The sequence below is a fragment of the Arhodomonas sp. SL1 genome, from assembly GCF_052060015.1.
GTDB lineage: Bacteria > Pseudomonadota > Gammaproteobacteria > Nitrococcales > Nitrococcaceae > Arhodomonas.
The window spans coordinates 1-228025 of the sequence record NZ_JBPODZ010000003.1 but is presented as its reverse complement, the minus strand read 5'-3'; the positions used below and the strand labels follow the sequence as shown (position 1 = coordinate 228025).

215 protein-coding genes, 1 tRNA gene, 1 other RNA gene and 3 pseudogenes (1 of these 220 cut by a window edge) are annotated in these 228025 nt (G+C 68.5%); 111 read left to right on the top strand and 109 right to left on the bottom strand.

Going from position 1 to position 228025, the window contains the following annotated elements:
* From mrdA to ACQ754_RS06570, 4 genes are all read right to left on the bottom strand, one after another.
* Positions 1-1412, bottom strand: partial view of a penicillin-binding protein 2 gene (gene mrdA, locus ACQ754_RS06585; protein ID WP_440996207.1) — the 5' portion only. Its footprint begins 460 nt before the window's first position; the window shows 1412 of its 1872 coding nt (coding positions 1-1412); the start codon lies at positions 1410-1412; the stop codon falls past the left edge of the window.
* A 24-nt stretch (positions 1413-1436) separates the two neighbouring features.
* Entirely contained in the window at positions 1437-1925 is a 489-nt protein-coding gene (gene mreD, locus ACQ754_RS06580) for a rod shape-determining protein MreD (protein ID WP_440996206.1), read from the bottom strand.
* A gap of 30 nt (positions 1926-1955) precedes the next feature.
* Positions 1956-2825: a rod shape-determining protein MreC gene (mreC, locus tag ACQ754_RS06575; RefSeq protein ID WP_440996297.1), complete on the bottom strand. Its 870-nt coding sequence runs from the start codon at positions 2823-2825 to the stop codon at positions 1956-1958.
* Positions 2826-2971: 146 nt separating this feature from the next.
* Entirely contained in the window at positions 2972-4015 is a 1044-nt protein-coding gene (locus ACQ754_RS06570) for a rod shape-determining protein (RefSeq protein ID WP_440996205.1), read from the bottom strand.
* A gap of 171 nt (positions 4016-4186) precedes the next feature.
* Here ACQ754_RS06570 and ACQ754_RS06565 point away from each other — a divergent pair, with 171 nt between their 5' ends.
* From ACQ754_RS06565 to hslO, 11 genes are all read left to right on the top strand, one after another.
* Positions 4187-5551 (top strand): V-type ATP synthase subunit B, encoded by a 1365-nt coding sequence (locus ACQ754_RS06565; protein ID WP_440996204.1) that lies wholly within the window; start codon positions 4187-4189, stop codon positions 5549-5551.
* Positions 5548-6165 carry a V-type ATP synthase subunit D gene (locus ACQ754_RS06560; protein ID WP_440996203.1) on the top strand — a complete coding sequence of 206 codons (618 nt, stop codon included), beginning with the start codon at positions 5548-5550 and terminating at the stop codon, positions 6163-6165. Before ACQ754_RS06565 ends, ACQ754_RS06560 begins: the two co-directional genes overlap by 4 nt.
* Positions 6162-7958, top strand: coding sequence for a V-type ATP synthase subunit I (locus ACQ754_RS06555; RefSeq protein ID WP_440996202.1), 1797 nt, complete (start codon positions 6162-6164; stop codon positions 7956-7958). The genes ACQ754_RS06560 and ACQ754_RS06555 overlap by 4 nt, the downstream gene beginning before the upstream one ends.
* On the top strand, positions 7946-8395 hold the full coding sequence (locus tag ACQ754_RS06550) for an ATP synthase subunit C (RefSeq protein ID WP_440996201.1): 450 nt from the start codon (positions 7946-7948) through the stop codon (positions 8393-8395). Before ACQ754_RS06555 ends, ACQ754_RS06550 begins: the two co-directional genes overlap by 13 nt.
* Positions 8396-8414: 19 nt before the next feature.
* Positions 8415-9107 (top strand): hypothetical protein, encoded by a 693-nt coding sequence (locus ACQ754_RS06545; RefSeq protein ID WP_440996200.1) that lies wholly within the window; start codon positions 8415-8417, stop codon positions 9105-9107.
* Between the two features lie 3 nt (positions 9108-9110).
* Positions 9111-9815 (top strand): hypothetical protein, encoded by a 705-nt coding sequence (locus ACQ754_RS06540; RefSeq protein ID WP_440996199.1) that lies wholly within the window; start codon positions 9111-9113, stop codon positions 9813-9815.
* Between the two features lie 5 nt (positions 9816-9820).
* A complete protein-coding gene (locus ACQ754_RS06535) occupies positions 9821-11656 on the top strand; it encodes a V-type ATP synthase subunit A (protein WP_440996198.1) in 1836 nt (611 codons plus the stop codon).
* 120 nt (positions 11657-11776) lie between these two features.
* The gene (gene gatC / locus ACQ754_RS06530; protein WP_440996197.1) at positions 11777-12064 is read left to right on the top strand and encodes an Asp-tRNA(Asn)/Glu-tRNA(Gln) amidotransferase subunit GatC; all 288 of its coding nucleotides are present in this window, start codon (positions 11777-11779) and stop codon (positions 12062-12064) included.
* Positions 12065-12085: 21 nt separating this feature from the next.
* A complete protein-coding gene (gene gatA, locus ACQ754_RS06525) occupies positions 12086-13540 on the top strand; it encodes an Asp-tRNA(Asn)/Glu-tRNA(Gln) amidotransferase subunit GatA (RefSeq protein ID WP_440996196.1) in 1455 nt (484 codons plus the stop codon).
* Positions 13541-13553: 13 nt separating this feature from the next.
* Positions 13554-14993 carry an Asp-tRNA(Asn)/Glu-tRNA(Gln) amidotransferase subunit GatB gene (gene gatB, locus ACQ754_RS06520; RefSeq protein WP_440996195.1) on the top strand — a complete coding sequence of 480 codons (1440 nt, stop codon included), beginning with the start codon at positions 13554-13556 and terminating at the stop codon, positions 14991-14993.
* 42 nt (positions 14994-15035) lie between these two features.
* The gene (gene hslO, locus ACQ754_RS06515; protein WP_440996194.1) at positions 15036-15905 is read left to right on the top strand and encodes an Hsp33 family molecular chaperone HslO; all 870 of its coding nucleotides are present in this window, start codon (positions 15036-15038) and stop codon (positions 15903-15905) included.
* Here hslO and murU read toward each other — a convergent pair.
* Positions 15902-16582 carry an N-acetylmuramate alpha-1-phosphate uridylyltransferase MurU gene (gene murU / locus ACQ754_RS06510; protein ID WP_440996193.1) on the bottom strand — a complete coding sequence of 227 codons (681 nt, stop codon included), beginning with the start codon at positions 16580-16582 and terminating at the stop codon, positions 15902-15904. The genes hslO and murU overlap by 4 nt on opposite strands.
* Entirely contained in the window at positions 16570-17487 is a 918-nt protein-coding gene (locus ACQ754_RS06505; protein WP_440996192.1) for an aminoglycoside phosphotransferase family protein, read from the bottom strand. The genes murU and ACQ754_RS06505 overlap by 13 nt, the downstream gene beginning before the upstream one ends.
* A 200-nt stretch (positions 17488-17687) precedes the next feature.
* On the opposite strand from ACQ754_RS06505, the gene ACQ754_RS06500 reads away from it, so the two are divergent.
* The 11 genes from ACQ754_RS06500 to ACQ754_RS06450 all read left to right on the top strand — a co-directional run bounded on the left by ACQ754_RS06500 (position 17688) and on the right by ACQ754_RS06450 (position 30054).
* Positions 17688-19934, top strand: coding sequence for an LPS-assembly protein LptD (locus ACQ754_RS06500; protein WP_440996191.1), 2247 nt, complete (start codon positions 17688-17690; stop codon positions 19932-19934).
* 18 nt (positions 19935-19952) lie between these two features.
* Positions 19953-21257 (top strand): peptidylprolyl isomerase, encoded by a 1305-nt coding sequence (locus ACQ754_RS06495; RefSeq protein WP_440996190.1) that lies wholly within the window; start codon positions 19953-19955, stop codon positions 21255-21257.
* A gap of 23 nt (positions 21258-21280) precedes the next feature.
* The gene (pdxA, locus tag ACQ754_RS06490; protein WP_440996296.1) at positions 21281-22246 is read left to right on the top strand and encodes a 4-hydroxythreonine-4-phosphate dehydrogenase PdxA; all 966 of its coding nucleotides are present in this window, start codon (positions 21281-21283) and stop codon (positions 22244-22246) included.
* Positions 22243-23037 carry a 16S rRNA (adenine(1518)-N(6)/adenine(1519)-N(6))-dimethyltransferase RsmA gene (rsmA, locus tag ACQ754_RS06485; RefSeq protein ID WP_440996189.1) on the top strand — a complete coding sequence of 265 codons (795 nt, stop codon included), beginning with the start codon at positions 22243-22245 and terminating at the stop codon, positions 23035-23037. The genes pdxA and rsmA overlap by 4 nt, the downstream gene beginning before the upstream one ends.
* A gap of 173 nt (positions 23038-23210) precedes the next feature.
* Positions 23211-23642 (top strand): universal stress protein, encoded by a 432-nt coding sequence (locus ACQ754_RS06480; RefSeq protein ID WP_440996188.1) that lies wholly within the window; start codon positions 23211-23213, stop codon positions 23640-23642.
* A 66-nt stretch (positions 23643-23708) separates the two neighbouring features.
* Positions 23709-24830 (top strand): transaldolase, encoded by a 1122-nt coding sequence (tal, locus tag ACQ754_RS06475; RefSeq protein ID WP_440996187.1) that lies wholly within the window; start codon positions 23709-23711, stop codon positions 24828-24830.
* Between the two features lie 85 nt (positions 24831-24915).
* On the top strand, positions 24916-25761 hold the full coding sequence (locus ACQ754_RS06470; RefSeq protein WP_440996186.1) for a symmetrical bis(5'-nucleosyl)-tetraphosphatase: 846 nt from the start codon (positions 24916-24918) through the stop codon (positions 25759-25761).
* A gap of 167 nt (positions 25762-25928) precedes the next feature.
* Complete coding sequence (locus ACQ754_RS06465) at positions 25929-26441, top strand: TRAP transporter small permease subunit (protein ID WP_440996185.1); 513 nt, start codon at positions 25929-25931, stop codon at positions 26439-26441.
* Complete coding sequence (locus ACQ754_RS06460; RefSeq protein WP_440996184.1) at positions 26431-27756, top strand: TRAP transporter large permease; 1326 nt, start codon at positions 26431-26433, stop codon at positions 27754-27756. The genes ACQ754_RS06465 and ACQ754_RS06460 overlap by 11 nt, the downstream gene beginning before the upstream one ends.
* A 53-nt stretch (positions 27757-27809) precedes the next feature.
* On the top strand, positions 27810-28925 hold the full coding sequence (gene dctP, locus ACQ754_RS06455) for a TRAP transporter substrate-binding protein DctP (RefSeq protein ID WP_440996183.1): 1116 nt from the start codon (positions 27810-27812) through the stop codon (positions 28923-28925).
* Complete coding sequence (locus ACQ754_RS06450; RefSeq protein WP_440996182.1) at positions 28903-30054, top strand: TRAP transporter substrate-binding protein; 1152 nt, start codon at positions 28903-28905, stop codon at positions 30052-30054. Before dctP ends, ACQ754_RS06450 begins: the two co-directional genes overlap by 23 nt.
* Here ACQ754_RS06450 and ampD read toward each other — a convergent pair.
* Positions 30051-30626 (bottom strand): 1,6-anhydro-N-acetylmuramyl-L-alanine amidase AmpD, encoded by a 576-nt coding sequence (ampD, locus tag ACQ754_RS06445; RefSeq protein ID WP_440996181.1) that lies wholly within the window; start codon positions 30624-30626, stop codon positions 30051-30053. The genes ACQ754_RS06450 and ampD overlap by 4 nt on opposite strands.
* Before the next feature lie 71 nt (positions 30627-30697).
* Here ampD and ACQ754_RS06440 point away from each other — a divergent pair, with 71 nt between their 5' ends.
* On the top strand, positions 30698-32725 hold the full coding sequence (locus ACQ754_RS06440) for a thioredoxin domain-containing protein (RefSeq protein ID WP_440996180.1): 2028 nt from the start codon (positions 30698-30700) through the stop codon (positions 32723-32725).
* 30 nt (positions 32726-32755) lie between these two features.
* Here the strand turns inward: ACQ754_RS06440 and ACQ754_RS06435 are convergent, their stop codons facing one another.
* The 6 genes from ACQ754_RS06435 to ACQ754_RS06410 form a co-directional block, all read right to left on the bottom strand.
* Entirely contained in the window at positions 32756-33694 is a 939-nt protein-coding gene (locus ACQ754_RS06435) for a carbohydrate kinase family protein (protein WP_440996179.1), read from the bottom strand.
* A gap of 95 nt (positions 33695-33789) precedes the next feature.
* The gene (gene gcvH, locus ACQ754_RS06430) at positions 33790-34176 is read right to left on the bottom strand and encodes a glycine cleavage system protein GcvH (protein WP_440996178.1); all 387 of its coding nucleotides are present in this window, start codon (positions 34174-34176) and stop codon (positions 33790-33792) included.
* 83 nt (positions 34177-34259) lie between these two features.
* Complete coding sequence (locus tag ACQ754_RS06425) at positions 34260-35471, bottom strand: UbiH/UbiF/VisC/COQ6 family ubiquinone biosynthesis hydroxylase (RefSeq protein ID WP_440996177.1); 1212 nt, start codon at positions 35469-35471, stop codon at positions 34260-34262.
* On the bottom strand, positions 35468-36679 hold the full coding sequence (gene ubiH, locus ACQ754_RS06420; protein WP_440996176.1) for a 2-octaprenyl-6-methoxyphenyl hydroxylase: 1212 nt from the start codon (positions 36677-36679) through the stop codon (positions 35468-35470). Before ubiH ends, ACQ754_RS06425 begins: the two co-directional genes overlap by 4 nt.
* The gene (gene pepP / locus ACQ754_RS06415) at positions 36676-37980 is read right to left on the bottom strand and encodes a Xaa-Pro aminopeptidase (protein ID WP_440996175.1); all 1305 of its coding nucleotides are present in this window, start codon (positions 37978-37980) and stop codon (positions 36676-36678) included. The genes ubiH and pepP overlap by 4 nt, the downstream gene beginning before the upstream one ends.
* Positions 37981-38565 (bottom strand): UPF0149 family protein, encoded by a 585-nt coding sequence (locus ACQ754_RS06410; RefSeq protein ID WP_440996174.1) that lies wholly within the window; start codon positions 38563-38565, stop codon positions 37981-37983.
* A gap of 76 nt (positions 38566-38641) precedes the next feature.
* On the opposite strand from ACQ754_RS06410, the gene ACQ754_RS06405 reads away from it, so the two are divergent.
* The 5 genes from ACQ754_RS06405 to ACQ754_RS06385 all read left to right on the top strand — a co-directional run bounded on the left by ACQ754_RS06405 (position 38642) and on the right by ACQ754_RS06385 (position 40706).
* The gene (locus ACQ754_RS06405) at positions 38642-38857 is read left to right on the top strand and encodes a TIGR02449 family protein (RefSeq protein ID WP_440996173.1); all 216 of its coding nucleotides are present in this window, start codon (positions 38642-38644) and stop codon (positions 38855-38857) included.
* Positions 38858-38859: 2 nt separating this feature from the next.
* Positions 38860-39168 (top strand): cell division protein ZapA, encoded by a 309-nt coding sequence (locus tag ACQ754_RS06400; protein ID WP_440996172.1) that lies wholly within the window; start codon positions 38860-38862, stop codon positions 39166-39168.
* Between the two features lie 62 nt (positions 39169-39230).
* Positions 39231-39422, top strand: a non-coding RNA gene (gene ssrS / locus ACQ754_RS06395) — 6S RNA.
* A gap of 22 nt (positions 39423-39444) precedes the next feature.
* Positions 39445-40110 carry a 5-formyltetrahydrofolate cyclo-ligase gene (locus ACQ754_RS06390; RefSeq protein WP_440996171.1) on the top strand — a complete coding sequence of 222 codons (666 nt, stop codon included), beginning with the start codon at positions 39445-39447 and terminating at the stop codon, positions 40108-40110.
* A gap of 125 nt (positions 40111-40235) precedes the next feature.
* Positions 40236-40706 (top strand): EVE domain-containing protein, encoded by a 471-nt coding sequence (locus tag ACQ754_RS06385; protein ID WP_440996170.1) that lies wholly within the window; start codon positions 40236-40238, stop codon positions 40704-40706.
* 14 nt (positions 40707-40720) lie between these two features.
* Here ACQ754_RS06385 and argA read toward each other — a convergent pair whose 3' ends face one another.
* Genes argA through ACQ754_RS06370 form a run of 3 tightly spaced genes read right to left on the bottom strand, consistent with a single transcriptional unit; the run spans position 40721 to position 43876 of the window.
* Complete coding sequence (gene argA, locus ACQ754_RS06380; RefSeq protein WP_440996169.1) at positions 40721-42049, bottom strand: amino-acid N-acetyltransferase; 1329 nt, start codon at positions 42047-42049, stop codon at positions 40721-40723.
* Positions 42046-43206: an acetylornithine deacetylase gene (gene argE / locus ACQ754_RS06375; RefSeq protein WP_440996168.1), complete on the bottom strand. Its 1161-nt coding sequence runs from the start codon at positions 43204-43206 to the stop codon at positions 42046-42048. The genes argA and argE overlap by 4 nt, the downstream gene beginning before the upstream one ends.
* Before the next feature lie 10 nt (positions 43207-43216).
* Complete coding sequence (locus ACQ754_RS06370) at positions 43217-43876, bottom strand: TIGR04211 family SH3 domain-containing protein (RefSeq protein ID WP_440996167.1); 660 nt, start codon at positions 43874-43876, stop codon at positions 43217-43219.
* Between the two features lie 186 nt (positions 43877-44062).
* Here ACQ754_RS06370 and ACQ754_RS06365 point away from each other — a divergent pair, with 186 nt between their 5' ends.
* The 4 genes from ACQ754_RS06365 to ACQ754_RS06350 all read left to right on the top strand — a co-directional run bounded on the left by ACQ754_RS06365 (position 44063) and on the right by ACQ754_RS06350 (position 48048).
* A complete protein-coding gene (locus ACQ754_RS06365; protein ID WP_440996166.1) occupies positions 44063-45148 on the top strand; it encodes a PLP-dependent cysteine synthase family protein in 1086 nt (361 codons plus the stop codon).
* Positions 45149-45225: 77 nt separating this feature from the next.
* Complete coding sequence (locus tag ACQ754_RS06360) at positions 45226-46434, top strand: class I SAM-dependent rRNA methyltransferase (RefSeq protein WP_440996165.1); 1209 nt, start codon at positions 45226-45228, stop codon at positions 46432-46434.
* A gap of 8 nt (positions 46435-46442) precedes the next feature.
* Positions 46443-47246, top strand: a complete 804-nt coding sequence (gene lgt, locus ACQ754_RS06355; RefSeq protein ID WP_440996164.1) for a prolipoprotein diacylglyceryl transferase — start codon at positions 46443-46445, stop codon at positions 47244-47246.
* Positions 47247-47253: 7 nt separating this feature from the next.
* Complete coding sequence (locus ACQ754_RS06350; protein WP_440996163.1) at positions 47254-48048, top strand: thymidylate synthase; 795 nt, start codon at positions 47254-47256, stop codon at positions 48046-48048.
* A gap of 15 nt (positions 48049-48063) precedes the next feature.
* On the opposite strand, the gene ACQ754_RS06345 is transcribed toward ACQ754_RS06350, so the two are convergent.
* Entirely contained in the window at positions 48064-48636 is a 573-nt protein-coding gene (locus tag ACQ754_RS06345) for a winged helix DNA-binding protein (protein ID WP_440996162.1), read from the bottom strand.
* 211 nt (positions 48637-48847) lie between these two features.
* On the opposite strand from ACQ754_RS06345, the gene ACQ754_RS06340 reads away from it, so the two are divergent.
* The 6 genes from ACQ754_RS06340 to ACQ754_RS06315 all read left to right on the top strand — a co-directional run bounded on the left by ACQ754_RS06340 (position 48848) and on the right by ACQ754_RS06315 (position 54393).
* Positions 48848-49966 carry an LLM class flavin-dependent oxidoreductase gene (locus ACQ754_RS06340; protein ID WP_440996161.1) on the top strand — a complete coding sequence of 373 codons (1119 nt, stop codon included), beginning with the start codon at positions 48848-48850 and terminating at the stop codon, positions 49964-49966.
* A complete protein-coding gene (locus ACQ754_RS06335; protein ID WP_440996160.1) occupies positions 49963-50529 on the top strand; it encodes a flavin reductase family protein in 567 nt (188 codons plus the stop codon). Before ACQ754_RS06340 ends, ACQ754_RS06335 begins: the two co-directional genes overlap by 4 nt.
* An 81-nt stretch (positions 50530-50610) precedes the next feature.
* Positions 50611-51240 carry a malonic semialdehyde reductase gene (locus tag ACQ754_RS06330; RefSeq protein WP_440996159.1) on the top strand — a complete coding sequence of 210 codons (630 nt, stop codon included), beginning with the start codon at positions 50611-50613 and terminating at the stop codon, positions 51238-51240.
* A gap of 23 nt (positions 51241-51263) precedes the next feature.
* Entirely contained in the window at positions 51264-51755 is a 492-nt protein-coding gene (locus ACQ754_RS06325) for a dihydrofolate reductase (RefSeq protein WP_440996158.1), read from the top strand.
* Positions 51756-51852: 97 nt separating this feature from the next.
* The gene (locus tag ACQ754_RS06320) at positions 51853-52848 is read left to right on the top strand and encodes a hypothetical protein (RefSeq protein ID WP_440996157.1); all 996 of its coding nucleotides are present in this window, start codon (positions 51853-51855) and stop codon (positions 52846-52848) included.
* A gap of 165 nt (positions 52849-53013) precedes the next feature.
* On the top strand, positions 53014-54393 hold the full coding sequence (locus tag ACQ754_RS06315; protein ID WP_440996156.1) for an OmpP1/FadL family transporter: 1380 nt from the start codon (positions 53014-53016) through the stop codon (positions 54391-54393).
* Between the two features lie 73 nt (positions 54394-54466).
* Here the strand turns inward: ACQ754_RS06315 and rho are convergent, their stop codons facing one another.
* Positions 54467-55723: a transcription termination factor Rho gene (gene rho / locus ACQ754_RS06310; RefSeq protein ID WP_440996155.1), complete on the bottom strand. Its 1257-nt coding sequence runs from the start codon at positions 55721-55723 to the stop codon at positions 54467-54469.
* Positions 55724-56149: 426 nt separating this feature from the next.
* Here rho and ACQ754_RS06305 point away from each other — a divergent pair, with 426 nt between their 5' ends.
* From ACQ754_RS06305 to gspN, 12 genes are read left to right on the top strand one after another with little or no spacing between them, the layout of a single operon-like run.
* On the top strand, positions 56150-57061 hold the full coding sequence (locus ACQ754_RS06305; protein ID WP_440996154.1) for a type II secretion system protein N: 912 nt from the start codon (positions 56150-56152) through the stop codon (positions 57059-57061).
* A gap of 2 nt (positions 57062-57063) precedes the next feature.
* Complete coding sequence (gspD, locus tag ACQ754_RS06300) at positions 57064-59043, top strand: type II secretion system secretin GspD (RefSeq protein WP_440996153.1); 1980 nt, start codon at positions 57064-57066, stop codon at positions 59041-59043.
* Between the two features lie 5 nt (positions 59044-59048).
* Positions 59049-60572: a type II secretion system ATPase GspE gene (gene gspE / locus ACQ754_RS06295; protein ID WP_440996295.1), complete on the top strand. Its 1524-nt coding sequence runs from the start codon at positions 59049-59051 to the stop codon at positions 60570-60572.
* Between the two features lie 6 nt (positions 60573-60578).
* Positions 60579-61796 (top strand): type II secretion system inner membrane protein GspF, encoded by a 1218-nt coding sequence (gspF, locus tag ACQ754_RS06290; protein WP_440996152.1) that lies wholly within the window; start codon positions 60579-60581, stop codon positions 61794-61796.
* A gap of 20 nt (positions 61797-61816) precedes the next feature.
* Positions 61817-62269, top strand: coding sequence for a type II secretion system major pseudopilin GspG (gene gspG, locus ACQ754_RS06285; protein ID WP_440996151.1), 453 nt, complete (start codon positions 61817-61819; stop codon positions 62267-62269).
* Entirely contained in the window at positions 62269-62793 is a 525-nt protein-coding gene (gspH, locus tag ACQ754_RS06280; RefSeq protein WP_440996150.1) for a type II secretion system minor pseudopilin GspH, read from the top strand. Before gspG ends, gspH begins: the two co-directional genes overlap by 1 nt.
* A complete protein-coding gene (gene gspI, locus ACQ754_RS06275; protein ID WP_440996149.1) occupies positions 62783-63154 on the top strand; it encodes a type II secretion system minor pseudopilin GspI in 372 nt (123 codons plus the stop codon). Before gspH ends, gspI begins: the two co-directional genes overlap by 11 nt.
* Positions 63151-63747 (top strand): type II secretion system minor pseudopilin GspJ, encoded by a 597-nt coding sequence (gene gspJ / locus ACQ754_RS06270; RefSeq protein WP_440996148.1) that lies wholly within the window; start codon positions 63151-63153, stop codon positions 63745-63747. Before gspI ends, gspJ begins: the two co-directional genes overlap by 4 nt.
* A gap of 2 nt (positions 63748-63749) precedes the next feature.
* Positions 63750-64688, top strand: coding sequence for a type II secretion system minor pseudopilin GspK (gene gspK, locus ACQ754_RS06265; RefSeq protein WP_440996147.1), 939 nt, complete (start codon positions 63750-63752; stop codon positions 64686-64688).
* Between the two features lie 39 nt (positions 64689-64727).
* Positions 64728-65930, top strand: coding sequence for a type II secretion system protein GspL (gspL, locus tag ACQ754_RS06260; protein WP_440996146.1), 1203 nt, complete (start codon positions 64728-64730; stop codon positions 65928-65930).
* Entirely contained in the window at positions 65927-66418 is a 492-nt protein-coding gene (gene gspM, locus ACQ754_RS06255; protein ID WP_440996145.1) for a type II secretion system protein GspM, read from the top strand. Before gspL ends, gspM begins: the two co-directional genes overlap by 4 nt.
* A complete protein-coding gene (gspN, locus tag ACQ754_RS06250; protein ID WP_440996144.1) occupies positions 66415-67221 on the top strand; it encodes a type II secretion system protein N in 807 nt (268 codons plus the stop codon). The genes gspM and gspN overlap by 4 nt, the downstream gene beginning before the upstream one ends.
* A 12-nt stretch (positions 67222-67233) precedes the next feature.
* On the opposite strand, the gene zapE is transcribed toward gspN, so the two are convergent.
* Positions 67234-68355: a cell division protein ZapE gene (gene zapE / locus ACQ754_RS06245; RefSeq protein ID WP_440996143.1), complete on the bottom strand. Its 1122-nt coding sequence runs from the start codon at positions 68353-68355 to the stop codon at positions 67234-67236.
* Between the two features lie 169 nt (positions 68356-68524).
* Between zapE and ilvD the strand changes: the two genes are divergently transcribed.
* Positions 68525-70219 carry a dihydroxy-acid dehydratase gene (gene ilvD, locus ACQ754_RS06240; RefSeq protein WP_440996142.1) on the top strand — a complete coding sequence of 565 codons (1695 nt, stop codon included), beginning with the start codon at positions 68525-68527 and terminating at the stop codon, positions 70217-70219.
* Between the two features lie 84 nt (positions 70220-70303).
* On the opposite strand, the gene ACQ754_RS06235 is transcribed toward ilvD, so the two are convergent.
* From ACQ754_RS06235 to ACQ754_RS06220, 4 genes are all read right to left on the bottom strand, one after another.
* Positions 70304-70888: an SCO family protein gene (locus ACQ754_RS06235; RefSeq protein ID WP_440996141.1), complete on the bottom strand. Its 585-nt coding sequence runs from the start codon at positions 70886-70888 to the stop codon at positions 70304-70306.
* Between the two features lie 26 nt (positions 70889-70914).
* On the bottom strand, positions 70915-71811 hold the full coding sequence (locus ACQ754_RS06230; RefSeq protein WP_440996140.1) for a cytochrome c oxidase assembly protein: 897 nt from the start codon (positions 71809-71811) through the stop codon (positions 70915-70917).
* A gap of 71 nt (positions 71812-71882) precedes the next feature.
* Positions 71883-72518 (bottom strand): peroxiredoxin, encoded by a 636-nt coding sequence (locus tag ACQ754_RS06225; RefSeq protein WP_440996139.1) that lies wholly within the window; start codon positions 72516-72518, stop codon positions 71883-71885.
* 84 nt (positions 72519-72602) lie between these two features.
* Positions 72603-72908: a hypothetical protein gene (locus tag ACQ754_RS06220; protein ID WP_440996138.1), complete on the bottom strand. Its 306-nt coding sequence runs from the start codon at positions 72906-72908 to the stop codon at positions 72603-72605.
* Between the two features lie 50 nt (positions 72909-72958).
* Between ACQ754_RS06220 and sohB the strand changes: the two genes are divergently transcribed.
* Positions 72959-73945, top strand: a complete 987-nt coding sequence (gene sohB, locus ACQ754_RS06215; RefSeq protein WP_440996137.1) for a protease SohB — start codon at positions 72959-72961, stop codon at positions 73943-73945.
* A 9-nt stretch (positions 73946-73954) separates the two neighbouring features.
* Here the strand turns inward: sohB and ACQ754_RS06210 are convergent, their stop codons facing one another.
* Positions 73955-74824 carry a DMT family transporter gene (locus ACQ754_RS06210; RefSeq protein WP_440996136.1) on the bottom strand — a complete coding sequence of 290 codons (870 nt, stop codon included), beginning with the start codon at positions 74822-74824 and terminating at the stop codon, positions 73955-73957.
* Between the two features lie 69 nt (positions 74825-74893).
* Positions 74894-76687 (bottom strand): class I poly(R)-hydroxyalkanoic acid synthase, encoded by a 1794-nt coding sequence (gene phaC / locus ACQ754_RS06205; RefSeq protein WP_440996135.1) that lies wholly within the window; start codon positions 76685-76687, stop codon positions 74894-74896.
* Positions 76688-76809: 122 nt separating this feature from the next.
* On the opposite strand from phaC, the gene ACQ754_RS06200 reads away from it, so the two are divergent.
* The gene (locus tag ACQ754_RS06200; RefSeq protein ID WP_440996134.1) at positions 76810-77568 is read left to right on the top strand and encodes a class I SAM-dependent methyltransferase; all 759 of its coding nucleotides are present in this window, start codon (positions 76810-76812) and stop codon (positions 77566-77568) included.
* Positions 77565-78701 carry an RNA ligase gene (locus ACQ754_RS06195; RefSeq protein ID WP_440996133.1) on the top strand — a complete coding sequence of 379 codons (1137 nt, stop codon included), beginning with the start codon at positions 77565-77567 and terminating at the stop codon, positions 78699-78701. Before ACQ754_RS06200 ends, ACQ754_RS06195 begins: the two co-directional genes overlap by 4 nt.
* Here ACQ754_RS06195 and ACQ754_RS06190 read toward each other — a convergent pair.
* The 6 genes from ACQ754_RS06190 to ACQ754_RS06165 all read right to left on the bottom strand — a co-directional run bounded on the left by ACQ754_RS06190 (position 78698) and on the right by ACQ754_RS06165 (position 83765).
* On the bottom strand, positions 78698-79291 hold the full coding sequence (locus ACQ754_RS06190) for an RNA ligase partner protein (RefSeq protein WP_440996132.1): 594 nt from the start codon (positions 79289-79291) through the stop codon (positions 78698-78700). The two genes, ACQ754_RS06195 and ACQ754_RS06190, sit on opposite strands and share 4 nt — an antisense overlap.
* A gap of 115 nt (positions 79292-79406) precedes the next feature.
* A complete protein-coding gene (locus tag ACQ754_RS06185) occupies positions 79407-79685 on the bottom strand; it encodes an RNA recognition motif domain-containing protein (RefSeq protein WP_440996131.1) in 279 nt (92 codons plus the stop codon).
* Positions 79686-79932: 247 nt separating this feature from the next.
* Positions 79933-80421, bottom strand: a complete 489-nt coding sequence (gene coaD / locus ACQ754_RS06180; RefSeq protein ID WP_440996130.1) for a pantetheine-phosphate adenylyltransferase — start codon at positions 80419-80421, stop codon at positions 79933-79935.
* Positions 80418-80993 (bottom strand): 16S rRNA (guanine(966)-N(2))-methyltransferase RsmD, encoded by a 576-nt coding sequence (gene rsmD, locus ACQ754_RS06175; RefSeq protein WP_440996129.1) that lies wholly within the window; start codon positions 80991-80993, stop codon positions 80418-80420. Before rsmD ends, coaD begins: the two co-directional genes overlap by 4 nt.
* Positions 80983-82389 carry a M16 family metallopeptidase gene (locus ACQ754_RS06170; RefSeq protein ID WP_440996128.1) on the bottom strand — a complete coding sequence of 469 codons (1407 nt, stop codon included), beginning with the start codon at positions 82387-82389 and terminating at the stop codon, positions 80983-80985. Before ACQ754_RS06170 ends, rsmD begins: the two co-directional genes overlap by 11 nt.
* A complete protein-coding gene (locus ACQ754_RS06165; protein WP_440996127.1) occupies positions 82389-83765 on the bottom strand; it encodes a M16 family metallopeptidase in 1377 nt (458 codons plus the stop codon). The genes ACQ754_RS06170 and ACQ754_RS06165 overlap by 1 nt, the downstream gene beginning before the upstream one ends.
* Positions 83766-83841: 76 nt before the next feature.
* On the opposite strand from ACQ754_RS06165, the gene ftsY reads away from it, so the two are divergent.
* From ftsY to rpoH, 4 genes are all read left to right on the top strand, one after another.
* Positions 83842-84915, top strand: coding sequence for a signal recognition particle-docking protein FtsY (gene ftsY, locus ACQ754_RS06160; protein WP_440996126.1), 1074 nt, complete (start codon positions 83842-83844; stop codon positions 84913-84915).
* A complete protein-coding gene (gene ftsE / locus ACQ754_RS06155) occupies positions 84912-85589 on the top strand; it encodes a cell division ATP-binding protein FtsE (RefSeq protein ID WP_440996125.1) in 678 nt (225 codons plus the stop codon). The genes ftsY and ftsE overlap by 4 nt, the downstream gene beginning before the upstream one ends.
* Positions 85589-86539, top strand: a complete 951-nt coding sequence (gene ftsX / locus ACQ754_RS06150; RefSeq protein ID WP_440996124.1) for a permease-like cell division protein FtsX — start codon at positions 85589-85591, stop codon at positions 86537-86539. Before ftsE ends, ftsX begins: the two co-directional genes overlap by 1 nt.
* Before the next feature lie 122 nt (positions 86540-86661).
* Positions 86662-87543 carry an RNA polymerase sigma factor RpoH gene (rpoH, locus tag ACQ754_RS06145; protein WP_440996123.1) on the top strand — a complete coding sequence of 294 codons (882 nt, stop codon included), beginning with the start codon at positions 86662-86664 and terminating at the stop codon, positions 87541-87543.
* A 13-nt stretch (positions 87544-87556) separates the two neighbouring features.
* Here the strand turns inward: rpoH and ACQ754_RS06140 are convergent, their stop codons facing one another.
* Positions 87557-87802 (bottom strand): hypothetical protein, encoded by a 246-nt coding sequence (locus tag ACQ754_RS06140; protein WP_440996122.1) that lies wholly within the window; start codon positions 87800-87802, stop codon positions 87557-87559.
* A gap of 27 nt (positions 87803-87829) precedes the next feature.
* A complete protein-coding gene (gene radC / locus ACQ754_RS06135; protein ID WP_440996121.1) occupies positions 87830-88504 on the bottom strand; it encodes a RadC family protein in 675 nt (224 codons plus the stop codon).
* Positions 88505-88683: 179 nt separating this feature from the next.
* Here radC and coaBC point away from each other — a divergent pair, with 179 nt between their 5' ends.
* The 4 genes from coaBC (at position 88684) to argB (ending at position 93677) form a co-directional block, all read left to right on the top strand.
* Positions 88684-89895: a bifunctional phosphopantothenoylcysteine decarboxylase/phosphopantothenate--cysteine ligase CoaBC gene (gene coaBC, locus ACQ754_RS06130; RefSeq protein WP_440996120.1), complete on the top strand. Its 1212-nt coding sequence runs from the start codon at positions 88684-88686 to the stop codon at positions 89893-89895.
* On the top strand, positions 89882-90337 hold the full coding sequence (gene dut / locus ACQ754_RS06125) for a dUTP diphosphatase (RefSeq protein ID WP_440996119.1): 456 nt from the start codon (positions 89882-89884) through the stop codon (positions 90335-90337). The genes coaBC and dut overlap by 14 nt, the downstream gene beginning before the upstream one ends.
* Positions 90338-90342: 5 nt before the next feature.
* Positions 90343-92685, top strand: coding sequence for a phosphomannomutase/phosphoglucomutase (locus ACQ754_RS06120; RefSeq protein ID WP_440996118.1), 2343 nt, complete (start codon positions 90343-90345; stop codon positions 92683-92685).
* Between the two features lie 68 nt (positions 92686-92753).
* Positions 92754-93677, top strand: coding sequence for an acetylglutamate kinase (argB, locus tag ACQ754_RS06115; RefSeq protein WP_440996117.1), 924 nt, complete (start codon positions 92754-92756; stop codon positions 93675-93677).
* Here the strand turns inward: argB and ACQ754_RS06110 are convergent.
* From ACQ754_RS06110 to pyrE, 3 genes are read right to left on the bottom strand one after another with little or no spacing between them, the layout of a single operon-like run.
* A complete protein-coding gene (locus ACQ754_RS06110; protein WP_440996116.1) occupies positions 93634-95370 on the bottom strand; it encodes a potassium/proton antiporter in 1737 nt (578 codons plus the stop codon). The genes argB and ACQ754_RS06110 overlap by 44 nt on opposite strands.
* 3 nt (positions 95371-95373) lie before the next feature.
* Positions 95374-96018, bottom strand: a complete 645-nt coding sequence (locus ACQ754_RS06105; RefSeq protein ID WP_440996115.1) for a DUF4124 domain-containing protein — start codon at positions 96016-96018, stop codon at positions 95374-95376.
* 4 nt (positions 96019-96022) lie between these two features.
* On the bottom strand, positions 96023-96676 hold the full coding sequence (pyrE, locus tag ACQ754_RS06100; RefSeq protein ID WP_440996114.1) for an orotate phosphoribosyltransferase: 654 nt from the start codon (positions 96674-96676) through the stop codon (positions 96023-96025).
* A 127-nt stretch (positions 96677-96803) separates the two neighbouring features.
* Here pyrE and ACQ754_RS06095 point away from each other — a divergent pair, with 127 nt between their 5' ends.
* Positions 96804-97496 carry a hypothetical protein gene (locus tag ACQ754_RS06095; protein WP_440996113.1) on the top strand — a complete coding sequence of 231 codons (693 nt, stop codon included), beginning with the start codon at positions 96804-96806 and terminating at the stop codon, positions 97494-97496.
* Here the strand turns inward: ACQ754_RS06095 and ppc are convergent.
* From ppc to icd, 3 genes and pseudogenes are all read right to left on the bottom strand, one after another.
* Entirely contained in the window at positions 97446-100085 is a 2640-nt protein-coding gene (gene ppc / locus ACQ754_RS06090) for a phosphoenolpyruvate carboxylase (protein ID WP_440996112.1), read from the bottom strand. The genes ACQ754_RS06095 and ppc overlap by 51 nt on opposite strands.
* 77 nt (positions 100086-100162) lie before the next feature.
* A complete protein-coding gene (locus ACQ754_RS06085) occupies positions 100163-100537 on the bottom strand; it encodes a CBS domain-containing protein (protein ID WP_440996294.1) in 375 nt (124 codons plus the stop codon).
* A gap of 147 nt (positions 100538-100684) precedes the next feature.
* Positions 100685-101923: pseudogene (icd, locus tag ACQ754_RS06080) on the bottom strand (isocitrate dehydrogenase (NADP(+))); the annotation flags it as partial.
* A gap of 273 nt (positions 101924-102196) precedes the next feature.
* On the opposite strand from icd, the gene bktB reads away from it, so the two are divergent.
* The 6 genes from bktB to ACQ754_RS06050 all read left to right on the top strand — a co-directional run bounded on the left by bktB (position 102197) and on the right by ACQ754_RS06050 (position 109508).
* Positions 102197-103378 (top strand): beta-ketothiolase BktB, encoded by a 1182-nt coding sequence (gene bktB, locus ACQ754_RS06075; RefSeq protein WP_440996111.1) that lies wholly within the window; start codon positions 102197-102199, stop codon positions 103376-103378.
* Positions 103379-103408: 30 nt separating this feature from the next.
* On the top strand, positions 103409-104332 hold the full coding sequence (locus tag ACQ754_RS06070; RefSeq protein ID WP_440996110.1) for a cation diffusion facilitator family transporter: 924 nt from the start codon (positions 103409-103411) through the stop codon (positions 104330-104332).
* A 93-nt stretch (positions 104333-104425) separates the two neighbouring features.
* A complete protein-coding gene (glnE, locus tag ACQ754_RS06065; protein WP_440996293.1) occupies positions 104426-107305 on the top strand; it encodes a bifunctional [glutamate--ammonia ligase]-adenylyl-L-tyrosine phosphorylase/[glutamate--ammonia-ligase] adenylyltransferase in 2880 nt (959 codons plus the stop codon).
* Positions 107306-107324: 19 nt separating this feature from the next.
* Entirely contained in the window at positions 107325-108248 is a 924-nt protein-coding gene (locus ACQ754_RS06060; RefSeq protein ID WP_440996109.1) for a branched-chain amino acid transaminase, read from the top strand.
* A gap of 23 nt (positions 108249-108271) precedes the next feature.
* Entirely contained in the window at positions 108272-108526 is a 255-nt protein-coding gene (locus tag ACQ754_RS06055) for a zinc-finger domain-containing protein (protein WP_440996108.1), read from the top strand.
* Between the two features lie 43 nt (positions 108527-108569).
* Entirely contained in the window at positions 108570-109508 is a 939-nt protein-coding gene (locus tag ACQ754_RS06050) for a lysophospholipid acyltransferase family protein (RefSeq protein ID WP_440996107.1), read from the top strand.
* Between the two features lie 45 nt (positions 109509-109553).
* Here ACQ754_RS06050 and ACQ754_RS06045 read toward each other — a convergent pair whose 3' ends face one another.
* The 6 genes from ACQ754_RS06045 to ACQ754_RS06020 form a co-directional block, all read right to left on the bottom strand.
* Complete coding sequence (locus ACQ754_RS06045; RefSeq protein WP_440996106.1) at positions 109554-110216, bottom strand: sulfotransferase family 2 domain-containing protein; 663 nt, start codon at positions 110214-110216, stop codon at positions 109554-109556.
* The gene (locus tag ACQ754_RS06040) at positions 110210-111337 is read right to left on the bottom strand and encodes a glycosyltransferase (RefSeq protein ID WP_440996105.1); all 1128 of its coding nucleotides are present in this window, start codon (positions 111335-111337) and stop codon (positions 110210-110212) included. Before ACQ754_RS06040 ends, ACQ754_RS06045 begins: the two co-directional genes overlap by 7 nt.
* Complete coding sequence (asnB, locus tag ACQ754_RS06035; protein ID WP_440996104.1) at positions 111334-113154, bottom strand: asparagine synthase (glutamine-hydrolyzing); 1821 nt, start codon at positions 113152-113154, stop codon at positions 111334-111336. The genes ACQ754_RS06040 and asnB overlap by 4 nt, the downstream gene beginning before the upstream one ends.
* Positions 113154-114269 (bottom strand): glycosyltransferase, encoded by a 1116-nt coding sequence (locus ACQ754_RS06030; protein WP_440996103.1) that lies wholly within the window; start codon positions 114267-114269, stop codon positions 113154-113156. Before ACQ754_RS06030 ends, asnB begins: the two co-directional genes overlap by 1 nt.
* A 249-nt stretch (positions 114270-114518) precedes the next feature.
* Entirely contained in the window at positions 114519-115457 is a 939-nt protein-coding gene (locus ACQ754_RS06025; RefSeq protein ID WP_440996102.1) for a glycosyltransferase family 2 protein, read from the bottom strand.
* A gap of 6 nt (positions 115458-115463) precedes the next feature.
* Positions 115464-116663 carry a glycosyltransferase gene (locus ACQ754_RS06020; RefSeq protein WP_440996101.1) on the bottom strand — a complete coding sequence of 400 codons (1200 nt, stop codon included), beginning with the start codon at positions 116661-116663 and terminating at the stop codon, positions 115464-115466.
* A gap of 47 nt (positions 116664-116710) precedes the next feature.
* Here ACQ754_RS06020 and ACQ754_RS06015 point away from each other — a divergent pair, with 47 nt between their 5' ends.
* The gene (locus tag ACQ754_RS06015) at positions 116711-117991 is read left to right on the top strand and encodes an O-antigen ligase family protein (protein ID WP_440996100.1); all 1281 of its coding nucleotides are present in this window, start codon (positions 116711-116713) and stop codon (positions 117989-117991) included.
* Here ACQ754_RS06015 and ACQ754_RS06010 read toward each other — a convergent pair.
* From ACQ754_RS06010 to lpxL, 4 genes are read right to left on the bottom strand one after another with little or no spacing between them, the layout of a single operon-like run.
* Positions 117952-119052: a glycosyltransferase gene (locus ACQ754_RS06010; protein WP_440996099.1), complete on the bottom strand. Its 1101-nt coding sequence runs from the start codon at positions 119050-119052 to the stop codon at positions 117952-117954. The two genes, ACQ754_RS06015 and ACQ754_RS06010, sit on opposite strands and share 40 nt — an antisense overlap.
* On the bottom strand, positions 119049-120077 hold the full coding sequence (locus tag ACQ754_RS06005) for a glycosyltransferase family 9 protein (protein WP_440996098.1): 1029 nt from the start codon (positions 120075-120077) through the stop codon (positions 119049-119051). The genes ACQ754_RS06010 and ACQ754_RS06005 overlap by 4 nt, the downstream gene beginning before the upstream one ends.
* Positions 120077-121498, bottom strand: a complete 1422-nt coding sequence (hldE, locus tag ACQ754_RS06000) for a bifunctional D-glycero-beta-D-manno-heptose-7-phosphate kinase/D-glycero-beta-D-manno-heptose 1-phosphate adenylyltransferase HldE (protein ID WP_440996097.1) — start codon at positions 121496-121498, stop codon at positions 120077-120079. Before hldE ends, ACQ754_RS06005 begins: the two co-directional genes overlap by 1 nt.
* The gene (lpxL, locus tag ACQ754_RS05995) at positions 121495-122424 is read right to left on the bottom strand and encodes an LpxL/LpxP family Kdo(2)-lipid IV(A) lauroyl/palmitoleoyl acyltransferase (protein ID WP_440996096.1); all 930 of its coding nucleotides are present in this window, start codon (positions 122422-122424) and stop codon (positions 121495-121497) included. Before lpxL ends, hldE begins: the two co-directional genes overlap by 4 nt.
* A 133-nt stretch (positions 122425-122557) precedes the next feature.
* Between lpxL and ACQ754_RS05990 the strand changes: the two genes are divergently transcribed.
* Together ACQ754_RS05990 and waaA are read left to right on the top strand one after the other, a co-directional pair.
* Positions 122558-122776 (top strand): hypothetical protein, encoded by a 219-nt coding sequence (locus tag ACQ754_RS05990; RefSeq protein ID WP_440996095.1) that lies wholly within the window; start codon positions 122558-122560, stop codon positions 122774-122776.
* Between the two features lie 6 nt (positions 122777-122782).
* On the top strand, positions 122783-124144 hold the full coding sequence (gene waaA, locus ACQ754_RS05985; RefSeq protein ID WP_440996094.1) for a lipid IV(A) 3-deoxy-D-manno-octulosonic acid transferase: 1362 nt from the start codon (positions 122783-122785) through the stop codon (positions 124142-124144).
* Here the strand turns inward: waaA and ACQ754_RS05980 are convergent.
* From ACQ754_RS05980 to ACQ754_RS05965, 4 genes are all read right to left on the bottom strand, one after another.
* On the bottom strand, positions 124059-125450 hold the full coding sequence (locus ACQ754_RS05980) for a TolC family outer membrane protein (RefSeq protein WP_440996093.1): 1392 nt from the start codon (positions 125448-125450) through the stop codon (positions 124059-124061). The two genes, waaA and ACQ754_RS05980, sit on opposite strands and share 86 nt — an antisense overlap.
* Before the next feature lie 16 nt (positions 125451-125466).
* Complete coding sequence (locus ACQ754_RS05975; RefSeq protein ID WP_440996092.1) at positions 125467-126129, bottom strand: protein-L-isoaspartate O-methyltransferase family protein; 663 nt, start codon at positions 126127-126129, stop codon at positions 125467-125469.
* Between the two features lie 73 nt (positions 126130-126202).
* Entirely contained in the window at positions 126203-127171 is a 969-nt protein-coding gene (locus ACQ754_RS05970) for a DnaJ C-terminal domain-containing protein (protein WP_440996091.1), read from the bottom strand.
* 60 nt (positions 127172-127231) lie between these two features.
* Positions 127232-127669 (bottom strand): Hsp20/alpha crystallin family protein, encoded by a 438-nt coding sequence (locus tag ACQ754_RS05965; protein WP_440996090.1) that lies wholly within the window; start codon positions 127667-127669, stop codon positions 127232-127234.
* Positions 127670-127917: 248 nt separating this feature from the next.
* Here ACQ754_RS05965 and rpmB point away from each other — a divergent pair, with 248 nt between their 5' ends.
* Positions 127918-128154, top strand: a complete 237-nt coding sequence (gene rpmB / locus ACQ754_RS05960; RefSeq protein ID WP_440996089.1) for a 50S ribosomal protein L28 — start codon at positions 127918-127920, stop codon at positions 128152-128154.
* Positions 128155-128165: 11 nt separating this feature from the next.
* The gene (gene rpmG / locus ACQ754_RS05955; RefSeq protein ID WP_440996088.1) at positions 128166-128321 is read left to right on the top strand and encodes a 50S ribosomal protein L33; all 156 of its coding nucleotides are present in this window, start codon (positions 128166-128168) and stop codon (positions 128319-128321) included.
* 60 nt (positions 128322-128381) lie between these two features.
* Here rpmG and ACQ754_RS05950 read toward each other — a convergent pair whose 3' ends face one another.
* Positions 128382-129560: a DesA family fatty acid desaturase gene (locus ACQ754_RS05950; RefSeq protein ID WP_440996292.1), complete on the bottom strand. Its 1179-nt coding sequence runs from the start codon at positions 129558-129560 to the stop codon at positions 128382-128384.
* 95 nt (positions 129561-129655) lie between these two features.
* On the opposite strand from ACQ754_RS05950, the gene mutM reads away from it, so the two are divergent.
* Positions 129656-130477, top strand: coding sequence for a bifunctional DNA-formamidopyrimidine glycosylase/DNA-(apurinic or apyrimidinic site) lyase (mutM, locus tag ACQ754_RS05945; protein ID WP_440996087.1), 822 nt, complete (start codon positions 129656-129658; stop codon positions 130475-130477).
* Positions 130478-130647: 170 nt separating this feature from the next.
* Here mutM and ACQ754_RS05940 read toward each other — a convergent pair whose 3' ends face one another.
* The 6 genes from ACQ754_RS05940 to ACQ754_RS05915 form a co-directional block, all read right to left on the bottom strand.
* Positions 130648-131376: an HAD family hydrolase gene (locus ACQ754_RS05940; protein ID WP_440996086.1), complete on the bottom strand. Its 729-nt coding sequence runs from the start codon at positions 131374-131376 to the stop codon at positions 130648-130650.
* A 2-nt stretch (positions 131377-131378) separates the two neighbouring features.
* Complete coding sequence (locus tag ACQ754_RS05935; RefSeq protein WP_440996085.1) at positions 131379-132302, bottom strand: phosphotransferase; 924 nt, start codon at positions 132300-132302, stop codon at positions 131379-131381.
* 41 nt (positions 132303-132343) lie between these two features.
* A complete protein-coding gene (locus ACQ754_RS05930) occupies positions 132344-133177 on the bottom strand; it encodes an SAM-dependent methyltransferase (protein WP_440996291.1) in 834 nt (277 codons plus the stop codon).
* A 17-nt stretch (positions 133178-133194) separates the two neighbouring features.
* Positions 133195-135177, bottom strand: coding sequence for an ABC transporter permease (locus ACQ754_RS05925; RefSeq protein ID WP_440996084.1), 1983 nt, complete (start codon positions 135175-135177; stop codon positions 133195-133197).
* Complete coding sequence (locus ACQ754_RS05920; protein ID WP_440996083.1) at positions 135170-136213, bottom strand: quaternary amine ABC transporter ATP-binding protein; 1044 nt, start codon at positions 136211-136213, stop codon at positions 135170-135172. Before ACQ754_RS05920 ends, ACQ754_RS05925 begins: the two co-directional genes overlap by 8 nt.
* A 115-nt stretch (positions 136214-136328) precedes the next feature.
* On the bottom strand, positions 136329-137300 hold the full coding sequence (locus ACQ754_RS05915) for an ABC transporter substrate-binding protein (protein WP_440996082.1): 972 nt from the start codon (positions 137298-137300) through the stop codon (positions 136329-136331).
* A 288-nt stretch (positions 137301-137588) separates the two neighbouring features.
* Between ACQ754_RS05915 and ACQ754_RS05910 the strand changes: the two genes are divergently transcribed.
* Entirely contained in the window at positions 137589-138395 is an 807-nt protein-coding gene (locus tag ACQ754_RS05910) for a DeoR/GlpR family DNA-binding transcription regulator (protein ID WP_440996081.1), read from the top strand.
* On the opposite strand, the gene ACQ754_RS05905 is transcribed toward ACQ754_RS05910, so the two are convergent.
* Positions 138385-138756, bottom strand: coding sequence for a DUF6746 family protein (locus ACQ754_RS05905; protein WP_440996080.1), 372 nt, complete (start codon positions 138754-138756; stop codon positions 138385-138387). The two genes, ACQ754_RS05910 and ACQ754_RS05905, sit on opposite strands and share 11 nt — an antisense overlap.
* Before the next feature lie 156 nt (positions 138757-138912).
* On the opposite strand from ACQ754_RS05905, the gene ACQ754_RS05900 reads away from it, so the two are divergent.
* Positions 138913-139503 (top strand): SAM-dependent methyltransferase, encoded by a 591-nt coding sequence (locus tag ACQ754_RS05900; RefSeq protein ID WP_440996079.1) that lies wholly within the window; start codon positions 138913-138915, stop codon positions 139501-139503.
* Positions 139504-139928: 425 nt separating this feature from the next.
* Here ACQ754_RS05900 and ACQ754_RS05895 read toward each other — a convergent pair whose 3' ends face one another.
* Positions 139929-140327: a hypothetical protein gene (locus tag ACQ754_RS05895; protein WP_440996078.1), complete on the bottom strand. Its 399-nt coding sequence runs from the start codon at positions 140325-140327 to the stop codon at positions 139929-139931.
* 77 nt (positions 140328-140404) lie between these two features.
* Positions 140405-140623, bottom strand: a pseudogene (locus ACQ754_RS05890) (IS1634 family transposase); the annotation flags it as partial.
* A gap of 117 nt (positions 140624-140740) precedes the next feature.
* On the opposite strand from ACQ754_RS05890, the gene ACQ754_RS05885 reads away from it, so the two are divergent.
* From ACQ754_RS05885 to ACQ754_RS05875, 3 genes are read left to right on the top strand one after another with little or no spacing between them, the layout of a single operon-like run.
* Positions 140741-141022: a hypothetical protein gene (locus ACQ754_RS05885; RefSeq protein WP_440996077.1), complete on the top strand. Its 282-nt coding sequence runs from the start codon at positions 140741-140743 to the stop codon at positions 141020-141022.
* Positions 141023-141054: 32 nt separating this feature from the next.
* Positions 141055-141321, top strand: a complete 267-nt coding sequence (locus tag ACQ754_RS05880) for a type II toxin-antitoxin system RelE family toxin (RefSeq protein WP_440996076.1) — start codon at positions 141055-141057, stop codon at positions 141319-141321.
* Entirely contained in the window at positions 141305-141661 is a 357-nt protein-coding gene (locus ACQ754_RS05875; protein ID WP_440996075.1) for a helix-turn-helix domain-containing protein, read from the top strand. Before ACQ754_RS05880 ends, ACQ754_RS05875 begins: the two co-directional genes overlap by 17 nt.
* Before the next feature lie 253 nt (positions 141662-141914).
* Here ACQ754_RS05875 and ACQ754_RS05870 read toward each other — a convergent pair.
* From ACQ754_RS05870 to ACQ754_RS05850, 5 genes are all read right to left on the bottom strand, one after another.
* Positions 141915-141990 (bottom strand) — tRNA-Phe (locus ACQ754_RS05870).
* Positions 141991-142027: 37 nt separating this feature from the next.
* Positions 142028-143029, bottom strand: coding sequence for an MBL fold metallo-hydrolase (locus tag ACQ754_RS05865; RefSeq protein WP_440996074.1), 1002 nt, complete (start codon positions 143027-143029; stop codon positions 142028-142030).
* 9 nt (positions 143030-143038) lie between these two features.
* On the bottom strand, positions 143039-143308 hold the full coding sequence (locus ACQ754_RS05860) for an oxidative damage protection protein (RefSeq protein ID WP_440996073.1): 270 nt from the start codon (positions 143306-143308) through the stop codon (positions 143039-143041).
* A complete protein-coding gene (gene mutY, locus ACQ754_RS05855) occupies positions 143305-144348 on the bottom strand; it encodes an A/G-specific adenine glycosylase (RefSeq protein WP_440996072.1) in 1044 nt (347 codons plus the stop codon). The genes ACQ754_RS05860 and mutY overlap by 4 nt, the downstream gene beginning before the upstream one ends.
* A complete protein-coding gene (locus ACQ754_RS05850; RefSeq protein WP_440996071.1) occupies positions 144345-146504 on the bottom strand; it encodes an AsmA family protein in 2160 nt (719 codons plus the stop codon). The genes mutY and ACQ754_RS05850 overlap by 4 nt, the downstream gene beginning before the upstream one ends.
* 177 nt (positions 146505-146681) lie before the next feature.
* Between ACQ754_RS05850 and ACQ754_RS05845 the strand changes: the two genes are divergently transcribed.
* From ACQ754_RS05845 to ACQ754_RS05835, 3 genes are all read left to right on the top strand, one after another.
* A complete protein-coding gene (locus ACQ754_RS05845) occupies positions 146682-147188 on the top strand; it encodes a host attachment protein (RefSeq protein ID WP_440996070.1) in 507 nt (168 codons plus the stop codon).
* Between the two features lie 71 nt (positions 147189-147259).
* Positions 147260-147559, top strand: coding sequence for a ferritin family protein (locus tag ACQ754_RS05840; protein ID WP_440996069.1), 300 nt, complete (start codon positions 147260-147262; stop codon positions 147557-147559).
* A 261-nt stretch (positions 147560-147820) separates the two neighbouring features.
* Positions 147821-148003, top strand: coding sequence for a hypothetical protein (locus tag ACQ754_RS05835; RefSeq protein WP_440996068.1), 183 nt, complete (start codon positions 147821-147823; stop codon positions 148001-148003).
* On the opposite strand, the gene ACQ754_RS05830 is transcribed toward ACQ754_RS05835, so the two are convergent.
* From ACQ754_RS05830 to ACQ754_RS05820, 3 genes are read right to left on the bottom strand one after another with little or no spacing between them, the layout of a single operon-like run.
* Positions 147990-149561, bottom strand: a complete 1572-nt coding sequence (locus ACQ754_RS05830; RefSeq protein WP_440996067.1) for an aldehyde dehydrogenase (NADP(+)) — start codon at positions 149559-149561, stop codon at positions 147990-147992. The two genes, ACQ754_RS05835 and ACQ754_RS05830, sit on opposite strands and share 14 nt — an antisense overlap.
* Before the next feature lie 19 nt (positions 149562-149580).
* Positions 149581-150582, bottom strand: coding sequence for a 4-hydroxyproline epimerase (locus tag ACQ754_RS05825; RefSeq protein ID WP_440996066.1), 1002 nt, complete (start codon positions 150580-150582; stop codon positions 149581-149583).
* A gap of 57 nt (positions 150583-150639) precedes the next feature.
* On the bottom strand, positions 150640-151542 hold the full coding sequence (locus ACQ754_RS05820) for a dihydrodipicolinate synthase family protein (RefSeq protein WP_440996065.1): 903 nt from the start codon (positions 151540-151542) through the stop codon (positions 150640-150642).
* Between the two features lie 158 nt (positions 151543-151700).
* On the opposite strand from ACQ754_RS05820, the gene ACQ754_RS05815 reads away from it, so the two are divergent.
* The 10 genes from ACQ754_RS05815 (at position 151701) to ACQ754_RS05770 (ending at position 160975) form a co-directional block, all read left to right on the top strand.
* On the top strand, positions 151701-152399 hold the full coding sequence (locus ACQ754_RS05815; RefSeq protein WP_440996064.1) for a GntR family transcriptional regulator: 699 nt from the start codon (positions 151701-151703) through the stop codon (positions 152397-152399).
* A gap of 3 nt (positions 152400-152402) precedes the next feature.
* On the top strand, positions 152403-153509 hold the full coding sequence (locus tag ACQ754_RS05810) for a cis-3-hydroxy-L-proline dehydratase (protein ID WP_440996063.1): 1107 nt from the start codon (positions 152403-152405) through the stop codon (positions 153507-153509).
* 223 nt (positions 153510-153732) lie between these two features.
* A complete protein-coding gene (locus tag ACQ754_RS05805) occupies positions 153733-154848 on the top strand; it encodes a branched-chain amino acid ABC transporter substrate-binding protein (RefSeq protein ID WP_440996062.1) in 1116 nt (371 codons plus the stop codon).
* 65 nt (positions 154849-154913) lie between these two features.
* A complete protein-coding gene (locus ACQ754_RS05800; RefSeq protein ID WP_440996061.1) occupies positions 154914-155828 on the top strand; it encodes a branched-chain amino acid ABC transporter permease in 915 nt (304 codons plus the stop codon).
* Position 155829: 1 nt separating this feature from the next.
* The gene (locus tag ACQ754_RS05795) at positions 155830-156810 is read left to right on the top strand and encodes a branched-chain amino acid ABC transporter permease (protein ID WP_440996060.1); all 981 of its coding nucleotides are present in this window, start codon (positions 155830-155832) and stop codon (positions 156808-156810) included.
* A gap of 9 nt (positions 156811-156819) precedes the next feature.
* Positions 156820-157599, top strand: a complete 780-nt coding sequence (locus ACQ754_RS05790) for an ABC transporter ATP-binding protein (protein WP_440996059.1) — start codon at positions 156820-156822, stop codon at positions 157597-157599.
* Entirely contained in the window at positions 157596-158318 is a 723-nt protein-coding gene (locus tag ACQ754_RS05785) for an ABC transporter ATP-binding protein (RefSeq protein WP_440996058.1), read from the top strand. Before ACQ754_RS05790 ends, ACQ754_RS05785 begins: the two co-directional genes overlap by 4 nt.
* Positions 158315-159592 (top strand): FAD-dependent oxidoreductase, encoded by a 1278-nt coding sequence (locus ACQ754_RS05780; protein ID WP_440996057.1) that lies wholly within the window; start codon positions 158315-158317, stop codon positions 159590-159592. Before ACQ754_RS05785 ends, ACQ754_RS05780 begins: the two co-directional genes overlap by 4 nt.
* Positions 159582-160724, top strand: a complete 1143-nt coding sequence (locus tag ACQ754_RS05775) for an NAD(P)/FAD-dependent oxidoreductase (RefSeq protein WP_440996056.1) — start codon at positions 159582-159584, stop codon at positions 160722-160724. The genes ACQ754_RS05780 and ACQ754_RS05775 overlap by 11 nt, the downstream gene beginning before the upstream one ends.
* On the top strand, positions 160721-160975 hold the full coding sequence (locus ACQ754_RS05770; protein WP_440996055.1) for a 2Fe-2S iron-sulfur cluster-binding protein: 255 nt from the start codon (positions 160721-160723) through the stop codon (positions 160973-160975). Before ACQ754_RS05775 ends, ACQ754_RS05770 begins: the two co-directional genes overlap by 4 nt.
* 76 nt (positions 160976-161051) lie before the next feature.
* Here the strand turns inward: ACQ754_RS05770 and rpoD are convergent, their stop codons facing one another.
* From rpoD to rpsU, 4 genes are all read right to left on the bottom strand, one after another.
* Positions 161052-162854, bottom strand: coding sequence for an RNA polymerase sigma factor RpoD (rpoD, locus tag ACQ754_RS05765; RefSeq protein ID WP_440996054.1), 1803 nt, complete (start codon positions 162852-162854; stop codon positions 161052-161054).
* Between the two features lie 105 nt (positions 162855-162959).
* The gene (gene dnaG / locus ACQ754_RS05760) at positions 162960-164687 is read right to left on the bottom strand and encodes a DNA primase (RefSeq protein ID WP_440996053.1); all 1728 of its coding nucleotides are present in this window, start codon (positions 164685-164687) and stop codon (positions 162960-162962) included.
* 68 nt (positions 164688-164755) lie between these two features.
* Positions 164756-165208 (bottom strand): GatB/YqeY domain-containing protein, encoded by a 453-nt coding sequence (locus ACQ754_RS05755; RefSeq protein WP_440996052.1) that lies wholly within the window; start codon positions 165206-165208, stop codon positions 164756-164758.
* A 17-nt stretch (positions 165209-165225) separates the two neighbouring features.
* Complete coding sequence (rpsU, locus tag ACQ754_RS05750) at positions 165226-165438, bottom strand: 30S ribosomal protein S21 (RefSeq protein ID WP_435100770.1); 213 nt, start codon at positions 165436-165438, stop codon at positions 165226-165228.
* 132 nt (positions 165439-165570) lie between these two features.
* Here rpsU and tsaD point away from each other — a divergent pair, with 132 nt between their 5' ends.
* A complete protein-coding gene (tsaD, locus tag ACQ754_RS05745; RefSeq protein ID WP_440996051.1) occupies positions 165571-166596 on the top strand; it encodes a tRNA (adenosine(37)-N6)-threonylcarbamoyltransferase complex transferase subunit TsaD in 1026 nt (341 codons plus the stop codon).
* A gap of 4 nt (positions 166597-166600) precedes the next feature.
* On the opposite strand, the gene ACQ754_RS05740 is transcribed toward tsaD, so the two are convergent.
* Together ACQ754_RS05740 and ACQ754_RS05735 are read right to left on the bottom strand one after the other, a co-directional pair.
* Positions 166601-168016, bottom strand: a complete 1416-nt coding sequence (locus tag ACQ754_RS05740; RefSeq protein ID WP_440996050.1) for a dihydrolipoyl dehydrogenase family protein — start codon at positions 168014-168016, stop codon at positions 166601-166603.
* Entirely contained in the window at positions 168013-168690 is a 678-nt protein-coding gene (locus ACQ754_RS05735; RefSeq protein ID WP_440996049.1) for a TVP38/TMEM64 family protein, read from the bottom strand. The genes ACQ754_RS05740 and ACQ754_RS05735 overlap by 4 nt, the downstream gene beginning before the upstream one ends.
* A 175-nt stretch (positions 168691-168865) precedes the next feature.
* Between ACQ754_RS05735 and hemB the strand changes: the two genes are divergently transcribed.
* Genes hemB through ACQ754_RS05720 form a run of 3 tightly spaced genes read left to right on the top strand, consistent with a single transcriptional unit; the run spans position 168866 to position 171929 of the window.
* Positions 168866-169888, top strand: coding sequence for a porphobilinogen synthase (hemB, locus tag ACQ754_RS05730; protein WP_440996048.1), 1023 nt, complete (start codon positions 168866-168868; stop codon positions 169886-169888).
* A complete protein-coding gene (aroE, locus tag ACQ754_RS05725; RefSeq protein ID WP_440996047.1) occupies positions 169885-170715 on the top strand; it encodes a shikimate dehydrogenase in 831 nt (276 codons plus the stop codon). The genes hemB and aroE overlap by 4 nt, the downstream gene beginning before the upstream one ends.
* Complete coding sequence (locus tag ACQ754_RS05720) at positions 170712-171929, top strand: cation:proton antiporter (protein WP_440996046.1); 1218 nt, start codon at positions 170712-170714, stop codon at positions 171927-171929. Before aroE ends, ACQ754_RS05720 begins: the two co-directional genes overlap by 4 nt.
* Here ACQ754_RS05720 and ACQ754_RS05715 read toward each other — a convergent pair.
* Positions 171926-175195, bottom strand: a complete 3270-nt coding sequence (locus ACQ754_RS05715) for a DUF3427 domain-containing protein (RefSeq protein WP_440996045.1) — start codon at positions 175193-175195, stop codon at positions 171926-171928. The two genes, ACQ754_RS05720 and ACQ754_RS05715, sit on opposite strands and share 4 nt — an antisense overlap.
* Before the next feature lie 2 nt (positions 175196-175197).
* On the bottom strand, positions 175198-175776 hold the full coding sequence (locus ACQ754_RS05710) for a class I SAM-dependent methyltransferase (RefSeq protein ID WP_440996044.1): 579 nt from the start codon (positions 175774-175776) through the stop codon (positions 175198-175200).
* 431 nt (positions 175777-176207) lie between these two features.
* Between ACQ754_RS05710 and ACQ754_RS05705 the strand changes: the two genes are divergently transcribed.
* Positions 176208-176450, top strand: coding sequence for an antitoxin (locus ACQ754_RS05705; protein ID WP_440996043.1), 243 nt, complete (start codon positions 176208-176210; stop codon positions 176448-176450).
* A 3-nt stretch (positions 176451-176453) separates the two neighbouring features.
* Entirely contained in the window at positions 176454-176861 is a 408-nt protein-coding gene (locus ACQ754_RS05700) for a type II toxin-antitoxin system VapC family toxin (RefSeq protein ID WP_440996042.1), read from the top strand.
* Between the two features lie 259 nt (positions 176862-177120).
* Here the strand turns inward: ACQ754_RS05700 and ACQ754_RS05695 are convergent, their stop codons facing one another.
* The 10 genes from ACQ754_RS05695 to gorA form a co-directional block, all read right to left on the bottom strand.
* Positions 177121-177840 (bottom strand): DUF3320 domain-containing protein, encoded by a 720-nt coding sequence (locus ACQ754_RS05695; protein ID WP_440996041.1) that lies wholly within the window; start codon positions 177838-177840, stop codon positions 177121-177123.
* Positions 177837-178838, bottom strand: coding sequence for a hypothetical protein (locus ACQ754_RS05690; protein WP_440996040.1), 1002 nt, complete (start codon positions 178836-178838; stop codon positions 177837-177839). The genes ACQ754_RS05695 and ACQ754_RS05690 overlap by 4 nt, the downstream gene beginning before the upstream one ends.
* A gap of 13 nt (positions 178839-178851) precedes the next feature.
* Positions 178852-179148: a type II toxin-antitoxin system RelE/ParE family toxin gene (locus ACQ754_RS05685; RefSeq protein ID WP_440996039.1), complete on the bottom strand. Its 297-nt coding sequence runs from the start codon at positions 179146-179148 to the stop codon at positions 178852-178854.
* Positions 179136-179321, bottom strand: a complete 186-nt coding sequence (locus ACQ754_RS05680) for a hypothetical protein (RefSeq protein ID WP_440996038.1) — start codon at positions 179319-179321, stop codon at positions 179136-179138. The genes ACQ754_RS05685 and ACQ754_RS05680 overlap by 13 nt, the downstream gene beginning before the upstream one ends.
* A gap of 136 nt (positions 179322-179457) precedes the next feature.
* Positions 179458-180399: a metallophosphoesterase gene (locus tag ACQ754_RS05675; protein WP_440996037.1), complete on the bottom strand. Its 942-nt coding sequence runs from the start codon at positions 180397-180399 to the stop codon at positions 179458-179460.
* Between the two features lie 65 nt (positions 180400-180464).
* Entirely contained in the window at positions 180465-181085 is a 621-nt protein-coding gene (locus ACQ754_RS05670; protein WP_440996036.1) for a hypothetical protein, read from the bottom strand.
* Between the two features lie 70 nt (positions 181086-181155).
* Positions 181156-181578: a hypothetical protein gene (locus ACQ754_RS05665; RefSeq protein WP_440996035.1), complete on the bottom strand. Its 423-nt coding sequence runs from the start codon at positions 181576-181578 to the stop codon at positions 181156-181158.
* A 103-nt stretch (positions 181579-181681) separates the two neighbouring features.
* Positions 181682-182734: a succinylglutamate desuccinylase/aspartoacylase family protein gene (locus ACQ754_RS05660; RefSeq protein ID WP_440996034.1), complete on the bottom strand. Its 1053-nt coding sequence runs from the start codon at positions 182732-182734 to the stop codon at positions 181682-181684.
* Positions 182734-183264, bottom strand: coding sequence for a gamma carbonic anhydrase family protein (locus ACQ754_RS05655; RefSeq protein ID WP_440996033.1), 531 nt, complete (start codon positions 183262-183264; stop codon positions 182734-182736). The genes ACQ754_RS05660 and ACQ754_RS05655 overlap by 1 nt, the downstream gene beginning before the upstream one ends.
* A gap of 171 nt (positions 183265-183435) precedes the next feature.
* A complete protein-coding gene (gene gorA, locus ACQ754_RS05650; RefSeq protein WP_440996032.1) occupies positions 183436-184794 on the bottom strand; it encodes a glutathione-disulfide reductase in 1359 nt (452 codons plus the stop codon).
* Between the two features lie 172 nt (positions 184795-184966).
* Here gorA and ACQ754_RS05645 point away from each other — a divergent pair, with 172 nt between their 5' ends.
* Complete coding sequence (locus tag ACQ754_RS05645) at positions 184967-187006, top strand: M3 family metallopeptidase (RefSeq protein ID WP_440996031.1); 2040 nt, start codon at positions 184967-184969, stop codon at positions 187004-187006.
* Between the two features lie 65 nt (positions 187007-187071).
* Here the strand turns inward: ACQ754_RS05645 and ACQ754_RS05640 are convergent, their stop codons facing one another.
* From ACQ754_RS05640 to ACQ754_RS05630, 3 genes are all read right to left on the bottom strand, one after another.
* Positions 187072-187326, bottom strand: a complete 255-nt coding sequence (locus tag ACQ754_RS05640; RefSeq protein WP_440996030.1) for a hypothetical protein — start codon at positions 187324-187326, stop codon at positions 187072-187074.
* A gap of 11 nt (positions 187327-187337) precedes the next feature.
* The gene (locus ACQ754_RS05635) at positions 187338-187460 is read right to left on the bottom strand and encodes a hypothetical protein (RefSeq protein ID WP_440996029.1); all 123 of its coding nucleotides are present in this window, start codon (positions 187458-187460) and stop codon (positions 187338-187340) included.
* 86 nt (positions 187461-187546) lie between these two features.
* A complete protein-coding gene (locus tag ACQ754_RS05630) occupies positions 187547-188500 on the bottom strand; it encodes a ChaN family lipoprotein (RefSeq protein WP_440996028.1) in 954 nt (317 codons plus the stop codon).
* Between the two features lie 79 nt (positions 188501-188579).
* Here ACQ754_RS05630 and polX point away from each other — a divergent pair, with 79 nt between their 5' ends.
* Positions 188580-190301 (top strand): DNA polymerase/3'-5' exonuclease PolX, encoded by a 1722-nt coding sequence (polX, locus tag ACQ754_RS05625; RefSeq protein ID WP_440996027.1) that lies wholly within the window; start codon positions 188580-188582, stop codon positions 190299-190301.
* A 13-nt stretch (positions 190302-190314) separates the two neighbouring features.
* Here the strand turns inward: polX and ACQ754_RS05620 are convergent, their stop codons facing one another.
* Entirely contained in the window at positions 190315-190806 is a 492-nt protein-coding gene (locus ACQ754_RS05620) for a beta-class carbonic anhydrase (RefSeq protein ID WP_440996026.1), read from the bottom strand.
* A gap of 261 nt (positions 190807-191067) precedes the next feature.
* Here ACQ754_RS05620 and ACQ754_RS05615 point away from each other — a divergent pair, with 261 nt between their 5' ends.
* Together ACQ754_RS05615 and ACQ754_RS05610 are read left to right on the top strand one after the other, a co-directional pair.
* Positions 191068-192939, top strand: coding sequence for a caspase family protein (locus ACQ754_RS05615; protein WP_440996025.1), 1872 nt, complete (start codon positions 191068-191070; stop codon positions 192937-192939).
* A gap of 196 nt (positions 192940-193135) precedes the next feature.
* Positions 193136-193972, top strand: coding sequence for an alpha/beta hydrolase (locus tag ACQ754_RS05610; RefSeq protein WP_440996024.1), 837 nt, complete (start codon positions 193136-193138; stop codon positions 193970-193972).
* Between the two features lie 11 nt (positions 193973-193983).
* On the opposite strand, the gene ACQ754_RS05605 is transcribed toward ACQ754_RS05610, so the two are convergent.
* The 16 genes from ACQ754_RS05605 to tssA all read right to left on the bottom strand — a co-directional run bounded on the left by ACQ754_RS05605 (position 193984) and on the right by tssA (position 216238).
* The gene (locus tag ACQ754_RS05605; RefSeq protein WP_440996023.1) at positions 193984-195765 is read right to left on the bottom strand and encodes a serine/threonine-protein kinase; all 1782 of its coding nucleotides are present in this window, start codon (positions 195763-195765) and stop codon (positions 193984-193986) included.
* Positions 195762-197270, bottom strand: coding sequence for a type VI secretion system-associated protein TagF (gene tagF, locus ACQ754_RS05600; protein WP_440996022.1), 1509 nt, complete (start codon positions 197268-197270; stop codon positions 195762-195764). The genes ACQ754_RS05605 and tagF overlap by 4 nt, the downstream gene beginning before the upstream one ends.
* 3 nt (positions 197271-197273) lie before the next feature.
* Complete coding sequence (gene tssM, locus ACQ754_RS05595; RefSeq protein ID WP_440996021.1) at positions 197274-200771, bottom strand: type VI secretion system membrane subunit TssM; 3498 nt, start codon at positions 200769-200771, stop codon at positions 197274-197276.
* Positions 200768-202108 (bottom strand): type IVB secretion system protein IcmH/DotU, encoded by a 1341-nt coding sequence (gene icmH / locus ACQ754_RS05590; RefSeq protein WP_440996020.1) that lies wholly within the window; start codon positions 202106-202108, stop codon positions 200768-200770. Before icmH ends, tssM begins: the two co-directional genes overlap by 4 nt.
* A complete protein-coding gene (gene tssK, locus ACQ754_RS05585) occupies positions 202105-203451 on the bottom strand; it encodes a type VI secretion system baseplate subunit TssK (protein WP_440996019.1) in 1347 nt (448 codons plus the stop codon). The genes icmH and tssK overlap by 4 nt, the downstream gene beginning before the upstream one ends.
* 18 nt (positions 203452-203469) lie before the next feature.
* Positions 203470-204021, bottom strand: a complete 552-nt coding sequence (tssJ, locus tag ACQ754_RS05580) for a type VI secretion system lipoprotein TssJ (RefSeq protein WP_440996018.1) — start codon at positions 204019-204021, stop codon at positions 203470-203472.
* A 26-nt stretch (positions 204022-204047) separates the two neighbouring features.
* Positions 204048-205535, bottom strand: coding sequence for a type VI secretion system-associated FHA domain protein TagH (tagH, locus tag ACQ754_RS05575; protein WP_440996017.1), 1488 nt, complete (start codon positions 205533-205535; stop codon positions 204048-204050).
* Between the two features lie 145 nt (positions 205536-205680).
* Positions 205681-205962, bottom strand: coding sequence for a hypothetical protein (locus ACQ754_RS05570; RefSeq protein WP_440996016.1), 282 nt, complete (start codon positions 205960-205962; stop codon positions 205681-205683).
* 137 nt (positions 205963-206099) lie between these two features.
* On the bottom strand, positions 206100-208817 hold the full coding sequence (gene tssH / locus ACQ754_RS05565; protein ID WP_440996015.1) for a type VI secretion system ATPase TssH: 2718 nt from the start codon (positions 208815-208817) through the stop codon (positions 206100-206102).
* On the bottom strand, positions 208768-209874 hold the full coding sequence (gene tssG, locus ACQ754_RS05560) for a type VI secretion system baseplate subunit TssG (RefSeq protein WP_440996014.1): 1107 nt from the start codon (positions 209872-209874) through the stop codon (positions 208768-208770). Before tssG ends, tssH begins: the two co-directional genes overlap by 50 nt.
* Complete coding sequence (gene tssF, locus ACQ754_RS05555) at positions 209838-211709, bottom strand: type VI secretion system baseplate subunit TssF (RefSeq protein ID WP_440996013.1); 1872 nt, start codon at positions 211707-211709, stop codon at positions 209838-209840. Before tssF ends, tssG begins: the two co-directional genes overlap by 37 nt.
* Positions 211709-212479: a type VI secretion system baseplate subunit TssE gene (gene tssE / locus ACQ754_RS05550; RefSeq protein ID WP_440996012.1), complete on the bottom strand. Its 771-nt coding sequence runs from the start codon at positions 212477-212479 to the stop codon at positions 211709-211711. The genes tssF and tssE overlap by 1 nt, the downstream gene beginning before the upstream one ends.
* Positions 212480-212547: 68 nt before the next feature.
* Positions 212548-213027: an Hcp family type VI secretion system effector gene (locus ACQ754_RS05545; protein WP_440996011.1), complete on the bottom strand. Its 480-nt coding sequence runs from the start codon at positions 213025-213027 to the stop codon at positions 212548-212550.
* 83 nt (positions 213028-213110) lie between these two features.
* Entirely contained in the window at positions 213111-214628 is a 1518-nt protein-coding gene (gene tssC / locus ACQ754_RS05540; RefSeq protein ID WP_440996010.1) for a type VI secretion system contractile sheath large subunit, read from the bottom strand.
* 3 nt (positions 214629-214631) lie between these two features.
* Positions 214632-215177 carry a type VI secretion system contractile sheath small subunit gene (gene tssB, locus ACQ754_RS05535; protein ID WP_440996009.1) on the bottom strand — a complete coding sequence of 182 codons (546 nt, stop codon included), beginning with the start codon at positions 215175-215177 and terminating at the stop codon, positions 214632-214634.
* 56 nt (positions 215178-215233) lie between these two features.
* Entirely contained in the window at positions 215234-216238 is a 1005-nt protein-coding gene (tssA, locus tag ACQ754_RS05530; RefSeq protein WP_440996008.1) for a type VI secretion system protein TssA, read from the bottom strand.
* 257 nt (positions 216239-216495) lie between these two features.
* Here tssA and ACQ754_RS05525 point away from each other — a divergent pair, with 257 nt between their 5' ends.
* The 8 genes and pseudogenes from ACQ754_RS05525 to ACQ754_RS05490 all read left to right on the top strand — a co-directional run.
* The gene (locus ACQ754_RS05525) at positions 216496-219036 is read left to right on the top strand and encodes a type VI secretion system Vgr family protein (protein ID WP_440996007.1); all 2541 of its coding nucleotides are present in this window, start codon (positions 216496-216498) and stop codon (positions 219034-219036) included.
* 21 nt (positions 219037-219057) lie between these two features.
* The gene (locus tag ACQ754_RS05520) at positions 219058-221649 is read left to right on the top strand and encodes a DUF2169 domain-containing protein (RefSeq protein WP_440996006.1); all 2592 of its coding nucleotides are present in this window, start codon (positions 219058-219060) and stop codon (positions 221647-221649) included.
* Positions 221646-223598, top strand: a complete 1953-nt coding sequence (locus tag ACQ754_RS05515) for a pentapeptide repeat-containing protein (protein ID WP_440996005.1) — start codon at positions 221646-221648, stop codon at positions 223596-223598. Before ACQ754_RS05520 ends, ACQ754_RS05515 begins: the two co-directional genes overlap by 4 nt.
* Position 223599: 1 nt before the next feature.
* Positions 223600-224346, top strand: a complete 747-nt coding sequence (locus ACQ754_RS05510) for a DUF3540 domain-containing protein (protein ID WP_440996004.1) — start codon at positions 223600-223602, stop codon at positions 224344-224346.
* Positions 224347-224358: 12 nt separating this feature from the next.
* Complete coding sequence (locus ACQ754_RS05505; protein ID WP_440996003.1) at positions 224359-224769, top strand: DUF4150 domain-containing protein; 411 nt, start codon at positions 224359-224361, stop codon at positions 224767-224769.
* 314 nt (positions 224770-225083) lie between these two features.
* Positions 225084-227108 (top strand): autotransporter outer membrane beta-barrel domain-containing protein, encoded by a 2025-nt coding sequence (locus ACQ754_RS05500; protein ID WP_440996002.1) that lies wholly within the window; start codon positions 225084-225086, stop codon positions 227106-227108.
* Positions 227109-227248: 140 nt separating this feature from the next.
* On the top strand, positions 227249-227689 hold the full coding sequence (locus ACQ754_RS05495) for a cysteine peptidase family C39 domain-containing protein (protein ID WP_440996001.1): 441 nt from the start codon (positions 227249-227251) through the stop codon (positions 227687-227689).
* A 121-nt stretch (positions 227690-227810) separates the two neighbouring features.
* Positions 227811-228025: pseudogene (locus tag ACQ754_RS05490) on the top strand (IS5/IS1182 family transposase); the annotation flags it as partial.

Genomic DNA, 228025 nt, shown 5'->3' with positions numbered 1-228025 from the left:
CGCCCCCGACTGGCCAGGGTGGCAGTGGCATGGGCCAGCTGCAGCGGTGTGGCCAGCATATAGCCCTGCCCGATGCCGGCGATGATGGTCTCGCCGTGATACCACGGCTCGCCGCGCGTCTCCCGTTTCCAGTCCTTTGAGGGAACCAGCCCGCCCCGCTCGCCCGGGAGATCCACACCCGTAGGGCTACCGAAACCGAAGCGGCCGAGGAACTCATGCATCGCCTCGATCCCCATCTCGTAGGCGAGGTCATAGAAATACGTGTCGCAGGACTCGGCAATGGCGTCATGGAGATCCACATGGCCGTGCCCGCCCGCCTTCCAGCACCGCCACCGATGATCGACCCCGGGCAGGCTGTAATAGCCGGGGTCGTAGACCGTCTCTTCCGCCGCCTTGGTGCCGGTCTCCAGGCCCGCCAGCCCCAGGAAGGGCTTGAGCGTCGAGCCCGGCGGATACTGTCCGCGCAGGGCACGATTGAACAACGGCCGGTCCAGATCGGACTGCAGGGCCCGGTACTCGTCGATACCGATGCCGTTGACGAAGAGGTTGGGATCAAAGGTCGGCGTGCTCGCCAGGGCGAGCACCTCCCCGGAGCCCGGATCGATGGCCACGATCGCACCGCGCTCGTCCGCGAGGATGCCCTCGGCAACCTTCTGCAATCGCACATCCAGGGATAGGTAAAGATCCTCCCCCGGCGCCGGGGATTGCCGCTCCAGCGTCCGCAGGGTCCGCCCCATGGCGTTGGTCTCCACCCGCTCCACGCCCACCTTCCCGTGCAGTCGCGACTCGTAGTAACGCTCCACGCCGGTCTTACCGATATGGCTGGTGGCCGAGTACTCCGCCGGCGAGACGGTGGCGAGTTCCTCGCGGTTGATCCGGCCGACATACCCCACCGCATGCGCTGCAGTACCGCCCAGGGGATAGCGCCGCGCGAGTTGCGCCTTTACCTCCATCCCCCGCAGGCGGTGCCGGTTGACCGCGAGCCGGGCCACCTCCTCCTCGGTGAGGCCGAATTTCAGCGGGATCTCCTGGAAGCCCCGTCGCTGGCGGCGCAGCTGGTGGAAACGCTCGAGGTCGGTGGCCCGCAGCTCGACGATGCGGCCGAGCCTGCCAAGCAGCCCTTCCATGTCGGGGACCTGCTCCGGTGTCACCACCAATCGGTAGGTGGGCACATTCTCCGCCAGCAACACACCGTTGCGGTCATAGATCAGGCCCCGGGTCGGCGGGATCCCGACCACCCGGACACGGTTCTCCTGGGACAGCGTCGCATAATGCTGGTAGCCCTCCACCTGCAGCCACCAGAGGCGGGCGGCGATCGCGGCAAGCGCTACGGCCGCCAGGACACCGACGATGAGCAGCCGCGAGCGCACCAAGCGTCGCTCCGCCACCGGGTCACGGAGTTGCTGGCTCAACCCGCCCTCCCGGCCGGCACCCGCTCAACGCACATCGAAACGTCGGCGCATCTCGCGCAGCCCAAGGAAGATCAGGGGCCAGACCGCCATGGCGGTGAGCGCCGGCGACCAGTGCCACCACCCCGGCGTGGGGCCGCCGGTGAGCCCCTCCACCCAGAACAGCAGCATCCGCACCAGCAGGGTCAGCAGCAGGACGGTCATCGCCTGTTGCCATAGGGGGAAGATCCGCAGGCGCCGGTGCAGCTTCATGGTCAGCCAGGCCACCAGCGCGAAGGCCAGGGCATGGGCGCCCAGCGGCAGGCCCTGGACCACATCCAGCAACAACCCGCCCGCCCAGGCCATACCGACACCGATGCGCTCGGGCAGGGCCAGCACCCAATAGATGGTCACCAGCAGCAGCCACGGGGGGCGCCAGGCCTCCAGCAATGCCGGCAGGGGGGCGACGGTGAGGACCAAGGCGAGCAGCGCGCTCGCCAGGATCACCCAGCCGCCGCTATGGGGTGCCTTGCTCATCGCCATGCTCTCAGCTTCAACGGCTCGGGCTCAGGAGCCTGGCCCCCGGCCGGGGCGCCCGGCTTCACCCCTTGCAAAATGGGGCGCCTCCTCGTCACGGCGGACCAGCAACACCTCCTGGATACGGTCCAGCGCCGCCTCGGGATCCACCGACACGCGCGCGAACGGCTCGCCGGGATCGGTATCCACTTCGGCCACTTTCCCCACCGGATACCCCGCCGGGAACCGGCCACCAAGGCCCGAGGTGAGCAGCAGGTCGCCGGCACGCACATCGGAGTTATTGGGCAGATTGATCAGCTTCAAGGCGTTGAGATCGCCGGTACCCACGGCCACGGCGCGCACGCCGTTGCGATTGACCTGTACCGGGATCGCATGGCTCGGGTCGGATACCAGGCGGACGGTCGCCGAGAATGGTCCTACCGCGTTGACCTGGCCCACGACCCCCTCGGCGTCGAGCACCGGCTGACCGGCGAAGAGCCCATCAGTGGCGCCCTTGTCGATGCGAACGAGATGGGTATGGGGATCGAAGTCCACCCGCATGAGCTCGGCGATGAGCACCGATTCGCCCACCTCGTAGGAGGCATCGAGGAGCTTACGCAGGCGGATGTTCTCCACTTCCAGGGCGTCGAGCTTTTGCAAACGGGCCCGGTTGAGCAGGAGCTTGTCGCGCAGGCGATCGATCTCGGCGAGCAGGTCGCGGCGGTCGCGGACCTCGCGAGCGAACAGGCGCTGGACCATGGAGGGAAGCTCAGCGGTCAGGTGCACCGGGTAGATCAGCGCCGACAAAGTATAGCGCACCGGCTGCAGCACGCCCTCCCGATGATCCAGGGTCATCAACCCCACCGACACCAGTACCAGCAGCACCAGTCGGGCGGTAATCGACGGACCTCGTGCGAACAGCGGTTTGATGGCTTCCCCCGCGATCAGATCGTTGCCTGACAGGATAACGCCAAATCCGGCGCCGTGGGTGAACTGTCTGGCAATCGAGGCCTTCGCCGCGGCTCACGGCGCCAGCCGGCCGAGCCGTCGCGGCAGCCACGCCGTCGCTACTCGGCGACAAACAGCTCCGTGCCGCGCTCGTCCATCAGCTCCAGGGCCCGCCCGCCGCCACGGGCGACACAGGTCAGCGGTTCGTCCGCGATGACCACGGGGAGCCCCGTCTCCTCCATGAGCAGTCGGTCGATATTGCGCAGCAGCGCCCCGCCACCGGTGATCACGATCCCGCGCTCGGCCACGTCGGCGCCGAGCTCCGGCGGCGTCTGCTCCAGGGCGGTCTTCACCGCACCCACGATCCCCGACAGCGGCTCCTGCAGCGCCTCCAGGATCTCGTTGGAATTCAGCGTGAAGCTCCGCGGCACCCCCTGCGCCAGATTGCGCCCCTTGACCTCCAGCTCATGGACCTCGGTGCCCGGGAAGGCGGTACCGATCTCGTGCTTGATCCGCTCGGCGGTGGCCTCACCGATGAGGATGCCGTAATTGCGGCGCACATAGTTGATGATGGCCTCGTCGAAGCGGTCGCCGCCGATGCGCACGGAGGCGGCATACACGATGCCGTTCAGCGAGAGCACGGCCACCTCCGAGGTGCCACCGCCGATGTCCAATACCATGGAACCGCGGGCCTCATCGACGGGCATGCTCGCGCCGATGGCCGCCGCCATGGGCTCCTCGAGCAGGAAGACGTCGCGGGCACCGGCACCGGCGGCGGACTCCTTGATGGCCCGCCGCTCCACCTGGGTGGAGCCGCAGGGCACGCACACCAGCACCCGGGGGCTCGGCTTGAAGAACCGTGCCTCGTGCACCTTCTTGATGAAGTTCTGGAGCATCTTCTCGGTGACGGTGAAATCCGCGATCACCCCGTCCTTCAGCGGCCGCACCGCACGGATGTTGCCCGGGGTGCGCCCGAGCATGAGCTTGGCCTCGTGACCCACGGCGGCGATGTGCTTGGGACCACCATCACGGTCCTGACGGATGGCCACCACCGACGGCTCGTTGAGGACGATGCCCTGGCCCCGGGAGTAGATCAGCGTATTGGCGGTGCCCAGATCGATGGAAAGATCGTTGGAGAAGAGTCCACGAATACCCTTGAACATCCCGAGAATCCAGCCGAGCGACAAAGCGCGTAATCTAGCAACCTGCCCGGATCCGGGCAACAAAGGCCGCCGAACGGGCCGGTGAGGCGCGGGACAAAGCGCTTGCCGGCACGCCGGCGGCCCTGTAATGATGCGACGCAGTGCCCAAGCTGCAGGCGGATATGCGCACGGATGGGTCAGCCGCTCAGCCATTATCGGAATATCCTCAGCATCATCGGCGGCATCGTCCGGGTTCGCGTGCCCACCGCCCGCGACGGGAGAACACCGCCGGCGCGCCTGCGGGATCTCGCAAGCCTCCACAAGGCCAACGGCGACACCGTGCTCGCCCAGGTCATCCGCATCGACGCCGAGGTGGTCTCGCTGCAGGTCTTCGGCGGGACCGACGGCCTGACCACCGAGGCCTCCGTCCGCTTCCTCGGCCACCCGATGGCGGTCACCTGCTCTCGAAACGTCCTGGGACGCGTGTTCGGCAGCACCGGGGAACCCATCGACCGCGGCCCGGAGCTCGCCGAGGACCGGCGCGTGCCCATCGGCGGGCCGTCGGTAAACCCCATGCGGCGGATGATGCCGAACCGGATGATCCGCACCGATGTGCCCATGATCGACGTCTTTAACTCCCTGGTGGAGAGCCAGAAGATCCCGATCTTCTCGGTCGCCGGCGAGCCCTATAACGCCCTACTGGCTCGCATCGCGATCCAGGCAGATGCCGATGTGGTGGTCTTCGGCGGCATGGGGCTGATCTTCGACGACTACCATTACTTCCGCCAACGCTTCCTCGACGCCGGCGTGTTCGCGCACACCGTGATGTTCGTCAACCTCGCCTCCGACTCCGTGGTCGAACGGTTGCTGGTGCCGGACATGTGCCTCGCGGTGGCGGAGCGCTTCGCCGTCGAGGAGGGCCGACGAGTGCTGGTGCTGCTCACCGACATGACCGCCTTCGCCGACGCCACCAAGGAGGTAGGCATCAGCATGGAGCGGGTGCCCTCCAATCGCGGGCACATGGGTGACCTCTACTCCCAACTCGCCCGGCGCTACGAGAAGGCCTGCGACTTCCGCGGGGCCGGCTCGGTGACCGTGCTCAGCGTCACCACCATGCCCGGCGACGACGTCACCCACCCGGTACCCGACAATACCGGCTACATCACCGAGGGCCAGTTCTACCTCCGCGGCGGGCGCATCGACCCCTTCGGCTCGCTGTCGCGGCTCAAGCAGCACGTACTCGAGCACACCCGCGAGGATCACGGCCAGCTAATGAACACGATGATCCGGCTCTACGCCGGGGCCCGGGACGCCGAGCAAAAGCGGGCCATGGCGTTCGACCTCTCCGCGTTCGACGAGAAGCTCCTCCGCTTCGGCGGTCTCTTCGAGGAGCGCTTCATGGACGTGGACGTCTCCCTGCCCCTGGAACAGGCCCTGGACCGCGGCTGGCAGACGCTGGCGGAGTGCTTCGAGCCCGGGGAGCTGGTGATGAAGCAGGATCTCATCGACAAGTATTTTCCCCACAGCGGCGACGATGAGCCGGCGGGGGAGCCATGACGCCGCGCACCCCGGGGAGCTCGCTCAACAAGTCGGCACTGCATCGCGAGCAGGGCCGGCTGCGGCGCTTCCGGCGCATCCTGCCATCCCTGGACCTCAAGCGCCGGCAGCTCATCGCCGAACGCAGCCGCGAGCGGACGGCGTTGGCCGACACCGAGAAGGACATGGAGGAGCTGACCCGGCAGGTGCGACGGGAGTTGCCCATGGCAGGGGATGACAGCCTGTCCCTAGAAGGTCTGGTCCAAGTGAGCACGGTAGAGCTCGGCGAGCGCAACCTCCTGGGGGTGCGCCTGCCCACCCTGGAGGCGGTGCATACGCAGACCGCGGAGTACGGGACGCTCGCCACGCCCCACTGGCTGGACTCCTACGCCGAGCGTCTGCGGGAGGCGCTGGAGCTGTCGGTGCAACGGCAGGTCCGCCGCGAGCGCCTGCACCGCATCGCCGTCGCCGTGGACCGGGTCACCCAGCGGGTGAACCTCTTCGAGAAGGTCCTCATCCCCCGGGCGCGGGAGAACATCCGCCGTATCCGTATCCATCTGGCCGACGGTGAGCGCGCCGCCGTGGTCCGTGCCAAGATCGCCAAACGCAAGCGCCAGGGGGTCGCGGAGGGATGACCATCGTCACGCTGCGCAGGGTTACCCTGTTCGGCACCGAGGGCGACCGGGACACAGTGCTCGCGGGCCTCCAGGAGCTCGGCGTGATGCACCTGGTGCCGTTGCGGCACCCGCGGACGGATACCGCGGCCGCGGCCACCATGCCCGCGGACACCCACCGGGCGCTGAAGTACCTCCTCGACTGCCCCGTCAAGCGCCACCAGGTCCCGGAAGACCCGGATTTCGACCTGGCCTCAGTAGTGGAGCGAACCCTGGAGAATCGGCGCCGGAGCCGGGAGCTCGAGGATACCGCGGACTTCCTGCGCCGGCGCATCGACGACCTGGCGCCCTGGGGCGACTTCCGCTTCCCGCCCCTGGAGGCGCTGGCCGACCATCGGCTGTGGTTCTACGAAATACCCCACTACAAGCGCCATCAGCTCGCGGGCGTGGGGCTACCGTGGCAGGAGGTCCACCGGGACAACCGCAACAGCTACGTCGTCGTGATCGCCCGCGAGGAGCCCCCCGCAGACGCCCTCCCCGTGCCCCGCACCCACACCGGCAGTGTCCCCCGCTCGCGACTGCGAGAGCGCCTGCAACACCTCACCGTAACCCTGGACGAGCTGGCCGCCGAGCGGGAGGGGCTTACCCGCTGGATCCATCTCATCCACCGCCACCTCGCCCGCGCGGAGGACGAGGCCAGCCTGGAGCAGGCGCGCGAGATGAGCCTGGCCGAAGACGCGGTGTTCGCCGTTCAGGGCTGGGCGCCAGCGACGCAGATCGAACGCCTCCGGTCCTTCGCCGCGCGGCGCGGTCTGGCCCTGCTGGAGGAGCAGGCAGACGAAGACACCAAGCCACCTACTCTCCTCGACAACGACGAGACCACCGCGGGCGGCGAGGAGGTGGTGCGCTTCTACCAGGTCCCGGGCTACCGCAGTTGGGACCCCTCCCGGATCATCTTCTTCTCCTTTGCGGCCTTTGCGGCCTTCTTCGCCATGATCCTCGCCGACGCCGGCTACGCGGCGGTGCTCGCCGGCATCCTGTTCACCACCTCGCCCCGCCTCTCCCGAAGCCGGCGGGGCCGACGGATACGCAATCTCGGCTGGGCGCTGGCCGGGGCCGCGGGCCTCTACGGTGTGATCGCGGGCAGCTATTTCGGCTGGACCCCCGGGCCCGGGCACCCGCTGGCACTGGTGCGCCTGCTCGATGTCCACGACTTCGAGCAAATGATGCGACTCTCCGTGGCCATCGGCCTGACCCACCTCGTCCTCGCCAACGCCATCGTCGCCTGGCACCGGCGAGGCCACACGGCGGCGCTGGCACCGCTGGGGTGGATCGTGGCGCTGCTCGCGGGCACCGCGCTGTACTATGAGGTCCCCGGCGCGGGGGCGGCACTGGCGACCGGGCTCGCAGCCGTGGCGGCGTTCACGGACACGCGATCGGTGCACGGCCCCATGGACCTGCTGCGCCGCGCCGCGGGCGGGTTCATCGGCCTTGCCGGGATCACCAGGGCCTTCGGTGACGCCCTGAGCTACCTGCGGCTGTTCGCCCTGGGGCTGGCCAGCGCGTCGCTCGCGGTGACCTTCAACCAGCTCGCCGCGGACGCGGCGGCCGCCTTTCCCGGCCTGGGGGTACTCCTGCACATACTGATCCTGGTGGCGGGGCACGCCCTGAACCTGGTACTCGCGGTGGTCAGCGGGGTGGTACACGGGCTGCGCCTGAACCTGATCGAGTTCTATAACTGGGGGGTATCGGAAGAGGGATATCCCTTCCGCCCCTTCGCCACAACGGAGGAGAGCGAGCTGTGGAACAACTGATCCTCGCCCTGGGCTGGGCCGGTCTGTATGGCCCCATGGCCCTGGGCGCCATCGGCAGCGTCATCGGCTGCGCCATCGCGGGGCAGGCGGCCATCGGCGCGCTGCTGGAGACGGAATCGGGCCACGGCCGTTTCATCGGGCTCTCGGCCATGCCCTCGTCCCAGACCATTTACGGCATCGTGGTGATGTTCTCACTGCAGCGGCCGGTGACCGAGGCCACCGCGCCAGGGCTGTTCGCGGTGGGGATCCTCGCCGGTCTGGCGCTGCTATTCAGCGCCATCCACCAGGGCAGCTGCTGCGCCTCGGCCATCAACAGCGCCAAGAGCAAGCCGGAGATCTTCGGGCTATCCGTCGCGCCGGCGGCCATCGTGGAGGGCTTCGGGGTCTTCGCCTTCATCTTCGCACTGGTCATCGGCGGCGACATCGCCGCCGGCTGATGACAGGGGGAGTCGGGCAATGAATGACGACGAGCACACCGCCCCCGGCGCCTCGTCCGGCGTCGAGGCCTTGCTCGAGCGCCTCCGCGACGAGGGCGTGGAGGCCGGCAGGGAACGCGCCCGGCACATCGTCGCCGACGCCGAGCGCCGGGCCACCTGGATGATCGAGCAGGCGGAGCGTGACGCCGAAGGCATCCGCGAGGAGGCGCGACGCGAGGCCAAGCACCTGGAGCACTCGGCCCGGGAGGCGGTGCGGACCGCCGCCCGCGACACCATACTGGAGATGCAGGCCACACTGACCCACCGCTTTCGCGCCCACCTGCACTGGCTGGTGCGCGAGACCCTCTCCGAGGAGTCGTTGCTCCGCGAGCTCGTCCTGGAGCTCGCCGCCCGTGCCCGGGAGGACACGCCACTGGATGCCGATGGGGACGTGGAGTTCATCCTTCCCCGCGACGTGGTGGGCCTGGAGGAGCTGCGCCGCAACCCCGAGGAGCTCCGTGAAGGCAGCCTGTCGCACTTCGTGGTCGCAATGGCCCGGGATGTGCTGCGCGAGGGGGTGCGCTTCACCGCCGGCGACCACGAGCACGGCCTGCGGGTGCGCCTCACCGATCACGACATGGAGATCGACATCACCGAGGCGGCGGTGGCCGAGTTGCTGCTCGAGCACCTGCAGCCGCGTTTCCGGGCCATGCTCGAGGGGATCGTCAAATAGCCCATGACCGGTCGTCACCAGTACGTCGCGTTGCTGACGAGCCTGCCCGCCCTGCCCGAGACGCCATTCGGCCGGGAGCCGCCGGCGTTGTCACCGCTGCGCCTGGAGCGCCGCCTCGCGCTGCTCACCGACGGACACCAACGAGTCCTGGGGGCGCTTGAAGGCCTGCTCGACTGGAAGGCGCTGGGCATGGCGGTCAGCGACCGAACGGTGGTGCGGCGCTTCCACAGGGCGGAATCCGAGCTCGCGGAGCACCGCATCCTCGATCTGGTGAGCCCGATGCTGGAACGGCGCACCGTCATCGCGGCACTCCGGCAACGCGCCGCGGGTCACCAGCCGCCCGCACCGGGGGCGCCCTGGGGCGCGGGTCCGCGCCTGGAGCATATGCGGCTGCACTGGTCGGACCCGCTCCTCGGCCTGGGCGCGCGCTTCCCCTGGCTCGCCGAGGCGCGGCAACGCCTCGGCGCAGGGCCGCCACTGGCACTGGAACGCCTGCTGCTCGGCCTGGACTGGGACCTGCTCTCCCGCGCGCGAAGCCAGCACCGATTCGACTTCCGGGCAGTGGTGATCTACGCCCTGCGCTGGCGCATCGTCACCGCCTGGCGCCGCTACAATGCCGAGGCCGCCGAGCGCCGGCTCTACAAGGGCATGCATGACGGCCTCGGCGACCACCGCAGCCTCTTCCCCAACGCCGCGCCCCGGGAGTGATCCGCATGCCCGCCACCAACGTCGAAGGCCAGCATACCCCGGACTGCACCGTCGTCTCGGTGCAGGAAGACATCGTGGTCATAGAGACCACGGAGCGCTCCACGGGCCTGATGAAGAACGAGGTCGTCTACATCCATCCCGCCGGCGCTGACGGGGACCGTGGCCAGCGGCTCAAGGGCGAGATCCTTCGGGTTCGCGGCCGCAACGCCGATGTGCAGGTCTTCGAGGACACCGGCGGCATCGCGGTAGGCGACCCGGTGGAGCAGAGCACGGAGATGCTCTCGGTGACCCTGGGCCCGGGCCTGCTCGGCCAGGTCTACGACGGCCTCCAGAATCCCCTCGAGCAGCTTGCGTTGCAGTCCGGTTTTTTCCTGCCACGGGGTGTGCACCTCCAGGCGCTGGACCATACCACCCAGTGGTCCTTCTCGCCGCGGGTGCGGATGGGGGAGACGGTGAAGGCCGGCGACGTGCTGGGCACAGTGCAGGAGGGCCGCTTCCCCCATCGGATCATGGCGCCCTTCGACCTGCGGGGGGAGTGGCAGGTGAGCTGGATCCAGGAGGGCAGCTTCGCCGTCGACATCCCGGTGGCCCGGCTCGCCGACGCCGAGGGCAACGAGCGGGCGATCCCGCTCGCCCAGCGCTGGCCGGTGCGCCTGCCGCTGCCGGAACGGCTGCTCCGGGCCAACGCCAGCGAGCGGCTGTACCCGCAGCGGCCGGTGACCACCACCATCCGCGTCATCGATACCTTCTTCCCCATCGCCGTCGGCGGCACGGCCTGCATACCGGGGCCCTTCGGGGCCGGCAAGACGGTGCTGCAGAACCTCATCGCCCGCTACGCCACCGTGGACATCGTGATCATCGTCGCCTGCGGGGAGCGTGCCGGCGAGGTGGTGGAGACCATCACCGAGTTTCCGAGGCTCACCGACCCGACCACCGGCGGCTCGCTGATGGACCGCACGGTAATCATCTGCAACACCTCGTCGATGCCGGTCGCCGCCCGCGAGGCCTCCATCTACACGGGCATCACCATCGGCGAGTACTACCGCCAGATGGGCCTGAACGTATTGCTCATCGCCGACTCCACCTCGCGCTGGGCCCAGGCCATGCGCGAGACCTCCGGGCGGATGGAGGAGATCCCCGGCGAGGAGGCCTACCCCGCGTACCTGGACTCCGCGATCCGCAGTGTCTACGAACGCGCCGGCGTGATTCGCAACAATGCCGGCGATGACGGCAGCCTCACCATGATCGGCACGGTCTCGCCGGCCGGCGGCAACTTCGAGGAGCCAGTGACCCAGGCGACGCTGAACACCGTCAAGGCGTTCCTGGGGCTTTCCGCGGATCGTGCCTACAAGCGTTTCTACCCCGCGGTGGATCCGCTGCAGTCCTGGTCGCGCTACCGCGCCGAGCTCGCCGACCACATCGCCGAGCACCTCGGTCAGGGCTGGCCGGCGCGCATCGAGGAGCTGCTGCAGCTGCTCCACGACGGCGACGACGTCGCGCAGATGATGCAGGTCACCGGTGAGGAGGGGATCACCATCGAGGACTACCTCACCTATCAGAAGGCGTATTTCCTGGATCTCGTCTACCTCCAGCAGGACGCCTTCGACGAGGTCGACGTCTCCACCCCACTGGCGCGCCAGCGCCGCAGCCTGGAGCTGGTCTACCGACTGGTCGGTGCGGACTACGACTTCGAGGACAAGGAGCGCATCCGAGGCTATTTCACCGATCTCGCCCAGGCGATGAAGAACCTGAACTACTCGCCCACGGACTCGGGGGAATACCGGCACTATCTCGACGAGATCCGGCGACTCGCCGGCGAGGCGGGCGTCGAGATCGACTAACGGCACGGACTGCGACAGGGTCGGCACCACGACCACGCCCGCAGCGTTCGATTAACAGCCCCGCCGTTGTGTGCTAGTTTTCTCGCTTTACCCAATCCGAGCTGTTCCGGAGATCCGAGCATGTCCCTGGACGCCTCAACCGTGGCGCAGATCGCGCATCTCGCGCGCCTCGGTATCGACGAGTCCGCCGTCGGCGACTACGCCTCGAGCCTCGGCGAGATCCTCGACTTCGTCGAGCAACTCGGCGAGGTGGACACCACCGGCGTGGAGCTGCTCGCCCACCCGCTGGAGACCACCCAGCGCCTGCGCGCCGACGAGGTCAGTGAGACCGACCAGCGCGAGCGTTTCCAGGCCATCGCGCCCGCCGTCGCCGACGGGTTGTACCTGGTGCCCCGCGTCATCGAGTGATTCCCGGGAGGCCCCCGCCCCATGCATGAAAAGACCATCGCCGACCTCTCCGCCGGGCTCGCCGCCGCCGAGTACTCCAGCCGGGAGCTCACCGAGCACTACCTGCGGCGCATCCGCGAGCACGACGGGCGGCTGAACAGCTTCATCACCGTCACCGAGGAACGCGCCCTGGCCGCGGCGGAGGCCGCCGACGCCCGGCGCGCCCGCGGCGAGGCCGGGCCGCTGACCGGCGTCCCGCTGGCCCACAAGGACATCTTCTGCACCGACGGCGTGCGCACCAGCTGCGGCAGCCGGATGCTGGACAACTTCATCGCGCCCTACGACGCCCACGTGGTGGAGCGGCTGGAGTCGGCGGGCATGGTGCTGCTCGGCAAGACCAACATGGACGAGTTCGCCATGGGCTCGTCCAATGAGACCAGCTACTACGGGCCGGTGCACAATCCTTGGGATGCCGATGCCATCCCCGGGGGCTCCTCGGGCGGCTCCGCGGCGGCGGTGGCCGCCCGCCTCACCCCGGCGGCCACCGGCACCGACACCGGTGGCTCCATCCGCCAGCCCGCCGCGATGTGCGGCGTCAGCGGCCTCAAGCCGACCTACGGTCGGGTATCCCGCTACGGCATGATCGCCTTCGCCTCCAGCCTGGACCAGGGCGGCCCGTTCGCCCGCAGCGCGGAGGACCTGGCGCTGCTGCTCGCCGCCATGGCGGGTTTCGACCCCCGGGACTCTACCAGCGTCGAGCGCGAGGTGCCGGACTACACGGCCATCCTGGGCGATTCGCTCGAGGGCCTGCGCGTCGGCCTACCGAGGGAGTATTTCGGCGAGGGCCTGGACGCCGGGGTGCGCGCCGCCGTCGACGAGGCGGTCGAGGTCCTGCGGGCCGAGGGCGCCACCATCACCGAGGTATCGCTACCCAACAGCCACCTGGCGGTGCCGGTGTACTACGTCATCGCCCCGGCGGAGGCCTCCTCCAACCTGGCACGCTACGATGGGGTGCGCTTCGGTTACCGTTGCGAGGACCCGCAGGGCCTGGAGGATCTCTACAAGCGCAGCCGCGGCGAGGGCTTCGGCGACGAGGTCAAGCGCCGCATCATGGTGGGGACCTACGCGCTGTCCGCCGGCTATTACGACGCCTACTACCTCAAGGCCCAGCAGGTCCGGCGCATGATCCGCGACGACTTCAGCCAGGCGCTCGGGGAAGTGGACATCCTACTCGGGCCGGTGGCCCCGACCCCGGCGTTCAACCTCGGCGAGAAGACCGACGACCCGGTGCAGATGTATCTCTCCGACATCTACACCCTCGCGGTGAACCTCGCCGGTCTGCCCGGCCTGTCCATTCCCGCCGGCTTCGCCGGTGCACGACCGGTGGGCCTGCAGCTCATCGGCAACTACTTCGACGAGGCGCGCCTGCTCAATGTCGGCCACCGCTTCCAGCAGGCCACCGACTGGCATCTGCGCGCGCCCCAGGGCTTCGAGTAAGGAACCAACCGCCATGCAGTGGGAACCGGTCATCGGGCTCGAGATACACGTCCAGCTCGCCACCGACACCAAGATCTTCTCCGGCGCATCCACCGCCTACGGCGCCGAGCCCAACCGCCAGGCCTGCGCCGTGGACCTCGGTCTGCCGGGCGTTCTGCCCGTGCTCAACGAGCGCGCGGTGCGCTTTGCCGTGCGCCTGGGCCTGGCCCTGGACGCGGAGCTCGCCGGTCGTTCGGTATTCGCGCGCAAGAACTACTTCTACCCGGACCTGCCCAAGGGCTACCAGATCTCGCAGTACGAGCTGCCCATCGTCGGCCGCGGCCATCTGGACATCGACCTTGAGGACGGCACCACCAAGCGCATCGGCGTCACCCGCGCCCACTTGGAGGAGGACGCCGGCAAGAGCCTGCACGAGGGTTTCGAGGCAATGACCGGCATCGACCTCAATCGTGCCGGGACGCCGCTGCTCGAGATCGTCTCCGAACCGGATATGCGCTCGGCGAGGGAAGCGGTGGCCTACATGAAGAAGCTACACTCATTGGTGCGCTATCTCGGCATCTGCGACGGTAACATGCAGGAGGGGAGCTTCCGCTGCGACGCCAATGTCTCCGTGCGGCCCAAAGGGCAGGAGGCCTTCGGCACCCGAGCCGAGCTCAAGAACCTCAACTCCTTCCGCTTCGTCGAGCGCGCCATCAATCACGAGATCGAGCGCCAGATCGAGCTGATCGAGGACGGCGGGACCGTCATCCAGGAAACGCGGCTCTACGACGCGGACAAAAACGAGACGCGCTCGATGCGCACCAAGGAAGAGGCCAACGACTATCGCTACTTCCCGGACCCCGACCTGCTGCCGCTGGAGGTGAGCCCGGCGCTCATCAAGGACGTGCGCGGCGAGCTCCCGGAGCTGCCGGACGCCAAGAAGGCCCGTTTCGAGGCGGACTACGGCCTGCCCGCCTACGACGCCGGGGTGCTCACCGCGAGCCGCGAGCTGGCCGACTACTTCGAGGCCGTCACCGAGGCCGCCGGCGGCGAGACCAAGCTGGCCGCCAACTGGGTCATGGGCGAGCTCTCCGGGGCGCTCAACAAGGCGAGCCTGGAGATCACCGACTCGCCGGTGAGCGCGGAGGCCCTGGGCGGGTTGCTGCGGCGTATCAGCGACGAGACCATCTCCGGCAAGATCGCCAAGGACGTCTTCGAGGCCATGTGGAACGGCGAGGGCGGCGCCGACGCGGTGATCGAGGCCAAGGGCCTGAAGCAGGTCACCGACACCTCGGCCATCGAGGCCATGGTGGACGAGGCCATCGCCAACAACCCGAAGCAGCTGGAGCAGTACCGGGAGGGCAAGACCAAGCTGCTGGGCTTCTTCGTGGGGCAGGTGATGAAGGCCTCAGGCGGCAAGGCCAATCCGCAGCAGGTCAATGAGCTCCTAAAACGCAAGCTCGACGGCGAGTGACGGGCGCTTGAAGCCGCGCGGCGCGCCCCCATTTCCAACGCAATGAGTGACCGCCTCTACCGATTCCTCTTTGACGGCGCCGACGTGCGCGGCGAGCTGGTCCAACTCGACGCGACCTTCCGCGAGCTCACCCGCCGTGGTGACTACCCCCCGGTGGTGGCCCGGCTCCTCGGTGAGGGCATGGCCGCCGCGGCACTGCTCACCGCGACCCTGAAGTTCAGCGGCCGGCTAGTGATGCAGATCCAGGCCAACGGGCCGCTGACCGTGCTGGTAGTACAGGCCAGCAGCGACGGCGGACTCCGCGCCATGGCCCGCTACAACGCGGAAGTGCCGGATGCACCCCTCGACCAGCAGGCCCGGGAGGGGGCACTGGCCATTACCGTGGAGCCCGAGGATGACAGCCACCGCTACCAGGGCATCGTGGATCTCGCCCCGGGCAGCCTGGCGGCGGCGCTGGAGAAGTACTTTCGGGAATCCGAGCAGCTCGACACCCGGGTCTGGCTCTCCGCGGTGGAGGGCCGGGCCGGGGGGATGCTGCTGCAACGCATCCCCGGCGGCAGCGACGACGACCCGGACGCCTGGGAACGCAGCGGCCACCTCGCGGAAACACTGACTGCGCGGGAGCTGCTGCACCTGGATGTCGCTGACATCCTCCACCGGCTGTTCCACGAGGAGGACGTCCGGCTCTTTGACCCCCTGCCGCTTCGCTTCCAGTGCCGGTGCTCGCGGGAAAACGTGGGCGCGATGATCGCGGCCCTCGGCCCGGCGGAGGTCCGGGACATCGTCGCCGAACAGGGCGGGGTCGAGGTCCACTGCGACTTCTGCAACCAGCGCTACTACTTCGACGCGGTGGACGCGGAGCAGCTCCTCGCCGATCCCTCGGCAGGCCCGCCCTCGGCCACCCAACACTAGCGCCGCCGTTCGCGTCCGCCCTTACGCAGCCAGCGGTCCAGCGCCCGCAGCCGCTGCGGGGTGCCCACGTCCCACCACGTCCCCTTGTGGTGGCTCGCGGTGACGGCGCCGCGAGCGGCGGCCTCATGGAGCAGGGGCGCGAGACGGTGGACCCCGTCGGGCAGGCCCGCGAACAGCTCGGGACGGTACACCCCGACCCCCGCGAAGGTCAGCCGCGGCGCGCCGGGCTCCACCCGGCCGGCACGGTAGCCGAAGTCGCCCTCCGGGTTATGAGGGGGGTTGTCCACCAGCACCAGGTGCGCCTCACCCTCCGGCTCCCGCGGCAGCACCGATGGGTCCAGATCGATCCAGACGTCGCCATTGACCACCCAGAACGGCGCATTACCGAGCAAGGGCAGGGCCCTGCGGATCCCGCCCGCGGTTTCCAGGGCAGCCCCCTCCTCGTCGGATATCACCACCTCCAGGCCCCAGGCACCACCATCGCCGAGGTAATCGCGGATGAGCTGGCCCTGCCAGGCGACATTCACCACCACCCGGCTCACCCCGGCCGCCGCCAGGGCCCGCAGGTGATAGTCGATCAGGGGGCGCCCCCCCGCCTCCAGCAGCGGTTTCGGCCGGTGCTCGGTCAGCGGGCGCATGCGCTCGCCGCGGCCCGCCGCCAGGATCATGGCACGCATGGGCCCTCCTCGCCGACGCGGTAGCGCTCGAAGAGCGCAAGCAGCGGCTCGAGCTCCGGGTACGGGGCGGCCTCGCGGCGGATATAGCGGGCGAACCGCGGCAACTCCGGCAGGTAGCGGGGCTTCCCGTCCCGGTAGTAAAGGCGGGCGAAGATTCCCATGACCTTCAGGTGCCGCTGCACGGCCATCCAGTCCAAGTCCCCGCGGAACTCCCCCTCCGGCGGCAGGGCGAGGCCGGCCGCCGTTGCCAGCTGGCGGTAGCGGTCCAGCCAGCGGGCCTCCTCGGCGGGTGACCACTCCCAAAAGGCATCCCGGAGCAGGCTGGCGAGGTCGTAGGTAAGCGGGCCCGCCACGGCGTCCTGGTGGTCGATGACGCCGGGCAACGGGTCACAGTCCATGAGGTTCCGGGCCATGAAATCCCGGTGCACGCACACCCGTGGCTGGGCGAGCGCCCGCTCCACCAGCACCCTGGTGAGCCCGCGCCAGCCGCGCCGCTCGGCGAATCCGAGGCGCAGGCCGCGATGGCGGGCCAGGTACCACTGGGGGAACAGGGCCAGCTCCCGCTGCAGCAGCGCCGCATCATACGGCGGCAGGGACGCGCTGACGGGCGCGCGCTGCCAGCGCACCAGCGCCGCCAGGGCCGCCGGCATCAGCCGTTCCCCCTCGCCGCTGGCCAGTCCCGCCAGGTAGTCCCGCCCACCCAGGTCCTCGAGGAGCAGCCAGCCACGACGGCGTTCCACCGCGTGGATCGCCGGCACGTGCAGGCCGGCGCGGCGCAACAGGGCGGTGGTACGGAGAAACCGACGCAGCAGGTTGCCATCCCCTGCCGTGTCCATGACGACATAGGAGCCCATCCCGGGCCCGGAGAGGCGGAAATACCGCCGGCTGCCAGCATCCCCGGCCATGGGGCGGAGCGAAGCCCCGGGCACCCACCGGGCAACCCACCCGGCCAGGCCCGTCGGGATGCCCGCCCCGCTCGCCGCCATTGGATCCGCGCTGCTCCCTATCATGGCCCGGCATGATAGCAATCCGCGTCCGCTCGTGGCGGTGTTTGCCAGCTCCGCGGCCATGTGCCAAGGTAAGCGCGCCCTGCAGGAGAGACCCCGTGACCGGAGTGCGCAGCCCGATCCCACTGGTGCTGATGGTGCTGGCGATGGCCACCGCCTCGCCGGCACTCGCGGCGGAGGATCCCTGGGCACTGTGCGGCCCCCGGCTGACCCCGATGCCCATCGGCGATCCGGCCGACCGCGACGACCCGGATACGCCCACCCGCGCCTCGGCCGACCAGCTGCGCTACGAGACCGGCCGCTACACCCTAACGGGCAATGCGGCACTGGAGCAGGCGGACCGCCGGGTCGACGCCGATCGTTTGGAATACCGGCAGCGCCCACCACGGTTCACCGCCACCGGCAACGTCCGTTACCAGGAGTCGGGGCTGCTGTTCACCGCCGAGCGGGCGGCGCTGAACCTCGACGACGACACCGGGGAGCTCTCCGCGGTCAGCTACCGGGTGGAGGCCGGTCATCTCCAGGGGGATGCCGCCCGCATCGAGCGCCTCGACGGCAAACGCAGCCGCTACGAGGACGTCCGCCTGTCCACCTGCAACCCCGGCGAGGAGCTGTGGTGGCTGCAGGCGGAGACCGTGACCATCGACCGCGACGCCCGTCAGGGCACGGCCACCCATGCCTGGGTGTCGGTGGCGGACGTGCCGGTGCTGTACTCCCCCTGGCTGCGCTTCCCGGTGGGCAGCGACCGACTCACCGGGCTACTCGCCCCGGAGTTCGGCCATGACGACGACGGCGGCCTGCGCCTCGGCGTCCCCTGGTACTGGAACATCGCCCCCAACCGGGACGCCACCATCACCCCTACCCTGTATTCCCGGCGGGGGCTGATGCTTGGCGGCGAGTTCCGTTACCTGGAGCGAAACGTCGGCGGCAGCGTCCGCGCCAGCTACCTCCCCGACGATGACGACCAGGGCGACGACCGCTGGTCTGTTCGGCAACAGCACCGCTTCGGCGTCGGTGCCCACTTCAGCGGCGAGCTGGTCCAACGGCGGGTCAGCGACGACGACTACCTGGACGACTTCGACACCGGCTTCGGCGACGATGCCTTCGACCGCAGCGAGCGCCATCTGGAGAGTTACGCCCGCGCGGGCTGGGCAACGGACGACTGGCAGCTCAGCGCCGACGCCCAGAGCTGGCAGACCGTGGACCCGTTGGTCGCGGACGCGGCCCTCCCCTATGCCCGGCAGCCGCGGTTGCGCTTCAACTACCGCCCCCTGATCACGGAATGGCCGGTGGACGTAAGCCTCCGCGCCGAGGCGGTGGATTTCGACCACCCGGAGCCGGACCTGCGCGTCACCGGCTCCCGGCTTGACGTCATGCCCCGGCTGGCGCTGCCGATCCGAGAGCTCGGCTACCACTTCGAGCCGGCGGTGGCCTGGCGCTACACCGCCTACGACCTCGACGACCCCGACAGAGGCAGCCGCAGCCCGGACCGTGGGCTACCGGTCTACAGCATCGATGCCGGCGTCAGCCTCGAGCGCGAGTTGAGCGCCTTCGGTGGCGGTCTCACCCAGACCCTGGAGCCACGGCTCTACTACCTCTACGTCCCCGAACGGGACCAGGACGCGTTGCCGCTGTTCGACACCGACGCCCCGGAGCTGACCTACAGCGCGTTGTTCCGCGACAACCGCTTCGACGGCGCCGACCGCGTGGGTGACGCGAACCAGCTCACCCTGGGCGTGACCTCGCGCGTGCTCGACACCGCCACCGGCCGCAATCACCTGCGTTTCTCCGCGGGGCAGATCCACTACTTCGACGACCGCGACGTGACCCTGGAGGATACGCCGGAAACCGCCGGCAGCTCGGATTATTTCACCGAGCTGCGGGTGAACCTTCCGAAGGGACTGAGCGGCATGGTCAACTATCGTTGGGACGGCTCCCGGTTCAACGACCACGACCTCTACAGCCGGCTACGCTGGCGCGCCGGGCCCCAGACGCTGGTCAACATCGGCTACCGCGACCGGCGTGGCGAGGGACGCATCCCCCTGGAGCGGGCCGAGGCCAGTTTCGCCTACCGGCTAGGCCCGCAGTGGTCACTGCTTGGCGGCTGGCGGGAGGACCTGGACGCCGGCTTGACCAGCGAGCGCATGCTGGGCCTGGAATACGAGAGCTGCTGTTATGCGGTGCGGGCGGTGCATCGGGCGGTGCAGGACTCGGCCCCCGGCGATCAGCTGAACAATCAGTTCCTGCTGCAGTTCGTGTTCAAGGGCCTCGGGGGCTTGGGTGATACAATTCCCGCCGTCTTCGAGGACACCGTTCCCGGCTACCGCGCCAGCCGGCTGTACTGATAACGGGGGATGACCGTGTTGCGCAAAACCCTTCGCCACTGGAGCCTGGCCACCGTGCTGGCCCTGGTGACCGCCGTACCGGCCCCCGCGGCCGAATTGCTCGACGGCATCGTCGCCGTGGTCAACGACGATGTGGTGCTGCTCTCCGATTTCCAGCAAGAGCTCGAGCAGGTGCGAGCCGAGCTGGACCGGCGCGACATAGCGCCGCCCCCGGCGGAGGAGCTGCGCCGCCAGGTCCTGGAACGGCTGGTGGTGGAGCAGCTCCAACTCGATGAGGCGGAGCGGCGCGGGATCACGGTGGATGAGGCCACCCTGGACACGGCCGTACGGCGTGTCGCCGAACGGAACAACCTGGATCTACGCGGATTCCGTGACGCCCTGCAGCGGGAGGGGATGAGCATGGCGGACTTCCGGGACCGGCTGCGCCGCCAGATCACCATCCAGCGGCTGCGCCAGCGGGTCATGGATGAACGCGTCAACCTCACCCCCCAGGAGATCGATCAGTTCGCCGAGCGCATCGCCGAGGACCAAGAGGAGTTCCGGCTGCGCCACATCCTCGTCGCCATACCGGAGGCGGCCTCTGCGGGAGCCATTGCCGAGGCCCGGGAGGAGGCGGAGGCGCTGCGGCGGGAGCTCACCGAACAGGGCACGGACTTCGCCGCCCTCGCCGCCGCCCGCTCCGATGGTCGCAACGCGCTGGAGGGCGGGGATCTGGGCTGGCGGCGTGCGGGAGAGCTGCCCTCGGTAATTGCGGAGCGCCTCAGCGGCCTGGACCCCGGCGAGGTCAGCGAAATCCTCCGCACCCCGTCCGGATTCCATCTGTTCAAGATGGAGGACCGGCGCGATGCGGAACGCCATATCGTCACCCAGACCCGGGCACGTCACATCCTCATCGAGACCAACGAGGTGGTCAGCGACCGTGATGCACGGCTTCGCCTCGAGTCCCTGCGCGAGCGCATCGTCGGCGGAGAATCCTTCGAGGAGCTCGCCCGGGCCAACTCCGACGACCAATCCACGGCAAGCGAGGGAGGGGCGATGGGCTGGCTGACCCCGGAGGAGATACCCCCGGCCTTCCAGCGCCGGCTCGCCCAGCTCCAACCCGGGGAGCTCAGCCGTCCCTTCCGGTCCAGCGCCGGATGGCATTTGGTGGAGGTGCTCGACCGCCGCGAGGAGGACGCCACCGACACCTACCGTCGCAACCAAGCCGCTCAGCAGCTGCGCCAGCGCAAGGAGGAAGAGGAGACCGAGCTCTGGCTCCGACAGCTCCGCGAAGAGGCCTACGTGGACTACCGCCTGGAGGAGCTGGAGGACGCAGCGGTGTGAGCGCGCCTACACTCGCCCTCACCATGGGGGAGCCCGCCGGCATCGGCCCGGATCTCGTGGCCATGCTGGCGGCGGCGCCGCCCCCGGGCTGCCGGCTCGTGGTGGTGGGCGACCCGGTGGTCGTGGAGGACCGCGCCCGCCGCCTCGGCCTGCGCATCGGCCTAACCCCGTACCGGGAGGGCACAACGCCGCCGGCCGGCGCCACCGAGATCGCCGCCGTGCCCATGCGCAGCCCGGTCTCCTGCGGCCACCTCGATCCCGCCAACGCCCGAGCCGTCCTCGACAGCCTCGACGAGGCCCTGCACGGCTGCCTCCGCGGACACTACGACGCCATGGTGACCGCGCCGGTCCACAAGGGGATCATCAACGAGGCGGGCATCCCGTTCAGCGGCCATACCGAGTATCTCGCCGCAGGCAGCGGCGGGGCACTGCCGGTGATGATGCTGGTCGCCGGCGAGCTGCGGGTGGCCCTGGTCACCACCCACCTGCCGCTGCGCGCCGTGGCCGACGCCGTCACCCCGGAACGACTCCAGCGCGTGACCCGCACCCTAGTGGACGACCTGCAACGACGCTTCGGCCTGTCCCGCCCCCGGGTGCTGGTCGCGGGCCTCAATCCCCACGCCGGCGAGGGCGGGCACTTGGGCCGCGAGGAGATCGAGGTGATCACGCCGGTGCTGGAGCGGCTGCGCGGCGAGGGCCTGGACCTGGTGGGTCCCCTGCCGGCGGACACCTTGTTCACGCCGGATCAGCTCGCAGGGGCGGATGCGGTCCTCGCCATGTACCACGACCAGGGCCTGCCGGTGCTCAAGTACGCGGGTTTCGGCCACGCGGTCAACGTCACCCTTGGGCTGCCCCTGATCCGTACCTCCGTGGATCACGGTACCGCCCTCGATCTCGCCGGCAGCGGCCGCGCCAGCGACGGCAGCCTCCGGGCGGCTGTGGCACTGGCCGGCGAGCTCGCCGCGCGACGCCGCGAGGCCGCCGGTTGAGACACCGTCCGCGCCGTCGCTTCGGACAGAACTTCCTCCACGAGGGCGCCTACGTCCGCCGCATGGTGCAGGCCATCGCCCCCCGGCGGAGCGATCACGTCGTCGAGATCGGCCCCGGCGAGGGCGTGCTCACCGAGGCGCTGCTGCCCGAGGTGGGGCGATTCACCGCTGTCGAGATCGACCGCGACCTGATCCCTGGCCTACAACGGCTGGCGGGACACTTCCCGGACACGGACTTCCGGCTGATCGAGGCCGACGCCCTGGAGGTCGCCCCGGCGGAGCTCGCGATCGGCGGCGAGCGACTGCGCCTGGTGGGCAACCTCCCCTACAACGTCTCGACACCACTGCTGTTCCATCTCACCGACCCCGCCGCGCCCATCGCCGACCTCCATGTGCTGCTCCAGCGGGAGGTGGTCGAGCGCATGGCGGCCGCGCCCGGCGGGCGCACCTACGGTCGTCTGTCGGTGATGATCCAGTACCGGTGCACCGTCGAGCCCCTGTTCGACGTCCCACCGGGGGCCTTCCGCCCGCCGCCGAAGGTGACCTCCACCTTCGTGCGCCTGTGCCCCCACCCGGCTGCTCCGGTGGAGGTCCCCGCCGAACGGGCGCTGGATACGGTGGTGGCGCGGGCCTTCTCGGCGCGCCGCAAGACCCTGCGCAATGCGCTCAAGGGCCTGATCAGCGCCGAGACCATCGCCGCCGCGGGCCTCGATCCCGGCCAGCGACCGGAGACCCTGTCCCTGGAAGGCTTCGCCGCTCTGGCCCGAACCCTCGCGGCCAACAGGGAATAGCAGCAAAAACCGTCCCGCCGACAAGCCCGACCGCCAAATGAACGCGATATGGACGCGCATACGCAGCCCCCAACTCCCCTGCGTGCCTCGGGACCTCCGGCGGCGGTGCTTTCCGCCGGCGGGGTGCTGCAGTACCCTGAGGCCATGCCGGACGGCGACGGGGAGGCCAAGGCATGGAGGGGTACCAACACGTCCTGTTGGCAGCGGACTTCCAGGATGACAGCGCACGGGTGGGGGAGCGTGCCCACGACCTTGCGCAGCGCTACGAGGCGCAGCTGAGCCTATTGCATGTGGTGGAGAACATGCCCGTGGAGCCGGGCAATGAGCTGATGATCCCGCCGACTGCCAACGTCGAGCAGGAGATGCTGGCCAATGCCGAACGGCGGCTGCGTCAGCTCGGCGAGCGGCTGGGCGTCCCCGATGCCCACCGCGAGGTGCGGGTGGGGCAGACCAAGCGCGAGATCATCGAGCATGCCCAGGAATGCGGCGCCGACCTCGTGGTGGTGGGCAGCCACAGCCGGCATGGGCTGGCGCTGCTACTCGGTTCCACGGCCAATGCCCTGCTCCATGGCGCGCCCTGCGACGTGCTCGCGGTGCGCCTATGAGGACCGCGCAGGATACGGCCAGCGCGCCAAGCCGATGCGACTAACCCGATCGCGGGGAGGGAGATCATGACCGAACACCCACTGCAGCAACTCCAGCAGCTGGGCCAGAGTGTATGGCTGGACAACATCGACCGCGGGCTCATCGACGACGGCGGTCTGGCCCGTCATCTCCGCGCCGATGCGGTCAGCGGCGTCACCACCAATCCCACCATCTTCGACAAGGCCATCGCCGGCGGCGGCCGCTACGATCCTGCCTTGTCCGCCGCCATGCGGCGATCGCCCGGGGCGACGGCGGAGTCGCTGTTCTTCGAGCTCGCCATCGCCGACGTCCGGGATGCCGCGGACATCCTGCGCCCCGTCTACGAGGCCACCGAGGGCCGGGACGGATTCGTGAGCATGGAGGTCTCGCCGCTGCTCGCCGAGGACGCGGAGGCGAGCATCGAACAGGCCCTATGGCTGGTCGATCGCGTCGACCGGGACAACCTCATGGTCAAGATCCCCGCCACCCGTGCGGGCCTGCCAGCAATCGAGGCGCTCACCGCCCACGGCGTCAACGTCAACGCCACCCTGCTGTTCTCGGTGGAACGGTACCGCGAGGTGCTCGAGCACTGGCTCCGCGGCATCGAACAGCGCCTGGAGGGGGGGCTCGAGCTCGCGGGCATCGCCTCAGTGGCGAGCTTTTTCGTCAGCCGAGTCGACACCGCCGTGGACCGCGAGCTGGAGGCGGCCGGACCGGACGCCCTGACCGCGCTCGGCGGGCGCGCCGCCATCGCCAATGCGGCGAAGGCCTACGAGCACTTCCTGGATGTCCGCACCAGTGACCGCTTCGTGCGCCTGCAGGACGCGGGCACCGAACCCCAGCGACTGCTGTGGGCGTCCACCGGCACCAAGAACCCCGACTACAGCGACGTCCTGTACGTGGAAGGCCTCGCAGGCCCGGAAACGGTAACCACCCTACCGCCGGCCACCCTCGAGGCCTTCCGCGATCATGGCCGAGCCTGCAACGCCCTGGCCTGGGCGCTGGAGGAGGCGGACGCGGTGCTCGCGGGGATCGCCGAGCAGGGCATCGTGCTGGATGCGGTCACCGAGCGCCTGGAGCAGGAGGGGGTCGCGGCCTTCGTGGACAGCTACCGCCACCTCCTCGCCACCTTGGAGGAGCGACGGGGGTTGCTCTCGGCAAGCGCCTGAGCCCCCTTCCGGGGTTCCTGTTGCCCTGCAACACCGTGTCCCGGAGAATGACCGCTACATCCCCAGGTCATCCAAGGAGCGCCCAGTGGCCGTCTACGCCATCGGCGATATCCAGGGCTGCTATGACGCCCTGCGTCGACTGCTCGACCGCATCGGCTTCGATCCCGCCGCCGACGAGCTCTGGTTCACCGGCGACCTCGTCAACCGCGGGCCACAGTCCCTGGAGACCCTGCGCTTCGTTCGCGCCCTCGGCGACAGCGCCCGCACCGTCCTCGGCAACCACGACATCCACCTGCTCGCCATCGCCGAGGGCTTCGCCCGCGCCAAGCGCACGGACACCGTCGCTGATATCCTGACCGCCGGCGATGGGGCGGAGCTGTTGGAGTGGCTCCGCCGGCGCCCGCTGCTCCACGAGACTCCGCGCCTACCCGGGCGGATCCTGGTCCACGCGGGCATCGCGCCACCGTGGGACCTGGCCCAGGCACGGGCCGCCGCCGCGGAGGTGGAGGAGGTGCTCAGCGGCGAGCGCTACCGGGATTTCCTCCATCATCTCTATGGCAACCGACCCGATTGCTGGTCCGACGACCTCAGCGGCTGGGACCGTCTGCGCTACATCACCAATGCGTTTACCCGTATGCGCTTCTGTGCCCGCGACGGGCGGCTGCTTCTGGACTACAAGGGTGCCCCCGACCGCGCCCCGGAAGGCTATCTGCCCTGGTTCGAGGTGCCCGGGCGTCCCCTCACCGGAGAGGGGATCCGGGTGATCTTCGGGCACTGGTCCACCCTGGGGTTGGTGCGGCGCGAGGATCTGCTCTCCCTGGATACCGGTTGCCTGTGGGGCGGCACCCTCACCGCCGCGCGGTTGGATGGGGACGGGGAGATCACCGCCACGCCCTGCGAGGCAGCGCTCGAGCCGGCACCCGGGCGCTAGCGGTTTACCCTGCGGTAAATTGACGGCGCACTGGCGGGGATAGGATACTCCTGGCCACGGGGTGACCGAGATTAACAATGGACAACGCCCTCGCCGTACCACGGAAATACGCCAGGACGGCCTCAGCCCGGCACCAAGATACCTGCAACGGGGAGGAGAAGAACGTCATGCAGGGCTTGCTGAGAGCCATCGACGGGCTCAACGAGTGGACGGGACGGATCGTCGCCTTCGCCACCGTGCTCGTCGTGCTGTTCACCATCTACGACGTCGGCTCCAGGGCCTTCTTCTCGCGGCCTACCGACTGGGCCTTCGAGGTCACCAAGCAGCTCTACGCCCTTCACTTCATGATGGTCGGCGGCTATGCGCTGCTGCATCGCGCCCATGTGGAGGTGGATGTCCTCAAGGAGCGGCTCTCGGCACGGCTCCAGGCGCTGCTCGACGTCATCGGCTACCTGGTCTTCTTCCTGCCCTTCCTGGCGGTCCTGCTCTACTCGGGATACAACTTCGTGGCCCGATCCTGGCGCTTCGGCGAGACCACTTACGGAATCGTCGCCATCCCGGTCTACCCCATTAAGACGGTGATCCTCATCGCCGCGGTACTGGTCGGGCTTCAGGCGCTCGCGACCTTCCTGCGCTCGCTGCGCGTGCTCACCCGCGGGGAGACCGGCCATGTCGCCTGAGTGGCTCACCGTCCTGATGTTCGGCGGCCTGCTGGCCGGCCTGTTCCTGGGGCATCCCCTGCCCTTCGTCCTCGGCGGCATCGCCGTGATCGCCGGTTTCCTGGGCCCCGGGCCACAGGTCTTCGGGATCATCGTCAACCGCATCTACGGCGGGGTGATGGACAACTATGTCCTCGTCGCCATCCCGCTGTTCATCCTCATGGCGCGCTTCCTCAGCGATTCCGGGGTGACCGACCGCATGTTCGAGACCCTGCGCCTGGCACTGTCGCGGGTGCGCGGCGGGCTGACCCTGGCCGTCGTGGTGGTCTCGGTACTGCTCGCCGCCACCACCGGGATCGTCGGCGCCTCCATCACCGTCATGGGCATGATCGCCCTGCGGCCCATGCTGGAGTATGGCTATCAGAAGGAGCTCAGCGCCGGCACCGTAATGGCCAGCGGCACCCTAGGCATCCTCATCCCGCCGAGCATCATGTTGGTGTTGATGGCGAGCTACTCCCCGCTGTCGGTGGGCGAGCTCTTTGCGGGATCGTTGGTGCCGGGCCTAGCGCTGGGACTCGCCTATGCGCTGTACGTCATTCTCGTCGCCACGCTCCGCCCGAATTGGGCGCCACCGGTAGGCACCGAGGAGCTCGCGGCGGTGGGCCGGCGGGAGGTCGCGGGGCGGCTGCTGCGCCACGTCTTGCCGCCCATCGGGTTGATCCTCGGCGTGCTCGGCGTGCTGTTCACCGGCGTGGCCACCGCCACCGAGGCCTCGGCAATCGGCGCCTTCCTCGCCTTTGTGATGATGGTGGGCTACGGCCAGTTCACGCCTCGCCGCTTCGCCCACTCGCTGTTCGAGACCGCCAAGGTCACGGGTATGGTCATGTGGGTGATCGTGGGCGCCACGGCCTTTACCGGCGTGTTCAACACCGGTGGCGGCATGGGCATGGTCCAGGACGCACTCCTGGGCTCCGAGCTCTCGCCCGGCATGCTCATCTTCATCATGCTGCTCATCGTCTTCGTGCTGGGCATGTTCCTGGACTGGACGGGCATCGTGCTGCTTAGCTTCCCCATCATGCTGCCGGTCATCGAGGGCATGGGCCAGGACCCGCTGTGGTTCGTCGTAATGATGGCGGTGATGCTGCAAACCTCTTTCCTGACACCGCCGTTCGGCTATTCCCTGTTCTATCTCAAGGGCGTGGCCCCCGCGGAGGTGGGTACCTTGCACCTATACCGGGGCATCATCCCCTTCGTGCTCATCATCCTGGGCATGATCGGTCTGATGGCCCTGTTCCCCGGTCTGGTGACCTGGCTGCCGGAGCAGTTGTTCGGCTAGCCAGGGCCGGCCATGATTTTCCGAGACACAACCCCGAAGACGGAGGAGAGACCATGAGCAATAACACTGGAAGGACCCTGACCCGCTCGGTCATCGGCGGGCTCACCGCCCTCGGCCTGGCGGCCACTGCCGGGCAGGCCACTGCCCAGACCGAGTGGACCATGACCACCACCTGGCCGTCGTCCATCGAGCTCATCGAGATCGACAAGCACTGGGTGGAGCTGGTCAACCAGCTCGCCGGCGACGAGCTGACCATCAACTTCCACGAGGGCGGCTCGCTGATGCCCGGGACCCAGGTCTTCGACGCCACCGGCGCCGGGGACATCGAGGCCGCCGGCGATTGGCCGGGCTACTGGGCGGGCCGCAGCCCGGCGTTCGCGCCGCTGGCCAGCCAGCCCATGCTGTTCAACGCCACCGATTACATGAACTGGATCCAGGAGTGGGGCGGCTTCGAGGTCTACCAGGAGGTCTTCGGCGAGTACGACCTGGTGTACCTGCCCTACGGCATCACCAATAACGAATCGGGCTTCCGCACCAACGAGCCCATCCGCTCGCTGGAGGACCTCGACGGCCTGCGCCTGCGCCTGTCCGGCCGTGACCAGGGTCGGGTGCTCGAGCGCCTCGGCGGCCAGCAGGTGAGCCTCGCCGGCGGCGAGATCTACCAGGCCCTGGAGCGCGGGGTGGTCGACGGCGCCGAGTTCTCCGTACCCGGGGTCGACTATGCGGCTGGGTTCCATGAGGTCACCGAGTACTGGGCCACTCCCGGCTGGCACCAGTCCGCGGCGGTCTTCGGCGTAATGATCAACAAGGACGCATGGAACGCGCTCTCCGAGGAAACCCAGGAGGTCCTCAAGACCGCCGCCGAGGCGAATATGGCCTGGTCCATTTCCTGGTCGGAACGCCGTTCCACCGAGGGTACCCGGGCGTTCCAGGAGGCCGGCGTGGAGGTCACCCGCATGCCTGACGAGGATCTGGTGGAGCTGCAGAAGATCGCCAACGAGGTGATCGTGGAGAGCAGTTGCGACAACCCATTGACCGCCAAGGTCTATCACTCGCAGGTCTCCTACCTGCAGGACTACGCGGCCTGGCGTGACGTCTCCGTACCCTTCAACCTGAGCCGCACCTACGAGGAGCTCCCCGACCTCGATGCCATCGAGGAGTGCCTCTAACGGCGCACGGGCCCGGCGGGTAACGCCGCCGGGCCGCCTGTTCCGTGGCTTCCGGCACGTCATGAACCAACGGCGCATCCTTGCCGCCATCCTCATTGTGGCCTTCTCCGCCATCGGTAGCGATCCCACTCGCGGCAGCGGGGACGGGGACGTGCACTGGCGCATGGCGATGGCCTTCCCTTCCGATCTGCCGGCCCTGGCCACACCCGCCCCCTGGATGGCCGAACGCCTGGCGACCATCAGTGACGGGGCCATCCGCATCGAGATCACCGAACCCGACGACCCGGTGCCGTCGATGCACATCCTCGAGGCGGTGAGCGGCGGCGAGGTGGAGGCCGGCTATACCTGGATCGGCTACGACCAGAACACCATCCCCGCGGTGTCACTGTTCGCCTCGGTACCCTTCGGCATGAAGCCCTGGGCATTCCTGGCCTGGTACCGCTTCCACGGGGGCGAGGAGCTGCTCACCGAGGTCTATGCGCGGGCGGATCGCGACGTCCATGCGGAGCTCTGCGGGATCATCGGCCCGGAGACCGCGGGCTGGTATCGCAACCCGATCGAGAGCCTGGCCGGCTTCGAGGGCCTCAGGATCCGCTTTGCAGGGCTCGGCGGCCGGGTGCTGGCGCGGCTCGGGGCCACGGTGAGCACGGTGCCTGCGGACGAGGTGGCCGCCGCGCTGAACGCCGGCACCCTGGACGCGGCGGAGTTCTCCCTGCCCGCCGTCGACGAATTCCTGGGGCTGGACGAGCTGGTCCGGCATACCCTGTTCCCGGGCTGGCACCAGCCGTTTTCGGCCCAGTACCTGCTGGTCAATGGCGACGCATGGGCGGCGCTGGGCGAGGTGAACCGTGAGCGGGTCCGCCTCGCCTGTATGGCGGCCACCAACTACGCCCTCGCCGAATCCGAGGCGCGCAACCCGGAGAGCTTCCAACGCTTCCGCGAACGGGGGGTGCGCGCCGAGCGCATCCCCGACAACGTCTTGCGGCGGATGCGCGAGATCACCGAGGAAGTCCTCGACGGGATGGCGGCGGATGACCCGCTGTTCCAGCGGATCCGCGCCAGCCAGCAGGCATTCCTGGAGCGCTACGCCGAATGGGAGGCGAGGGCGTATCTGCCGCCGGACCTCTAGGCCCCGGCCAGCGGGGGCACCGGAACGCCGAGCTCTCGCTCCAGCCGGCGCCACTCGAACACCGGACCCGGGTCGGTCTTCCGCCCCGGCGCCACGTGGCAGTGCCCCACCACCCGATGCGGCCGGATCGCCGGGTAGGCGCGGATCAGCGCCGCGAGGAGCGGGCCGAGAGTGGCGTACTGGGCGTCCGCATAGGGGATATCGTCGGTCCCCTCCAGCTCGATACCGATGCTGAAGTCATTGCACTCGACCCGCCCGGCCAACGACGAGCGCCCGGCATGCCAGGCCCTGCGGTGTAATGGCACGAACTGGACCAGCTCGCCGTCACGACGGATCAGCAGATGGCTGGAGACCCGAAGCCCGGTGATTTCACGGTAGAAGGGATGCCCGTCGGGCTCCAGACGATTGGTGAACAACCGCTCGATGCCGTCGCCATCGAAGCGGCCGGGGGGCAGGCTGATGCCGTGGAGGATCACGGCATCGATCTCGGTTCCCTGTGGTCGGGCATCGTGATTCGGTGAGGGGCACCAGCGCGCCGGAGCCACCCGTCCATTCCCCTTGTTGACCTCCATGCGCCCTCCGCTTTCCGTCTCGCCACGGATGCTACCATCGACGGGACATCCAGCGATGCAGAGGACCGCCCATGGCGGGTACCGACAGCAACCGCCTCGGCGGGCAGGCCAGCCTCTACCTGCGCCAGCACGCCACCAACCCCGTGCACTGGCAGCCCTGGGACGCCACGGCCCTGGCGGAGGCACACCGACGGGACTGCCCCATCCTCCTGTCCATCGGCTACGCCGCCTGTCACTGGTGCCACGTCATGGCGGAAGAGTGCTTCGCGGACCCGGACATCGCCGAACGGTTGAACCAGGGTTTCGTCTGCATCAAGGTGGACCGGGAGGAACGCCCGGACCTGGACCGCATCTACCAGAGCGCCCATCAGCTACTCACCGGCCGCCCCGGTGGCTGGCCGCTCACCGTCTTCCTGACCCCGGATCAGGTACCGTTCTTCGCCGGGACCTACTTCCCGCCTGCGCCGGCCCACGGCATGCCCGCTTTTGACGAGGTCCTGGAGCGGGTCGGCGGTGCCTGGAAGGAACAGCGCGGCAGTATTGAGGCCCAGAACGAACGCATGATCGAGGCCCTGGCCGCGTTGCAGGCCCCGCCCACCGGGGAGGGCGCCGTGGACGACGCAGCGCAGGCGGCGCGCGACGCCCTGGCCGCGGAATTCGACCGCGATTTCGGAGGCTTCGGAGACGCCCCCAAGTTTCCCCGTCCGGCGAGCCTGAGCCACCTCCTCGCCCACTACGCCGCCGAAAACGATCGCGAGGCGTTGCACATGGTCGCCCGGAGCCTGCAGCGCATGGGCCTCGGCGGGATCTTCGATCAGGTCGGGGGCGGCTTCGCCCGCTATTCGGTGGACCGGTACTGGATGATCCCCCACTTCGAGAAGATGCTCTGCGACAACGCCCTGCTGCTAGGCGTCTACGCCGATGCCTGGCGCGTCACCGGCGACGAGCTCTTCGCCCGTGTGGTGGAGGAAACCATTGCCTGGCTGCAGCGCGAGATGCGCGTGGACGATGGCGGCTTCGCCAGTGCTGTGGATGCCGACAGCGCCGACGGCGAGGGCGCCTACTACCTATGGACGCCGGATGAAATCCGGGCAACGCTCCCGCCGCAGGAGGCGCGGCTGGTGATCCACCGCTTCGGCCTGGACGGGCGCCCCAACTTCCACGGTCGCTGGCACCTGCACGTGCACGCCACCTTCTCCGAGCTGGCCGCCGGCCTCGGCGAACCCCGCGAGCGATTGCGCCAGCGCTGGGAGAGCGCCCGCCCCCGGCTGCAACAGGCCCGCTCCGAGCGTCCCGCGCCGGCACGCGACGACAAGCGCCTCACCGCCTGGAACGCCCTGGCGGCGTGGGGTCTGGCCCGCGCCGGCCGGCTGCTGGGGCGCGAGGACTGGCAGGACGAGGCGAGGGCGACGCTGGCCTTCATCGACGAACACCTCTGGCATGGAGGCCGTCTGCTCGCGCGCTATGCCTCGGGGGCGGCGGCGTATCCCGCCTATCTCGACGATCACGCCTACCTGCTGTGGGCGCTGCTCGAGCAGCTGCAGGGGCGCTGGGAGGATCGCTGGCTCGAGCGCGCCGACACCGTGGCGGATCTCCTCCTCGAGCGCTTCGAGAACCCCGTGGATGGCGGATTCCACTTCACCGCCGACGATCACGAGCCGCTGATCCAGCGGCCCTATGGCTTCTCCGACGACGCCCTGCCGAACGGCGGCGCCGTCGCCACCCGGGCGCTATTGCGCCTCGCCGCCCTTACCGGAAAGGGCCACTACCAGGGAGCGGCGGAGCGTGCCATCGAGGCCGCCCGAGGCGCCGTTGGGCGTGCGCCGCCGGCCCATTGCGCCATGCTCGACGCGGTGCTGGAGGCCAATCAGGGCGTGGAAACGGTACTGATCCGGGCCCCGGCCACCGACGACGTTGAGGCGTGGCGCCGGGCCGCGGAACCGGCGTTCTCGCCGTTCCGTCAGGTCTTTGTGCTACCGGCGGGATCGGCCCCGGGGCTGGGACCGGCTCGCGGCGCCCGGGTCTGCCGGGCCCGCCACTGCCTGCCGGATGCGCACACCCCGGAGGCGCTCGCCGATCTCCTGCAGACACAAGCCTGAGGCCGCGGGCGCCGCCCGCGGCCCCGGGGCTTACACGGGGAGGGCGTCGCCGAAGGCTGCCTCGTAACGGCGCCGGAACTCGTCGAGGTCGAAGTAGTGGTTCTGGGTGCCGTGCTTGGCGATCTTGATCGAGCCCATCAGCGAGGCGATCCGACCGGTGGTCTCCCAATCCAGGCCGCGGCCCAGCCCGAAGAGCAGGCCCGCACGATAAGCGTCGCCGCAACCAGTGGGATCGAGCACCTGCTCCGCCTCCACCACCGGGATCTGCAGCTGGCGACCGCCGGTGAAGATCCAGGACCCCTCGGCACCACGGGTGACGACCAGGCCCTCGACCCGCTCGGCGATGCCGTCCAGGTCCAGTCCGGTGCGTTCCTGCATCAGCCGGGACTCATAGTCGTTCACCGCCACCCACGTCGCCTGATCGATGAAGCGCAGCAGCGCCTCGCCGTCGAACATGGGCAGGCCCTGGCCCGGATCAAAGATGAACGGGATGCCCGCCGCCTGGAACTGTTCCGCGTGCTGGACCATGGCGTCCGGCCCGTTGGGGGCGACGATGCCCACCGGATTGTCATAGCCCGTCGGCACGGACACCTGATGCGCCTCCCCCATGGCACCGGGATGGAAGGCGGTGATCTGGTTGTCGTCCATGTCGGTGGTGATATAGGCCTGGGCGGTGTAGTGGTCGTCGAGCACGCGGATGTGATCCCGCGGGATGCCCCAGCGGTCCAGCCATTGTGTATACACGCCGAAATCCGCACCCACCGTCGCCAGCGGTACACCCTGCTCGCCGAGCAGCCGCAGATTGTAGGCGATATTGCCGGCGCAGCCGCCATACTCCCGACGCATCTCGGGCACAACGAAGGCCACGTTCAGGATATGCACCTGGTCCGGCAGGATATGGTTGGCGAAACGGTCCTTGAACACCATGATGGTGTCGAAGGCCATGGATCCGCTAATCAGGGCGGTCATTCCGTTCTCCCATGTCGCTTCGGAAAGCCCAACACGGGACCACAGATCCCCTTGGATCGCAAGTCACACCGCCCTGACCGACCGGCACGGGTGGCTCATTCCTCCGCGATATGTCCCTGATAAGCGGCGGCATCCATGAGCCCGTCGACCGCTCCGTCATCCGCCGGTTGCATGCGGAACAGCCAGCCCTCGCCGTAGGGGTCCTGGTTGATCAGCTCGGGCTCGTCGGCGAGACGCTCGTTGACCTCGGTGATCTCGCCGGCCAGCGGCGCATAGATATCCGAGGCGGCCTTGACCGACTCCACTACCGCGATAGTGGCCTCGCTGTCCACCCCGCCAGGCTCAGGCAATTCCACGAACACCAGGTCCCCCAGGGACTCCTGGGCGTGGTCGGTGATGCCGACGGTAACGCTGCCGTCCTCCTCCGGGCGCACCCACTCGTGGCTGGCCGTGTATTTCAGCTCGCTGGGAACATTGCTCATCGCCGAATTCTCCTTCGCTACCGCGGAAACGTCCGCGGGACTATACCCACCCGGAGGTGGCCGTTGCCAGTGGCTCGGGCGGATCAGGCGGCGCCGCGCATGCTCCCCGGCAGCTCCCCCGCCAGGCCAGTGGCCGCCAGGATGAGGCGCCGGCGCACCGGGGAGAGCCGTGACACCGCCCCGAATCCGGTCCCGCGGAGTCGCACCAGCAGCGGATCATCCCGCGTGAATGCCTCGTGGAAGGCGTCCATGACCAACTGCGTGGAGACGTTGCCCCCGCGCCGGGCACGCTCGTAGCGCCGCAATGCCCCCCGGCCACCGGGATCGCGGCCGCCCGCCAGGGCATCACCGACGCAGCCACCGAGCACGGCGGCGTCGCGGAAGCCCAGATTGGCCCCCTGGCCCGCCAGGGGATGAATGACGTGGGCGGCGTCCCCCACCAGGGCCAACCGTTCGCCGATGTAGCGCTCGGCATGCAGACGCCGCAGCGGGAAAGACACCCGCGACCCCGCTTCCACGATCCCGCCAACCAGGTCCCCCGCGGCGTGCTCGAGAACGGAACAAAAGGCGCTATCCGACAGGGACGCGGTGATCCCGGCCTCCTCCCCGGGCAGGGACCATACGATGGAGCAGCGCCCGTCCTGCAGGGGAAGGAAGGCCAGCGGCCCGCCATCGAGGAAGCGCTGACGCGCCACGTGGCCATGGGGCGCCCCCGTGGTCACCGTCGCCACCACTGCACCCTGGCCGTAGCCACTGCGCCGCACGGGGATGCCCGCAGCGGTCCGAACCGCCGAGGCGGCGCCATCGGCCCCCACCAGCAAGCGGCCCTCCAGACGGCGGCCGTCCCCCAGGCGCAGCCGCAGCCCGTCCGGGCCCGCCTGCCAGTCCTCCACGGCGGCGGGCGCCAGCACCGCGACCCCGAAGCGCGCACAGGCATCGGCAAGGCGGGCGCGGACGAGCTCGTTCTCCACGATATGTCCCAGGTGGGCGAGCCCCGCATCGGCGGCATCGAAGCGAACCCGGGCGCCGCTGGCCGCATCCTCCGCCTCGATGGCCTCGAAGCGGCCGGCGCGCTCAGCGAGCACCGCCGGCCACACCCCCAGATGGGCGAGGAGGCGCTCGCTGGCGAGGTTCACAGCGGAGACCCGCTCGCGCACCGCACCGCCGCGCCAGGGTTCCGGCGGCCGGCGCTCGAGCACCGCCACCCGCGCCCCGGCATCGGCGCAGGCCAGCGCCGTGGCCAGGCCCACCATGCCGCCACCCTGGACGATGACGTCGTAATCGCCCCGGTTCATGCCGTCTCCTCCAGCGGCAACCCCCGGCTGAGCCGTGGGAGCCGACCCCCACCCCCCATGCCTTGGCGTGCCAGGGCATGGCGCAGCCCCGGGAACAGCTCCAGGGCGGCGAGGGCGGCGACCCGGCCACCCCGCAGGCCGGGCAGGCGGTTGGAGAACCCGCGCACCAGGGCATCGGTAAACGCGAAGGTCCGGCGGTAGTCCGGCCGCCGCGCTGCCTCATAGCCGGCGAGCAGTCCCGGGGCCCCCGTGTCGATGGCGGAGCTCACCCGCTCGGCCAGGTCGGCGACGTCACGCAGGGCGAGGTTGAACCCCTGGCCGGCCACGGGATGCAGCGTGTGGGCGGCGTTGCCGACGATCACCGCGCGGGGGGCCACGAAGCGCTCCGCGGTAACCGCCCGCAGGGGATAACGATAGCGCTCGCCCACCCCCTGCAGCCGGCCGAGCCGCCAGCCGAAGGCATCCTGGAGGGCGGTCAGGAATGCCGGCTCCGGGCAACCGGCCATGGCCTCCGCACGCTCCCGGGGCAAGGTCCAGACCAGGGCATGACGTCCTTGCCCGGCCGGGAGCATGGCCAGTGGCCCCTCGGGGGTGAAGCGCTCGTAGGCCCAGCCCTGGCCCGGTCGCTCGGTGCGCACGCCGGCGATGACCGCGGTCTGCTCGTAGTCACGGATGCGGCGGCGGATGCCGAGCATGGCACACAGCGGCGAGCCGCCGCCGTCCGCCACGGCGAGCAGCCGGCTGGAGAGGCTACGCCCCCCGTTCTCCCCCTCCAGGGTGAGGGTCACGGCATCGGTACCGGCCTCGGCCGCAGTGATCCGCGCCGGTGCGATCACCTCCGCTGTCGATTCCATTGCCGGCTGCAGCACGGCGCCCAGCACCCGGTTGGGCACCACGTGGCCAAGGGCATCCAGGCCTTCATCGGCGGCGTGCAGGCGCACCATCGCCGGCATGCCCCGTTCACTGACGTGGATGGAGCGGATCGGCGCCGCCTCGGCGGCGATCGCGGGCCAAAGCCCGAGGGCGGTAAAGAACCGTCGACTGGAGGGCGCCAGCGCGGTCTGGCGCTCGTCGAAACTCGGCTGGCCGGGCACCCCTGGTGTGGCGGCCTCAACCACCGCCACCCGGAGGCCGGTGCCGTCGAGCGCCGCTGCCAGGCTTGCGCCTACCAGCCCGCCGCCGGCGATGACCAGGTCGTAGTCCGTCATTGGGTCATTACCGCCTCGATATCCGCGACCTCCTTGACCACGTCGCGGCTGAGGACCTCGCAGCCACTGGCGGTGACGACGACATCGTCCTCGATGCGCACCCCGGTGCCCTGGAAGCGCTCGTCGACACCCTCGGCATCCGGCGGGATGTACAGGCCGGGCTCGACGGTGAGCACCATCCCCGGCTCGAGCTGGCGCCACTCGCCGTCGACGCGATAGTCGCCCACGTCATGGACATCCATGCCCAGCCAGTGGCCGGTGCGGTGCATGAAAAAGCGCCGATAGTCCCCCGACTCGAGGATGGCATCCCGGTCACCGCTGAGCAGCCCCAGCTCCAACATGCCATCCACCAGCACGGAGGTGGCCGCCTCATGGGGGCGGTTCCAGTGATGGTCCGGACCCACGGCCTCGATGGCGGCCCGCTGGGCGGCGAGCACCACCTCGTAGAGCGCCCGCTGCGGGCCGCTGAAACGACCGTTGACAGGGAAGGTGCGGGTAATGTCCGAGGCATAACCCTCCAGCTCGACGCCGGCATCCACGAGCAGCAGATCGCCGTCCCGGAGCTCGCCGTCATTGCGGATGTAGTGCAGCACGCAGGCGTTGGCACCGCCGCCGACGATCGGGGGATAGGCGGGGACACCGTTGGCGCGCCGGAACTCGGCGAGGTACTCGGCCTCGATCTCGTATTCATACATCCCCGGCCGGCAGTAGCCCATGGCCCGGGTGTGGGCGGCCGCCGAGACACGCGCCGCACGACGCATGACTGCCAGCTCCGCGGCATCCTTGACCAGACGCTGCTCGTGGAGCAGGTGCTCCAGCGCCACGTACTCCCCCGGGCTGCGGGCATTGCTGCGGGTGCGGGCGTGCACCTGGTTGATCCAGGCGATGATCTGGGCGTCGAAGTCGGCATCCGCGCCGAGGGTGCAGTACACCCGCGGGCGGTCCTCCATCAGGCCCGGCAGGATCTCGTCGATGTCATCGATGGGGAAGGCGTCGTCGGCGCCGTAGTCCCGGACCGCCCGCTCCTGGCCGATGATCTCGCCGTCCCAGACCTCGTGGTCCGGATCCCGCTCGCGGCAGAAGAGGATGTATTCGCCCTGCTCACGACCAGGCACCAGCACCGCCACCGCCTCCGGCTCCGGGAACCCGGTGAGGTAGTGGAAATCGCTGTCCTGGCGGTAGGGGTGGAAGACGTCGCGGTTGCGGCGGCGCTCCGGGGCGGCGGGCAGCACCGCGATACTACCCTCGCCCATGATGCGCATCAGCCGTGCGCGCCGCCGCGCGAACTCCTTGTGCTCCATTCAACCTCCGTCGCTGCCGTTGCCCCGCGGCGGGTTCCCGGCGGGCTGGCGTTGACTCGCCGTGGCATGCTCCTGGACCAGCAGTGCGCCCATGCGCACATACTCGACGAGCTCGGCGTACGCCGCCTCGTTGTCCTCATCAGGGTCGGGGTCATCCTCGATACGAGCGATCTCGCCGAAGTCCCGCAGGACCTCGTCGATCTCGCGGGGACGGCGTTCGCTGCCCGCCAGCCCGCCCATGGGCAAACCGAGGAGATAGCCCTCACACCAGCGCCCCAGCGCCGCGGAACGCTCGCCGATGGGGGCCTCCTCGGAGGGGAGCAGCGGGCGAAAGCGCAGCTCCTCGTCCGCCATCTCCTCGGTGGTGTCGGTGAACAGCTCCGTGAGCAGCTCCAGGCAGGCACGGGCGGCGTCGCCGCGGGCGTGCGCGTACTCCAGGACCTGGGCGATCCAGCGGGCCCGATCGGGCTCCTCCGGGCCGCTCAACATCCCGCAGAGGACGCCGTGGGCCTCCGCGGCGGTGGTATCGCTGTCCACCGCCGCGAGCGCATCATCGAGTTGCTGATAGAGTTCGGTATCGGCCATGGCCTTAGTCTAGCATCGCGTTGACCCCTGACGCCCATGCTTCTATAGTCGGGCGAAGCCATGGGGAGGCATGCAGGTGTCTGATTCCCTTGATGAACAGATCCGACGGTTGGAGCAGCGCGTCGACGAGCTGCTAGCGCTGTGCGAGCGGCTGCGCGAGGAGAATCGCATCCTGCGGGAATCCCAGGAGTCGCTCAACGCGGACCGTGCCTCCCTGCGGGAGAAGAACGAGCAGGCCCGCTCGAGGATCGAGGCGATGATCAGCCGCCTCAAGGCCATGGAGAATTCCTGAACATGAGCGACCAGCCGGTGGCCGTGCACATCCTCGACCGGGAATTCCTGGTCGCCTGCGAGCCCGGCGAACGGGACAGCCTGCGCGAGGCGGCGCGCTACCTCGACACGCGCATGCGCGAGATCCGCGACTCCGGGCGCATCGTCGGCCAGGACCGCATCGCGGTGATGGCGGCGCTGAACATCGCCCACGAGCTCCTGGAGCAGGGCCGCCGGGTGGAGGTCCAAGGGGACGCGGGCCGGCGCATCGAGCGGCTTAGCCGACGGATCGGCCGCTTCTTGGAGGACGGCACCGGCGAGGCGGCGGACTGACCACCGGCGACCGATATCGCTGGACGACGGGCCACCGTCTCCGGCACCATAAATCCCGAAGACATCCCCTGCGGTGTACGAAAGCGGGCAATACGTTTTCTTGAGCCGACACTAGATCGCCTTGGGGACGCACGCGTAGCGGCACTGGTGTGCATGTCCGTCATCGAGCGGAAAGCCTAAAGGGTCGCTCGTTGTCCCCACCTGAACCAGCGGGTTCAAGGGCGATGCCCGCACGGCACTTGCGCGGGGGATGTCCCTTTGCTTTCCTGCCCTGCCATGACCACACCCCCACCCAGCACTGACCGTCAGGCCCTGCGCCGGGAGATGCGCCGTCGCCGCCGTCGGCTGCCGCCGCGGATGCATCGTCGTGCCGCGGCGGGGCTGACCCGCGCGCTGCTGCGCGCGCCGTTGTGGCGCCGCGTCCGCCACGTGGCCGCCTTCGCCGCCGCCGACGGCGAGCCGGATCTCTGGCGACTCATGCACGCCGCCCACCACAGCGGGCGCCGGGTGTACCTGCCGGTGATAGCGGCCAGCAACCGGCCGCTGCGCTTTCGGCGCTGGCGCCCCGGTGCGCGGATGGTGCGCAACCGCTTCGGCATCCCCGAGCCCGCGGAGGGAGCGCCACTCCACCCCCGGCGCCTGGATCTCGTGCTCACCCCGCTAGTGGCCTTCGACCGCCGCGGGAATCGCCTGGGCATGGGCGGCGGCTTCTACGATCGCAGCTTCGCCTTCCTCCACCTGCGCCGGCGCTGGCATCATCCCCGGCTGGTGGGGGTCGCCCACGCCTTCCAGCAGGTGCCGGAGCTCGACGCCCGGCCCTGGGATGTCCCGCTCTGGGGCGTGCTCACGCCGGAGGGGCTGCGGCGCTTCCCGCTGGGGCGAGCGTCCCCATCGATCCAGGGCCCGCCCGGGGGAGCGCAGAAGGTCAGGGACACGCTATGAATACATCCCTGTACGCTCGACGGCGGCCATCCCTGGCCGCCGACGGTCCCTGACCTTCTGCGCTCCCCCGGGCGGACCTCGCTGCCGGCAAACCCCACGGAGCCCAAAGCAAAGGAGATGACCGCGTGGCCTACTGGCTGATGAAATCCGAGCCCGACGTCTACGGCATCGATGACCTCGCCGCCGCCCCCGACGGCACCGACCACTGGGACGGCGTACGCAACTATCAGGTGCGCAACATGATGCGCGACCGCATGCAGCCCGGTGATCTGGCGTTCTTCTATCACTCCAACACCAAACCGCCGGGGATCGCCGGCATCATGGAGATCGCCAGCGTCGGCTACCCGGACCATACCGCCTTCGACCCAGAGTCCAAGTACTACGACCCGAAGAGCGACCCGGACAACCCCCGCTGGTACATGGTGGACGTCCGCTTTGTCCGCCGCCTGTCCCGCTACCTGCCCCTGGACGAGCTCAAGGCCAACCCAGCGCTGGCGGAGATGCCCCTGGTGAAGAAGGGCAACCGCCTATCGGTCATGCCGGTCACCGAGGAGCAATGGCAGGCGATACTGGCGATGGAGCAGGCCGGCGACTAACGCCGAACGGCCCGTTATCGCCGGTCGATATCCTTGAGATAGACCCGGGAATTGCGCTCGAGGTTGTAGCGCTCGCGGCGCTCACCGGGCAGTGATTCCGGCGCTACCCGCCGGAAGCCGCGTTCCTCGAACCAATGGGCAGTCTGGGTGGTGAGCACGAACAGCGCCCCGATGCCGCGACCACGCGCCTCCCCCTCCAGGCGTTTGAGGAGCCGGTCACCGCGGCCGCCACCGCGATAGTCCGGGTGCACGGCCAGGCAGGCGAGCTCCGCCACGGCGGTGTCGGGGATGGGGTGCAGCGCCGCGCAGGCGACGATGGTGCCCTCCCGCTCCATCACCGTGAAGTCGTCGATCTCGGTCTCCAGGTGCTCGCGCTCACGGCGCACCAGCACCCCGCGGCGCTCCAGGGGCTCGATCAGCGCCAGGATGCCGGGGACATCGTCGATATCCGCCCGGCGGGTGCGCTCGAAGGACTGCGCCGTGATCAGCGTTCCAACGCCATCCCGGGTGAACAGCTCCATTAGCAACGCGCCGTCCTGGTCGCGGTCGAGCAGGTGCACCCGCCGCACACCGCCGTGGCAGACATCCACGGCACCACGCAACAGGCGCTGCATTTCCGGGGCCAGGGCATCGCCATGCTCGCGAAGATAGTCACGGGTCTCCTCGGTGGTCATCTGCCGCACCAGCGCGCCGGTGGCGTCCACCACGTGCCGCCCCTCCAGTAGATAGAGCAGCTTCTCCGCGCGCAGCGCCCGCGACACCGCCAGGGCCACGTCCTCGCCGTGGAGGTTGAACACCTCACCAGTGGGCGAGTAGCCCAGCGGCGGGACGAGCACCACCGCACCGTCGTCCAGGCGCTCCTCGATGGCCGCGGCGTCCACCCGCCGCACCTCGCCGGTATGCTGGTAGTCCACCCCGTCATGCACGCCGAAGGGTCGGGCCATGACGAAGTTGCCCGAGGCGGCGCGCACCCGGAGCCCGGCCATGGGGGAATTGGCCAGCCCCAAGGACAACCGCGCCTCCAGCTCCAGGCGCACCTCCCCGGCGGCCTCACGTACGCACTCCAGCGCTACGTCATCAGTGACCCGTCGGCCGGCCGCATAGCGCATGTGCGCCCCGCGGGCGTTGAGGCGTCGCTCGATCTGCGGCCGCGCCCCGGGCACCAGCACCGTGCGCACCCCGAGGCTGTTGAGCAGCGCGACGTCGTGGACCAGCGCCGCCAGGCCCCCGTCGAGCAGGGCCTCGCCACCGAAGGCGATGACGAAGGTCGCCCCGCGATGGGCATTGATGTAGGGGGCGCCTTGGCGGAACACCTCCACGAGCTGCCGGGGCTCAACGCTCATGCGCCGGCCTCCAGGCAGAACCGGCGTATGAACCGGCGCAGCAGCGCCACGGTCGGCTCCAGCCGGTCCAAGGCCAGGTACTCGTCCGGCTGGTGGGCCTGATCGATGTCGCCGGGGCCCAGCACCACCACGTCCATGCCCAACTCCCGCAACCAGGGCCCCTCGGTGCCGAAGGCCACGGCGCCGGGGGACTCCCCGGTGAGCGCCCGCGCGGCCTCGACGATCTCGGCCCCCTCCGGGGTCTCCAGCGGCGGCTGGCCGGGAAACAGCGAACGGATGGACAGCGCCCCGGGATGTTCCGCCATCACCGCCGTCAGGCGGGACTCCAGCTCGGCGCGGAGCTCCGGGATGCTCATGCCGGGCAACGGCCGGAGATCGAAGTGAAGCTCCGCCTCCCCGCAGATGCGGTTGGGATTGTCCCCACCGTGGATGTGCCCGAGGTTGAGGGTGGGCCGGGGCACCCCGAACCGGGCGTCCTGGTAGCGTTCCCCCAATGCCTCGCGCCAGGCCATGAGCTCGCCCATCACGCGGTGCATCGCATCCAGGGCATTAATGCCCAGTGACGGGTCACTGGAGTGCCCGGAGTGGCCGGTGATGCGCACCGCCTCCATCATCATGCCCTTGTGCACGCGAATGGGGCGCAACCCGGTCGGCTCACCGATGATGGCGTGGCGCCCGAACTGCCGGCCCTCCTCCACTAGGGCCTTGGCCCCTTCCATGCCGGACTCCTCGTCGGCGGTGGCCAGCAGCACCAGAGGCTGGCGGAGCCGGCGCGGATCCACCTCCCGAACGGCTTCCAGGGCGAGGGCGAGGAACGCCTTCATGTCACTGGTGCCGAGCCCGTACAGGCGCCCCTCCCGCTCGGTGAGGGTAAACGGGTCGCTGCGCCACAGATCCCCGTCGAAGGGCACGGTGTCGGTATGCCCGGAGAGCACCAGCCCTCCTTCACCCCGGCCGAGCGTGGCGATCAGGTTGGCCTTGTCCGGGTCGGAAGGCAGCGGGCGGAGGTCCACCGCGAAGCCCAGCGCCTCGCACCACTCGGCGAGGCACTCGATCACCGCCCGGTTACCCTGGTCCAGGGCGGGGTCCACGCTGCTCACCGAGGGCAGGGCGATCAGCTCCACGATCATCCGTCGCAGCGCGGGCAGCTCAACCATGATGCCTCTCCTAGAGATCACCCCAGCTGGAGCGGCGCTTCCAGCGGATGCGGGTGACGATGATGCCGATGATCATGCCGGCGAACAGCACACCGCCCCCGGCGACGAACCAGTCCTGGCGGCTGCGATCGGAGAGGCGCTCGGTCTCGTTGACCAGATCCTGGATCCGACGCTCCAGGTCGATCTTCTGCTTGGTCAGGCGCTCGTTCTCCTCGGCGAGCTTCAGGCCCTCCTCGGCCTGCTCGAGCTTGCCGGCCATTTCGTCCCGGGTCTCGGTAAGGGTCTCGATGCGCTCGCGGGCGACGGACAGCTCATCGCGCGTCTCCTCCAGCTCGCCGGAGAGCTCGCGGTTACGCTCGCGGACATCGGCCAGCTCCTGCTCCACGCCAGCGAGTCGGTCGGCGGCGGGACGCTCGCTGCTGAGATACTGCGAGGGGACCCAACCGGTCTCCCCCGCCGCGGTGCGCACCTGGGTCCACTCGCCCTGGCTGTCCAGGACCTCCAGCTCGGTGCCGGTGGGAAGGAGCTCGATGATGCGGTTACCGCCGGAGGGACCGGTACGCAGATTGATGCGGAACTCGTCGGTGACATAGCGCACGGCCTGCCCCATGGCGGCAGTGGTGGCGACGATGAGGACAATGGCCAGCACTAGCCGGAACGCCTGTCGCACGAAGCTACTCCTGAAAGGGCCCGGTCCGGGCCGTTGCCGAATTTGCCTGGATACGCCACCCCCGCAGCGCCATGGATTGTAGCCGATGGCGGGGGAGCGCAAAACCGAACGCCTGCCCCGGCGACACCGGCAACTGTAGCGCCGAAAGCTATACTGCAGACACCACGCAGACCGCCGGGAGGGATCATGGACCCAAACACCCGAACCACCAGCGGCCGCGGCCGGCTCTACGACAGCGTCGTTGACACCATCGGCAATACCCCCTGCATCCGTATCAACCAGCTGGCGCCGCCCCATGTCCGCCTCTACGTGAAGGCGGAGTTCTTCAACCCCGCGGCGTCGGTCAAGGACCGCCTCGCTGTCAACGTCATCGAGGCGGCCGAGCGAAGCGGCGCGCTAAAACCCGGGCAGACCGTCGTCGAGGCCACCAGCGGCAATACCGGCATCGGCCTGGCCATGGTGTGCGCGGCAAAGGGCTATCCCCTGGTGGTGACCATGGCGGAGAGCTTCTCGGTGGAGCGGCGCAGGCTGATGCGCTTCCTCGGGGCGCGTGTGGTGCTCACCCCGCGTGAGCTCAAGGGCTACGGCATGTACGAGAAGGCGCGCGAGCTCGCCGAGGCCAACGGCTGGTTCCTGGCCCATCAGTTTGAAACCGGCGCCAATGCCGAGATCCACGAGTCCACGACCGCACGGGAAATCCTGGCCGACTTCGAAGGCCAGCGGCTGGACTACTTCGTCAGCGGCTACGGCACCGGCGGCACCATCGCCGGCGTGGGCCGGGTCCTGCGCGAGCACCGGCCCGAAACCCGGCTGATCCTCAGCGAGCCGAGCAACGCCCAACTGGTGGGCAGCGGACGGCCCCAGCCGCGCAACGCAGTCCACGAGCCGGCGGAAGGACACCCCGCATTCGAGCCCCACCCCATTCAGGGCTGGACCCCGGACTTCATCCCCTGGGTGCTCCAGGAGGCACTGGACCAGGGCTTCGTCGACGATCTCGTGCCCGTCGACGGCCCCACCGCAATGGAATGGTCTCGCCAGCTCGCCCGGCGGGAGGGGCTGTTCACCGGCGTCTCGGGTGGCGCCACGGTCGCCGCCGCCATGGCAGTGGCCGAAGAGGCGCCCTCGGGATCGGTACTGCTAGCGATGCTCCCGGATACCGGTGAACGCTACCTCTCGACCCCGTTGTTCGAGGATATCGAGGCCGGCATGAACGACGAGGAGCTGGAACTGATGCGCTCCACGCCCGGCTATCAGATGCCGGAGGGCCGCTAAAGGGCGCACCGTCGGCCCCGCGGGTGGTACAGTCCCGACCCTTGCGCCATGTTGCGGCGACCGACGGACGGGGAGCAATGACCGAGTTTCACGAGCTCATCCTCAGGAAGGGCGAGGAGCGGCGCCTGCGCGCCGGCCACCTGTGGGTGTTCAGCAATGAGGTGGACACCGCCCGCTCCCCCCTGGGGGGCTTCGAGCCGGGTGCGATGGCCGTGGTCCGTACCCATACGGGCCAGGTGCTGGGCAGTGCCTACGTCAATCCCCATTCGCTGATCTGCGCCCGCCTGATCAGCCGTGGCCAGCCGCAGCCCCTGGACGGGTCCCTGCTGGTCCACCGCCTCAAGATCGCGCTGGCGCTTCGCGAGCGGCTGTTCCCGGGGCCGTACTACCGCCTGGTCCACGGTGAGGGCGACGGCCTCCCGGGACTGGTGGTGGACCGCTTCGGCGACACCCTGGTCGTGCAGATCAACACCGCCGGCATGGAAGCCGCCCGAGAGGCCATCGTTGCGGCGCTCACCCGAGTGGTCGCCCCCGCCCACCTGCTGCTGCGCTGCGACGGCCCCATGCGCGAGCTCGAAGGGCTGGAACGCTACAGCCATTGGCTCGACGGGGAGGGACCGGAGACCTTGCACGTGGAGGAGAACGGTGCCGCCTTCACGGTACCGGCGCTCGGCGGCCAGAAGACCGGCTGGTACTACGACCATCGCGCCAATCGGGCGGCCCTGCTCCCCTGGGCCTCCGGCGCGCGGGTGCTGGACCTGTTCAGCTACACCGGCGCCTGGGGCATCGAGGCGGCAGTGGCCGGCGCCGAGCACGTGCTCGCCGTGGACAGCTCCCGCGAGGCCTGCGAAGGGGTCGGCGAGAACGCCGAGCGAAACGGGGTCGGCGAGCGGGTGGAGGCCGCCCATGGCGATGTCTTCGAGGTGCTCGGCGCCCTGCGCGCCGACCGCGAGCGCTTCGACGTGGTCATCGCCGACCCGCCGGCGTTCATCAAGCGCCGCAAGGACCGCCGCAACGGCCTTGCCGCCTACCGCCGACTCAACCAGGCGGCCCTGCAGGTCCTCGCCCCCGGCGGCCTGCTCGCCACCGCCTCCTGCTCGTCCCATCTCGATGAGCGCGACTTCCTCACTACCGTGCTCGCCGGCGCCCGTCACCTGGACCGAAGCCTCCAGGTAACGGCCTTCGGCGGGCAGGGCAGCGACCACCCGGTGCACCCGGCGATCCCGGAGACCCGCTACATCAAGGCCGTATTCGCGCGCATGTTCATGGCCGACACCACCCCCTAGGAACGACCATGCTGCAGTATCCCGACATCGATCCCGTGGCCGTCGAGCTCGGCCCGCTGGCCATCCACTGGTACGGCCTGATGTACGTGATCGGCTTCGTCGCCGCCTGGTACCTGGGCCGACTGCGCGGCCGGCAGGACTGGCGCCCGGTGCGCCCGCAACAAATGGACGACCTCATCGTCTACGCGGCCATCGGCGTCGTGGTGGGGGGGCGGCTCGGCTACATGCTCTTCTATGGCAGCGAGCAATTGGCCTCGGACCCGCTGGCGCTGTTCCGCCTCTGGGAGGGGGGCATGGCCTTCCACGGCGGGCTGGTCGGCGTGCTGATCACCATGTGGCTGTTCGCGCGGCGCATCGGCCAGGGTTTTCTCCCCGTGATGGAGTTCATCGCGCCGCTGGTGCCCATAGGCCTGGGGGCGGGACGGCTCGGCAACTTCATCAACGGCGAGCTCTGGGGCGCGCCCACCGATCTCCCTTGGGGGATGGTCTATCCCCCCTTGGGGCCCGAGCCCCGGCACCCCTCCCAGCTCTACGAGTTCGCCCTGGAGGGCGTGGCGCTCTTCGTCGTGCTATGGTGGTTCAGCCGCCGGCCGCGCCCCACCGGCGCCGTGGGTGGGGTCTTCCTGCTCGGCTACGGGCTGGCGCGCTTCGCCGTCGAGTTCGTGCGCCTTCCGGATGCACACATCGGCTACCTGGCCTGGGGCTGGCTGACCATGGGCCAGCTCCTCTCCGCCCCCATGATCGTAGCGGGTGTGGCGCTGCTCGCCTGGGCCTGCCGGGGGCGGGGCCGGCCACATCCTGAAACCGGCTGAAGCGACTATGCAGCAGTATCTCGAGCTCATGCGGCGCATCCGCGCCACCGGCGTGCACAAGGCCGACCGCACCGGCACCGGCACACTCTCGGTGTTCGGCCATCAGATGCGATTCGACCTCGCCGAGGGTTTCCCCGTGGTGACGACGAAGAAGCTCCACCTGCGCTCGATCATCCACGAGCTGCTGTGGTTCCTCGCCGGGGATTCCAACATTGCCTACCTCAAGGCCAACGGCGTCTCCATCTGGGACGAATGGGCCGACGAAAACGGTGACCTCGGCCCCATCTACGGGGTGCAGTGGCGCTCCTGGCCCACCCCGGACGGCGGGCATATCGATCAGCTGGCCGACGTGGTGGAGGGCATCCGCCGGGACCCGGACTCCCGGCGCCATATCGTCAGCGCCTGGAACGTGGCGGACCTGAACCGCATGGGGCTACCGCCGTGTCACATCCTGTTCCAGTTCTATGTGGCCGAGGGGCGGTTGTCCTGCCAGCTCTATCAGCGCAGCGCCGACGTGTTCCTCGGGGTGCCGTTCAACATCGCGAGCTACGCGCTGCTCACCCATATGGTCGCCCAGGTCACCGGCCTCGCGCCAGGGGAGTTCATACACACCCTCGGCGACGCCCACCTCTACCTCAACCACCTGGAACAGGCGGACCGGCAGCTCGCCCGGGAGCCCCTGCCCCTGCCGCGACTGACGCTAAACCCAGAGGTGGACGACCTCTTCGCCTTCCGCTACGAGGACGTCGAGCTGCAAGGCTACCGTAGCCACCCCCACATCAAGGCCCCGGTGGCCGTCTAGGGTCCCAACACCTCGTCAGAGGCCGTCCTCGTCATCCACCGGCGCGCGGTGGCTGACCACGTAGACCGCGGCCTGGTCGTAGATGCCCTGGAGCTGGTTGAGCAACCGGTGGGTCATCTCGTACTGGTCCCGCCAGTTCTCCTCGCTGGGGATCATGCGCACCAGCATCTCCCGGCGGAGCTCGGCGAAGCGCTCGGTGACCTCGTGGCCGAGTTCGGTGACGTAATAGGCCACCCCCCGGCGCTTACGTGACTCCTGCTTCTCCACCAGGCCCGCCGAACGGAGTTTTTTCAGCGCATACTGGATGTTGCTGATGTCGTCGCGGTTGAGCAGCCGGGCGATCTCGGCGACGGTCTTGGGACGCTCCTTCATGCGCACGATGTGGAGCACCGCGTTATCCGAGCCGGACAGTGGCCGGTGGGTGACCGCTGCCAGGCACTCCGACTGCCAGCGCTCGAAGGCCGCCATCACCCGAAACAGGGTGTGCTCGATCTCGGTGAGCGCCATCTCCTTGTCGTCGCCGGCCAGATGCCAGTGCCGGTCCAGGGTATAACCGCGGCCACCCCGCCCCTCGTTGCTCTCGGACATATCCCGCCCCTGCAGATCGATGACAGATCAAGTAACGACAACAGCCCGCGGCACTCGGGGCAACCCCCAGGCGCGGTCGCGCCGCCGACCCCTTGACGTCGTTTCATTTTACGTCTAAAAGAATAATCGCGACGTTTTACTTGGAATTTACCAGTAAAACCATCTCATAACTGACCAGGCCGCCCACGGCCACGACACAGGAGGAGACGCCATGTCCGCCCCGAAAGGCCCGGTTTTCAACGACAACCCCTTCAAGCTGGGGATCTTCTCGGCCAATTGCTCCGGCGGTCTTGCTGTCACCAAGGTGCCGGAGCGCTGGAACAACACCTGGGAGAACAACCTCAAGCTCGCGCAGATGGCCGACGACGCAGGCCTCGAGTTCCTGCTGCCCATTGCCCGCTGGATCGGCTACGGCGGCGCCACCAACTTCCACGGCAGCGTGCTCGAGACCATCACCTGGGCCGCCGGCCTACTCGCCCAGACCCGGAACATCAACGTCTTCTCCACCGTCCATACCGCCTTCAACCATCCGGTGGTCGTGGCCAAGCAGCTCGCCACCATGGACAACATCAGTAACGGCCGTTCCGGGCTGAATGTGGTCTGCGGCTGGAACAAGCCCGAGTACGACGCCCTCGGCACCGACCTGCCCGACGACCACGAGACCCGTTACCGCTTCGGCCAGGAGTGGTTCGACGTCATCCAGAAGCTGTGGAGCGAGACCGAGCCCTTCGACTGGGACGGCGAGTTCTACCAGCTCCGCAACACCTACAGCCTGCCACTGCCGAAGACCGACAAGATCCCGATCTTCAACGCCGCGGGCTCCCAGCAGGGCCGCCAGTTCGCCTGCCGTAACGCGGACTATCTGTTCACACCGGCCATCGACCTGGAGCAGTCGAAGGACGAGATCGCCTCGCTAAAGGCCCAGGCCGCGGAGCTCGGCCGCCAGGTGGGGCTGTTCACCTTCTCCTACGTGGTCTGCCGGCCGACCAAGAAGGAGGCGGAGGAGTACCACCACTACTACTCCCAGGAGAACGCCGACTGGGAGGCGGTGGACAACATCATCAACCTGATGTTCGCCCACGCCGAGTCCTTCCCCAAGGAGGTGATCCGGTTGCTGCGTGACCGCATGGCCGGGGGCCACGGGGGTTATCCCCTCGTCGGTGATCCGGACACGGTGGCCGACGGCATCCAGCGGCTCTACGAAACGGGCTTCTCGGGGACCACCCTCGCCTTCGTCGACTACGTCGAGGAGTTCCCGTACTTCCGCGACGAGGTTCTGCCACGACTGGAGGACCGGGGGCTGCGGCTGCCGGTTTCGAACGCGGCATGACCGGGATGCACGAGACCCACACGGCGATGACGGCGCTCGCCGCCGTCCTCGCCGGGGAGACCTGGAACGAGTTCGTCGACGCCACCACTTTCAAGCAGGGCATGCGGGCGATGGCGGCGCCGGTGGCACTGGCGACCACCGCCTCGGACACCGCCCCCGCGGGGCTGACCGTCTCCTCGTTCTGCTCGCTGAGCGCCGAGCCGCCCCGATTGCTGGTCTGCGTCAACCGCGGTAGCAGCGCCTATCCGGTGCTCGGCGCCACGCGCACGCTCGCCCTCAACGTCCTGGCGACGCACCACCAGGCACTGGCGATGCGCTTCGCCTCCGGGGACGCCTGCCGCGGCGCTGAGCGCTTCGCCGAAGGGGCCTGGACCGGTGGAGAGACCGGCGTCCCGGTGCTCGCCGACGCGGTGGTGAGCTTCGAGTGCCGCATCACCGGCATCCACGAGGAAGGCACCCACGGCATCATCATCGGCGATGTGGTCGCCGCCCGGACCGAGCCCGCGCAGGCACCCCTGCTCTATCACGACGGCCGTTTTGTCACCAGTACGGCGGCGCTGTAAGGCCGGCGGGCGCCGGGCCCCCTGGCCACGTCCGCCCGCGAGGCGGCATAGTACGCCGCCCACCCACTACGGAGGACCCCGATGGCCGACACCAAAAAGGCGGTAGACACCGATGCCGCCACCGGCACCCCGCTCGGCGACGCTTCCCTGGATCAGCTGTTCCGGGAGGCACGCACCTACAACGGCTGGCTCGACCAGCCGGTGACCGACGCCCAGCTCCACGAGCTCTACGCGCTCGCCCGCATGGGTCCAACCAGCTTCAACTGCTCGCCCATGCGAGTGGTGTTCGTGCGCTCCCCGGAGGCCAAGGAACGCCTGGCCCCGGCGCTGGTCCGCGCCAACGTGGACAAGACCATGGCCGCGCCAGTGACCGCCATCATCGCGCAGCACCGGCGCTTCTGGGAATCGCTGCCCCGGCTCAACCCGCACAAGGACGTCAGCGCGATGTTCCGGGACAATCCGGAGTTCGCCGCCGAGACCGCCTTCCGCAATGCCACCCTGCAGGGGGCCTATCTGATCCTCGCCGCACGGGCGCTCGGGTTGGACTGCGGCCCCATGTCCGGATTCGACAAGCACCAGGTCAACGCCGAGTTCTTCCCGGACGGCGAGATCGAGGCCAACTTCCTGTGCAACATCGGCTATGGCGACCCTGAGGCGGTATGGCCACGCAATCCGCGCCTGGACTTCGATGAGGCGTGTCGCATCGACTAGCGCATCACCGCTACACTGAGTGGATGAGCACACCGATGATCACCCTGGTCGCGGCGATGACCCGCAATCGCGTCATCGGCCGGGAAGGCGGACTGCCCTGGCGGCTGCCCGCGGACATGCGCCACTTCGTGGCCGTGACCCGGGGCAAGCCGGTGGTGATGGGCCGGCGCTGCTTCCAGAGCATCGGTCGGGCCCTACCGCGGCGAACGAACATCGTCATCTCCCGCGACCCGGATTTCCATGCCCCCGGCTGTAGCGTGGTCACCAGCCGGGATGCCGCCCTGGCCGCCGCCGGGGTCGTCGACGAGGTCATGGTCATCGGTGGCGAGGAGATCTACGCCCTGTTCCTGCCGGTGGCGCAGCGCATCGAGCTCACCGTGATCGACACCGAGCTTGAGGGGGACACCTTCTTCCCCGGGCTGGACGAGCGTTGGCGGGTCGTCGACGAGGCCTACCACGAGGCGGATGACGAGCACGCCTGGGCGCTGACCTTTCAGCGCCTGGAACGCCACTGACTGATTGCAGCCGCCGCCGGGCTTGCCTATGCTGGCGCGCGTGACGCGTCGCTGCCCGGCGACGCCACCCATATCCTGCTCCTCGAGGGAGAGTTCGATGGTGCGTTTTCCGTTGCTGGTCGGTCTGCTCGTCGCCGCCTTGGTGATCACCGCCTGCGCCAATTCCGAATCCACCCGGCAGCGCCATACTGAGCCCGGTTCGCTGCCGAGTGACTACGACCCCACTGACCCGGAATCCCAGCCGGAGGGCGGCATGATCCCGACCCTCGGCGAGCTGATCGGTCTGGACCGACCGAGCCGGCCGGGCGAGGTCGGACCGGAGGCACGTGCCCTAGAGCAGGAGATCGCGCAGTTGCGCGCCGATATCCGCGCACAGGGAGGCGGCTCCGCGCGGCGCGGGGCCGCCGGGGAGGAGCGGGGCGGCCCTGGCATTGCCCTGGTCTTCCCGGGCGCCACGGACCTGGCGAGCACCCGCGCCTACTCGGTCATGGGCCCGGTAGCGGGGGAGTATCCCTTACAGGCGGTCAACCCCCAGAGCTTCCGCCGGGCCCTGGAGGCGGCGGGTTGCGGCGCGGAGGCGCTGACCGAGTGCGGGCGTGATGTGACCGCGGCCTCCGGGGTACGCATGGTGGCGCTGATCGAGGGTACGGAACCCCGAGGCGGGCAACTGCCACTGTCCGTGACCCTGGTCGACCTGGACCTCGGCGTCGAGCACCCCGGCTACACCATCGAGCTGCCGGCGACGGATGAAGGTACGGCCGAGGAAAGCCTCGCGGCCCTCGCCGACAGCGTCTACCTGCATGCCATCGAGCGGCTGCGCCTCGCGCCGGTCATCCATCATGTCCGCCCCGCCGGAGACGGACGCTGGATCCTCGACCCCCGGGGTCGCCGCTACGACGCAGAGGCACGGTTCACCGTCCACCGCGACGGCCGAGTCCTGGAGCAGGCTGGCGAGGCCGTGGCCTGGATCCCCGACGAACCGGTGGGCGCCCTCTCGGTTGTCGACGAGACCCCCAACGGGCTACTGGTGCTCGAACGCGTCGACGGCCAGGCCCCACGCCCCACCGACCTCGTGCTGCCTGCTCGTCGTTGACGCTGCCGGGGCGCCGGGAATGTCCCGGGACCCCGGCAACTTACCATACGCGGGCGTATTGACCCACCCGTGACCCCGCTCGTATGTTCCCTCGAAAGGGCCGAATCCCGACCCAAGAAGAAACCGGGGCGCCAACGGCACCCGTAAAGGCAGGAGGAGAGAGCCATGCCCCTGAGCGATCGCTTGCCCGTCCGAATCACTCTCAGCGCTTCCGCCCTGGCCCTGGCCGCGGCGACATCCAGTGCCCACGCGACCGGCTTCCAGATCCGCGAGCAGAGTGCCAAGGCCCTCGCCAACGCCCTGTCCAACGCCGCCGCCGGCGCCGAGGACGCCGCCTTCATGGCCTATAACCCGGCCGCCATGGGGCACCTCGACGGTACGCATATCGCCGGCGGCCTGTCCTACATCGACGCCGATTTCGACCTGGAAGATGGACGTGCCTCACCCCTCGGCGTGCCGCTGAACGACCCCGGCGACGGCCTGCCCTATGACGGCACCAAGGGCCGCGGCGGCGAGACGGCGCTGGTGCCGAGCTTCGCCGCCAAGTTCCAGCTGCGTGAGGACCTGGACGCCGGCATCGCGGTGTATGCGCCCTACGGGCTGTCCACCGATTACGATGACGACTGGATCGGGCGCTACCATGCGCTGGAGACCGATCTGGCCACCATCGATGTCCAGCCCACCCTGAACTTCCGGGTGACCGAACAGCTGTCGCTGGCCGCCGGCCTGCGCTTCCAGTACGCGGACGCCACCCTCTCCAACGCCCTGGACCTCGGCGGCATCGGCGCCGGGCAGGGCGTCCCCGGCGCGAGCCCGGGCGGCAATGACGGCTTCGCCGAGGTCAGCGGCGACGACTGGGGGACCGGCTTCACGGTGGGGGCGCTGTTCCAGGTCACCGAGCGGACCCGCCTCGGCATGAGCTATCGCTCGAAGGTCGATCTGGAGCTTTCCGGGGATGCGAAGTTCCGCGCCGGCGATCCGGTGGGGCAGGCGGTGCTGGATGGCGCCCGGGCCCAGGGGCGTTTCACCGACACCGACGGCTCCGCCGACCTCACCACCCCGGCGAGCATCAACCTGGGTGTCTACCACCAGGCCACGGACCGTCTGGCACTGATGGCCAACGCGGAATGGACCGAGTGGAGTGAGTTCGACGAGCTGGTCGTGGAGTTCGGTGACAATACCCCTGACAGCTTCACCGAGGAGAACTGGGACAACACCTGGGCGGTCTCGGCCGGCGCGAGCTACGCCCTGACCCCACAGTGGACGCTGCGCGGCGGGATCGGCCTCGACGAGACCCCCGTGCCGGACGCCCGCCACCGCACCCCGCGGGTGCCCGATGTCGACCGGCGCTGGCTCTCCGCCGGGGCCACCTTCTCGCCCTCGGAACGCTTCTCGATCACCGGCGCCGTCATGCACATCTTCTTCGACGACGCCGATATCGACCAGCGCGCCACTGACCCGGGCAACGAGGCCCGCGGCAACCTCGACGGCACCTACGAGGGCTCCGCCGACGTCGTCGCGCTTTCCGCCGACTACCGCTTCTGACGCATACGAAAAGGCCGGAGCCGGCAGCAGCGCGCCGGTCCCGGCCTTTCCTTCCCCGGCCGCTTAAGCGGCGTCAGCGCTTCATGTAGTCGAAGAACTCGCTGTTCGTCTTGGTATCCTTGAGCTTGTCGAGGAGGAACTCGATGGCGGCGAGCTCGTCCATCGGATGGAGGAGCTTGCGCAGGATCCACACCTTCTGCAGCTCGTCCGGGGTCATCAACAGCTCCTCTCGGCGGGTACCGGAGCGGTTGATGTTGATCGCCGGATAGATGCGCTTCTCGGAGATGCGCCGGTCGAGGTGGATCTCCATGTTGCCGGTGCCCTTGAACTCCTCGTAGATCACGTCGTCCATGCGCGAGCCCGTCTCCACCAGGGAGGTGGCGATGATCGAGAGGCTACCGCCTTCCTCGATGTTGCGCGCCGCGCCGAAGAAGCGCTTGGGACGGTGCAGGGCGTTGGCGTCCACACCACCGGTGAGCACCTTGCCCGAGGAGGGCACCACGGTGTTGTAGGCCCGCGCCAGCCGGGTGATGGAGTCGAGCATGATCACCACGTCCTGCTTGTGCTCGACCAGGCGCTTGGCCTTCTCGATCACCATTTCGGCAACCTGGACGTGGCGGTTGGCCGGCTCATCGAAGGTCGAGGAGACCACCTCGCCGCGCACCGTGCGGGCCATCTCCGTGACCTCCTCGGGGCGCTCGTCGATGAGCAGCACGATCACATAGCATTCCGGGTAGTTGCTGGTGATCGACTGGGCCATGTTCTGCAGCAGCATGGTCTTGCCCGCCTTGGGCGGGGAGACGATCAGCCCGCGCTGGCCCTTGCCGATGGGCGCGGTCAGGTCGATGACCCGGGCGGTGAGGTCCTCGGTGGAGCCGTTGCCCCGCTCGAGGACCATGCGCTCCTTGGCGAACAACGGGGTCAGGTTCTCGAACAGGACCTTGTTCTTCGCCGCCTCCGGCTTCTCGAAGTTGATCTGATCCACCTTGAGCAGCGCGAAGTAGCGCTCGCCTTCCTTGGGGGGGCGGATCTTGCCCGAGATGCTGTCACCGGTGCGCAGGCTAAACCGGCGGATCTGGCTCGGCGAGACGTAGATATCGTCCGGACCTGCCAGGTAGGAGCTGTCCGCCGAGCGCAGGAAGCCGAAGCCGTCCTGCAGGATCTCGAGGACGCCGTCGCCCCATATGTCCTCGCCCTTCTTCGCGTGGGCCTTGAGGATGGAGAAGATCACATCCTGCTTGCGATTTCGGGCCATCCCCTCGATGCCCAGTTCTCGGGCGAGGTCGACCAGTTGGGTGGCGGGCTTCTGTTTGAGTTCCGTGAGATTCATCGGCTACTGCTTCATGGATTATCCCCGCACGCGGATTCGCGTCACCCGCCGACGGCGGGACAGGAGACAGGGGCGGGGCTGTGGGGTTGTTTTGTCACGATTTCCGGGCGCGTCACGCCTGTATGCCTTCTCACGCCACCGGCACCTCACGACCCATCAGCTCTGCAGAGCTCCGGACGGAAACGCAACCGGTAACGCAGGAACATCCTCGCTTCTGGGTCGAGACTCTTAAACGTTTATGAATCGTGCGGATCAGGACGAGGCGGACAGCGGGGGAGGCACGCTGTGCCAATCTGGAGGAGTACATTAGCCGGACGGCGAAGGAGTGTCAACGCCACGTGCCGCATCGGCTTTGCTCCCGTCCCGGCGTTTCCTTAAGCTTACCATCAGGATCCCGGAAGATCGCCCATCATCGGAGCGCTGCCGTTGCCGCTGTCACTGCCCCCCTTTCTCGCCGAACCCGGCAGGCGCCCGGAGCGCTTGCTCGCCAGGCTGGTGACCATGGTGGCGGTTGTCGCACTGGGCGTGGAGGCCGCGCGCCTGGGCTGGCAGCTATGGCCGTCCCCCGGGACATCGCCACCGCCACCCCGCAGCATCGAGGCCCGGGCACAGAACCAGGGGGGCAGTATCGATATCACGGCGATCACTGAGGCGGAACTCTTCGGTCGGGCCAGTACCACCGCCGACGTCGAGCCACTGCCGGAACAGGCCCCCACTACCCAGCTCGGGCTGACGCTCAAGGGGGTGCTTGCCGGCGAGGCCGGGGAAGGGCTCGCCATCATCGCCACGGGTGGGGACAGCGATCGGCTCTACGGCGTTGGCGGCGAGCCGGTGGAGGGAGCGGTGATCGAGGGGGTCTACGCCGACCGCGTGATCCTGCGCCGACAGGGCCGCCACGAGGCCCTGCCGCTACCGGAAGGCGGGCTGTCGCTGGACACGGAACCACGGGGGGCACAAGGGTCGACGTCCGAATCGGGGGGTGCCACCGGGGAAGATACCGCCGGCGCCGAGCGTTCCGGCCGAACCCTCGCCCGCTACCGCCAGCGCCTGCAGGAGGATCCGGGTGCGCTGCAACGGATGCTCCAGCCCACCCCCGTACGGGATGCCTCCGGGGCCCTCGACGGCTTCCGCGTCGGCGGCGGGGACGAGAGGCTGCTGGCGGCGGCGGGTCTGGAGCGCGGCGATGTGATCACCGCCGTCGACGACATCCGCCTCGATGACCGAGAATCGGCGATGCGGGCCCTGCAACGCCTGGGCAACGCCTCCGGCGTTACACTGAACATCACCCGCAACGGAAACCCGCGCCAGCTTCGCCTCGAGCTCGGCCCACAGGAGTGACCATGGCATCGGCCCATAAACCGCGGGACGGGAACGGCCGCGCTGCAATCGCGGTACTGCCTAGGCTACTGGCCCTGAGCACGGCCCTTCTGCTGGCGGCCACGGCACTGGCCCAAAGCGACCAGGTCACCCTCAACCTTAAAGACGCAGAACTCTCCGCCCTGGTCGAGACCGTCGCCGAGGCGACCGGCCGCAACTTCGTCCTCGATCCCCGGGTCAGCGCGCGGGTGACGGTGGTCTCCCAGCGGCCCATGGGCGCGGATGCGCTCTACGAGGTCTTCCTCTCCATCCTTCAGGTGCACGGCTTCTCGGCGGTGCCCTCCGGGGAGGTCACCAAGATCGTCCCCGACGCCAACGCCCGCCAACTCGGCGGCCGCGGCGACGCCGACGGCGGTGACGCCATCGTCACCCAGGTAATCACCGTCGAGCACGTGCCAGTAGCCCAGCTCGTCCCCATCCTCCGGCCGCTGATCCCGCAGCAAGGGCATTTCGCCGCCTATCCGCCAGCCAACGTGCTCATCATCTCGGACTACGCGAGCAACGTGGAACGCCTGGTGGGGCTGATCCGCGACATCGACCGCGGCGGAACCGAATCCGTTAAGGTGCTGGAGCTCGAGCACGCCTCCGCCGCGGAGTTGGCGCGTACCCTCGGTGAGCTGCAGGGCCAGCAAGGTGGCGAGGCGGCGACCCGGCGGGCCCGGGTGGCCGCCGACGAGCGCACCAACAGCCTCGTCATCGCCGGACCCGATGACGAGCTCGGGCGGCTGGAGCGCCTGGTCCGTGACCTGGACGGCCCCAAGCAGGCCACCGGCGACACCCGGGTCGTCTACCTCAAGTACGCCAAGGCGGAGGAGACGGCGGAGGTGCTGCAGGGTCTCAGCGAGAATCTGCAGGCAGACGGAGAACGCACCCAAGAGGGCGGCGAGGGCCGGGAGGCCGTCAGCATACAGCCGGACGCCGCCACCAATTCCCTAGTCATCAGCGCGCCGCCGCGCGTGCAGCGGGAGCTCTCGGCGATCATCGACAAGCTCGATATCCGCCGCGCCCAGGTCGTCATCGAGGCGGCCATCGCCGAGGTCTCCGAGGATGTGGCCGCCGAGCTCGGTTTCCAGTGGGCGATCGATGGCAGCGGCAACGGGGACGCCGCGCTCGGCGGGACCAGCTTCGAGAACAGCCGCATCAGCGGCGGCGACAGCCTCGCCGGCATCATCGGCTCACTGTCCCAGGACCAGCTCCCCAATCCCGGGCGCGGCCTCAACCTGGCGGTGGGCGACCTCGCCGGGGGGACCCGCTTCGCCGCCCTGCTGCGGGCCCTCGCCAGTGACGCCGGGACCAACATCCTGTCCACGCCGTCGCTGGTCACCGTCGACAACCAGGAGGCGGAGATTACCGTCGCCCAGAACGTCCCCTTCGTCACCGGTTCGTTCTCCAACGCCACCGACGGCGGCAATGAGCTCAATCCCTTCCAGACCATCGAGCGCCGCGACGTGGGCCTGATCCTGAAGGTCAAGCCCCAGATCAACGAGGGCGACTCGGTGCTGCTGGACATCGAACAGGAGGTCTCCAGCGTCACCCAGAGCACTCAGGCCGTGGATCTGATCACCGACAAGCGCTCCATCCGCACCAGCGTCCTGGTGGATAGCGGCCGACTGGTGGTGCTCGGCGGGCTGCTCGACGAACAGATCCGCGAGAGCGAGCAGCGGGTGCCCCTGCTCGGGAGCATCCCGGGGCTGGGCCAACTGTTCCGCTACCGCGCCTCGGAGAGCGAGACGCGCAACCTGATGGTATTCCTGCGCCCACGCATCGTCCGTGACGAGGGCACCATGTCCCGCTACGCCAGCGAGAAATACAGCCAGATGCGCGACACCCAGAAGGCGCAGCGCGAGCGCGGTGTCGGCCTGCTCCCCGACGAACGCGCGCCGGTGCTGCCACCGTTGTCGCGCCCGGAGCTACCGCCACCGTTCACCGCGCGGCGGCAATGAATGTCATGGCCGAGCAGCCGTTGACGGAGTATTCGGGCGAACCCGAGCGAGACACCGGCGGTGGCGACGGGCCTTCCTTCGGCTTCGCCCGTCGCCACGGCGTGCTGCTCCGCGAGCGTACCGACAGCGGGGCGCGCATTGCCTGTCGGCCGGGCGTCCCGGTGAGCGTGATCGCCGAGCTCCGCCGGAGCCTGGGCGTGCCGCTCACCATCGAGCGGCTCGACGAGGAGGCCTTCGAGCGGCTGCTGCAGCAGGCCTACGAGACCCGTACCGGCGAGACCATGCAGGCGATGGAGGACCTCGGCGACGAGGTGGACCTCTCGCGGCTCGCCGAATCCATCCCGGAGCCGGAGGACCTCCTCGAGAGTGAGGACGACGCCCCCATCATCCGGCTGATCAACGCCCTGCTCACCGAGGCCATCCGCGAGGGCGCCTCGGATGTCCATATCGAGCCCTTCGAGAGCCGGCTGACGGTGCGCTTCCGCATCGACGGCATGCTCCGCGAGGTCCTGCAGCCGCCGCGACGCATGGCCCCGCTGCTGGTCTCCCGCATCAAGGTCATGGCGCGGCTGGATATCGCGGAGAAGCGTGTCCCCCAGGACGGCCGCATCTCCCTGCGCATCGCCGGGCGCGCGGTGGACGTGCGGGTCTCCACCCTGCCCGGTGGCCACGGCGAGCGCGTGGTCCTGCGGCTGCTCGACAAGCAGGCGGGCCGCCTGGACCTGGAGCAGCTCGGCATGGACGGGGCCCTGCGTGACGAGGTGGATGCGCTGATCCACCGCCCCCACGGCATCCTGCTGGTGACCGGCCCCACGGGCTCAGGCAAGACCACCACGCTGTACGCGGCCATCAGCCGCCTCAACGACCGCAGCCGCAACATCCTCACCGTGGAGGACCCCATCGAGTACTACCTCGACGGCATCGGCCAGACCCAGGTGAACCTGCGGGTGGACATGAGCTTCGCCCGCGGGCTGCGCGCCATCCTCCGCCAGGACCCCGACGTGGTCATGGTCGGAGAGATACGCGACCTCGAGACCGCGGAGATCGCGGTACAGGCCTCGCTGACCGGCCACATGGTGCTCTCGACGCTGCACACCAACACCGCGATCGGCGCGGTCACCCGACTGCGGGACATGGGCGTGGAGCCGTTCCTGCTGTCCTCCAGCCTGGTGGGGGTACTGGCCCAACGCCTGGTGCGACGGCTCTGCCCCGCCTGCCGCAGCGCCTACACGGCAGGGCCAGCGGAGTGCGCCAGCCTCGGTGTGGATGCCTCCAGGCCGCCCACTCTCTACCGGGCGGTGGGTTGCGCGCAGTGCAATCAGCTCGGCTACCGGGGCCGAGCCGGCCTCTTCGAGCTGGTGATCGTCGACGAGACCCTCCGCACGCAGATCCATGACGGCGCCGGCGAGCAGGCCATGGAGGCCCATGCCCGGCAACGCACGCCGTCGCTGCGCAGCGACGGCCTTCACCGGGTACTGGCCGGCGAGACCACCCTGGAGGAGGTGGTGCGGGTCACCACGGAGGGCTGACGCACCATGGCGGCGTACGAGTACACCGCAGTGGACGCGCGGGGCCGGGAGACCGGCGGCGTCCTGGAGGGGGACAGTCCCCGCCAGATCCGGCAACAACTCCGCGAGCGCGGCCTGGTCCCACTGGAGGTGGACGAGGTCCGGGAGCGGCGGCGCAGCGGGGGCGGCCTCGGTGGTCGCGGCGGGCGCATCCGCGCCTCGGAGCTGACGCTGTTCACCCGCCAGCTGGCCACCCTGGTGGGCTCCGGAACCCCCCTGGAGGAGGCATTGCGTGCGGTGGCCCGGCAGAGCGAGCGCGCCGCCATGCGCCGACTGGTCACCGGCGTGCGGGCCCGGGTGGTGGAGGGACACACCCTGGCGGACGGGCTTGCCGCCTTCCCCCGGGTGTTCAGCGAGCTCTACCGCGCCACGGTGGCCGCCGGCGAGCACACCGGTCACCTGGATCTGGTCCTGGAACGGCTGGCGGACTACGTGGAGAAACGCCAGCAGATGCGACAGCGCATCCAGCAGGCGCTGATCTATCCGATCGCCCTGGTGGTTGTCTCGGTGGCAGTGGTGGCCCTGCTGCTCACGTACGTGGTGCCCAAGGTGACCCGCGTGTTCACCGACACCGGCCAGGAGCTGCCGGCACTGACCCGGGGGCTCATCGCCACCAGCGACTTCCTCCGGGACTGGGGCCCGGCGCTGGTGGTGGCGGGGGCGCTGGCGGCGGTCGCCTTTGCCGTGGGCCTCCGCCGACCGGGGTTCCGCCACCGCGTCCATGCCCTGATCCTGCGCCTGCCACTGCTCGGCCGCCTCGCCCGGGGCCTGAACACCGCGCGCTTCGCGCGCACCTTCAGCATCCTGATCGGCAGCGGGGTAGCCGTGCTCGAGGCACTGCGGATCTCCGCCGGGGTAATCGCCAATCTACCCATGCGCGAGGCGGTCAGCGAGGCCGCCTCGCGGATCCGCGAGGGCGCCGCCATCGCCCCGGCCCTGGAGGCGAGCGGCCAGTTCCCGCCGATGACCGTCCACCTCATCGCCAGCGGCGAGACCGGCGGCGACCTGGAGGGCATGCTCGAGCGTGCCGCCATCAGCCAGGAGCGCGAGATCGACGGGCTCATCGGCACACTGCTCGCGCTCTTCGAGCCGCTGCTCATCGTGATCATGGGCAGCGTCGTCCTGGTCATTGTATTGTCGATACTCCTGCCCATCTTCGAGCTCAACCAACTGGTCGGTCGCTGACCACGGAGAGATGCACGCCCATGCACGCGCAACACAGGACACGGCACCAGTCTGGCTTCACCCTGATCGAGGTGATGGTGGTGGTGGTCATCCTCGGCATCCTGGTGGCCTTTGCCGTCCCCAACATCATGGACAACCCGGAGAAGGCCCGGCTGACCAAGGCCAAGCACGACCTGCGCACCATCGAGAACGCCCTGGAGATGTACAAGCTGGACAACTTCCGTTACCCCACCTCCGCCCAGGGGCTGGAGGCGCTGGTGGAGCGCCCCGATACCCCGCCGGTGCCGGAGAACTGGCAAAGCGGCGGCTATCTACGGGAGCTGCCAAAGGATCCGTGGGGCAACCCCTACGAGTACCTGGGGCCGGAGGACGGCGACGGCGGCATCGAGGTCCTTACCCTGGGCGCCGACAACCGGCCCGGCGGTGACGGCCCCGACCGGGACATCAGCTCCCGCAACCTCGAATCGGGGTGATGAGCCCGGACCGCGGCTTCACGCTGCTGGAAATCCTCGTGGTGCTGGTGATCATGGGGGTCATCCTCTCCCTGGCGGTGCTGCGGCTGGCCCCTACCGGCTCCGAGGAGGGCCAGCGAATCGCCGCGCAGCTCCTCGCCCGCCTCGAGCTCGCCCGTGACGAGAGCATCCTCCGGAGCCGCCCCCTCGGGGTCCGGATCGAGCCCGAGCGCTATACCTTCCTGCTCGCCGCCGACGGCGCCTGGCAGCCCCTCGAGGGGGACCGTGCCCTGGGCGAGACACGGATGCCGGGGAACCTGCGGCTGACGGTCTCGGCGGACGGGCGGACCGCCCGAGCCCCCGGGGACGACGGCGACGACGCGGACAAGGACCCGGCACCGTCGCTGGTCTTCTACCCCAGTGGGGAGGTGACCCCGTTCACCCTGGAGCTCCGGAACACCGGCACCGACCGGCGCTGGTCCCTGGAGGGCTTCGCCGACGGACGGCTCAGCCTCGAGGCCGGGGAGACCGCCGGTGCGCGCTGACGGATTCACCCTGATCGAGGTGGTGGTGGCCCTGGCGGTGCTCGCCATCGCGCTGTCCGCCGCGATCCAGGCGGCTACGGTGACCACCGGATCCGCCGCCGGGCTGCGCGAGCGCACCTTCGCCCACTGGGTGGCCGACAACGAGCTCACGGAGATGCAGGCGGACGGCGCCTGGGAGACCGGACGGCGCACCCGCAGCCGCACCATGGCGGGGCGGGAATGGCCGCTTACCATCACCGTCGAGGAGACCCAGTTCCCGTCGGTCCGCCGCGTCCGCATCGCCGTGGGCGCGCCCGCCGGCGAAGGGGATAGCGTTCACACCCTGCAAGGGCTGCTGCGCGACCCGGAGCTAACACCGTGAGCGGGGGCAGCCGCGGCTTCACCCTGATCGAGCTGGTGGTCGCCGTGGCGGTGTTCGCGGTGGTCTCGGCGATGGCCTATTCCGGCCTCCAGGCGGTGGTCGCCGGCCGCGAACGGGTGGCCGAGGAGACCGCCGCCCTCGGCGAGCTTCAGACCGCATTCACCCTGCTCGCCCGGGACCTGCGCAGTATCGTCGCCCGCGGCTATCGTGACCGGCTCGGCGACCGCCGCCCTCCCCTGCACATCGAGGACGGGCGGCTGATGCTGGTGCGCGGCGGCTACCCGAACCCCATGGGGCTGCCGCGTAGCGGACTGCGCCGGGTCGCCTACGGCGTGGAGGACGGGGCGCTCACCCGGTTCAGCTACACAGCGGTGGACAGCGGCTATGACCCGCAGGCGCAGGCGAGCCGCCTGCTGGACGGCGCGGAGGAACTGTCATTCTACTTCCTCACCGACGATACCTGGGCCCAGCGGTGGCCACCGGCGGGGGCCGCCGTCACGTCGACGGCCCTGCCCCGGGCAGTGGCCATCCGCCTGGTCCACCCCCGTTACGGCGAGCTCGAGCGGGTCTTCCTGTTGCCGGGGACGGGATGACCATGCGGCAACGGAACCACGGCGCGGCGCTGATCACCGCACTGCTGGTCACCGCATTGGCGGCCACGGCGGCCACCGCCATGCTCGCCGATGAGCACCTCGCGGTCCGTCGGACCCAGAACACCCTCGCCGACGGCCAGTCCTGGCACTATGCCCTGGCAGCGGAGGCGGTGGCCATCGAGCTCCTGCATCGTGACCGCGAGGGCAACGACACCGACGGCCCCACGGACCGCTGGGCCGGGACCCTGCCGCCGGTCACCGAGGGCGGTGCCACCATCCGGGTACACATCACCGACCTCCAGGGGCGACTCAACCTTAACGCCCTGGCGGGCGACGAGTCGCGCCGGGAACGCACGACGGCGATCCTCGAGCGACTGGTAACCGCCGCGGACCCGGAAGCGGATGCCGCCGGGGTGGCCGCCGCCGCGGTGGATTGGATCGACGACGACCTCCAGCCCGCCTTCCCCGGTGGGGCTGAGGACGACTACTACACCCGGCGCGAGCCCCCCTACCGCAGCGCCAATGCCCCCATGGCCGAGGTCTCGGAGCTGCGCCTGGTTCGTGGCGTCACCGATGAGGTAATGGATGGCCTGTCGGGATACGTCACCGCCCTGCCCGCGGAAGCCAGCGGCATCAATCTCAATACCGCCCCACCGGGGCTCCTGGAGCGGCTCCACCCGGGCGTGTCGGCGGACGACATCCGCGCCCTCACCGCCGCCCGCGAGGAGGAGCCCCTGGCCAGCGTGGACGAGGCGTTACGCCTGGCACCCACCCTGGCCCAGCCGGAGATCCCGCGGGGCTGGTACCGGGTGGACAGCGAGTATTTCCGGGTCACCGCCATTGTCACCCTGGACCGGATCGAGCAGCGTTGGCAGTCGATACTCCAGCGCCCCTCCACAGGGGCCATCCCCGTGCTGGCGCGCCGCCCCGTATTGCCATGACCGTTGGCGCGGAACCCTGTTTCGGTGACAATGCCCTCCATGCGTCCCCGCCTGATCGTTCAACTCACCGGTAATGCCGAGCACCCCCTGGACTGGCGTTGCCAGGACAGCACCGGTTCGCTGGTTGCCGCCGCCGAGACGCCGGCGGAAGCCGCCCGGGGGCACCGGGTGATGGCGCTGGTGCCGGGGACGGACGTGCTCACCACCCGCGTGCACCTGCCGGTGCGCAACCGCCAGCGGCTGCTCCGCGCCGTGCCCTGGGCGCTGGAGGACCGGCTCAGCGAGGACGTGGACACGCTGCACTTCGCCGTCGGCGAGCGCGGGCGCGACGGCGGCGTCCCCGTCGCCGTCGTCGCCCGGCGCCTGCTCGGGCACTGGGAGGAGACCCTCGCCGAGGCCGGTCTGGCCGCCGAGCAGCTCTACCCGGACTACCTGGCGCTGCCCTGGCACAAGGACGCCTGGACGGTGCTGGTAAGCGATGGGCTCGCCCGGGTACGCACGGCGGCGGCCCGGGGATTCGCTTGTGATGCCGGCAACCTGGCGCTGTTCCTCGAGTCCGCTCTGGCGGAGGACGACGGGGAGGCCACCCCCGAACGGCTGGTCGTCTATCTCGGCGCCGGCGAAGACCCGGAGCTCGCGGCACAGCCCCTTCCGGTGGAGTGCCACCGCTGTGAGGACCCCCTCGCACTGATGGCGCTGCACCTCGATCCGCGCTCCGCCGTGGGCCTGCGCCCGGCGGGGGTCGGCTCCGGACGGCTAGCGGGGCACTGGCGAATATGGCGTGCGGCGGCCGTATTGCTCGCCGGCGTCGTACTCGCCGACGCCGCGAACAACTGGCTGACCTACTATCACCTGGAGGCCACCGCCGCCGACCAGCAGGCGGAGATGGAGCGCATCTTCCACGACTCCTTCCCCGATGCGGGCACGCCGCTGTATCCGCGCCGGCAGATGGAGAACCGACTGCAGGCGCTGCGCGGCAGTGGCGATGACGGACCGCCGGCGGAGGCCCTGCTGACCCTGCTCCAGCGGCTGGCGCCGGCCACGGCGGGGCGGGAGGTACGGCTTACCTCCCTCGGCTACGGCGGCGGCGCCCTGGATGTGGAGATCAGCGTCCCGGGCCTGCAGGCGGTGGAGGGCCTCAAACGCCGCCTCGAGGAGCGCGGGCTCGAGGTGGAGGTGCGCTCCGCGGACAATGCCGGCGGCGGCGCGAACGCCCGGCTGGACGTGAGGGACGGCGCATGAGGCGTTGGTGGCACGAGCTCGCGCCCCGGGAACGGCGCACGGTGACCCTCGGCCTCGTGGCCCTGGCGGTGATGGCGTTCTACTTCCTGGTGTGGCTGCCGCCGCGCCAGGCGCTGCCCGCCCTGGAGGCCCGCATCGACGAGCAACGCCAGGACCTCCAGTGGATGCGCGACCATCGCTCGCTGGTGACGGCCCTGCGCGAGGACGGCGGCAGCGAAGCGGCGCCGGCCGAACAGCGGGCGCTCTACGCCCTGGCCGATGACAGCGCCCGGGGGGCGGGGCTCGACCAGGGGGTCGAGCGGATCGAGCCCTCCGGGGACCGGCGGGTGCGGATCGTGCTCTCCGGGGTGGGCTTCAACACCCTGGTCCGCTGGCTCGGCACCCTCCGCGAGGACCATGGCGTGGCCACCGAGTCCGCCGCCATCCGCTCCGCCGAAGAACCCGGCCGTGTCGACGCCCGGCTAGTGCTTACCAGGGAGGCCTCATGAGACGCCTGTTCCGGGGGCTCGCATGGGGCCTGCTGTTCCTGACCGCCTTCGCCCTGGCCGCGGTGCTCCTGGCACCGGTCGGCGTAGCCTGGTCACTGCTGGAGGGCCGCGTACCCGCCGACGTCCACGAACCCCAGGGCAGTCTCTGGAACGGTGGCGCGGGGGCGGTCCGCGTCAACGGCCAGCTCATCCGTGACGTGGGTTGGCGGGTAGATGCCGGCGCCCTGCTCCGGGCCCGCCTGGCACTGGATCTCCGGGGCCGGCCCGGGGACGACGGCACCCTGGATGGGCATATCGCCATGGGCCCCGGCGGGCGGCTGCGGCTCGAGGATGTGCGCGCCGACATGGACGTGGACACCCTGCTCGGCTGGCTGCGCCGGGGCGCCCTCGCGCCGGTGGCCAACGGGCGGGTGGAGGCGAACCTCCGTCACCTGGCCATGGAAGGGGAACGGCTGGTGAGCGCCGAAGGGCTGCTGTCCTGGCGCGGTGCCTCGCTCTACCTCGGCGCCGAGCGGCCCCTGGGGGATATCCACCTTCGGTTGCGGCCGCGGGATGGCGATGGCGTGGACGGCGAGCTCACCGCCCGGAATGGGCCGCTCACCCTCGACGGCACCCTCACGGTGGAGGGCGATGGCGCCTTCCGGCTGCAGGCGCGGATCCAGCCCGACCCGGAACACCCCGGTGACGGGGAGGCGGTGGGCCGCTCGCTGGGGCTCGCCAACCCCGGTGGGACCACGGTAGTGGAGGCCAGCGGTAACCTGGACGGAAGCGGCCTGCGCGCGAGCCAGCGCGCCGGCGATTGAGCGCCGTTGCGTTCAGGGGCGGTGGGGCAGGGCCAGGTAACTGCGCGACTGCATCTCGATGAGCCGGCTCGCGGTGCGCTCGAATTCAAAGCCCAACCTGCGGCCGCGATAGAGGGCGTCGGGCTGCGCCGCCGCGGAGACGATGAGCTTCACCGCCCGGTCATAGAACTCGTCGACCAGATTGATGAACCGCCGGGCATCGTCCTCGCTGTCCCGCTCGAAGACCGGCACGCCGGAGATCACCACGGTGTGGAACTGACGGGCGATCTCGATGTAGTCATTCTGGCTGCGCGGCCCCCGGCAGACGGCATCGAAGTCGAACCAGACCACCCCCTCGCCGAGGCGTCGTACTGCGATCTCGCGGCCCTCCACCTCGAGGGTGGTGTCCCGTTCCACCGGGCTGCCCTCCGGGCGGACATGGTCGAAATCCTCGGCGAGGACGGCATCCGCCCCCTCGTCCAGCGGGGTATGGTAGATCTCCGCCTGCTCCAGGAAGCGCAGCCGATAGTCGGTGTCACCATCGACGTTAATCACCTGCGTGTGTCGCTCGAGGAGCTCGATGGCGGGTATGAAGCGCTCGCGCTGCAGGCCGTCGCGGTAGAGCTCCGCCGGCGGGATGTTGGAGGTCGCCACCAGGGTCACCCCCCGGCGGAACAGGCCGCGCAGCAGCCCCGCGAGGATCATGGCGTCGGCGATGTCGGAGACGAAGAACTCGTCGAAGCACAACACCCGGGTGTCCGCCGCCCACTCTTCGGCGATGATCTCGAGCGGATCCTGGCGCTCGCGCAGGGCCTTCAGCCGATCATGCACCGCGCGCATGAAGCGGTGGAAATGCAGCCGGCGCTTGTCCTCGAAGGGCAGGCACTCGTAGAAGATGTCCATCAGCCAGGTCTTACCCCGGCCGACCCCGCCCCAAAGGTACACGCCGGGTTCCGGGTCCCGTTCCGGGGCCCCGCCGCGCAGGCGTCGCAGCAGCCCCCGGAGCCCCCCCGGGCCCGGCGACGCCGACTCCGGCGCGGTCACCAGCCGTCGGTGGAGGTCATCCAGCGCCTCCACCGCCCGGGCCTGGGCCGGATCGGCCACGAACTCGCCGCACCCGAGCACCTCGCGATAATGTTCTAGGGGACCGGACATGCTACCTCCCGACGCCAGAGCGCGGGGATTATCGCACGGCGCCGTCCCCGGCCGAAGCGCCCCGCGGGGGCCCGGCCCTCATCATTGCCTGTCGCGGCGATCTCTCGTAACTTTGTTTGTTGATGACCGATCCGACACCGCCAGCCGATGGAACCAGCGAGGAAGCGCAATGGCCGATAACCGCCGCAGCCGAGTGATCACCCAGGGGGTGGCGCGCACGCCCAATCGGGCGATGATGCGCGCCGTGGGCTTCACCGACGACGACTTCGACAAGCCCGTTGTCGGCGTCGGCAACGCCCACTCCACCATCACCCCCTGCAACCTCGGCATCGGGGCCCAGGCCGAGCGCGCCGAGACCGCGCTCAAGCGGGCCGGGGCGATGCCGGTGACCTTCGGCACCATCACCATCTCCGACGGCATCTCCATGGGGACCGAGGGGATGAAGTTCTCCCTGGTCTCCCGCGAGGTGATCGCCGACTCCATCGAGACGGTCTGCAACGGCCAGCGCCTCGACGGCATCCTCGCGACCGGCGGCTGCGACAAGAACATGCCCGGGGCCATGATCGCGCTGGCCCGGCTGAACATCCCCGGCATCTTCGTCTACGGCGGCACCATCAAGCCCGGCTATTACAACGGGCGCAAGCTCAACCTCGTCAGCGCCTTCGAGGCGGTGGGCCAGCACGCCGCGGGCAATATGTCGGACGAGGAGCTCACCGCCATCGAGAAGCACGCCTGCCCCGGCGCGGGCTCCTGCGGTGGCATGTACACGGCCAACACCATGTCCTCGGCCTTCGAGGCCATGGGCATGAGCCTGCCCGGCTCCTCCACCGTGGCCGCCGAGGACGACGAGGCCCGGGAGGTCGCCGAGCGCGCCGGCGAGGTCCTGGTCGACGCCATCCGCCACCAGCGCCTCCCCCGGGACATCATGACCCGCAAGGCCTTCGAGAACGCCATGGCCCTGGTCATGGCGGTGGGCGGCTCCACCAACGCGGTGCTCCACCTGCTCGCCATCGCCCAGGCCGCCGAGGTGGAGTTCTCCATCAATGACGTCGAGCGGATCCGCGCCCGGGTGCCGGTGCTCTGCGATCTCAAGCCCTCGGGGACGTATCTGGCCACCGAGTTCCACGCCGTCGGCGGCACCCCCCAGGTGCTCAAGATCCTGCTCGCCAACGGCCTGCTCCACGGCGACTGCGTCACCGTCACCGGCGACACCCTGGCAGCGCTGCTCGCCGACATCCCCGAGCAACCGCCGGCGGATCAGGCGATCATCCGGCCCTTCGACGACCCGCTCTACGAGCACGGCCACCTGGCCATCCTCCGCGGCAACCTCGCCGAGGAGGGCGCGGTCGCCAAGGTCACTGGCATCAAGAAGCGCCGGATCAGCGGCCCGGCCCGGGTCTTCGACTCCGAGGAGGAGGCCATGGAGGCCATCCTCTCCGATGAGATCCGCGCCGGCGACGTGCTGGTGATCCGCTATGAGGGGCCCAAGGGCGGCCCCGGGATGCGGGAGATGCTCGCACCCACCTCGGCGATCATCGGCCGCGGGCTCGGTGACGCGGTGGGGCTGATCACCGATGGCCGCTTCTCCGGCGGCACCTACGGCATGGTGGTCGGCCACGTGGCGCCGGAGGCCGCTGTGGGCGGGACCATCGCCCTGGTCGAGGAGGGCGACACCGTCACCATCGACGCCGACCAGAACCTCTTGGAACTGGAGGTGGACGAGGCCACCCTCGCCGAGCGGCGCCGGGTCTGGAAACCGCGGCCGCCCAACTACCGCCGCGGGGTCCTCGGCAAGTACGCGAAGCTGGTGAGCTCCGCCTGCTACGGGGCGGTCACCGACCGCGACCTGTTCCCGGAATCCTGAGCACGGCATCGGCAGCCACGGATGGCCGGGATAGACACGGAGTAAGCGGGCTGGCCGACCCGCGATTATCCGTGGCTGCCATCGCTACGCGTCGAGGAGCCGGCGCAGGTCCGCGAGGACATCCTCGTTGGGATCGCTGTCGCGCACCAGCAGCTGGGCGGTGCCATCCTTGTCAAAGATGAACACGGCCCCGCTGTGGGAGACGATGTAATTGCCGTGCTCGTCGGGCTCGCCGTAACCGTAGGTCACCCGGTAGCGCTTGTTCAGGGCCTTGAGCTGCTCCTGGGTACCGGTCAGGCCGATGAAGTCCTCACCGAAGGCGCTGGTGTACTCGCGTAGCCGCTCCGGGGTATCCCGCCGCGGGTCGACGCTGACGAAGAGCACCTGCACCTGCTCGCGCTCCGCCGGCTCCAGCTCGTTGAGGATGCGCATCAGCCGTGCCAGCACCACCGGGCAGATATCCGGGCAAAAGGTATAGCCGAAGAACAGGATATTGACCTTGCCGGCATAGTCCGCCTCGGTCACCGCCTCGCCGTTCTCGTCGGTGAGCTCGAAATCGAGCTCCGGCATCATCCCGGAGATATCCTTGGTACGCCATTCGGCGCCCGAGCAGGCAATCAACAGCGCCGCCAGCGCCAGCGCAACGGCTGCGACACGCAATACTCCCATGGTCCCGTCGTTCCTCCAGTGGAATCTCAAGAAGTTACCCGCCGCACCGCAGCGGGGGCAGGCCCGGCGGGGGTCCCGCTCTCATGGCGATGCCAGAAGGCGAGCACGATCACCGTGCCCACCACGCTCATCATCGCCGAGGGGATCCAGGTCAGCACGCCGCCCAGGGTCTGATCGGTCTCCGCGCTGATCGGCCAGGGGCGGCCGCAGAGCTCGTAGATCTCGTAGATGCCGGAGCCGGCCAGTGTGATATAGGCCCCCAGCAGGATCTGCGGCACCGCCACCGCTGCCAGCATCAAGCACCGCTTGCCGAAGCCGAGGGTGTAGTGCCCCGGCCCCGGCGCCCGCGGATCCAGCGCCAACCACCAGAACAGGATGCCGTCGATGGCCATGCTCCAGTTCATCACCGCGTAGAGATCACGGCTGAGCATGGCATCGAAATGGATCTCCGGGATCAACCAGAAATAGATCAGTCCGACGAACAGGAACGCCGCCACCGGCGGGAATTGCAGGGCTCGATAGGTCCACTGCACCGGCCGGGTCCGCCACAGTGGCCGCACCAGCCGATCCCGTAGCGGCGCCGGCGTCCCCGCGGCGAGCACCGGCAGCGGGTTCGCGAGGACGATGAGCATCGCCGCCAGGTGATGGAGCACCAGGTGCTGCAGGCGGTGGATGAAGAAGACGTACTGGGCGTAGTAATCGTACTGGGTCTGGCTGACCAGGTACATCAACGCCAGGCCGATAAAGAATGCGGCACTTCGCCAGAAGCCGGGCCGAGCCCCGGCGGCGATGCCCCGCAGGTACAGCACCAATGCCCCGCCCACCGCAAGGGTAACCAGCGGCTGCCATTCATAGGGTGTGAGGAAGGCGAGAATCTCGGACAGCGGCGGCATGTTCGTCGGCAGCACCAACCAGCGGGCCACCAATGATACCACCGGTGGCCCGTCACGGCAGCCGCCTCACCCTGCCGCGCCGGACGGGGTGGCTGGAGGGACTACTTGTCCGGCTGGGGGGTTAGGCGCAGGTACGGGCGCAGCTCCTTCCAGCCCTTGGGGAAGCGCTTCTCCGCCTCCTCGTTGGGGATGGAGGGGATGATAACCACATCCTCGCCATCCACCCAGTCCACCGGCGTGGCCACGCCGTAGTTGTCGGTGAGCTGGAGGGAATCGATCACCCGCAGGATCTCCGCGAAGTTGCGCCCCGTGGAGGCCGGATAGGTAATGGTGGCCCGGATCTTGTGGTTCGGATCGATAATGAACACCGAGCGCACCGTCGCCGAGGCGTCGGCATTGGGATGGATCATGTCGTAGAGCTCGGAGACCTTCCGGTCACCGTCCGCGATGATCGGGAAGTTGACCCGGGTGTTCTGGGTCTCGTTGATGTCCTCGAGCCACTTGTTGTGGTCCTCCACCGGATCCACCGACAGCGCGATGGGCTTGACCCCGCGCTTGCCGAACTCCTCCTTGAGCTTGGCGGTGCGTCCGAGCTCGGTGGTGCACACCGGCGTGAAGTCCGCGGGATGGCTGTAGAGCACCACCCAGCTGCCCTCGCTCCAATCGTGGAAGTTGATCGTCCCCTCGGTGGTGACCGCGGTGAAATCCGGTGCGGTATCGCCTATGCGAAGCGCCATATTGTCCTCCTAGTATCCGTTGTCCGATCCGGCCGACACTGTAGCAACCCGCAGCTATACAGAAAAAGAATAGTTAATTTTATTCTAACTGTTATTCTGCATATAAGACGCTTCGGCGATGCGTGCCACGGCCGTATCGGCGATCAGCACCACGTGTACGCTGGCGGGATAAACGAGCTCGCGCTCGCGCAGCGCGGCGATACGCCCGGCATCGTCCACGGCGTCCAGGCGGAGGAAGTCGCTGCCCTCCCGGAACCGGTCGCGGCAGCGTTTGAACGCACGGAAGGCGATCCCCTTCGGCGCCCCAAGCCAGCCATCGAGCTGGCGCAGGGTGTAGTAGGCGCGCCCGCCGATCTCCAGCGCGGCCGGCGGCGCTGGTTGCTGCATCATCGCTCCCCCCACACGTATACTGCGTCCTCCAACCAATGGTAGGGGGGCCCATGGCCTTCATCCAGGAGTACGGCCTGTTCCTCGCCAAGATCGCCACCCTCGTCGCCGCGGCGGTCGTCGTGGTGGCCCTCGCGGCACGGGCACGCGGGGGGCGTGGCGAGCGCGAGGGCCTTCGGGTGCGGCGACTGAACGATCGCTACGACGAGATGCGCCGGCGCATCGAACATCAAGCCGAGCGTGGCGGGCGCCTGCGTCGACGCCTGGCCCGTGCCGGCAAGCGCCGCAACCGCAGCCGGCGCGCCGGTGAGGGCGAGGCCCGGCTGCCGCGGGTGTTCGTGCTGGACTTTGACGGCGACATCCGCGCCAGCGCCGTGGACAGCCTCCGCGAGGAGGTGAGCGCGGTGCTGAAAAGCGCCCGCAGTGACGACGAGGTGCTGCTGCGCCTGGAAAGCGGTGGCGGCACGGTGCCGAGCTACGGCCTGGCCGCTTCCCAGCTGGCCCGGCTCCGCGAAAAGGACATCCGGGTGACGGTGTGCGTGGATCGGATCGCCGCCAGCGGCGGCTACCTGATGGCGGCGGTGGCGGACCATATCGTCGCGGCGCCGTTCGCGGTGGTGGGCTCCATCGGGGTGGTGGCCCAGCTGCCCAACCTCCACCGCCTGCTAAAGCGCCACGACATCGACTTCGAGCTCCATACCGCCGGCGAGCACAAGCGCACCCTCACCGTGTTCGGCCGCAACACCGAGGCCGGGCGGGAGAAGTTCCGCGAGGAGCTCGACGCGGTGCACGGCCTGTTCAAGGAGCACATCGCCCGCTACCGGCCGCAGCTCGCCGTCGACCAGGTCGCCACCGGCGAATACTGGCTCGGCACCCGGGCCCGGGAGCTCGGCCTGGTGGACGCCGTGGGCACCAGCGACGACCTGCTCCTCGAGCGCGCCGAGCGCATGGAGCTGGTGGAGCTGCATTGGGAGCGGCACGAGCCGCTGACCCGGCGGCTGTCCCTGGTCCTGGAATCCGCCCTCGCCCGCCTGCGCTGAGCGGCCGCGTCAGGGCAGGTCCCGGGTCGCGGACCGGCGTGGCACGCCCGCCGTCTCCGCGGCCGCCACCCCGAGGACCAGCAGCGCGCCGAGCACCGCCAGCGGCGGCGGCACCTCCCCGAGCACCAGCGCGGCGGCGACGATGCCGTAGACCGGCTGCAGGCAGGAGATCATCCCCGCACTCTTCGCCGGCAGGTGGCGCATGCTGGTCACAAACAGGCTGTGGGCGAAGGCGGTAAACACCGCGCCGAGCAGGACCAGCAACCCCCAGTCCCCGGCGGCGGCCGGTGGCCGGCTGAACGTCGCCAGGCACAGGACGATGACCACCAGTTGCCAGGCCATCATCAGCGTGCCGGGGTAGCCGGTTAGATAGCATCGGTGCAACACGTTACGCACCGCGAACAGCAGCGCCGAGCCCAACCCCCACAGCGCGCCGGCCAGGTGCTCCGAGGCCAGCGAAAGCTCCGGGACCACCAGTGCCACCCCGACCAGGGCCAGGGCGGCCAGACCGAGGTCACGGGCCCGCCAGCCGCCGCCGTGGAACAGCGGTTCGATGAGCACCGCCATCACTGGCCAGGTAAACATCGCGACCACGGCCACCGCCACGGTGGCCACCTGGATCGCCTGGAAGTAAGTGCTCCAGTGCACCGCCATGATCACGCCGAGCAGCACCACCAGGGCGCGGTGGCGCCAGCCCTGCAGCCACCAGCGTTCCCGTCGCCAGGCGAGCCAGGCGATCAGGGCGGCGGCGCCGATCAGCGAGCGCCAGGTGATGATACTCACCGCGTCCAGGGGGATCAGCTTGGCGAACAGTGGCACCAGCCCGAGCAGGAGCACAGAGGCGTTGACCTCGAACAGGCTGCGGGCGACGGGGGACATGGGACTCCTGTCAGCGGAACCGGCGGCGGGGCGGGTGCGCCCGCCGCCGGCGATCAGGGGAAAGACGGCTCAGTCGTGGCGGGCCTTGACGTAACGCCCGGGGGCATCCTCGATGGGCGTCAGCCGGCCACCGCCCGGGGACCGGGCGGGCACCTTACCGCCGGACTTCTGGCTCAGCCAGCGCAGCCAATCCGGCCACCAAGAGCCCTCGTGGTAGTCCGCGTTCTCCAGCCACTGCTCCGAGTCCGCCGGCATGTTCCGGTTGGTCCAGTAGCCGTACTTGTTCTTCTCCGGCGGATTGATGATTCCGGCGATGTGGCCGGAGCCGCCGAGGACGAACTTCTTCGAGCCGCCGAGCAACCGCGCCCCCTGGTAGGTGGCCTTCCACGGGGCGATGTGGTCTTCCTTCGCGGAAATGAAGTAGGCGGGGACGTCGACGCTACTCACGTCGATAGGCACGCCATCCAGGGTGATACCGCCAGGCTCGCGCAGCTTGTTCTCCAGATACATCTTGCGCAGGTAGAAGGCGTGCATCTTCGCCGGCATGTTGGTGCTGTCCTGGTTCCAGTACAGCAGGTCGAAGGGGAAGGGGTCCTCGCCCTGGAGGTAGTTGTTGACGAAGAACGACCAGATCAGGTCATTGGCCCGCAGGCTCGACATGGTCGCCGCCATCTGCTGGCCCGGCAGGTAACCGACCTCGTCCATCTGGCGCTCGAGCGTGGAGAGCTGTTCCTCATCGATGAACACCTCCAGCTCGCCGGGCTGCTCGAAGTCGATCAGCGCGGTAAAGAAGGTGGCGCTGTGCACCCGCTCGTCACCCTTGGCCTTCAGGTAGGCGAGGGTCGCCGCCAGCAGGGTACCGCCGAGGCAGTAGCCCACCACGTTCATATCCGACTCGCCGGTGGACTCCTCCACCGCCTTCATCGCTGCGCACACCCCCTCGAGCATGTAGTCCTCGAACTCCTTGTCCGCCAGCGACTCGTCGGGGTTGCGCCAGGAGATGGTGAACACCGTCTGCCCGTTCTCCACCAGGTAACGGATCAGTGAGTTCTTGGGCCGCAGGTCGAGGATGTAGAACTTGTTGATCCACGGCGGGATGAACAGCACCGGCCGGCGCGCCACCTCCTCGGTGGCCGGGGCATACTGGATCACCTGGGCGAGATCGGTCTCGGCGACGACCTTGCCCGGCGTCACGGCCAGGTCGCGGCCGACCTCGAAGGCCTCCGGGTCGGTCATACGGATGTTGAGTTTGCCGCCACCGCGCTCCAGGTCCTCGAGGAGGTTGTTCAGCCCGCGCAGCAGGTTCTGCCCCCGGGTCTCGATGGTCTTCTGCAGCACCTCCGGGTTGGTCGCCAGGAAGTTCGACGGCGACATGGCGTCGATGTACTGCCGGGTGTAGAAATCGATCTTGCGCTCGGTCTTCTCGTCGAGACCCTCGACGTTCTTGACCGTGTGGTGGATGTAATCCGCGGTGAGCAGATAGGACTGCTTCAGGAAATCGAAGACCGGGCTCTCCTCCCAGGACTCGTGCTTGAAGCGTTTGTCCTTCGGATCCGGCTCGCGCACCGGCGGCGCTTCCAGTCCCCACATGCGCAGGGTAGTGCTCTGCATCAGCGCCATGTAGTCCTGCCAGAACGCCATCTGTGCCTGGGCGAGGCCGACGGGATCGGCCATCAACCGGCTGTAGAGGTCCTGGAACAGTCGGCTCATGTGCAACGCGTCATCCATGCTCAGCTGCTGGCCCTCCTGCCGGGCCAGGAAGTCCTTGACCAGCTGCTGGCTCTTCTCGGCGATCTGGGAGAGCGACCGCGCGAGCTCCTCGGGATCCACCTCCGCTGCCGTATCCGTGCGATTCTCCGCCATTTGGTAATCCTCTCGCTCGTGGTTGGCAGTGCTGTCGGTTCTCGCGTAACAGCCCACAGGCTGGCCCATCACGGCTTTGACTGCGATCATACTGCAGAGCACAAACACGACCAACATCCGCCATGCACGCTGCGATCGCCGGCGAGGGCGCCGAGCCGTTGCACGGGCTGGTACGCAAGGGTGAGGGCGGACCCGCCCTTCCCGGCGTGCCGGAGCTCGCCGCGCCGCCCGCCAACGGGCTGTATCTCCACTGGGACGGCGCTCGCCTGGCGCTGTGCCGTGCCGGCGACAGGCCGCTGCGCCTCATTGCGGATTTCGCTGCCGGGGCGCACGCCCGGCGCCGCCGCCGCGCCACGCCCGGGCGCGAGCACATCGCCAGGGCCTGCGGCATCCGCGGCGGCCGGCGACCCGCCATCATCGACGCCACCGCGGGCCTCGGCAACGACGCCTTCCTGCTTGCTGCCCTCGGTGCCGAGGTCACCCTCCTGGAGCGTTCGCCGGTGATCTCCGCCCTGCTTGCCGATGCCTTGCACCGCGCCGCCGCCGAACCCGAGACCACCGCCATTGCCGCGCGCCTGCGCCTGATCACCACCGAGGCACGGTGTTACTTGCGCACCGCTGCCGCCGACGTGGTCTATCTGGACCCGATGTACGACGCGGGGGGACGGAGCGCGCTGGCCGGCAAGGAGATGCAGCTGCTGCAGGCACTGCTCGGCCGCCCCGCGGACGCCGACGCGCTGCTCCCTGCCGCCCTGGCGGCGGCCCGCGAGCGGGTGGTGGTCAAGCGCCATCACCGGGCGCCGCCGCTGGCCGGCCGTGCACCGGCCTTCACCCTGCAGGGCCGCAGCACACGATTCGACGTGTACACTGTTGCCCCATGAGCGCGCGCAAACGCCACCCCCAGGCACCTGAGCCGGCGGTGTTCGACCGCGCCCTCGCCGAGGGCCGCGCGGAGCGTTTCGAGCACGGCGGCACCGAATGGGTCCGGCTCAGCGAGGACTGGCACGGCATGCCCCGGGGGCTGGTACGCGTGGGCGGGGGCGTAGTGCCGGACTACCCGCACATCGCCCGGGTCTTCTCCCTGGAGGCCGGGATGCGCGCCAACTTCTCGGGCCCCGCCCACGCCGAGGAAAAGATCGACGGCTACAACGTTCGCATCTTCCGCTCCGGGGACGTGACCGCGGCGGTGACCCGCAGCGGCCGGCCCTGCCCGTTCACCACGGACCGTCTCCCGGACCTGATACCCCCTGGGTCGCTGGAACGCTTCTTCCGGATCATGCCGGACGGCGTGCTTTGCGCCGAGGTGGCCGGCCCCGGCAATCCCTATATGGACATCCCCTCGCCACGTGGGGGTGACGACGTCCGCCTGTTCGTGTTCGACCTGCTGCGCCTCGGGGAACCCGATTTCCTCCCACTCGCCGAGCGCGACGGTATCCTCGACGAGGCGGGCCTGCCCCAGGCACCGCGGCTCGGCGTCTATGACCTCTCCCGCCTGGAGGCGCTGAAGGAGCGCATCCGCGTGCTCGATACGGAGGGCGCGGAGGGAGTGGTGCTCAAGCCCCCGGGCCGGGGGCTGCGGCTGAAATACGTCTGCCCGGGCATCAATGTCACCGATGCCGGCAGCGAGGCCGCCCTGGAGCTGGAGCTGCCCGGGGAATTCTATACCCAGCGGCTGGTGCGCATGGTCATGGCACTGCGCGAGCTGGGCCAGGCGCAGCGGATCCCCGAGCTCGGCGCCCGCTTCGGTCAGGATCTGGCCGAGGGCTTCAGCGCCGCCCTCGACGAGGTGGAGGCCACCGGCGAGATCGCCCAGCGCTACACGGTACGGCTCCGGGAAGCGGCGAGCATCGACGCGCTGCTCGAGCACATGGGGCGTGGCTCACGGACGATACGGGTAGTGGAGGAATCGCGAGCGCACGACGGCCGTCACTGGGTGGTACGCTTTCGCAAGATCTTCCGCCGCTCCAGCTCCCGACTGGGGAGCCTGCGCCGGGGCGCACCGGTTTTCGACTAGTCGCCCTTGCCCTCGGCAAGGTGGACGAGCAGGCCGTGCAGGCGCTCGGCGGGCATTAGACGCAACCCGCCCTTCTCCGCCCACTGCATCAGGCCATGATCCGCCGAGGCCACCGCCGCGTCCAATTCCACCGCCAGCAGGATCACGTCGAGATCCTCGGTGGAGTCCAGCAACCCGGTGCGCAAGGCCTCCCGATAGTGGCCTCGCAGCCAGCGTACCGTGCGGTCGACGCTGCTCGGCTCGACCTCGCGCACGGCGCGCTCGGCCACCCGCAGCCCGCGGTCGATGCGCGTACGGATGTCCTCGATGAGCTCGTAGAGGAACAGACCCGGCACCTGCAGGTCATGGCGCCGTGGTGCCTGGAGATGGATCTCCAGCTCCATGTCCGGGGGCAGACGCTCCACGTCGGTGAAGTGGGTCAGCTCGGCGCGCACCGACGGTGGCATATAGCAGGTCAACCGCGGCGCGGCGGCTCGGGCGAGCTCCACGAAGCGGGTTACGGCGGCGGTGGTATCGGCCCCGAACACCGAGGCCACGTCGGGATTGGTGAAGATGCTGGTATCCAGCACGATGGCGTCGGTCTGCCGCAACGTCACCTCCCGGCAGTGTTTTTGCCGTCCCTGAACGACGCGACGCCCGCGTCGGCAGGCCGGCGCGGGCGTCGGTGTGGGCCTCTAAGGGCCGCTCCGAAAAGGTCTTCGGAGTTTAGAAGCGGCCGCGGCCACCGCCGCCGCCAGCCGGCTTGCGGTCCTGCGCCTCGTTGATGCGCAGGGTGCGACCGCCGAGCTCGGTACCGTTCAGCGCCTCGATAGCGGCATCCGCCTCGGAGGGCGCCATCCGCACGAAGCCGAAGCCACGCGGCCGACCGGTCTCGCGATCGGTGATGAGGCGGACCTCGTTGACATCACCGTACGCGGCGAACAGATCACGGACCTCGTCCTCGGAGGCGCTGAAGGGCAGGTTGCCCACATAAATCGATTTCATCGTAATCACACTCATCATGCTCTGCCGGTTCTGCCGGCAGCTTGGAACTACACTGCTTTCAGGCGGGTACGATCCCCGAAGGGACTCGGCCGCCGCGGGGCGCTGTTTAGCCCACCGCGTGCGACTCGGAGGAAAGGACGAATCCGGACCCAGGTCGCAGCTCAATGCCGCTCAACAAACGCTCCGGGGGTGACATTAAGGGTTTCCCCCGAGCAATGCAACGAAAAATTTTCCGCTCATCGGACCGCTACCGCCGCAACCGCTCCGCCAGTGCCGCCTGCACCCGGGGATGGACGAAACGGCTGACATCGCCGCCCAGGGCGGCGACCTCGCGCACCAGGCTCGAGGAGATGTAGGCGTACTGCTCCGCCGGCGTGAGGAACATGGTCTCAACACCGGGGACGAGCTGCCGGTTCATGCTGGCGAGCTGGAACTCGTGCTCGAAGTCCGAGACCGCGCGGAGGCCGCGGAGGATGACCTGGGCCTCGCAGCGGTTGACGAACTCCGCGAGCAGGTTTTCGAAAGGGTGCACCTCGACGTTCGGCAGGTGGCTGAGGACCTCGCCGCAGAGGCCGACGCGCTCGGAGAGCGTGAACGTCGGCTGCTTGCTCGCACTGGGATAACCCGCAACGGCAACGATCAGGTGGTCGAAGAGCTTCGCGGCCCGCTCGACGAGATCGCTGTGCCCGTTGGTGATGGGATCAAACGTGCCCGGGTAGACCGCAACCACGCTCATCGCTCCAACTCCTTCGTCTCACGCCGGTACAAACGGTAGTCCACGCCGCCGGCCACACCGTGGCGCCGACAGATCCACTCAGGGGGCAGCGCCGGCGCCGTCCCGTGGCGGTCCGACTCCACGTAGATCCATGCGCCGGGCACCAGCCAGCCGTTACGTTCCAGGGCGGCGGAGGCGGCCCCGATGATAGCCGAGTTAAAGGGTGGATCAAGGAAGACGATGTCGAAGGGCGCGCCGGCGCCCTCCAGGAAGCGCCGCGCATCGGCGCGGATCACCCGCACCCGCTCACCGGCGCCGAGCAGGGCGACGTTCTCCCGCAATGCCGCGGCGGTGCGGCCGGAGCGCTCCACGCATACGACCTCCGTGGCCCCCCGGGAGGCGGCCTCCAGCCCCAGGGCCCCGCTGCCCGCGAACAGGTCCAGGCAGCGGCTTCCGGCAACGGCACTGCGCAGCCAGTTGAACAGGGTCTCGCGCACCCGCTCCGCCGTCGGCCGCAACCCGCCGCTGTCCGGGAACGACAACCGTCGGCCGCGCCATTGCCCGGCGATGATCCGCAGCCGGTTAGCCGCCACCGTCGTCGGCGTCCCCGTTCCCGATCACCGGTTCGGGCCCCACCAGGACGGTGAGCCGTCGCGGCGAAAGCACCTCTGCGGTCACCGCCGCCACTTGTTCGCGCCCGAGGTTGGCCACCGCGTCGCGGAATGCATCCAGGTAATCGAGCGGCAGGTCGTGGAAGCCCATCATCGCGAGATACCCGACCCGGTCGCGGTTGCTGTCCAGGTTCAACGGGAAGCTGCCGGTGATGTTGGAACGCGACAGCTCCAGGCGCTCGGCCGCCGGCCCCTGGCGACGGATCTCCTCCACGGTGCCGTCCAGCACCTCGAGGGCCTCGTCAAGGCGGTCGTTGCGCACCTGCGTGGAGACCCGGAGCCAACCGCCCACCGCGGCAGCCGAAACCCGGCTCGACGAGCTGTAGGAGAGCCCGCGCTCCTCGCGCATCCGCTCGGCGAGCATCGAAACCAACCCCCCACCACCGAGGACATGGTTGACGAGATACAGCGCCGGCCAGCGCTCGTCGCCTCGGGCCACGGAGGTGGTCTGGCCCATCAGCACATGGGTCTGCTCGGACTCGAAGGGGATACGCACCGTCCGCGATGCCTGCAGCGCCGGCACCTCCGGCAAGGCCGGCGCCGCCTCCCCCGACGGCAGGGCCGCGGAGAGCCGTTCCGCCAGCTCCTCCGCAGCGGCCCGGTCCAGGTCGCCGACGATGGCGATGGTGGCGTTGCCCGCCGCGTAGTAGCGCCGGTGGAAGTCGATCACGTCCTGCCGCTCGATATCGTCCAGCCCCGCCTCGGTGCCTGACGGCGGACTGGCGTAGGGGTGGTCTCCGAACAGCTCCCTCATGAAGGCCCGTTCGGCCACGGTGCCCGGGTCCTGCTGCCCGCGGCGCAGTGACACCCGCATACGCTCCCGGGTCCGGTCCACGGCGTCGGCGGGGAAGACCGGATCGGCCAGGACCTCGGCCACCAGGTCCACGGCGGGCCGGAGCGCGTCCTCGCGACTGAGGCTGCGCAGCGACAGCCAAGCCATGTCGCGCTCGCTGCCGGTGGACACCCGTGCCCCCACCTGCTCGAAGCCCCGGGCGATCTCACCGGCGTCCCGCTCACCGGTGCCCTCGAGCAGCAGCTCGCTGGTCAGGCGGGCGAGGCCCGGTCGGTCGCCGTCGCGGGCGGAACCGGCGTCGAAGGCGATACGCACGTCCACGATGGGCAGCTCCTGCGCCTCGACGAACAGCACCGTTGTCCCGGATCCCGTATCCCAGGAGCGGGCTTCGGGCATACTTGCCAGCGTGGGCAGACTCACCACGCCCGCGAACAGCATGATCAGCCCCGCCAGGAGGCCGTTGACGCCGCCACGGGTCGGTTGGGGAAGCGTCCAGTGTCCTCCACTGCGTGTTGTGCGCGCCATCAGCGATCCTCCCCGCCGTTGTCGTCACCCGGGGCTTGTTCCTGCGGTCGCAGCACCCCCAAGGCCAGCCGATCCTCGCGCAGATACTGCCGAGCCACGCGCTGGACGTCGGCCGCGGTCACCGACCGGATGCCCGCCTCGTAGCCCTCGAGCCACTGCCAGCCGATACCCACAGTCTCCAGCATCCCGATACGCATGGCCTGGTAGAACATGGAATCCAGCTGATAGAGGTGATCGGCGAGGAGTTGATTCTTGGCCCGCTCCAGCTCCTCGGCGCCAACGGGTTGTTCGCGCAGCTGCGCGAGCTCCGCCCGAACCGCGCTCTCCAGGGCGTTGATATCCACACCGGTCGCTGGAACGGCGTCCAGGCTGAGGCGCGTGTCCAATCGCGCCACCGGCGAGTAGCCGGCGCTCACCTCAGCGGCGAGCTCGTCTCCGCGCACCAGGGCCTGCGGCAGCCGCGCCCCGTCGCCGCCGTCGAGCACCCCGGCGAGCACCTCGAGGGCGTAGACATCGCCCATCTCCGCCGCCGTTGCCGCCGAGGGCACCTCGTAGGCGAGGCTCAGGTGCGGGGTCCGCACCCGCGGGTCGCTGGACTCGAAACGCCGCGCCCCGGGCTCGGAGATCCGCCAGTCGGTGCGCAACCGCGGCCGCTCCCCCGCCGGGACCGCGCCGAAGTGCTCCCGGGCCAGGGCGAACACCGCCTCGGCATCCACATCACCGACCACTACCAGGGTGGCATTGGCGGGGGTATACCAGCGGTGGTACCAGTCCTCCAGATCGCCCAACTCCAGCGCCTGGAGGTCCTCGGACCAGCCGATCACCGGCTGGCGGTAGGCGCTGGCGGGATACATCACCGTCCGGAAACGCTCGCCGAACGCCGCCAGTGGCTGGTCCTCGATCCGCAACCGGCGCTCCTCCAGCACCACCTCGCGCTCGCGCTGGAAGTGCTCCGGGTCCAGGCGCAGCCGGTGCATGCGCTCCGCCTCCAACCGGAACGAGGTCTCCAGCCGCTCGGCGGCGAGCTGCTGGTAATATCCGGTGTAGTCACGGCCGGTGAAGGCGTTCTGGCGACCGCCCTCGCGGGCGATGATCTCGGAGAACTCCCCGGGGGCCAGCGTCTCGGTGCCCTTGAACATCATGTGCTCGAGCACGTGCGAGACACCGGTCACCGGCCGGGACTCGTAACTCGAACCCACCGCATACCAGACCTGGGAGACCACTACCGGGGCGCGATGATCCTCGCGCACCAGCACCCGCAGGCCATTGTCCAGCTCGGCCTCCTCCACCGTCGCTTCCAGCGCCGCTGCCGGGGGCGCGACCAGCGCCACCAGGAAGGCGGCGAACAAACCATAAACGCCGTTTCGTCTGTGCATTGAGCGCATGCCCCGCTTGCCGTTTCGGGTGGTAGGATAACAATCCCTTTGTTCCCGCAATCCCCCGAGAGGTTCCATGTTCGGATTCGGTCGCCGAAACAAGGGCAAGCCGGACAACGAAGGGCCGGCCCCGGCGGAAGCCCCTAGCGAGGACTCCGGCACAGCAGCGACCGGGGGGGGGACCCCCGCTGCCGCGCCCGACGAGACACCGGCGAAGGGCCGCGGCTGGCTCGCCCGACTCCGCGACGGCCTGCGCAAGACCGGCGGCGGCCTCGCCGGGCTGTTCCTCGGCCGCAAGAGCATCGACGATGACCTCCTCGAGGAGCTGGAGACCCGGCTGCTGATGGCGGACGTCGGCGTCGAGGCGACCCAGCGCATCATCGACGACCTCACCGCGAGGCTGCGCCGCAACGAGCTAGCCGATGCCGGGGCCCTCTACCAGGCCCTGCGCGAGGACATGCTGGCGATCCTCGAACCGGTCAACCAGCCGCTGACCGTCGATCCGGCGCGGCGGCCGTTCGTGATACTCACCGTCGGCGTCAACGGCGTGGGCAAGACCACCACCATCGGCAAGCTCGCGCACAATTATCGCGAGACCGGCCATGGTGTGCTGCTCGCCGCCGGGGATACCTTTCGGGCGGCGGCGGTGGAACAGCTCAAGGTCTGGGGCGAGCGCACCGGCATCCCGGTGATCAGCCAGCCCACGGGCTCCGACGCCGCCTCTGTGGTCTACGACGCCCACCAGGCGGCCATCGCCCGTGGTACCGACATCCTCATCGCCGACACCGCGGGGCGGCTGCACACCCAGAGCAACCTCATGGAGGAGCTCAAGAAGATCCATCGGGTGCTCGGCAAACAGGATGACTCCGCCCCCCATGAGGTGTTGTTGGTGGTGGACGCCGGTACCGGCCAGAATGCGCTGTCCCAGGCTCGGCAGTTCCACGAGGCCGTGGGTGTGAGCGGGGTGGTGATCACCAAGCTCGACGGTACCGCCAAGGGCGGGGTGGTGCTGGCCATGGCCCAGCAGCTCGGGTTGCCCATCCGCTATATCGGGGTGGGCGAGCGCGCCGAGGATCTGCGCCCCTTCGACGCCGGTGAATTCGTCGACGCCCTCCTCGCGGCCGCGGGGGACGCGGAAACCGCCGCATGATCCGCTTCGAAGGCGTGGCCAAGCGCTACCCCGGCGGCCATGAGGCCCTGCGCCAGGTCAGCTTCCACATGCGTCCCGGGGAGCTGGCCTTCCTCACCGGCCCCAGCGGGGCCGGCAAGAGCACTCTGCTGCGACTGATCCCGCTGCTCGAGCGGCCCACCCGTGGGCGCGTGATCGTCGGCGACACCGAGCTCGGCCGGCTCTCGCGGCGACGCATCCCGCACCTGCGCCGCGGCATCGGCATGATCTTCCAGGATCACCGCCTGCTCACCGACCGCACGGTCTTCGACAACGTGGCCCTACCGCTGGTCATCGCCGGCACCCCCCGCCGGGAGCTCGGCCGCCGCGTGCGCGCCGCCCTGGACCGCGTGGAGCTACTACGCTACGAGGGTAGCTACCCGGAGACGCTTTCCAGCGGCGAGCAGCAGCGGGTCGGTATCGCCCGCGCCGTGGCCGCACGGCCACCGGTGCTGCTGGCCGACGAGCCCACCGGCAACCTCGATCCGGCGCTGTCCGCGGAGATCATGGCACTGTTCCGCCGTTTCAGCGAGCTGGGCGTGACCACCCTCATCGCCACCCACGACGTGGCCCTGGTGGAGCGCCTCGGCCAGCGCCGCATCAGCCTGGAGCAGGGCACGGTGATCGCCGACAGCGCCCTGCGGGAGGCCGGCTGATGCCGGCACGCCGCCCCGCGCGCCGGCGCCTGTCGCGCCCGGCGGCCTGGCTCGCCCACCACGCCCGCGCCCTTGCCGACGCCCTGGGGCGGTTACGCGATCAGTGGCTGCCGACGCTGATGACCACCGCCGTGATCGGTATAGCCCTGGGCCTGCCCGCGGTGTTCGTGGTGCTCGTCGACAACGCCGAGGCGGTGGCCGGAGACTGGCAGGGTCGTACCCGCATCTCCGCGTTCCTGGAGAAGGGGCTATCCGAAGCCGACGCCACGGAGGCCGCCGCCACGGTGCGCCAGCGCGACGACATCGCCGGGGTGACCTACATCTCGCCGGAGGCGGCGCTGGCGGAGTTCCGAGCCCACAGCGAGATGGACCGCGCCCTGGAGCTGCTCGAGGACAACCCCCTCCCCGGCGTGCTGGTGATCGAACCGACCCCCGGCCTGCCCCCCCCGGACGTGGAGGAGCTCAGCGCCGCGCTGCGCGGACTGGCGCCAGTCACCGAGGTGCGCCTGGACCGCGAATGGCTGCAACGCCTGCACGCCATCCTCGAGCTCGCCCGCCGCGGCGCCTGGCTCATCGGCGGGCTGCTGGGCATGGCGGTGCTCCTGGTAGTGGGCAACACGATTCGCCTGGAGATCGAGAACCGCCGCGAGGAGATCGTCATCACCAAGCTCCTCGGTGCCACCGACGGCTTCGTCCGCCGCCCCTTCCTCTATACGGGGCTCTGGCACGGGCTACTCGGCGGTGTCTTCGCCACCGTCCTCGTGCAGGCGTCCTGGGCGCTGTTATCCGGGCCGGCCAATGCACTGGCCCGCAGCTACGCCAGCGGCTTCCGGCTACGCGGCCTGGACGGCGGGGATGCCCTCACCCTCGTGGCCACCGGGGTGGCGCTGGGTCTGCTGGGGTCCTGGATCGCCGTCGGTCGTCATCTCGGCACCATGGAGCCACGCTAACCTTGAAAACTGGCATAATGTGCACATAGTCCGAACAGGAACTTTTTTCTGCAACGTGACTCAAAGGAACTGAGCAACGCCGGGTGATTCCACTACGTCCCGGTTCGATCAAGGGGGGAGCCATGGAGACGATGAAGGCGCTGGCACGTACCGATCTCAACAACCTCCCGCTGCAGGCAGGCAGCGAGGAGCACTACATTCAGGCGGTCAACCGTATCCCGACGCTCAGCGCCGAGGAGGAGCGCACGCTCGCGCTGCGCTATCGCGATGAGCAGGATCTGGACGCGGCGCGCACCCTGGTGATGTCGCACCTGCGCTTCGTGGTCCACGTGGCCCGGGGCTATTCCGGCTACGGACTGCCGTTGGCGGACCTCATCCAGGAGGGCAACATCGGCCTGATGAAGGCGGTCAAACGCTTCGATCCCGACGTGGGCGTGCGCCTGGTCTCCTTCGCCGTGCACTGGATCCGCGCGGAGATCCATGAGTTCATCCTCCGCAACTGGCGGATCGTCAAGGTCGCCACCACCAAGGCCCAGCGCAAGCTCTTCTTCAACCTGCGCGGCTCCAAGAAGCGCCTCGGCTGGCTGAACCGCTCCGAGGTGGAGGCCGTGGCGAAGGACCTCGGCGTCAAGCCGGAGACGGTCATGGAGATGGAGTCGCGGCTGTCCGGTCAGGACGTGGGCTTCGACCCGCCGGAGGGCGCCGATGACGAAGACAGCGCCCCGCGGGCGCCGGCCGCCTACCTCCAGGACAGCGGCGAGGATCCCGCGATGGCAGTGGAGGGCGAGGACTGGCGCGAGCACCAGCACGATGCGCTATCCGGCGCACTGGGCAACCTCGACGAGCGCAGCCGGGACATCATCGCCCGCCGCTGGCTCCACGAGGACGGCAAGGCGACACTGCAGTCGCTGGCGGATCAGTACGGCGTGTCCGCCGAGCGCATCCGCCAGCTCGAGAAGAACGCCTTGAGCAAGCTCCGCGGCGCGATCGGCGAGCCCGCCTGAGCAGCGCCCAGCGTTAGGGCGTCCCCCCGTCGAATCCCTCCCCCCATGGCCAGGCCGAGCTGGCGAGCTGCTCCGCCAGCTCGGCCTCCGTCATCGCGGCCAGGCGCTGCTCGGCCTCGAGCCAGGTGTCCACGTCGAGGGGCGCCTGCATGGCACCGCCGCCGGTCTGAGGCATGAACAGGATCATGTGCACGCCGTAGGACTCGCGCCCGACAAAGGCGGTCCACTGGCGGCCGTTATGGTCAATGATGGTGCGCATGTTGCTATCGTGGCACCGCCACCCTGCCTAGACCACCCCCCGCTCGGCCAGGCTCACCGCCTCGCCGTCGCCGATGATGAAGTGATCGAGCACGCGTATATCCACCAGGGCCAAGGCGTCGCGCAGCCGGTGGGTGATGCGCTCGTCGGCGGCGCTGGGTTTGGCCACGCCCGAGGGGTGATTATGCGCCACGATCACCGCCGCGGCATTGTGGGCGAGCGCGCGCCGAACCACCTCCCGGGGATGGACCTGGGCGGCGTCAATGGTGCCGTGGAAGAGTTCCTCGAAGGCGATGACCCGGTGGCGGTTGTCGAGGAACAGCGCCGCGAAGACCTCCGCCGTGTGGTGACGGAGCTGGGCGGTGAGAAACCGCCGGGTATCCTCGGGGCTCGCCAGGGCGTCGCCGCGCACCAATCGCTCGTGGAGGTGACGGCGGGCCATCTCCAGCACCGCCTGGAGCTGGGCGTACTTCGCCGGCCCCAACCCGGGGTGAGCACCGAAGCCCGCCTGATCCGCCTCCAGCAGGCCTCGCAGCCCGCCGAAGGCCTGTAGCATCTCCCGGGCCAGGTCCACGGCGGTGCGCCCGCGCCGGCCGGTGCGCAGGAAGATCGCCAGCAGCTCCGCATCGGAGAGTGCGCCCGCACCGCGGGCGAGCAGCTTCTCCCGGGGCCGCTCGGCCTCGGGCCAGTCCGTGATCGCCATACCTCCTCCCTGAGGTCCGCCAACCGCTACAGTCTAGGGCTTCCCGCATCTGGGGCAAGGGCGGTGGGCGATGCTTCCCTCGCCGAGCACACGCCGGTAATCTGTGCCGGCAGCGGGGCACCGGCGGGAGGCCGGGGTTACCCCGCCGTGGCAATCACCAGCGAAGCGGAATCCCGCCCATGTCGGAGCTTCATGGCCACCACATCCTTCTGGGTGTCAGCGGTGGCATCGCCGCATACAAGAGCCCGGAGATCGTGCGCCGGCTGCGCGAAGCGGGGGCGGAGGTCCGCGTGGTGATGACCGCGGCTGCACGCGCCTTCGTCCAGCCACTGACCTTCCAGGCCGTCTCCGGCCGGCCGGTCCATCACGACCTCCTGGACGCCGATGCCGAGGCCGCCATGGGCCATATCGAGCTCGCCCGCTGGGCCGATCACGTCCTGATCGCCCCGGCCAGCGCAGACCTCATGGCGCGTCTCGCCCAGGGGCTGGCGGACGACCTCCTCACCACGCTGTGCCTCGCCACCGACGCCCCCATCAGCCTGGCACCCGCCATGAATCGCCTGATGTGGGCCAACCCGGCGACCCGGGAGAACCGCGAAACCCTCCTGCGCCGGGGTTTCCATCTCCTCGGCCCCGGCGAGGGGGACCAGGCCTGTGGCGAGGTGGGCGCCGGCCGCATGTGGGAGCCCGAGGCCCTGGTGGCCGCCCTCGCCGCACCCGCGAGCCGGGGGCCCCTTCGCGGGCGCCGGGTGCTGATCACCGCCGGCCCCACCCGCGAAGCCATCGATCCGGTGCGCTACCTCAGTAACCGCAGCACCGGGCGCATGGGCTTCGCCATCGCCGCCGCCGCCGCCGAGCGGGGGGCCACGGTCACGATGGTGGCGGGCCCCTGCGAGTCGGCCACCCCGTGCGGCGTCGAGCGTATCGACGTGGAGAGCGCGGCGGAGATGCATGCGGTGGTGATGGCGCGCCTCGCGGATACCGACGTATTCATCGCGGCGGCGGCGGTGGCGGACTACCGGGCCGCACGGCAGGCGCCGGCGAAGATCAAGAAGGCCGACGGCGGCGAGGGCCTGACCCTGGAGTTGGTGCCCAACCCGGACATCCTCGCCGAGGTGGCCGGCGCCGCGGAGGGCAGACCGTATGTAGTGGGGTTCGCCGCCGAGACCGAGCGCCTCGCCGAATACGCCGAGGCCAAACGCCGACGCAAGGGCGCGGACATGATCGCCGCCAACTGGGTGGGCCGTCCCGGCAGCGGCTTCGAGAGCGAACGCAATGCCCTGGAGGTCTTCTGGGACGGCGGCCACGCGAGCCTCGCCGATGCGCCCAAGGCCGAGCTGGCGAGCAACCTCATGGACCTCATCGTCGAGCGAGCCTATGGACAGCGTTGACCTCAAGATCCTCGATCCGCGCCTGGGCCGGGACTGGCCCCTGCCGGATTACGCCACCGCGGGCTCGGCCGGGGTGGACCTGCGCGCCTGCCTGGATGCCCCGCTGGAGCTGGAACCGGGCGGCTCGCGGCTCATTCCCAGCGGGCTCGCGGTGCACATGGGCGACACCGGACACGCGGCGGTGGTATTGCCACGCTCCGGGCTCGGCCACAAGCACGGCATCGTCCTCGGCAACCTGGTCGGGCTCATCGACTCCGACTACCAGGGCGAGATCCTCATCTCCTGCTGGAACCGCGGGGAGCGGCCGTTCACCATTGAGCCGGGTGAGCGTATCGCGCAGCTGGTCTTCGTCCCGGTCAGCCGGCCAGCCTTCCGGGTGGTGGAGGCATTTGCGGAGACCGCCCGCGGCGAGCGTGGCTTCGGGCATTCGGGCCGCCACTGACCGGCATGGCCCGAGCCCATCCGCAAACGCGAGGCGGTGCCAGCACCCCGCTGGCCACGCTGCTCACCGGCGCCGGGGCCTTCCTCCTGCTGCTGGTGGCGCTGGCCCTGCTGCTGCCCGCGCTGTTGCGTCCGGAGGCGGAGGCGCGCGGGCGTGATCAGGCCCGTCAAGGCGCCGAGCATGCCGCGCGCACCCTCGCCGTGCGCCTCGACCAAGAGCTCGATGGCATCACCAGCCGCGAGACCATCGCCGATCTGCGTGAGCATTACCCGGATGCCCTGCGCATCCTGGAGGTCGACGGGGACGGGCTCACACCTGTCCCCCGCGCGGTACCGCCGGTGGGCTACGCACTGAGCGAGCAGGTGGAGGCGGCCATTCAAGGGCGCCGCGCCAGCGCGGAGGTACATTTCCCCGGCACACCGGACGGCCAGCTCAATCTCGTGGCCCCGATGGACGACGGCGCACGGGTCGTCACCCTGCCGGTGGCACGGCTCGGGGAATGGCTCAAACCACTAGGTTCGCCCCGCACCGTAAGCCTCTACCGCGGCGATATACGCATCGTCCGAGAAGGCGCCGCCGGCGGGCCGGCGGCGCGTACAACGCTCCCGGGCCGGGACTGGACGGTGGCGGTGCGTGTCCCGCCACCGGAACTGCCCCTGGCATTCCCCTTGCCGCTGTTGCTAGGCTTCGGTATGGCCGGTCTGGCGAGTGCCGGCGCCGGGGTGGCGCTGCGTCGCCGGACGATGGCCACCGGCCCCGGGGCCGCCAACCATTCCGAGCCGGTAGACGCTGAACGTCCCGCTGCGCCGGCCGCGGAGCATCCGCCGGGGGAGCCACCCGCAGCCACGACGAAGGTGGCAGAAACCGAGCAGGGGCGCGAGGACCGGGACAAGGAACCACCCCCTGGGGCAGTGGCAACAGAGAGCGAAGCCGCGGAGACTTCCTCCTCCGCGGTGGGGGACGGTGAGGTCATTCCGCCGGGCATCCTTCGCGCCTACGATGTCCGCGGCACTGTGGACCGCACCCTCACCGTGGAGGTCGTCGCCCGCCTGGGCCATGCCATAGGCACCGACGCAAGGGAGGCCGGACAGCGGCGGGTGGTAGTGGGCCGGGACGGCCGCCATTCCAGCCCCCGCCTCGCCGACGCCCTGATACGCGGGCTCGCCGACGCCGGCTGTGCGGTGCTGGACGTGGGCGCGGTGCCCACCCCGATCCTGTACTTCGCCACTCGCTGGCTCGGCACCGATGCCGGGGTGATGGTCACCGGTAGCCACAACCCCCCCGAGTACAACGGGCTCAAGATCATGCTCGGCGGGGAGACCCTCTCCGGGAGCGCCATCAGCGCGCTCGGGGAAAAGGCGGCCGGGGCACCGCCGGACCCACCGCCGGCGGATTTCGAGACGGTGGACGGCGTCATCGAGGCGTATGTCCACGAGGTGGCCGCGGATATCGCGGCCTGCCGGCCACTGCGGGTAGTCGTGGACTGCGGCAACGGGGTGACCGCCGTGGCCGCCCCGCGCCTGCTCGCGGCCCTCGGCTGCGAGGTCATCCCGCTGTACTGCGAGCTCGACGGGGACTTCCCCCACCACCACCCCGACCCCGCCGATCCCCGCAACCTGGAGAACCTGCGCGAGCGCGTCGTCGACGAGGGCGCGGACATCGGACTCGCGTTCGACGGCGACGGCGACCGCCTCGGGGTGGTGGACAGCGAGGGCCATATCATCTGGCCGGACCGGCAGATGATGCTCTTCGCCCGCGAGATCCTCGGCCGCCTGCCGGGATCGGATGTCGTCTTCGATGTGAAGTCCTCCCGGCACCTCGCCGAGGTGATTACCGCCTGCGCCGGCGTCCCGGTGATGTCACCGAGCGGCCATTCGCTGATCAAGCGGCGTCGCAACGAGACCAACGCCCCGCTCGCCGGTGAGATGAGCGGCCACATCATCCTCGCCGACCGCTGGTATCCCTTCGATGACGCCCTCTACGCCGGCGCCCGCCTGCTCGAGCTGCTCTCCCAGCACCCCGGCCCGGGTGCGGCGCTGTTCGCCGACCTGCCGGAGACGGCGAGTACCCCGGAGCTGCGCATCCCCCTGGCGGAAGGTGAGGCCGAGGCGGTGATGCAGCGCCTCGCGGACCACATCCACGAGCTCCCGGAGTCGGCGCGGGTGACCACCATGGACGGGCTACGGGTGGATTTCGCCACCGGCTGGGGGCTGGTCCGGGCCTCCAACACCGAGCCCTGCCTGACCCTGCGCTTCGAGGGCGACGACGCCGACAGCCTCGAGGAGATTCAGGGGCGCTTCCGCGCGCTGCTGGCGGCCGCGGCCCCGGAACTGAAGCCCGGCTTCTGAGCGACGCTCGGCGCGCCGATGCCCCGGCAGGCATAATACGCGGGCCACAGGCCAGGAGACCCACAGCCATGACGGACCAACCCACCCCTCCCGCCCAGGTCGCCCATGTCCTCACTGAAGCGTTGCCCTACATCCGGCGCTTCCACGGCCGCACCATTGTGGTCAAGTACGGGGGCAACGCCATGACGGAAACGGCGCTGAAGGAGAGCTTCGCCCGGGACGTGGTGCTGATGAAGCTGGTGGGCTTCAACCCGGTGATCGTCCACGGCGGGGGGCCGCAGATCGGCAAGCTGCTGGAGCGCATCGGCAAGGAGACGGAATTCATCGAGGGCATGCGGGTCACCGACTCCGAGACCATGGACGTGGTGGAGATGGTCCTCGGCGGGCTGGTCAACAAGGAGATCGTCAGCCTCATCAATCGTCACGGCGGCCGGGCGGTGGGCCTCACGGGCAAGGACGGCGGCTTCATCCACGCCCGCAAGCTCCACATCCAGCGCCCTACGGAGGCCGAACGCGAGCCCGAGATTATCGACATCGGCCACGTCGGCGAGGTCGCCGGCATCGACCCGGCACTGGTGTCACTGCTCGACGGCGAGGACTTCATCCCGGTGGTCGCGCCCATCGGCGTGGGTGACGACGGCCACACGTACAACATCAACGCGGACCTGGTCGCCGGGCGCCTCGCCGAGACCCTGCAGGCGGAGAAGCTCATCCTGATGACCAACACCCCCGGCATCCTCGACGCCACCGGGCAGCTGCTCACCGGCCTGGACGCCACGGACGTGGAGCGACTTATCGCTGACGGCACCATCGCCGGCGGCATGCTGCCCAAGGTGCGCTGCGCCCTGGAGGCGGTAGCGGGCGGGGTCAATGCCGCCACCATCGTCGACGGCCGGGTGGAACACGCGGTACTGCTGGAGCTGTTCACCGACTCCGGGGTCGGCACCCTCATTCACGGTCCGGGCGGGGCAGCCGCACACCCACCTGCGTGATCCGGTCGCCCTCCATCTCGCGGACAGTGAGCATCACCCCGCCGACGCGCACGCTATCGCCCTCCGAGGCACGATGGCGCAGCCGCCGGCGCAGGAAGGCGCCGACACTCTCCCCGGCTCGCAGGCCCTCGACCCCGGCGCCGAGATACATGGCCGCGAAGGCCTCCATGGGTGCCTCCGCGGCCACGGTGAACTCGCCGAAGTAGGCCTGCTCGGCGTCGTCCCGGGCCGTGGCCACCGTGTCCAGCCAGTGCTGGAAACGTTCCTCCAGCCGCGGATCCGTGGAGGGCATCAGCAGGTAGAGCCGGTCGTCCACCTGCAACGGCAGCTTCGGATCGGCAGGGACCACCTCCCCGCGACGCATCACCGAGAGGACGTGCACGCCGGCGGGCGGTTCCAGCTCGGCAACCCGGCCACGGCTCGCCGGCGCCCCCTCCGGAAGCCGGCAGGTGATGAGCTCATAGCCCTGGGGTCGCGCCAGGTCCACCCGGTCGAGCTCCGGGTGCGTTCGCGGCAGCACCAGGCCCAGGCGCCGGGCCAGCGGGGATACCGTCCAGCCCTGCACCAGCAGCGAGACCAGGACGATGAAGAACACCCGATTGAACAGCTCCTGGGCGTCCGGGACCCCGGCAAGCAGGGGGAACAGGCTGAGCACGATGGGTACCGCACCGCGCAGCCCGGTCCAGCTGATGAAGGCGATCTGCCGGGGCGCGAAACGCAGCGGGGCGAGGCAGATCACGGCGGCCAGGGGCCGGGCCAGGAGGATGAGCACCGCCGCCAGGCCCAAGGCCTCCAGGGCCACGGGCAACAGCTCCCGCGGGTTGACCAGCAGGCCGAGCATGAGGAACAGGCCGATCTGGGCGAGCCAGGCCATGCCGTCGTGGAAGCGGCGGATGCCGCGGCGGGCGGCACGTATCCGGTTGCCCACCACCAGTCCCGCCAGGTACGCGGCGAGGAAACCACTGCCGCCAGTGACCGCCGCGGCCCCGTAGATGGCCAGCCCGCCGGCCAGTGCCAGCAGCGGGTAGAGGCTCGGTGCCAGGGCCAGGCGGTTGACGAGCAGCGTGAGCAGCCATCCGCCACCCAGGCCGATGGCCCCGCCAAGGCCCATCTGCAATGCCAGCATCGTTACCAGCGATGACGGGGTCGCCGCCCCGGGAGAGGCCAGGAGCAGGGTCAACGCCAGGGTGAGGAAGATGGCCAGCGGATCGTTCACGCCGGACTCGATCTCCAGGGTGTTGCGCACCCGGGAGTGCACCTCGACGCTGCGGGCGCGCAGCAGGTAGAACACCGCCGCCGCGTCGGTGGAGCTGACCATGGCGGCGAGCAACGCCGCCGGGCCCCAGCCCATGCCGAAGACCCAGACACCGGCGGCGGCGGTCACCAGCGCGGTTAGAATCACACCGGCGGTGGCCAGGATCAGGCCCGGCCATAATCCGGTCCGGAAGCTGGACGAGGGGGTATGCAGGCCGCCATCGAAGAGGATGACCGCCAGCGCCGCCGTACCCAGGAGGTGGGCGGTGGCGACGCTGTCGAACTCGATGCCGCCGACGCCGTCGGTGCCGGCGAGCATGCCGACACCGAGGAACACCGCAAGCACGGGTACACCGCTGCGGTCGGCGGGCACGGTGGCCAGAATGCTGACCGCGATGAGCGCGCCGAAGAGGAGGATGAACCAGTCGGTGACGATCACGGCTCAGCCGTCGCCGGCGCCACTGAGCTCCCGGAAGCGCTGCATGTCCAGCTCGAAGCGGGCGCGGATCGCCGCCTGTTCCTCGCGCTGGCGCTCGATATAGGCACGCTGCTCGCGGACCTGCTCGGCCACCGACTCGATCTCCCGGTACACCTTGTCGAGGTCCCCGCTGCCGCTGCGCTCCATCGCCGCGGCCCGTTCGCTCAAGGCCTCGTGGCGGCGCTCGAGCCGCTCTACCCGGTCCCGGGCCAGCCGTATGCGCCCGTCGAGCACGGCCAGGCGCTCGTCCCGGGCCCGTTCCATCGCCGCCAGGCTGTCATAAGTACGAAGCAGTACACGGTCGCGTTCCCGGCGTTCGGCCTCGCGACGGGCCTGCTCCTCGGCCCTCGCCTCGGCACGGGCCCGTGCCTCGAGGGCCTCCCGGGTCGGCGGTGGCTCCAGCCGCTCGATGGTAAGGCCGCGCTCCGATTTGAGCTCGCGCTCACGGCGCTTCTGGGCCTCCTCGGCGGGGATGGAGTCGCTGTAGTGGACCCGGCCCTCGTCGTCCACCCATTTGTAGCTACGCGCCTGCACATCGGCCGCGGCGAGGACCGCCAGCGCGAGTACCGCCGCAAGGAGCCACCGCGGAGAGCACCATCTTCCCGCCATCAGCTCACTCCTCCCGCACGACGCCGTAGCGCCTGCGGTAGTCGCGCAACGCCTCCAGGTCACGGGCACGACCCGGACGCTGCTCGAGAAAGGCGACCAGGGTGTCCAGGGTCGCGATGGCATGCACCGCCACCCCATGGCGGCGGACCACTGACTGGGCCGCCGAGCACCCGCCTTCAGCGCGTTCCTGACGATCCAGGGCGATGACCACCCCCGCCAGCCGGGCCCCGGCGCCCTCGATGAGGGCGACGCTCTCGGCCACCGAGGTCCCGGCGGTGATCACGTCGTCGATGACCAATACCCGCCCGCCCAGCGGCGCGCCGATGATATCCCCGCCCTCGCCGTGATCCTTGGGCTCCTTGCGATTAAACGCATAGGCCACGTCCCGGCCGTGGTGCTCCGCCAGGGCGATGGCGGTGGCCGCCGCCAGGGGGATCCCCTTGTAGGCGGGGCCGAAAAGGACGTCGAATTCCAGGCCGGCATCGATGATCGCGCGGGCGTAGAAATCGCCGAGCCGGGCCAGCGCCTCGCCGCTGTCGAACAGCCCGGCGTTGAAGAAATAGGGGCTGCTGCGGCCGGACTTCAGGGTAAAGGCGCCGAAGCGCAGCACCTCCCGCTGCAGGGCGAGCTCGATGAACTCCCGCTGATATTGCTGCATCACATCCCCGCTGATCGGTAAGCGGCTCAAGCCTAGCCAACCGGTGGTGTTGTGTCGACTCCGTGCAAAACGCTACCCGCATCGGTACCCTTTGCCGGTTACCACAATGCCGTTGAGAGCCCCAATCGTGGCACCACGCCGACTGGCGGCCGGGATGTACATCGCCCTGGCCATCTACGCTGTCTTCCTGCTCATCCTCGCCGTGAGCCTGGACGGCTCGACCCTCGAGCGCGCCTTCTCCGAGGCCGGTCCGTTCGAGCGGCTCAGCATCGCGTTCTGGTTGCTGCTGGCCGTGGCCCTTCTCGCCGGGCGTCGGGCCGCCCTCCGCCACCGCGTCACCCTGGCGGTGACGGCCTGCCTGCTGGCCGCCCGGGAAGCCAGCTGGCACAAGGCCTTCACCTCGGACAGCCTCTTCAAGACCAACTACTACGAGGACCCGACCATCCCGCTCGCCGAGAAACTGATCGCCGGCCCCGTGGCCATGGCCCTCCTTACGTTGCTGGTGGTGGTGCTGATCTACGGCGGCCGCCTCCTCCTGCAAGGGGGATGGCGCCGGCCATGGATGCGGACCGCGATCTTCGGTGTCCTCATCACCGCGGCGACCAAGGTGGTCGACCGCGCCCCGGCCATCCTCGCCGAGGACTATGGCATCGTCCTCCCCGAGCTCACCGCCCGCATCATCCAGGCCCTCGAGGAGGGCGTAGAGATGGCCCTGCCACCGATCTTCCTGGTGGCGCTGCTCCAGTACGGCCTCCGCCGCGGCGCCGGTTCAGCCGGTATTGCGCATACCGGCGGCGATACCGTTGATGCAGACCATTAGCGGACGCAGCAGCGTCTCCTCGCGGCCGTGGCGCACCCGCCGGAGGAGCTCCACCTGGACGAGGTTCAGGGGGTCCACGTAGGGGTTGCGAACCTGCACGGAGCGCTGGACCACCGGGAAGTCCTCCAGTGGGGTGGCGTGGCCGGTCACGGCGAGGACCGCATCCAGCGTGTCCCGGAACTGCCCGCGCAGGCGCTCGCCCAGCGGGCGCAACTCCTCCGGTACCAGGCGGGCATCGTACCAGGCGGCCACCTGGGGGTCCCCCTTGGCCAGCACCATCTCCACCATGTCCAGGAAGGCACGGAAGAACGGCCACTGCCGATACATCCGCCGCAGGGTCTCGCCGTCGCGGTCCAGGTGTGCGGCCAGCGCCTCCCCCACCCCCAGCCAGGCCGGCAGGAGCAGCCGTGTCTGGGTCCAGGAGAAGATCCAGGGGATGGCGCGCAGGCTCTCGACGCCGCTGGTGGGTCTGCGCCGCGCCGGGCGGCTGCCGATGCTCAGTAAGCCGATCTCATGCTCCGGGGTGGCGTGGCGGAAGTACTCGATGAACTCCGGGGTCTCGCGTACCAGGCCGCGGTAGGTGGACTTGGCGATCCCGGAGAGACCGTCCATGATCTCCCGCCACTGGGCGTCCGGGGCCGCCGGCGGGCACAGGGAGGCCTCGAGCACCGCCGTGGTGTAGAGCTCGAGATTGCGCTGGGCGATGCCGGGCAGCCCGAACTTCGCCTGGATGACCTCGCCCTGCTCGGTGACCCGCAGCCGCCCCTCCACGCTGCCCGGCGGCTGGGAGAGGATCGCCGCGTGGGTGGGGCCGCCACCGCGGCCGATGGAACCGCCGCGGCCATGGAAGAGGGTCAATCGGATGCCGTGGCGGCGGGCCAGGGCCACCAGCCGCTCCTGGGTCTGGTACAGCGCCCAGGCAGCGGTGAGGTGGCCGGCATCCTTGCCGGAATCCGAGTAGCCCAGCATCACCTCCTGGTGGTCGCCGATTCGCCGGCGATACCAGGGGATATCCAGCAGCCGCTCCATGGCCGCCCCCGCGCCCTCCAGATCGTCCAGGGTCTCGAACAACGGCACCACCCGCAGGAAATGCCGGACCCCGGCCTCCTTTTGCAGCAGCTCCACGGCGAGGATGTCCGACGGCCGCGCCGCCATGGAGATGACGTAGGCCCCCAGGGAATCGGGGCCCAGCTCCGCCATCACGTCGAAGGTATCCAGCACCTCGCGGATATCCTCGTCGGGCTCGAAGTCCCGCGGGGTCAGCGGCCGGCGGCTGGCGAGCTCGCGCACCAGGAAGTCCTGGCGTTGCGCCTCGTCCCAGTCGTGGTAGCTGCCCAGGCCGAGCTCGCGGGTGATGGCGTCCAGGGCATCGCTGTGCCGCCCGGCCTCCTGGCGGATGTCCACGCGCATCAGGGTCAGGCCGAACACCGACAGCCGCCGTATCAGATCGAGCAGTCGGCCCTCGGCGACCACCCCCGCGCCGCAGTGTTGTAGCGAGTGGTAGCAGACCCGCAATGGCTCGGCGAGCTCCTCGGCACGGAGGTAGACATCCTCCGCCGGCGGCGTTTCACCGGCCAGGCGCGCATCGATCCACGCCCGGGTCCGTCGCAACCGGGCGCGCACCTCCTTGAGCAACTGGCGATAGGGCTCCCAGGCCCCACCGGCGGCCTGCTTGAGCTCGTCGTCGGCGCAGTGCAGCGAAAGCTCGGTGATCAGGCGACTGACCTCCTGCTCATAGAGCTGGACGGCCATCCAGCGGTTGAGCAGGCACACCTCTCGGGTGACGGCGGCGGTGACGCTGGGGTTGCCGTCGCGGTCGCCACCCATCCAGGAGCCGAACCGGATGGGGGCGGCATCCAGCGGCAGGTGGCGGCCGGTGCGCAGGTAGAGCTGACGGTCCAGGCGCCGGAGATAACGGGGCACCACATCCCAGAGGGTTTGCTCGATGACCGCCAGCCCCCAGCGCGCCTCGTCCTGGGGGCGCGGGCGCTCGCGACGGATGTCGTCGGTATACCAGGCAGCGGTGATCTCGCGGCGCAGCGCCTGGTGGACATCCTCGATCTCCTCGGGGATGGGGTCGAGCCGGTCCTGGCGGTCCAGCAGACCGGCGATGCGATTGTACTTCTGCAACAGGGTACGGCGGCTGACCTCGGTGGGGTGGGCGGTGAGCACTAGCTCGATGGACAGACCGCGGGCCGCCTCGTAGAGCTGCTCACCGTCCACTTCGTCACTCAGCCGCTCGAAGCTCTCCTCCAGCGAACCGCGCAACGGAGCGGCCTCGGGGTCGCGCCGCCAGGAACGGCTGCGGCGCACCCGGTGATGCTGCTCGGCGATATTGGCGAGGTTGAGGAACTGCGAGAACGCCCGGACCACCGGCACGATGAGCTCCTCGGGGAGCTCCGCGAGGGTGCGCTCGAGCTCCGCGGCCGCGGCCGGGTCGCCGGCGCGGGCCTCCTTGGACAGCCGCCGCACCTCCTCGACCACGTGGTAGACGGACTCCCCCGCCTGGTCGTGGATGGTGCTGCCGAGCAGCCCGCCGAGCTGGCGGATGTCATCGCGCAACGGCGCGTCGGTGCGCTTGTCGTCCATGCTCCCCCCTGACAGAAACGCCCGGGCGCGGCGGTCCGCACCCGGGCGTCGTGACCCGCTGGTGGCCGCGGTGGCGGTCAGTCGGGCAGGCCGAACTGCTCGACGGCGGCGAAGATGTCGGTATCGGAGATGATACCCGCCGGGCGGCCGTTCCCATCGACCACCACCACGCGGCGGATGTTCTCCTTGCTCATCTTCTCCGCGCACTCCTGCAGGCCCATGTCCCCCGGCACGGTCACCAAGGGCTTGCTCGCCACCTCGCTGACCTTCGCCTCGGCGGGACGGCGCCCGGTGGAGATGATGCGCGAGAGCACGTCGCGCTGGGTCATGATCCCCCACGCCCCGTCATCACCGGGCTCGCAGATCACCGAGCTGATGTGGCGCTCGCGCATCAGGTGCATGGCGTCCTCCACCGAGGTGGTCGCTGCCACGGAGACCGGCTCCGGGTTCATCATCTCCCGCACGCTCTGCGGGGTACGCCCGGAGGCGATCATCTCCTCCAGTGGCGAGGCCACCCGGCGCAGCTCGCGGACCTTACGGTCGTGTTCGATGGCCGCCTCGCGCTCCTGCTGGTACTTGGCCAGATCAATGCGGCCCTGCATCTGCTCGATGATGGCATCGGCGAACTGGCTGGTCTTCACCTCGGTGGCGCCCTCGATCTGGCGGGCGAAGTCGTAGGTAACGATGCCGGTGGTGACCACCTTCTGGTAGGCGGCACGGATGAGGTCCGCCGCCTCGGTCCAGCCGATGTAGTCCAGCATCATAACGCCGGAGAACAGCAGCGAGCCGGGATTGACCTTATCCTGGCCGGCGTACTTCGGCGCGGTGCCGTGGGTGGCCTCGAACACGGCCACGTGATCCGACATGTTGGCCCCGGGCGCGATACCCACACCCCCGACCTCCGCGGCGATGGCATCGGAGAGGTAGTCGCCGTTCAGGTTCATGGTTGCGAGGACGTCGAACTCGTTGGGCCGCAACAGCATCAGCTGGAAGATGATGTCGGCGATGCGGTCCTTGATGACGATCTTGCCCTCGGGACGCTTGCCACCGTAGGTGGAGTAGAGCTCCTCCTCGGTGATGGTGACATCGCCGAACTCCTCCTTGGCGACCTCGTAGCCCCACTGCATGAAGGCACCCTCGGTGAACTTCATGATGTTGCCCTTGTGGACCAGGGTCACCGACTCACGTTTGTTATCGATGGCGTACTGGATCGCCTTGCGTACCAGGCGCTTCGAGCCAAAGGGGCTGATGGGCTTGACGCCGAGTCCGGCATCGTCGAAGAAGGTCTCGCCCATCTCCTGTTTGAGGAAGTTCGCGACCTTCTTGTTCTCCTCGCTACCGGACTGGTACTCGATGCCGGCGTAGACGTCCTCGGTGTTCTCCCGGAAGACCACTACGTCCACGTCCTCGGGCTTGCGCAACGGCGAGGGCACGCCGTCATAGTGGCGCACCGGCCGGACGCAAGCGTAGAGGTCAAGCTTCTGGCGCAGGGCGACGTTGAGTGACCGAAAGCCACCACCGACGGGGGTGGTCAGCGGGCCCTTGATGGAGACGATGAGGTCCTCGAGGGCCCGCTGCGTCTCCTCGGGGAAGTAATCACCGTCATACAGCTCCGCGGCCTTTTCCCCCATGTAGAGCTCCGCCCAGTGGATCTTGCGCTGGCCACCGTAGGCCTGCTCCACCGCGGCGTCCCAGATGCGCATGCTCGCCCGGGTGATGTCCGGGCCGATGCCGTCGCCCTCCACGTAGCCGAGAACCGGCTGGTCGGGCACCGAGATCCGGCCGTCGACCACCTTGAGCTTTTCGCCCGATTCCGGATACTTGATATGCTGGGTCATGAAAGCCTCCCTGGAGAAGTGTGGGCCGCGCCGGCTTCTGACCGATCCCCGGCTGCATGCGCGTGCCCGGATGTTTCCGGTTTGTAATGGCAGGCGGCCCTCCACCCCGCGCCCGCCGAGGTTATGCCCCCCAATCCCGCGCCGGCGGATCCGCCCGGTTTCCGCGCTCTCAAGGGCCGATATTCTCGCCGACCGTCCCCCGGCGTTCAAGAAAATGCTCGCGCCGGGCTACAATGAATCCACAGCCTAACCCCCCACTGAAGGAGGTATCCCATGGAGGAGGTAGTCGTTGTCAACGGGGCCCGCACGCCGGTGGGCACGTATGGTGGTGCCCTCAAGGACGTCCCCGCCGGGGACCTGGCGGCCTCGGCGGTCGCCGAGGCCGTGCGCCGCTCCGGCGTGAGCCCGGAGACCGTGGGCCAGGCGGTCTTCGGCAACGTCATCCACACCGAACCACGGGATATGTACCTGGGCCGGGTGGCGGCGGTGAACGGCGGCCTGCCGGTCTCCACGCCGGGGCTCACGCTGAACCGCCTTTGCGGCAGCGGCCTGCAGGCCATCCTCACCGCGGCCACCTACATCCGCGAGGGGGACACGGAGTGCGCGGTCGCCGGCGGGGCGGAGGCCATGAGCCGCGCCCCCTACTGGCTGCCCTCCGGGCGTTGGGGCCAGCGCATGGGCGACGGCAAGATGCTCGATGCCATGGTCGGCGCCCTCACCGACCCCTTCGATAAATGCCACATGGGCATTACCGCCGAGAACGTGGCCGAGAAGTGGGGCATCTCCCGGGAGGACCAGGACGCGCTGGCCGCGGAGAGCCACCGACGCGCCGTGGCGGCCATCGACGGCGGCCACTTCCGCGAACAGATCATGCCCGTGGAGATCCAGGGCCGGAAGGGCACCGTCACCGTGGACACCGACGAGGGACCGCGCCGCGACGTCGACCCGGCCAAGATGGCGGGGATGAAGCCGGTGTTCAAACCCGACGGCGGCACGGTCACCGCCGGCAACGCCTCCGCCATCAACGACGGCGCCGCCGCCGTGGTGCTGATGGAGCGCGGCCGCGCCGAACGCGAAGGCCTGGCCCCCCTGGCGCGGCTGGTCGACGGCACCGTGGCGGCGGTGGAGCCGAAATACATGGGCATCGGGCCGGTACCGGCGGTCCGCCGGCTGCTCGAGCGGACCGGCGTGACCGCGGATCAGGTCGACACCTGGGAGATCAACGAGGCCTTCGCCGCCCAGGCCCTAGCGGTGGTCCGGGACCTGGAGCTCGATCCGGCCCGCGTGAACCCCAACGGCAGCGGGATCTCCCTGGGCCACCCGATCGGCGCCACCGGGGCCATCCTCACCGTGAAGGCGTTGCACGAGCTCCGGCGCATCCAGGGCCGCTATGCCGTGGTGACCATGTGCATCGGCGGCGGCCAGGGCATTGCCGCGCTCTACGAACGCGTGTAGCCGTCGGCCCTGCGCCGCAGCACCCGGGGCATGAGCGCGGCCGGCAACGCCCACCACGAGCACGGCCGCGCGAGCTCCGGCGGGCGGGCACTGCTTATGGCGCTCGCGCTTACCGGCGGGTTCGCCCTGGTGGAGCTGGTGGGCGGGCTGGTGTCCGGGTCGCTGGCGCTGATCGGCGATGCCGGCCACATGGTCACGGATTCCGTGGCCCTCGGCCTCGGGGCACTGGCAGCCTGGCTGAGCCGGCGCCCGCCGAGCCGGCTCCACAGCTTCGGCCTGCAGCGCGCCGAGATCGTCGGCGCGCTGGCCAACGCGGGGTTCATGCTGGTGGTGGTCGCCTGGATCGCCTACGAGGCGGTGGCCCGCCTGCTCGACCCGCAGCCGGTGCATGGCGCCATGGTACTGGTGGTGGCCGCCGTCGGCCTGGCGGTCAACCTGCTGGTGCTGCGCATCCTCCACGGCGGCGAGCAGAACCTCAACACCCGGGGTGCGGCCCTGCACGTCCTCGGCGATCTGCTCGGTTCCGTGGCCGCGCTGGCCAGCGGGCTGGTCATCGCCACCACCGGCTGGACCCCGGTCGACCCGCTGCTCTCGCTGGTGATCTCCGGGCTGATCCTGATCTCCACCTCCCGGTTGCTGCGGGAGGCCGTCCACGTGGTCATGGAGGGAGTGCCGCGGCACATCGATCTGGAGCGCCTCGGCCGCAGGCTCCTGGAGCTCGAGGGCGTCGAGGGGGTCCACGACCTGCACGTGTGGACCATTGCAACCGGCCATCACGCCATCGCCGCCCACGTGCGCATTCGTAGCCTCGCGGCATGGCCGGAGCTGCTCGAGGCGATGCGACGGATGCTACGCGAGGAATTCGGCATCGAGCATGTGACGCTGCAGCCCGAGCCGCCCTACGAGGTGGCCTTCGTGCCCGTGGCCGCGCTGCGCGCGGGCAACCGGCGCTAGGCATGGGAGTCCGGCGTGTTGCCGCGCCCCCGTCGCGCTGAGTAAGCTCCGGGGATGGATATCGACAACGCCCCCGAGCCCCTGCGCAGGGCGGTGGAATCGCTGCCGCCGCCGCTGCGCGATGCGGTCACCGAGCCCATCGCCGGACACCTCACCGAGCACGGCGCGCCCGGCGACCCGCACGTCCAGGCCACCCTGCCCGGCGTCTGGGCGGCCAGCGAGTTCGTCACCCAGAGCTGTCGCCGCCGCCCGGAGCTCCTGGAGGATCTGGGGGATCTCTCCGAGCCACGCACCCTGGAGGGCCTCGCCACCGATCTCGACGCGGGCATCGCGGACGCTGACGGCACGGACACGCTACAGCGCGCCCTGCGCCGGTTCCGGGAGGCGCAGATGGTTCGCATCGCCTGGCGGGACCTCGCCGGCATCGCCACCCTGGAGGAAACCCTCGGCGAGCTATCCGCCCTCGCCGAGGCTTGCATAGACCGTACCCTCGCCCACCTCTACGAGCGCCGTTGCCGGCTCTGGGGCACACCGCGGAACGCGGACGGAGAGCCCCAGCGCATGGTGGTCCTGGGCATGGGTAAGCTCGGCGGCGCCGAGCTCAACTTCTCCTCCGACATTGACCTGATCTTCGCCTTCCCCGACCCCGGCGAGACCGACGGTCGGCGGCCCCGGGACAACGAGGAGTTCTTCAATCGCCTGGGCCAGGAGCTCATCGCCACCCTCGACCAGAAGACCGCCGACGGCCAGGCCTTCCGCGTGGACATGCGCCTGCGCCCCTTCGGCAGCTCCGGGCCCCTGGCCTCCAGCTTCAATGCCGTAGAGCTCTACTACCAGAACCAGGGCCGGGAGTGGGAACGCTACGCCATGATCAAGGCGCGGGTGGTCGGCGGCGACTACCACCGTGGTGAAGAACTCCTGGCCGGCCTACGCCCCTTCGTCTACCGCCGCTACCTGGACTACGGCGCCTTCGAGAACCTCCGCGAGATGAAGGCCCTGGTGGACCGCGAGGTACGTCGCCGCGGGCTGGCGGACAACATCAAGCTCGGCCGCGGCGGCATCCGCGAGATCGAGTTCATCGCCCAGGCCTTCCAGCTCATCCGCGGGGGCCAGGAACCGGAGCTGCAGTGCCGCCGTCTGCTCCCCACCCTGGAGCGCCTGGTCGCCCACGGCCAGCTCCCGAAGTGGAGCGGTGACGAGCTCGCCGAGGCGTACCGCTTCCTGCGCCGCACCGAGAACCGGTTGCAGGCGCTGCGGGATGAGCAGACCCACGCCCTGCCCGAGGGCGCGCTGGACCAGGCGCGCCTCGCCCACGCCATGGGCTATCCGGACTACGATGCCTTGGCCGCCGACCTCGAGCACTGGCGCGCCAAGGTTCAGGCCCACTTCGATCAGGTCTTCGTCGCGCCCCAGCAGGCGGGCGAGGGCGAGGCGACGGGCATGGACTTCAGCGACGTCTGGAACGCCACCGTAGACGCCGACGACATCGACGCCTTCCTCCATGAGTGCGGGTTCCAGCGGCCTTCCCGGGCGCGGGAGCGCATCGCCGCGCTGCGTGACGGCCACGTGGGGCGCTCGCTTTCCTCCCGCGGCCGGGGGCGGCTGGACCGGCTGATGCCCATGCTGCTGCAGGCCGTCTCGGGCCAGGATCGTCCGGACGCCACCCTGGAGCGCATCCTCGCGCTGCTGGAGACCGTGGCCCGGCGCACGGTGTACCTGGCACTGCTCAACGAAAACCCTATGGCCCTCTCGCAGCTGGTGCAGCTGTGCAGCGGCAGCCCCTGGATCGCGCGGCTGCTGGCCCTGCACCCGGTGCTGCTCGACGAGCTCCTGGATCCCCGCACCCTGTACACCCCCCTGCGCCGGCAGGCACTGGCCGAGGAGCTCGCCACGCGCATGGCCCGCGTGGACCCGGACGACCTCGAGGAGCAGATGGAGGCGCTGCGCCACTTCCGCCAGGCCAACGTGCTCCGGGTCGCCGCCGCCGATCTGGCCGACGCCATCCCCATCATGGTGGTCAGCGACTATCTCACCGACATCGCCGAGGTGGTCCTCGCCGAGGTATTACGCATTGCCTGGCACCACGTCAGCCGGCGCTACGGCGAGCCCGGCGGCACGGTGGACCGTGAGCGGGTGCGCCAGGGCTTCGTCACCCTCGCCTACGGCAAGCTCGGGGGCATCGAGCTCGGCTACGGCTCCGACCTCGACCTGGTGTTCATCAATGATGCCCAGGGCGAGGAGCTGCACACCGATGGCGAGAAGTCCGTGGACAATGCGGTGTTCTTCGCCCGTCTCGCGCAACGCATCATCCACATCCTCTCCACCACCACACCGGGCGGGGTACTCTACGAAGTGGACACCCGGCTGCGCCCGAGCGGCAAGTCGGGGCTACTGACCACCAGCCTGGACGCCTTCGCCGAATACCAGCGCAACAGCGCCTGGACCTGGGAGCATCAGGCCCTGGTCCGCGCCCGGGTTGTCGCCGGTGACCAAGGGCTCGGCGAGCGCGTCGAGGCGCTGCGCCGCGAGATCCTGGCCCAACCCCGCGAGCGGGCAAGCCTACGCCAGGAGGTGGCGGCCATGCGCGAGCGCATGCGCCGGGAAAAGGCGTCGGGGGATGAAGAGGTCTTTGACCTCAAGCAGGATCGCGGCGGTATCGCGGATATCGAATTTATGGTGCAATATGGGGTCCTTGCGGGGGCCCATGACCATCCCGGATTGTTGCGCTACACCGACAACATCCGCCTGCTCGGCGAGCTCAGTCGCTGCGGCGATGTCTTCGACGAGCACGCGGCGGAGGCGCTGGCAGAGGCCTACCGGGTGTTTCGCGCGGAGGTCCACCGGCTCACCCTCCAGGAGCAGCCGGCGAAGGTAGCGGCGGAGCGCTTCCGCGAGCACCGGGAGACGGTGATCGCGCAGTGGCGAGACGTCATGGGCGACGAGGCTGCATCCCCCGAGAACACAACAGCTTGAACATCAGGGAGTGCCGCGCATGAGCATGGCGGACCGCGACGGTGTGATCTGGATCGACGGCGAATTCGTGCCCTGGCGCGAGGCCAAGGTCCATGTCCTCACCCATACGCTGCACTACGGTTTCGGGGTCTTCGAGGGGGTACGCGCCTACAACACCGTCGAGGGCCCGGCCATTTTCCGGCTGCGGGAGCACACCCGGCGGTTTATGGACTCGGCGAAGATCCTGGGTATGCCGATGCCCTACGATGCGGAGACCATCAACCGCGCCTGCATCGCCGCGGTCCGGGAGAACGGCCTGGAGAGCGCCTATATCCGCCCCATGGCCTTCTACGGCTCCGAGGGCATGGGCCTGCGCGCCGACGGCCTGTCCACCCATGTCATGATCGCCGCCTGGCACTGGGGGGCATACCTGGGCTCGGAGGCCATCGAGCGCGGCATCCGCATCAAGACTTCTTCCTATACCCGACACCACGTCAACATCGCCATGTGCCGGGCCAAGGCCAACGGCAACTACATCAATTCCATGATGGCGCTGCAGGAGGCGGTGGCCGCCGGCTATGACGAGGCACTGCTGCTCGATGTCGAGGGCTTCGTCGCCGAGGGCTCAGGGGAGAACTTCTTCATGGTCCGCGATGGCATCGTCTACACCCCGGAGCTGACCTCGGCGCTCGCCGGCGTCACCCGCGACGCGGTGATTCGGCTCGCCACCGATGCCGGCTTCGAGGTCCGTGAGCGCCGCCTCACCCGCGACGAGGTCTACGTCTGCGACGAGGCCTTCTTCACCGGCACCGCCGCCGAGGTCACCCCGATCCGCGAGCTCGACGGGCGGGTCATCGGCGAGGGCACCCGCGGGCCCATCACCGCGCAGCTGCAGAAGCTGTTCTTCGACCAGGTGGAAGGCCGCCGCGACGCCTATCCCCATTGGCTTACCCCGGTCAACTGAGCCACGGTGACAAGGAGAAGGACGTGCCGGACCCGCAGACCCACGATCAATCCGACCTCATCCAGCCCAACGCGGCCCATCGCTACGAGGTGACCATCGACGACCTCCCGGTCTCCTGCCCGATGCCGGGGATGTACCTGTGGAACTCCCACCCGAAGGTCTTCATCCCCCTGCACAAGACCGGCGAGGGGAAGTGCCCTTATTGCGGCGCGGAGTACGTGGTCAAGGACTTCAATCCGGACGACCCGCGGGTCCTCGAGCAGCACCGGCGCGAGTGATCACAGCGGCGGCGACGACTGCCCCGATCGACGGTACGCCCCCGTGCGCAGCCGCCTGCTCGCCCTGCTGCTGAGGCTGACTGCAGCGTTGCCGCTGCGGCTTCTCCATGCCCTCGGCGGCGGCCTCGGCACCATCGCCGACCTTCTCCCCAACAGTGCCCGCCACATCACACGTGTCAACGTCGAGCTCTGCTTCCCCGGGCTCGCCGTGACCGAGAAGCGCCGTCTCACGCGGCGCGCCCTGAAGGCCTCGGCATGCAACCTCCTCGAGCTCGGGCCCCTGTGGTACCGCCCCCTAGGCGACACCCTCGCCCTGATCCGGGAGGTCGAAGGCGAGGAGCTCTTCGAGCAGGCACGCGCAGAAGGGCGCGGCGTGCTCATCATCGCACCGCATTTGGGCGCCTGGGAGCTGCTCCAGGTCTGGGTGGCGCAACGCACCCGCCTCCACGCCCTGTACCGCCCACCGCGACAGGCCTGGCTGGAGGGGCTCATCACGGCGGCGCGCTCGCGCAGCGGCGCGCAATTCCACCCCGCCCGCCCGTCGGGGATCCGGGCGCTGTTCAAGGCCCTGCGGGCCGGAGAGACGGTAGGCATCCTCCCCGACCAGCAACCGCCGGAGGAGGGGGTCTATGCGGAGTTCTTCGGCCAGCCAGCCAAGACCATGACCCTGTTCGGCAAGCTCGCCGGCAGGAGTGGCGCGCCGGTCGTCCTTGGCTGGGCCGAACGCCTGCCGGCGGGCCGCGGCTACCGGCTGCACTGGCGCCGGGTCGACGCCGCGGTGGACGATCCGGAACCACTCACCGCCGCAAGGGCGCTGAACCGCGCCATCGAGGACGCCGTGCGCGAACACCCGGACCAGTACCTGTGGACCTACCGGCGCTTCTCCCGCCAGCCGGCGGGCATGCGCAACCCCTACCGGTGTTACCGCTCCGGTGCCGGCTGGCTCCGCGAAGAAAGACCGCGGCAGAAACACGCCGGCTGAATACATTCGCGTTCATCCCGTGATCATTCGGGGTACCTGCACTAACTAGTCCCCGAATTGATAGCCGAAGCGCTCGATGTCCTCGGCATAATGGCGGGCCACCAGCGCCCGGGTCTCCGCCGTGTAGTAGTCGGTATAGGCCCTGCGCTCCGCGGCCCGGCGACGGTGCGGCAGCGACGGCGGATTGATGCCGATACGCCGGCAGATCTCCTCGAAGTCCCGCGACAGGCGCTCGTAGCGGGCGATGTAATCCACGATTTGACGGCCCTGGAAGTCGCAGACGTACTCCCATTGCCGCTCCTGTGAGATATCCAGAAGGTAATCGTAGTCCCGGTCCGGGTCGAGCTTGGCGCGCAGGAAGCGCTCAAAGGTATCCAAGTGGGCGGTGCGCTGCGGGTGCTCGCGCTTGAGGTGATGGAACGAGCTCACCTGCAGGTCCCAAGGGTTGCGCACCACTGCGAACTTGAACAGGTCGTCGTAGAGCTCCCGCGGCAGCATCTCCATCGCCGCGATGGCCTTGGCGTGGCGCGGGAACTTGATCCCTAGGGCATGCTTGGGATGGGTAGACTGGCTGATCAGGCTGGCCAGGGCCAGCACCGGTGTGTAGGGCCAACCCCAGCGGTGGCGGCGTAGGGCGGTGCGGATACTGGTACCGCCGGTCTTGGCGATATGCACGAACAGGAAGCGGTGGCGGTAGGAAATCAGCATCCCGCACCCTCCTCCTCACCGGCCAGGTCCAGGGCCCGCAGATAACCCAGGACACTGGCCTCCCGGGTATACCCCTGCGCCGCCGCCCGCAGGGTTTCTGCGCGCAGGGGCGAATCCAGGGTTCGCTCCATGGCGGTGGCCATGGCCTCTTCATCCCCCACCGCCACCAGCGGGCCGTACGCTCCGCCCTGCAGCAGCTCCCGCGGTCCGCTGGGGCAGTCGGTGGCCACCACGGGGATACCGAGCGCCACCGCCTCGGTGAGGACATTGGGCGATCCCTCCCACGCCGAGGAGAGCACGAACAACGAGGCCCGTGCCATCCAGGCATACGGGTTGGCGACATGCCCCGGCAACGCCACATCGCCGGCGATGCCGAGCTCGGAGGCCTGTGCCTGCAGCGCAACGCGCTGCCCGCCCTCGCCGAGGATCACCAACCGCGCCGGGCGTTGCGCGCGCAGCAGGGCGAAGGCGCGCAGCAGGGTGGGGAAATCCTTCTGGCGGGTCAGCCGGCCGGCCCCTAGGATCACCGGGGGGCCCGGCTCCCGCAACCACGGGTGATCCGGCTCGGCCCTTGCCTGTTCCGCAAGATCCGGGGCGACCACCGGGTTGCGCACCACCCAAACACGCCCGCCGGCAAGCCCCGTGATGTTTCGGGTGTCCTCGGCCACACCCTCGGAAACCGCCACCACGCCGTCCAGCCGCTGGTATATCGCCCGCATCGGGGCGTAGCGGAGCCACCGGCGCGCTGCGCTGCGTCCGGCCAGGGAGGCGGACAGGTTGGTCCCAAGCCGGCCAACGATCCGGGTGGGGGAGCCGGCAATGCCCCGGGCCAGCACCGCGGTCCGGATCGCCCGGTCCTTGGCCGCCAGCAACGCCACCGGCCGCTCGCGCTGCAGGTAACGCGCCAGCGCGAGCACGGCGAGCCGGCTGTGGCGGTGGCCGGTATCCACCAGCCGCACCCCGTCGGGCACAGGCCGGGGCACGTTCTCGGCGCGCACCGCCACTAGATCCACGGGATGGCCCCGGGCGGCGAAACCTGCGGCCAGGCGCAGCACCATGCGTTCCACGCCGCCCTTCCCGGAGAAGGCCAGGAACACGGCGATGCGCGGTGCCGCGCTCATGCGCAGTCCTCCAGCAGCCGGAAGGGGTCCGCATCGCTACCGGGGTCGGCGCCGTCCCCGGCCAATACGATGCGGTGCCACAGCGCGAACTGCACGATGGCGAAGGCCTGCGCGCTGAGCCGCCCGCGGGCGGCGTCCCGGCGCAGCAGCCAAGCCACGCCACGGGGGTCGAACCACTCCCGCACCGCCGGATGGGCGGGCAGGACGCGCTGCAGCCAGGAGAGGTGCTCGCCGAACCAGCCGCGCACGGGTACGTGGAAGCCGCGCTTGGGCGCGTACAGCAGCTCCCGCGGCACCAAGCGCTCGGCCCAGCGCTTGAGGAAATGCTTGCCCTCCCCGTCGACCACCTTGAGCCGGTCCGGCAGCGAGAGGCCGAAGGCGACGATACGATGATCCACGAACGGTAGGCGGCCCTCGACGCCATTGGCCATGAGCATCCGATCCGCCTTCACAAGCAGATTGTCGGGCAACGCGGTGGTGAGGTCCACATACTGCATGCGCTGCAGGTCCGACCAGGACCGCGGCGTCGACGCCCAAGCCTCGGTGAACGGGTCCCGGCTATGGCGCATGGCCGCGGCGAGGGCGTCGCCGGTGAGGCGTCGACGTGTCGAACCCCGCAGCAGGCCTCCGGTACGGAAGCCGCCGCTGCCCGGCGCGGCCAGGGCCTTGAGCCGCCGCTCGAGGGCACGGACCCGATAGCGTCCGTAGCCGCCGAAGGCCTCGTCACCGCCCTCCCCGGAGAACACCACCTTGAGGTCCCGCCGGGCCTGCTCGGCGAGGTAAAGGGTCGGGAGATTGGCGAAGTCGCGCATCAGCTCGTCCGCCGCCCAGATGGTGCGCGGCAGGCGCGCGAGCAGTGTCGCGCCATCCGGCGCGAAGGGGTGGTGATGGCTCGCGTTGTGCCCGGCCACCTGCGCCGCCAGGGGCAGCTCGTCGACCATCTCCGGCGCCTCGAAACCGACGGAGTAGGTGTGCAGCGGCTCGTCACGCAGGCGCGAGAGCGCCCCGAGCAGGGTGGCGGAGTCCACCCCGCCAGAGAGGAACAGGCCGAAGGGCACGTCCGAGCGCTGGTGCTCACGCATCACCTGATCGAAGAGCTCGTCGAACTCCCGCGATGCGCCGTCGAAGCCGATCTCTCTGGGCTCGACCCGGGTCGCGTCCCAGTACCAGCGCCGGCCCCGAACGCGGCCATCCACCACCTCCAGGATCTCCCCCGGCAGGACCCGCTCCACCCCCTCCAGGATGGTCTCGCGCCCCGCAGCGAACTGGTGCTGAAGGTAGCGCGCCAGCCCCACCGGTCGCACCGACGGCCGCGTCGGCAGCAGCGGCAGGAGCGCCTTGATCTCGGAGGCGAAGCGCACGCCGTCGGCGCCAGCGGCGACGAAGAGTGGCTTCTGCCCGAGGTGGTCACGGGCCAGCAACAAACGTCGGCGGGGCACGTCGTAGAGCGCGAAGGCGAACATGCCGCGCACATGGTCGAGGAAGTCGTCGCCGTGGACGCGGTAGGCGTGCAGCAGGACCTCACAGTCCGAGTGCGTGCGGAACACGCAGCCGGCGCGCTCCAGCTCGGCGCGCAGCTCCACGTGATTATAGATCTCGCCGTTGGCGACCAGTACCAGTGCCCCATCGGCGGTGGTCAACGGCTGGTGGCCGCCGGCGAGATCGATGATGGACAGCCGCGTGTGGCCGAGCGCGACGTTGCCCCCGCGCCATACGCCGCGGTCGTCGGGGCCGCGGTGCCTGAGCCTCGCCACCGCCGCGGCGATGCGCTCCTCCGGCACCGGGGCATCGAGGCTGACACCGGCGATCCCGCACATCAGTCCTCCTCCCGGGGGGTAAGCCCCACGGCGGCCAGGTAGCCCCGGGCGCTGCGCCGGATCCCGTAGGCGGCGACCGCCTCGCGCAGCACCGCCGGCTCCGGCGGTGTATCCAGCACCCCCGCCAGGGCGTCCGCCAGGGCGGCGTCGTCGCCCATGGGGACGAGCGGCGCCACGCGGCCCTCATCGAGGACCTCCCGCGGGCCGCTGGGGCAGTCCGTGCTCACCACCGGCGTACCGCACGCGAGGGCCTCGATGAGCACCACCGGCGCCCCCTCCCAGCGCGAGGTGAGTGCGAAGGCCGCAGAGTGAGCCATATAGCACACTGGCTCGGCGACGAAGCCGGGCAGGTCCACGTCCGCCTCGACACCAAGCTCCCGGGCAAGCTCGAGCAGGCGGTCGTGCTGGCTACCGCGGCCGAGGATCACCAGGCGCGCGTCACGCCTGCGGCGTAGCCGGGCGAAGGCGCGCAGCAGGGTCGCATGGTCCTTGCGCCCGGAGAGCTCGCCCGCGCCCAGGATTACCGGCGGTCCGCCGGGGGCGAACCAGGGGTGGTCGGGTGGTGCGGGATCGTCAAAGCGTGCCGGGTCCACCACCGGGCTCGGCACCACCCGCACCCGGCCCTCGGGCCAGCCGGCCAGCACCTCCAAGTCCGCGGCGGCCTGCCGGGAGGGCATCAGGACATAGTCCGCCCGCGGATAGAGGTGACGGAAGCCCCAGCGCTCGACATGCCGCGTCCAAGGATCCCGGTTGGCGAGGTCCACGGATACCGTGGTGCCGATACGCAGCGCCAGCCGCGTGGGCACCCGGGCGATGGCACGGGCAAGCAGCGCCATGCGATTGACCCGGTATTTGTCGGTCATCAGAACCGTGGGCCTTTCGCGGCGGAGGTAGCGCACTAGCCCCGGCAGTGCGGTGTCCACGTGGCGGGCGGGCAGCCCGATACGGCGCACCCGCTCGTAGTCGCCGCCCTCGGGCAGGTACGGACCGTGGCCGTTGATGGTAATCAGGTCACAGTCGACGCCGAGCCCCACGAGACCGGACAGGAGATTGCAGGCGACGCGGTCGACACCGCTGTGACCCGATGTGGCCAGGAAGATCGCGAGGTCGGTCATCGGCTGTACCGGGCTGGGCCACTGATATCGGCCTGCGCGCTGCTGTCGGCCTGACAGGGCCCGATGGCCCAACGAGCCCGCTCGGCCGGCGGCGGCTCACGCCGCGCCGCGTCAAACGCGGCGGTCAGCGGCGGCAGCTGCACCGGTACACCGCGCTTGGTAATCACCGACTCCAACGGCCCAACAGCCACGTCATTCTGTTCTTTTGCCCAGAGGTGGACAAAAGCACGGCCAATCCGCCCGATTGGGTCATGCTGTCTGTCGCGCGAGCCGATGGCGGTCGATACGATACTTCACATAGCCGGCCGGGCAAGCCATGACCCACAAACCGCGCCGATGAATATCGCGCCACTGCTCGCCGACCCCGATGCCAGCGTGAAAAGAGTAGCGTGAGTACTTTACACAGCTTTCCAATCGACCTCGCCACCGAGGCTGATGATGGTCGGTGTCCTCCCGATAATAGAAACGATAGCCACGGGGATTCGCCATGCGCCGCCGAAACGGGTTAGCCGATAGGCCGTCCGGTAGATACTCCTTCAGCTGAACGACCTCATTGACATAACGTGTGCGGTACTCGTGCGCCACCCGCTTCCATAGCAGAGACGGGCGCATATGCCGCTCACCCGAGAACACCGGGTAGGGATACCGCTTCAGAATCGTCGTCCGCGCGGCACATGCCTTGTCCCCGCGCAGTCCATAACGCAACCGCAGAGTGATGTAGTCGGAATCCAGTATATCTGCGGGGTAACGATCCCCAGCTATACGCCCATCGGCAAGGAATGCACACAGCCCTTCCACGCCCGCGTAGTCCGCACGTTGCGGAAGGGGAATCGATTCCCAGTGCCGGCGCAAGATCGCGAGGCCATCCCGCGTCATACAGTCATCCGAATTGAGAATGATCGTCAGCTCACCGCGGAGTAGATCGAGTCCGGCATTGTGCGCTGCGTGCTTGCCGCCATTCTCTTGACAATGATCACTAATGGGGAACTCTCCGCGCTCTCGCCAGCGCCGGATCACCGACTGCGTGTCATCCCGCGATCCGTCGTCAATGATGATGACCTCGAAGTCCCGCTCGGTCTGCACTGCCAAGCTCTCGAGGGCGCGCTCGAGTAAGCGGGCGCGATTGTAACTGGGGATAAGAACACTGAACAGCGGCGCCGGCGCCTCGTTGCTCGGATCATGTGGCATGGACTTTCACGTTGCAGATAGCTGCATTAACTTGAGATAACGCTCGGCACAAGGGCGCGGTTGAAAGGGGCGAATCGCTGCCGGCGCAGGATCGCGTCGAGGCTCATCCAGCGCTGCCTCGAGCGCCCGTGCGAAAGCAGACGCGTCGCCGACGGGCACCAAGTGACCGTAGCGCCCACTTGCGAGCACCTCTCGGGGGCCGTGCTCGCAGTCAGTGGCAACGAGCGGCGTTCCCGTGGCCAGGGCTTCAACCAGAGCCGTGGCAATACCCTCGAAGACGGAACTGAGCGCATACACGGATGCCGAGCGGACATACGCCACTGGATTATCAACGAATCCGGGCATCGCCACATGTTCGTCCAGGCCAAGGCGCCGGATCATAGCTTCCAGCTCGGCGCGCCGCGCGCCCTCGCCGAGAATAAGCAGCCGACAGTCACGTCGCGAGCGTAGTTGCGCATAGGCCGACAACAGGGTCGGATAATCCTTCTGTGCCTCCAACCGGCCAACGGCGACGATGACAGGCGGCTCGCCCGCCGCCAACCACGGGTGGTCAATTGGCGCTCGCATGCGCTCGTAAAGTTTATCGGTAATTACGGGGTTGTACGCGTATGATACGCGTTCTGTCGGCAACCGGGCGAGGTGGGCGATGTCTCTGGCGACACCTTGGGAGACGGCAATGACACCATTCGCGCGCGCATAGTATCGGCGGGCCTGCCACAGCCAGCGCCAACGACGCAGCGGCGTCATGCTGGCGATCTCCCGCGAAGCAGTATTGCGAATGCCGGCGTAGACGCGGCCGTTTTGCAGACGGGAGGCGGCCTTGATCGCGAGAACATTGAAACGATGGCCAGCCGCCAGCACGCGGGCCGGCCGGCGTTTCCGGAAATAGTCCTTGAGCTGCGCCACCGCACTCGCATGTCTCCCTCCTGGGAGCGAGACCAGCGCTGCGTTGGCAGGCAGCCTTTCGTTCAAGGCGGGCTCGGCGTCCGGATAGAACGATACAAGCTCGACGGGCACATCGAGTTCCCCAAGGGCAGCCGATAGATTCAGCACGAAAGGCGTAATGCCACCGTGGTTGCCGTTGTCCCTGCCAAGCGGGCTCACGATAGACAGCATGCCCTCACCCGAGTGGCCCTCGATCATCGTTTTCGCAATAAAGTGGAATATACCATAAGATGCCCAGCGGATCGTGGACAGGCCATTCATGGGAAGTCCTCAAACGGCTGGTCGCGTATTCCGAGGCATCCGAGCGAATGGGACGACACAGCTTCGCATCCGGCCTGGGCATTCTGGGCCTGTATCTGTTTGCGCTGGCTTCGCTAAGCGCCACCTCTCTTGCCTATGTTGGACTCGGTCTTTTGGCGGGAGCCACGGCCTGGGCACCACAACAGTTGCGGGCGCGCGAACGTCGGTTCCAGTGGATCATGGCCATGTCTGCAGTCGTCGCGATCTTGGTCATCGTCGCGACCGCCGTTAGCCTGCGTACCATCCCGGCACCACGGATAGCACAAATCGACGAGGCCATCAGCGTACTGCTGCTGCTAGCGTTTCCATTGATTGCCGTGTGGACAAGAGGCGACGAGCGCCGCGTGCTGAAGGTGCTCGGCCTCGCGTTGGTCGGACTGATCCTCGGGCGACTGCGACACCTCGATGCCAGCAACTGGCAGGCACTCCTCGACGGTCGCCGCACCGGCATTGATCTTACACCGCTGGCTTTCAACGCCTATACGGCGGCGGCTCTCGTTGGGCTAATCACACTGGTCCCTTTACTCTGGCAGCGCATCCGTGCCGTACGGCCATTGCCTGGTGGTGCTATCGCCGTTATATGGCTTGCGACCGTAGCTCTGTGCGGCTATCTCACGGTGGTCGGTCGGACCCGTGGAGTCTGGCTGGCGTTGGCAGTGATCGCGGCAATATTGCTGCTCTGGGAACTCTTGCATCTCTGTCGCCGCGGCAGGGACACGTGGCGACCATGGGCCGGCGCGGGCACCGTCCTGGCGCTAACGCTTGCCGGCCTCGCTATTGCCTGGCCAATCATCGAGGATCGGCTCCAGGAAGAAGCCCAGCCGATCCAGGAACTATCTCAGGGCAACCTAGATGTCATTCAGCCAGACAACGCGATTGGTATCAGGCTACACATGTGGCAATGGGGACTGCAGAAGGTACTGGAACGCCCCGTGCTCGGGTGGGGTCCTGGCTCTTCGAGCCACCTGCTCGATCAATCCGGCATCGCCACACTCATAAGACACACCGATTTTCACAATGGCCTCCTCGACCTTTCGGCTCAGGTGGGTATTCCGGCCACCGTCGTATTCGGCGCGCTCTGCCTAGCTATTGTCCTCACACCACTTCATGCGAAGGGAAAGAACCGGCACATTGTACGAACACTCGTCATCCTGCTACTGCTGCACTTGCTGACGCAGGCGACGAACTTTCGCATGCTCAACACGGACTGGCGCTTCCTTTGGCTGCTGTTTGCCGGGTTATGCACAGGTTACGCTGTCTCTCCGAGGCCGGAGGACACACGCGCATAGACGCTCCGATTCCCGGCGACCATTGCGTCGATGGAGAAAACGCGACGGACGCGCTCACGGCCCGCCTGCCCAAGTGCGTGGCAACACTGCGGCCTGTGGAGCAACCCTACGATGGCACTACTCAACGCCTCAACGTCACCATCGTCGATCAAGCTGCCATTCTCTCCGTCAACGACGATCTCCGGAATGCCGCCCGCCGCAGAGGCGACCACCGGGACCCCACACGCCGCCGCTTGCAGCAGGATCACACCAAGGCCCTCCATGTGAGCGGGATGGGCGAGGACATCCAGGCAGGGCAGTACGCGAGGCAGGTCCTCGCGGAAGCCAGCGAAGATAAAGCGTTCCTCTAGGCCACGCTCCCGGACCAGCGAGCGGATGGCGCCCTCTTCCGGGCCGCGACCGAACAGCAGGAAGCGGCTCCGCGGGTGCTCGGCGAGGATCGCCGGCGCCGCCTCGACAAGAACCCGATAGCCCTTCCGCGGGATGAACTGTGCTGCCATGCCCACGGTGGGCTCGTCGTCCGCGAGCCCGAACTCGCGTCGGAACCAATCACGGTCGCAGTCCGGGCGATACGCCTCCGTGTCCACGGCGCTCGGCACGCAGGTGACCTTCTCCGGCGCTAGGCCCTCGGCGAGGAGCACCGCCCGAATGCCCTCGGAGATCGTGATCACGTGGGCGTAGAGGCGGTACTTCAGCGCCACCCAACAGCGCGGTTCGGGATTGTCCACCCGGCGGCTGAGCACCGCCGGAACGCCGGCGAGGCGGGCGGCGATGCCACCGATGACGTCGGCGCCGCGGCGGCTGTGGAGGTGGACGAGGTCCGCGCCCTCCTCGCGCAGCACGCGGTAGAGCCGGGCACCGAAGGCGATATCCAGGTCGCCGTGCACAGGCACCGCGACCACGCGGTCGGCGACGCCCCGCGCCGCCTCGGCGATCTCGCTGCCGGCGGGGCAAACCAGCACCTGCCGGCCCGGCGAGGCCGCGAGACCGCGCAGCAACATCAACACCTGCAGCGCGCCGCCGTAGAGGTGCGTGCCGGTCTCGACGTGGACCACCGTCATGCCGCGGCCATGAGCTCGCGGGCGATGTCGAACACGTCCCCGGGGCGGTGCAGGCGCATGCAGCTGAACTCGCCGCCGCACAGCGGACGCCGGCGGCAGGGAGAGCACCACAGCGGCTCGTAGAGCACCCGGGTGCGCGGGCTCTCGGTCTCCAGGTAGGGGCGGGTGGAGCCGAACAGCGCGACCGTGGGCACCGCGAGGGCGGTGCCCACGTGGGTCAACCCGGTATCCACACCCACCAGCGCCTCGGCGCCGGCAATGGCCGCGGCGCTGGCGCGCAGCGACAGCCCGCCGGCGACGCTGACCGCCGGGCTGCCGGCCACCAACGCATCCGCCGCGGCACGGTCCTCCGGGCCGCCGAGCACCACCGGGGTGGTACCGGTCTCAGCCGCGAAACGCCTGGCGAGATCACGCCAGCGCTCGTCGAACCAGTGTTTCTGGGGACGGGTGGTGAACGGCGCGAACGCCACGTAGCGCCCGCCCACCCCAGCCGTCGCGATGGCGGAACCGGCCGCTGCGTGGTCGTCGTCGTCGAGCGCCAAGTCCATGGGGAAACGGGTGGTGTCCGCACCGAGGTGGGCGGCCAGGGCGCGATACTCGCTGGCGATGCGGCGGTCGTCCCGCGGTGGTGCGAGGACCTCGGTCATCAGCCGCTCGCTGCCCTCTCGCGAGCCCAAACCAACACGCACGCCGGCGCCGGTAATGCGTGCCCACACGCCGCTCTTCAGCAGTCCCTGGGTGTCGAGCACCAAGTCGAACCCCTCGCCCCGCAGCCGCGCGGCGAAGGCATACATGGACCGCGCCAGGGCCAGATAGCGGCGCTCGGCGCGCAGCCGCCGCCACTCCCCGCGGGGCCAGACGATAACCTCGTCGAGCCGGGGATTGGCCTGCAGCAGGCTCGCGCCAGCGGCCTCGGCCAGCCAAGCGATGTGGGCATCCGGCCAACGGCTCCGTAGCGCCGGGATCAGCCCGGAAGCCATGACGATGTCGCCCAGCGCAGAGAGCCGGATGATCAGGATGCGCATCAATCCCGACCTACCCGCTCCAGGACAGCGGAAGTGGAGCAGCCGTCCACCAGGGGCAGGATCCGCACCTCGCCACCGCGGGCGAGCACCGCCTCGTGACCGGCGACGTCCTCGACGCGGTAATCCCCGCCCTTGACCAGCACGTCCGGGGCGACGGCCTCCACCAGGCGGGCCGGCGTGTCCTCGGTAAAGGGAACCACCCAGTCCACCGCCGCCAGCCCGGCCAGGACCGCCATGCGGTCCGCCAACGGGTTGACCGGCCGCGAGGGCCCCTTGAGCCGCCGCACGGAGGCGTCGTCGTTGACCGCCACCACCAGCCGGTCCCCCAGGGCGGCGGCCTGCTCCAGGGAGGCCACATGGCCGGGATGCAGGATATCGAAGCAGCCATTGGTCATGACCACGACCTCCTGGCGGGCCCGCGCCTCGCCGACCAGCGCCAGCAGTTGCTCTTCGCCGACCACGCCGCGGGACTGCTGCACCGGCGACCACCGGTGCGCCGCTGCATGGAGCTCCGCCGGTGTGACGGTGGCGGTGCCGAGCTTTCCCACCACGACGCCCGCGGCGAGGTTGGCCAGCGCCGCCGCCTGCGGCAAGGACTCGCCGGCGGCCAGGGCGGCCGCGAGCACGGCGATCACCGTGTCCCCGGCACCGGTGACGTCGAAGACCTCATGGGCCTGCGCCGGGATGTGCACGGCCTCGCCCTCCCGCGGCACCAGGGTCATGCCCTCCTCGCCCCGGGTGAGCAGCAACGCCCCCACGCCGATCTCCCGGAGCAGCCGGCGTCCCCGCGCCACCAGGGTCTCTTCATCGCGGCAACGCCCCACGACGCGCTCGAACTCCGAGCGGTTCGGGGTCAGCACCGTGGCCCCCGCATAGGCCGACAGATCCGCTCGCTTGGGATCGACGAGCACCGGCACCCCGGCGCGGCGGGCCGCGGCGATGAGGGGCCCCGGATCCGCCAGCGCCCCCTTGGCGTAGTCGGAGAGGATGAGCGCGGCCATGCCGTCCAGTGCCGACACGATCTCGGCCTCCCCCAACGGCTGCACGGCCTCCGCGGCATCCTCGAAGTCCAGGCGGATCATCTGCTGGTGATGGCTGATTACTCGGAGCTTGGTGGTGGTGCGCTGCCCCGGCCGTCGGGCCCAGTAGGCGGCGATGCCCGCCCGCGCCAGCAGTTGGCCGAGTGCGCCGGCGGCGTCGTCCCCGCCCACCGGCGCCGCCAGGCGCACGTTGCAGCCCAGGGCGGACAGCCCAAGGGCCACATTGGCGGCCCCACCGGGCCGGTCCTCACTACCGTCGACGCGCACCACCGGGACCGGCGCCTCCGGGGAGATACGCCCGGTATCGCCGTACCAGTAACGGTCCAACATGACGTCGCCGGCCACCAATAGCTTCACATCGTCGAACGCGGGTATCCTCATCGCCTCTTCCTGCGCCGCCGGCGCTTCTCGTAGGGCATGGGCTCGCCGTCGGGACGGGTCTTGAACCGCCGGTGTACCCAGTAGTACTGGGCCGGGTGGCGGCGAACCTCCACCTCGAGGCGAGCATTCAGCCGCTCGGCGTCAGCGACGTCATCACCGCTGGGAAAGCCCTCCAGGGGGGCACCGATGCGCACCACATAACCTTTGCCGTCCTCGCGGGCGAAGCCATAGCAAGGCAGCACCGCGGCACCGGAGAGCCGGGCCAGGCGCGAGGTCATGGTGATGGTCGCCGCCGGCACGCCGAAAAACGGCGCGAACACCGAGTGCCGCCGCCCGTAGTCCTGGTCCGGGGGATACCACACCACCCGCCGGGCCCGCAGGGCCTTCACCAGGGCCCGCATGTCATGACGGTCGAAGGCATCCTCGAAGTGCCGTCGCCGGCCCTCGCGCATGAACCGCTCGATCACCGGGTTGCGGTTCTCGCGATAGATCACCTGGAAATCCAGCCAGCGCCGCATGATCCGCCCGGAGATATCCAGGGGCGTGAAATGGGCGCTCACCAGGATCACGCCCCGCCCCTCGGCCTGGGCGCGGTGGACATGCTCGGCGCCCTCCACGGTGCCGAGGCGGGCGATAAGGCGCTCCGGTCCCCACCAGGCCAGGGCCACCTCCACCAGCCCCCGCCCGATATAGCGGAAATTCCGACGCGCCAACGCCTCGCGCTCCACCTCGGAGAGCTCGGGGAAGCAGATCCGGAGATTGGTCTCCGCGATATGGCGCCGGTATGGAATGGCGCGCCAGGCGATGGCACCAAGGAGGTCCCCCAGACCCATAGCGAGGCGATAGGGCAGCAAGGCACTGAGCCGCAGCAGCCCCATGCCGAACCAGGTCAACCAGTAACGCGGCGCAAGCGACCCGCGATCCATTCGAAGCCCGCAAACCTCCCAGGTGCGCGGAGTATATCAGAGCGAGCACCGCGGGCCGCCCCGGCTTGACCGGCCACGCCATCCGCTTTAGCTTCAGCGCATCCAATCCATAGCGAAAGTGGGCCTGATCGCAATGAGCAAGGAAGAAGCGGGGACCGAACCCACCGGGGCACCATGGCAAGCGGCGGCGCTGGGCGGCGTGGCGGTGCTGGCCGTCCTGATCCTGGTACTCGCCCTGGGGGGCACCACCGCGGTAGCCATCATCCTCTCGGCCATCGCCTTGGCGCTAGCCACGGTGATCGTGATGGTCTGGCCCCAGCGCTTCGGCGTGACCCCAAACTCCGGCCGCTGAGGACGATTGTCGCTGTCCACGCGGACTCGCCTTGAACGCACATCACCCTGGCGACGGCTCTATACGCTGGGGTTATGGTTTGCCACCCCGCTGATCCTGGGGCGACTGCTTTGGCGCTCCCGGCGGGCACCCGCCTACCGCCACCGCTGGCGCGAACGCTTCGGCTATGTGCCGAGCCCGGGCGCAGCCCCCGTCATCTGGCTCCACGCGGTGTCGGTAGGCGAGACAGTGGCCGCGGCACCGCTGGTGCAGGCGCTACTCGACCGTCATCCCGACCACCAGATACTGGTCACCTCCACCACGCCCACCGGCGCCCAGCAGGTACGCAGCCTCTTCGGGGACAGGGTCCGCAGCTGCTACCTCCCCTATGACACCCCCGGCGCCGTCCGGCGCTTCCTCGACCGGGTGTCCCCGATGCTGGGCATCGTCATGGAGACGGAGATCTGGCCCAACCTGATGGCCGCCACCGAGGCGCGGGGCATCCCTGTGGTCCTCGCTAACGCACGGCTCTCGGAACGCTCGGCGCGGGGCTACGCGCGGCTGGCGCGGCTTACGGCGGAGACGCTGGCTCGTTTCACCCTGATCGCCGCCCAGCATGAGGCGGACGCGGCGCGCTTCCGGCGGCTCGGGGCGCCGCCGCAGCGGGTCCAGGTGATCGGCAACCTGAAGTTTGATCAGCATATCGACGAAGACCAGCGCCACACCGGCCAGGCACTGCGCGCCCGGCTCGGGGAACAGAGGCCGGTATGGGTGGCGGCGAGCACCCACGAGGGTGAGGAGTCTGTGGCCCTGGCCGCCCATCATCGCGTGCGTGAGCACCTCCCCGACGCGGTGCTGATCCTCGTGCCCCGCCACCCCGAACGCTTTCCGGCGGTGGCGGCCATGGTGGCGAACAGCGGACTCGCCATGATCCGTCGGACCGCCACCGTCGAGGCACACGCGGCAACCGCCGCAGTGCTGCTGGGCGATACCATGGGGGAGCTCCCCACCCTGCTGGCCGCCGGGGATGTGGCCTTCATGGGCGGTTCCTTGGTAGAGGTGGGGGGACACAACCCGCTCGAGCCGGCGGCCCTCGGCCTGCCGGTGATCACCGGCCCCCACATCCACAATTTCGCCGGGACCTTCGCCCTACTCCGCGAGGCCGGCGCCGCGCGCACCGCCACCGGGGAGGAAGAGCTCGCCGCTGCGGTGACACACTGGTTGCGCGACGGCACGGCCCGGCAACAGGCCGGCAGCGCGGGCCGCGAGGTGGTGGCGGCGCATCAGGGGGCGCTGGAGCGGCTCATTGAAGCCCTGGATCGCCGAGCTCGCCGGCCGGGGCGTCGATCTCCATATACGGGGCCGTCTCCGCCGAGAGCAGGCGGTTGATCGCGGCAAGGTCCTCTTCCGCAAGGATGCCGGCCGCCTGCTGCAGGCGCAGGGTATTCAGCAGATACGCGTGACGTGCCTGCTGATAGTCCCGCTCGGCCCCAAAGAGGCGCTGCTGGGCATCGAGCACATCGACGATCGTGCGCGTACCCACCTCGAAGCCAGCCTGGGTGGCCTCCAGCGCGGTACGCGTGGACACCCGTGCCTGGGCCAAGGCCCGGACGCGCTCGAGGGCGGTCTGGACACCACGGTAGGAATCGCCAGCGGCGCGGGTCACCCTGCGCCGGGTCTCCTCCAGGCCGGCACGCGCCTCGGTGTACTGGGACTGTGCCTCGCGCACCCGCGAGCTGGTGGCACCGCCGGTGTACAGTGGGATGTTGAGCTCGACACCCGCCGCGATCTCCTGGCTGTCGGCACCACCGGTGGCACCGAGGGTACCGACGCCGCCGCTGGTATGGCTGCCGCCGTAACGGGCCACGGCGTCCACTTGCGGATAATGCCCGCCGCGGGCCACGTCCACGCCCTCCATGGCCGCCTGGGCGGCGTGGCGGGAGGCGGCGAGCTCCACGCTCTGCTCCTCGGCGCGGCTACGCCATGCCTCTTCGTCGGCGGGGCTGGGCTCGGAGAGCTCCACCCCCTCGCGCACCCGGGCGAGCTCCGCCGGCGCGGCACCGGTGATCTCCCGTAGCCGGGCCCGGGCGCTCTCGACGTCATTCTCGGCCTGGATGACCGCGGTACGCGCCAAATCGTAGCGCGAGCGGGCGTCCTCGACATCGGTACGCGCGATCAGCCCCACCTCGAAGCGCTCTTCCGCCTGTTCGAGCTGGCGCTCGATGGCGGCGAGCTCCGCACGGGCCGCGGCAAGGGCCACCTCCGCGTCGAGCACGGCGAAGTAACGCTCCGCGGTCCGGCTCATCAGCGCCTGTTCCGCTGCCGCGAAGCGGGCCTCGGCCTGGGCCACAGTAGCCTCGGCAACGTCCATCTGCTGGAAATCGGCGTAGCGATACAGCGGTTGGCGCAGCTCCACGCCGTAGTTCAGGGAGTTGTAGTCATCGTCGGCGGAGGGCGCGCCATCCGGGTCGTAATCCTGATAGATGCGCTCGGCGCCGGCATTGCCGCCGATCTCCGGGAGCCGCAGGGCACGCGCCTGGGGCAACGCCTCCTCGGCGGTGCGCCGTTGCGCGCGGGCTTGCTCGAAGACCGGATCGCTCTCCCGGGCCTCACGGTAGAGGCCGAGCAGGTCATCCGCCGCGACGGCGGGCAGACTCATGCAGCCCAGCGCCACGGCGAGCAGCAGACGTTTCATAGTATTCCTCTCTGGACTAGAGCTCGAAGCGCACCCGGGCACGAGCGCCGCGCAGGGGCCGCACCGAGGTGTCGAACAGGCTCTCGGTGGCCCACTGATCCTCATCCATGCGGGTAATCAGCAGCGCCTCCATGATCGGCGCAGTCCCGACGATGAGGAACAGCCGCCCGCCGATGGCGAGGCTGCGGTGAAAACCCTCGTGGAGCTCGGGCAGCGAGCCGGTGACCGCGATGACGTCATAGCGCTGCCCATCATCCCAACCGGTGGCGGCGTCGCCCACCTCAAGCCGGACGTTTTGCACGCCCGCCGCGGCGAGGTGCTCCGAGGCGAGCTCGCGGAAGTCCGGATGGAGGTCGACGCTGGTGACCTCACCGGCGAGCTGTGCCAGGCAGGCGGCGAAGTAGCCACTGCCGGTGCCGATCTCCAGCGCGCGCTCACCGGGCTGGGGATCCAGGGCCTGTAGCATCCGTGCCTCCACCCGGGGCTCGAGCATCACCTCGTCGTGGGGCAGGGGCAGCTGCAGATCCGCGTACGCGAGGTTGCGATAACCGGTGGGCACGAAGTCCTCGCGGGGCAACGCCTCGAGCACGTCCAGGATGCGCTCGTTGAGCACCTCCCAGGGCCGGATCTGCTGTTCGACCATGTTGAAACGGGCACGCTCGAGATTGACTTCGCTCATCGCTAACCCCTCACCAGTAGACAATCCGAGAAGGTTAAGCGCCCGGCGGCGGCCGAGCAACCAGCGGCCGCCCTCAGCGATGCAGCTCCGCGCGGGGGTCGAACGCCGGACAGGCCTCACGCAGCCGCTCGAACAGGGCCCGGTTGTTGTCGTCCACCGGCGGGTTGACGATCTTCAGGCTCACGTACTGATCCCCTGGCGGATCGCCGGGCAGGCCGCGGCCCTTAAGGCGCAGGCGTTTGCCGCCTTGACTGCCCTCGGGGATCCGCATATCCACCTCGCCACCCAGGGTGGGGACCTTCAGCCGGGCGCCGAGCGCCGCCTCCCACGGCGCCACCGGCAGGTCCAGGTGGATGTCCCGGCCGCGCAGGTGCAAGTGTCGGTGGGGCGCGATATGGACCTCCAGGTACAGGTCCCCGCGCTCGCCACCACCGAGGCCGGGCTGTCCCTGGCCGGCGAGGCGAATGCGCTGACCGTTGGTCACGCCTGCGGGCACGCGCACGCGCAGGCTCCGCTGGGTGCGGCGCATACGGCCCTGGGAATCGGGCTCGGCGCCCTCGAGCTGCACGGTCCGTGTGCTGCCGTGATAGGCGTCCTCGAGGGTCACGGTCAGCCGGGCGGTCTGGTCCTCGCCGCGGGCGGCGAAGCCACTGCCCCGATGGCCACCGCCGGCCCCGCCGAAGATGCTGTCGAACGGCGAGCCCCGACCACCGCCACCGAACAGGGACTCGAAGAAGTCACTGAAATCGGCTGCGCCGGCGCCGCCGCCCCCGCCGCCGGTGTGGAACTCCCAACCCGGTGGCGGGCGGAAATCCTGGCCTTGCTGCCAGCTGCTGCCGAGCTGGTCATAGGCCTGGCGCTTCTCCGGATCGCGCAGGACCTCGTAGGCCTCCGAGATCTCCTTGAAGCGTTGCTCGGCATCGGGCTCCTTGCTGACATCCGGGTGATACTTGCGCGCAAGCTTGCGGTAGGCGCGCTTGATCTCGTCCGCGTCGGCGTCGCGCCCGACCCCGAGAATCTTGTAGTAGTCCTTGTACTCCATGTACTCCGTTCACCTTCGCCGCCTGGCTCGTAATGGCGGCCCCCGCGAAGGGGGCCCCGGTCAGCCCTCCACCTGGATACGACGCGGCTTGGTCTGCTCCTGCTTGGGGATGCTCACCTCCAACACGCCGTTATTGCAGCGGGCGCTGATGCGCTCCGGGTCCGCGGTATCCGGGAGGCTGAAACGGCGGTAGAACGAACCCGCGGCCCGCTCGATGCGCTTGTACCCCTCGCCGGACTCGGTCGCCTCGGAGCGCCGCGATCCACTGATGCTCAGCAGCCCGCCCTCCATGTGGACCTCGATATCCTCCGGGCGCACCCCGGGCAGATCGACGTGGATGACATAACGGTCACTCTCCTCGCGGATATCCACGGCGGGCGTCCAGTCGCTGGTGGCAAGGCTGGAGTTGTCACCGGTCTCGGCGTTCTCGGAGAGTCGGCCGAGCTCGCGGGAGAGTTCACTGAGCAGCCCCCAGGGTTCGTAACGTCGAATGGCCATGATGGTAATCCTCCTTGCGGTTGCCTGCGTATGCGGCCTTGCTTCTCGGCCCTTCGCGGAAGGTGGTGCCGAAGCTCGGGAATTCAAGCCTGTCGAGCTTGAACCCGCCCGGCTTGGCTGGTATAAAAGCCGGTCTTCGGGAGACCTCTGGTCAGGGGACCGGGCGGGAATGCCGCTCGCCGCCGGGTGCTGATCAGAGGTCTCCATCCATCATCCTATGGGGTCACCGGATCTAGGAGGCAGCTCCCATGGCGAAGGTCTGCCAGGTTACGGGCAAGCGCCCGGCGACGGGCAACAACGTCTCGCACTCGAACATCAAGTCCAAGCGGCGCTTCCTGCCCAACCTGCGGTTTCACCGCTTCTGGGTGGACAGCGAAAACCGTTTCGTTCGGCTGCGGGTGTCTTCCAAGGGCATGCGGATCATCGACAAGAAGGGCATCGACGAGGTGCTCGCCGACATCCGCGCCCGCGGCGAGAAGGTCTGAGGGTCAACGACATGCGTGAGAAGATCAAACTCGTCTCCAGCGCCGGAACCGGTCACTTCTACACCACCGACAAGAACAAGCGGAACACGCCCCATAAGCTGGAGTTCCGCAAGTACGATCCGGTGGTGCGCAAGCACGTGACCTACCGCGAGACGAAGCTCAAGTAGGCGCCCGCGAACATCGCGAGCACGAGGAAACCCGCCGCCGGCGGGTTTTTTCGTGCCCGCTCAGGCGCGCGGGTCCACCACCGTGAACCCGCGCAACCGCGCGGCGAAGTCCTCGAGGGCGTGGATCCCGGTGGCCTCGGCCTGGGCACACCAGGCCTGCAGGCGCTCGAGGGCTGCCTCGCGGGAGCGTGGCGCCCCCGACCAGACCTGGCGCAGGGCGAGCTTGTAGCGATACACCGTTTCCAGGCGCTGACTGCGTGCCAGCGCCGCCTCCAAGCGCTCGCGGTGACGGGAGTCGACCAGGCTGGGCTCGCGGATCAGTGCCCGCCGGGCCCGGCGCAGCAGCCGCCGGCAGCGAGCATCGGCAGCCGCCAGCTCTTCGCGCAGTATGGGCCGCACCACCTCACGGGCGTAGAACGCCATCACGTGGACGCGGGCCCGCATCACCGCACGGACCGTCGCCGGATCGGCCTCGCCCTTCTCGGCGAGGATCACCTGCGGCGCCACCCGCTTGACCCGGGCCAGGCCGCACACCTCCAACACCCGGATGTAGCACCACCCCAAGTCGAGCTCGAATCGGCGCAGGGCGAAACGCGCCGACTGCGGGTAGGCATGGTGGTTGTTGTGCAGCTCCTCGCCCCCGACGACGATGCCCCACGGCACCAGGTTGGTGGACGCATCCGCGGGCTCGAAGTTGCGATAACCCAACGCATGGCCCACACCGTTCACCACGCCGGCCGCCCAGAACGGGATCCATAGCATCTGCACCGCCCAGATGGTGATCCCCACCACACCGAACAGCGCCAGATCGATCACCGCCATGAGCACGATGCCGAGCATGCTGAAGCGACGGTAGAGGTTCCGCTCCATCCAGTCATTCGGGGTGCCATGGGCGAACTCCTCGAGCACGCGGTCCTCTGCCGCCGCGGCCCGATAGAGCTCGGCGCCCTGCCACAGTACCCGGGAAAGGCCCAGCACCTGGGGGCTGTGCGGGTCCTCCTCGGTCTCGCAGCGGGCGTGGTGTTTGCGGTGCACCGCCACCCACTCCGCGGTCACCATGCCGGTGGTCAGCCACAGCCAGAAGCGGAAGAAATGGGCCACCGCCGGGTGCAGCTCCAGTGCCCGGTGCGCCTGATGGCGATGCAGGTAGACGGTGACGGCGACGATGGTGACGTGGGTAACGCCCAGGGCGAACAGGCAATAACCCCACCACGGCAGAGGAAACAGGCCGAACCACATCACGTCCACGGCAACCTCGCAGTATCCGAAATACAGTCCTATTCCACGCGTGCTCCCGGGCCGAGTCAACGGCCGGGATCGGTTATCATGGCCCCATGCCCGAATTACCCGAGGTGGAGACCACACGCCGGGGGCTCGCGCCCCGCCTGACGGATCGCCGTATCGAAACCCTCGTGGTCCGCGAGCGCCGCCTGCGCTGGCCGGTGGCCGAAGGCCTGGAGACCGCGGTGGCCGGGCGGCGGATCACCTCCGTGGAGCGGCGGGGGAAATACCTGCTCATCGGGGTGGGCGGTGAACGCCGGCTGCTCTGGCACCTGGGGATGTCCGGCAGCCTCCGGGTACTCGCGCAGCCACCACCCCCGCAGCCCCACGACCACGTGGACCTGCGACTCGCCGGCCCCACCGTATTGCGCTTCAACGACCCACGGCGCTTCGGCAGCCTGCACCTCGTCGACGCCGCCCCGGAGCAGCACCCCCTGCTCGCCGGCCTGGGCCCGGAGCCGCTGGACCGTGGCTTCGATGGAGAGTGGCTGTACGGTCGCGCCCGCGGCCGCCGAATCGCCGTCAAGGCCTTCCTCATGGACGGCGCCACCGTGGCGGGGGTCGGTAACATCTATGCCACCGAGGCCCTGCACCGCGCCGGCATCCACCCCTCCCGCCCGGCCGGCCGCATCGGCCGCGGGCGCTACCACCGCCTGGCGCAGGCCGTCCGCGAAGTGCTGGAGGCGGCCATCGCCGCCGGCGGCACCACGCTCCGGGACTTCACCGGCAGCGAGGGCCGCCCCGGCTATTTCCGCCAGGACCTGCGCGCCTACGGTCGCGCCGGTAAGCCGTGCCTCCATTGCGCCGAGCCGCTGCGCGAGCGGCGCATCGGCCAGCGCGCCACCGTCTGGTGCCCGCGCTGCCAGCGCCTGTGATCGCCGGCGTCGCGGGATTGATGCAAATCAACATCACGACGCATCTTGGCGGCAGGGTCATGGTGCAACCGCAGTTTACGCAGATGCCCCAGGGCCAGGGCTAGGGCTGACGCAAGCAAGCGGGACCCCCGGCGCGGCGGCGCCGGGGGTCCGGATCCCGGCGAACGGCATCATCGAATGCCGAGCCGTGCCGGGAGCGCAGCGACATCATCGAGAATGATGTCCGCCTCCGCGGCTAGTTCCTCGCGGCCACCGGTACCGGTGAGTACCCCCACCACTACGCCACAGCCCGCGGCACGCGCCATGCGCAGGTCGTGCAGGTTGTCCCCGGCGACCAGCACTGAATCCTCGGAAACGCCGGTGGCGGCGCAGAAGCCATGCACCATGCCCGGCGCCGGCTTGCCGCCGTGGCCACTGTCATAGCCGGCGACAAAATCCAGCGCGTCCGGGTCCACGAAGCCGGCGAGCATCGCCCGGGCCGCGCGCTCGCCATCGCTGGTGGCCACGCCAAGGCGAAGCCCCGCCCCCCGCAAGCGGCGGAACAGGGGGGCGAGCTCGGTCACGGGCACCGCATGTCCCGGGCCATGCCCGAGGAACACGGCATCCAGGCGCCAGACCAGCGCCTCCCGGCGCCCGTCGTCGAGCCCCATCTCCGCCGCCCAGGCCTCGGCGATCTCACCGGTGTGCCCGGCGGCGAGCAGGCTGCCGCCGGCCGCGCGACCGCTGGCCGGATCCACGCCACCGATGACCAGCAATCGCTCCGCCAGCGCCGCGTCCCCGCCCGCCGCCTCCAGGGCGGCGGCGCGGTTCACTGGGCCCCAGGTACGGTGATAGTCGAACAGCGTGCCATCCTTGTCGAAGAGCACACCGCGCACCCGCGACCATGCGGGCTCCGCCACCATCATCCACCCCGGCGTACGGCAGCCACGTGGCGCGGGAACTCCGGGGCCCCCATGAGCGCCTTACAGCGCTCGAAGCGCTCGATGGAGTAGGCCCAGAAGTCCTCCGCAGGGTTGCCGTTGCCGTGCTGGATCAGCCCCCACAAGGTCCAGAGCAGGTCGCTGGCCGCCTTGTACAGCACCATGCGCCCCCACTCGGCCTCGCTCGGGTCGCGGCCCAGGTAGGCGCGGATAAGCCGCTCGTCCTGGGCGGGCGACAGGCCCGCCTCGACGGCGAAGTCGCCCACGTCCCACAAGGGGTCGTTCATGCCGGAGTACTCCCAGTCGACCACCCACATGCGGGTGCCATCGTCGAGGAAGTTCTCGCACAGCGGGTCGCAGTGACACGGCGCCAGGGTCGCGGGCTGCGCGTCCAGCGCCTCGCGCATCCCCCGGGCCTCCTCCATGACGTCGTGGTAGCCCTCCGGCAATTCGGTATCGAGCCCGGAGAGGACCCGCAGGTACTCGTCGATCATGGCGAACAGCTCGAAGCGGAACCGGAACTCCTCGCCGGAGTTGTGCATACGCGCGAGCACCTCGCCCGCCCGGTCGGCCGCGGCATCCTCGGCCTGGAAGGCCTCCGGCGACATGGTGCGGCAGCCGTCGAGGTTGCGCATCAGCATCAGGCCGTCACTTTCGTCGAAGTGCAGGACCTCGGCGCCGACCCCGGCGCGGGCGGCGGCGCGGGTGTTGTGCGCCTCCACGCTACGATCGATGTAGGCCTCGGTGCCCTCCCCGGGGATGCGCAGCACCAGCGATTCGCCGTTGTCGTTGAGGCGGTAGACCAGGTTGGTCATACCACCGAGTCGTTCCGCGGCCAGCGCCTCGGCGCTGCGGCCGGCCAGTTGCGGGATTCGCGCAATTGCGTTTTCGAGATGGTGATCCATCGGCTCCTCCTGATTGGGGGAATCGTGCTCGGTCCGCCGACCTAGTCGGCCGGCTTTTCGGCGAGATAAAAGTCCAGGCTGAGCTTGCCCTCGGCGGCGAGATCCGCCCAGTGGGCCCAGCTGCGGTGGTTGTTCGCCAGCGTCTCGCGGTCCATCTCCCGGGCGAACTCGTCCATGTGCTGTTCCAGCCGTGCGAGCACCTTCGCGCGATGGTGCGCCGCGTGGCGCTGCCAGTCCCGGTGCTCGACGAGCCGCAGACCCGACGCCTCGATGTGGCGCTCGTAGTCCGCCGGCGAGGAGAGGTTGGTCATGCCGTAACGGGCCTCCACCGCGGCGCGCTCCTCGCGGGTGAGTCGCTCGTGCCAGAAGATATGATCGGAGATCACCGCGCGCCCGCCGGGCTTGAGCACGCGGTAGGCCTCGCGCAACACCCGCTCCTTGTCCGGCGAATGCACCATGGACTCCTGGCACCACCAGACGTCGAAGCTCTCGTCAGCGAAAGGCAGCTCATGGTAATCGGCGTACTCGAAGCTCACCCGGCCCTCGAGGGCGCGGCTCTCCGCCATCTCGCGGCAGCGCGCCAGCTGGGTCTCGGAGATGTTGCTGGCCACCACCGTTACACCATACTCCTCGGCCAGGTAACGGGCCGTGGCGCCGTAGCCGCAGGCGACCTCCAGCACCCGCTCGCCGGCGCGCAGCCGCGCCGCCTCTGCCATCAGGCGCTTGGCCGCCCAGGTGGCCTCCTCGATGGTCTCCTCACCGGTCTCGTAGACACCGTAGTGGATGTTCTCGCCCCACACGGCGGAATACAGGCGGTCCACGCCGCTGTTTTCGTAGTGCTCCGACATCGATTGCGTTCTCCGTTCCTTCTGGATTGAGGCCGCACTCGGGCTCAGGCGAGCCCAAGTGCGGCGCGGCGCCGCGCGACCCAGGCGCCGATGAGCCGGTCCGCCATCATGGCGATGAAGGCGACACAGAGCCCGGCGACCAGGCCGGCGCCGATGTCCGCGCGGGTCAGCGCGATATAGACCTCCTGGCCCAGGTCGCTGGTCCCCACCAGGGCGGTGATGACGAGCATGGACAGCGCCATCATGATGGTCTGGTTGAGGCCGAGCATGATCTCGGGCAGGGCCAGGGGCAGCTGCACCCGGTAGCGGATCTGGCGGGGGGTGCACCCGCACATGCGCGCCGCCTCGATGGTCTCGGCGGGCACGCCGCGGATGCCGTGGTCCGTGTAGCGCAGTGCCGGGGCCAGGGCGTAGAGGACGATGGCCACCATCGCCGAGAAATCGCCCACCTGGAAGAGCATGACTACCGGGATCAGGTACACGAAACTCGGCAGCGTCTGCAGCGTGTCCGCCACAGTGGTGGTCACCCGGTGCACCCGGTCGCTGGCCGCCGACCACACCCCCAACGGGATACCGATGAGCGCGGCGATTGCCACCGAGATCCCGCAGAGATAGACGGTGATCATCGCCTTCTCCCAGTGACCGGTGACGGCGATGAACAGCGCCAAGGCGCAGACCGCGGCCGCGAGCCGCCAGCCGCCCAGGCGGTAGCCCAACACTCCCAGGGCCGCCACCACGCCGGTCCACGGCAGGGCCACCAGGGTCCGCTTGAACGGGATGAGCACGTGCACCAGCAGTGCCGATTTCACCGCGTTGAGCGGCTGGTAGAGCTCGGTGTTCACCCAGGCCACCAGCTGCCCCCAGTACTCCGCGGTGCTCACGGTGAGGGCCTCCGGCATCCCGGCCAGCGGCGACCAGAACAGGCCGGCGAGGGTGGGCAGCGCCACCACGCCGGCCAGCAGCATGCCGAACTGCCGGCGCGGCAGACGGGACTGGCCGCGGCTACCGTCGGTAAGCGCCCGCCCCAGCCGCTCGGTGGCGATGGCGATGAGGGTGATGGCCACGCCGGCCTCCAGGCCGTCTCCGATCTGTAGCCGTCGCAGGGCACGGAGCACGTCATAGCCCAGGCCGCCGGCGCCGATCATCGAGGCGATGATGACCATATTCAGCGAAAGCATGATCACCTGATTGACACCCACCATCAGGCCCTGCCGGGCGGCGGGGATCAGCACCCGCCAGGTCATCTGGCGCCGGTTACAGCCGGTCATGCGGGCGAACTCCAGGATCTCCTCCGGCACACCGCGCAGGGCGACGATGGTCACCCGAGCCATCGGCGGCATGGCGTAGATCACGGTGGCCACCACCGCGGCCACCGGGCCGAAACCGAAGAGCACCAGCACGGGCACCAGGTAGGCGAATATCGGCACCGTCTGCATAAGGTCGAGGGCCGGGCGCAGAACGCGCTCGAAGACGGGTTGGCGATAAGCGGCCAAACCCAGCAGCAGACCCAGAATGAGGCCCACCGGCACCGCCACCAGGATGGAGGCGATCGTGGTCATCGCGCTCTGCCAGTGCCCGAAGAAGGCCAGATAGGCCACGGTGAGGAAGATCAGCACCGCCAGCCGGCGGCCGCCGACCCGGGCGGCGAACAATACCAGCGCGGCGGAAACGCCGAGCCAGCTGAGCGCCGGCACCGCCACTCCGGCATCTCCGAAGGGCAGCTCGAAGCCCTTGGCGAGCACGACGGTGCCCGCCTCCAGGGGGGCGGAGAGCAGGGTCGCGAGGCCCCGCACCACGGACCGGAAGCCGATGCCGCCGATGGCGGCGTCCTCGAGCAGCCACTCCATGACGCTGCTCACCCAGTCGGAGACGGGCAGCTCCCAGCCAGCCGGATAAACGCCGAACCAGGGCAACCATCCGGAAAGCCGGTCAGCGACGAACACAGCAAGCACCACGGCCGCCGCGGTCACGGCGGCACGCGTCACTCCGCCGCCGGCGCCGGCACGTCCGGCAACGGCTTCACTCATGGCTACCCCCCGTGCCGGCGAGCACGGCGATGACCTCATCGCGTCCGATCATGCCCACGGCGCGACCGGTTGCGTGGTCACGGACGCGAAGCGGGGTCTCCGCCGCCAGCACCCGGGGCGCCACCGAATCGATGCGCTCGTCCGCGCCGACCTCCGGTGCACCGATCGGGGCGGCGTCGTCCCGGCGCATCACCGAGGCGACGCCGACGACCTTGGCGGCAGGCACGTGACGGGTGAACTCGGCGACATATTCGTCCGCCGGGGAGAGGACCAGCCGTTCGGGGGTATCCACCTGGACGATCTCACCCGCCTTCATGATCGCCACGCGGTCGGCGAGCCGGATCGCCTCATCGAAGTCATGGGTGATAAAGATCACGGTCTTGTGCAACACCCGCTGCAGCCGCAGCAACTCATCCTGCATCTCCCGGCGGATCAGCGGATCAAGGGCACTGAACGGCTCGTCAAGGAACCACAGCTCCGGGTCCACGGCGAGGGAACGGGCGATCCCCACCCGCTGCTGCTGACCACCGGAGAGGGCCGCCGGCCGGCGGGTTTCATGACCGTCCAGCCCCACGAGTTCGATCATCTCCCGGGCCCGGGCCTCGCGTTCGTCGCGCCCCAAGCCCTGGATCTCCAACGGGAAGGCGACGTTGCCGAGCACGTCCCGATGGGGCAGCAGCGCGAAGTGCTGGAAGACCATCCCCATCTTGTGACGCCGAATCTCGGTAAGCTCGCGCTCCGGGGCGGCGAGCAGGTCCCGGTCCTCCAGGGTGAGGCTGCCGAGGCTCGGCTCCACGAGGCGCGAGAGGCAACGCACGAGGGTGGACTTGCCCGAGCCGGACAGGCCCATGATCACGAAGACCTCGCCGGTGTGGACGTCGAGGCTGGCGTCACGGACCGCGGCGGTGAAGCCGTGCCGCGCCAGGAGGGCGTCGTCAGGGGCGCCACCCAAGCGCTCGAGCACACGGTCGGCGTGCTCGCCGAAGACCTTCCACAGGCCCCGACAGGCGAGTTTGACCGGGGTGTCTCCGGCCACGTGAGTATCGGCATGCATAGGGCGATGACCTGGCGTCAGCGGTTACACGGAATGACGGGGCCCTGCCCCGCGGGAGAAAGGTGGCGCCGCGGGCGCGGCGCCACCATCAGCGGCCTTAGTTCGCCGGGATCCAGGACTGCCAGGTGTCTTCGTTGTCCGCCATCCACTCATCGACGACGGTCTGCAAGGGGCGGCCGTCCACGTCGATGGCGCCGATCATCCGACCCATCTCATCGTTGTTGATGCGGAAGTTGCGGATCGCGGTGTAAGCGGCAGGCCATACATCCTTGCCACCGGCCCAGGCGGCCTTCTTGATCCAGCCCCGCGGGTTACCGCAATCATGGGTGGCCTCGGGGTTCACGCCCCAGGACGGATCCTCGTAGCAGCCGTCCCCGTACTCCGGAAACTCCACCCACTCGCCTTCGAACTGCTGCGGCGCCCAGTGGGGCGTCCAGAGCCAGGCCAGGATCGGGGCCTTGCGCTGATAGGCGGACTGGATCTCGGCCATCAACGCGGCCTCGGTACCGGAATGGACCACCTCGAAGGGCAGATCCAGGGCCTCGATACGCTCCTCGGCGTGGCCATCCCAGGTGACCGCGCCACCGAGGTAGCGCCCGTTGGGCTGGGTGCTCGGCGTGGCGAAGACATCAGCGCAGTCCTTCAGCGCCTTCCAGTCCGGCAGCCCCGGGCAGCGCTCCTCCATGTACTTGGGGTACCACCAGTCCTCGACGGCCCGCATACCGGTCTCGCCCATATCGAGGACCCGGCCGCCGGCGACGGCCTCCTCCATGAGATCCTTGGCGGTGGTCTCCCAGATCTCCATGGCGACGTGGAGGTCACCGGACTTCAGGCCGGTGAACTGGGCCATGTAGTCCGCCTGGACATACTCCACCTCGTAGCCCATCTCCTCGAGAACACTGCCCATGAGGCGGGTGCTCACGTTCTGGCCGGTCCAATCGTTAAGCGTCAGGCGGATCGGCTCGTCCGATTCCGGCACCGCGGCGGTTGCGGCCGGCAGGCCGGTCAGGGTGGCGGCACCCAGAACACACAAAAACCCACAATTTCTTGCAAACCCGGTGAAGGACATGATGTCTCCCCTGTTTTGGTTTCTTTCGCGGAAGTCACGACACGGTCAACGCCGGCCGGGACCATGACTCAAGAAGGCGCACATCCCTTTGTATTCACGGGATAATCCGAAAACCGTCAGCGACCGAGCCACACGGGAAGGGCTGTGCGCAGAATCGTCTGCCTTAACGGGTGGCGACCGAAGACCACTCGATGACAAAACTTTTCCAACAAACTACCACAGTTTCAGTCAGACTCAACCCCATCTTGAGCTACAATCATGTCCGAATGGCGGACAGGGGGTGGGAGATTGCACAAGACGGCACGGCACAGGGCGATCCTGAAGCTGCTGGAGGCGCGCGGCTCCTGCAGCGTCGCGGAGTTCGTGGAGGCGCTGAAGGTCTCGGACGAGACGATCCGGCGGGACATCAAGACACTCGCGAACCGGGAACTCATCGAACGGGTCCGCGGCGGGGCGATGTTGCCGGCGTTCGCCCGCGAACCGGGCTTTCGCGAACGCATGACCACCAATGCCCGGGAGAAGCGCGCCATCGCGCAGGCGGCAGCGGGGTTGATCGACAACGGCGATTCAGTGCTGCTGGAGAACGGCAGCACCAGCCTCTATGTGGCCCGCGCCCTGGGCGGGCACCGGGATTTGTTCGTGGTAACCAACGGGATCGACATCGCCCGGGCCCTGCTAGCCAATGGCAACCGTGTCCATCTCGCTGGCGGTGAGGTGCGCAGTGACGACGGCGCCGTTCTGGGGGCCAGTGCCATCGAGTTCGTGCGCCGCTTCCGGGTCCGGCATGCGGTGGTGACCGCCGGCTCGGTCCATGTCGACGGCGGCCTGATGAACTACTACTACGACGAAACGGAGTTCGCGCTGGCGGCCCTCGACCAGGCCCTCCACATCATCGCCGTGACTGACCACACCAAGTTCCGCAAGCAGGCGCCGGTGCGCATGTGCGAGTTCGAACGCATCGGCACCCTGGTCACCGACAGCGAGCCCACGGAGCCGCTGACGCGTCGACTGCGGGAAGCCGAGGTCCGGCTGGTGGTGGCGGGCACCGAAACCGTCGGCGGGGTTTCGGCGCCCGGGTCATTGGTTACCTGGTGAGCTTGCGGGCGGCGGAGAGGTAGGCCTCGCCCTTTTCACTGACGGTGTCGCCGTCGAGCCGTTCACTGGCCAGGTGCACCTCCTCCAGATCCTCGGCCATTTCCCCGACCTCCTCGTCGATGCGCGCGAGGGCATTCTCCAGGGTGTAGGTCAACTCATGGATGCGGGCATGATCCTCAGTCGAGATCTCCCCCTTCTCCAGGATCGCCGCCAACCGCTCGTTATACTCGCCGAGGTTGGTCAACGCCTCCTCCAGGGTCTCGGAAGGTTTCCCTTCGAAATGCTCGGGCTGCTCGTCCCCATAAGCCGCAGCGGAGCAGACCAGGCCGGCCAGCAGGGCAAGGTTCATAATGGGTTTCATCGTTTTCCTCCCTTCACTAGTGCGAATCATTTGCATTCGCTACTGTAGATGACGCCGCGTATTCACACAAGGGCGACCGGCTCGCGCGCCGCCGGGAACTTTCCAGGACAGCGATCCTCAAGAGGGGCGCAACCAGAGACGAACAGGGAATCGGCCATGTGGGACGAGCGCTACGCAACCGAGGACTACGCCTACGGGGAAGCACCAAATGACTTCCTGGTGGAGCAGGGCTGGAGGATTCCACCGGGACCGGTGCTCTGCCTCGCCGAGGGCGAGGGTCGAAACGCGGTCTGGCTGGCGAGTCGCGGCCATGGAGTCACCGCCGTGGACGCCTCGGCGGTGGGGCTGGAAAAGGCCGCACGGCTGGCCGAGACGCAAGGCGTGGCCATCCGCTGCGAGCATGCCGATCTGGCCGACTACCACATCGCTCCGGGCAAATGGGCGGGCATCGTCTCCATTTTCGCCCACACGCCGCCGAAGATCCGTCGGCGCGTCCACCGGCAGGTCGTCGCGGGCCTGAAGCCTGGCGGCGTGTTCCTCCTCGAGGCCTACACGCCACGGCAGCTGGAATACCGCACCGGCGGCCCACCGGTGGCGGAGATGATGATGGAGCTGTCATCGCTGGAGGCGGAGCTGGAAGGGCTGACGTTCGATATCGCCCGGGAACGCGAACGCGAGATCCGCGAAGGCCGCTACCACACCGGCCCGGGCCACGTGGTGCAGGTAGTGGCCCGACGTGCCGATTGAGGCCTGACGAAAGAGCCTGGTCCGCCGACACCCTAGAATGCCTCGTCCTGGCCGGCTTGCTTCAGTATCCCGGTAGCGGCGTGGCGCGATGGAGTCACTCTGCTCTGGTGGACGGTTTCAGGCTTTCGCGGGAATCTCCGGGTTGGTGAGCATCCTCTCGATCGTTGACGATCCCGACGGCGAGATACTGGGACCCGGCACAGGTCGGAATAGCGGTGATATCAGCGACATGCACCTCATCGCGGCGCTCGGCGGCGAACTCCCGCTCCAGCACATCCGCTATTGGGCGCCGGAAGGCTGCGGGGTATGGGGGGGTCGGGATACTGGCATCGTGGACTCCAATTGCTTCACAAAGCTCGGACGTCCAACGAAGCCGATCAACTCCAGGACCCGAGAGAGGCAGATCGGTCCTGGACGGCTTGCTGTCATCGCGCCCCACCCCGGCGGGCATTGGCTTTCCGGCGCCACAGCCATGCAGGAATCCACGGAACCAGGCTGCCGATCACCCAGATGCGGAGAAACAGCTCCCAGCCGGGGTGATTATGGGTCTGCCCGAGTATGCCGGGCGAGATCAGGTTGACGGTAAAAATCGCGGCTGGCGGCGCGAGCGCGATCCATAGGCCCAGGACGAGGAGGAAGTCGCGGAGGCGCGGGAGTATTTGCCGAAGCGCGATGGCGGCGAGCGGCAGCCCCGGTGCGGCAGCGATCAGGCCGAGGAGCCAGATCGATCCGAAACCGATGGCCGGTTCGAAGGCACGGGCCGTTGCCGGAGTGAACAGGCAGCAGCTCACAAGGGTTTTCATGTGAGGCAATTTAGTTTGCATGGATCTTCCCCCCAAAGCTCATCAGCCGCGCGCATAAGTTATTGAGGTCCGGGCGGTCGAGTTGCGAGTTGGCACAACTACAGGGTATCGCGTCGCGGCGATGCCACCTCCAGGCTCTTGAGTAAATCACGCTGGGCGGCATCCATGGAGATCCCCTGGATGCCCTCCCCATCGAGGGTGAGCCGGTGCAGCTTCATGGTCTCCGGGGTCTCCGGCAACCGTTCGACGCTGTTCACCCTCGGTGGGTGATGGGTCTTCAACCGCACGCACAGTACCCGGTAGACCACCAGCGCCACCACCTACGCTACGTTGGGGCCTCGCGCAGAACGCGCCATTGCGCCCTCCGGTGACCGCCCTGGGGCGCCCTCACGAGCCTGGCGCTCTCCCGCGCCGCGAGCCGCTATGCGGACGCCTTGGAGAACCGGAACGCGGAGACCTGGGGGCGCTGGGCGCCTCATGATCTGCGCCGCACAGCCAGCACGGGGCTGGCCGCCATGGGCATCGATGAGGTCTTCGCCGAGGTGACGATCGGACATACCCGCAAGGGCATCGCCGCCGTCTATGACCTGCACCGCTACGACCGGGAGAAGCGCACCGCCCTGGAGGCGTGGGAGCGGCGGTTGTTAGGGATCGTCGAGGGCAAGCCTGTCGATGACAACGTAGTCGCCTTCAGCAGCCCGAGCGGCATGGCGTGATTCGTCGCAATCAGCTACTCTAATAAAGACTAATGACTTATCGCATCGAATGGACTCGACGAGCCACGAAGGACGCTGCCCACCTCGATGCAGCGGATCGGCGCCGAGTGGTCACAGCGGTCGGTACTCTGGCCGATTGGCCGGCGTGCCGGGGAACCGTGGACGTAAAGGCCCTGAAAGGTCATACGCACCAATATCGGCTGCGCGTAGGGCGTTACCGGGTGCTGTTCGACGTGGAGGACAGCTTGGAAGTGGTCTCGGTGGAGCGAGTGAGGAAACGGGATGAGCGCACATATTGATTACCGCATCGACGAGCGCGAAGGGCACCGTTTCGCTGTGGTCCCGCTGGAGCAGTTCACCGCCCTGGTGGAGCGGGCCGGCGAGACGGATGCCCTGACGATCCCCCATGAGGTGGTCAGCCGCCACCTTCTCGATGGGGTGTCGCTTCCCCGCGCCTGGCGTGAATACCTCGGACTCACGCAGATGGAGGTGGCGGAGCGCATGGGCGTCACACAGGGGCGTGTAGCGCAATGGGAGGCCGCGGATGCCTCGCTGCGGCATTCGTCGCTGAAGCGTATTGCCGAAGCGCTCGGGCTGCATGTCGGGCAGCTTTCGCTTTCCGATGAGGATGACGGCTGAGGCGGAGAGAGGCGGGGGATGCGTACTCGCTAGCGGGGTCGTAGCTGTAGTGGGCGCACCAATCAGTGACGTTCGTTGGCCTCACCCCAGGGTCAATGGGCTCGTGGCCACGGGCGGGCTTCGTGGCTCGGCTGAGGATGTGGGAGATGGTTTCGACAGACATAGTGCCTTCCTCCTATGGCGAAAACGGAGGAAGGTCTGTGACTTGTCGGGAATCGGCAGTCACGCCGGGTCGCGCAACGACCTGATTTTATGGTGGCCAGGGAGAGAATCGAACTCCCGACACGGGGATTTTCAATCCCCTGCTCTACCGACTGAGCTACCTGGCCTCGAGGCTCGGTATTCAACCGAATTCCCGGTCCCGGGTCAAGGGGCGGCGAACTCCAGCACCCCGTCGCGGCACCGGCGCTCCAGCACGTCCGCGTGCCAGAGATGGTTGAGATGGGCGATGGCCTCGCCCATGGCGAAGAACAGGCTGTGGGCATCGAGCTCGCGGTCGAACAACAGCGGCAGCGCACTCGCCGCGTTCAACGGCTGGCTCCGGGCCGCGTCGCCAAGGTGCTCCAGATGCTCGGCGTGATGAGCGCGCAGCTGCGCAGTTCGCCGATGCAGTCCGCGGAATGGTCGACCGTGGGAGGGCAGCACAAGCGTTTCGGCGGGGAGCCCGTCGAGCCGGTCCAGTGCCGCGAGGAACTCCGCCAGGGGATCGGCGTCCGGCGTGTGGGGCGGCACGCTCACGTTGCTGGAGATACGCGGCAGCAGCTGATCGCCGGAGATCAGCACCGCATCGCGTTCACGGAACAGGCACGCGTGCTCGGGGGCATGGCCGCGGCCGATGATCACCCGCCATTCCCCGCCGGCCAGCGCCAACCGCTCGCCCTCGCCGGGGAAGCGCGCCACTTCCGGGATGCCGTCCACCAGCGGGCGATAGGTGTTGCCACGCCGTTGCAGACGCTGTGCCCGCTCCTCATCGAGGCCATGGAGACGGAAGAATCCAGCGATACCGGCCCCGGCGGTCTCGTCATCCAGCCCCATGAGCCGGTCCGCTGCCGCGAACTCGTGGCGGGTCATCCATACCGGGGCGCCGGAACGCGACTGCAGCCAGCGCGCCAGCCCGAGGTGGTCGGGATGGAAATGGGTGACCAGGATCTGCGTCGGCGCCCACCGCGGCAGCAGCGCCTCCCAGTGACTGCGGCAGCGGTCGCTGGCGACGCCAGTATCCACCAAGACCCGCTCGCCGGCGCCCTCGAGCAGCCACAGGTTGATATGGTCCAAGGCGAAGGGCAGGGGCATGCGCAGCCAGCGCACGCCGGCGGCCACCTCCGTCGGTTCCCCGTGGGCCGGCCGCGGGAAAGGATAGTCGAGCATGGACGGCTGTCAGGCGTCCGGCTGATAGTCCGGCGGCGGCGCCGAGCCCTCGCCGAAGAAGAATTTCTCCATCTCCTTCTCCAGGAACTCCCGGGCCTTCGGATCCATGGGCGAAAGTCGATACTCGTTGATCAGCATGGTCTGGTGCTGCAACCACATCTGCCAGGCCTCCTTGGAGACCTGCTCGTAGATGCGTTTGCCGAGCTCGCCGGGGTAGGGCTGCCGGTTCAGGCCCTCGGCCTCGCGGCCGAGCTTGACGCAGTGCACGGTGCGGCTCATGGCTCCTCCAGGGCGCTGAGAAGGCGACTGACCGGGGCGGGCAGGCCCCGCCGGTCACCGGTGCCGGGGTTATACCAGACCCCATCCTCTTCATCCATGACAGCGGCGTCGCCGGCGGGTCGCAGGTAGGCCGGCCACACCTCGAGGGTGAAGTGGGTGAACGTGTGGCGAAAGCTCGGACCCTCCCCGACCGGCTCGGCCTCCAGCCCGAAACGCCGTTGCAGCTCCGCCGCCGGGTCGCCATCGATGGGGCACTCCGGTGGCGCCCACAACCCACCCCATACCCCCGCCGGCGGCCGGCGCTCCAGCAGCACGCGGGGGCCGTCGCGGACGATGATCATGCGGGTCCGACGCAGCGGCTTCTCCCGGGCTGGGCGCCGCCCGGGGTAGACCTCCGGGCAGCCCTGGGCCCGCGCGTGGCAGCCGTCGGCGATGGGGCAGGCGGCGCACAGGGGCCGCCGACGCAAGCATACCATCGCGCCCAAATCCATCATCCCCTGGTTGAACGCCGCGGGCCGCTCACGGGGGGTATGGGCCTCGGCGTGGGCCCAGAGCTCGCGGGCCACGGGGCTGCGGCCCGGCCAGCCATCGACGCCGTGATAACGAGCGAGGACGCGCTTGACGTTGCCGTCGAGGATGGGGTGGCGCTCTCCACGACCCAGGGAGAGGATGGCGCCGGCCGTGGAGCGGCCGATGCCCGGCAAGGCCTCTACCGCCTCTACAGTTGCCGGGAACTCGCCGCCGTGATGGTCCACCAGCACCTGGGCGGCCCGGTGGAGGTTGCGCCCGCGGGCGTAGTAGCCGAGCCCGGACCAGAGGTGGAGCACCTCGTCCACATCGGCGGCGGCCAGGGCCCGGACATCCGGGAATCGCTCCATGAAGCGCCGGAAATAGGGGATCACCGTGGCCACCCGGGTCTGCTGGAGCATCACCTCCGAGACCCAGACCCGATAGGGGGTGGCCGGCCGCTGCCACGGCAAGTCGTGGCGGCCGTGGGCGTCATGCCAGTCGATGACCCGGCGGGCGAGCTCGTCCATCATTCGCCGAGGAGGTTCCTGAGCCGGTCGCCCGTCTCTTCCTCGAGCTTCTCGCCGACCTTCTCCTCGACCTTCTCCCGGGCCTCCTGCTGCTTCTCCTCCACCTCTTCGCGTACCCGCTCCTCGGCCACGCCGCGTAGCGCCTCGCCCACGGCAAGGCTGATGTCGGGATCGGTTAGCGAGCCGGTGAAACGCAGCGGCACCGGCACCCGGCGCAGGGCCTGCAGTTCCTCGCCGCCCTGGCCCGAGAGGGTGTCCACCACGTTCACTGTCAGGGCGTAGTCCACCATCTGCTCAATGAGGTTGACGGTGCCCTCGCCGGTGATGCGCAGCAGCGGGGTCTTGGCCTCGAAATCCAGATTGCGGGCGATGCCACCATCCAGGTCGATGGTGCCGGTGAGGCTGGAGAAGTCCGTGCGCCGCGCCTCCGCGGCGGCCTCCAGCGACCCCCCGCGCAGCCGAGCCACCCCTTCCCGGAGCATGCGGGCGATGTTAATGCCCTTCACCGCCCCATCCAGGAACTCAAACCGGGCCTCCCCGCTCAGGGCCTCCAGCAGGGCGTCCGTGGTCCGGCCGGTGGTGCTCGCCTGCAGCGACAGGCTCGCCGTGCCGAGGAGCTTCTCGAAACCCATGAGGTCGGTGAGCATCGGCTCGGCGCTGATCCCCTCGAGGCGCTCGTCCACTCGAATGCGGGCCTCGTCGCCGGTGGCGTCCACCCGGACGTCTCCCTGGTAGCGTCCACCATACAGCGACGCATTGAGGGGATGGACCCGGAGCTCGCCGTCGGCGGCACGAACCACCAGCTCCACCTCCCGGGCCCGGACCCCGTAGGCCTTGAGCTCGGCGACGGTGATCCGCCCATCGAGGTTGAGCGCCCGCAGGGTCTCCACCGGCAACTCCGCGGCCCCCGCGGCCGCTGCCCCGCCGGGGGTCCCCGCGGCATCCTCCTCCGCCTCCGGCGGCAGGTAGCGATCCAGATCCAGGGTGTCGGCACCGAGCTCGAAGGCGAACGCCGGTGTCGCGAAGTCGCTCACCGAGGCCTGGCCGGTCAGCTCGGTGTCATCCACGGTGAGCGACAGGGGCTCGATGCGCAGCACACCCTCGCGCAGCCGCAGCTCCGCGCTGCCCTCCAGCCGCTGCAGGACCTCGGGGTCGCGGGTCTCCGGGGGCTCGATGGCGAGCTCGGCAAGCACCTCCCGCGGACTCACTCGGGGCAGCTCCAGGGAGGCGGCCACCACCAGGCCTTCCGCGTTGGTACGCGCCTCCGCCTCGCCGAGCACCCGTGCGCCGGCGGCCTCCACTGTCAAGTCGGGGACGCGGTACACACCATCGGTGAGCTCCGCCACCGCCTCGAAGGCGGCGTCCAGGCGCTGCTCGCCAGCAGGGATGTCCGCTCCGCTCGCAGTAACCGTAAGCTCCATCCCTTCGGCCCGCGCCGTGCGCAGGGCCGCGTCGATGCTCAGGCGTCCGCTGAGACTCCCGTCCACCGTCGGGCCATCGGCCACGCGGGCCTGCCACTGCGCCTCCACCGGCACGGGGGCCCCGAAACGCACATCCGTGAGGCTGAGCGTCAGGGGCTGCACGTCCAACGCCGTGCCCGCCGCCTCGTCGCGGTAGCTCACATGGGCATCACGGATCTCGAGCCCGTCGAGTCGGGCCTCCCGGACAATAGCTGGCAGCGGCGAGCTGGAATCGCCGCCCTGCACCGGTACCAGCGTGGCGGGACGAACGGGCGAGCCGGGGCGGCGGGTTCCTGCCACGGGGAACTGCTCCCAGTTGGCCCGTCCGTCCGCACCCCGCACCAGCCGGATCCGTGGCGCCTCCAGGGTGATGGTATCCAGGGCCAGCTCACCGGAGAGCAGGGGCCGCACCGCCACCCCGAGGGTCATTCGGGAAACGGAGACGAAGGGCTCCTCGCCGAAGCCGGGGGCGTCGGCCAGCGACACCTCCTCCGCCGCCACCCCCAACCGGGGGAAGAAGCTCAGGCTGAGATCGCCGGCGATGGTCACGGGGCGCCCGGTATGGCGCTCCACCACGGCGGCGATATCGTCGCGGTAGTCGTTCGGGTCCACCAGCGTGATCACCGCCGCCACCGCAGCGGCCACCAGCACCACCAGGCCCACCACGACGATGAGCAGCCATTTCAATACCTTGGCCATGGGCACTCACTCCCTGCCGTTGTTGTTCGCCAGCGACCCCATTGTAAGCACCACCGCGGGTTCCGTCGCTTTGCGACGGGCGATGAGCACCTATACTCGGGACAGGGGTTGATGATGGCCAAACCAACCCGATCTCTGAGTGTGGACGCCAAAGCCAGGAGCAAACAGGAGAACACCATGGCTCGAACCTGCGTTGTCGCTACCGAGGGCGCCCGGGCCCGTTTCTTCACCCTAGAGCACGCGGAGGTGCCCGAGCTCGAGGGTGGGCCCGACCTCGTCGAACACCCCTCCCTGACCAATCCGCGCCACCGCGCCCACGACGAGCACGTCTACTCCGAGGTCCACAGCGGCCGCAACCGCAATGCCTCCGGTCAGGGCCAGACCTACGACGAGCACCGCGACAATCATGACGCCGAGCTCGAGCACCGTTTCGCCAAGGACATCGCCGAGGAGCTGAACAATCTGCTGAACGGCTCCGGCGCCGAGCGGGTGGTCCTGTGCGCCGAGAAGCGCATGCTCGGTTACCTCCGTCAGGCCATCAACGGCAAGCTCAGCGGGGAGGTTCGGATCATCGAGGTCCCCAAGGATCTCACCAAGCTCTCGGCGCACAACCTGCACAGCAAGCTCGCCGATGACGGCCACCTGCCGGCACGGCGCAGCGGCGGCAGCCAGCGCTCGGGCTGAGTGGCCGCGGCAGGGCGATCGTACTAGCATGATCTCGACCGAAGACACACAGCTGCAGTGAGAGGACGCCCATGGCAGGGGGAAGCGACGGCTATCACGAGCCGCTTAACGAACTGAGCGAGGAAACCCGACTCCACCACCAGGCGGTGGTGTCCCTGCAGGAGGAGCTCGAAGCGGTGGATTGGTACCGCCAGCGGGCCGACGCCTGCAAAGACGAGGCCCTGCGCGAGATCCTACTGCACAACATGCGCGAGGAGCTCGAGCACGCCTGCATGTGCCTGGAATGGCTGCGTCGCAACTACCCCGACTTCGACAGCCATCTCCGGGAATACCTGTTCACCGACGGCCCCATCGTCGCCCACGACCACTGAGTCGAGGGAAAGCCCTGGGCCTGTCGTCGGCCCCTGGGCGCGACGGCGGGTCCTTCGATGATCCCGCCCGTGCCGCCGCGCCGGCGGCACGTCCTCTCCAGGATTACAGGGGGTTTACGTCCCGGCCTATTCGGCGCACACTCCGACGCCTTGGTGCACTGCGGCATGAATTCCATGCCCCGCAGTATCGGGCCCCGGCCTAGCCGGCCGTGGGCGAGCGGCAATCAGCAGGCAGACGAGCATCTGTGGCAGGAGGTAGCCATGCAGGCATCCCGGAACGACGGCTGCCGTGTGGAATACCGCGGTAAGGAAATCGTCATCCGCGGCCCCACGGGCAAGGCCCGCCGCGAGGCGGACCGTATCATCAAGCGCTTCGCCTGCAGCGCCACCCCCTATCGGCTGGCCCAGGCCGGCGAGGACGAGGTCGTCCTCAGGCCTGAATGACCCCATCCACGAGCCGGCGCAGGCCGAGGGGATTACCCTCGCGCAGCGGCTTCGGCAGGGCGGCATCCGGGAAGTCCTGATAACACACCGGGCGCAGGAAGCGCTCGATGGCCCGCGTGCCAACCGAGGTGGTACGGCTGTCGGTAGTGGCCGGGTACGGACCGCCGTGGACCATGGCATGGCCCACCTCCACGCCGGTCGGGAAGCCGTTGACCAGCAGCCGCCCCGCCCGGGATTCCAGTGCGGCCAGAAGCTCCGGGTGCTCCACGAGCTCCGCCTCGGTGGCATGCAGGGTGGCGGTGAGCTGGCCGGCGAGATGCCGCGCCGCCGCCACCGCGCCGGCTCCGTCGGGTAGCGTGACGATCAGCGAGGCCGGCCCGAAAACCTCCTCGGCGAGCTGCGGGTTGGCACGGTAGGTCTCCCAGTCGGTGCGATACAAGCGCACCGTCGCCCGTCCGTCGGCGCGCTCCCCGGTGGCCACCCGCTCGACGCCCGGCACCGACTCCAACCGCTCGACCCCCGCCTCGTAGGCGCTCAGGATGCCGCCATGGAGCATCACCCCCGGTGCGGCCGCGGCCACTTCCGCGGCGGCAGCCGTTACGAAGCGCTCCAGCCCGTCGCCGGCGACGCCGAACACCAGCCCCGGGTTGGTGCAGAACTGCCCGCAACCGAGACCCACTGAGCCCGCATAACCGCCGGCGATCGCCTCGGCCCGCTCCGACAGGGCGCCGGGCAGCACGAACATCGGATTGACGCTGCCCATCTCGGCGTAGACCGGGATGGGCTCGTCGCGCCCCGCGGCCAGCCGGGCGAGGGCGGTGCCGCCGGCCAGGGAGCCGGTGAAGCCCACCGCCCGGATCTCCGGGTGGCGCACCAGCGCCCCGCCGAGCTCATGGGCAGCGCCATGGAGCAAGGAGAACACCCCTTCCGGCACGCCGCAGCGGTCGATGGCCCGTAGCACCGCATCCGCGGTGATGGCGGCGGTACCGGGGTGGCCCGGGTGGCCCTTGACCACCACCGGGCAGCCCGCGGCCCAGGCCGAGGCGGTGTCCCCGCCGGTGGTGGAGAAGGCGAGCGGGAAATTGCTCGCGCCGAATACCGCCACCGGCCCCAGGGGCACACGATAGGAACGCACGTCCGGCTTGGGCGCCGGTTTGCGCTCCGGATCACCCTTGTCGATGCGCACGTCCAGGAAGTCCCCCGCCCGCACCACGCCCGCGAACAGGCGCAGCTGCCCGGTGGTGCGGGCCAGCTCGCCGCGGATCCGGGCGTCGGGCAAACCGGTCTCCCGTGGGGTCCGCTCGACGAAGGCCTCCACCGACGCATCCAGCTCCTCGGCCACCGCCTCTAGGAAGCCCGCCCGATCCTCCAGGTTCATCGCCCGCCAGACTGGTGCCGCAGCGGCCGCCTCCCGACAGGCGCGGTCCACCTCGGCGGCGGTGGCCTCGCGGAAGACGGGATCGAGGGCCTCGCCAGTGGCGGCGTCCGTGGCCTGCAGGGGTTCGCTGCCCGCGGCGCTGCGCGCGCCGGCAATCACGTGCTCGGGATGGATCTGCATTACTGCCTCCTGATCGGGACTACTTCACCGTGAAGCCACAGGCGAAGGGGTCCCGGTCGTCGATGAAAAGGGTGTTGTAGCCGGTGATCCGCGCCCAGCCGGCGACGCTCGGCATGATCGCCTCGTGCCCACCGACCCGCGCGCTGGATTCGATGCGCCCTTCGAAGAGGCTGCCGATGATGCTCTCGTGGATAAAGCGGTCCCCCACCGACAGCTGCCCCCGGGCATGGAGCTGGGCCATGCGCGCGGAGGTGCCGGTGCCGCAGGGCGAGCGGTCAATCGCGCGCTCGCCGTAGAACACGGCGTTGCGGGCATCGGCACCGGGCTCCCGGGCAGGGCCGGTCCACATCACATGGCTGACGCCGCGGATGGTGGGGTTGTCCGGGTGCACCGGCTCGACGAGGGCATTGAGCCGCTCGCGCACCAGCGGCGACAGGCGCAGGATCTCGTCGACGCTGAGCGCGTCCAGCCCCTCGAAGCCCGGTTGCGGGTCGAAGATCGCGTAATAGTTGCCGCCGTAGGCGATGTCACAGGTGAGCTCGCCGTGGCCCGGGACGTCGACGGTTACGTCAGCGGCGGCCAGGTAGGCGGCCACGTTGAACAACCGCACCCGCTCCACGTACCGGTCGTCGCCCTCGTACTCCACCCCCACGAAGCCCGCCGGCGTCTCGAGCTTCAGCCGCCCGGGCTCGGAAGGGGTGACGAAGCCCTCCTCCAGGGCCACGGTCACCGTGCCGATGGTGCCGTGCCCGCACATGGGCAGGCACCCGGAGGTCTCGATGAACAGCACGCCCAGATCGCAATCGTCGCGCAGCGGCCGATAGAGGATCGAGCCGGACATCATGTCGTGGCCCCGCGGCTCGAACATGAGCCCCTGGCGGATCCAGTCGTACTCGCGGAGGAAATGCTGGCGGTACTCCGACAGCGAGGCGCCGGCCAGCGGCGGGGCGCCGCCGGCCACCACCCGTACCGGATTACCGCAGGTGTGCGCGTCCACGCACATGAATGTGTGTCGGGCCATGACGGGATCCCTCGGGTCGCCCCGGTGCGTGCCTGTGAGTGTAACGCCGCCGCGGGCTCAGTCGATGGACGGACGGGTGGCGAGCAGCCGCTCGATGGTATCGATGACGTAGCGCCGCTGCTCGCCTTCCAGGGCCAGCCGCGGCGCCCGGGTGGTCTCGCTGCCGCGCCCCGCCACCTGCTCGGAGAGCTTGATCATCTGCACCAGCTTCGGATGGACGTCCATGTGCAGCGCCGGCATCATCCAGCGGTAGATCTCGCGGGCCTTCTCGATGCGGCCAGCCCGGAAGTGATCATAGATGGCCACACTCTCCGCGGGGAAGACGTTGGCGAAGCCCGAGACCCAGCCCTCGCAGCCGAGGATCATGCACTCCAGCGCCACGTCGTCGACGCCGGACATCAGCGCGAGGGCATCCGGGTCGATGTTGATGATATCCGTGATCCGGCGCGGATCCTCCGAGGACTCCTTCACCGAAACCACGTTGGTGGTGCCGCGGGCCAGCTCCACCAGCGCCTCGGGCTTGATGTCGATACCGTAGACGCCCGGGTTGTTGTAGATCTGCACCGGCAGGCCCACCGCCTCGGCAGTGGTGCGGATGTGCGCCACCACCTCGCGCTGGTCCGCCTTGTAGACCATGGCCGGCAGCACCATCAGGCCATCGGCGCCGAGCTTCTCCACGTCCCGGGCGTAGGCCACCGCGAGGTCGGTGGTGTATTCCGCGACGCCGGAGATCACCGGCACCCGCCCGTCGACCACCTCCAGCGTGGAGGCGATCACACGCCGCTTCTCCTCGGCGGTGAGTGAGGTGTTCTCGCCCACGCTGCCCAGCATGACGAGGCCATGAACCCCATCATCGATCATCTGCACCACCATCCGCTGATTGGCGTCCAGGTCCAGGGAACCGTCCCCCGTCATCTGCGTGGTGGCCGCAGGATAGATGCCGCGCCAGTCGACCTTCATGGGATGCTCTCCTCCGTTGGATAATGACGGGCATTGCCCACCCGCCGAGTCACGTATATTGTATAAAATATATAAGCGCTACCCTGGCGGTCAATCCGCGACGGTACGCGATAGCATAGGCAGTCTCCTGCGCTGGAACCGAGGGGAGAACAGGGACGATGAGAGGCCACTCGTCCAACGGCCGCCTGCCACGCCAGACCATGTCGGCGGCGCTTACCGACGAGCTGCGGGAGCGCATACTCAACCTCGATATCCCCGAGGGCGAGCAGCTCCGCCAGGACACCCTGGCCGCGGAGTTCGGCGTCAGCCGCATCCCCGTGCGCGAGGCACTGCTACAGCTCGAGGGCGAGGGCCTGGTGACGCTGTCCGCCCACAAGGGCTACACGGTCACCAAGCTCTCCCTGGACGAGATCCGCGAGCTCTTCGACCTGCGCGCGCTCATCGAGGTGGACCTGCTCCAGCGCGCCATTCCGCGGCTGGAGGAGCGTCACATCGCCCGGGCGCGGGAAGTCCTCGCCACCTTCGACGAGATGCTCGAGCGCGGGACCCAGGAACGGGATTGGGGCCAGCTCAACTGGGAGCTCCACGCCGTGCTCTACGAGCCGGCAAACCGGCCCCGGGCGCTGGCCATCGTGCGCAACCTCCACCGCAACGCCGACCGCTACCTGCGCCTGCAGCTCAAGCTCACCCGGCAGACCAACGAGCGGGCGCGTGCCGAGCACAATCGGCTCGTGGAGCTGTGCGCCGCCCACGACGTGGTCGAGGCCAGTCGGCTGCTCAACGAACACATCCTCGCCGCCCGTGACGACCTGCTCGCCTTCCTTGCCGAACGCCGCGGCGGCCACAGCCAGGAGTAACCCATGCGCATCACCGGCATCCGAGTCCATCAAGTGGATCTTCCCCTCCATGAGGGCGGCTACAGCTGGTCCGACGGCAACCGGGTGGAGGTCTTCGACACCACGGTGGTGGCCGTGGAGACCGATGCGGGCCTGACCGGCCACGGCGAGGTCTGCCCCCTGGGACCGGCCTATCTGCCCGCCTACGCCACGGGGGCGCGCACCGGCATCGCCGAGCTCGCACCCCATCTCCTCGGCTCCGACCCCACCGAGCTGCTGGCCATGGACCGGCTCATGCACCGGGCCCTGCGGGGCCACCCCTACGTGAAGTCCGCCATCGACGTGGCCTGCTGGGACCTCCTCGGCCAGGCCAGCGGCCAGCCGGTGTGCACCCTGCTCGGCGGACGCTTCGGCGAGGACTTCCCCCTCTATCGCGCCATCTCCCAGGACACCCCCGAGGCGATGGCGGCGAGCGTCGCCCGCTACCGCGACGAGGGCTACACCACCTTCCAGCTCAAGGTCGGCGGTGACCCCGACACCGACATCGAGCGCATCCATGCCGCGGCGGCGGAGCTCGACCGCCGCCACACCCTGATCGCCGACGCCAACACCGGCTGGTTGCCCCACCAGGCCCTGCGGGTGGCGGCTGCGGTGCGGGAGTTGGACGTCTACATCGAGCAGCCCTGCATGAGCTACGAGGAGTGCCTCACCGTTCGCCGCCACACCGACCGCCCCTTCATCCTCGACGAGGTGATCGACGGCGTGCCTATACTGCTGCGCGCCCTCGCCGACGGGGCCATGGACGGCATCAATATCAAGATCTCCAAGGTCGGCGGGCTCACGCGGGCGCGACGCCTGCGCGATCTCTGCCTGGAGGCGGGCATCGCGATGACCATCGAGGACAGCTGGGGCGGGGATATCGCCACCGCCGCCATCGCGCACCTCGCCCATAGCACCCCGGCGGAGTGGCGCTTCTCGGTTACCGACTTCAACAGCTACGTCACCGTGCCCATCGCCGAGGGGGCGCCCCGGCGCGAAGCGGGGCGGCTGGCGGCGGGCACCGACGCCGGTCTCGGGGTGCACCCCATCGAGGCGGCATTGGGCGAGCCCGTCTCCATCACACGGCGGTGAGGTCTTCCCGCCCGGTGGGCCCTTGCGGGTGACGACAATCGATTGTATAAAATATACCTAACAACGATAAGCACGGTACGCCGTGCCATGGAGGAGAGAGGACGAGCATGAACCCTCATTCGCCCTCTCCGACCGCCCTTCCCCGCGGGCAACCCGGCCGCACCGGTATTCCCCGGTATGGCCACAACGAGCAACTCGCGTAACACGCAACGGAGAGAGCACTATGTCCAAGCGAATCATTCCCATCGCCACGGCTGCGACCCTTGCGCTGGCCGTCACCGGCACCACCCACGCGCAGGAGCCCCTGGTCGTCGGGGTGCAGGTCCCCACCACCGGCTCCGAGGCCACCTATGGCGTGGACATGCAAAACGCCATCCAGATCGCCGTCGACGAGATCAATGCCGACGGCGGCCTGCTCGGCCGGGAGGTGGAGATACTGGTCGGCGACTCCGCCTGCGACCCGCAGCAGTCGGTAAACGCGGCCAGCAAGCTCGCCTCCGCCGAGGTGGTGGGCGTGGTCGGCGGCTACTGCTCCGGGGCCACGATGCCGACACTGAAGACCTACGGCGATGCCAACATCCCGTTCGTCATCACCGCCTCCAACTCCACCAAGCTCATCCCCGCCAACCCCGGCAACGCGTTCATGATCAACTCCACCGGCCATGATCAGGTGCGCAAGGCGGTGGACTTCTTCGAGTCCCAGGGTATCGAGCGCCTCGCCATCATCGACCAGGGCGACGCCTATTCCCAGGATCTCGCCACGCTGACCGCCGAGGAGTGGGACAAGCGCGACCACACGGTGGCCATGGAGGAGACCGTCAACAAGGGCGAGCAGAGCTTCGACTCCGTGGTGACCAAGGTCCGTTCCTCGGACGTGGACGCGGTGTTCTGGACCGCCTACTACGCCGACGGCGGCCTGCTCATCCGCCAGCTCCGTCAGGGCGGCTACCAGGGCCTGATCGCCGTGGGTGACGGATCCAACTCGCCGAAGCTCTTCGAGATCGCCGGCCGCGCCGCCGAGGGCGTATACGGCTTCTCCAACCCCATCGCCGAGTTCCTGCCCCAGGCCCAGGAGTTCATCGAGGCCTACGCGGACAAGTACGACGGCAGCCCGGGGCCGTACTCCACGCTCTCCTACGACGGCATGAAACTGCTCGGCTGGGCGATCGAGACGGCCGGCACCACCGAGGCCGACGCCGTGATCAAGGCACTGGCCTCTGCCGATGGCGAGGAGTGGCTCACCGGCCCCATCTCGTTCACCGACGAGAACACCCTTGCCCGCTCCAACTTCATCATCCTCAGGGGTGAGGGCGGCGGCTGGAGCCTGCACTCCAACTGATGCCTGCGCCGGCGGGGCGCCCGCCCCGCCGGCGGCAATTGTGAGCCGTCGGGAGAAAATCCCCCATGTCACTGACGGATGTCTTCCTCCAGCAGCTCGTCAACGGCCTGGTCGTGGGGTCGTTCTACGCCCTGGTGGCGCTCGGTTACACGATGATCTTCGGCGTCATCAAGCTGCTCAACTTCGCCCACGGCGACGTCTACATGGTCGGGGCCTTCGCGGGCTTCGGCGTCCTCTCCCTGGTCTCGGGCACCGTGGGTGCCGGCTGGGGCGGGATCTTCATCTCCATGATCGTGGCCATGGTGGCGGTGGGCTTCCTCGGGGTGCTCATCGAACAGGTGGCCTACCGGCCCATGCTCGCCGCGCCGCGGCTGTCCATCCTGATCACCGCCCTGGCGGTCTCGCTGGTGCTACAGAACGCCGCCCTGGCGCTCACCGACGGCCAGGTCACCGCCTTCCGCACCGACCTGGGCTTCGGCGGGCTCTCCATGGGCAACGTGTTCGTCAACTACACCCAGATCGTGCTGGTGGCCTCGGCCATCGTGCTCATGGTGGCGCTCGAGTTGTTCGTCTCCAAGACCATGTACGGCAAGGCCATGCGGGCGGTCTCCCTGGACAAGGACATGTGCCGGCTGATGGGCATCAACGTCCAGCGCATCATCGCCGTGACCTTCCTGGCCGGCTCGGCACTGGCGGCCGCGGCCGGCGTCATGGCGGGCGTCCAGTACGGGCGGATCTGGTACTTCATGGGGTTCCTGATCGGCCTGAAGGCGTTCACCGCGGCGGTCATCGGCGGCATCGGCAGCATCACCGGGGCCATGCTCGGCGGCCTGATCCTGGGCCTGCTCGAGGCCTTCGCCACCCAGATCCCCGGCGTCGGCGGCGAGTGGCGGGATGTATTCACCTTCGCCGTGCTGATCCTGGTGCTGGTGTTCAAGCCCACCGGGCTGCTCGGCAAATCGGAAGTGGAGCGGATGTAACATGGCCACCAACAAGGTCACCACCCGACCCGCCCCCGGGCCGATCGAGCGCCTCTACGCCGCCTTCGACGACCCCCGCCGCCGCTGGGCGCTGTACGCCGTGCTCGGCATTGCCCTGCTCGCCGCCCCGCAGGTGGTGGGCCAGTACGGCACGGTGATCCTCACCAACGCCCTGCTCTACGTCGTCCTCGCCCTCGGGCTCAACGTGGTGGTGGGCTTCGCCGGGCTGCTGGATCTCGGCTATGCGGCGTTCTTCGCCGTAGGCGCCTATACCACCGGGATACTGGCCCAGCAGTTCGGCATGAACTTCTGGCTGACCATTCCATTCGCGCTGATCGCCGCCGCTATCGCCGGCGTGATCATCGGCGGGCCGACCCTGCGGCTACGCAGCGACTATCTCGCCATCGTCACCCTCGGCTTCGGGGAGATCGTGCGCATCGGTGCCCGCAACCTGGAGATCACCGGCCGCGCCAGCGGGCTCACCGACATCCCCGAGCCCTCGGTATTCGGCTGGGAGCTCGCCGGCTCCACCACCTACTACTACGTGTTCGCGGCATTGGCGGTGTTCGCGGTGATCGCCAGCTACCGGCTATTGCACTCCCGCCTCGGCCGGGCCTGGCTGTACGTGCGCCACGATGAGGACGCCGCCGAGGCCATGGGCATCAACCGGGTGCGGGTCAAGCTCGCCGCCTACGTCACCGGCGCGGTGTTCGGCGCCTTCGGCGGCATCTTCTTCGCCGCCAACCTGGGTGCCATCTCACCGCAGAGCTTCAGCTTCCAGCAGTCGGTGCTGGTACTCATGGCGGTGATCCTCGGTGGCATGGGCAAGATCCCCGGGGTGATCCTGGGGGCCTTCATCATCATCCTCGGCCCGGAGCTGCTGCGTGACATCGGCTCGCTGCGACTGCTGGTCTTCGCCGTCATCCTTTTGTTGATCATGCTCTTCCGGCCCAGCGGCATCTGGCCGGGACGGCGCTCGTGAGGGGGCGACATGTTGCTTGAGCTCGACGACCTGGTGCTGCGCTTCGCCGGCAACACGGTGCTGGAGAACATCCGCTTCGGCGTCGCCGAGAACAGCGTGGCCAGCCTCATCGGCCCCAACGGCGCCGGCAAGACCTCGCTGTTCAACTGCATCACCGGTTTCTACCGCCCCCAGCAGGGCTCCATCACCTTCGCCGGCGAACAGCTGCTCAAGAGAAAGCCCCACGCCGTCACCAAGCTCGGGGTCGCACGGACCTTCCAGAACGTGCGCCTGTTCCGGGAGATGAGCGTGCTCGACAACGTCATGGCCGGCCAGCACTGCCGCTCCAAGGCCGGTGCCTTCGCCGCCGTGTTCGCCCTGCCGAGCCAGCGCGCCGAGGAGCGTCGGATCCGCGAGGTCTGCGAGGACTGCCTGGAGTTCGTGGGCATCGCCGACGAGGCGGACCGGATCGCCACCAATCTCGCCTACGGCCACCAGCGGCTGGTGGAGATCGCCCGGGCGCTCGCCACCGAGCCGAAGCTGCTGCTCCTCGATGAGCCGGCGGCGGGGCTGAACAGCACCGAGAAGTCGGAGCTGGTGCGTCTGATCCGTCGGATTCGCGACGAGCGCGGGGTCTCGGTACTGCTCATCGAGCACGACATGGGTCTGGTCATGGAGGTCTCCGAGCACATCAGCGTCCTCGACCATGGTCGCATCATCGCCGAGGGGACCCCGCAGGCGGTACAAGCGGACCCGGCGGTAATCGAGGCCTATCTGGGCCAGGACGAAGACGAACTGGAGCTGACATGAGCGAGACGGTACTCAGCGTCCGCGACGTCGAGGCGTTCTACGGCAAGATCCAGGCCCTGCACGGCGTCAGCCTGGACGTCCGGGAAGGGCAGATCGTGGCGCTGCTCGGCAGCAACGGCGCGGGCAAGACCACCACCCTGAAGAGTGTCTCCGGCCTGGTCCGCGCCCAGTCCGGCGAGATCCGCCTGCGGGATAAGCCGATCACCACCATGGCCGCCCATGCCATCGCCCGGCTCGGGGTGGTGCACGTGCCCGAGGGGCGGCACATGCTCAAGGGCCTGTCGGTGACCGAGAACCTGGAGCTGGGGGCCTTCACGGTCCGCGACGCGCAACTGCGCCGCCGGCGCCTCGAGGAGGTCTTCGAGCTGTTCCCGCGTATGGCCGAGCGGCGCAACCAGGACGCCTCCCTGCTCTCCGGCGGCGAGCAGCAGATGCTCGCCATCGGCCGGGCGCTGATGCAGGGCCCGGAGGTCCTGCTCCTCGACGAGCCCTCCATGGGGCTCGCGCCCAAGCTGGTCACCGACACCATGCGCATCGTCAAGCGCCTCAACGAGCGGGGCACGACCATCCTGCTGGTGGAGCAGAACGCCCGGCTCGCCCTGAAACTGGCGCACTACGGCTATGTGCTGGAGAATGGAAAGGTACGCATGCAGGGCGCCGGCGCGGAGCTGCGCAACGACGAGCGCATCATCCAGGCGTATCTCGGCGGAGCGGGATGACGGCAACGGGACACATCGCCATCGTGGGCGCCGGCCCGGCGGGGGAGAGCGCGGCGCTCACGCTCACCGACGCCGGCCGGCCGGTAACGGTATTCGACGAGCAGCCCCGGCCGGGGGGCAACATCAACCGCATCGCCGCCGACGCGCCGCCCGGGCCGCTGGAGCGGGCCGGTCCCGGGCTCCGGCTCGCCTGCGCCACCACCGTGCTCGCGGTGGACGCCGACGGTACCGTCACCCACCACAGTGAGGACGGCCTCGGTGCGGAACGCTTCGCGGCCGTCATCCTCGCCTGCGGCGCCTACGACCTCCACCGACCCCTGCCCGGCACCCCCGCACCGGCGGTGAGCAGCGCCGGGGCCCTGCAGGCCCTGCTCAAGGGGCAGGGCGTGGTGCCGAGCGGCGAGACGGTCATCGCGGGGGCCGGCCCGTTCCTCTACGTGGCCGCAGCCGGCCTGGCCCGGGCCGGGGCCCGGGTGAGCGCCGTGGTGGACGCCCTCGGCGTCACCGACTACGCCCGCCTCGTGCCGGCGGGGGCAGGCATCCCTGGCAATGCGGTGGAGCTCGCGGGCCACCTGGCCACCGTCAAACGCCATGGGACCACGGTGATGCGGGGCCGTCGGGCGGAGGCCGTGGAGGCAGACCGCCTCGTGCTGGAGGGCGGCGATGCCATCCCCTTCGACCGGCTCGGGCTCACCGATGGCTTCATCGCCCAGAGCCAGCTGCCCCGTACCGCCGGCTGCCGGCTTCGCTGGCACGCACCCGGCGGCTACTTCGTCGCCGGGACCGACGATCACGGCCGCAGCAGCGTTCCCGGGGTCCTGGTCTGCGGCGAGGGCCAGGGCGTGCGCGGCTGGCGCCACGCCCGGATCTCCGGCAAGCTCGCCGCCCTCGCGGTCCTCGCCGACGCCGGCGAGGCCGTCGACGAGGGCCGGCGACGGCGCCTGCTCGCGGCCCGGCGCCGCCACATCCGCTTCGGTGAGGCCCTGGAGCGGGCGCTGTCCTCGGCCGCCCCGATGCCCGCCGACGACGCCATCATCTGCGCCTGTGAGTCCGTGCCGGCCGGGCCGGTCCGCGAGGCCGTGGCCACGGGCCTGACTGACGTCTCCTCGGTGAAGGTGGTTACCCGCTGCGGGATGGGGCCCTGCCAGGGTCGTTACTGCGAGCCCCATGTGGCCCGGACCATCGAGCGCGGTGGCCACGAGCCCACCGGGGCGCTGAACCAGCGCATGCTGACGCGGCCGGTAACGGCCGGGGAGCTCGCCCGTGGCGCTTGACTGCGTGGTGATCGGGAGCGGGATCATCGGTAGCTTCACCGCACTGGCGCTGCACGAGCGCGGCCTGCGCGTCGCCGTGGTGGACCGTGGCGGCCTCGCCCCCGGCACCTCCCGCAGCAGTGACGGCAACCTGCTCTCCTCGGACAAGTCCCCCGGTCTGATGCTGGCGCTCTCCGAGCGCAGCCTTTCCCTGTGGGGGCGCTTCGCCCGGGACTACGGCAACCACTGCGAATACGACCCCAAGGGCGCGACGGTGGTGGCCCGGGGCACCGGCGAGGCCGAGGCCCTGGCCGCCCACGTGGCCGCCCACCGGGAAGCCGGCGTGGACTGCCGCTTCATCGACGACGGCTGGCTGGCCTACGAGCCCCACTTGGGCCCGGACACCTCCGCGATCGGCTACTGGCCGGCGGACGCCCAGGTCCAGCCCATGCTCGCCTGCTACCAGATCGCCCGGCTGCTGCAGGAGGGCGGCGTCCCTTATCGGTTCTACCGCGACGTCACCGCGCTGGAGCCGGGGCCGGACGCGGTGGCGGTGACCCTCGAGGGAGGGGAGCGACTGGAGGCCGGCCACGTGGTGCTGGCCACCGGCGTGTGGACCAACGAGTTGCTCGAGCCGCTGGGCCGGTCCGTGCCCGTGCGCCCGCGCAAGGGGCATATCGCGGTGCTCGAGCGCGGCGATGTGCAGGTCAACTCGAAGATCGCCGACTTCGGCTACCAGGCCACCGCCGAGGACACCAGCGGCGACGAGTCCACGGTACAGACCGCGGCCATCATCGAGTCCACCCGCAGCGGGACCATCCTCTGCGGCAGCTCCCGGGAGTTCTCCGGCTTCGACCGCAGGGTCGATCACCATACCCTGTCCCGGGTCCTCGCCGACTGCATCGCCATCGTCCCGGACCTCGCCCGCCTGCGGGTGCTGCGCGCCTACACCGGCCTGCGCCCGTTCCCCGCCGACGGCCTGCCCATCCTGGGACCGGTGGACGATCAGGGGCGCGTGGTGGTGGCCACCGGCCACGAGGGCGCCGGCCAGGGCCTGGCCCCGGTAACCGCCGAGCTGGTGGCGGAAATGATCGCCAAGGGCGAGACCCGCCCCTTCGATGGGGCGCTGCATCCGGAGCGGTTCCGACAATGAGCGAGACGGCTTTTCGGCCGGCCGGGCCGGCCCCGGATCAGACCGCGGAGGTGACGGTGGACGGCGCCGCCGTGGCGCTGCCGGCGAACCGCAGCCTGCTCGCCGGGCTGCTGATGGCCGGCAGCACAGTGGATTTCTTCTGCGCCATCGGCCAATGCCAGCGTTGCCGCGTTCGGGTCAATGGCGAGACCGTGATCGCCTGTCGGTACACGCCCCGGCCCGGGGATACCATCGAGACCGACCCAACCTGACGTAGGAGCCGGCCCTGCCGGCGAATTGCCGCCCGCGAACCGTCCGCCGGGCGGCATTTGCGCGCGGGGCGCGCTCCTACTGCTCGTCGAGGAAGCTGCGCAGGGACTCCGAGCGGGTCGGGTGCCGCAGCTTGCGCAGGGCCTTGGCCTCGATCTGGCGGATGCGCTCGCGGGTGACGTCGAACTGCTTGCCGACCTCCTCGAGGGTGTGGTCGGTGTTCATGTCGATGCCGAAGCGCATGCGCAGCACCTTGGCCTCCCGCGGCGTCAACCCGCCGAGGACGTTGCGCACGGACTCCTTCAGCCCCTCCCGGGTGGCGGAGTCCACCGGCGACATGACGTTGATGTCCTCGATGAAGTCGCCGAGGTGCGAATCCTCGTCGTCGCCGATGGGCGTCTCCATGGAGATCGGCTCCTTGGCGATCTTCAGCACCTTGCGGACCTTGTCCTCGGGCATCTCCATGCGCTCGGCGAGCTCCTCGGGCTGGGGCTCGCGGCCCATCTCCTGGAGCATCTGCCGGGACACGCGATTGAGCTTGTTGATGGTCTCGATCATGTGCACCGGGATGCGAATGGTCCGGGCCTGGTCCGCGATGGAGCGGGTGATGGCCTGGCGGATCCACCAGGTGGCGTAGGTGGAGAACTTGTAGCCGCGGCGGTACTCGAACTTGTCCACCGCCTTCATCAGCCCGATGTTGCCCTCCTGGATGAGGTCCAGGAACTGCAGGCCGCGGTTGGTGTACTTCTTGGCGATGGAGATCACCAGCCGCAGGTTGGCCTCCACCATCTCCTTCTTGGCGCGCCGTGCCTTGGCCTCGCCGATGGACATCCGCCGATTGATCTCCTTGATCTCGGCGATGGGTAGGCCGGTGTTCTCACGGATCTGGGCCAGCCCGGACTGGGCCTCGACGAGCTCGTCGCGATGGGCGGCGAGCTTGTTCGAGTAGGCCTTGCCGGCGGCGATCTCCTCGTCCACCCAGGAGAGATCGGTCTCCCGGCCGGGGAAGCTCTTGATGAAGTGCTTGCGCGGCATACCGGCGCGCTTGACCGCCACCCGCATCACCTCGCGCTCCATGCCGCGGATACGCTCCACGGTGGTGCGCAGGTTGTCGGCGAGGCGCTCCACCACCTTCGGCACGAACTTCACCGACAGGAACAGCGTGGCAAGCTCCTCGCGGATCTCGTCCACGCGCCCATCCTCGCGGCGGCCTTCGTCGAGCTTGGCCATCAGCTCCTGGTGGAGCTCGTGGATGCGGTTGAAGATCTGCGCCGCCCGCTCCGGATCGGGGCCGGTCTCCACCACGGCATCGTCGTCTTCCTCCGCGGCGCCGGTCTCCGCCTCGGCGGGCGCGGCCGGCTCGTCCGGGTTGTCCCGGAAGCCGCCGATGATGTCGGACAGGCGCAGCTCGCCGGCCTGCACCGCCTCGTAGAGACCCACGAGGCTGCGCGCGGACTCGGGGTAATAGGCAATCGCCCGCAGGACCTGGTCCAGCCCCTCCTCGATCCGCTTGGCGAGTAGGATCTCGCCCTCGCGGGTGAGCAGCTCCACGGTCCCCATCTCGCGCATGTACATGCGCACCGGGTCGGTGGTGCGGCCGAACTCCGCATCCACGGAGGCCAGTGCCGCGGCCGCCTCCTCGGCCTCGTCCTCGTCCGTGGTGACGGCCGTGTCGCTCAGCAGCAGCTCATCGGCATCCGGCGCCTGTTCATGGACGGTGATGCCCATGTCGTTGATCATGCCGATGATGTCCTCGATCTGCTCCGGGTCGACGATGTCGTCGGGCAGGTGGTCATTCACCTCGGCGTAGGTAAGAAAGCCCTGCTCCTTGCCCCGGGCGATCAGCTCGCGAATCTGTGACTGCTGGTCCTGGCTTGCCATATTCCGTAAAGTAGTGTCAGCTTAAGAAAAGGGAGAAGAGGCTGAAAGCGTGCGCGCTGTCGGCTGAACCGGGCATTATAGCCTGGAATGCGCGTTTCACAACTTTCATCCCCGCTTCAGCGCCACCCACTCCTGCCATTCGTCGCGGGTGAGCTCGCCGCGCTGCAATCTCTCGTTCAAGTATTGCAGGCGCTTTTCATTCCTCAATGCCTGGATCCGCCCGATGGCGTCGAGGAACTCCCGCTCCAGGCCCGACTCGGGGACCAGGTGATCCCAGGTCGCCAGCCACCAGAGCGCGGTCTCGTGCTCCGAATCCCGGAACCGCTCAAGCAGTGCGCTGGTCGTGATGTGCGGGTCGGAACGGGTGATTTCAAGCAACTGCAGTAACAGCCCGACGCCCGGCACGTCGGCATCCGCCATTCCCCCGGTATCCTCCACCGCCGCGCCGAGCGCGGGGCGCTGGAGCAGCAGCGCCACCGCCAGGCGCACCGGCGTGCGCCGCACCGCCCGGTCGTCGACCTGCTCCGCCTTGCGCGTCGGACGCGCCATGGTCTCCGTGCCCTCGATCACCGATTCCAGGTAGTCGGCATCCAGCCGCGCGAGCCCGGCGAGGCGTTCGACCATCATGTGCCGGTAGACGTCCGGCGGCAGCCGGCGCAACAGCGGCACCGCACGGTCCACCAACCGCGCCCGGCCGTCCATGCTCGCCAGGTCCACCTCCTCGGTGAGCCGTTGGAACAGCCAGTCCGACAGCGGTTCCGCCTCCGCGAGCAGCGCCTCGAAACCCTCCCGGCCGCGGCTGCGCACCAGGCTGTCCGGGTCCTCGCCCTCGGGGAGGAAGAGGAAGCGCACCTGGCGGCCATCCCGCAGGGCGGGCAGGCTCGCCTCCAGCGCCCGCCAGGCCGCCTGGCGCCCGGCCTCGTCCCCATCGAAGCAGAACACTAGATCGGAGGTAACCCGGAACAGCCGCTCCACCTGGCGGGTACCGGTGGCGGTGCCGAGGGTCGCCACCGCGCGGCTGACGCCGAACTGCGCCAGGGCCACCACGTCCATGTAGCCCTCGACGACGATGATATCCGCGGGCCGCCGATCCACCTCCAGCAGCTCGTAGAGCCCGTAGAGCCCCTGGCCCTTGTGGAAGACCGGGGTCTCCGGCGAGTTCAGGTACTTGGGCTCGCCCTCGCCGAGGACCCGGCCGCCGAAACCGATCACCCGCCCCCGGCGATCCCGGATCGGGAACATAATGCGGTCGCGGAAGCGATCATAGGCCCGGCCGCCCTCCTTCTCGACCACCATGCCGGCACGCACCAGGGCATCCCGGTCACCGAGCTCGCGGAGCAGGTTGTCCCACCCCGGCGGCGCGAAGCCGAGCCCGTAGCGCGCCGCCACCTCGCCGCTGACCCCGCGGCGGCGCAGATACTCCACCGCCCGCTCCCGTTCGGGGTGGCGGCGCAGCCACCCCCGGTAGAGCTCGGTGGCCCGGGCCAGCACGCGGTAGAGGGGCTCGTGGCTCTCCGTCGGGGCGTCGCGGGCCTGCTCCGGGATCTCCAGCCCCGCCATCTGGGCCAGCGCCGCCACCGCCTCACGGAAATCCATTCGGTCGTATTCCATCAGGAAGCGGATGGCGGTGCCGTGGGCGCCGCACCCGAAGCAGTGGTAGAACTGCTTGGTGGGGCTGACGGTGAACGAGGGGGTCTTCTCGGTATGGAAAGGACAGAGCGCCTGGTGGTTGGCCCCGGCGCGCTTTAACTGGATGCGCTCGCCGATGACGTCGACGATGTCGACGCGGGCAAGGAGCTCGTCAATGAACTGATCGGGGATGCGACCGGCCATCGGGCCCTCCACGCCGCCGCGGGCGGACTCCGGCGGCCCCCGCGGGCGACGCCACGACGGCGTTCAGTCTAGCCGGAAAGGCGTGCCTTGACCCGGGCGCTGACCGCACCCATGTCGGCGCGCCCCTGCACGCGGGGCTTGAGCACGCCCATGACCTGCCCCATGCCGCGTATATCCGATGCGCCGGTCTCGGCGATGGCCTCATCCACCAGGGCGTCGATCTCAGACTCGGACAGCGGCTGGGGCAGGAACTCCGAGATCACCGTGATCTCGGCACGCTCCTTCTCGGCGAGGTCGTCGCGGCCGGCCTCCTCGTACTGCTCGAGGGCCTCACGCCGCTGCTTGACCATCTTCGAGAGCACCGCCAGGACGTCCGCATCGGAGAGCTCCGAGCGGCTGTCCACCTCCTGTTGCTTGATCGCCGCGGTCACCATGCGCAGCACGCCCAGGCGCGTCTTGTCCCCGGCGCGCATGGCCTGCTTGACGGCATCGGTGATCTGCGACTTGACGGTGCTGCTCATCGGCGGGCCTGCGGCGTTCAATACATCCGCATACGGCGCTGCTCGCGCTGCAGCCGCTTCATGTGCCGCTTGACCGCCGCCGCCTGCTTACGCTTACGCACCTGGGTGGGCTTCTCGTAGGACTCACGGCGGCGGATCTCGGAGAGCACACCGGCCTTCTCACAGGAGCGCTTGAAGCGGCGAAGAGCGACCTCGAAGGGCTCGTTTTCGCGAACCTTTACGTGCGGCATGTACTGATCACCTTCCTTGAATCGGATTTCACGGTAGAATTGATGGTTCACCACGGGCACCAGAACCCCGGTGGTCAAGGCGCGTAATTTTATACCCCGGCGCGGGGCGATTGCAAAGCGAGCCTCTCTCCCATGCGCGTACTCGGCATCGAGACCTCCTGCGACGAGACCGGCGTCGCCGTCTACGACGGCAGCCGCGGCCTGCTCGCCCACCGGCTGCACAGCCAGGTGGACACCCACGCCCGCTACGGCGGGGTGGTCCCGGAGCTCGCCTCCCGGGATCACGTGCGCAAGCTCACGCCGCTGATCCGTGAGGCCCTGACGGACGCGGAGACCACCGGCGCGGAGCTCGACGTCATCGCCTACACCCGCGGCCCCGGCCTCGCCGGGGCACTGCTGGTGGGCGCGGCCACGGCCCGGAGCCTGGCCTTCGCCCTGGAACGGCCCGCCATCGGCATCCACCACATGGAGGCCCATCTGCTCGCGCCCCTGCTCGAGGCCGAGCCGCCGGCCTTCCCCTTCGTCGCCCTGCTGGTCTCCGGCGGCCACACCATGCTGGTGCAGGTGGCCGGCGTGGGCCGCTACCGCCTGCTCGGTGAGAGCGTCGACGACGCCGCCGGCGAGGCCTTCGACAAGACCGCCAAGCTCCTGGGGCTGGGCTTCCCCGGCGGGCCGGCGGTGGAGCGGGCCGCCGCCGGTGGCGACCCGGGGCGCTTCCGTTTCCCCCGGCCCATGACCGACCGCCCCGGCCTGGACTTCAGCTTCAGCGGGCTGAAGACCCATACCCTGCACACCGCCGAGGCCAGCGGCGACGCCCCCCAGACCCGGGCGGATATCGCCCGCGCCTTCCAAGACGCGGTGGTGGACACCCTGGCCATCAAGTGCCGGCGCGCCCTGGAACAGACCGGGGTGCAGCGCCTGGTGATCGCCGGGGGCGTGGGCGCCAACACGGCGCTGCGCGAGCGGCTGCGGGAGGTGGCGGAACGCCGGGGCGCGCGGGTGTTCTACCCGCGCATCGAGTTCTGCACCGACAATGGCGCCATGATTGCCCACGCCGGCTGGCTCCGCGCCGCCGAGGCCGAGCACGACCGCGCCTTCGACGTCGCCCCGCGCTGGGCGATGGAAGGGCTGCAACCGCCCGCTCGCCGGGCCGCCTGAGCCCTCAGGGGATCAGCCGCTGCAGCCAGCGCACCACCCGCCGTGTGCCTGGCCGGAACAGTTGCTCGCCATAGAGGGTATTGGCGGCGCGACGGTGGATCTGGGCCAGGGTCGGATAGGCGTGCACGGCCGCGGAGATCGTCCCGAGCCGCACCCGCGCCTGCATGGCCACCACGATCTCGTGGATCAGCTCGCCGGCATGGGCCCCCAGGATGGACGCCCCCAGGATCCGCCCGCGGCGGACCACCAGGCGGATACGCCCGTCGGTGTCGCCGTCGATGATCCCGCGGTCCAGCTCCGCGAAGGGGTACTCCAGCACCCGGGCGTCGGGGTGGCGCTCCAGGGCCTCGGCGGGGGTGAGGCCCACCTGGGCGAGCTCCGGGTCGGTGTAGGTCACCCGCGGGACGACCCGGTAGTCCGCCCGTTTCGGCATACGGAACACCGCATTGGCGATGACGATCCCCGCCTGGTACTCCGCCATGTGCGTATACGGGTGCATGCCGGTGACATCGCCGCAGGCATAGATATGGTGCTGGTCGGTGCGCAAACGGGCATCCACGGCGATACCCCGGCGGTCATGGGCCACCCCGGCGGCCTCCAGGCCGAGGCCCTCCACCGCCGGCACCCGGCCGGTGGCCACCAGGATGCGATCCGCGCTCACCGGCCGGTGATCCTCGCCCTCGTTGAGCTGCAGGGTCACACCGTCCACCTCCCGATCCACCCGCTCGAGCCGGGCACCGAGGTGGAAGCGCACCCCCTCCCGCGCCAGCGCACCGCGGAGCTCCGCGGCGAGGCGGGCGTCCTCCCGAGGCAGTACCTCCGGGGCGGCCTCCACCACCGTCACCCGGCTGCCCAGACGGGCAAAGGCCTGGGCAAGCTCCAGGCCCACCGGCCCGGCCCCCACCACTACCAGCCGCGGCGGCAGCTCGCGCAAACCGAATACCGTCTCGTTGGTGAGATACCCCGCCTCGGCAAGCCCCGGGATCATCGGCACCTGGGGCCGCGAGCCGGTGGCGATGACGAAGCGCCGCGCCCGCAGCGCCTCCCCCTTGACCCGCACCTCCCCGGAATTGACGAATCGCGCGGCACCGAAACGCACGTCCACCCCGTAGCTACGGAACCGCTCCGGATCGTCGTGGGCCTGGAGGGTGTCGATGACCGAACGCAGGCGGTCGTTCACCGCGGCGAGGTCCACGGCGGGCTCGTGGGCCGGCAGACCGAAATCGCCACCGCGGCGCATCAGCTGCGCGACCGCCGCCGAGCGCAGCAGGGTCTTGCTCGGCACGCAGCCGTAGTGGAGGCAATCGCCGCCGAGGCGGGACTCGCGCTCGAGCAGCGCCACATCCAGACCCAGCTGGCCGGCGACGCTGGCGGTCACCAGTCCGGCGACCCCACCGCCGATGACCACGAGATCCTTCATACCTCCCCCTTCCCGGCGTCCGGACGGCCCTGGCGGTAGCGTCGCACCAGCCGCGGCAGGAAGGCCACCGCCGCCAGCGCCCCCACCGCGATGAGGATTGCGTTCACCGCCCCCCGGTCCCCGGCCACGGCGGTGGCCCCGGCATGGCCCACCCAGGCGTAGGCCAGCGCCCCCGGCACCATGAACACGGCACTCGCCAGCACATAGTGCAGCAACGCGATGCGGGTGAGCCCCAGGGCGTAGTTCAGGAGATTGAACGGAAACAGCGGCACCAGCCGGGTGAAGGCGACGAACCGCCAGCCCTCCGCCTCCACGCCGTCGATCAGGCGCCGCAACCGCCCGCCGGTGCGCCGGGCCACCCAATCCCCGGCAACGTAGCGGGCGATGAGGAAGGCCAGGGTCGCCCCGGTGGTGGCCCCGGCCACGGCCCATAGCGTGCCGGCCCAGGGGCCGAACAGCACGCCGGCGGCGATGGTGAACACCAGCCCGGGCAGGAAGGCCACCGCACCCGCCGCATAGGCGGCGACGAAGGCCAGGGGCGCCCAGGCGCCGAGGGCATCCAGCTGTGCCCGCAGCGCCGCCACGGTGAACTGCTCCCGATGCCACAGGCCGATCCCAATCAGGGCCGCCACGGCGGCGACCACCGCCAGACGTCGCCATTGCTCACCGCTCACGCATGCCTCCCGGGCGTCACGGAGTCACCCGCACAGTCTGCCCGCTCCGGTGACGGCGCGATATCCGTAGTCACCGCCACGGGCAGCGAGCCGCAGGTCGAGGGCGGCCCGCAGCTTGGGCCACCCCCGGCGTTGGCGGCATAATGCCCGCACTAGCCAACGCGGAGGCAGGCCCTTGTCCCTGGATCACATCGCCGCCGGGCGCTACCCGGCCACTCGCATGCGGCGCATGCGCGCCGACGACTTCTCGCGCCGGCTGATGCGCGAGCACACCCTCACCGTGGACGACCTCATCTACCCGGTGTTCGTCCTCGAGGGGACCAACCGCCGCGAGCCGGTGCCCTCCATGCCCGGCATCGAGCGTCGCAGCGTGGACCTGCTCACCGCCGAGGCGGAGCACCTGGCAGCCCTGGGGATCCCGGCCATCGCGCTGTTCCCGGTGACCCCGCCGGAGCGCAAGAGCCTGGACGCCGCCGAGGCCTGGAACCCCGACGGCCTCGCCCAACGGGCGGTGCGGGCGGTCAAGGACGCGGTGCCACAGCTCGGCGTGATCACCGACGTGGCCCTGGACCCGTTCACCAGCCACGGCCAGGACGGGCTGCTCGACGACAGCGGCTACGTGATGAACGACGAGACCGTCACCGCCCTGGTCCGCCAGGCCCGCTCCCACGCCGAGGCCGGCGCCGACGTGGTAGCCCCGTCGGACATGATGGACGGGCGCATCGGCGCCATCCGCGAGGCCCTGGAGGCGGACGGCCACACGCTGACCCGCATCATGGCCTATTCCGCCAAGTACGCCTCCAGCTTCTACGGCCCCTTCCGCGACGCCGTGGGCTCGGCGGGCAACCTCGGCCGCGCGGACAAGAAGACCTACCAGATGGACCCGGCCAACTCCGATGAGGCCCTGCGCGAGATCGCCCAGGACATGGACGAGGGCGCGGACATGGTCATGGTCAAACCCGGCATGCCCTACCTGGACGTCATCCACCGGGTGAAGCACCAGCTCGGCGTGCCCACCTTCGCCTACCAGGTCAGCGGTGAGTACGCCATGCTCCGCGCCGCCGAGGCCAACGGCTGGCTGGACGGCCGGGCCTGCGCCCTGGAGGCGCTCACCGGCTTCAAGCGCGCCGGCGCCGACGGCATCCTCACCTACTTCGCCCGGGACGTGGCGGAGTGGTTGAAGGGGCAGCACAAATGAGCGCGGCCGAGGCGGCCCCGGACCGCTATGCGGTAATGGGCAACCCCGTCGCCCACTCGAAGTCGCCGCGGATCCACGGGATGTTCGCCGAGCAGAGCGGCGAGCACATGGTCTACGAGAAGATCCTCGTCGCCGAGGACGGCTTCGCCGAGGCGGTGGCGGAATTCGAGGCCGCCGGCGGCATGGGGCTCAACGTCACCGTCCCCTTCAAGGGCGACGCCTGGGCCCTAGCCGACAGCCTCTCCGAGCGCGCCGAGCGCGCCCGGGCGGTGAACACCCTGATCATCAGCGACGCCGGGCTCTACGGCGACAACACCGACGGCATCGGCCTGGTCCGCGACCTGCGCGACAACCACGGCGTTCCCCTCGCCGGCGCCCGGGTGCTCATCGTCGGCGCCGGCGGGGCGGCCCGCGGCGCCCTGCCCTCCCTGCTGGAGGAGGGCCCGGCGGCGCTGCACATCGCCAACCGCACCGCCGACAAGGCCGAGCAGCTGGCCGCCGCGTTCGCCGACGCGGGTACCGTCACCGGGGGCGGCTACGACGCCCTCACCGGAGGCTTCGAGGTGGTCATCAACGCGACCTCCGCGGGCCTCCATGGCGAGCTGCCGCCCCTGCCGGACGACCTGCTCGCCGAAGGCGCCGCCTGCTACGACATGGTCTACGCCGACGAGCCCACCGCATTCGTCCGTTGGGGCCGGGACCACGGCGCGGCGCTCGCCGTCGACGGCCTGGGCATGCTCGTGGAGCAGGCCGCGGAGTCGTTCTTCCTCTGGCGGGGCAAGCGCCCCGAGACCGCCCCGGTGATCCGGGCGCTGCGGCCGGCATGAGCGAGGCGGCCGAGGCGGCCAACATCGACGCCCTGCTGGTACTGCTCATCGGCGTCACCACGGCGGCGGCCATGGTGCTGCGTTCCTTGTGCACGCGCCTGGGCCTGCCGTCGCTGGTGGGCTTCCTGCTGCTTGGCGTCGGTATCAGCGCCATCGACAGCGCCAGCCCGTTCCTCTCCCCCGCCGCCCACGATGGCCTGGAGCTACTCGCCAACCTGGGCCTGGTGGCCCTGCTGTTCCGGGTCGGCCTGGGCCTCGATCCGCGCAAGCTCCTCGCCAAGCTGCCCGGCGCCAGCCTGATCTGGGTCGGCAATGTCGCCGTCTCCGGGCTGCTCGGCTACGCGGTGGCCAGCTGGGTGCTGGGTATCGAGCTCATCCCGTCGCTGGTGATCGCGGTGGCCCTCACCGCCACCAGCATCGGTGTCGCCATGCCCATCTGGGAGGAGGAGGATGCCCTGGACGACGAGGCCGGCAACCTCACCGTGGACGTCGCCGAGCTCGACGACATCTCCGGCGTGGTCTTCATGGCGCTGCTGTTCGCCATCCTGCCAGTGCTGCAGGCCGGCAACGGCGCCTTCTGGGGCTCGCTGGGCAGCTCCGCCACGGACCTTGCGGTGCGCTTCGCCGGTTTCACAGTGTTCTGCTGGGTCTTCGCCCGCTTTGCCGAACCGGCCCTGTACCGCGCCCTGCACCGCTGGGAGCGCCCCCCGGAGCGGCTGCTCACCGTGGTGGGCCTGGGCGCGGCCATCGCCGCGGTGGCCGGGGTGCTGGGGTTCTCCCTGGCGATCGGCGCACTGTTCGCCGGCCTGGTGTTCAGCGCCTACCCCGAGCGGGTGCAGACCGAACGCAGCTACCAGGCGCTGTACAATTTCCTCACGCCGTACTTCTTCATTGGCATCGGCCTGCGCTTCGCGCCGGAGCTGCTGCTCACCGCCGTGGGGGCCGGGCTGGTGCTGGCGGTGGCCGCCGTGGCCGGCAAGCTCATCGGCACCTACCTGCCCGCCCGGCTGACCACCGACCGCGCCTCCGCCCAGCTCATCGCCGTGAGCATGGTGCCCCGCGCCGAGATCGCCATGGTCATCGTCCACCAGGCCCACCAACTTGGCCCCTGGGCCCTGACCGACGGCCTCTACGGCGCCATGGCCGTGGTGAGCCTGCTCACCTGCATGCTGACACCGCCGGTGCTGAAGCGGATGTTGGCAGGGCGTGCCTAACCCACCATCTCCCAAGCCACCGACATCGGCCCACTCCCCTGGTGCCGCAGGTACCGCATGCGACCGTAGTAAGTAAACGGCGCTGCCTTGCCGCCGGACAGCCTGGCATCGCGCACGAACAGGTGGACTGGAATGCCACGCTGCTCGTGTTCGATGATCTCCCGTCCCCTCTTGCTCTGCGGGGTCGTGTTGTTCTGGCTTTGCCAGTGGAAGGTGTGCTCGTCGATGAAGTAGTCGTGGTAGCGGTGGTTGGCGTCTTTGCCCTGTTTGTTCAGGGTCACCAGAAGGATGTGCGCATGGGGGTTCTGCAGCACGATATGCCCTGAGTTCCAGTTGCCCGGATTGAACTCGTGGCCGAATAGGGCCGGGATGTCTTCCCGCATGAAGCTCTCGCCGACTGCCATGTCCAAGGGGTCGATTTTGGCCTTCAGCCGGGCGAAGGTGCGCATGCCCTCGTCGGCCTCCAGGTCCGCGTAATCCGGGTTGGTGGCCTTGAGGATGTAGCGGTCGTCGACGGTCTTGGTGACGATGCGTAGCAGGTACTCGGCGTCGCCGCTTTCGTCGACGCGTTCGATGGCCATCGTGCCGCCGGTGATGGAGCCGGCGCTGCCCGGCGTGACCCGCTCCAGCAGCAGGTAGTCGCCATCACGGATGGGCTGCTTGCCGCCATTCATGGAGTTGCCCGAGGCCCGGGCGATGAAGTGCCGGCCGGCGTCCAGGCGGCCGTACTCCGGTCCCAGGGCGCGGTATTCCTCGGCGTCCGCGCGGCCGGATTTGAAGTGGCCGCAGGCAATGCGGATGTTGGGGAAGTATGGCAGTTCGGTGCGCTCGTTCCGGTCCGGGAACGGTAGCACGTCGGCCTTGGGTGCCTCGGTCTGTTGCAGGCGGGTCTGGTAGGCGGCGAGGCGATAGTCCACCAGCTCCTGGATCATGGCCGTAAGGGTTTCCAGCTGGGTGTCGTCGACGTGGAACTGTGGCTCGAATCGGCCGTCACGGACGTGAAACCAGGCCTGGGCGTTTTCGCCCCTGTTGCCGCCGACCCAAGCGTTGACGGGGTTGTCGCGCCAGTATTTGAGCCAGCTGGCGGGGTCGACGTTGTCTGTGTCCCGCAGGTTTTCGTGGATGTCCGGGTTCAGCGGGCGTCGGCGGCGGAAGACCTCCAGGCTCCGCGCCGCCAGCGCTTCCACCGTCGGCGGCCGGGTCAGGCCGTCCAGCTCCAGCAGGGCTTCCAGCAGCACCATCTTGAAGCTCTTGGTCATGGCGGTGGTCTCGACCTCCTGCAGGAAGCCGTTGTGCTGTTGCAGGCAGGCCTGCTCGGGCGGCTCCAGGTCGCCCTGAGAGGCGACGAACTGCCACCAAGGGCCATGCTGCTGGCGCAGGCGGCTCATGCTGACGCCAGCGCGGTACATCTCCGCGGCGGTGGGGCGCCGGCCCAGGGAGGCCTTGAGGGCCTCGTATTCGTTCTCGAAACCCCGGGTGTCGAGCTGCTTGAGGAACTCGATGATCCGCAGGTCGTAGTTCACGAAGCAGCCGGCGGGAAGTTCGACCTCGCCGCGCTCCAGCCGTCGGCCCAGCTCGGCCAGCTCCCGCTGGGTGGCGCCGGCGCCGAGCAGGGCCTGGGGCTTGTTGAGGAAGCCCTTATGGTTGCCGATGAAGTCCAGCACCACTAGGCGCTCCTTGCCTTCGTGTTGCCGCAAGCCGCGGCCGAGCTGCTGGAGGAACAGCACCTTGGAGTCGGTGGGCCGTAGCATCATCACGGTATCGATGCCGGGCAGGTCCGTGCCCTCGTTGAACAGGTCCACGGAGAAGATCACGTCCAGGTCGCCGGCGCGCAGCTGCTCCAGCGCCTCGGAGCGGTTCAGCGTGGAGGCACCGTGGACGGATGCCGCGCGCACGCCTTCGCGCCGGAACTGTTCAGCCATGAAGTCGGCGTGCTTGCGCGAGCAGCAGAAGGCCAGGGTGCGTTGCTGACGCTTCTCCCGCCATTCCCGCAGGGCATGCCGGGCCCGGCCCAGGGTGGCCAGCTTGTTGGATAGCACCTCCGGGTCGAAGCGACCGCTGCGCCAGGGGATTTCCTGGTAGTCCACCGCTTCGTCGTAGATGCCGTAGTAGGTGAATGGACACAACCAATCGCCGTCGATGGCGCCGAATAGGTCATAGTGGAACACCAGGTTGTCATCGCAGAAGGAGAGGATGTCCGACTGGTCGGTGCGGTCCGGCGTGGCCGTCAGTCCCAGCAAGAAAGGCGGGTTAAAGTGCTGGAGCAAGCGGCGATAGGTCGGCGCCGAGGCGTGGTGGAATTCGTCGACAACGATGTAATCGAAGTGGTCTGCCGCAAATTGCTCCAGGTGCTCGTCCCGTCCGAGGGTCTGGATTGAGGCGAAAAGCAGCTCCACGTCACCGTCTTTCTGCTTCCCGCTGTAGTAGCCGACCCGCTTGTGGGGCAGCACGCGCTGGAAGGTCTCTTCCGCCTGCAGAAGGATCTCCTCGCGGTGGGCGACGAACAGGACCCGCGTCGCGCGTATCTGCTTGGCGTCGAAGGCGGCGAGGAAAGTCTTGCCCAGGCCGGTGGCCATGACCACCAGACCGCGCCGGTAGCCCGTCTCGCGGGTCTCGGGCAGGGCGGCCAGGGCTTCCTGCTGGACTTCGTTGGGGACGGCAGGAAGCGGTTCCCGGTCATCGCTACCGGGGGCCACCGCCTGGGCCGGGGGCTGGCGGCGGCGTTCGTAGGCCTCGATCCAGTCGTATTCCAGCGGTACGGCGCGGTGCGTGGCGAAGAGCTGCTCGAACTGCTCGCGGACTTCCCGGAAGCGCTCGACGGCCTGCCGGTCGGTCTCGTCACTGCGGGCTACCCGGTAGTTCCATTCCAGGCCGTCGGTAAGGGCCTTGCGGCTGATGTTGCTGGAGCCGACGAAGGCGCTGCCGTGGACCACGGCGCCGTCCTCCGTGCGCAGGAAGATGTAGGCCTTGAGGTGGAAGCTGTACTGCCCAGCCTCGAAGACGCGCACGTCCGCGCCACGCTCCTTGAGCAGCATCAGGCTGCGCAGGGCCCGGGGGTCGGTCACGTCCAGGTAATCGCTGGTGAGCACGCGCAGGCGCGCCCCGCGGTGCGTGACCGCGTCCACCAGGGCCTCGAAGATCAGCTCCAACCCGCTGTGCTTAATGAACGCCACGGCGATGTTGATCTCGGTGGCCTGGTGGATCTCCTGCTCCAGCTTGGGCAGGAACGGGTCGTCCAGGCCGCCGGTGGTGAGATAGCCGACCACGATCAGCCCTTCCGCAGCAGGGCGTTGAGCCAGCGCTCATGGGCGCGGCCGGCACGGCGGTCGCCGCTGATCCACTGCTCCAGGCCCTGCAGACCGGGTACCTGCTCTAGCAGGGCCGCAAGGCCCGCCTCGTCCAGGTCGGTGAAGTGCCGGCGCCCTTCCTTGCGGTCCTCGTTGCCGTACTTGAAGGAGGTGTAGAGGACGCCGCCAGGTTTCAGGGCTCGCGTCAGGCGCTGAAATACGTCCGGCAGCTCAGGCCGCGGTACATGCAGCAGGCTGGCGCAAGCCCAGATGCCATCGAAGCGCTCCGCCCAAGCAACGTCCTGGAAGCGCATGATCTCGACCGGTTGGCCGATGTGTTCGCTGGCCAGCTCGGCCATTGGTTCCGCGGCATCGAAGGCGGTAACGCGGTAGCCCGCCTTCAGGAAGGCGCGGCTATCCCGGCCGGAACCGCATCCCGCATCGAGGATTCGTCCGCCCTCGCGGATGTGGGCCAGAAAGCGAGCCCGCAGGGGACCCATCTCCACGTCGACGGTCGCCTCGAAGTATGCGGCCGCGTTGGCATTGTAATAGTCCGTCATGGCCCGGCTCGACCTGCCCCCATCTGGAGCCGCTGAATCGGCTATCGCACCGGCGATCACGATAGGAGACTTTAGTCGGTTCGGCAAAGCGACCTATGTAGTCACGGGGGCGCGTTACGGATCAGGCACAACCTGGCCTTGATGCGAATCATCTCTGCCGGTGTGGGAACCTGGATGTCACCGCCTGAAATGGCTATCCGTTCCTTCTCTAGTGGTTCATAGAAGCTAGCGTCTCCCATTTTTTCGCGAGGCGGCTTCCAAGCCGCTGTGGACGCCGGCCGAGTCGCTCCGGAGGATCGCACCCGGATGAATCGGGCCGAGCTTGTCGCTCATGGTCTTGCCTCAGCGAGGGTAATCCCTGATCTCGACGGCGTGTTGACGAGCCGTGGTCGCGAGCATATGTTTAAGCATATGCATCATGAGGATCGAGCATGACTGAAACCGAGCGCCACGTCCGGCTATTCCGCAATGGCCGCAACCAAGCCTTGCGTATCCCGCGCGAACTCGAGCTTGCAGGGGACGAGGCCATCATACGCAAAGAGGGCGACCGCCTGATTATCGAGCCGGTGCGCAAGGGCCACCTGTTGGCGCTGCTCGCCTCTCTGGAGCCGCTGGAAGAGCCATTCCCCGACATCGACGAGGACCTCGCCTCCCTCGACGAAGTCGAGCTCTAAGGCGTGTCGCTTCGCTATCTGCTCGACACCAATGTGATCTCGAATCTCGTGCGGCGGCCAGGCGGTCGGGTGGCTGCTCGCATCGCCGAGGTCGGCGAGGATTCGATCGGCACCAGCATCGTCGTCGCCGCCGAGCTGCGCTACGGGGCCGAGAAGTCGGGATCACGAAAGCTTGCCGAACGGATCGACCTGTTGTTATCCGCCATCGAAATCCTGCCGCTGGAACCGCCCGCCGACCGTCACTACGGAGAAATCCGCCATTGCCTAGCGCGCGAGGGCGTCCCGATCGGTCCGAACGATCTGTTGATCGCGGCGCACGCGCTGGCCGCGGACCTGACACTCGTGACTGCCAATACGCGCGAATTCGAACGCGTCCCGTCACTGCACGTCAAGAACTGGTTGCTCGGGTGATGCGTGGGTTAGTTTCCGGCAGCGGTTTAGCCTGGCTTCCGCGGTGTCTCGATGACCGGTACTGCCTCCCGGCAGCGATCCGCGCCAGCCATGGCACAACCGAACCGGCACGGAAGGCACCATCGACGAGCTCTCTTGGTCGGCGGGCAGCGACATGACCGAAAAATGGGGAGACGCTAGGAAGCCACGTATCAGGCGCTCATCGGGCCCATGAAATGGACCCCTCTGCAGTGGCTGCACGTGGCGGTGCATGGCCGCCTCACCACCGCCGGAACGCATCGGCCCCGAGGGTCAGCCGGCCGTTGTCCTGTTGGAGCATCGCCTCGTCGAGGAGTGCCCGCAGCGGCGCCTGGAGTCGTTCGCGGGCGTTCTGGGTCAGGCGGATGAAGCCGATGCGGTGGAGCCCGTTGTTCATCGCCGTTTCCGCGTCGATGCCCTCGGCCTCCAACACGGCGCGGAAGAGGCAGAGCATCAGCTCACTGTCGTGCACGTAGTCGAGGTCCCGGGTCTTCTCCGGTGCGGCGCGCCAGTCGCGGAACCGGGGTGTCAGGAACTGCGCCCCGCGGCCGGCGAAGTCACCACGGCGCTCCAGGGCACCGGCGCCCTCCAGGGCCTCGAGACGCGCCTCGATGCGGGCGCGGATGCGGGAACCGAGGCGGCCGACCTCGGCGGCGGTGAGCAGACGATCCGCGAGGACCCGGAAATGAACGGGCCCCTCGGCACCCGCCACGTGCAGCACCGCCAGGTCCAGGTCTCGGTCCGGGATGTCATGGAAGTCCCCGTGGCCGGCAAGGCCCAGCCCTGCCGGATCCACCGCCTGGTAGGGCGCGAGCGGCTCGAGGGAGGGCGTCCAGTGTTGGGGCGGCGCCAGTCGGCCGGGGTGCAGGGCCTCGCCGGTGGCCTCCGTATCCGGCGTTCGGATCAGCTGCTCGTGGAGGGCCACGACGCCATCGAAACCGGTCGGCTCGCCCCCGCTCACGACTCGCCCTCCAGGGCCACCTCGACGCCCAGGGTCTCGGCGAGGATGTCGATCATGCCGTCCTGGAGCAGGGTCCGGGGGCCGGCAGCGAGGCAGGCGTCATCCAGGGAGAGCAGGGCCTCGGCGCGGGTGGGGCCATCCACCTTGGGAGCGAAGGCCGCGGCGAGCTGCTGTAGCACGCCCAGTATCGCTGTCGGATCCTCCGCCTCGGTCGCCGCAGCGAGCCATTTCCGCAGCTGGCCGCCGGCGGTGCGCACGTCATCCGCCAGGGCATGGCCGGCGGCGGTTTCCGGCTGACCCATACCGACGGAGGCGGGATCGAGCTCGCGCCAGCCCCGGCCCAGGCAGGCCACGGTGAACACCAGGGCAGCGAAGAGGTCGCGATGGGGCTCCCGCTCCAGTTCCACACCCTGGCCGCTGAGGATCCGCTGCCCCTCCTCCGCCACGTCGGCGGCGGTGAGGCCCGGCCGCTCCCTCGCCTGGCGGGCCTGGGCCCCACGGGCGACGATGGCCTGCACGCCCTGCAGCACCAAACCGGCCGCGGCGCCCAGGATCTGCAGCACCAGGCCGACCACGGCGAACGCCATGGCGAAGACGAGATAGACCGCCTGGAGGTAGGCCGCCTTGTGGCCGCGCAACTGGACGCCGGCCAGCTTGAACGACGAGCGCCCGGGACGGACCCAGTTGAAGGCGCCCACCGGGGTCTTGGTGGAGACAGAGACGCCGGACTTGGAGACATTGAGCTTGGCGGCGTCCGAGCCGTAGCGCCCGCGGAGGATGAACCGGCCGTTCTGGAAGGCGACCTGGGTGTTCTTGGCCAGCCGGGTGGAGACGCGGACCCCGTGGCTGGTGTTGCCGGTGACGTTCACGCCGGCGGCCCGCGCATGGGCCCGCAGCGACACGCCGCCGGTGCGGCTCGCGCGCAGGTACTTGCCGGTGTGTTCGATGCGCTTCTGGCGGCCGTCGCGGTCCTTTTCGCCGATCTTCAGGAAGGCCATTGGGCAACTTCCGCTATATGATATAGCGCTCGATCTCCATAGCGCCGTGGAATATACCAAGGATGTCGACACTATCGTCTGCCTTGATTAGGTAAGCGATACGATAGTGACCGTAGAGGAGAACCCGGATCTCCCGCGTTGGGAGCGCTTCGTATCGGTAACCAATCTGCGGGAAGTCGGCCAGAACCTGCGCCCTTTGATAAATCCCTTCGACCAGATCAGCCGCTGCGGCGGGATTATCCCGCGCGACGTAACGGTAAATATCTTCAAGCCACCATTGCGCTTCGGCCGTCCAGTTCAACTCCGCCACGTGCGGATACGCTCCCGCATCTCCTGATTACCAATAGTGCGGCCAGCATCGGAATCCTCCATGCCACGATCGACCATCCGGGCAAATGCCAACTCCCGTAGGATCTCCTCGTAGGAGCTGTCCTCGGGCTGCGCCTCTATGATGTGCGCCATCCGCTCCTTTGCAGTAGCCATACCCACCTTCTCACTTCAGTGCGGGCCAAATAGCATCCTACACCGCGCCAGCCCGCACAACGCAATGTTGCTACGCCACCTACCGAAGCACACGGCATGAAAGTACCTTGGCGCAAGGCGTCACCGGGGCGCCGGCTCACTCGGCGACCCAGACGAAGTTGTCGCCCGAGAGCTCAGGCTCGCCGTCCCAGCGGTAGGCGCAGAGCTTGCCCTCCTTGGCGATGCTGTAGTCCAGGCAGGCCACCTGGGGCGCCATGGGCGCAGGATCCCCCTGCATCCAGTAGTGGCCCACGAACACCGGTTTGTCACCCGGGTAACCGAGGCGGGCCGCCTCGGGCAGGGGGAGATCGGGTAGGCGCTTGCGGATCTCGTCTTCCAGGATGGCGCCCTCGCGGTAGGTCAGCGGCCGATCCTCCCACCAGCGCACCCGGACCTCGCGACGCTCGTGGTCATCCTTATCCTCGAAGCAGTGCCCCTCCGGCAGCCGGACCTCCAGGCCTTTGAGCAGCGTCTCCAGGGCCTCGTATTCCGGAGTGTCCTTTCGGGAGGTGGCGACGAAGCCCTCCCCGGTGAGGCGGTTCCCCTCGTCCAGGTAGGGCGCGAGGGTACGCTGGTGGCCGGGGTGCCAGCAGGCGTGGATGGCCCGCAGGCCCTCCTCCTCCAGCCACAGGGGCAGGGTCCGAAACCATTGCACCCAGTCCCGGTGGGCCTGGGACCACTGCTTCAACCAGGAATCCATCTGCCCGAGAAACTCGCGGTGTTGCTTGAGGTTCTTGTCGCTGTGCGGACGCAGATGCGCGCCGGGGCGCTCCGGATCCGGGGTCATGAAGCATACGGCGTTGTACTCGTGGTTGCCCATCACCGCCCGGGCGTGGCCGGCGTCGCACATCCCCCGCGCCAGGCGCAGCACCCGCTCCTGGTGCGGGCCGCGGTCGATAAAGTCGCCGACGAAGATGACGCGGCGCCCTGCGGGGTGCCGGTAGACGCCCTGGCGCTCGCGGTAGCCGAGCTCCTTGAGCAACGCCTCGAGGGCGTCGGCATGGCCGTGGATGTCGCCGATGAGATCGATGCCGGACATGCGGGCTCCTTCTGTGATTCTCTTGGGGAGGGGACCAAACGCCGCGCGGATGCCGTTGCGGATCATCACCGCAGCGCCACGGCGGCCCGCGGCTCATGGAAGGCGCCCCGGTCCCCTTCAGTGATGGTGCCGTCCAACGCCACCTCGTAGCGCTCACCGGATCGCGGGCGGTAGAGATAGCCGGTGGTGCGTCCCATGAACCGGACCTCCCGTTCCGGGCCGCATTCGGCGATGTGTGCCGCTACCGCCTCGTGGACGAGCCGCTGCTGCTCGGCGGGGTCACGGTCGGCGATGTCCCCCGGCAGCGGGCGCTTGAGCTGGCGGTCGACGCCGCCAAGGAGGGCGAATAGGGTGATCTGGGTCGGCCGCGCGCGCTCCGTGCGGATGAACAGATGCGGCCGGAAGCGCGCCCGCTCCTGTGCCTCGCGTTCGGCCGCCATCTGCTGCCGGCGCCGGGCGCGGGTCCGCTCGATGGCCTCGTTCAGGGCGGCGCGGTCCTCCGGGAAGATGCCGAGCAGCCGCTGCGCCAGATCCGGCGGGCATTCGCCCTCGTCCACCAGGCGGGTGATCCGCCGGAACGCCTTGCTCCGGTTACGCGCGTCCAGCCGGTCCACCAGGGCGTGGATGAGCTCACGCCGGCGGGGGTTGCCGAGCCGTCGTGCGAGGAATTCGGTGATCGGCCACATGGGGAGACCTCCTGTCCTTCCAATCCTGATGCTAGGGGGCGCAGGCGCCGGGGCACAATCGTGGCGGCACTCACGCCGCCCGTTGCTCCAGCCGGCGGCGCGCCTGGCGGAAGAAATACAACCGGCCCTGCAGCTCCTGGAGCTCGTAATCCGGAAGCTCATCCAACGCCCGGCGGGCCATGCGACGGAAGATGCGCTGCTTGCGCGGCGAGTCCGTGGCGATGAAGAACCACGCCGGCCGGCTCCCGTGGATCCAGTTCAGCACCAGCGGCCGGGCGGCATTGAGCACGGCCCAGGCATTATCGGCCAGATCCACGTCGTCGGTGGTGGCATAGTCAGTGCCGAAGGGATCGGTGGGGTGGTACATGCGCTGGAACAGGCTGCCCTTGCGGGTGGAATAGCCGCCCTCCAGCCACAGCGCCACTGGCCCGCAGGGCGCGGCGTAGACGCCATAGACCAGGTGATCGACCGTGAAAGTGCCGAGATGCGCCATGGATCCCCCCTCCCTGTTGCCACGCATGCATTATGGCGCCGTGGCGCGACAGAACATGTCGCGCTAGGGTCGGGACGGGTTCACGGGATCGGCGCCCCGCGGCTCATACGATGGGCGGCTCCGGCTCGGGGCCCTGCCAGTCCTGGTCCTCCTCGAGCTCGCGGTTGAAGGCCTGGACGTAGCGGGCGACGCGGCGGCTGGCGTCGAAGCGAGCGATGTGGAACAGCGCCTCGCCCTCATGGACCAGCGGGAGGTTGTTGCGGCCGATGACGATGCCGCTGGTGCCGGCCTCCACCGGGATCTCCTTCTCCCCGAAGGGGTCGGCGATGTAGCCCAGGGCCTGACCCTCCTCCACGTGCTCGCCGAGGGGGACGATGGCGCGGAACATGCCGTCCTGCTCGGCGCGGGTCCAGCTGCTGGTATTGGCGGCGTAGCTGTTGCCCCGCCGTCGGCGCACCCGGCTCTGGGCCACCATCCCTAAGTGCCACATCACCTGCAGCACGCCCTGGACACCGGCCTTGATGGAGGCCTCGTCGAAGCGCAGGGCCTCGCCGGCCTCGTAGGTCACCACCGGCCGGTTCTCGTCGCTGCAGGTCTTGCGCAGGCTGCCCTCGATGAGCGGGGTGTTGACGATCACCGGCGTGCCGAAGGCCCGCGCCATGGCGGCGCAGTCGTCGTCGTCCAGGTTGGCGCGGATCTGCGGCAGGTTCTCCCGGTGGATGGCGGCGGTGTGCAGGTCGATGACGTGGGTGGCGTGGGCGAGCACCTCGGTGCGGAAGAGGTTCGCCAGCCGCCCGGCCAGGGAGCCACGCTGGCTGCCGGGGAAGGCGCGGTTGAGATCGCGCCGGTCCGGCAGGTAGCGGGAACGGTCGGTGAAGCCGAAGACGTTGACGATGGGCACCGCCATCAGCGTACCGCGCAGGCGCTTGAGCACCGGTAGCTGCAGGACCCGGCGGATGATCTCCACCCCGTTGATCTCGTCGCCGTGGATGGCGGCATTGACCAGCAGCACCGGCCCGCTGCGCCGGCCGTGGATGACCTGCACCGGTAGCGTCACCGGGGCGTGGGTATAGAGCAGCGCCGCCGGGATGTCGATGGTGCGGCGCTCGCCGGGGCGGACGGTGGTGCCGTTGATGGTCAGCGCCTGGCGTGGCATTACTCCCCCGCCTCGTGGCGGCGCTTGACACGCACGTAGTGGTGGGCGGAGTAGACCAGCTGCTCGCGCTCCTCGTCGGTGAGCGCGCGCGCCGCCTTCGCCGGGCTGCCCACGTAGAGGTAGCCGCCCTCCAGGCGCCGGCCCGGCGGCACCAGGGTGCAGGCGCCGATGATGCAGTCGTCCTCCACCACCGCACCGTCCATGATCACCGCGCCCATGCCCACCAATACGCGGCTACCCACGGTACAGGCGTGGACCACGGCGCGGTGGCCGATAGTGACATCCTCGCCCACCACGGTGGGGAAGCCGCCGGGGCTGTAGGGCCCGTCGTGGGCGACGTGGACGACGGTACCGTCCTGGACGTTGCTGCGATCTCCGATGACGATGCGGTGGACGTCCCCGCGGAGGACGGCGGTGGGCCAGATGGAGACGTCGTTGCCGAGGGTGACGTCGCCGATCACCACCGCTGTTTCGTCGATCCAGGCGCTTGCCGCCACTTGGGGCTCATGCCCCTCGAATGCTCGAATCATTGCCTTATCTCTCCGCACATCCGTCCTACCGTGGGGGCCCATTCCCGGCGGCGGGGTGCCGATACCGCCAGCGAAGACGCCGTGAATACATCCCTGTAGGCTCGACTGCGGCCATCCCTGGCCGCAGACGCTTCGCTGTCGGTATCGGCACCCCGCCGCCTAGCGATCGGGTCACGTCATCGTGACCACTTCCTCGGCGCTGGTGGGGTGGATCGCCACCGTATCGTCCAGGTCCGCCTTGGTAGCGCCCATGCGCACCGCCACCGCGAAGCCCTGCAGCATCTCGTCGGAGCCCATGCCGAAGAGATGGATGCCCACCACCCGTTCCTCGGGGCCGACGCAGACGAGCTTCATGGCACTCCGGCGCTTGGCGTGCTGTTCGGCCAGCGCGTACTCCATGGGGATGAAGCGGGTGGCGTAGACCGTCACCGCATCATCGCCGTGGCGGGCCCGGGCCTCGTCCTCGGTGAGCCCCACGGTGCCGATGGGCGGATGGGTGAACACCACCGTGGGGATGTTCTCGTAGGGGAGGTAGCGCCCGGCCTTGCCGCCCCAGAGGCGATCGGCCAGGCGCCGGCCCGCGGCGATGGCGGCTGGCGTCAGCGGGAAGGGGTTGCCGGTGACGTCGCCGAGGGCATGGATGTGGTGCCGGCTGGTGACCTGGTAATCGTCCACCGGGATGCTGCCGTCAGCGGCGGTCTCCACACCGGCCGCCTCCAGCCCCAGCTCCGCAGTGGCCGGCGCCCGGCCGATGGCCCAGAGCACCTGGTCCAGTCCGTCGATCTGGCGTCCGTCCTCGGCATGCAACACCAGGCCGTCGTTCTCCCGGGTGACGCGCTCGGGCACGAAGCGGTTGACCAGCTCGATGCCGTCGGCGGCCGCGGCCTCCAGGAAGGCCTCGCGGATGATGGGGTCGAAGGTGCGCAGCGGCGCCTCCCGCCGCACCACCAGTCGCACCCGCGCCCCCAGCTGATGGAGCACGCCGGCGAGCTCCACGGCGATGTAGCCGGCGCCCACCACGGCCACCTCGTCGGGGCACTCCGTGAGCTCGAAGAAGCCATCGGAGTCGATGCCGAGCTCGGCGCCGGGGATGTCGGGCCAGGTCGGTGCGCCGCCGACGGCGATGACAAAGCGCTCCGCGCTGTAGCGCTCGCCGCCCACCTCGATGGCATGGGCGTCGACGAAGCGCGCGCTGCCTCGCAGGAGGGTGACGTCGGCGTTGTCCAGGTTGCGCTCGTAGATCCCGTTCAACCGGCGGATATAGGCCTCGCGTCGCTCCACCAGCGTCGCCCAGTCCAGGCCGCGGACGTCCACGTCGAAGCCGTAGTCCGCGGCATGCTCCAGTGCGCCCGCCGTGTGGGCGGCGTTCCACATCACCTTCTTCGGCACGCAGCCGACGTTGACGCAGGTCCCGCCGAGGCGCTCGCGCTCGACCACCGCGCAGTTGGCGCCGTAGGCGGCCGCCCGCCGGGCCGTGGCCACGCCGCCGCTGCCGCCACCGATACAGATCAGATCGAAATGGTTACTCATCGGGCTTCCCTGTTACGCCGCAACCTGTTCAAAACACTCGTCGCGGATCATGGCACGATCAACCCGCCTGCGCACATGGTGGATAGGGCGCTTGCCGGGGCGTTTCCCTGCCCCAATGATAGGGGCCAAGCGTAACGCAAATCGTTCACTCAATCGGAGACCGATAACGGCAATGGACAACCCCCTGCTCGCGACCGACCAGCTGCCGGCCTTCGGCGCCATCCGCCCGGAGCACGTGGAGCCGGCCATCGACACCATCCTCGCGGAGAACCGACAGCGCCTGGAGGCCCTGCTCGACGGCGGTGGCCCCTACACCTGGGACAACCTGGTCGCGCCGGTGGAGGCCATGAACGAGCGGCTGATGCGCGCCTTCTCGCCGGTCTCCCATCTCAACAACGTGATGAACGATGAGGACCTGCGCGCCGCCTACAACGCGTGCCTGCCCAAGCTCTCCGCCTACCAGACCGAGCTCGGGCAGAACGAGGCCCTCTACCGCGCCTATCGCGAGATCGCGGAGCGCCCCGATTTCGCGGCGCTCGACGCGCCACGGCGCGCCGCCGTCGAGCATGCCCTGCGGGACTTCCGCCTAGCCGGCGTGGATCTGGCACCCGAGGCCAAGCAGCGCTTCGCCGAGATCGCCTCGCGGCTGTCGCAGCTTGCCTCGCGCTTCCAGGAGAACCTGCTGGACGCCACCAAGGCCTGGCACCTGACCCTCACCGACGAGGCGGAGCTGGCCGGGCTGCCGGAGACCGCCCGCGCCGTGGCGCGCCAGTCAGCGGAGCAGGCGGGCGAGGCCGGCTGGCGGCTGACCCTGGACATGCCCTCGGTGCAGGCCGTGCTCACCCATGCCGAGGACCGCGAGCTCCGCCGGCGGGTCTACGAGGCCTTCACCACCCGCGCCTCGGAGGTCGGCCCCAACGCCGGCGAGTACGACAACCGGGGGGTCATGGACGAGATCCTCGCCCTGCGCCACGAGCAGGCCCGTCTGCTCGGCTTCGACAACTACGCCGAGCTCGCTTTGGTGCCGCGCATGGCCCCGGACGTGGCCACGGTGATGGGCTTCCTGGAGGACCTGGCGGCGCGCAGCGTCCCCCGGGCCCGCGAAGAGTTCGCCGAGCTCAGCGCCTTCGCCCGGGAGCGCGACGGCCTGGAGACGCTGGAGGCCTGGGACGTGGGCTACTACGGCGAGCAGCTCCGCCAGGCCCGCTACGGGCTCTCACCGGAAGACCTGCGCCCCTACTTCCCGGCCTCGCAGGTGACGCGGGGGCTGTTCCAGGTCGCCGAACAGCTCTTCGGCGTCACCATCACCGCCGCCGGCGGGGTGGAGACCTGGCACTCCGACGTGGGCTTCCACGAGATCCGCGACCGCGACGGCGCCTTGGTGGGCCAGTTCTACACCGATCTCTACGCCCGGGAGAACAAGCGGGGCGGGGCCTGGATGGATATCTGCCGCTCGCGCACGCGTCTCGGCGAGGAGGCCCAGGTGCCGGTGGCCTATCTCACCTGCAACTTCACCCCGCCGGTGGGCGGCTCCGAGGCGCTGCTCACCCATGACGAGGTGGAGACCCTGTTCCATGAGTTCGGCCACGGCCTGCACCACATGCTCACCGCGGTGGACGTGCCGAGCGTGGCCGGCATCGCCGGCGTGCCCTGGGACGCGGTGGAGCTGCCCAGCCAGTTCCTAGAGAACTGGGCCTGGGAGCGCGAGGCCCTGGATGGCTTCGCCCGCCACCAGGAGACCGGCGAACCGCTGCCGGAGTCGCTGTTCCAGGCCATGCATGCGGCGCGGAACTTCCAGTCGGCGATGCGAATGGTCCGCCAGTTGGAGTTCTCGCTGTTCGACCTGCGCCTGCACGCCGAATACGACCCGGCCCGCGGGGCGCGCATCCACGAGCTGCTCGACGAGGTGCGCGAGCAGGTGGCGGTGGTCCGGCCGCCGGCGTTCAACCGCTTCCCCAACGGCTTCGGCCACATCTTCGCCGGCGGCTACGCGGCGGGCTACTACAGCTACAAGTGGGCCGAGGTGCTCGCCGCCGACGCCTTCGCGCGCTTCCAGGAAGAGGGCATCTTCAACCCGGAGACCGGGGCGGCGTTCCGCCGGCACATCCTCGAGCCCGGTGGCAGCGTCGATCTCATGGAGCTGTTCCGGGCCTTCCGCGGCCGCGAGCCGAGCGTCGAGCCGCTGTTGCGCCACAGCGGCCTCGCCGCCTGAGCCGCCATCGGCTCGCACGAGTACCGCCCCCGCCAGGCGCGTCCTGGCCGGGGGCGGCCCCGCACCTACTCCGCGATACCCAGCAGCGCCCGGGCCTCCTTCAGAGACTCCACGGACTTGCCGTGCTCGCCGGCCTCGTGCTGGCGCTCGCCGGCGGCCCGCAGCTCGCGGACCTTCTCCATATCCGCCTCACTGAGCTCGGCGTGCTCGCCAGAGCTCAGCGCCTGATCGATGGCGTTCATATGGCCGGGGCAGGAATAGGCCAACGCGCCGCCGGCGAATAGCATCAGGGTCAGGGCGATCAGAATCCGGTGCAGCATGACGACACCTCCTAATACCCGCCCATACCGCCACCACCATTGCCCGCGTTCTGGCAGGCGGTGAGCAGCAGGGGGATGACGACCAGTAGTATCCAGGCGGACAGGCCTGTGGTGAAGCGGCGGAACCGATTCATAAGGGCCTCCCGTAGCGCCGTAGGCATGGGATTTCCGGGCGCTACACCCGTAAGTGTAGACGAGGTGCGTTTTGGTTGCGTGCGGCTCAGTCGTGGCTCTCGCCGAATCGCTCGCGCAGCTCGGCGCAGGGATCCTCCCGCTCCACCGCTGTCGTAAACCAGACGTAGTCGAAGGGGAAGCCCGCGGAATAGCGCGCCGCATAGTCCGTCACCGCCTGCGCGTTTGACGCGACCGGCTCGAAGGCAAGGGTGACCACACCGCGCCCCGGCGCCATGGCGGCGAGAACCCGTGGAACGGCGAAATCGCTCCGGGCGTGGCCCTTGCCGGTGATGACCACGCTCATCCCATGGTCTGCGGCCTCCAGGGCCGTCCGGGCCAAGCTCCCGTCGCGGGCGCGCTGGATGGCACGCATGCGCGGGAGCATGGACTCGGGGAGCAGGTCGCAGTGGCCCTCGCGGATGGCGCGGGCCATGGTTTCGGTCTCCCCGGCGCCGCGCGCCCGGTTCAGCCCCAGCCGCTGCCTTGCATCGGCGGACAACGCCTCGACGCCCCCCTCGCGGAGGGCTTGGAGTTGGCCGCGTGAGAGATTCCCGGCGACCAGCGGAAGCCCATGGCGGTAGGCGGCGGCGAAGACGGGGCGGTACTCGGCCCAGGCCGGCCAGCCGGAGTCCGCCCAGTCCACTGCGTTCGCGACAGCGTCCACGTCGTCGGGATGCTGCCGGCGGGCCCGGTCCACCGCATCCTGCTGATCGGCGCGCAGCATCTCCAGCACCACCGCCGGGCGCTGGCCGCGCTCAGCCAGGGCGTCGATCACCCGGGCCTGAAGCGCATGATGACGCGGATTGTCGTGTTCCTCGCCCAGCAGCACGACATCCGCCGCGGCCAACCGCTCCGTGAGCGTGGCCTCCTCCAGCCAGGCGCCCGCCGCCACATCGCGGATACGATCGGTCAACGGATGCCCGACCCCGGTGGCCGCCAACGCCCCGCCGCCGAGCCACAGGCCGGCCAGCGCCAGCGCGGCCCTGAACACATGCCGCATCCTCCCTCCTGTTGCCGTGACCCGCCATCTCGGCGAGCATGCCATACAAGCGCACGGCGCACCGCACAGGGAATCGCCCATGGCTGTCCACAACGCCGAGATCGCCGAGCTCTTCGAGCGCTACGCCGAGCTGCTGGAGATCGAGGGCGCCAACCCCTTCCGGGTGCGCGCCTACCGTAATGCCGCCCAGACGGTGAAGGGGCTCGGCACTGAGGCCGCGAAGATGGTGCAGAAGGGCGAGGACCTCACCGACTTGCACGGCATCGGCGACGATCTCGCCGCCAAGATCCGGGAAATCGTTGAGACCGGGAAGCTCCAGGCCCTGGAGAGGCTGGAGGGGCGCTTCCCCGAGCACCTTGCCGACGTGGCCCACCTCCCCGGTCTCGGCCCCAAGCGCGTCCGCGCCCTCTACCAGGCGCTGGGCATCGGCAGCCTCGAGGACCTGGAACACGCCGCCCGGGCCGGCCGCGTCCGCGAGCTCGAGGGCTTCGGCGAGAAGAGCGAGGCCAACATCCTCCACGCCATCGAGGCCCGCCGCGACAGCGAGAAACGCACCCGGCTCCTGGACGCCGAACGTGTCGCCGAGCCGCTGCTGGAATACCTGGCCGGTTCGAAGGGGGTGAAAGAGGCCATCATCGCCGGCAGCTACCGGCGTCGCAAAGAGACCGTCGGCGATCTGGATATCCTGGTCACCGCGGGGCGGGACAACGACGTCATGGAACGGCTCACCGGTCACGACGAGGTCGCAGAGGTGGTCTCCTCCGGCGAGACCCGGGCGACGGTGATCCTGAACGGCGGGTTGCAGGTGGACCTGCGGGTCGTGCCGGAGGCGAGCTACGGGGCCGCGTTGCACTACTTCACCGGCAGCAAGGCCCATAACATCGCGGTCCGCGTGCTCGGCCAGAAGCGGGGGCTGAAGGTCAACGAGTACGGGGTCTTCGACGCCGACACGCAGATCGCCGGCGACACCGAGGCCTCGGTCTACGCCCAGGTGGATCTCCCCTATATCGAGCCGGAGCTACGCGAGAACCGCGGCGAGCTGGAGGCCGCGGCGGAGGGGAAACTCCCGGAGCTCATCCGCCTGGGGGACATCCGCGGCGACCTCCACTGCCACACCGACGCCACCGACGGGCGGGACAGTGCGGAGGCCATGGCCAAGGCGGCGCGGGAGCGGGGCTACGACTACCTCGCCATCAGCGATCACAGCCGGCGGGTGCGGGTCGCCAACGGGCTCACCGCGGGCGCCTTCTCCGAGCACCTGGACGCCCTGGAGGCCCTCGACGAGCGCCTGGAGGGGATCCGGGTGCTGAAATCCGGGGAAGTGGACATCCTGGAGGACGGCAGCCTGGACCTGCCCGACAAGGTCCTGGCCCGCATGGACGTGGTCGTCTGTGCCGTCCACTACGGCCTGGGCCTGCCCCGGCGCAAGCAAACGGAGCGTGTGCTGCGGGCCATGGACAGCCCCTACTGCCAGATCCTGGCCCACCCCACCGGCCGGCTCATCGGCGAACGCCCGCCCATGGAGCTCGACATGACGCGGATCCTGCGCGCCGCCGCCGACTCCGGCTGCGCCCTGGAGATCAACGCCCAGCCAAGCCGCCTGGACCTGCCGGACGTACTGATCAAGGAGGCCCGGGAGCAGGGGGCGAGGCTGGTCATCGCCACCGACGCCCATGGCACCGACCAGCTCGCCCACCTGCGCCTCGGCATCGGCCAGGCGCGGCGGGGCTGGTTGACCGCCGGCGACGTCCTCAACACTCGCGGCGTCGACGAGCTCTTGGCGGCCCTACGGCAGCGGTAAAGCAGCCTGAGCCCTACTGCACCTCGTTGAGGCGGCCGCTGTTGACGTCGTAGACGAAGCCGCGCACCGCATCCCGGTGGGGGATGAAGGGGCTCGCCGCGATCCGCTTGAGGGACTGGCGCACGTCCGCCTCCGGCTCGCCGAAGGCATCCAGGGAAAAGGGCGGCCGGATGCCGGTGTCTGCCTCGATCTGCGCCTTCACCTCATCGTCGCGGAAGGTGAGCATGCCGCAGTCGGTGTGGTGTATAAGGACGATCTCCCGTGTGCCGAGCAGGCGCTGGGAGATGACCAGCGAGCGGATCACGTCGTCGCTGACGACGCCGCCGGCGTTGCGGATCACGTGGGCCTCGCCGAGGCCCAGACCGAGTAGGCGGTAGACGTCCAGCCGCGCGTCCATGCAGGCGACGATGGCCACATTCCGCGACGGCGGCATGGGCAGCCCACCCTCGTCGAAGCCCGAGGCATAGTCTTCGTTGGCCTTTAGCAGCTCGTCTGTAACGCTCATGGTCTGCCCTCCTCCCGTTGGTCTATCCAGCAAGCGTAGTCACTGCCGCGGCGGGCGGAAACCAATGAAGTCTTATTAAAGTGCTCTGATGCCAGCAGACACCGAGCAAGTCCCAACCGAAGTCTCGGTAACCAACCCCCCCCTGCAGCGTGTAGGCGGTATCCGGCGATCTCGCGTCCAAGTGCACACCTGGCTAGATCCTCGATCATCGTAAATACTGTAGTTGTAGAGGTGATTGTAGGTCTGGAGTTCGGGGCAACCATGAAACGTTGCCAACGTGCCACATTCCAGCGCGGCGGCAGAACCTCCCCGATGTTGGGGCTCGGCTGCAAGGTGCGCCTGTGTCTGCCACCGCGACAAGATCTGTTAAAAACTCTATGGCTGGCGGCGACTTTGGCATGGGTTATCTTCGCATCAGGATGTGCGCCTGGCGTCAAGGATATCGATTCGGCCCGGGACAGTGCGGCACTAGAGGGATATGAGAGTGCCGAGGAGCTCCACATTGTCGACTGCATGCTTCCCGGACAAATCCGAAAACTTGGTGGCCGTACGTACCTGACGCCGCGACGCCCAATCCGTACAACTGCGAAGGATTGCAGCATACGTGGTGGTGAGTATGTCGCCTATGACCGCGCAGACTACCGCACGGCTCTCAACGTCTGGCTAGGCCGTGCGGAAGAAGGTGATGCCGAAGCCCAGAACTATGTGGGCGAGATCTTCGAGAAGGGGCTGGGCCAGGAGCCCGACTACGTCTCAGCGGCCAAGTGGTATCAGCGCGCGGCAGATCAGGGTCTTGCGAGGGCACAGATCAATCTGGGCTTTCTGTATGAGAAGGGGCTAGGCGTGGAGAAGGACCTCGCCACAGCCCTGAATTGGTATCGGAAGGCTTCGGGAGCCGAGGATGACGAGCTGGTCTATCAGTCTGAGTACACTGATAAGATCGACGAGCTACGCACGCAGCTTACCGAGCAGATTGACAAGGCACGAGCACGCGTGGAGGCGCTTCAGACTCAGATCCAGCAGCTCCGCTCCGAGCGCAACGCCTTGCGCGAACAACTGGAGGCAAGCGACACGGAGCCCCCATCCCAGGCGAGTGAGGCCCCGGAGGGGGACGTCGAAATCGGTGATATTGTCATCGCCGATCCTGCCGAATCGGGTGAGGAACAAGCGCTAGAGCGCCGACTCAGCGAGGCACGCGATCGCATCAGCACGCTTGAAGAGCTGTTCGCGGAGGTTCGCCAGGAGCGCAAGGCCTTAGAGGAACGGCTGGCGAGCCTGCCGAAACGCCGCTCCACGGCCGCTGAGCCCTCGGATCAGTCGGTCTCGGAAACCCTGAGCTTGCCCCAGCAGACCCCGGCAACCGCCGAAGGCATCGAATTTGGCCGCTACTACGCACTGATCATCGGCAATCAGGACTACCGCCACCTCGAAGATCTGGACTCCCCGATCAGCGATGCGGAGAAGGTGCGCAACCTGCTGGAGAACAAGTACGGCTTCAGCACGGTCTTCCTGCCCAACGCCAACGAAATGCGTATCCTCAATGCGCTCAACGATCTGCACGACCAAATCGGGCCCCAGGACAACCTGCTTATCTATTACGCCGGCCACGGCAGCCTCAGCGCGCGTGGCGACCGACAGCGCGGTTATTGGCTGCCGGTTAACGCCCGCAAAGACCGACTCGTGCACTGGATCAACAACTCGGTCATCAGCGACCATCTCGATCGTATCGATGCCCGCTCCATTCTGGTATTGGCGGATTCTTGCTATGCGGGGGCTCTCGCGTCCCAGGCCAGCGCTTTACTCTTGCCCAGCTCGGCCCGCGAGCTCTCCGAACAGGCAATACGAGCCGGGCTCAAGCAACGCGCGCGCGTCGTGATCTCCTCAGGCGGCGTGAGGCCCGTATTGGATTCGGTGGATCGACAGCATTCCCTTTTTGCGCGCTCGCTCATCGAGGTATTACAGCGCAACAATGGGATCCTGCGGGAGAACATGCTATTCGCGCATGTGGCTGCCACTGTACGCCGTCGTTCTGAGGGGCTAAGCCTGCCACAGACGCCCGAAATGCGGCCCATCCGGGCGGCCGGTCATGCAGGCGGCGATTTCTACCTAGTGCCGACCGGCGCCCAGGGCTGATGAGGGCGTTGTACACGGGAAGATCCGGCTATTCCCCCGTTTTGTAGTGCGGATCAGAGGCCCACTTTGATGGTGCTCCCGGCGCGTTGCGGCAACCCGCTGAATGCCGTCTGTTAAGCAAATCGGCACGAATGCGCGTCCGCTGCTCGCGCTGCGATCCGCAGGTCGCGGAGGTGCCCCGCGTAGCGCACTGACCGTGATACTCCTTGCCTCGCTGATCGTGCTGGTCGCCTGCCACACCGCTCCCTCGGCACAGCAATATGCCCGCGCGACGGCCCTTGGCCTCAAGCCCATCCGCGTAAACGCGGGCGCTTTCACGCTGGTTGGTCACTACGGCGGGGCCGAACAACCAGGCGGCACGGGGCGGCTGCACGTGTATATCACAGGGGACGGCACACCCTGGATTCGGGGACGGCGTCCGGCCGCGGACCCCACACCACGGCAGCCGGTAAGCCTGCAACTGTTGGCCGTTGACCCTGGCGCGCGAGTGCTGCTCAACCGTCCCTGTTACGGGCGTCTTACTCCCGCAGACGCCTGCCAGACCGCTCTCTGGACCAGCGGCCGCTATAGCGAGGCGGTGGTGGCGGTCATGGACGAGGCATTGGATGGGCTTCGGAGGCGCTTGGGCTTCGCCTCCCTGGTACTGATCGGCTACAGCGGCGGCGGGGTATTGGCCCGGTTGCTCGCCGAGCGCCGCGACGACGTGGCGGCCCTGGTCACCATTGCGGCAAACCTGGATGTGGCCCATTGGACGGACCAGCATGGCTACTTGCCGCTGAACGATTCGCTCGACCCGGCACGGCGACCACCCCTACCCGAGGGGCTAACCCAGTGGCACCTGGTAGCGGGGCAGGATCGCACGGTAGCGCCCGAGTCGACCCGGCGGGGACTTAGCCACGAGCCTGGCGCGCGGCTCTACCACTACCCAGACTTCGATCACGACTGCTGCTGGCGACGGGTCTGGCCAGAGGTGCTGCAACGCCTGACCGCCACCCTGGACGGCCGACCGCCTCCGATCCAGGCCCCCCGATAATGAAGCACCCATTACTGCTCATTACCCGCATCACCGCGGCCGCTTGCTTGGGCGAGCCGTCGCTCGACCCGCACCAAGGCCTCCTGAATGTCGGCTTCGCGCCCCCCGAGGTCGTCCCGCGCCAACGACTCCAGGGTGAGCTGCACCAGCTCCAGCGAGAAGCGGTCCAGTTCGGGCTCGCGCGAACGCGCAATGTAGTAATCGATAACCTCGTTGATTCGCCGTTCAACCACCGCGCGCAGCCGCGAAAGCTGGCGGTCGGGGAGCCCGCTCAGCGACTCCCCACTCTCCCATGCCTGGGCATAGAGCTTATGGGCCTGGGCCATCTCCTCAGCCTCGGCATAGTCGTCGCCCTCGCGAATGAGCTCACGCGATTCCGCGAGCTCCGGCGGCAAATCGGAAACGGAGACCATCACATTGGTCTCACGAATGAACAACCACGAGGACGCGCTCGCAACCACCACCAGGGCTACGATCGTGACGAGTGCTGTGCGACGAAGGCGGGCCGGACGCTCAATCGCCTTCAGGAAGGCGCCCGCATCCGCAAAGCGATGCTCGCGGTTCGGAGCAAGCGCCCGCAGCACAGCCCGGTTGAACCGCTTGGGCACCTTGGGGATGGGTTGCGCCTGCAGGTTGCGTGCGGCGACCACGTCGGCGGGCTGCTTCTGCCCGGCCGCATCCCGAAACGGATGCCGGCCGGTCAGCAACTCATAGGCCACGCAACCTAGCGCGTAGACGTCGTCTGCGGGTTCGGCCGCCCTCCCTTCCAACATTTCGGCACTCGCGTAGGCCGGCGTGATCGCCCCCATGGAGGCAGGATCGAAGCGAGTGTGCTCGTTCTCCTCTGGCGGTGAATGCGCCACACGGGCGGCCCGAGCGATGCCGAAATCAAGCACCTTGACCCCACCGCGCTGATTGACATAGACATTCCCCGGCTTGAAGTCGGCATGCGCAAAGCCTTGTTCGTGGGCATATGCCAGGCCGCGCGCCATGCCCTCGATGATTGGTAGCGCCTCGGCGAGGGGCAACCCGAAGGCGCCCCGGCCGCGAATCACGGCATCCAGCGGCTCGCCGCGCATCAGCTCCATGCTGAGGAAAACGGTAGTGCCGTCGCGGTCGAAGTCGTAGACCGTCACCACGTTAGGGTGGGCGAGGGTTTGCGCCTTCTTCGCCTCGCGTTGCAGCGCTACCAGCGCATCCGGGTGCTCGCGGAAACTGTCATTCAGCAACTTAATGGCGACGTAGGGATCGCTGTCCTCGGCCTCCTCCCGCCGCAAGTCGCGCGCACGATAAACGCTACCCATACCCCCATGGCCGATCAGGGCCTCCAGGACGAAGCGTTGTTTGAGGGTGCGCCCTGGGCCGAGCGGTTCTTCATTCCCCTCGCGCCATTGCCCTGGCCGCGACCAGCTCCAATCGCTACCCGTACCCTGAGAGGGCTCCACGACGGTTTCCTCAGCCGGCAGGCGAGTGGGCGCCTGCGATAGCGGCGGACCTTCGTAATCCCCGACGGGGCGCGTAACCTCGCCCGAAGTAGGGGTGCTGGCGCTATCGGAGGGGCGCGCCGCCAGGGCCGTCGCATCCGACAAGAGCGCCGCGCGCAAGGCCGCCTGCTCCGCAGCAGTGAGGCCACTGTCGGCAGCCAGCGCGTCGATTAGCGCCTCCGGTGGCCGGCCATCCGCCCGACTTGCCGCGTGCAACCGAATAACCACCGCCTGCGCCTCGACCTCGCCCCGCGCATACACGGCCAGGGCTTGCTGGAGTGCGCTCAGTGAGGCGTCGGGCTCGCTCACCAGCCCTCCCCGGCCAGGGCGTCGGTGATCACGTCCACGACCACCGCGGTGACGTTGTCCGGCGCACCCCGGGACAAGGCGAGTTCCAATACCCGGCGAGTCACCTCGGCCGCATCGCCCTCTGCGAGCACCTCGGCAATCTCGCCATCCGTTGCCACGCCATGCACTCCATCCGAACACAGCAGGAAACGGTCGCCCGGCATGAGGTCCCCGAAGCCGACCTCCACCTCCAGCGCGTCAGCCGCACCGATCGCGCGCGTAATAACGTTGGCCTTGGGGTGTTGGCGAGCGTCCTCACGGGCGAGGCTGCCATCCTGCACCAGTCCTTCAACCAGGCTGTGGTCGCGCGTGCACTGAGTCAACTTGCCCCGGCGCAGGCGGTAAATGCGGCTGTCACCTGCCCACAGATAGGCGCACCCGGCCTCGCCGGTGAGCAGCGCCGCTACGGTGCTCGCGCTGTTCTGCGGAGCCACCGCGCGCGTGGCGATATGACGAAGATGCCCATTGACTGCAGCGAGGCGGTTGCGTGCCTGGTTGAGCCGATCCTGCAGGTCTCCGTTGCCGTCGATACGGCGCAGGGCATCGACGACCATGCGGCTCGCCGTGGCACCCGCCTCCTGCCCCCCCACGCCATCGGCCACCGCCCAGATACCCAAATGCGGCAGTTCCACCAAGGCGTCCTCGTTGGCCTCGCGCACCGCACCGGCATTGGTCACGCCGCTGGAGCGCAGCCTGGGGGGTGTGGAAGGCCCAGCGGAGGGGGCATGGCCGTTTGGCGCGGAGTAGCGTCCCGGCTGATACGCCCAACCACGCGCCGTCCATTCGCCGTCCAGGGCAGCGGTAAACAACGAACTCTGAGGCAGCCCCGGGCAGACACACCAACAAGGCGACACCCGCTCGGAGCCTTCCGTCCACCACAGGCTGTACGCCCCAATGCGTTCGCCGATGCAGGCAGCCGAGACCGACTGTATTGAAGCGGAGATTTCACCAAGCCCGGCAAGGCCGTAGCAAACCGGCCTGCCATCCGGCGGGCCGACCCCATCTTCAGCCAATCGTGGCAACAGCTCGCGGCCCAGGGCCTCTACGGACTGATCGAATGCCCCGAGATCAAAATCCGCCTCATTGTTAAGCACCGAAAGCGCCAACTGCTCAGCGCGCTCGAACCACGGGTCCTGCTCGACAACCAGATTCAACGGCAGGACCTCGGCGGGCAGCTCGGCGGTCAGGGTCAGCGGGAAATAGCGACCCACCGCATCTACGCTGGGCATGAGCACACCGGCATAGGTTTGGCCGTCACACACCCCCGGGGTCAGCACGAACCGCCACAACGGACTGGTCAGATAGGTGGCGAGCCACTGCTCGCGCATCGCACGACGGCTCGCTTCCAGTGTCGCCTGAAGCCACGGGTCCCAGACACCCAGAAAACCGGCACTCACCCGTCGGCGTACGAAGTCACCGTGGCTCGGTAGTTTACCGTAGAATCCCAGCGACACCCCGTCCGCCATAACCTACAGCCGCCCAGGACAGCGAAAGTCCGACCAGCCTTGCAGCCTCAGAGGGTTACGCGCCGTGTCGAAACCGATGGTCACGCGCGCCGTATAGCCATCCGCCTCGAAGCTCGCAACGAACCGAGTGTCCGTCTCTCTGGACAAGCCACTGCTACCTTCCAGCGCCCGGAACAACGCCCACGGCCCCGCAAAGCGCACATTCGGCCGCTGGCCACGACGATCCTCGAATTGCACCACGACGCTGCCGTTATCCGGCCCCGGCCAGGTGAAGGCCTGACCACGTGGTGGGCCATGGCGATAGACCAGCGACTGGCCGTCGATGGTCAAATTGAAACGCCGTACTCGGCCGTCGAGATACTGGGGTGTGAGCTCGAAGCCGAGCTCGGGTGACCCGCTGCCGGCGAAGAACATGTCGCGTATGCGTTGCGCCCGCTGAAACTCGCGCAACACGGCGTTGGGGATACCGATAGGCTCTCCATCCTGGCGGCGCCAACGCCAGCGCTCGCTGGAGGTATCCACGAGCTCTCTGAGGTGTTCCTGGAAAAAGCTGTCCAGTATCCCGCCTGGGCCGAATAGGCGCGCGAAGTCACTAAGAGGTACGCCCTGGTCGCTGGTCGGATCAAACGGGTAGCGCCGTTCAACAAGCTCCTGGCATTCAGCGGCGACTTGACTGCGGTAGCGTTGGTTGAGCTCGCCGCGCAAGCTCCGCAAGGCTACCTGCTGGCCCTTGCCGGCAAGCTGGCCAAGCCAATCACCCAGGGGGGCAGGCGCGCGTTCCGCGGCGAGACGCAGTTGCCGCAAGGCGTCGCGCCCACCAGAGCGGCTGAGGACGGTGACCACGTCCTGCTGCCCGAGCCCCGAGCCCATGGAATCGAGCTGCGCGTAGAGATCACCCAAAAGCTGGAGCATGCGATCCAGCGGTCGCTGCCCTTCGCTACCGGCCCCCACGAGGTTATGGAGCTCTTGGAAATGCTCGCTGATGCGCGCCCCGGGACGGGGTCCGGTCACCGAGGCCTGGGCCTCGTTGGCGAGATCGAACAGGGCCGCAGTCCGCCCACCAGCGGCCGCTGCGGCCTCGCCCGCCGCCCCTCCCTCAGGGGGCGGGAAATACAGCTGGCGGTCGATGGTGGTGAGCAGCTGGCTGAGTGGCGAGGTCGGCCCGCTCAACGCCGCGAGAACGTCCGTGGCTTGTCGGACGTTCAGCAGCGGGGCAATGGTTAGCTCGTCGAGCAGACCTTCCCAATGGTCGATGTATGCCTGCTCGTAGTGCTCCACGAAATCTGCCGCCAGCTGAAAACGCGCGGTGGGCCCGCTGGGGAGCGCCCCCTCGCCCAATACCCAGCTATCGCGCAAGAACCCCGCAACCATGTCCTTGCCGATCTCACCCGTGATGGCCTCGAAGCCGGCGCGCGTATACAGCGCGGGCACGGGATCGGGCAGCGAGGCGTCGCCGCTGCGCCGAAAGATGTCCTCACCGCCCAGCCCCGCTTCGAGGTCGAGCCGCAACGCCTTGGGATGTTCGCCGTCATAGACGGTCTCCAGCCGGCTCATCATGAGCACCGGTATGGACGCCTGCTCCAAGGCGGTGCGCGCCTGGGCGATCAACTGCTCGTTCGCTGAGCCGATCCGCGGCGGCGGGCTGCGCTGTACCAATGCCTCGAAGTGCAGCCCCACAGAGCGGCCCACCGCCGGACTGTCCTCGAATACCCGCAGCAAGTCGCGACGCACGATCTTGGTGAGGGGCTCCGGCTGTTGGTGTCGCGGCTGGGCGAGCATGAGATAGGCCTTCAAGTAAGCATACAAACGCTTGGGCTCACGTGTCGTCCCACGGATGCGCTGCTCGAGCAGCATCGCCACCCGCGGCAGCAGCAGCTGGCGCAACCCCTGGTCATAGGCATCCAACGCAGCGTCGCCAACCGACTCACCGCGGTACAGGCCGAACCCCATCATCAAGGGCACGTCACCACGGTAGCGGGTCGCCTCATCGGCCACCTCGCGGAGGGCATCCAGCCGCGGCAGCACCTCGCGCAGCCCGGCCTCCGCAGGCACCGGCATGGTCGCGCGGTCACGGTGCGCCGCTAGGGTGCGGTCCATATCAGTGAGGTAGTCAGCGTTGTACTGATAGCTGGTGAACCACACCGCCACCATCCCCACTGCCAACGCCAACACCGCGATATAGGCAACGTTCTGCGCCACTGCGCGACCGACCTCGAGCCGCCAGTTCACCCCGGCCAGACCGGACTCCCGGAATATCACCTCACGCAGCAACCGCTTGAGGAAGTAGCTCCGCCCTTGCCCGCTGGTGGCCGTGGCCGCCTGGGCGTCAACGCCAAAGGTGCGCGCCAGGGTGCCCATCATTCGGTCAATGGGGGTACCTTCCTGGGTGCCGCTGGTAAAATACACGCCGCGCAGCATCACCGGTCGGTCGTAGGCCGAGCTCGCGAAGGCCTCGTCGAGGAAGCTCCGCAGGGGCTGCTTCAGCCCCGCCATCTGGCGCGGGAAGCCGAACAACGACGTCCGTCGACCCACGTCCCGCTCCTGGTCCATGCGAGCCAGTACACGCTCGTTGAGCCGTGCGATCAGTCGATCGTACTCCTCGGCGAACACCACCCCGGGAGATGACGGAACGTTACCCGGCTCTGGGAAGGTGATACCCCATACCTGGGCACGCCCTTCGAGATCCAGATCGTCGAAGAACTCGGTGAACCCGGCGACCAGGTCGCACTTGGTGATCATGAGATACACCGGGAACTGGATACCGAGGGTACGCTGCACCTCGTCCAGGCGCTGACGCACAGCCATCACATGCCGCTCGCGGCTGTCCGGCGTCATGGTGAGTAGGTCGTCGGCACTCAGAGCAACGATGATGCCGTTGATGGGCCGACGCTTGCGGTAACGGGCCAGCAGCTCCAGGAAACGCCGCCACTCCGCGTTATCCGATCCCGGGTCGGAATCCTGGCTGAGGTAGCGCCCCGCGGTATCCAGCAGCACTGCTTCGTCGGTGAACCACCAGTCACAGTTGCGTGTGCCACCTACGCCCTGTAACGCGCCCTCACCGAACTTTTGGTTCAGCGGGAAATTCAGCCCGGAGTTCACCAGCGCGGTGGTCTTACCCGCCCCCGGCGGGCCAATGATCACGTACCAGGGCAGTTCGTAGAGATTGCCCCCACGTCCACTGTCGCGCAGAAAGCGCACTGCCTCCTCGAAGCGGCGGCGCAGCTCCTCGCTGCCGGGGTGCTCGCCGCGGCCCTCCCCCGCGATCTCGGCGCGCAGCCGGCGATTCGCCCGTCGCGCCCGCTGCCAGCGCACCAGCGCCACTGCCAGCAGCACCAAGCCGAGCACCGCGATGGTTACCGCGCGCGCCACCGTCCCCGCGAGTGGCCGAACGCCGCCGAAACCCAGATACGGCCCGAGGAACCAAATCAACAGGCTCAATAGGATGAACCCGAGGGTACCGAGGAACAGCCCCGAGCGCAGAACGGCCACTACCCGCCTCATCCCCCCGACCTCCCCGGCCGGTGCACGATCTCGATGCGCCGATTGCGGGCTCGGTTCTCCGGGGTATCTACCGGGCGGTAGCGCGGCTGGTCCGGACCCACGCCCATGAAGCTCACACGCCCGGGGTTGTCCAAACCGCTACGTAGCCGCTCGGCAGCGTTCTCGGCGCGTCGCCGCGAGAGTTCGTAGTTGTCCTTGATCTCCAGCGAGCGGATGGGTACGTCATCGGTATGCCCGATTACCTGCACCTGCCCCGGCACCTGCGCCAGCGCCGCAGCCACAGTCTCGAGCACGGCGCGGAAAGGTTCCGCCACGGTTACGCTACCGGAGGAGAAGACCTCGCCACGCAGGGTGAGCTTCGTACCGCCGCCGTCGGCCTCCTCGATGAGCAGCCGCTCCGGATGCTCACCGGCAAGCAGCTCCGCCAGGCTCGGCCCCACCAGTTCCACGGCACCACGAGTAGGCGACTTGAACGTCGCCTGCTGCACCTCGTGCAGCTGCGCCATTACCGGGCTGACTGAGGAACCCAACAAGGTATGGAAGGTAACGAAGGCACCGCCAGCGATCGCTGCTGCGATGCTCAGGAACACCCACGCCGGCAGGCCCCGCACCAGCCGATAACGGCGGTCCTCCACGCCCTGCCACCGCGGTGATAGCTCCCGCGGGAGCTCGTTTCGCCAGCTGCGAATGCGCTCGTACAGGCGCTCGCGGGTCTCCGCGAGGACCTTGCCGCCGTTTTCTACAATGCGATATTTGCCCTCGAAACCGAGCGCCAGGCAGACGTAGAAGAACTCGGTGAGCTCGCGCTTGGGCACCCGATCGGCAAGCACCCGCTCGACCATCTGGAAAAACTTCTCGCCGCCGCCGGTATCGTTGTGGAAGACAAGCAGCAAAGGTCGGCTCGCCCAAACGCTCTGCCCGCCCCACGGGGTGTTCATCACCGCCTCGTCGATGAAGGTGCACAACCCATAGCGCGCAGCGAGTATCTGCTCGCTAGCGAGGCCGGCCGACTCGGCCTGCTGCTCGAAGGCCTGAACCTGGCGCACCACCTGATCATGCAGACCGCTGACATCCGGATGGGCACGACTGCGGCGCACGCTGGTTGCGAGCACCAGCAGCGGGGCGGCGGCTTCCACCAGCGTATTAGGGCCCAGGCCGACCACCGCCGCCAGATCATCGCTGGCGGCGGTATCCGGCGCAGGCGGCGGAGGAGGCGATGGCGTGCCGCCTGTGCCAGTGGGAGCTGCCGCTTCGGGCGGTGCGGGCCGCCGGCCACCCGGGTTGGGCCGAATGACGGTGCGGTCACCGCCGCCGGGCGGTTGCTCACCGTTGCTCATCGAGTCTGACCTCGCACGGCCCACAGGTCCATCTTCAGGTCAGGGAACTGTCCGGCGACATGGACCGCCAGCCCCCCCGAGTTCGACAGTTGACTCCACAACGAGCCGCTGCGGCTCAGCTCGAAATACACATAGTTCGCGTAGTAGGGGATCTGGCGCGGCGCCACCGGCACGGGCACTAGCTCGATACCGGGAAGGTTGTTGTTCACCAGCTCGGCGATGCGCTCAACCGGACCAATCTTCACCTGGGCAGGGAATCGCTGGCGGAGCTCTTCGGCCGGCAGGCTCGCGCCCACGGCGAGCACGAAGTTGGCGTTGTCCAGTAGCCTGGTATCCTCGATGCGCGCGACGCTAATGCCATGGCGACCAGTGGCCTCCAGGGGAATGAGGATCGCCGGCGTCTCACGCACCGCGCGGAACTCCGAGCGCAGGAGTTCGAACAGCGGCGTAAACGCCTCGCCGAGGGCGTCATGGCGATAGCTCGCCAGCTCCGGCGGTCGCCGGCTCTCGCGCGTTAGGGTGGCGAGCTCACCGGCCAGGCCCAGGAGCTGTGTATACAATCGCTCCGGGTGGATGTGCAGCGACTCCGCGAGATGGCTCACCACCGGGGCATGGCGGTTGATTACCTGCAGCATGAGAAAGTCGGTGATCTCGCTGGCACCGCCCTGGCCGCCGGCGGTCACCCGTTCGGCCAGGTAGTCCGCGCGCTGTTCCAGGGTGCCGCGCATCTCGTTGACGAAGGCCTCCAACCGGCGCGCCGCCCCCGCCCGGGTGACAGTCGGGATGAATGACTCGTCGAGCACCACCTGGCCGTCCGAGCGCCGCTCGGTAACCCGCGCCACCGGCATGGTCGCGTACTGCTCGAGGGTCTCTCCCTCCAGGGCCAGGCGCGTATTCAATCGGCCCACCTCCACCAGGGTCGAGGCACTGCTGTCCAGCACGCTGTCGCGCACCTCAACGTCTTCGGCGCGATAGCGGTACAACCCGTTGCCGTCGCCGCCACGCTGCACCTCGGCCGCGCCATCGCTACGCAGCGGCAGCGCCAGATAGACCGTGCAGTCGCGAACGTTCTCGTCGATTGCCAGCGGGCTGGGCAGCGGATCCTGATCGGGAAGCGCGAACGGCGTGCCGTCCGGGAACACGCCGCTAGCGCTGCGCAGCGCTACTTTGCCGAGCCCCAGGAGATCGCTCTCCAGCTCCAGGGCGCTGAACCCCCAGGCGTGGGCGCCGACGGCCCCCATGCGCCCCTCGACATAGCTTTCCAGGTAGCGGTCGTGCTGCTGGAAGTGCTGCGGCTCCAGGAAGAGCCCTTCGCTCCAGAGGATGCGGCTGTTGCGTGACATGGGCGCTCCCGACCTTGGCTATTCGAAACGAACGTCGACGGTGGCGCCTTGCATCTCGATGACCAACGACGGCGATGAGAACACATCGAGCATGCCCGACTCCGGGATCTTGGCCACGTCCCGCCAGCTCCCCGAAGGGTCGTGCAGATCGTAGAACTCACCCATCACCGCCAGAAACCGGGCGTTGCCCTTGAGGTCCAGCTCGATCTCGCGCTCGGCACCCTGACAGGGGCGATCCGCTTGGGCGGTGCGTGGTTTCTCGGGTGCCTCCCGCGGGCAGAGCTCGAACTCGTCACGGGTGATCAGGCTCGCGCCCAGGGTCTCGGTGTCGCGGTCCGCCAGCTGGCCGTAAGTGGCACCGCTGAATGCGGCGGCCTCGGTCAATTGATACACCCGCAGGTACACCGGCGACGGCCGGCCCTCGGCATTGGGATTGAGATTGGGACCCACCAAGATGCGTCCCTCTACGGCGGTGACTTCCTCGGACGGCGGCGTGGAGGCACAGCCGGCGATAAGCGCGGCCCCGGTGAGCAGGGCCAATACGGTGCGGACCACCCAATGACTGCTCATGATGCGTTGTTCTCCTGGCTTTCCTGTCACTGCCCACCCGAACGGCGCTGTCGGGCGCCCTGCTTGAGCTCGTCCATCTGACGCTCGTAGGCTTCGACGAACGCCTCGCCGAACAGCCGATTAAAGTATCCCTCGGTATCCTGACGGATTTCGTCGTACAGCCCGCGGTATTGCTCCCAGTAACGGCGCCGTCCCATACGGCCGAGCACCCCGCTATCTTGCTGGCGCTGACTGAACTGCGTTTCCAGGTTGTCGGGATCGAAACGCTCGATCATGGCGAAGAACGCCTCCCGCATGCCGGCCAACAGGGCCATCTGATGGAAACGCAGGTCATCGAAACTAGCGTGAAAGGCCTCCTCAGGCCCTAGGTAGTCCGGATTGTCCTTGACCAGCAGGTTATGCATGGCGTCCTGCACATTAGTCGAGAACTTCAGGGGGTTATTGTCGGTGGACTGGATCAGCGTCACCGACATCCTGAATTCGTTCTTGATCTCCATCCGGGCGCGCAACAGGTCCATTAGCCCGTCCACGGCCACGTGCAGGACACGACCGAGGGTCTCGGCGGTCTCCGGCGTCAGCTCGGCAGGGTCGATCCCCGCTCCGGCCAGCAACCGCTCCAGCGCGTCCTGAGAGGTGCTTGCGCCGGCAGTCGACGCTCCGCTCGCGGTACGCGCCCCCTCCGTTTGGCGGGCCGTGCCACCGGGGCACGGCCGCTCCGGCGGGCCCGGTTGCGGCACCTCGCCGGGATCCTGAGGCGTCTCAACCGGCGTTGGCTCTGGGGCCGTCGGCGGTATGGGTTGCGACGACGATGGGGACGACGGTTCACCGCTGCTCTCACCAGCATCGTCGGCTTCCCCCTTACCGTCGCTCCCCGCTGTCCCGGCTGTGCCGATATCGCGCCACCAGTCGGTGGGGATCGGCCCTGGCGGACTCGCATCGTCATCGGGCGCCGACGGTAGTGGTTCCTTGCTGCGATCCGGTTGCACGGGTGCCGGCCGGAAATGCTCCTTGAGATACGCCGGCTCGGGGTCGTCCGGCACTGATGGCGGCTGCTTCGGCGTCTCCACGGCCCCGCCAAGCAAGTCCAAGGGGTCGGGGGGGCTCTCCTCGTCGGGCACCACGGCACTGCCGCTAGGGGGCCCGGTCGCGTTCGGGGCCTCCCTCGCGGGCGGCTCCTGCTCTACGCCCTCTCCCTCGGCAACGCTGACGTGGATTTCGTAGTCCCCGATGAACAATCGCTGACCGTTCTCGAGCGTCAACATCTCGCGACTACTCATCCGGTTCCCGGGGTCATCCACGTAAATCCCGTTGGCGCTAGCGTCCTCCAAATAGAATCGGCCACCCGCGAAGCGGATGCGGGCATGGCAGCGCGAGATCTCCTGGCGTGGGTCGGGCAGCGTCCAGTCGTTGTTCTCGGCGCGCCCGATCGTTCCACCGTGGTCCACCCAACAGACCTGGGCGTTATCACCGAGGGCCTGGGCCTGGGCACCGATCACCGATAACGACAAGCGCATGAGTCACCTCGCGGTTGCTGCGCTGCCTGACTGGCGGGCCCCAGATGGCACGGGCGGCTGCGGCGGCACCAATGACGGGTACGCAACAGGTATAACCGGCGATCACCCCAGCCCACCGACAGAGGGCAGTGGGATACCGCGGCCGCTAGCTGTCCTGCACGACCAATCGCAGACAGCCTTCCTCGATGTCCGAGTACAGATAGAGGCCGTCGCGCGTGCCGCCGAGGTTGATAATCACCGGCGTCGGCTCTTCGAAGCGCTGCCGGGCGATGGCAGTGGCACCCACCTCGTTGATGTTGTAGGTCTTGACGTAATCGGCCCAGCGATTGGCGTCCCTTTTGTCGATGCGCCCACCCCGGTTGGCCGCCTCCCGCAGCAGCTGCCGGAAGCTGTAATAATCCACTTCGACCAGTCGTGCACGCGCCATAAAGCCGACCGCTAGACCGTCCACCGGGCCTATTGCCATTCTCACTGGCAGGTTCGCTCAGCACCGAAACCGCGTCAAGCTGGGCCCCGCAGGGCTTAGCACGCGGCATTCGGGTGGGGCAGTGTCCGTCCCACGACTCAGTCGAAGGCATACACAAACCCCTTGTCGGCCACGTCCACATGCACACGCTGGACCGGCTCGTGCTCGATGAGCCGGTTGAGGAACTCGCGGCTCAAGTCGGGAAGCAGGCTGTTGGTGAGGATGGCATCGATCATGCGCCCACCGCTCTCCAACTCCGTGCAGCGCTCAAGCACCCGATCCACCACTGCCTCCTCGTAGCTGAACGGCACCTCGTGGTTCTCGCGCACGCGCTCGGCGATACGCTCGAGCTGCAGCCGGATGATCCCGCGCAGCATTTGGTCGCTCAGCGGATAATAGGGGATGGTAACCATGCGCCCGAGCAGGGCCGGCGGAAACACCTCCAGCAAGGGCTCACGCAGGGCACCGGCGAGCGCATCCGCGTCCACGGGCTGGTCACCCTGCCAGGCGCGCATGATCCGCTCGGTGCCAACGTTGGTGGTGAGGATGATGAGGGTGTTGCGGAAATCGATCAGCCGGCCCTCGCCGTCCTCCATCTGGCCCTTGTCGAAGACCTGGAAGAAGATCTCGTGGACGTCCGGGTGCGCCTTCTCCACCTCGTCGAGCAGCACCACGCTGTAAGGGTGCCGGCGGACTGCCTCGGTGAGCACACCGCCCTCGCCATAGCCGACATACCCTGGCGGTGCCCCCTTGAGTGTGGAGACGGTGTGCGCCTCCTGGAACTCGCTCATGTTGATGGTGATGAGGTTATGTTCCCCGCCGTACAGCGTCTCGGCCAGCGCGAGGGCGGTTTCGGTCTTACCCACGCCGGAGGGCCCCGCGAGCATGAACACACCCACCGGCTTGGCCGGGTTATCCAGGTTGGCACGCGCGGTCTGTACGCGCTTGGTGATCATCTCCAGGGCGTGATCCTGGCCCTTCACCCGCTCGCCCAGGTGCTCGGCCAGAGACAGTACCGTGGTCACTTCGTCACGCACCATCCGCCCCACCGGGATACCGGTCCAATCGGCCACCACGGCGGCCGCGGCTTGGGCATCAACGCTCGGTAGGATCAGCGGCCGTTCACCCTGCAGGGTCTCGAGCTCGGCCTGGCGCTCGCGCAGTTGCTCGACCAACACCCCGGTGTCCGGCTCCACGTCGGCGTCCGAGGCCGCCACAGCGGGGCGTTGCGCGTCCGGCTCGTCAGCCGGCGAGAGCGTCCCAGCGCGCTCGCGCAGTGTCGCGCGCAACTGCAGGATTTCATCCACCAGTGCCTTCTCCTGCTGCCAATCCTGCTCCAGCTGCTCCAGCCGTGCGCGCTCGTCGGCCATCGCCTGCTCGACCGTCCGCCGGCGCTCGCCGACATCCATGCCCACCGCCGCCTCACGGCTGAGGATCTCGTCCTCGGTGGCCAGGGCGTCCAGGCGGCGGCGCGCATCCTCGACCGCCGCCGGCACACCGTGCTGGCTGACCGCAACCCGGGCACAGGCGGTATCCAGCAGGCTCACCGCCTTGTCCGGCAGCTGACGGGCCGGGATATAGCGACTCGAGAGATTGACCGCTGCCGTCAGCGCCTCGTCACGCAGTTGCACCCGGTGATGCGCCTCCATTGCGCTGGCCATGGCGCGCACCATGGCGATGGCCCGGTCGGCCTCGGGCTCGGGGACCTGAACGGCCTGAAACCGACGGCTAAGCGCTGGATCCTTTTCGATGTACTTCTTGTATTCCGCCCACGTGGTCGCCCCGATGGTACGCAGCGTGCCGCGGGCAAGAGCCGGTTTGAGGAGGTTGGCTGCATCGCCGGTACCCGCCGCACCGCCGGCACCTATGAGGGTATGCGCCTCGTCGATGAAAAGGACGATCGGCCGCTCGGACGCCTGGACCTCATCGATGACCTCACGTAGCCGGTTCTCGAACTCACCCTTGACGCTGGCGCCGGCCTGCAGCAGTCCCACGTCCAGGGTGCGTAGGGTGACGTCCTGTAGCGTCGGCGGCACGTCGCCGTCGGCGATCCGCCGCGCAAAACCCTCGACCACCGCCGTCTTGCCCACGCCCGCCTCGCCGGTGAGGATGGGGTTGTTCTGGCGGCGGCGCATGAGGATGTCCACCATCTGGCGCACCTCCTCATCACGGCCCACCACCGGGTCCACGTTGCCGGCGCGCGCCTCGGCGGTAAGATCGCGGGTAAAGCGCTCGAGCGCCTCCTGCTTGCCAGCGGCCGCACCGCCGGACTCACCACTGTCAGCCGGCATGGCCTGGCCGATCCGCGTCCCATCGTTGGCAGCCTGGACCGCCTCCGGTGAGTCGCCCAAGAGCTCGTCCCATTCATCGATCAACTGGTCCCCGCGAATCTTCTCAAACTCACGGGAGATGCCTGGGAGCAGGCCACGCAGTCCCGGACTCTTCAGTAAGGCCACCACCAGATGGCCCGTACGCACACTGGACTCACCAAAGCGCAAGGTGGCCCATACCCACCCCCGCTCCACGGCCTCTTCGACATGCGACGACAGATCGGACACCGAACTCGCACCACGCGGCAAGGCGTCCAGGCTTGCCGTGAGGTCCTTGGCCAGGCGCGACGGCTCGAGCTCGAAGCGGGACGCGATTCTGTGCAGATCGGAATCGTGCTGCTGGAGGATCTGATTGAGCCAGTGCGCGAGCTCCACATAGGGATTGCCGCGCATCCGGCACAGGGTGGTAGCGCTCTCGATGGCCTGATAGGCGAGGCTATCCAGCTTGCCGAACAGCGCCGTGCGACTGATCTCTCCCACGGTCATTCCTCCTCAGTGGCCCTCGGTCGGCCCACTCGTCCCGCGTCGCAGCGGCTTTTTTCCGTCCCGATACGAGCGCACCGCGGGCATCGCCAGCCACCTGCCCGAGCCAACTCGTCCAGCCCAGGCGCGCCCCCCGGCTGAGGCGCAACGGCGGCACCTCCGCCTCCCGCAGTGTGAGCGCCACGTCCCACTGCAACTCGTCGCCCAGGTAGGCCCGCACCAGGTCCACCAGATCCCCCAGCGCCGGCCCGCCGGGTAGGAAACGCTCGAACGTCTCCCGCGACAGCGGCCCGACGTGGATGCGAAAGCGGAACTGACATTGCCAGGACCGGGCCCCCAGGTTGGCGCGTCGTCCGAGCGCATTGGCGCCGCCGCGTCCGAGGGCGAGCCGTTCATCGTGCGGGATATCCAACCAGCCGGGCACAAAAGACTCGATACGGCAGGCCATTCCGAAGTAGTCGTTGAGGATATCCTCCAACCCTTCCGCCGACTTGGCGGCCGGCGCAAAGCGACCGGCGCGGCAGTAGCGGGCGAAGTCACCCAACTCGTCGCGCTCACGCGTGGCGGGCGCACCCGTGCCGAGCAGCGAGCCAACGTAGACCGAGAACCGATCCTCGGCGGGGCGGTCCTGTTGCACCGTCGGCTGGGCATCGGCCCAGGCACGGTAGAACAGCGACGCCAGCCGATGCTGAAAGGTGTTAATGAATGCCGTGAAGCTCGGGTCTTGGTACTGTCGGGCACGCTCGTCGGCATACTCGGTCAGGTGCAGCGGGAGCGGGCCATTCGGACCGAACAGTCCGAACGATTCGCAGCGCAGCTGTGACGGCTGCCCCGGCTCGAAGGCCACGACGTCCCCCGGCGCGAAACGCAGGCTCGGCTGCTGGCCGACCCGCACCGCGTCCTCCGTCGGCCGTCGGGAGCGACCGAGGCGCGGTGCGCGTGGATGCCCCACCTCGAAAACCCGCAACGCAGCGTACAGGCTATAGCGTTCCGGGCGGTGGGCGAGATCGTCCAGCCATCCCGCTACAGTGTCAGGCGCTGACCCGCCCTGACCGGCCATCGCATAACCTCCCGACGGTCTTCCGACTCGATGACCGTTTCGGTAAATGAATTGATCGACACATACTTGGCGAAGAACCGCTCCAGCACCGCACCGAGTAGAAACGAGCCGACGCCGGTGAAGGCCGCCTCGTCCAGCCGCAGCCGAATCTCCAAGCCGTTGCCGAAGCAGATAGGTCCCGGCACCGGCATGCGCCGGACGACTGGCTGCGATGTCACCGACACCACCCCGTCAACGTGGCGCGCCAAGGCGTCACGGGAATCGACATACAGCGCCAGCATCTCCCGGAGCGCTTCGGCGCCGCCGTCGGGCGATTGATCGGCTAGGGATACATAGTTCAGCGACAGCTGGCTAATCAGGCGCCAGGCCGTATCGCCAGCGTAGAAGCCCGCTCGAGGTCGGGTGGGACCAGCAATCACCCGCAGCGACTGCACCGGCGCCCCGCTCTCGAGGGTGAAATCGGTCGCACCCTTACCCACCGCCATCTGCAGCGGCAGATCGCGGTTGGTGCACAGGGTTTGGACCTCGAGCTGGCGCAACCCCGTCGGAAACGGCGCATTGCGCGAATCCACGATGCTGATGAAGCACTCGCTGCCGAGGTAGCTGGTACGTGAGCCTTGGCGACGCTGGCGGACCGATGGCTCACGTGGCCGGCGCTGGGTGGCAAAGAAGGCCCCCGCCTCGCGCTCGAAGTGGTGATGCGTCAGCTCGTAGAGCGGCCGGAAGCTGCGCCGGTCCTCTGGTGAACTGCCATAGCCGGTCACGCCCTCTACGCTGTAGACCTCGAAGTCCATGGGGCGATTACGGTCTGGCACCACATGGAACTCGGGCGACTCGGCACGCACATGGATGCGATCGGCGGTTACCGGGAACAGGTTTATCGCCGGAACGGTAAACAGCTTGAACTGCTCGGCGTCCAAGCTGCGTTCGACATCCGCATCGGCCTGATCCAGGTAGATCGTCAGGGTGAACCGCTCCCCGGAAAGTCGCGGCAGTGCGCGCTGCAGCTGCGCGATTTCGAAGTATAGAAACCGCGCGGGGAAAGCGAAATACTCTTGCACCAGGCGATAACCCTCGAAAGAGCGTCGCGATGGCGGCAGCAGTGCCTCCTCGCGCTCGAAGCCCACCTGGCATAAGGCTTCACGGGGCAGCCACACGGCCCCGTCCTCCGGCGTTTGGCCGTGGACGCAGCAGCCAAGGCCATGGCCGTGGACCTGGGCGTAAATCTGCATGGGGATCTCATCGGTGCCGTGCAGGAATATCGGCAACCGATCCAGGGCGAGGTCCGCGACACCAAGGCCGCCGGTCACCTCGAGATCGAGCTGGATTGCCGCCCGCACGCCCTCGCGCACCGGCAGCCCCGCGGCGGCAATCGCGCCGGCACTGGAGAGATACCGCGCCCCGACCGTGCGCAACGGCCACAGGGTGAGATCATGCGCGGTTCGATATTCACAGGCCGTGCGCTCGCCCTTGGCAAGGAGACTGCGCATGGCGCTACCCCGCGGCACCGTGAACCCCTCGGCTAGAGCGGCCTCGTTGAGGTCCGGCTCGAAGCCGACCACCGCCATCGACGGCGTCGGCCGTGCGAGCTGCGGCTGAATCAGCTCCAACAGATTGCGGGTGAACTCGGGGAATTCCTCATCGAGCTTGAGCTGGACACGGGCGGTGAGGAAGGCAACGCCCTCGAGCAAACGCTCCACGTAGGGATCAGCACACTCCAGCCCCTCAAGGCCGAGCCGGCCGGCTATCTTGGGATAAACCCGGGCAAACTCGCCTCCCATTTCCCGCAGATAGCGCAGCTCCTCCTCATAGTGGCGCAGCAGCCGTTCATCCACTAGGCGCCTCCCTCAGCTTCTCGCACCCTCGCCGCCGCCGATTCCAGGTCCAACTCGGTATGCAGCAGCAGGTGCTCGGACGACGGTTGCCCCCACAGCTCCGCCTCGATAAGAAACGCCAGGGTATTGCTCGCGCCTTCGCGCGCGGCCCCCGAGGGCACCACTCGAATGTGACGCAGGCGTGGCTCGAAGGTCTCAATCGCTCGGGCGATGGCCCCCGCCACCGACTCCGCATCCGCGCTCGAGGCGGTCACGCCGGCCAGTTCCGGAATGCCGTAGTTGACCACGGAATCCCGGACCTTGGGGTAGGCTTCCAACGATTGCACCGAATGCAGATTGCCGGTGTTTAGCAGCCAGCCCAGATCGCGCATCACCGAATCCTTGAGCTGCTTGCCGGACATCACCCGATCCCGCCGCGACTCGCTGGTGTTTGGCAGCCGGCGACGGTCGGTGACCTCGACCAGGTCACCGACGGCGGTCTCCGGCATATTCGGCTGGGATCGGAAAGTATGATCCAACAGCTGGCGCAGGCTGCGACCGTCGGGGGTACTCTCGTAGACCTCGACGGGGCCTTCGTCCTCGGCAGCCTCGCGCTGGCGACTGAAGCCTTGGGCCTCGATCAGCCGTCGCAACTCCCGCGCCGGCATACCGATCGCCGCCAGCGCCTGCTCTTGCAGTCGCAAGGTCACCCGCTCTTTATGGGGCGCACGATCCGTCAAGCGATCAATCAGCGACGGCTGCAGTCGCTCTTGGGTCGTCAGTTCAGCCATGGCTGCCACCCTGCCGGACCGCGGCGTTAGGGCTACGCCGCGCACCCTCCGTTGCCAACGTTACACGGCTATTTCTCCGAGTTCTCCTCGATGCTCCAAGCGAAGTCGATCGCGGCCTCGCCGGTGCCGTCGTCTTTCTGCGGCGTGTAGCTAAGTTTGAACTCCGCGAAATTCAGCCCGATATTTTCCGTCAGCCGATCCTCCTCGCCAGTGCCTCCGATGTTGATACTGGCGATGAGGATCTTCTTCATCTCCACGACCAGGTACTCGAGTTGCTCACCACCCGCCTTACGCACGATCAGCTTACCCGAATCGAAGTGCTTACCCTTGGCAAGCTGCTTCATGAGGTTGGGCGAGGATTTGTCGATGTACTTGGTCACCGAGATATCCTGAAAGCTCGCCCGACCAGCACCACCCCCACCACCGGTCTGCATGGTGCCGGGCTGACTGGCACCCCATGACCAGGCGAGCACCTCGATGGCATCCGCATGTTGGGCATCCCGGGACTCGCCTTGGACGCCGTCGATCTCCAGAAAACAATCGAACATCGCTCTTCTCCTCCACTAGGCTACGGCACCCCGCGGGCAACGCCCTGTCCCCTGACCCGACACACGTTTCGGAGACCTACGTTTCATTGACCCTTAGCCGAGGGCAGCTTCGAGACCAACCGCAGCGACACGGTCAACCCCTCGAGCTGGTAGTGAGGCCGCAGGTAGAAATACGAGCGGTAGTAGCCCGGATTGGCCTCATCCGCCTCAACGCGCACCTCAGCCTCCGCGAGGGGCTTGCGCGCCTTGGTTTCCTCGCTGGCGTTGGCCGGATCACCGGTTACGTATTGCATGATCCAGTTCTGCAGGAACCTCTGCATATCCTCGCGTTCCTGGAACGAGCCCACCTTGTCGCGCACGATGCACTTGAGGTAATGCGCAAAACGGCTGGTGGCAAATAGGTAAGGCAGCCGCGCACCCAGCTGCGCATTGGCAGTAGCATCCGGATCCTCGTACTCAGCCGGCTTATGCAACGACTGCGCCCCGATGAACGCCGCAATATCAGTGTTCTTGCGGTGGATCAACGGCATCAACCCGCTCTTGGCCAGCTCTGCCTCGCGCCGGTCGCTAATGGCGATCTCGGTGGGGCATTTCATGTCCACACCGCCGTCGTCGCTCGGGAAGGTATGCACCGGCAGGGATTCCACCGCGCCCCCGGACTCCACGCCCCGGATACGCGAGCACCAGCCGTAGAACTTGAAGGACTGGTTGATGTTCACCGCCATGGCGTAGGCGGAATTCGCCCAGGTATAGCGGTGATGATCGGAGCCGGAGACCTCCTCCTCGAAGTCGAATTCCTCCACCGGATCGGTCTTGGAACCGTACGGCAGGCGTGCCAGAAACCGCGGCATGGCCAGACCTACGTATTTCGAGTCCTCGGACTCGCGCAGCGAGCGCCACGCAGCGTACTCCGGCGTGGAGAAGATCTTGGAGAGATCGCGCGGATTAGCCAGCTCCTGCCAGGATTCCATCTGCATCAGCGATGGGGCAGCTCCGGTAATGAACGGCGCGTGGGCCGCCGAAGCGATCTGCGCCATGCCGGAGAGGAGCTCCACGTCCTGCGGCCCATGATCGAAGTAGTAATCGCCTACCAGGCAACCATAGGGCTCGCCGCCGAGCTGCCCATAATCGTCCTCGTAGAGCCGTTTGAATAGGGGACTCTGGTCCCACGCGGTGCCCTTGTATTTGCGCAGGTTCTTATGAAGCTCCTTCTTGGAGGCGTTCATGAATCGGATCTTGAGCATCTCATCGGTTTCGGTGTTGTTCACCAAGTAACTCAAGCCGCGCCACGCGCCTTCAAGCTGCTGGAACTTCTCGTGATGGATGACCTCGTTGACCTGATCGGTCAGCTTCTGGTCGATCTCCGCGATAATGGCGTTGATGGTGCTAATTACATCGTCGGAGATAACGGTCGTCTCGCGCAGAGCCTGCTCGGCGAGCGTCTGGACGGCGGTCTCCACCTCCTCGCGCGCCCGGTCCGATTTGGGCCGAAACTCCTTCTGCAGCAACGCAGTAAACTCATTGGCACTGAGTTGCCCGCCTTCTGCTGCTTGCGCCTCGCTGCCCTGCTGTGCCTCGGTCTGCTGATCTGACTCTGCCACGGCTTACTCCTCGCTCTTCGCTTCGCTCTCGCCACTGCTGCTGTCTTCCTCAGCCTCGCTTTGTGGGCTGGACGCCAGCGATTCGAGCAGTGCCGGGTCATTGAGGACTTTGGCAATAAGGTCTTCGGCGCCGGCCTTACCGTCCATGTAGGTGACCAGATTGGCGAGCTGCTGACGCGCCTCAAGCAGCCTGCGGAGGGGCTCGACCTGCTCCGCCACCCTCGCCGGCGAGAAGTCCTCCATGCTCTCGAATGTGAGATCCACCTCGATCCGGCCGTCGCCGGTGAGCTTGTTGTCCACGGCGTAGTGCACCGACGGCTGCATCGCCTTCATGCGATTGTCGAAGTTGTCGACGTCGATCTCCAGAAACTTACGGTCCTCTATGGACGGCTGGGATTCCTGGTTGTCGCCTGCAAGATCCGAGAGCACGCCCATTACGAAAGGTAACTGGACCTTTTTCTCCGAGCCGTACACCTCGGTGTCGTATTCGATCTGAACCCGTGGCGGTCGATTGCGCCCGATGAACTTTTGGGAGCTTGGCTTCGCCATGTCGTGGAACCTCCGTTACGGCCCAACACCTCACGGTCACGCCGTGCGTTGCAGGCCTAGTCTTCCCCACTTTTACCGCTAATAGTTCGTACCTGCGTCAGCGCATCCGGCGCCAGCTCCTCGAGTATGGCCATGAAATCCCGATCCACCAGCCGCTTGGCGCGCTCAAGCAGCAGCGGCACCGGACTAGAGGGTTCGTGGTTGTTGAAGTACCGAATAACCGCATCCAAGGCCCTGATCGCCTCCTGGCGTGAACGTACCGCCGTTGGCGCGGCCCCCGTCGTACCCTGGGCTTCGGCCGCCGCCACGGGCTGCAATACCGAGTCGTCGCCACTAGCCGGCACGGAAGAGCCTGTGCGTTCCGCGAGCCGAGCCGAAGTGAAGGTCCGCATCTCAGAGAGGGTGTCGCGCAGGCGCGACATATCCGGCACCGTGCTTGGCCCGCTATGGGCCTGGAACGCGGCCTCGATCTCCTGCAAGTCCTCGACACCCTGCCCGAGCGCGCTGTCCAGCGCCCCCAGCTCCTCGCCATCCATCGCCTGAAAGGCGCCTATGATCATGCCCTGCGGTGGCGCCTCGTCCTCGTAGTCCGCCGGCGGCTCGATCTTGCCCTGGGCGATCTCGATGTCCTGGAGGCTGAAGCGCCCGGCCGCCCGGTCCTCGACCAGCGGCGCACGGCGCAACGGCCGTATCACTCGGTGATAATTGACCAGATTGAATACAGCGCTGGAGCGCTCGATGGCGTCATCACCGTCGAGGAAAGGATAGACACCGTCCCAGAGGGTCTCCAGGTAGTTGCGCAGGAGACCAAGCGCGCCACAGAAGGCACGTATGCCCTCGGCGTTGAGCAGCGCCGCGGCCAGATAGACCGTTACCCGCAAGTCACGGCTGCGCCCCAAGGCGTCCGCCGCCGCGTCGCGCAGCGCCGGCCAATCGGGTTCGGCCTCCGGATCGGCCCAGCGGGCCATTTGATCCAACCCCAGCAGCTCGCCGGACTCGTCCAAGTCCACACCGGCTGGCGGCTGCGACTCCAACGGCCCGAGATAACCATCGAACTGCATTTCACTCGCCCCCGCAACACGGTCGTCAGAGCGAATCAGCTACTACACTAAAAAGTGTAGACGACATGAGGCGAAAGGCCGAGTAGTGGCCGGTTCCATGTCAGGACGCCAGGATTTGCCGGTCGTACCGACGGGAGAGGCGGCGGCAAGCATGCAGTCGCAATGGCGCCCGCGAGACCCTGGAATCGGTTCGGCCTATCTGGAGTGACCGTTAATTGCGCCCGCGAGACAGACGGCGCTAGGTGGAGAGGTTGGCCATGGCGACACCCACAAGGACCCTCATGCAGTCGAAGCGTCACCTGCGGCTGGACACCCCCCTCGGGGAGAACGCGCTTTTGGTGCGCCGCCTGGATGGCGAGGAGCACCTGAGCCAGCCTTTCCGCCTAGAATTGGAGTTACTAAGCGACGATGGACTTATCACCCCCAATGACCTCTTAGGCCAGAATGTCACCATCACCATCGATCTCGCGGATGGCGAGCGCCATTTCAACGGATTCGTCCGTCAATTCGGGCAATACGGCTATGACGGACAATTCGCCCGCTACCGAGCGGTAGTGGTGCCCTGGTTATGGTTTCTCAGCCGCACGGCCGACTGTCGCATCTTTCAGGATCAGTCCGTACCCGACATCGTCAAAGCGGTCTTTCGCGAGCACGGTTTCACCGACTTCGAGGAGTCGCTGACAGGCCACTACGAAACCTTCGAGTACATCGTCCAATATCGCGAAAGCGACTTGGCCTTCGTCTCGCGGCTGATGGAGCACGAGGGGATCTATTTCTTCTTCCGCCACGACAAGAGTCACCATGTCCTGGTACTGGCGGATGGCTACGATGCTCACGCCCCGTGCGCCGGTTATGAGGAGACCCCCTACTACCCGCCGGACGAGCAACGCGCCTTGCGGGAAGCGGAATACCTTTGGGACTGGCAGCTGCGACAGCACGTGGAGCCTGGCGCCTACGCGCTGAACGCCTACGATTTCAAGGCCCCCAAGAAAAACCTCCGAACGGTCGCCAACATGGCACGCGAACATGCCTATGCGGAGTATGAGGTCTACGACTACCCGGGTGGTTACACCGAGGTTGATCATGGGGACCGTTACAGTCAGATCCGTATCGAGGAGCAGCAGGCCGACCACCAGATCGCCTACGGCGAAGGCAATCCGCGGGGGCTGTTTGCCGGCGGGCTGACCACGCTGACCAACCACCCCCGTGACGACCAAAACCTGGAATACCTCATCACCAGTGTCAGCCATCATGCGGAGTCCGACCCAATGGACACTGGCGGTGACATCGGAAGCGACGAATTCTACCGCTGCAGCTTGACTGCCATGGATGCCCGTACGCCCTATCGCCCGCCCCGGCTCACGCCCAAGCCGCGGGTCTACGGGCCGCAAACGGCAGTGGTGGTAGGCAAGTCAGGGCAGGACATTTGGACGGATAAGTACGGCCGGGTGAAAGTCCAGTTTCATTGGGACCGCGAGGGCAAAAGCGACGAGAACAGCTCTTGCTGGGTGCGTGTGTCGCAGAACTGGGCGGGCAAAAACTGGGGCGGCATGTTCATGCCCCATATCGGGCACGAGGTGGTGGTCAGTTTCCTCGAGGGCGACCCGGATCGCCCGCTGATCACTGGTCGGATCTACAATGCCGACAACATGCCGCCGCTGGAGCTGCCCACGCATCGCACCAAGAGCGTCCTTAGGGACTACGGCAACAACCACATGATCTGGGAAGGCGATGCCGGTAAGCAGTTCATCCGAATCAAGCAGGATTGCGGAAACATGCTGGAGATGGACGGCACACCTGGCAAAGAGCACACCGAGATCACCGACAAGTTCGGCAACCATGTATTGCTCGACTCGGTCGGCGAGATGCTCTCCCTGTGGTCGCCGAGCGGCTCGGGCATGATCATGCGGGAAAGCATCCACATGCTGACCAACAAGAACTGGTATGACTTCAAGGCAGGCACTACTGCGAAGGCCCAGGTAGGCCATGAGACCAGTGGTTATGCCGGATCCAAGTTGAGCCTGACGGTTGGTGATAACTTCGGCGCTTACCTCGGAAGCAAGACGAGCGTGGCGGTAAACCATGCTTTTGAAGCGAACTACGGACAGAAGTTCTCCTATTCGAGCGAATCGCAGTACGCCAAAACAGACGCGAACAACACGGTTTCCGCGAAGAAAGACGCCACTGTTGAAGGCGGCCAGAATGTCTGGATCCTCGGCGGCGGCGACGATGAGGCCCTCATCAACGGAAAAGGTAACGCCCTAACACTCAGCTACTCGGCTTCCGGGCTCGGCCGCTCCGAGGTCTCGGACCTAGGCAAGGGCCCCCTCCTTGCGCCCGCGACAAGTCTGATTTCTAGCCTCGTTGCCTTAGGGAGTCAGTATGCTCAAACGCCAAGCCCGGTTGAGAAACCGGAGTTGGACGAAGCGCCGGCGCAAAAGGACCCCATGGACAAGCTGTCAGCAAACTATGAAGGTGTCCTCTCCGGGCTTGTTAGCGGCTTCGGGCAGATGGGGCTTGGCGCAGCACGCGCCAGTGCCATGGAGAAGCAGGCGGATTCGCGCCAGAACGGCATTAAACAACACAGCTCGCCTGACGCGCAGGTCCAGTTAAAAGAGGACGGTGCCGAGATCAAGGCGGGCAGCGCGAAGATCACCATCAGTAAGGACGGCGATATCAAGGTGAGCTCGGATAAGACCGTAACCGTCTCCGGGAAGAACATCAACGTCGCCGCGGACGCCACCGTCAACATCTCCGGCGGCATCAGTCATAACAACCTCAGCGTCAAAAAACGCTAGCACCACTTGGGGCCGTGATTCGTGGAGCTCGAAAATCTTACCGAATTCAGCGTGGCGATGGTCACTTGGTGCGCTCGCGCCGGTGACTATCGCCTCACACTGGTGGTTAAGGCCGGTTTCGAGATGATGTCGGACGGTGGTTTGCGGCCGCTGGACGAACCGCCCCTGCCGCTGGGGGATTTCCCCCTTCCCAAAGGCCCGGACGACATCAGTGAGCTCGAGCACGCCTCCGACGTCGTGCCCTACAAACCGCTGGGTGAGGTCCTGCTGCGCGGCACGGCCTATGCGCCAGCCGACGCTAGCGCGCGCCCCGCTTTACGGGCCGAGCTGCAGATCGGCGATTGGAATAAATCCCTCGCCGTATTCGGGCCCCGCCGGTTTCAACGGGGCATCGTCAGCCAGCCGATCACGGAGCCGGAGCCCATTAGCCAGATGCCGCTGCGTTATGCCAACGCCTTCGGCGGCCCCGATGAGCCCCGCAACCCGGTGGGCAAAGGCACACGCGGCGACGCCTTGCCGAACATCGAGTATTTGGACGCCCCCATCAACAGCCCGACCGACCGTCCACCACCGGCCGGTTTTGGACCGCTGTCGCCCAACTGGCAGCCACGCGTGCGCTGTCTAGGGACATACGGTGGCGAGTACTTGGACAGCCACTGGCCGGGGTTCCCGGATGACTTCGACTGGCGGTTCTTCAACGCGGCGCCACCGGATCAGCGGTTTCCCGGTTTCCTGCGCGGCGACGAGCCGGTGACCCTAACCGGTCTCGATCCGGAGCACGGCTTGCACCGAACGCAGCTGCCCGGCCTGCGGGTCGTTGCCTTGCGTGAGGATAAGGAAGGGGACACGCAATTCCTCCCAATGCACCTGGACACCCTAGCCATCGACGCGGACGCAAGCACACTGGAGCTCGTCTGGCGTGGGGTGACATCGGTGGTGGATTTCGAGGCCCGTGACATCGAGCGCCTCGCGATACTGAGCGAGCGCCTAGACGAGCCTTGGCAGGCATTGTCCGATTACCAGCACGTCGTCGAAGACGCCATTGCGGCCCGTGAGGCGGTATTCGAGCCCGAAGCGCCGGCCGCACCGACCACCGAGTCGCCGGCGTCACACCCAACGCAAGAACAGCCTGAGGAACTGGCAGCGGGCGGCCTAACGGACGAGCTGGCTGAGCAGATCGATGCCCTGCGACGCGCCAACACGGCGTCCGAGGCGGAATCGGCTCAACAGACCCCACCGCTCGACCCGGAGGTGGAGGCCGAAGCCGAGCGCCTGCTGGCTGACATAGCGGATCGCGAACGCGGCGAGGCCGAAGCCAATGAGTCGCACCGCTGGACTCGCGAGCAGGTCATCGCGGCGACCGACGCAAGTGAACCCCTCACCGGTGCCGATCTGCGCGGACTCGATCTCTCGCACCACGCCTTCGGCGCGGCCGACTTTCGTGGTGCTCGGCTGGATGGCAGCGATTTCACCGGTGCGGAGCTCACGAACGCCGCCTTCCGCGGCTGCCCCCTACGCGCCGCCCGACTGGAAGGCGCAATCCTGCGTCGTGGTGACCTCAGCGACACAGACCTGTCCGAAGCCGTTCTGAGGGACGCCGACCTCAGCGGGGCCCGTCTATGCCGCGCTGTATTGAACGGCGCCGCGATGGAGCGAGGCCAACTGGCACACACCGACTGCACCAACGTGACGTTTCGCGACGCCACGATGAACGGTTGTCGCCTCACCGGGGCGGTGGCCATGGCCGCCGATTTCACCGGCGCCGTGATCCGCGGCGCGGCCCTCGACGGCTGTGCTGCCGTGGCGGCCGTATTCAGCCGGGCCGACCTAATCGACGCGGAAATGCCTGGCGCGAACCTGCAGGAAGCCCTCCTCTCACAGGCCCGGCTAGCCCGGGCGAATCTCCAAGGCGCGCGGCTGAACGCGGCGGACGCCACGGCGGCCGAGCTGACCGGCGCCGATCTACGCGAGGCGGACCTCGGCGAGGCCGTATTCACCGGTGCCGACCTACGGTCCGCCCGTGCCGACGACGCGGCCGCTGCGAACAGCGACTTCACCGACGCGGTATTGACGCAGGCCTCCTTTCGGCGGGCGTCACTGGCGGGGGCCTGCTTATCGAGCGCCCAAGCCGACGCGGCGGTGTTTTCCGGTGCCGACTGCACCGAAACGCAACTCGATGGCCTGTCGGCTCGAGGCGCCGATTTCAGCGGTGCCTGTATCACGCAGTGGCGGGCTACCGACGGTGCCGACCTGCGTGGGGCCAATCTGCGGGGTGCCACCGGTGCCGAGGCGGTATTCGAGGGTGCCACGGTGGCCGATGCTTGCTTCGCCTACGCTGATCTTCCGGGCGCCAACTTCGTGCAGACCGCTGCCGCCAACGCGGATTTCACCGCTGCGGACCTGCGCTCGGCCAACTTCACCCTGGCACGCTGCGAGCGAGCCCGTTTCCAATCGGCTAACCTCTTCGAGGGCATCCTCGAAGGCACGGATTGCGGTAGAGCCGTCTTCCGCGCCGCAAATTGCTACGGCGTGGACTTCCTAGACAGCCGCCTCTCCGGTGCCGACATGCAGGAAACCAACCTAGCCATGACCCAATTCGCGGCACCGCCATGACCACCGAAGAAACCCCTAACCATCGGCTAACCCGCGACCAGGTCCTTGAGCGTGTGGCGCGCGGCAAGTCCTGCGAGGGGTACCATTTGGAAGGCATGGACCTGTCCGGCGCCGAACTCACCAAGGCCCATTTGGCGGGCGCCACCCTCCGGGCCGTACGCCTCGACGGCGCTCACCTGGACGGTGCGGATTTCAGCGGCGCGGTGATCAGCGACTGCTCACTGGCCGGAGGTCATTGCCACGGCAGCCACTTTGCCGACGCAACCCTCATCAACTGTGACCTAAGCGGGGCTGATCTCAGCGGCAGCACGTTGCCACGCCTGCGGGGCCACACCGCGCCCATGACCCAGGATCATTCGGCCTTCGTCCAGGCGGCGTTGCAACAGGGCATGGACGGCGACACCCTCGCGGCACGGCTTATGGAGCACGTCGAGGATACCACGCAGGGCAGCTTGAGCCTGCACGAGACCCGCCTGAACGGGTGCAACCTGAACGAGGTCAGCCTGGAGAACGCCGATATGGGCGGCGTCACCCTCGACGAGGCCGATCTGAGCCATGCCCGTCTTCGTGATTGCCGGATTTCGGAGGCGACGGCGCGGCGCGCCAACCTAGCGGATACGGTCTTCGAGCGCTGCCGTGTCGAGGGCAGCGACCTTGAAGGCGCGGTCCTAGTAGGCACCGCGTTTCGACAAACCCCGTTGACGGGGACGCTATGCCACTCGGCGCGAGTTCACGCAGCCACCTTCGAGGACATGGACCTTACCCAGGTATCCCTCCGAGGCTTAGCCCTTACCGCCTGCCGCTTCTACCGCTGCGGTTTGGCCGGCGGCGACCTCTCGGCTACCGACCTGAGCGAGGCCCGCTTCGAAGGGTGCGAACTCAGGGGAGCGAACCTCAGCGACGCGCTTTGCCGTGAGGCGCAGTGGCTCGACTGCTCGCTCGCCCACGCCTTCCTAAATCGCAGCGATCTCCGTGAGGCCGTGCTGCAGGGGTGCGATCTCAGCGAGGCACGATGGGACGACTGCCGGCTCGCCGGTAACGCCTTCGTCGCCTGTCGGTTGCCGGGCGCCGACCTGCGTGGGCGGGGGTTGGCCGCGATGGATTTCACTGAGGCGGATCTAAACGGCGCAAACCTGGCAGGCTGCGATCTCAGCGACGCGATCTTCGCCGGCGCCCAGCTGCCCGGCGCAAACCTCGGCGAGACCCTCATGGACGGCGTGGACCTGACTGACGCCGACCTAAGCAACGCGGAGCTCCGCCAGGCACGGCTTGCGTACTGTGAGCTGCAAGGGGCCAACCTGGCCGGCGCCGGGCTCCACGGGGCGCGGTTCGAGGCCGTCGACCTCGCCGGCATGGACCTTCGAAGCGCCCAGCTCGGCGACAACTCCTTCGTGCTCTGTAATCTGCAGGGCGGCTGCCTGGATGGGCTGGACCTCGGCGCCCTCGAGCTCACGGACTGCGACCTGGAAGGCGCGAGCCTCACCGGCGTGACACTGGACGGCGCCAGCCTGTCTCGCGTCAATTTGAGCGCCGCCAATCTGACCGGCGCCAGCGTCCGTGGCGCGGAGGCGACAGGCGCCGATTTCTCGGGCGCTCATCTGGGCGGCACCGATTTGCGCGGAATCAACGCGCCCATGGCCCGCTTCGCGGAGGCGGAGTTGACGCGCGCCATCTTGGCGGGGGCGAACCTGGAGCGCGCAGAATTCAACGGCGCCACCTGCATCGACACCGATTTCTCCAGAGTCCAGGCGCGTTACAGCGTATTCGCCCAGGTCATATGCACCGGCGCGGTATTCAGCAACGCGGATTTGGAGCAGGCAGTCACCCATCGCCTGGACGACCGCGGCGCCATCTTCGATGGCGCCAATCGCCACAATGTCCACGGTACCGACCCGGAGCGCGCCCACGCGGAGACGTGGCGCCCCCCGAGAACCCAAGAGGAGGTGTGACATGCAGTCGCAATCCGACTTGGCCGTAACGCTCTCCGACGCCGGCCACCACCTCGGCCCCGCTCGCGTGACCGACTTCGAGGGCGGTCAGCCGACTTTGGCGTTCAACGCCCAATCGATCGGCGCAACGTGCGCCGTACCCGGCTACCATCCAGCCGTCGGCGACGAGGTGCTCGTCATCGGAAACCATCACGGGGCCTTCTACATCATTGGCGTCTTGCGCACGGCCAGCGGCGTCACCCGCTTCACCGCCGAGCATGGCGATCTGGAGCTGGTCGCGACGCATGGCAAGGCGCGTTGTATAGCCACCGAAGGCATTGAGCTGCACAGCCCGGCCATCGTGGAGGCCCGCGGTGGCCTCGGCGTGGTGCTCTCGGCACTCGGGCGGGCCGGACGGCTGCTGCCGCGGTTGAGCCTCGGACCGACGCGCAGCGAGCTGCGCAACACCGAGCTGCATTTCGCCGCTGAGAGCATCCACCAGCACAGCGAACTCCACCATACGGAGACCCGCGCCTGGGGCCTAAGCGCCGAACGCGTGGAGGCGCGAACCGAGACCGCGGCATTGAGCGCCAACACCCTCTCAACGCGGCTGCGTAACGCCTATACCCGGGTCGCCGAGCTCTGGCAGCTCACTGCCGGACGCACCCGCTCGCTCGTGCGCGGCACCAGCCACCATAAGGCCGAGCGCATATACTCCAAGGCGGAGCGCGACGTTAAGCTCAAAGCCGATCAGATCAACCTAGGCTAGGAGCGTGATGCCATGATGCCGGCTTCCACCAAGCAGGGCGGCAACTGTGTCGCCTTTCCCGACGTCTGCAAGACCCCCGCACCGCCCTCGCCGTCCCCGGTGCCCGTTCCCTACCCCAACATCGGTATGGTCATGCAGGCGACCAAGACCAGCCGCAAGGTCAAGTTCGCCAACAAGCCCGCGTGCACGAAGAAATCCGAGATGCCGCGGTCTCAGGGTGACGAACCGGGCACCATCGGCGGCGTGAAATCCAACGTGAACATGAGCAAGGTGCGCTTTAAGAAATGCAGCTCCAAGGTCAAGGTCGAGGGCCAGCAGGTTGCCCACCACCTCAGTGTCACCGCGCACAATGGCAGTAACGCCAACCATCCGGCCGGTAGCCAAGTCGCCCCCAGCCAAACCAAAGTTACCGTGATGCCCTAGCCCGGCGACAGCAAGCGCCCTCTACCGCCGGCACGCGATCATTGCGTGAAAGGGACTAGATGAGCGGTAGCAACACACACCCCCATTAGCGCTTAGATTTGAGCGCGATCGCTTGCATTCGCGTATCCCTTGTCAATACTCAGAGTAATTCAGAGGGCGTGAGCACAACGCCTCCCTATGACGTCGTTGCTGCGCGTCCGGGTCGTGTACCCTGTTCATCAATAATGAAAGGCTCGCGTGCCATGGAACAGAGTATATCCCCTGACGTTTGCGAACGCCGCTGGCTGCCGCGGGGAAGCATCGCCCGAAGGGGCATGGTCGGCGTCTTGTTGGCCATCGGCATAAGCACGAGCGCGAACGGCGCCGAGTTACGTGTCGTCGATGGGTTGCCCAGCAACGTGGAGGAAGGCGCGGGCACATTACAAGTAAGGGTTGGGCTGTTCGCCAATGAGAGCACCGATCCAGAGTTCGGCTTGGACAGCTGTCAGATAGAGGGAGATCTCACCGGCACGGGCGGCGATGCCGGTGTGAACGAGGACTACGTGCCGGGCTCGTTCGTGCTGAATTTTGAGGGCGGCACGTTTGTGGCCGGTGAGCAGGTGGCCGTGGCATCGACAACGGTGGCGATACAGGACGATCTGGCACCCGAACCCGATGAAACGGCTGAGGTCACGCCGACGGTCACCAACAACACATGCACAGGCGAACTCAGCAACCCCGTACCCGGCATACCTAACAGCTTCACCATCCTTGACGACGATCAGGCCGTGGACACCGCGCCGCCCGAAACACCGCAAAGCCTGAGCGTTAACGGCTTACCCGGAACGACAGTGGAGTCCGTATTCACAGTTAGCGACGAAACCGCGCCGCTGAGCATCGCCACGAACATTGGCACGGTCAGCCCCGAGGTAATAGACGGGACCAATGGCAGTGTAACCTTTACCTTTGACGTGCCAGCCGGGGCGGTGCCGGACCAAACGTTCGAAGGCACGATTACCGTCAGCGATGGCTCGGGCGACGGCGAACCCGGCAACACCACAGAAATACCAGTGTCAGTGACGGCGAGTAGCGCGATCGATGTCGAGGGGCTCACGCCAACGCAGCGGGCTGTTGCCGATGCGGTAACGGATGCCTGCGATGCCATCATCGCTCTGCCTCCCTCGGAACGGACGGATGGAAACGAGGACTTGCTCAATACCTGTGGCACCATCCAGTCCTCCTCGTCGGCGGGACCGCTGCTCGATGAACTCGCACACGACGAGCTTTTCACCCAAGGTCGACTCGCCGAGAGCACAGCTCGTGGGCAGCTCTCCAACGTCGATCAGCGAGTCGCCAAGCTACGCGCGGGCTCGCCAGGCGTGGACCTCTCGGGTCTAAACATCAGCATTGATGGGCAAGCGATGCCCGGCCAAGTGCTGCAAGCCGCCGCCTATGAGGCCCTCGGCGGCGGAGCGGGAGATCAGGTAGGCGCCGGATTCAGCCGGTGGAGCGTTTACGCAAACGGCAATATCACGCGAGGCGAGCGTGACCGCACACGCCGCGAGTCAGGTTACGATGCCGATAGCTGGAATATCACGGTAGGGTCTGACTATCGCATAAGCGATACATTCTTCGTCGGCGGCTCGGTAGGGTACAGTCGCAGCGACACCGACCTACGCGCGGATTCTGGCGGTATCGACAGCGAGGGCATCAGCCTATCGGCTTATGCGACGCTGTTCGAGAAGCGCGGTTATTATCTGGATGCGGTGGTTTCATACGGCTTTAACAGCTACGACACCTCGCGCGAGCTCAACGTCGGCGGGGGGTCGTTCACTGCCGAGGGCGACCCTGACGGCGAGCAGTACACAGTGAGTCTCGACGCCGGATATGACATCAATCGCGGCGCATGGACCATTGGACTGCAGGGCCGCCTCGTCTACCTGGAAGCGGAGATCGACGGTTATCGAGAGTCACCCTCGAATCCCACTGTTGCGGGCTCGGGATCCCTTCTAGAGATCGACGACCAGAGCACGGATTCCCTGACCTCCGAGCTGGCCGCGCAGGTGACTTACGCGCTTTCCACATCCTTCGGTGTGGTGCTCCCCACCGCCCGGTTGGGGTGGGAGCATCAATTTGCTGACGACAGCCGCGGCATGGCGGCGCGGTTCGTTAATGACCCGAGCAGCACCACCTTCCGCATCCGCTCCGATGAGCCCGACCGTGACTATTTCAACGTCGGCGCGGGGGTATCCGCACAGTTTGCGCGTGGCCGTTCGGCATTCGTGTTCATCGACTGGTTGGCGGGACATGAACGGGAATCCAAATACAGCGTCAACGCTGGATTACGTATGGAGTTTTAAGCATAACGTTGGTGTAGATGGACAGGTGCGGGCGCTATGGCATCTCACCATCATCTCACCCGTAAGGGGAGTCCGCGACGAACACCAATGGCGAACAGACAATCGGCTAGCTCGGAGAGCCGCCACCGGAGAACGCCTCAATGTCCGAACTGATCGCGACAGACACCAATGGCAACGCACATTTCATTTGGCTGCAGAGACGCGAGGATTCGTGTGGCCCGGCATGCGTCTACATGATCGAGCGCATCGTTCGTCAGCATTGTCCCATAGGCGGTGAAGCGCGCGTTCGACAGATCGCAGCGTTACTCCCAAACGGCTACAACGAAGGTGACGGAACCGCTTCTTACAAAGCGCTCGCGAGCACTTTGGACCTCGTCGGCCTGCCGGCCAGCACCGGGCTCCAGAAGGACATGGGTGAGTTTCTCCGCGGCGGGGAGTTCCCCTTGATCACCCGTGTCGGCTGGCCTAATGGTGGCGGACATTTCGTCGTGTGCGTCGCTTTTGGCAGGAACGGGACCGTAGTTTGCCTCGATCCCTGGTATGGACTAGAAGAACCCAAGTTAGACAGAATGCCTACCTAGTCGGCGCTGAAAAACTCGCAACCCACTGATGTGGGGTAGGTTACGGCATTTCGCGGCCTTCTGAAATTGCCGGTTTTTGGTATCCTAAGGGCAGTTTCCCTGCAATAACGGACGGTGTTGGATGGGGCCTCGGGACGAGCGGCACACGCCGCAGGACGACCTCTTCCGTAGTGAGCTGGCTAACCTGATCGATCCGCGTCACCCGCTGGTGAAACTGGCAGCTCGCATCGACTGGTCGGTGTTCGAGCGCGAGTGGAGTGAGCTCTTTGCCTCCCCGACGGGTCGGCCCGCCGCGCCGCCACGGCTCATTGCCGGATTGCTGTATCTGCAGCACGC

Excerpts from the sequence above, each read along its gene's own strand:
- ACQ754_RS05770 (WP_440996055.1), top strand. The coding sequence starts at position 160,721 with ATGAGCGAGACGGCTTTTCGGCCGGCCGGGCCGGCCCCGGATCAGACC.
- ACQ754_RS05835 (WP_440996068.1), top strand. The coding sequence starts at position 147,821 with ATGCAGGCATCCCGGAACGACGGCTGCCGTGTGGAATACCGCGGTAAG.
- ACQ754_RS05900 (WP_440996079.1), top strand. The coding sequence starts at position 138,913 with ATGTGGGACGAGCGCTACGCAACCGAGGACTACGCCTACGGGGAAGCA.
- ACQ754_RS06345 (WP_440996162.1), bottom strand. The coding sequence starts at position 48,636 with ATGTCCGAGAGCAACGAGGGGCGGGGTGGCCGCGGTTATACCCTGGAC.
- ACQ754_RS06005 (WP_440996098.1), bottom strand. The coding sequence starts at position 120,077 with ATGCGCATCCTGATCATCCGGCTCTCTGCGCTGGGCGACATCGTCATG.
- gatB (WP_440996195.1), top strand. The coding sequence starts at position 13,554 with ATGCAGTGGGAACCGGTCATCGGGCTCGAGATACACGTCCAGCTCGCC.
- argE (WP_440996168.1), bottom strand. The coding sequence starts at position 43,206 with ATGGTTGAGCTGCCCGCGCTGCGACGGATGATCGTGGAGCTGATCGCC.
- ACQ754_RS06320 (WP_440996157.1), top strand. The coding sequence starts at position 51,853 with ATGGTGCGTTTTCCGTTGCTGGTCGGTCTGCTCGTCGCCGCCTTGGTG.
- ACQ754_RS06315 (WP_440996156.1), top strand. The coding sequence starts at position 53,014 with ATGCCCCTGAGCGATCGCTTGCCCGTCCGAATCACTCTCAGCGCTTCC.
- ACQ754_RS05825 (WP_440996066.1), bottom strand. The coding sequence starts at position 150,582 with ATGGCCCGACACACATTCATGTGCGTGGACGCGCACACCTGCGGTAAT.
- ilvD (WP_440996142.1), top strand. The coding sequence starts at position 68,525 with ATGGCCGATAACCGCCGCAGCCGAGTGATCACCCAGGGGGTGGCGCGC.
- tssG (WP_440996014.1), bottom strand. The coding sequence starts at position 209,874 with ATGGCCGGTCAGGGCGGGTCAGCGCCTGACACTGTAGCGGGATGGCTG.
- ACQ754_RS05570 (WP_440996016.1), bottom strand. The coding sequence starts at position 205,962 with ATGGCGCGTGCACGACTGGTCGAAGTGGATTATTACAGCTTCCGGCAG.
- tagF (WP_440996022.1), bottom strand. The coding sequence starts at position 197,270 with ATGGCGGACGGGGTGTCGCTGGGATTCTACGGTAAACTACCGAGCCAC.
- rpoD (WP_440996054.1), bottom strand. The coding sequence starts at position 162,854 with ATGGCAAGCCAGGACCAGCAGTCACAGATTCGCGAGCTGATCGCCCGG.
- ACQ754_RS06565 (WP_440996204.1), top strand. The coding sequence starts at position 4,187 with ATGGGTCAGCCGCTCAGCCATTATCGGAATATCCTCAGCATCATCGGC.
- ACQ754_RS05820 (WP_440996065.1), bottom strand. The coding sequence starts at position 151,542 with ATGAAGGTCGACTGGCGCGGCATCTATCCTGCGGCCACCACGCAGATG.
- rho (WP_440996155.1), bottom strand. The coding sequence starts at position 55,723 with ATGAATCTCACGGAACTCAAACAGAAGCCCGCCACCCAACTGGTCGAC.
- ACQ754_RS06330 (WP_440996159.1), top strand. The coding sequence starts at position 50,611 with ATGGCCGACACCAAAAAGGCGGTAGACACCGATGCCGCCACCGGCACC.
- ACQ754_RS06020 (WP_440996101.1), bottom strand. The coding sequence starts at position 116,663 with ATGAATGGCCTGTCCACGATCCGCTGGGCATCTTATGGTATATTCCAC.
- ACQ754_RS05880 (WP_440996076.1), top strand. The coding sequence starts at position 141,055 with ATGACTTATCGCATCGAATGGACTCGACGAGCCACGAAGGACGCTGCC.
- asnB (WP_440996104.1), bottom strand. The coding sequence starts at position 113,154 with ATGTGCGGGATCGCCGGTGTCAGCCTCGATGCCCCGGTGCCGGAGGAG.
- tssE (WP_440996012.1), bottom strand. The coding sequence starts at position 212,479 with ATGGCTGAACTGACGACCCAAGAGCGACTGCAGCCGTCGCTGATTGAT.
- gorA (WP_440996032.1), bottom strand. The coding sequence starts at position 184,794 with ATGAGTAACCATTTCGATCTGATCTGTATCGGTGGCGGCAGCGGCGGC.
- ACQ754_RS06400 (WP_440996172.1), top strand. The coding sequence starts at position 38,860 with ATGAGCGACCAGCCGGTGGCCGTGCACATCCTCGACCGGGAATTCCTG.
- ACQ754_RS06165 (WP_440996127.1), bottom strand. The coding sequence starts at position 83,765 with ATGCACAGACGAAACGGCGTTTATGGTTTGTTCGCCGCCTTCCTGGTG.
- ACQ754_RS06570 (WP_440996205.1), bottom strand. The coding sequence starts at position 4,015 with ATGTTCAAGGGTATTCGTGGACTCTTCTCCAACGATCTTTCCATCGAT.
- ampD (WP_440996181.1), bottom strand. The coding sequence starts at position 30,626 with ATGGAGGTCAACAAGGGGAATGGACGGGTGGCTCCGGCGCGCTGGTGC.
- ACQ754_RS06185 (WP_440996131.1), bottom strand. The coding sequence starts at position 79,685 with ATGAAATCGATTTATGTGGGCAACCTGCCCTTCAGCGCCTCCGAGGAC.
- ACQ754_RS06450 (WP_440996182.1), top strand. The coding sequence starts at position 28,903 with ATGCCATCGAGGAGTGCCTCTAACGGCGCACGGGCCCGGCGGGTAACG.
- ACQ754_RS06505 (WP_440996192.1), bottom strand. The coding sequence starts at position 17,487 with ATGGCCGGGGATGCTGGCAGCCGGCGGTATTTCCGCCTCTCCGGGCCC.
- ACQ754_RS06390 (WP_440996171.1), top strand. The coding sequence starts at position 39,445 with ATGACCACACCCCCACCCAGCACTGACCGTCAGGCCCTGCGCCGGGAG.
- ACQ754_RS05850 (WP_440996071.1), bottom strand. The coding sequence starts at position 146,504 with ATGGCCAAGGTATTGAAATGGCTGCTCATCGTCGTGGTGGGCCTGGTG.
- gspE (WP_440996295.1), top strand. The coding sequence starts at position 59,049 with ATGGCCGAGCAGCCGTTGACGGAGTATTCGGGCGAACCCGAGCGAGAC.
- rpoH (WP_440996123.1), top strand. The coding sequence starts at position 86,662 with ATGGAGACGATGAAGGCGCTGGCACGTACCGATCTCAACAACCTCCCG.
- gspM (WP_440996145.1), top strand. The coding sequence starts at position 65,927 with ATGAGGCGTTGGTGGCACGAGCTCGCGCCCCGGGAACGGCGCACGGTG.
- rpsU (WP_435100770.1), bottom strand. The coding sequence starts at position 165,438 with ATGCCGCACGTAAAGGTTCGCGAAAACGAGCCCTTCGAGGTCGCTCTT.
- ACQ754_RS05845 (WP_440996070.1), top strand. The coding sequence starts at position 146,682 with ATGGCTCGAACCTGCGTTGTCGCTACCGAGGGCGCCCGGGCCCGTTTC.
- ACQ754_RS05740 (WP_440996050.1), bottom strand. The coding sequence starts at position 168,016 with ATGAAGGATCTCGTGGTCATCGGCGGTGGGGTCGCCGGACTGGTGACC.
- ACQ754_RS05935 (WP_440996085.1), bottom strand. The coding sequence starts at position 132,302 with ATGGATCACCATCTCGAAAACGCAATTGCGCGAATCCCGCAACTGGCC.
- ACQ754_RS06350 (WP_440996163.1), top strand. The coding sequence starts at position 47,254 with ATGCAGCAGTATCTCGAGCTCATGCGGCGCATCCGCGCCACCGGCGTG.
- ACQ754_RS05525 (WP_440996007.1), top strand. The coding sequence starts at position 216,496 with ATGGCGACACCCACAAGGACCCTCATGCAGTCGAAGCGTCACCTGCGG.
- ACQ754_RS06425 (WP_440996177.1), bottom strand. The coding sequence starts at position 35,471 with ATGAACCGGGGCGATTACGACGTCATCGTCCAGGGTGGCGGCATGGTG.
- hslO (WP_440996194.1), top strand. The coding sequence starts at position 15,036 with ATGAGTGACCGCCTCTACCGATTCCTCTTTGACGGCGCCGACGTGCGC.
- ACQ754_RS05875 (WP_440996075.1), top strand. The coding sequence starts at position 141,305 with ATGAGCGCACATATTGATTACCGCATCGACGAGCGCGAAGGGCACCGT.
- ACQ754_RS05980 (WP_440996093.1), bottom strand. The coding sequence starts at position 125,450 with ATGAAACGTCTGCTGCTCGCCGTGGCGCTGGGCTGCATGAGTCTGCCC.
- ACQ754_RS06225 (WP_440996139.1), bottom strand. The coding sequence starts at position 72,518 with ATGGCGCTTCGCATAGGCGATACCGCACCGGATTTCACCGCGGTCACC.
- ACQ754_RS06335 (WP_440996160.1), top strand. The coding sequence starts at position 49,963 with ATGACCGGGATGCACGAGACCCACACGGCGATGACGGCGCTCGCCGCC.
- ACQ754_RS05500 (WP_440996002.1), top strand. The coding sequence starts at position 225,084 with ATGGTCGGCGTCTTGTTGGCCATCGGCATAAGCACGAGCGCGAACGGC.
- mutY (WP_440996072.1), bottom strand. The coding sequence starts at position 144,348 with ATGATGGACGAGCTCGCCCGCCGGGTCATCGACTGGCATGACGCCCAC.
- ACQ754_RS05790 (WP_440996059.1), top strand. The coding sequence starts at position 156,820 with ATGTTGCTTGAGCTCGACGACCTGGTGCTGCGCTTCGCCGGCAACACG.
- ACQ754_RS06220 (WP_440996138.1), bottom strand. The coding sequence starts at position 72,908 with ATGATGCAGCAACCAGCGCCGCCGGCCGCGCTGGAGATCGGCGGGCGC.
- coaD (WP_440996130.1), bottom strand. The coding sequence starts at position 80,421 with ATGAGCGTGGTTGCGGTCTACCCGGGCACGTTTGATCCCATCACCAAC.
- ACQ754_RS05680 (WP_440996038.1), bottom strand. The coding sequence starts at position 179,321 with ATGGCTACTGCAAAGGAGCGGATGGCGCACATCATAGAGGCGCAGCCC.
- ACQ754_RS05705 (WP_440996043.1), top strand. The coding sequence starts at position 176,208 with ATGACTGAAACCGAGCGCCACGTCCGGCTATTCCGCAATGGCCGCAAC.
- ACQ754_RS06235 (WP_440996141.1), bottom strand. The coding sequence starts at position 70,888 with ATGGGAGTATTGCGTGTCGCAGCCGTTGCGCTGGCGCTGGCGGCGCTG.
- gatC (WP_440996197.1), top strand. The coding sequence starts at position 11,777 with ATGTCCCTGGACGCCTCAACCGTGGCGCAGATCGCGCATCTCGCGCGC.
- ACQ754_RS05615 (WP_440996025.1), top strand. The coding sequence starts at position 191,068 with ATGAAACGTTGCCAACGTGCCACATTCCAGCGCGGCGGCAGAACCTCC.
- ACQ754_RS06195 (WP_440996133.1), top strand. The coding sequence starts at position 77,565 with ATGAGCGCGCGCAAACGCCACCCCCAGGCACCTGAGCCGGCGGTGTTC.
- aroE (WP_440996047.1), top strand. The coding sequence starts at position 169,885 with ATGAGCGCGGCCGAGGCGGCCCCGGACCGCTATGCGGTAATGGGCAAC.
- ACQ754_RS06440 (WP_440996180.1), top strand. The coding sequence starts at position 30,698 with ATGGCGGGTACCGACAGCAACCGCCTCGGCGGGCAGGCCAGCCTCTAC.
- ACQ754_RS05670 (WP_440996036.1), bottom strand. The coding sequence starts at position 181,085 with ATGTGGCCGATCACCGAATTCCTCGCACGACGGCTCGGCAACCCCCGC.
- ACQ754_RS06105 (WP_440996115.1), bottom strand. The coding sequence starts at position 96,018 with ATGGCGGGAAGATGGTGCTCTCCGCGGTGGCTCCTTGCGGCGGTACTC.
- tssJ (WP_440996018.1), bottom strand. The coding sequence starts at position 204,021 with ATGAGCAGTCATTGGGTGGTCCGCACCGTATTGGCCCTGCTCACCGGG.
- bktB (WP_440996111.1), top strand. The coding sequence starts at position 102,197 with ATGGAGGAGGTAGTCGTTGTCAACGGGGCCCGCACGCCGGTGGGCACG.
- ACQ754_RS05950 (WP_440996292.1), bottom strand. The coding sequence starts at position 129,560 with ATGTGGTTCGGCCTGTTTCCTCTGCCGTGGTGGGGTTATTGCCTGTTC.
- lpxL (WP_440996096.1), bottom strand. The coding sequence starts at position 122,424 with ATGGATCGCGGGTCGCTTGCGCCGCGTTACTGGTTGACCTGGTTCGGC.
- ACQ754_RS05510 (WP_440996004.1), top strand. The coding sequence starts at position 223,600 with ATGCAGTCGCAATCCGACTTGGCCGTAACGCTCTCCGACGCCGGCCAC.
- zapE (WP_440996143.1), bottom strand. The coding sequence starts at position 68,355 with ATGTCCGGTCCCCTAGAACATTATCGCGAGGTGCTCGGGTGCGGCGAG.
- ACQ754_RS06040 (WP_440996105.1), bottom strand. The coding sequence starts at position 111,337 with ATGAGCGCGGCACCGCGCATCGCCGTGTTCCTGGCCTTCTCCGGGAAG.
- mutM (WP_440996087.1), top strand. The coding sequence starts at position 129,656 with ATGCCCGAATTACCCGAGGTGGAGACCACACGCCGGGGGCTCGCGCCC.
- tssB (WP_440996009.1), bottom strand. The coding sequence starts at position 215,177 with ATGGCGAAGCCAAGCTCCCAAAAGTTCATCGGGCGCAATCGACCGCCA.
- gspN (WP_440996144.1), top strand. The coding sequence starts at position 66,415 with ATGAGACGCCTGTTCCGGGGGCTCGCATGGGGCCTGCTGTTCCTGACC.
- ACQ754_RS05975 (WP_440996092.1), bottom strand. The coding sequence starts at position 126,129 with ATGAGCGAAGTCAATCTCGAGCGTGCCCGTTTCAACATGGTCGAACAG.
- ACQ754_RS05505 (WP_440996003.1), top strand. The coding sequence starts at position 224,359 with ATGATGCCGGCTTCCACCAAGCAGGGCGGCAACTGTGTCGCCTTTCCC.
- murU (WP_440996193.1), bottom strand. The coding sequence starts at position 16,582 with ATGCGTGCCATGATCCTGGCGGCGGGCCGCGGCGAGCGCATGCGCCCG.
- ftsE (WP_440996125.1), top strand. The coding sequence starts at position 84,912 with ATGATCCGCTTCGAAGGCGTGGCCAAGCGCTACCCCGGCGGCCATGAG.
- ACQ754_RS05630 (WP_440996028.1), bottom strand. The coding sequence starts at position 188,500 with ATGCGGCATGTGTTCAGGGCCGCGCTGGCGCTGGCCGGCCTGTGGCTC.
- ACQ754_RS05895 (WP_440996078.1), bottom strand. The coding sequence starts at position 140,327 with ATGCAAACTAAATTGCCTCACATGAAAACCCTTGTGAGCTGCTGCCTG.
- mreD (WP_440996206.1), bottom strand. The coding sequence starts at position 1,925 with ATGAGCAAGGCACCCCATAGCGGCGGCTGGGTGATCCTGGCGAGCGCG.
- gcvH (WP_440996178.1), bottom strand. The coding sequence starts at position 34,176 with ATGAGCAATGTTCCCAGCGAGCTGAAATACACGGCCAGCCACGAGTGG.
- ACQ754_RS06535 (WP_440996198.1), top strand. The coding sequence starts at position 9,821 with ATGCCCGCCACCAACGTCGAAGGCCAGCATACCCCGGACTGCACCGTC.
- argA (WP_440996169.1), bottom strand. The coding sequence starts at position 42,049 with ATGAGCGTTGAGCCCCGGCAGCTCGTGGAGGTGTTCCGCCAAGGCGCC.
- ACQ754_RS05865 (WP_440996074.1), bottom strand. The coding sequence starts at position 143,029 with ATGCTCGACTATCCTTTCCCGCGGCCGGCCCACGGGGAACCGACGGAG.
- ACQ754_RS06170 (WP_440996128.1), bottom strand. The coding sequence starts at position 82,389 with ATGGCGCGCACAACACGCAGTGGAGGACACTGGACGCTTCCCCAACCG.
- ppc (WP_440996112.1), bottom strand. The coding sequence starts at position 100,085 with ATGGACGACAAGCGCACCGACGCGCCGTTGCGCGATGACATCCGCCAG.
- ACQ754_RS06140 (WP_440996122.1), bottom strand. The coding sequence starts at position 87,802 with ATGCGCACCATCATTGACCATAACGGCCGCCAGTGGACCGCCTTTGTC.
- ACQ754_RS05810 (WP_440996063.1), top strand. The coding sequence starts at position 152,403 with ATGCGCATCACCGGCATCCGAGTCCATCAAGTGGATCTTCCCCTCCAT.
- gspH (WP_440996150.1), top strand. The coding sequence starts at position 62,269 with ATGAGCCCGGACCGCGGCTTCACGCTGCTGGAAATCCTCGTGGTGCTG.
- ACQ754_RS05620 (WP_440996026.1), bottom strand. The coding sequence starts at position 190,806 with ATGAGCGTTACAGACGAGCTGCTAAAGGCCAACGAAGACTATGCCTCG.
- ACQ754_RS05840 (WP_440996069.1), top strand. The coding sequence starts at position 147,260 with ATGGCAGGGGGAAGCGACGGCTATCACGAGCCGCTTAACGAACTGAGC.
- ACQ754_RS06060 (WP_440996109.1), top strand. The coding sequence starts at position 107,325 with ATGAGCATGGCGGACCGCGACGGTGTGATCTGGATCGACGGCGAATTC.
- ACQ754_RS06015 (WP_440996100.1), top strand. The coding sequence starts at position 116,711 with ATGGGACGACACAGCTTCGCATCCGGCCTGGGCATTCTGGGCCTGTAT.
- ACQ754_RS06560 (WP_440996203.1), top strand. The coding sequence starts at position 5,548 with ATGACGCCGCGCACCCCGGGGAGCTCGCTCAACAAGTCGGCACTGCAT.
- pepP (WP_440996175.1), bottom strand. The coding sequence starts at position 37,980 with ATGGAGCACAAGGAGTTCGCGCGGCGGCGCGCACGGCTGATGCGCATC.
- pyrE (WP_440996114.1), bottom strand. The coding sequence starts at position 96,676 with ATGCAGCAATATCAGCGGGAGTTCATCGAGCTCGCCCTGCAGCGGGAG.
- ACQ754_RS05495 (WP_440996001.1), top strand. The coding sequence starts at position 227,249 with ATGTCCGAACTGATCGCGACAGACACCAATGGCAACGCACATTTCATT.
- gspG (WP_440996151.1), top strand. The coding sequence starts at position 61,817 with ATGCACGCGCAACACAGGACACGGCACCAGTCTGGCTTCACCCTGATC.
- ACQ754_RS06070 (WP_440996110.1), top strand. The coding sequence starts at position 103,409 with ATGAGCGCGGCCGGCAACGCCCACCACGAGCACGGCCGCGCGAGCTCC.
- ACQ754_RS06010 (WP_440996099.1), bottom strand. The coding sequence starts at position 119,052 with ATGACGGTGGTCCACGTCGAGACCGGCACGCACCTCTACGGCGGCGCG.
- ftsX (WP_440996124.1), top strand. The coding sequence starts at position 85,589 with ATGCCGGCACGCCGCCCCGCGCGCCGGCGCCTGTCGCGCCCGGCGGCC.
- rpmG (WP_440996088.1), top strand. The coding sequence starts at position 128,166 with ATGCGTGAGAAGATCAAACTCGTCTCCAGCGCCGGAACCGGTCACTTC.
- radC (WP_440996121.1), bottom strand. The coding sequence starts at position 88,504 with ATGGCGATCACGGACTGGCCCGAGGCCGAGCGGCCCCGGGAGAAGCTG.
- tssM (WP_440996021.1), bottom strand. The coding sequence starts at position 200,771 with ATGAGGCGGGTAGTGGCCGTTCTGCGCTCGGGGCTGTTCCTCGGTACC.
- ACQ754_RS06085 (WP_440996294.1), bottom strand. The coding sequence starts at position 100,537 with ATGAACCCGGAGCCGGTCTCCGTGGCAGCGACCACCTCGGTGGAGGAC.
- ftsY (WP_440996126.1), top strand. The coding sequence starts at position 83,842 with ATGTTCGGATTCGGTCGCCGAAACAAGGGCAAGCCGGACAACGAAGGG.
- gspF (WP_440996152.1), top strand. The coding sequence starts at position 60,579 with ATGGCGGCGTACGAGTACACCGCAGTGGACGCGCGGGGCCGGGAGACC.
- ubiH (WP_440996176.1), bottom strand. The coding sequence starts at position 36,679 with ATGACGGACTACGACCTGGTCATCGCCGGCGGCGGGCTGGTAGGCGCA.
- ACQ754_RS05915 (WP_440996082.1), bottom strand. The coding sequence starts at position 137,300 with ATGTCCTTCACCGGGTTTGCAAGAAATTGTGGGTTTTTGTGTGTTCTG.
- tssA (WP_440996008.1), bottom strand. The coding sequence starts at position 216,238 with ATGCAGTTCGATGGTTATCTCGGGCCGTTGGAGTCGCAGCCGCCAGCC.
- ACQ754_RS05925 (WP_440996084.1), bottom strand. The coding sequence starts at position 135,177 with ATGAGTGAAGCCGTTGCCGGACGTGCCGGCGCCGGCGGCGGAGTGACG.
- ACQ754_RS05815 (WP_440996064.1), top strand. The coding sequence starts at position 151,701 with ATGAGAGGCCACTCGTCCAACGGCCGCCTGCCACGCCAGACCATGTCG.
- ACQ754_RS05785 (WP_440996058.1), top strand. The coding sequence starts at position 157,596 with ATGAGCGAGACGGTACTCAGCGTCCGCGACGTCGAGGCGTTCTACGGC.
- ACQ754_RS06360 (WP_440996165.1), top strand. The coding sequence starts at position 45,226 with ATGACCGAGTTTCACGAGCTCATCCTCAGGAAGGGCGAGGAGCGGCGC.
- ACQ754_RS06030 (WP_440996103.1), bottom strand. The coding sequence starts at position 114,269 with ATGACCGACCTCGCGATCTTCCTGGCCACATCGGGTCACAGCGGTGTC.
- ACQ754_RS06555 (WP_440996202.1), top strand. The coding sequence starts at position 6,162 with ATGACCATCGTCACGCTGCGCAGGGTTACCCTGTTCGGCACCGAGGGC.
- ACQ754_RS05675 (WP_440996037.1), bottom strand. The coding sequence starts at position 180,399 with ATGTCCGGCATCGATCTCATCGGCGACATCCACGGCCATGCCGACGCC.
- pdxA (WP_440996296.1), top strand. The coding sequence starts at position 21,281 with ATGGGGGAGCCCGCCGGCATCGGCCCGGATCTCGTGGCCATGCTGGCG.
- dut (WP_440996119.1), top strand. The coding sequence starts at position 89,882 with ATGGACAGCGTTGACCTCAAGATCCTCGATCCGCGCCTGGGCCGGGAC.
- tsaD (WP_440996051.1), top strand. The coding sequence starts at position 165,571 with ATGCGCGTACTCGGCATCGAGACCTCCTGCGACGAGACCGGCGTCGCC.
- ACQ754_RS05655 (WP_440996033.1), bottom strand. The coding sequence starts at position 183,264 with ATGATTCGAGCATTCGAGGGGCATGAGCCCCAAGTGGCGGCAAGCGCC.
- sohB (WP_440996137.1), top strand. The coding sequence starts at position 72,959 with ATGGCCTTCATCCAGGAGTACGGCCTGTTCCTCGCCAAGATCGCCACC.
- ACQ754_RS05660 (WP_440996034.1), bottom strand. The coding sequence starts at position 182,734 with ATGCCACGCCAGGCGCTGACCATCAACGGCACCACCGTCCGCCCCGGC.
- ACQ754_RS06025 (WP_440996102.1), bottom strand. The coding sequence starts at position 115,457 with ATGCCACATGATCCGAGCAACGAGGCGCCGGCGCCGCTGTTCAGTGTT.
- gspL (WP_440996146.1), top strand. The coding sequence starts at position 64,728 with ATGCGTCCCCGCCTGATCGTTCAACTCACCGGTAATGCCGAGCACCCC.
- phaC (WP_440996135.1), bottom strand. The coding sequence starts at position 76,687 with ATGGCGGAGAATCGCACGGATACGGCAGCGGAGGTGGATCCCGAGGAG.
- ACQ754_RS05755 (WP_440996052.1), bottom strand. The coding sequence starts at position 165,208 with ATGAGCAGCACCGTCAAGTCGCAGATCACCGATGCCGTCAAGCAGGCC.
- ACQ754_RS05665 (WP_440996035.1), bottom strand. The coding sequence starts at position 181,578 with ATGGCGCATCTCGGCACTTTCACGGTCGATCACCTGGTCTATGGCGTC.
- ACQ754_RS05690 (WP_440996040.1), bottom strand. The coding sequence starts at position 178,838 with ATGGCCTTCCTGAAGATCGGCGAAAAGGACCGCGACGGCCGCCAGAAG.
- icmH (WP_440996020.1), bottom strand. The coding sequence starts at position 202,108 with ATGAGCAACGGTGAGCAACCGCCCGGCGGCGGTGACCGCACCGTCATT.
- ACQ754_RS06340 (WP_440996161.1), top strand. The coding sequence starts at position 48,848 with ATGTCCGCCCCGAAAGGCCCGGTTTTCAACGACAACCCCTTCAAGCTG.
- rpmB (WP_440996089.1), top strand. The coding sequence starts at position 127,918 with ATGGCGAAGGTCTGCCAGGTTACGGGCAAGCGCCCGGCGACGGGCAAC.
- ACQ754_RS05515 (WP_440996005.1), top strand. The coding sequence starts at position 221,646 with ATGACCACCGAAGAAACCCCTAACCATCGGCTAACCCGCGACCAGGTC.
- argB (WP_440996117.1), top strand. The coding sequence starts at position 92,754 with ATGACGGACCAACCCACCCCTCCCGCCCAGGTCGCCCATGTCCTCACT.
- ACQ754_RS05860 (WP_440996073.1), bottom strand. The coding sequence starts at position 143,308 with ATGAGCCGCACCGTGCACTGCGTCAAGCTCGGCCGCGAGGCCGAGGGC.
- gspK (WP_440996147.1), top strand. The coding sequence starts at position 63,750 with ATGCGGCAACGGAACCACGGCGCGGCGCTGATCACCGCACTGCTGGTC.
- lgt (WP_440996164.1), top strand. The coding sequence starts at position 46,443 with ATGCTGCAGTATCCCGACATCGATCCCGTGGCCGTCGAGCTCGGCCCG.
- ACQ754_RS06410 (WP_440996174.1), bottom strand. The coding sequence starts at position 38,565 with ATGGCCGATACCGAACTCTATCAGCAACTCGATGATGCGCTCGCGGCG.
- ACQ754_RS06045 (WP_440996106.1), bottom strand. The coding sequence starts at position 110,216 with ATGCTGATTTCCTACCGCCACCGCTTCCTGTTCGTGCATATCGCCAAG.
- ACQ754_RS05780 (WP_440996057.1), top strand. The coding sequence starts at position 158,315 with ATGACGGCAACGGGACACATCGCCATCGTGGGCGCCGGCCCGGCGGGG.
- ACQ754_RS05640 (WP_440996030.1), bottom strand. The coding sequence starts at position 187,326 with ATGCTGCACCGGATTCTGATCGCCCTGACCCTGATGCTATTCGCCGGC.
- ACQ754_RS06460 (WP_440996184.1), top strand. The coding sequence starts at position 26,431 with ATGTCGCCTGAGTGGCTCACCGTCCTGATGTTCGGCGGCCTGCTGGCC.
- ACQ754_RS05830 (WP_440996067.1), bottom strand. The coding sequence starts at position 149,561 with ATGCAGATCCATCCCGAGCACGTGATTGCCGGCGCGCGCAGCGCCGCG.
- ACQ754_RS05965 (WP_440996090.1), bottom strand. The coding sequence starts at position 127,669 with ATGGCCATTCGACGTTACGAACCCTGGGGGCTGCTCAGTGAACTCTCC.
- tagH (WP_440996017.1), bottom strand. The coding sequence starts at position 205,535 with ATGCGCTTGTCGTTATCGGTGATCGGTGCCCAGGCCCAGGCCCTCGGT.
- ACQ754_RS05795 (WP_440996060.1), top strand. The coding sequence starts at position 155,830 with ATGGCCACCAACAAGGTCACCACCCGACCCGCCCCCGGGCCGATCGAG.
- ACQ754_RS05990 (WP_440996095.1), top strand. The coding sequence starts at position 122,558 with ATGAGCAAGGAAGAAGCGGGGACCGAACCCACCGGGGCACCATGGCAA.
- ACQ754_RS05805 (WP_440996062.1), top strand. The coding sequence starts at position 153,733 with ATGTCCAAGCGAATCATTCCCATCGCCACGGCTGCGACCCTTGCGCTG.
- ACQ754_RS05545 (WP_440996011.1), bottom strand. The coding sequence starts at position 213,027 with ATGTTCGATTGTTTTCTGGAGATCGACGGCGTCCAAGGCGAGTCCCGG.
- dnaG (WP_440996053.1), bottom strand. The coding sequence starts at position 164,687 with ATGGCCGGTCGCATCCCCGATCAGTTCATTGACGAGCTCCTTGCCCGC.
- gspD (WP_440996153.1), top strand. The coding sequence starts at position 57,064 with ATGGCATCGGCCCATAAACCGCGGGACGGGAACGGCCGCGCTGCAATC.
- dctP (WP_440996183.1), top strand. The coding sequence starts at position 27,810 with ATGAGCAATAACACTGGAAGGACCCTGACCCGCTCGGTCATCGGCGGG.
- ACQ754_RS05970 (WP_440996091.1), bottom strand. The coding sequence starts at position 127,171 with ATGGAGTACAAGGACTACTACAAGATTCTCGGGGTCGGGCGCGACGCC.
- ACQ754_RS06210 (WP_440996136.1), bottom strand. The coding sequence starts at position 74,824 with ATGTCCCCCGTCGCCCGCAGCCTGTTCGAGGTCAACGCCTCTGTGCTC.
- gatA (WP_440996196.1), top strand. The coding sequence starts at position 12,086 with ATGCATGAAAAGACCATCGCCGACCTCTCCGCCGGGCTCGCCGCCGCC.
- ACQ754_RS06480 (WP_440996188.1), top strand. The coding sequence starts at position 23,211 with ATGGAGGGGTACCAACACGTCCTGTTGGCAGCGGACTTCCAGGATGAC.
- coaBC (WP_440996120.1), top strand. The coding sequence starts at position 88,684 with ATGTCGGAGCTTCATGGCCACCACATCCTTCTGGGTGTCAGCGGTGGC.
- ACQ754_RS05645 (WP_440996031.1), top strand. The coding sequence starts at position 184,967 with ATGGACAACCCCCTGCTCGCGACCGACCAGCTGCCGGCCTTCGGCGCC.
- ACQ754_RS05720 (WP_440996046.1), top strand. The coding sequence starts at position 170,712 with ATGAGCGAGGCGGCCGAGGCGGCCAACATCGACGCCCTGCTGGTACTG.
- ACQ754_RS06200 (WP_440996134.1), top strand. The coding sequence starts at position 76,810 with ATGCACGCTGCGATCGCCGGCGAGGGCGCCGAGCCGTTGCACGGGCTG.
- tssH (WP_440996015.1), bottom strand. The coding sequence starts at position 208,817 with ATGACCGTGGGAGAGATCAGTCGCACGGCGCTGTTCGGCAAGCTGGAT.
- ACQ754_RS06465 (WP_440996185.1), top strand. The coding sequence starts at position 25,929 with ATGCAGGGCTTGCTGAGAGCCATCGACGGGCTCAACGAGTGGACGGGA.
- ACQ754_RS06365 (WP_440996166.1), top strand. The coding sequence starts at position 44,063 with ATGGACCCAAACACCCGAACCACCAGCGGCCGCGGCCGGCTCTACGAC.
- ACQ754_RS05635 (WP_440996029.1), bottom strand. The coding sequence starts at position 187,460 with ATGAATCGGTTCCGCCGCTTCACCACAGGCCTGTCCGCCTGGATACTA.
- polX (WP_440996027.1), top strand. The coding sequence starts at position 188,580 with ATGGCTGTCCACAACGCCGAGATCGCCGAGCTCTTCGAGCGCTACGCC.
- ACQ754_RS06540 (WP_440996199.1), top strand. The coding sequence starts at position 9,111 with ATGACCGGTCGTCACCAGTACGTCGCGTTGCTGACGAGCCTGCCCGCC.
- ACQ754_RS06435 (WP_440996179.1), bottom strand. The coding sequence starts at position 33,694 with ATGACCGCCCTGATTAGCGGATCCATGGCCTTCGACACCATCATGGTG.
- tssK (WP_440996019.1), bottom strand. The coding sequence starts at position 203,451 with ATGTCACGCAACAGCCGCATCCTCTGGAGCGAAGGGCTCTTCCTGGAG.
- ACQ754_RS05800 (WP_440996061.1), top strand. The coding sequence starts at position 154,914 with ATGTCACTGACGGATGTCTTCCTCCAGCAGCTCGTCAACGGCCTGGTC.
- ACQ754_RS05710 (WP_440996044.1), bottom strand. The coding sequence starts at position 175,776 with ATGACGGACTATTACAATGCCAACGCGGCCGCATACTTCGAGGCGACC.
- hldE (WP_440996097.1), bottom strand. The coding sequence starts at position 121,498 with ATGAGGATACCCGCGTTCGACGATGTGAAGCTATTGGTGGCCGGCGAC.
- ACQ754_RS06325 (WP_440996158.1), top strand. The coding sequence starts at position 51,264 with ATGAGCACACCGATGATCACCCTGGTCGCGGCGATGACCCGCAATCGC.
- ACQ754_RS06545 (WP_440996200.1), top strand. The coding sequence starts at position 8,415 with ATGAATGACGACGAGCACACCGCCCCCGGCGCCTCGTCCGGCGTCGAG.
- ACQ754_RS05905 (WP_440996080.1), bottom strand. The coding sequence starts at position 138,756 with ATGAAACCCATTATGAACCTTGCCCTGCTGGCCGGCCTGGTCTGCTCC.
- ACQ754_RS06120 (WP_440996118.1), top strand. The coding sequence starts at position 90,343 with ATGGCCCGAGCCCATCCGCAAACGCGAGGCGGTGCCAGCACCCCGCTG.
- tal (WP_440996187.1), top strand. The coding sequence starts at position 23,709 with ATGACCGAACACCCACTGCAGCAACTCCAGCAGCTGGGCCAGAGTGTA.